We start from the raw sequence: 220,868 nt of genomic DNA on the forward strand, positions 1-220,868 counted from the left end.
CGCCGATGATAGTGCGGGTTCCCGTGTGAAAGTAGGTCATCGTCAGGCTCTTACAGCCCAGAAAACCCCAGTCAGATATGACTGGGGTTTTTTGCTTTGAGAAGACATCGAAATGCGCCAGGGGCTGTAGGCTGGTCAACGCTTGTGGTACCGCAGTTCGCAGGGGTTGCACCGGACTTACCGGGCCGCCAGACGCACGAAGCCCCTCATCTACGCAGTCCGCACAGCTCCAGATCTAACTGTCAGAATGGGCCCACTCGCTTCAATCGATACGGCATGAGCTGATCGGTAGAACCTCGCGAGAACCAAAGTGCACCCGTTCCGCGCGTCCCCATATTCACAGCCTCTCTCAGCGGCGATATATCGTATGCGTCAGATAGGCAGCCGTCGGCCTTGTTCGAACACCAGCAGTTCACCTTTGCCGAACGCCGTCCACGTTTCGTTGGTCGTGAGGGGGCTGGTCACGATCACTGCCACCTGATCGTTCACGCCAGTCTCCTTCGAAAAATCCAGCTGGAGGTCTTCGTCACTCAGCTGCGCAGCGCCGAAGGGATGGCGGCGCTCTATGTAGTGCAGATGGGTAGAGGCGTGTGCCCACAACGCCTGTCCATTGGAAAGAAGGAAATTGAATGTGCCGTGGGGCGCTATGCGGGCAGCGAGTTCCTTGAGCGTTAGCGTCAGCTCTGGAACAGAAGGCACGCTGGCGTGCGATTTGGCCAACTCTTGCATGATCCAGCAAAACGCATGCTCGCTGTCGGTATCGCCCACGGGGCGGAAATGCGAATGCAGGCGAGGGCGGAAGTCTTTCAGATCTCCGTTGTGGGCAAAGACCCAGTAGCGGCCCCACAGCTCACGCACGAACGGATGGCAGTTCTGCAGGCTCACCATGCCTTGGGTGGCCTTGCGGATATGGGCGATGACGTTCCGGCTCTTGATGGGGTAACGGCGAATGAGTTCGGCCACTGGTGAATCCACAGCCGCCAGATGGTCCACGAAGTGCCGAAGCCCCTTGTCCTCAAAAAACGCGATGCCCCAGCCGTCGGTATGGTGGTCTGTCTTCCCGCCGCGTTGCGCAAAGCCCGTGAAGCTGAAGGTCACATCGGTGGGCACATTGCAATTCATGCCGAGGAGTTGGCACATGGCGAAGGTTCCGTTTCTTTGATTGCTTGAAAGGCTTGGGTGCTCAATGCGCGCATCCGCCTCCAAGCATCAGGACAAGGTATGCCTGCTGTCAATCTGCCCGCGCCTCGCGCAGCTGCCAGGCGGCCACCAGCGCCAGCCCGCACAGAAAAGTCAGCATCAAAAAGGTTTCACCGAATGCTGCGATGCGCGCCGGGTTGCTTGCTCCGGCCGTCAACGAGGCACCATGTGCGCCGAGTCGCCATTCGAGCACGATGCCGCACAGGCTGACCCCGGCTGCGCCGCCCAGCATGCGCAAGAAGCCAATGGCGCTGGAGCCCTGAGAAATGAGCGACTTGTCCAGCGGGCGCATGGAGCCCAGATTCAGCGAAGGCAGAATGAAGCCGAGTCCGATGCGTCCCAGGATCGCAAAAGCGACGAGCATCCACAGAGACGAGCCAAGGCCCACAAACACCATCAGCCCGAACGACAGGGCCAGCAAACCGAGCCCGGTGCTGACCAACAAATGGGTGGGCTGGCGGTCCGCCAATCGACCCACCATGGCGATGGTGGCGGCCAGAACGAACCCTGCCGGCAGCATGAGGGTGCCCACGTGCGATGCCGACAGCTCCAGCCCCAGTTGCATGAACACCGGCAACAGGTAGGTAGAGCCGAACAAGGCGGTGCCGTAGATGAATGCCACCACACTGCCCATGGCGAACTGCCGGTATTGGAAGAGGCGCAGGTCCATGAGCGGCTTGCGCCCGGTGCGCAGCAGCCTGCGCTGCCAGGCAATGAAACAGGCGACGGCCACCACCGCACCCACCAGCAAGCCCACCGCCTCGACGTGAGAGCCGCCATGCAGCGACACCAGGCCGTTCAGCAGGCACAGCGTTCCCACCGAGCCCAGCAGAAGTCCCCGCCAGTCCAGCGCTTGGCCCTGCCGATTGGCCTCAACCCCTCCAGGGGCGGTGACCGGTACAAACTTGTACGCCAGCCAGATGGAGGCCAGGCAGAGTGGCACCACCATGAAAAAAATGGAGCGCCAGCCAAACCAATCCACCAGCAAACCGCCCATGCTCGGACCGATGGCCGGCGCCAGCACGACGCCCATGCCGAAGATGCCGCTGGCGCGCCCCTGCTCGTGGGGCTGGAAGGCATACAGGATGATGACGGCCGGGATGGGCTGCACCACACCCGCTGCCAGCCCCTCGGCGACGCGTGCTGCCAGCACCAGGCCAAAATCGCGCGCCAGGCCGCCCCCCACACCGCCAATGAGCAGCAGCAACATCGCGCCCACATAGGTCGCGCGGTAACCGTACCGCGACAAGAGCCAGGGGGTGGTGAGCATGGACACGGTGGTGGCCACCATGAACCCGGAAGTGACCCACTGGGCGCGCTCCTGGCCCAGTGCAAAGTAGTGGCTCATGTCCGGTATCGCCACGTTGACGATGGTGGAGGACATGATGGAGGCCATGGTGCCGACCATCACGGACAGCAACAGCAGCCACCTGTAGCGCTCGCCATAGCGTTCGCGCAATACGGCCAGAGACCCCGAGGCGGTGCTCATCAAGCGACCAAATGCTGAGGCAATACCACGGGGTCAATGATGACGGGGCGCATCACTCAGGACGTGCGCTCCAGCCACAACTTGCCGCCCGTGGCCCAGTTCTCGCGCTTCACATCGGTGATCAGGATGTCCACCGACTCGGGCGAGCCGCCCAGGATCTCGACGGATACGCGGGTGATCTCTTCCACCAGCTTCTTCTTTTGCTCGACCGTGCGGCCTTCCATCATTTCGATGTGGTACGTGGGCATGTCTTGTTCCTTCGCGCGCTGTGAAGACAGCGAAAAGCCCAAATCATATCGGCGAAGGCGGGTGGCCTGCGGCGGAGGGTTGCTGTGCGTCTGGCGCCGGCGCGCCGCAAGCCGCGCAGATACAGACCTTGCCGCGTGCCTCCTGCGGCAAAGCGGCCAAGGCCGCAGGGTCGATGGTCTGCGTCATGCACCAGCAGCTTTCTCCTGGGAGACCCGCCGCGATAGCGCACTGATTGGGCTGCCCGCACAGCGGGCAGACAGACGGAACGGGGTGGGTAGGTGGTGCTGCAGGCATAGGAGTGAACGCGTGGACGTCGGTGCCAGTGTACGGCGCAGCTTGCCCCAAACGCGGTCGCCGCCTCTCACACAACTGAACAAGGTGAGCCGGAGTACTGCCTGAAAGAAAAATAGCTGCTAGTGCAAATGTTGATTGCGCTAGCAGCTATCAAAAGTAGAGCGGGCAGCGCCATGAATATGGCACTGCCTGCAGTCGGGAATCAGGCCGCTTGCGCTGCCTTCAGCTTCAGGCGCCAGGCGTGCAGCAGTGGCTCGGTGTAGCCGCTGGGCTGTTCCATGCCCTTGAAGACCAGGTCACACGCTGCCTTGTAGGCCATGCTGGTGGCAAAGTGTCCGGCCATGGGCTGATACAGCGGGTCACCCGCGTTTTGCTGGTCCACCACGGCAGCCATGCGCTCAAAGGTCTCGCGCACCTGGGCTTCCGTCACCACGCCATGGTGCAGCCAGTTGGCCATGTGCTGGCTGCTGATGCGCAGCGTGGCGCGGTCTTCCATCAGGCCCACGTTGTGGATGTCAGGCACCTTGGAGCAGCCCACGCCCTGGTCCACCCAGCGCACCACGTAGCCCAGAATGCCCTGGGCGTTGTTGTCCAGCTCCTGCTGCTTCTCGGCGTCGCTCCAGTTCGGTGCGGCGGCCACGGGCACGGTGAGCAGGCCGGTCAGCAGGTTGTCGCGCTCGGCGTTCACATCGGTTTTTTCCAGCTCGATCTGGATGTCGCTCACCTTCACCTGGTGGTAGTGCAGCGCGTGCAGCGTGGCGCCCGTGGGGCTGGGCACCCAGGCAGTGTTGGCACCGGCCTTGGGGTGGGCGATCTTCTGCTTGAGCATCTCGGCCATCAGGTCGGGCATGGCCCACATGCCCTTGCCGATCTGCGCCTTGCCGCGCAGGCCACAGGAGAGGCCCACCAGCACATTGTTCTTCTCGTACGACTGGATCCAGGCGCTGGTCTTCATGTCGCCCTTGCGCACCATGGGGCCAGCGAGCATGGCGGTGTGCATCTCGTCGCCCGTGCGGTCGAGGAAGCCAGTATTGATGAACGCCACGCGGCTCGATGCAGCGGCAATGCAGGCCTTGAGGTTGACGGACGTGCGGCGCTCTTCGTCCATGATGCCCAGCTTGACGGTGCTGTCGGGCAGGCCCAGCAGCTTCTCTACGCGGCCGAAGAGTTCAGCGGCAAAGCCGACTTCGGCGGGGCCGTGCATCTTGGGCTTGACGATGTAGACGCTGCCCTTGCGGGAGTTGCGGATGCCGTTTTGTCCATGGCCCTGCAGGTCGTGCAGTGCAATCGCCGTGGTCACCACCGCATCCATGATGCCTTCGGGGATTTCGCGCACGGCACCTTGTGCGTCCTTCCACAGGATGGCCGGGTTGGTCATCAGGTGGCCCACATTGCGCAGGAACATCAGCGAGCGGCCATGCAGGCGTACTTCGCCGCCTTGGGGGGCCGTGTAAACACGGTCAGGGTTCAGCCCGCGCGTGAAGGTCTTGCCGCCCTTGGCGACCTGCTCGGTCAGCGTGGCCTGGATGATGCCCAGCCAGTTGCTGTAGCCCAGCACCTTGTCTTCGGCGTCCACGGCGGCCACGGAGTCTTCCAGGTCCAGGATGGTGGACAGGGCCGCTTCCAGCACCAGGTCGCTCACGCCTGCGGCATCGGACTGGCCGATGGGCGTGCTGCGGTCGATCTGGATATCGAGGTGCAGGCCGTTGTGCTGCAGCAGCACCGACGACGGCGCGGCGGCATTGCCCTGGTAGCCCTTGAACTGCGATGCGTCCTTCAGGCCCGTGGTGTTGCCGTTGGCCAGTGACACGACCAGCTGGCCGCCTTCCACCTTGTAGCCCGTCGAATCCTTGTGCGAGCCTGCAGCCAAAGGCGCCGTGTCATCCAGCACTTGGCGCGCAAACGCGATCACCTTGGCGCCGCGCACGGGGTTGTAGCCCTTGCCCTTTTCGGCGCCGTCAGTCTCGGGGATCGCATCCGTGCCATACAGCGCGTCATACAGGCTGCCCCAGCGCGCGTTGGCGGCGTTGAGTGCATAACGTGCGTTCAGGATGGGCACCACCAGCTGCGGGCCGGCCTGCGTGGCCAGCTCGTCGTCCACGTTGGTGGTGGTGGCCTTCACGTCGGCAGGCTGGGGCACCAGGTAGCCGATCTTTTCGAGAAAGCCGCGGTAGGCCACCATGTTCTGGATGGGGCCGGGGTTGGCCTTGTGCCAGGTGTCCAGCTCGGTCTGCAGGCGGTCGCGCTCAGCCAGCAGGGCGATGTTGCGCGGGCCCAGGTCGGCCACGATGGCGTCAAAACCTTTCCAGAAGGCGGCGGCGTCCACCCCCGTGCCGGGCAGCACCTTGTCTTCGACAAAGCGGTACAGGGAAGTGGCCACTTGCAGGCCGTGGACTTGGGTGCGTTCGGTCATGGGGTGCCTCAAGAAGAGTGGTGAAAACGGAGATCAATGAAAAACGGTGCCCGCAACAGCAGGCCATGGACAGACTGTATTGCAAATGTTTGCCCACATAAATACGCTGAAAATCTCTAAACCAGTGACTTTTACGCAAAACTGGTGACAGTCCGTAGTCACCCTGAATGGTGCTTTCGCCCGTTACCCACTACGCTGCGCGCACAACAAACCCACCGGGAGACAAACCCATGCAGGCACCCCTGGACGCCAGCGCGCTCAACGCGGCCCACAAGAACAAGATCGTGAGCGCCGCCGATGCCGTGCAGCTCATCCACGATGGCGACACCGTGGCCACGGGCGGCTTTGTGGGCATCGGCTTTGCCGAGAGCATTGCCGTGGCGCTGGCCCAGCGCTGGGAAACGACCCAAACCCCGCGCGACCTCACGCTCGTCTACGCCGCAGGCCAGGGCGACGGCAAGCAGCGGGGCCTCAACCACCTGGGCCACGCCGGCCTGCTCAAGCGCGTGATCGGCGGGCACTGGAGCCTGGTGCCCCGCATCCAGAAGCTCGCGGTGGACAACCAGATCGAGGCCTGGAACCTGCCCCAGGGCGTGATCACGCATTTGTTCCGCGACATCGCTGCGGGCAAGCCCGGCACGCTCACGCGCGTGGGCCTGGACACCTTTGTGGACCCGCGCCACGGCGGCGGCAAGCTCAACGCGCGCACCACCGAAGACCTGGTGCGCATCCTGCCCATCGACGGGCAGGACTACCTGTTCTACAAGGCCTTTCCGATCCACGTGGGCATCATCCGCGCGACCACGGCCGACGCCGACGGCAACCTCACCATGGAGCGCGAGGCGCTCACGCTCGAAGCGCTGGCCATCGCCATGGCCGCGCGCAACTCGGGCGGCGTGGTCATCGCCCAGGTCGAGCGCATCGCCGAGCGCGGCACGCTCAACCCCCGGCAGGTGAAGGTGCCCGGCGTGCTGGTGGACGCCGTGGTGCTGGCCACCGAGCCCGCGCACCACCACCAGACCTTTGCCGAGCCCTACAGCGCCGCCTTTGCCGGTGAGCTGCGTGTGCCCGTGGACACCCTGGAGGCGATGCCACTCACCGAGCGCAAGATCATCGCCCGCCGCGCAGCGCTGGAGCTGCGCCCGCACCAAGTAGTGAACTTAGGGATAGGCATGCCCGAGGGCGTGGCCAACGTAGCGGCTGAGGAGCGCATCATCGACCTCGTCACGCTCACGGCCGAGCCCGGCGTGATCGGCGGCATCCCGGCGGGTGGCCTGAACTTTGGCGCGGCCGTGAACCCGCAGGCCATCATCGACCAACCCAACCAGTTCGACTTCTACGACGGCGGTGGTCTCGACATCGCCATCCTGGGCCTCGCGCAGGCCGACCAGCACGGCAACCTCAACGTGAGCAAGTTCGGGCCGCGCCTGGCGGGTGCGGGTGGCTTCATCAACATCAGCCAGAACGCTAAGACCGTGGTGTTTGTCGGCACCTTCACGGCAGGCGCGCTGCAGGTCGAAGCGGTGGACGGCCACCTGCACATCCTGCATGAGGGCGGTGCGCGCAAGCTGGTGCGTGAGGTCGAGCACCGCACCTTCAGCGGCGCCGAAGCCCTGCGGCGCGGCCAGCGCGTGTTGTATGTGACCGAGCGCTGCGTGTTCCGCCTGGTGCCCTCGGGCGAGGTGGATGGCGGCGGTGCGCTGGAGCTGATCGAGTTGGCGCCCGGCATCGACCTGCAGCGCGATGTGCTGGCCCACATGGCATTCACGCCGCGCATCAGCCCCGGCCTGCAGACCATGGACCTGCGCCTGTTCGAGCCCAGCCCGCTGGGCCTGCGCGAGCAGTTGCTCAACCGCCCGCTGGTGCAGCGCTTTGAGCTGGACGCCGCGCGCCAGCTGCTGCACATCGACTTCTCGGGGCTGCAGATCAACACCGCCAGCACCATAGCCGCCATCGAGCAGGAGGTGCGCCGCCTGCTCGCCCCGCTCGCCGCACAGGGCGAGCGCGTGGGCGTGATCGTGAACTACGACCACTTCACCATCGCCCCCGACCTGGCCGACGCCTACACCGCCATGGTGCAGGGCCTCACGCGCGACCTCTACACCGAGGTCAAGCGCTATGGCACCGTGGGGTTCCTCAAGTCGCGCCTGGTGTGAAGTGGGGGTGATGCTGGTTCACTATCATTTATGTAGCTGCTCAAGCATATTCCACTAGCGCATGCGGCCTTTTTGGCTTTGAAACCGATCACAGGCCGTGCCCAAGTCCGTCACCAGGCCCTTCGCCGCTTTATCCCCATAATCAGCGCCCATGGACAAACTCAAGGCCTTCGAATCGTTTGTGTCGGTGGCAACACGCGGCAGCCTCACCGCTGCGGCCAAGGCCGAGGGCGTGGCGCCAGCCATCATGGGGCGGCGGCTCGATGCGCTGGAAGAACACCTGGGCGTGAAGCTGCTGGTGCGCACCACGCGCCGCATCAGCCTCACGCATGAGGGCAGTGCGTTTCTGGAAGACTGCCAGCGCCTGTTGTCCGACGTGGCCAATGCCGAGGCCAGCGTGTCCGAAGGGGGCGTCAAGGCCACGGGCCATTTGCGCATCACCGCACCGGCCGGCTTTGGCCGCCGCCATGTGGCGCCGCTGGTGCCGCGTTTTCGCACGGCGCACCCGGATGTGACGATCTCGCTCAACCTCAGCGACCGCGTGGTGGACTTGGCGGGCGAGGGCTATGACTGCGCCGTGCGCGTGGGCGACCTGCCCGACTCGTCGCTGGTGAGCGTGCGGATTGCCGACAACCGCCGCCTGTGCGTGGCCACACCCGCCTACCTGCAGCGCCACGGCACGCCGCGCCACCCCAGCGAGCTGGTGCAGCACGACTGCCTCACGCTGTCGAGCGAGGCGTCGCAAACACGCGGCTGGGCGTTCCGCATGCCGGTCGAAGGCGGTGGCACCGAGGTCATCCACCTCAAGCCCGGCGGCCCGCTCGATTGCTCGGACGGGCAGGTGCTGCACGATTGGTGCCTGGCGGGCTACGGCATTGCCTGGCGCAGCACCTGGGAGGTGGAGGCCGAGATCGCCGCCGGGCGCCTGGTGGAGGTGCTGCACGATTTTGCGGCGCCGCCCAACGGCATCTATGTGGTGTTTCCGCAGCGCAAGCACATGCCGCTGCGGGTGCGGCTGTGGATCGAACACCTCAAGCACCAGTACGCGCAGCCCGCGTTCTGGAAAGGCCCGCAGGCCGGCGGTTGATAGCCCCCGTGGCAGACTGCACAACACTCCATGTCCACCGCGCCCACACTCCTCGTTGCTGACGACCACCCGCTGTTCCGTGCGGCTGTGCTGCACGTGCTGCGCGAGCGGCTGCCGCAGTTTCGCACGCTGGAGGCGGCCAGCGCCGCCACGCTGGGCCAGGCGCTGCAGGACCACCCCGAGGTCGAGCTGGTGCTGCTGGACCTGAGCATGCCCGGTACGCGCGGCTTCTCGGCCCTGTTGCATGTGCGCGGCGAATACCCCGAGCTGCCCGTGGTCATCATCTCGTCCAACGACCACCCCCGCGTCATCCGGCGCGCCCAGCAGTTTGGTGCTGCGGGCTTCATCCCCAAGTCCGCGCCCGCCGACGCCATGGGCGACGCCATCCAGGCCGTGCTGGACGGCGGCAGCTGGTTCCCGCCCATGGCGGCCGAGCGCTCCGAGGCCGACGCCGAACTGGCCGCGCGCCTGGCGCAGCTCACGCCCCAGCAGTTCCGCGTGCTGCTCTGCCTGGCCGATGGTTTGCTCAACAAGCAGATCGCGGCCACGCTGGGTCTGGCCGAGAACACCGTCAAGGTGCATGTCACCGCCATCCTGAAAAAGCTGGAGTGCTACAGCCGCACGCAGGCGGCTGTGCTGGTCAAAAGCCTGGAGACGGAAGACGGCGTGTCTTCCTGAGGTGGAGATCTGCATCGAAACGGCCGTTGTCGCTTATTCAACGAGCCCTGGATGCTACTAAAAGCGTAGCGACGAGCGCAGCCTCTCCACCCGGGCGCAGCACCCTGCGCGAGGCGCCGTGCAAAGGCCGCCCCGCCGCGCAGCGGCTCAGGGGGATGCTCCCTGTCTCAGCAGCGTCTGGCTCACCAGTGCCCGCAGCGCGGGGGCGCGCACCGGCTTGGCCAGAAAGCCCCAGCCGCGTTCGGCGGCCTGGCGGCGCAGGGTGGCATCGCGCTCGGCGGTGACCAGGATCACGGCGGGTGTCTGGCCCCAGCGCTGGCACAGCTGCGCGAACACTTCGGGGCCGTGGAGGCCGGCGCCCAGGTGCACGTCCAGCAGCACCAGCTGCGGCGCCTGGCCGGGCTGGGCGGCGGCCAGGGCCTCTGGCGCGCCAGCGGCCAGCGGCACCGTGCACCCCCAGCGCTGCAGCAGGGCCTGCGTGGCGGCGCAGGTAGGGCCGTCGTCATCAATGACCCAGGCGCTGCTGCCTTGCAGGGGGGCGTCGTCGGCGGGTTGTTGCGTGGTGGCGGGGGGCGCAGCTTGCTGCGCGGCGGCAGGGTTGCCCAGCGGCACACACACCCAGAACACGCTGCCGCGCCCCAGTTGCGAGCGCAGGCCAATCTCGTGCCCCAGCAGGCGGCCCAGGCGTTCGACGATGGCCAGGCCCAGGCCTGCGCCCCGGTCGTCGGCGCGGCCTTCGTCCAGGCGGCGGAATTCTTCAAAGATTTCGCGCTGCAATGCCTCGGGGATGCCGGGGCCCTGGTCGTGCACCTCGATGCGCAGGTGGTCGCCCGCCACCCGCTTCACCCGTCTGCAGCCCACCACGATGCGCCCCCGCCGGCTGTAGCGGATGGCGTTGGAAACAAAGTTCTGCAGGATGCGGCGCAGCAGGTTGTCGTCGGTGCGCACCACGGCGCGCGTGGGCACGCAGCGCAGTTGCAGGCCCTGGCTTTCGGCCAGCACGCCAAAGTTGTGGCCCAGCACCTGTAGCAGTGGCCCCAGGGCCACGTCATGGATGTGCACATCGAACTGGCCCGATTCCATGCGCGAGATGTCGAGCAGGCTGTTGAGGATGGCGTCCTGCGCGGCCAGGGCGCCGTCGATGCTGTCCACGGCGTGCCGTTCGGCGTCGCCTGGCAGATGGCTGCGCAGCAGCGAGGTGAACATGCGTGCGGCGTTCAGGGGCTGCAGCAGGTCGTGCACGGCGGCGGCCACAAAGCGGGTTTTGGAGCGGTTGGCCTGCTCGGCCTCGCGCCGCGCGGCGTCCAGGTCGCGGGTGCGGTCGGCCACGCGCTGCTCCAGTGCGTCGGCCAGCGATCGCAGCTCGCGCGCGGCGTTCTTGTAGCTGGTGATGTCGGCGTAGCTGGTCACAAAACCGCCCTCGGGCAACGGGTTGCCCCGGATCTCCAGCACCGTGCCGTCGTCCTTGGCGCTTTCGTGCAGGTGGGGGGTGCCGCTGCGCAGGTGGGCCAGGCGGCGTTCGATGGCTTCTTCCACCGGGCCCGGGCCCAGCAGGCCCCGGCGCGCGTTGTGGCGCATCAGGTCTTCAATGGGGCGGCCCACCTGCATCAGGTCGGCGGGGTAGCGGAACAGCTGCACATAGCGCGAGTTCCACGCCACCAGCTTCAGGTCGGCGTCGATGATGACCACCCCCTGGGGCAGGTGTTCCAGACTGCGGGAGAGGCCCATGTCAGCCTGCTGCGCGGCCTGCACGATGCCGTCCTGCGCGGTGCGCAGCTCCTGCGCGTGTTGTTGCAGCACGGTCTCCAGCTCCTGGCGGCTGCGTTGGCGCAGGCGGGCCAGGCGCTGGCGCTGCCGCACAAACAGCACCAGCAGCGACAGGGCCAGCCAGCCGCCGCCCCCGGCTGCGGCCGCCCAGCGGCTGTCGGCAATGCTGCTGTGGGTGGTGTGCACCAGGTGCAGTTGCCAGGGCGTGCCGGGCAGGGGCTGGGTCAGCCACAGCATGCGGCCGGGCGGGGCGGGCATGTCAGCGGACGGTTGCACGCGCACCAGCCGCCCGCCGTTGTCCAGGCGGTCGTCCACGCGGACGTCGAGCGGGCGCAGCGGCTGGTCGGAGTACTGCCGGGTGGCGTTCAGCTCACGGCGCTCTTCGTCGTCCAGCGGCTCCAGAAGGCGGTAGCGCCAGGCGTCCTGGCTGGCGAGAAAGACCACGCCATGCGCGTCCGACGCGAGCACGATGTCGGGTGTCTGCAGCCATTCGCGCTCCAGCTCCTGCAGCGCAATCTTGATGGCCACCAGCCCCAGGATGTGGCCGCTGTCGTCACGGATGGCCTGCGACAGGAAGTAGCCCGGCTCGCCCGTGGTCACGCCAATGCCGTAGAAGCTGCCGCGCCCCTGGGCCAGCGCCTGCTGCACGTAGGGGCGAAAACTGTAGTCCACGCCCACGTTGCTGGTGGCCGTGCGCCAGTTGCTGGCGGCCACGGCCAGGCCGTCGCGGTCGAGCAGGGTGAGGGTGGAGGACTGGCTGGCGCCGTTGGCCTGCTCCAGCTTGCGGTTGAGCTGCGCTACCTCGTCGGTGCTCAGGGTGCGGCGCAGGGCGTCCTGCAACTGCGCGTCCAGGGCCAGCACCTCGGGCAGAGTGCGGTAGCGGTCGATGCGCTGGGCCAGCGTCTGCCCGTACAGGGCCAGCTGGCGCTGCACGCTCTCGCTTTCGTCCAGCAAGGACCGGTGCCAGGCCCACTGGCCGGCCGCGAACATGCTGGCCGCCGTGCCTGCTAGCAGGATGAGCAGCGTCCAGAACTGGCGAAGGCGGGGCGTGGGCATGGGGATCCAGCGGGGTGGTTGTGCGGCACCAAGGCCAATTGGGCGCGGGTGGGAGTGTGCTGCACCAGGCTGGGGACTAAGTAGTTACCCTGATTTGGTGCACGCGTTCTCCTATGAAGCCGCTCTCGACTAATACCAATAGGTTATCGGCTGAAACAAAGTGCAGCGGTACAAACGGCACCCTTGACGCGCGCCGGAAGCACCCCGGTGGTGCAGACCCGTGACCCCAGGAGAACCGTTCCATGCACAACCATTCCGCTCCCGCAGCCTCGACCTTGAAGCTGCCTTTTTATCGGCAACTGTACTTCCAGGTGGTGTTCGCCATCGTCCTGGGCGTTCTGCTGGGCCATTTCGAGCCGTCCTACGGCGAGGCGCTCAAGCCGCTGGGTGACGCGTTCATCAAGCTGGTCAAGATGATCATCGCTCCGGTGATCTTCCTGACCATCGTGACCGGCATCGCTGGCATGTCGCAGCTCTCCACCGTGGGCCGCGTGTTCGGCAAGGCCATGGCGTACTTCCTGTTCTTCTCCACGCTGGCCCTGGTGGTGGGCCTGGTGGTGGCCAACGTGGTGCAGCCCGGCGCGGGCATGAACATCAATGTGGCCGACCTGGACCAGACGGCTGTGAAGGGCTACGTGGCCAAGTCTCACGAGATGACGCTCACGGGCTTTGCGATGGACATCATCCCCAAGACGCTGGTGAGCCCGTTCGTGGGCGACAACATCCTGCAGGTGCTGCTGGTGGCCGTGCTGTTCGGCATTGGCCTGGCCATGGTGGGTGAGGCAGGCCGTCCGGTGCTGAACTTTCTGGACGCGCTGACGACGCCTGTGTTCAAGGTGGTGGGCATCGTGATGAAGGCCGCGCCCCTGGGTGCGTTTGGTGCCATGGCGTTCACTATTGGCAAGTTTGGCCTGGGCTCACTGGTCAATCTGGCCTGGCTGGTGGGTTCGTTCTACATCACCTCGCTGCTGTTTGTGGTGGTGATCCTGGGCTTTGTGGCGCGCCTGTGTGGCTTCTCGGTGTTCAAGCTGATCCGCTACCTCAAGGCTGAGCTGATGCTGGTGCTGGGCACGTCTTCGTCTGAATCCGCCCTGCCATCGCTGATGGAAAAGATGGAAAAGGCCGGTTGCAGCAAGTCGGTGGTGGGTCTCGTGGTGCCCACGGGCTACTCGTTCAACCTGGACGGCACCAACATCTACATGACGCTGGCCGCGCTGTTCATCGCCCAGGCTACCAACACCGAGCTGACGCTGGGCCACCAGGTGGCGCTGTTGCTGGTGGCGATGCTGTCTTCCAAGGGCGCAGCGGGTGTGACGGGCGCGGGCTTCATCACCCTGGCCGCCACCCTGGCAGTAGTGCCCGAAGTGCCGGTGGCTGGCATGGCGCTGATTTTGGGCGTGGACCGCTTCATGAGCGAATGCCGCTCGCTGACGAACTTCATCGGTAACGCCGTGGCCACGGTGGTTGTCTCCCGCTGGGAAAACGCGCTGGACCAGGAACGCCTGGACGCGGCGATGAATGGCCATCCGCTGCCGCTCGCGGTGTCTGCGGCATCGGCGCCCGTGGTGCCGGCGGATGTGCCTGTGGCCACGGTGGCGCGCACTGTGGCTTGATGGTTGGCACTTGCTGAATCTGCGCTCCCAGCGGCGCGGGCTTTCGGGCCCGCGCCGTTTTTCTTTGAGCGCGTTGAGCCCACGCCATCGCGCACAATGGTGGCCCTGCCGGACGGCACTGTGAGCGCTTGGCGCGGCGCAGTGGCCTCGGGCGCTACAAGGAATCCGCACCATGACCCTCGAAGCCTTCCTGGCTGCCTTTCACCTTCTGGCTATCCTGACCTTTGTGGTTTTTCTGTCCAGCCAGGCGGCGCTGTGCCGTATCGAGTGGCTCAACGCCGCCGTGGTCGAGCGCCTGGCCCGGCTGGATGTGATCTACGGTGTGGCCGGTGCGGTCATGATTGGGAGCGGCGTGGCCCGGTTGATCTGGGGCGTGAAGGGCGCTTCTTGGTACCTGTCGCAGCCCCTTTTTCACATCAAGATCACCCTGGTGCTGGCCATGGTCCTGCTGTCGTTTGTGCCCTCGGCCGCGTTCCGCCGCTGGCGCCAGAACCTGCGCAGCACCGGTGCGCTGCCTCCCGCCGCAGAGGTCGCGCGGGTCCGTCGTCTGGTGATGATCCAGTCGCATGTGCTGCCCGTGGTGGCTGTGATTGCGGTGTTCTGGGCGCGCGGCTGGTAAGCGCAAATACCCCCCAATAAAAAAAGCCCGCCCGGCTTGATGCCGGCGGGCTTTTCTTTGTCTGAGCCGGTGGCGCTGCACCGGGTATGAACTTACTTCACTTCTTCAGGCAATCGCTCATGAAGGCCTTGCGCTCGTCGCCCTTGAGGGTCTTGGCCTTGGCATCGGCGTTGCAGGTTTTCATCTTGTCTTGCTGGGTGGCGGGCTTGTTGCTCAGACAGGTCTTCATGAAGGCTTTGCGCTCGTCGCCCTTCATGTCTCCAGCGTCCTTGTTGCAGGTCGCCATCTTCGATTGCTGTTTGGTAGGGGCCTTGGCGTCTTCGGCGGCGTGGGCACCAAAGCCCAGTGTCAGCGCCAGGCCGAGTGCAGTCAGTGAAAGAAGCTTTTTCATGGAATCTCCTGGTGTGAATGCGTTATGGGGGGTCCCGGTGGCATTGCACCATAGAACATGGCGCGCGACAACGCGGACCCGTCATCACAACCCTGCGCGGGCCCTGGTGGCCGCGGCTGCATGAAAGGCTTTCAGTGCCGTGTGGATCTGCCGGGGGTCGTGCGCCAGGCCACCCAGGGCAAACACCACATCCCCCCGTTGCTGCCAGCGTTTGAGTGCCTTGACGATCACACCCAGTGCGGAGTCTCTGTGGCCGGGGCGCAACTTGACCAGGATCACGCCTTCGTAGTCGTCCAGGTGCACACGTTCCATGGCCTCCCAGGTCACGGTGTGGGGGTCGTCCTGGCGCAGATCGGTGATGCCGGTGGCGTCAATGACCACCGCCGGGTCTTGCTCCCGGTAGGCCTCCAGGGCGGACCGGCCCAGGGTTCCGCCCACACAGAAGGAGACGAATGCGGCACACAGGCAGAGGGCCGTGAGCAGCCGGTCGTTCGATACAGATGCCCAATACAGCGAGAAGGCCAGGCATATCGCCATCAGCAGCACAAAAGGCACCTGAAACACCAGGGTCCAGCGGCGCCGATAGAGCAGGATGGGCTGGGGTTGCACGCGCAATCTCCGGTTGAAAAGGCATTGCGGCCCATTGTGCCTTTTGCTGCGGGATGCCTCCTGGCGGCGCGTCTGGCGCCCTGCTGCTGGCAGACCCGTAAAATCCACCGATGCTCACAGCCAAAAATGAATTGCTCGCTGCGCTCGCAGCCGAGCTGGAAAAACTGTCCCCCGGCGCTGGCGCCAAGGCAGCCTTTGAATCTCCCAAGGTGGCGGCCCATGGCGACTTCGCCTGCACCGCAGCCATGCAACTGGCCAAGCCCCTCAAGCTCAACCCGCGCGCACTGGGGGAACAGCTCAAGACCGCCCTCGAAGCCACGCCCGCCTTTCAGCGCTGGGTGTCCGCCATTGAAATTGCGGGCCCGGGCTTTCTGAACATCCGCCTCCAACCCGCCGCCAAGCAGGAAGTGGTGCGTGAGGTGCTGGCTGCGGGCGAGCGCTTTGGTTATCAAGCCAGCAACGGCCAGCAGGTGCTGGTCGAGTTCGTGTCAGCCAACCCCACGGGCCCGCTGCACGTGGGCCACGGCCGCCAGGCCGCGCTGGGCGATGCGATTTGCAACCTGTTCAGCACCCAGGGCTGGAAGGTGCACCGCGAGTTCTATTACAACGACGCAGGCGTACAGATCGACACGCTGACCAAGAGCACGCAGCTGCGCGCCAAGGGCTTCAAGCCCGGCGACGACTGCTGGCCCACCGACAGCGAGAACCCGCTGGCCAAGAACTTCTACAACGGCGACTACATCGCCGACATCGCCGAGGCCTTCAAGGCCAAGGCCACGGTGAAGGCCGACGACCGCGAGTTCACGGCCAACGGCGATGTGGAGGACTACGACAACATCCGCCAGTTTGCGGTGGCCTACCTGCGCAACGAGCAGGACAAGGACCTGCAGGCCTTCAACCTCCAGTTCGACGAGTACTACCTCGAATCCAGCCTGTACGCCAGCGGCCGCGTTGAGGCCACGGTGAACAAGCTCGTCGCCAACGGCAAGACCTACGAGCAGGACGGTGCGCTGTGGCTCAAGTCCACCGATTACGGCGACGACAAGGACCGCGTCATGCGCAAGCAGGACGGCACCTTCACCTATTTCGTGCCCGACGTGGCGTACCACATTGCCAAGTGGGAGCGCGGCTTCACCAAGGTCGTCAACATCCAGGGCACGGACCACCACGGCACCATCGCCCGCGTGCGCGCCGGCCTTCAGGCGGCCGATGTGGGGATCCCCAAGGGTTACCCCGACTACGTGCTGCACACCATGGTGCGGGTGGTCAAGGGCGGCGAAGAGGTCAAGATCAGCAAGCGTGCCGGCAGCTATGTCACGCTGCGCGATCTGATCGAGTGGACCAGCAAGGATGCGGTGCGCTTCTTCCTGCTCAGCCGCAAGCCCGATACCGAGTACACCTTCGACGTGGACTTGGCCGTGGCACAGAACAACGACAACCCCGTGTACTACGTGCAGTACGCGCATGCCCGCATCCAGTCGGTGCTGCGTGCGTGGCAAGAGGCGGGCGGTGGTGATGTGGCTTCGCTCAAGGATGTGGACCTGTCTGCCCTCGAAGGCCCGCAGGCCCAGGCGCTGATGCTGCAACTGGCCAAGTACCCCGAGATGCTCACCGCCGCCGCCGACGGTGAGGCGCCACACGATGTGACCTTCTACCTGCGCGACCTGGCCGCCAGCTACCACAGCTATTACGATGCCGAGCGCATCCTCGTGGACGACGAGGCTGTGAAGAAGGCGCGCCTGGCGCTGGTCGCTGCCACTGCCCAGGTATTGCACAATGGCCTGGCCGTGCTGGGCGTGTCGGCCCCGGCCAGAATGTAAGCAGTTACTACCAATATGAAAAAGCAACAGACGGGCGGGACCATTGTCGGCTTCATCGTCGGGGTCATCGTGGGCCTGGGCGCGGCGCTGGCCGTGGCCGTGTACGTGACCAAGGTGCCGGTGCCCTTCCTGAACAAGGGCAATGGCCGCGGTGCCGACCTGGACGCAGCGGAGTCCCAGAAAAACAAGAACTGGGACCCGAACTCGCCGCTGTATGGCAAGAACCCGGCCCGCCCTGCGGCGCCAGCGGTGGCGGCAGCCGCGTCAGCCCCTGCATCGGCACCGGCCCCCGAGGTGCGCGCCGCCGCGTCGGCTGCCAAGCCTGCCGCTAGCAAGCCAGACGCCAAAGCCGAGGCCAAGGCCGAGAGCAAGCCGGGCGCTGACCCGCTGGGCGATCTGGCCGTGGCCAAGGCCGCGGCCAAGGGCAGTGTGGACCCGTTTGACTACTTTGTGCAGGCGGGCGCCTTCCGCACCCAGGCCGACGCAGACGCCCAGCGCGCCAAGCTGGCCATGCTGGGCTGGGAGGCCCGCGTGAGCGAGCGTGAGCAAAATGGCCGGGCGGTCTTCCGGGTGCGCATCGGTCCCTTCACCAAGCGTGACGATGCCGAAGTGCTCAAAGAGAAACTCGATGGCGCCGGGCTGGAATCGGCGCTGGTGCGTGTGCAGCGCTGATCGGCCTGTGGCTGTGAACAGGGGCCTGTGCATACAGCGCCACCACCAGGGCTGAACTTTTTGTAAAGGGATTTCTCACATCCCGCATACCTGAACCAGGAGAGTCTTTGTCATGAAACGCCGTGAGTTTTCTTTGTCCGCCGCCTCGGCGGTTGCCGCTTCTGCCCTGACGCTGCCAGTGGCCAACCCCGCGATGGCGCAAGCCCGCCAGTTCAAGGAGGGCAAGGACTTCAAGCGGCTGGACAAGCCCGTCGCCCCCGATGCGCCGGCCGGCAAGGTCGATGTGATCGAGTTCTTCTGGTACAGCTGCCCCCACTGCAACGCCTTCGAGCCCACGCTGGACGCCTGGGTCAAGGCTGCGCCCAAGGACCTCTCCATCCGCCGCGTGCCCGTGGCGTTCAACGCCAGCTTCGTGCCCCAGCAAAAGCTTTACTACACGCTCGAAGGCATGGGCAAGCTCGAAGCCCTGCACGCCAAGGTCTTCCGTGCCATCCACGTGGAAAAGGCCAAGCTCGCCAAGGACGACGAAATCCTGGCCTGGGTGACCCAGCAGGGCGTGGATGCGGCCAAGTTCAAGGAGGTCTACGGCTCCTTCAGCGTGGCCAACCAAGTGCGTCGCGCCTCGCAGCTGCAAGATTCGTACGGTGTTGAGGGCGTGCCTTCCATGGGTGTGGCAGGCAAGTACTACACCGACGGCACTATGGCCGGCAGCATGCAAACCGTGTTGCAGGTGGTCGAATACCTGGCGGCCACGGCACGCAAAGCCTGACGATGTGCCGACCCTGTCGGCAAGCTGTCCCAAAGGCCCGCTGACGCGGGCTTTTTTTTCGGGGTGGGTACCATCGGGTGGCTACAATCATTGCAAGATTCGTGCCCTATGACCCACCGCCTACTCCCCCTCCTTGTGCTCGCAGCCCTGACCGGCCTTGCGGGCATGGCACACGCCGAAAAGGCTGACCGTGCCAAGCCCATGAACATCGAGGCCGACGCCCTGCGCCACGATGAACTCAAGCAGACCAGCGTGTTCTCGGGCCGCGTGGTGATGACCAAGGGCACCATCGTGCTGCGCGGCGCGCGGCTGGATGTGCGCCAGGACGCCGACGGCTACCAGTACGGCGTGGTCACGGCCGAGGCGGGCAAACGGGCGTTCTTCCGCCAAAAGCGCGACACCGTGGCGGGGGCGCCTGACGAGTTCATCGAAGGCGAAAGCGAAGTCATCGAATACGACGGCAAGGCCGACAACGTGCGCTTCATCACCCGCGCCGAACTCCGCCGGTACCGTGGGTCGGTATTGAACGACGAGATCACCGGCGCCGTGATCGTCTACAACAACCTCACCGATGTGTTCACCGTCGATGGCCAGAAGGCACCAGCCTCTTCTGCCGCAGCGGGCGACACACCAGCGCCCGGTGGTCGTGTGCGCGCCGTGCTGGCGCCCAAAGACCCTCCGCCCGGCGCGGCAGCCCCGGCCCCAGCGCCTGACGCGCCCGCACCGGCGCTGCGCCCCAGCAACAGCCTTGGCGGCGGCGCCAAGTGAGCGGGCCTGCTGTGAGTACCGGTCCTGACTCCCAGGCGGGTAGCCGCCTGGAGGTACAGCATCTGGCCAAATCCTATGGCAGCCGCAAGGTCGTCAAGGATGTGTCGCTGGTGGTGCAAAAAGGCGAGGTTGTGGGGTTGCTCGGCCCCAACGGCGCGGGCAAGACCACATCCTTTTACATGATCGTGGGCCTGGTGCGCAGCGATGCCGGCGATATTCGCATCGACGGCCACTCGGTGGCCCACATGCCCATCCACCGCCGCTCTCGGCTGGGTCTGTCGTACCTGCCGCAAGAAGCCTCGATCTTCCGCAAGCTCACCGTTGAAGAAAACGTGCGTGCGGTGCTGGAACTGCAGCGCGCCGATGACGGCCAGCCGCTGTCGCGCGACGCCATCGAAGAACGCCTGACGGCACTGCTGCAAGAGCTGCGTGTGGACCACCTGCGTGCCTCGCCCGCGCTGGCGCTGTCCGGTGGCGAGCGCCGCCGCGTCGAGATCGCCCGTGCCCTGGCCACCCAGCCGCGTTTCATCCTGCTGGACGAGCCTTTTGCCGGCATCGACCCCATCGCAGTGATCGAGATCCAGCGCATCATCGGCTTCCTCAAGGCACGCGGTATCGGTGTGCTCATCACCGACCACAACGTGCGCGAGACGCTGGGCATCTGCGACCACGCCTTCATCATCAGCGACGGCCGCGTGCTGGCGCAGGGCACGCCCTCCGAGATCGTGGACAACGCCGAAGTACGCCGCGTGTACCTGGGCGAGCATTTCCGCATGTGATGAAGCCTGGACTGTCGCTGCGCGTCTCGCAGCACCTTGCATTGACCCCCCAGCTCCAGCAGTCCATCCGGCTGCTGCAGTTGTCCACGCTCGAACTCTCGCAGGAAGTCGAGCAGATGCTCGACGAAAACCCGTTCCTCGAACGCAATGCCGACGAAGCCCCGCGCGAGGAGTTTGGCCTGGAAGCCGCCGACACGCCCGCGCAGGCCGACGACTACAGCGCCGATGATGCTATGTTTTCAGGAGCTGTCAGCGCAAGCAGTACTGGCGCTGAGAGCCAAAACGAGGCTGAAATCCCCAGTGGAAGTGCCGACGAGCCCGACTGGAGCGGCGACGGCACCGTCGAGATGGCGCCCAACGACGCCGAGTGGGGTGGCGACGCCCCGGCGCGCACCCGCAACGATGCGGAAGGCGACGAGGCCGACGCCACCGAGCTGGCCCGTTCGCACGAATCGCTCACCGCCTTTTTGCACCGCCAGGCACTGTCGCTGAGGCTGTCTGAAGTGGACACTGCCGCGCTGCGTTTTCTCATCGAATCGCTGAACGACGACGGCTACCTGGAAGAGTCGCTTGAAGAGCTGGCCATCAGCCTGGCCGGGCCCGACGACCTGGAACAGATCGAAGAACTGGTGCACCGCTTCACCGTGGCCCAGCGCCTGTTGCAAAGCCTGGAGCCCGTGGGGGTCGGCGCGCGCAATTTGTCTGAATGCCTGACGCTGCAGCTCACCGCGCTGGCGGCCGACGAAGACAGCGACGCCGACCCCGAGACCGTGCAGACCGCGCTGCGCATCTGTCAGCAGCCGCTGGAGATGCTGGCCCGCCGCGACATCCGCCGCCTGACGCAGCTGTGCAGCGAAGGTGGCGTGGCCGGAGAAGAACGCACCCGGTCTGCCATGGCACTCATCGCCCGCCTGGAGCCTCGCCCTGGCCGCCGTTTTGCCGACGTAGAGCGCAACATCATCATCCCCGACGTCATCGTGCGCAAAGCCGGTCGCGCCAACGGGCGGGACGGCCAGCACAACTTCATCGTGCAGCTCAACCCCGACGTGATGCCCCGTCTGCGCGTGCACGACATCTACGCTGGCGCGCTGCGTGGCCACAAGGGCGGCGAAGGCCACCAGGGCATGCAGCAGCGCCTGCAGGAGGCGCGCTGGTTCATCAAGAACATCCAGCAGCGCTTTGACACCATCCTGCGCGTCTCGCGCGCCATCGTCGAGCGGCAGAAGAACTTCTTCACCCACGGCGAGCTGGCCATGCGCCCCCTGGTGCTGCGCGACATCGCCGACGAGCTGGGCCTGCACGAGTCCACCATCAGCCGCGTGACCACGGCCAAGTACATGGCCACGCCGATCGGTACCTACGAGCTGAAGTACTTCTTTGGCTCTGGCCTGGGCACCGAGACCGGTGGCAATGCGTCCAGCACGGCCGTGCGCGCACTGATCAAGCAGTTCGTGTCCGCCGAAAACCCGGCCAAGCCGCTGTCCGACAGCCAGATCGCCGAGATGCTCAAGGAGCAGGGCATCGAGTGCGCACGCCGCACCGTGGCCAAGTACCGCGAGGCGCTCAAGATCGCGCCAGCGAATTTGCGCAAGGCGCTTTAGCGCTCCCGGCGTGGAGGCGCGCGAGTGTTCTCTGGCCGTCCAGGCAACAGTTCAGTGCCGGGCTATTTGCGCGCCATGAATACCGCGTCATATGCTTGTGGCGTGAATCCTGCGATCTTCTGGCCGTTGGTCAGCAAGACCGGTACGCCTCTGGCCCCCAGCTGACTGAACGCCGCCTTGCCAGAAGGCGTGTCGATATCCAGCTCCCGATAGGCGATGCCCTTGCTCGCCAGATAGGCCTTGGCCGCCTTGCAGTAGCCGCACCAGGTGGCCATGTACAGCACCACATCGCCCCGAGGAGCCGCAATCTGTGGAGTGTCCGGAGTGGCTGTTTTGGGGGCGGGGCCCGCCTCCGGTACCACGCTGACCGGCAGGTTCTCCAGCTTCATCGTTTTCTCTACGGCACCGGTCGTGGGAGGCTTGTCGCTGTAGACCACCCTGCCGTCCGTACCCACTGATTTGTAGAGCGTCTGGGCGTTGGCTGCCAACGGCACCACGGCCAGCGCCAGGGTGGTCAACAGGGTCCGAACAAAAGGGCGCATGAAGGGGCTCCGGTAAAATCCACTGCCCGAGAGCATACGAGACAGTGGCGCCCGGCCCACAGGACTCGTGCGCAACGCTCCCCTGCAGTGGCCTGGGCACCACGCGGTAGATGGGATGGCGTCCCCCTGTGCTTCCCATCTGGCGCCTGGAAGGGCAGACCCTGTCTTTCGCGCAATGCGCTATGTCCGTCGCTGGCACCTGCCTTCGCTTCCTGTTTTGCCCTCCCACTTTCCGCACCATGGCCCGCATCGTCTTCGACCTCCCACCGCACTTCGGCTTTGCCACCGAACTGCAGATATACATCAGCCACGTGAACCAGGGCGGGCACCTGGACAACGCGCAGTTGCTCAGCCTGGTGTCCGAAGCGCGGGTGCGCTTCTTTCAGTCACTCGGCTACCCCGAGGCCGATGTGGGCGGTCTGTCCATCGTGGTCGGCGACATCGTGGCGCAGTACAAGTCCGAAGGTTTCCATGGCGAGACCATGCGGGTGGAGATGGCGCCAGCGGATTTCAACCGCTATGGGTTTGACCTGGTCTTTTGCATGACCGAGAAGACCTCAGGCCGCGAGGTGGCGCGCGGCAAGATCGGAATCGTCTTCATCGGCAAGGCCGACCGCAAGGTGGCACTGATCCCCGAATCCATCCGCCAATTGCTGCTGGCCCGCGCAGGCACGCCGGATTCCCATGCATTGTCCGAGCGCGTATCCTCCCCATCGACATGAACCAACTCCAACTTTTTCTCCCTTGCGCTGCGGGCGTCGAGGGCTTTCTGGCCGACGAGGTGCATGGCATCACCGGCCTCACGGGGCAAGACCTGCTGGTGGGCCGGGGCGGTGTGCTCTTGCGCGCCTCGTGGCGCCAGGCCATGCAGCTCAACCTGCACAGCCGCCTGGCCCAGCGCGTTCTGGTGCAACTGGCGCACCGCCCCTACCGGTCTGAGAACGACCTCTATGCCATGGCCAGCGAGGTGGCCTGGGAGATCTGGTTCACCACGCGCCAGACCTTCAAGGTCGAGGTGACGGCCCAGCACAGCCCGCTGCAGAGCCTGAACTTCGCGGGCCTCAAGGTCAAGGACGCGGTGGCCGACCGCTTCCGCCACAAGAGCGGCGTACGCCCCGATGTGAACACCCAGTGGCCCGATGTGCGCATCCACCTGCACCTGACCACCGACGAGGCCACGATCTACATCGACACCTCGGGCGAGCCGCTGTTCAAGCGCGGCTGGCGCGAGGACAAGGGCGACGCGCCGCTCAAGGAAACCCTGGCCGCCGCCATGATCGCCGCCAGCGGCTGGGACCCGCATGGCGACAACCCACAGCCCCTGTACGACCCCTGCTGCGGTAGCGGCACCATCGTGGTCGAGGCCGCACAGATCGCCTGCCGCATCCCGGCGGGCATGCTGCGGCGCTTTGCGTTCGAGAAACTGCTGCCGTTCCAGGTCCATGTCTGGAGTGCTATAAAAAACGAAGCTGAAAGTGCAATATGCACTAGCGCTGTCCCCCTGTTTGGCAGTGATGTCGCCTTCCGCATGGTTGATTTTGCGCAGCGCAACGCCGAGCGCGCGGGCGTGGCCGACGCCGTGCAGCTGCGCGGCGGCGACGCACTGCAGCGCATGCCACCCTGTGAGCAACCCGGTGTGATGCTGCTCAACCCACCCTACGGCGAGCGCATTGCCGCCGCCGGCACTGCAGGCCGCAACGCCAGCGAGCGCGCCGCCGACCGCGCCCAGGGCATGGCCGTGGGCCGCGAAGAAGCGCAGACCGAAGACGGTGGCGAGTTCTTCAGCCAGCTGGCCACGCACTGGAAGAAGAACTACAGCGGCTGGACGGCCTGGATGCTCACGCCCGACCTGAAACTGCCCGGCAAGATGCGCCTGAAGGAATCGCGCCGCGTGCCCATGTGGAACGGGCCCATCGAATGCCGCATGTTCCGCTTCGACATGATCAAGGGTGCTGTGCGCGACCGGGCTACCAAGCCTGCCCCCGACGGCAGCCCACGCCATGAAGGTTGAACTGCCCCTGCCCGCCGAGGCCCCGGCGGACGAGCCGGCGCGCCCTGTGGTGGTGGATACCAACGTGGCGCTGGACCTGCTGATCTTCAGCGACCCGCGCACCGTGCCATTGCGCACGCTGCTGGTCCAAGGCCGTCTGTTGTGGATCGCTACGCAGGTCATGCGCGACGAGCTGGAGCGCGTGCTGGCCTATCCGCACATCGCAGAGCGCATGGACTACTACCGCGTGGGTGCCGCGCAGGTGCTGGCAGCGTTTGATGCGCAGGTGCGGCTGGTGGACATCGCACCCAAGGTGGCCTACGTGTGCAAGGACGCGGACGACCAGAAGTTCATCGACCTGGCGGCGGCGCACCGGGCAATTTTGCTGAGCAAGGACAAGGCGGTGATCTGCATGCGCAAGCGGTTGGTGAACCTGGGGGCGGATGTGGCGACTGCGCTGGTGCTGGAAGAGGCGCTCGCCACGGCGGCGGCCTGATCACGCATTGATTAGTTTCTGCTGCAAGGATCGGTATGGGGCCGTTGGGTTTTCTTGTCCTCTCGGGCTTCTTCGCCTACCTCGCTTTTGATGCGTTTCAGTTCAACCGGACATCCGGTCACAAAGTCTGGGCCGTGCCGCCCTCTTCCGGTCGGGCGGTTGGTGTGGATCCTTTGTCGCGCGCCGAGCAGGAGGGCGCGCAATCGAACGAAATCACTGCAGTGGGGGGCATTCCCGGCCTCTACTGGATTTTTGTGATGCTGTCGGTGGGCTGCTTGGGGGTTGCTGCCTGGCTGTGGCTAGCGTAGGTTGGGGTAGCGCGGTCTAACCCGACGTTTTCTTCCACGGGCATGGCCTGTCGGGTTACGCCAGCGGCTAACCCGACCTACTGGTTGATCTAGCCTTGAGCCAAGAGGTCATACGCCGCCCGCACCCGCTGCAAATCCCGCCCCAGTTTGCGATTGGTGGGCAGATTCCGCATCCACCCCATCCGCCGGACACTGGTGGCCAGCACCGCCCGCATCTCCTCGCTCCCCTGCGCCACCCACGCCGCCCAGCGCTCGCGCCCCTCGGTCAGCGTGCCGCTGGCATGCAGGTAAATCGCGGTGGAATGCGCGTAACACAGCGCATCGCGCACATGGCACACCGCCAGCGGCAGCACGGCGGCGGGGTCGTCCTCAAAATCGATGCAGGCCACCTCGCCATCGGGGCAGCGCACCAGATTGCGCGCAAACGCCTGGCTCAGGCAGGTGCCCTGGTGGTGCACCTGGGTCAGGGTGTCCAGCCCCTGCTGCCACAGCGCCAGCACAGCGGCCGCGTCGCCCGCCTGCACGGCGTGATCAATCTCGTTGCCCAGCGAATGGGTTTCCTCACCCACGTTGCCCAGGTGGCGCATGGCAAAACCATTCGGCAACGCGGCCAGCACCACGGGCACGCGGATGCCGCGTGCGGCCAGGTCGCGCAGGCGTTGCACTTCGGTGGCAATCGCCGTGGGGCCGCCGGGGTTGGGCACGGGGCGCAGCGCATCCAGCCGCAGCAGGGCGGCCAGCAAGGCCATGGCGCGGTAGCGGCCTGTTCCGTGGGGGGCTCCCGCGCGCTTGATCCAGATCTGTTCGTTGCCCAGCACATGGGCCATCACGTTGTGCGGCTGGGTGGCGAGTTGTTGCTGCAAAAAGGCGGCGTAGTCCGGGGCGGTGGTGTAGGTGGGGGCGGATGCATCCATCGTCAAATTCATACAGCAGCGTCCCCCGCCACCGCCGCTGCGGTGCCCACGGCTGCAGCATGCACCAGCTCGACATGGTGGGGGATGGAGGGTTCCAGTGCAGGCTCGCTGGCCTGAAAACTGTGCGCGCTGGCCAGCGGCCAGTACAGGCGGAACACGTTGTGCTGCGCGTCGAGCGAGCCCAGGAGCGCACCGGGCAACATGCGGGTGATGAGGTTGGACAGCAGGCGCACCTCGGTGTCGCTGATGCGGCGCACGATGTGGTGGGCGGTGATGTCCTTGGGGTGGTGCAGGCCGGCGGCCTGCACCAGCTCCTGCAACGCGTGCAAGGTGCTGCGGTGGAACTGCGCCACGCGCGTGGCCTTGTCGGGCACCACCAGGGCCTGTTGGCGCAGCGGATCTTGCGTGGTCACCCCCGTAGGGCAGTGGCCGGTGTGGCAGCTTTGCGCCTGGATGCAGCCCAGCGCCATCATGAAGCCGCGCCCCGCGTTGCACCAGTCGGCGCCCAGCGCCATCATGCGCGCGATGTCGAAAGCGCTGATGACCTTGCCCGCGCAGCCAATGCGCACACGGTCGCGCAGGTTCACGCCCACCAGCGTGTTGTGCACCAGCAGCAGGCCCTCCTGCAGCGGCGCGCCCACGTGGTCGCTGAACTCCACGGGCGCCGCGCCCGTGCCGCCCTCGGCGCCATCAACCACGATGAAGTCGGGCGTGATGCCGGTGACCAGCATGGCCTTGACGATGGCGAACCACTCCCATGGGTGGCCCAGGCAGAACTTGAAGCCCGTGGGCTTGCCGCCAGAAAGCGTACGCAGCTTGGCGATGAACTGCATCATCTCGACCGGCGTGCGAAACGCACTGTGGCTGGCGGGCGAGATGCAGGCTTCGCCCTCCTTCACCCCGCGTGCGGCGGCGATCTCGGCAGTCACCTTGGCCCCCGGCAGCACGCCACCGTGGCCCGGCTTGGCGCCCTGGCTGAGTTTGAGCTCGATCATCTTGACCTGCGGGTCGGTGGCATTGGCCGCAAAACGCTCTTCGCTGAAGGTGCCATCGGGGTTGCGGCAGCCAAAGTAGCCCGAGCCGATCTCCCAGATCAGGTCGCCGCCGTGCACGCGGTGGTGCTGGCTGATGCTGCCCTCGCCCGTGTCGTGCGCAAAGCCACCTTTCTTCGCGCCCTGGTTGAGCGCCAGAATGGCGTTGGCCGACAGCGCACCAAAGCTCATGGCCGAGATGTTGAACACGCTCGCGTGGTACGGCTGGGTGCAGGGCGATACAGACTGTGAGGGCGCATCGGGGCTGCCACCGATCCACACGCGAAAGTCGTGCGAGGGCAACTGCGTGGGCGCCAGCGAGTGGTTCACCCATTCGTAGCCCTGCGCGCCCACGTCCAGGTGGGTGCCAAAGGGGCGGTTGTCCGGGTCGCCCTTGGAGCGCTGGTACACGAGTGAGCGCTGCGCGCGCGAGAACGGCGCGGCCTCGCTGTCGCTCTCGATGAAATACTGGCGCACCTCGGGCCGCACATATTCGAGCATGAAGCGGATGTGGCCGATGACCGGGTAGTTGCGCAGGATGGCGTGGCGCGTCTGCTGCAGGTCGTACACGCCCACTGCTACCAGAGCGGCGAACGCCAGCACCACGGGCAGGCCCACGCCAAACGCCACCAGCGCAAACAGCGACAGCAGCAGCCCGAACACGCACAGCGCAAAGGCCGTGTAGCGCACCGGGTAGAGGGAATTGAGCTGGTGAATCATGGGGATCCTGGTTTTGGGCGTTGGCGTGGGAGGGCTACACTGACCGCCTTTTTATCGGGTTGCCATGTTGCGCGCGGCTCTTTTTTCACGCCCAGGCCTTTCCCTGGGCCACCTAGCACCCGCCGCTCACTAGCGGCGCGGCACAAGGCCAGCGCATCATAAAAGTAAAACATCGCTTTACTGCCCCCGCTTTCTCGCTTGACGACCGGAGCCTCCCATGACCGAACCCACATCGCCCACTCCCGCCACCGACGATCTCGATTCCACCACCGCTCCGGCCGCAGCGCTGGGCCCGGATGAACTGGAAGAGATGGACAACATCCTCGACGACCTGCGCGCGCGCGGCGAGGAAATCCCGCAGTGGGAGTTCTGCGACGGCTTCATGACCGCGCTGATCTGCAGCCGCCGTGCCATCGCTCCGGCCGAATACCTGCCCATGCTGCTGGGCGATGGCGCCGAGCTGGATGTGGCCGAGGGCGAGCCGCTGCCCCTGCTGCCCGCGTTTGCCGACGCCGCGCAGCAAGAGCGCTTCATGGACCTGTGGATGCGCCGCTGGAACGAGATCGTCATCCAGCTCGACACCGACGTGAAGACGCTGGACGACGACCGTACCTTCCAGCCAGAAGCCATGGACATGCGCGGTGCCGTGGCCAGCCTGACCGAAGAGCAGCGTGCCGAGATGGGCGACGACCAGGAGATCCCGTCCTTCGGCCAGGTGTGGGCGCTGGGCTTCATGTTTGCGGTGGAAAACTGGCCCGAAGACTGGGCCGCCCCGCGCGACAAGGAAGCTGCCAAGTGGCTGGACGACGCGCTGGACCGCATCGTGGCCCTGACCGAAGATGACACCGGCAAGCCCGAAGTCTGCATGTACGACGAAGACGGCCCGCCCAGCACCAGCCAGGCGCGCGTGGAAGCCTTCGGCGAAGCCATCTGGGCCGTGTACGACCTGCGCCAGCTGTGGAAGAGCATGGGCCCGCGCGTCGAGACAGTGCGCAAGGCGCCCGAGCCGGGGCGCAATGATCCTTGCCACTGTGGCAGCGGCAAGAAGTACAAGAAATGCCACGGCGCGTAAGCGCAACCTCTGGCACTACTTTTTTGATAGCGGTTTGCGCTTGTAGCAAAAGCGCGGGAGGCTGATAGACCCGCGCTTTTCTCGCAGCGTCCTGCTGCCGGAGGCGCTAAGGCTGTTCGTCGAACGCGTCGATGTCTTCTGGCAAAGTGACCCACGCAAGGCGGCGCCGCGTCCAGATCTGGCGCTGCGGCGTGCCCAGCTCGTGCCTTTGCGTGATGGTTCCGAGCCGCACGGAATAGGTCTGCGGATTGTCGGCCGCGCAGGCATACAGCGAGCTTCCGCAGACGTCGCAGAAGGCCAGCACCCGCCGGTTGCCGCTGGCCGCCGTCTTGATGTACGTGCGGGGTGTGCCGCGGGTGAGCCGAAAGCCTGCCGCCGGGGCCGGGATGTTGGTACGGAAGGCGGAGCCGGAATGCGCCTGGCAGTCCGTGCAATGGCACACCGTCGCAGTGCCGGGCTCCACCTGCGCTTCGTAGGCGATTGCACCGCAATAGCATTGGCCTTGTACCTGCATGGCGTTTCCTTGTGCGTGGGTGGTGTCCGCCAGCCGGTGCGGGGTCAACCCTGCGCCAGAAACTTCTTCAAATTCCCCGTTGCCGTACTCCGCACCTTGCGCTTGAGCGAAGGCGACCAGCCCAGCAGCAGGCCCGGCGCGCCCAGCGCCTGCCGGGCCCAGCGCCAGAAGTTGAAGCGGTCACGGTGCGTGGCAATCAGCCCGTCGGGCGTGAAGGTGAAGGTGCCGTCGATGATGTTGTGCACCTTGCGCCCGGTGGCGCTGAAGAGGTAGTGCGCCTCCCAGTGCGCCTTGCCGCCCTGCGCATCGGCGTCGATGCCGCTGAACTCCAGCTTCCAGTGCTCGGCGGCGCCGGGCTTTTTCGTCGCAGTGCACAGCATGCGCCACATGCCTGCCACCTGCTCGCGGCCTTTCAGGGAAAAGGCCTCGTCGTCAAACGTGGCGTCGGGGGCATAGCAGGCCGCCATGGTGGCATGGTCCAGTTGCGCAAACGCGGTGTAGAAGCGTTGCAGGGTCTGGGCGTTGGGGTGCATGGGTTCTCCTCCTCAAGGGCGTCCATGCTACACCCCGGCCGGAACGCTGCATGCCACCTGGGGGACCTGCGCGGCGATGTGCGTTCAGCCGGTGCGCAACCCACCGATGCGCCGCCGCTTGGTGTCGTCCAATGCGTCCAGCACCTGGATGCCGTGCGCATACCCCTGCTGCACGATCTGCTCGAACCGGTTCCACTGCAGCATGCCCACGCGGTCCATGGGGGGGTTGAAGTACAGGTCGGTGAGCTGCTGCGACTGGCGCTGGCGCGACATGCTGTACAGGATGGTGACCTGCATGAGGTAGCTGGCCAGCGAGGGCAGCTTGTAGCGCCGCTGGGCGCGCGGGCGCAGCTTGTCGCGCAGCAGGGCCCAGCTGCTGGGGATGTCGTCCAGCTCGATGCGGCGTGGCTTGCGGAAGTTCAGGTCCACACCAATCACCGTGCCCACGCCGCGCATGCTGCTGCGCATCACATCCACTGGGAAGTTGTTGAACGTGCCACCGTCGCACAGCAGGTCGCCCTCGTGCACCACAGGCGGCAATGCACCGGGGATGGAGATGCTGGCCAGCAGCGACTTCACCAGGCTGCCACGGCGCACCACCTGTTCGCTGGCGCGCGAGTAGTTCGTGGCCACGCAGTAGTAGTTCTTCCACAGGTCCTCGACCTGGGCCGGAAAGCCCACCAGCCGGCCCACGGCGTCATGCAGGATGTGGCGCAGTCGGCGGCCCTTGATGAGCGACATCAGCGGCAGCAGGCTCCAGTCGCCCGTGGGGTTGGTGCGGAATGCCTCGCGTGCGTTGGCCATCACCGTCGCCAGCGGCTGGTCGGACGCCACATACGCGGCCATCACCGAACCGATGCTGGTGCCGCCCACGCAGTCGATCTCCACGCCTTCCTCCTGCAGCGCGCGGTAGATGCCCAGGTGCGCAAAACCGCGCGCGCCGCCGCCGGCCAGCACCAGGCCCACGGCCGTGCGGCTCTGGATGCGGGCCAGGCGCGCCATGTCGCGGTCGAGGGCAGGGCGCACATGCACGTGGTCGGCCACGGGGCGGCGGTCCAGCCATTGCTGGGTGCCGCGCGGGCACTGCGTGCCTTCCGGGTGCAGCAGCACCAAAATCTCGGCGGCCTCGGCCAGAGGGGCGCGGCGCAGCAGGCAGTTTTCTTCAATCGGGTGGATGGCGGGCTCGGCCTGTGCGTCGGCCAGCAGCAGCAACTCGTCGCAGTGGCGGCTTACGCGGCGCGTCCACGGCGTGGGCTCGGGGTCGGCCAGCAGCAGCACGAAGTCATTGCGCGCCTCGATCTCGTCGAGCAGCATGGCAATGCGGCGGTTGGCCGTGGCGTCGGCGCCTTCGCGCTGCGCAATGCCGGGCTCCTGCAATTCGGCGTCCACGGTGGTCGAGTCCACCACCCGTACGCGGCCCACCGTGCCGAGGTGGCGCGCCAGACGCTGGCCAAAAGCCTGCAGGTCTACGCCGCTGCTCACCGGCAGCAGGCCCATGGCCACCGGGCGTTCCTGCGCGGCCGTATGGGCGGCGGTGCCGGACTGCAGGCGCTGGATGATCTGGCGCGTGAGCGCAATCGACACCTGGGCGCTGCTGGCCAGCAGGGTCTTGAACACGTCCTTGGTCAGGCGCACCAGCACCGAGTCGCGCACGGCGACCACGGTGGCGGCGCGGGGTGCGTCGGTGAACAGGCTGATCTCGCCAATCACCTGGCCCCGGCCCATGTCGGCCACGCGACGCTGCGTGCCGCTGTGCCCGTCGTCGCTGCGCACGTAGGCACGCAGGCGGCCGCTGACGGTGAGGTACATCGACTCGCCGGGCTCGCCCTGCGCCATCAGCGTGCTGCCCCCGGGCACCTCCACCCACTCGAGCTGGGCGCGCAGCAGCTCCAGCGCCTCGGGCTCGATGCCTGGCAGAAAGTTGCGCAGGTGCTCGGTGAGCAGTTGGTTCTGGGTCGCGGTAAAGGGAGGCATGGTCACGCAATCGGCAAGGCACAGTGGGGGCGCTGCGGAAGGTGATGGCTTAACAGCCACCGGTGCTGGCCATGGGTTCCGCAGCGTGCGAAGCGGCGGATTCTAGGAACGCAATGTCACCTGTGCGCACTGCACGGGGCATGGTGGCCGCGCAGCGCGTGAACAAATGCACGGCAGATCCTTTCGATTGCCCTTTCGGGCCGTGTCCGACCTGGTCGTCAGCGCATGAAGGCGCTCAGCGCCTGGGCCGTGGCCTCGGGCAATTGTTCGGGGATGAAGTGCCCGGCCGCAACGGCCTGGCCTGTGACCACGCCCGCACACTGCGCCTGCCAGAGTGCCAGCGGATCGAACAGCCGGTGCACCACGCCGTGCGCACCCCAGATCACGAGGGTGTCGCACGCTATTTTTTCGCCGCGCGCGCGGCTGTCACGGTCGTGGTCCAGGTCGACGCCCGCGCTGGCGCGGTAGTCCTCACAGGCGGTGTGGATGGCTTCGGGTGTGCAAAAGCAGCGTTCGTAATCGGCCAGGGCCTGGGGCTCGATGTGGGCCAGGCCCGCGCTGCCCCAGCCGCCCAGCTTGGCGTGCAGGTAGGCGCGGGCGTTGCCGCCGATCATGGTCTCGGGCAGCGGCGCGGGCTGGATCAGGTGGAACCAGTGGTAATAGGCGCGCGCAAACTCCATGTCGGTGCGCGCGTACATGTCGAGCGTAGGGGCGATGTCGATCATGCACAGCTTCTTCACGCGCGCGGCGTGGTCCAGCGCCAGGCGGTGGGCCACACGGCCGCCCCGGTCGTGGCCGCACAGGTAGAACGTGTCGTGGCCCAGCGTGGTCATCACCTCGGCCATGTCCTGCGCCAGGGCGCGTTTGCTGTAGTTGCTGTGGTCGGGCAGGCCGGGCGCGTGGGATGAGTCGCCATAACCGCGCAAGTCCGGCAGCACCAGACAGTAGTCGCGTGCCAATTGCTGCACCACGCGGTGCCACAGCGCATGGGTTTGCGGAAAGCCGTGCAGCAAGAGCAGTGGCGGCCCGTCGGCCCTGCCGCCCGTGCGCACAAAGATTTCTGCCCCGCCCGTGGCAAGGCGGTGGGTGATGAATCCCTGGAACCAGTTCATGGTGTGCGCCGCGAGTGGCGTGCGCCCATCGGTTGGAGTGACGTCAGACCAGCGGCCCCGCTGTCCAACGTGGCACCGGACGCGCTGCGGGCCGCGTCGGAGGGTTGCGGGGGCTGGGCGTTGTGGTGCATGGAGGCTCCTTTTTGGGGAGCCCATGCTACACCGCGGCTCTGTGGCGCGAGCGCGGGTGGGCCAACAGGGAGATGCGCCGGTCCGCGAGCCATCGTTCCCGCAATGGGAGGCTCCATGCCGCTCCTTCGCAGGGGCTGCCAGATGGGAGAAATTCCTGAATTACATGCCGTTACACTAACTGCCCCCTCGGGAAGGCGACTTCCAGGGCTCCCGCTGCCAGCCAGCCGCCGCATGGGGCTGTTGTGTACACGGGCCATCAGAGGGATGGGCTTCCCCATGGGTTTTGCATCCTGGGTTTTTTTACAAGGCGCGCGATGCCTGCTTGCCCGGCAGGCCCCCCGTGGGAGCACGGGGCGAAAAGAGGCGATGCCAGCGGATCAAAGGAAAGTCGTGGGTACGATCAATGTGGCCTGTACGGGCAGGGCAGGGGTAGGCATAGGCGTGTTTTCGTCGGGGTCGGGAAGGCCGGTTGTGCGGCTCGTGCTGTCATGGTGTCTGTGTCTCTTCGCTTCATTGGCGCAGGCTGCTCCGGCCATGCTTTCAATCGCTGCAGACCACAGCCCGGTGCAGGCAGGCGACACCTTCAGCCTGACGGTGACCTATGACACCGCCATGGACACCAGCGTCAATCCGGTCATCTCGTTTCCCACGGCGGGCGAAGATCCCGGGGGATTTCTCGTGCCGACCGGTGCCGCCTGGCTCAACGCTACGACCTTCAGGCAGAGCTATGACGCGGACTTCGTCACCGTGACAACGGCCACGGTAGACGTGGCGGTGAACGGCGCACAGGACACCCTGGGCGCCGCCCAACTGCCCGGCTTCCAGGCGAACGTGTTCGACATCACCACCTACGTGATCGTGATCCCGCCATCGCATGTCATCGACATGCGGGGCTCGGTGGATGGCAACCTGGTGAGCCCGGCTGGCAGTGGTCGGGTCATCACGGACGCCGATATTGGCAAGACCGTCGAGTTCATCATCCGGTACGACATCCCCACCGACTATGGCGGATGCATCAACGGGGTGGTACAGAACTTCCTGTGCACCAACCTTGTGTTCACCAACACGGGTGGCACGCCGCTGAGCCTGGCCAACGTCACTTCGGAGTGGTTGACGCGCAACCGCTACCGGGTGACCTGGACGATTGCGGATGGTGACGAGCAGTTCGGCAGCATCAACGTCATGGTGGCCGGCGGCGTGGGACGCAAGGACGACACCAGCAACAAGAACACCGACTTCGAGCTGGTGGGCGTGTTCAGCATCGACACCAAGAACCCCACCGTGGGCAGCGTGGCGCCCAGCGCCGCGACCATCCGCAGCGGGGTGCCTGCCAGTGGCGTGTTCACCCTGACCGTGGCATACAGCGAGCCCATGGACATGACCAGCACGCCATTGCTGAGCTTCCCCAACCAGAGTCTGGGTGCCTTGCTGTCCCCCACCGGCGGCAGCTGGATCGACAGCACGCACTATGCGCAGAACTTCGCCGTGGGGGTGGTCTCGGGCGCGGTCACCGCCATGCAGGCGAAGGCTGCGCCTGTGTTCCCCGCCGTGGATGTGAGTGTGGCGGGTGCGCGCGATGCGAATGGCAATCTTCAAAACGAGAGCACGGTAGCAGGTGTGTTTGCGGTCAACTTCGCTTCTGCAGCGGCAATTCCCACGTTGTCCACTTGGGCCCTGCTGCTGCTGGGCACATTGCTGCTTGGCCTGACGGCTGTTTCACTAGGTGCCGGGCGCCGCGCGGAAAGCGTCTGACAAGAACCAGCGCGCCGTGCGGCGCGGGCCGATTTGTCAAACCAGCAGAAACCCCAGCAGCCGCTGCAGCGCATAGCGCAGCGTGGCCGTGCGGACGGCGGCGCGGTCCCCTGCAAAGTGCTGCATCTCGCTGTGGGTTTCGCCGCCCACGCACCAGGCAAACCACACGGTGCCCACCGGCTTGGTCGCGGTGCCGCCTGTGGGGCCCGCGACGCCGGTCACGGCCAGGCTGACCTGCGCGCGCGAGTGGGTCAGCGCACCATCGGCCATGGCGCGTGCCACAGGCTCGCTCACCGCACCGTGCTGCTCGATCAGGCCGGGGGGCACCCCCAGCATCTCGGCCTTGGCCTCGTTGGAATAGGTGACAAAGCCGCGCTCGAACCACTGGCTGGAGCCCGACAGGTCGGTGCAGGCGGCGGCGATCATGCCGCCGGTGCAGCTCTCGGCAGTGGCCAGCATGTGGCGGCGGGCCAGCAAACGCAGCGATATTTGCGTCAAATTGGCATCAAGCGCTTGTACTTCTTGCGCTAGTAGCTCACTTTTTGATAGTGATGTGGGTGCCATCAGAACCTCCACAGTGCGATGACCAGCAAGGTACAGAAGGCTGCCACAAAGTCGTCCCACAAGATACCCCAGCCCCCGCGCCAGCCAAAGCCCTTGAACAGGCTGTCGGCCCAGCCCACCGGGCCGGGCTTGGCGGCGTCAAAAAAGCGGAACAGCCCAAACGCCACCACCTGCCCCCACAGCCCCATGGGCATGGCCAGCCACAGCACCAGCCAGAAGGCCACCACCTCGTCCCACACGATGCTGCCGGGGTCGGCCACGCGCATATGGCGGGCTGTGGTGGTGCAGGCCCACCAGCCCACCACGGTGCTGACCACGATCAGCAGGCCCATTTGCCGCGGGTTCAGCCACTGCTGCAGCATCAGGTAGGCCAGCCAAGCCCACAGCGTGCCCACGGTGCCTGGCGCCTTGGGGGCCAGGCCCGCGCCAAAGCCCAGCGCCATGAAGTGGGCGGGGTGGGACAGCATGAAGCGCACGCTGGGGCGCAGGGGGGCAAGGGGTGGCAGTGGCTCGGAAGCGGTCATGTCGCGACGGAAAATTGATCAGGCGCTGGCGGCACCGCCGTCTGCCCCGGCAGGCAGGCGCACCAGCAGTACGGGCACGGGAGCGGTGCGGGCAATCTGCTCGGCATCACTGCCCATCAGCACGCGTGCCAGGCCACGGCGCCCGTGGGTGCCCAGCACGATCAGGTCGGCGCCCCAGGCCCGCGCGTGTTCCACCACCAGGTCAGCCACCCGGGCATCCAGGTTTTCGATCAGCACCGTGTCCACCGGCACACCGCTTTGCGCCACGCGCTCTTGGGCGCGGCGCAGCAAGGCCTCGCCCGCCTGGCGCAGGCGGGGCAGCACCTCCTGGCTGTAAACCTCGGGCCGCTCAAAACCGCTGATGTGGGCCAAAGGGTCCATCACGTTCAGCAGGCGAATGCGTCCACCCGTTGCCTTGGCCAGGCCCGTGGCTTCGTTCACAGCGTGGTCAGCGGTGGGGCTGCCGTCAACGGCAACAAGGAGGTGTTGGTAACTCATGGCGGCGGGCTCCTGAGGGCTTGGTGGCACCAATGTGATCGCTGGGGCGGATTGTGACCGACACGCCGTTGCGCGGGGTCTTCGGAGCGCCAGTCACCGTGTTGCCAAGGTCACTGGCGTTCGATCAGCTCCACGTCCTTGGGGTAGCGGATGGTGTGCTCGGCACTGAACTGTGCGCTGGCCCCGGCTGCCAAAGTCTGCTGCCAGGACACGGTGCCGGGCGTGCGGTTCCAGGCTGTGTCCGCCGGCTGGGGCTGGTAGCGCGATTCGACCTCGATCTTCTCGTTGCGCGACACCGGTGCGGCATGCAGCACCTGCAGCGTGATGGCCGTCTTGTGGCGGTTCTCCACGCTGTAGGCCCGGCGCGTCTTGCGCTCCACGCGCGAGCCGGTAAACCCGCTGCTGCCCGTCAGATCCTGCACGGGCTCGGCCCGTACGGTGACCAGCTCATCGCGGCCAAACGACAGGCTGGTGCTGCCGGCTGGGGCGCCCGCACTGGGCGCGCCAAAGTCGATGCGGCCGTTGCCCACAAAGGCGCCATCGCGGTACAGGCCTGCTGCGCCTGCCGGCCACACGCCGGGCGGCTGGGCAATGTGGGCAACCAGGTAGGCGGCTTCTTCCATGGCCGGTGCCGTGCGCGTGACCAGCGTGGCGGGGGCGCTGTGATTGCCCAGCGCCAGCGTCACGCGCTGGCCGCTGGAGGGCACGGTGATGCGCTGGGGCACGGCGAACTCGGTGGCAAACCCCTTGTCGAGGGCGCTCACGTCAAACGTGGGCATGGCTTCCTCGGCGGCATTGCGGGACCGGGACAGGGACGCAATGGCCGGTGCGGGCGCAGGCGCCATCGCCATGGCCGGCGCGGGCGAGGCCTGCGGGGGCGGTGCCACGTTCAGCCACCAGGGGCGGGGCAGTTGCCCTTGAGTGGCGCGGCCCGGCTGCCCGGTGGACAGGGTCAGCTGCACACTGCCCCAGTCTTCGCCGCTGTTCTGGGCCACCAGCGCCTGGCGTTCGATCAGCACCATGGATTTGTTCGCATCCAGCGTGGCGCGGTAGCTGGGCTGCCAGCCGGGGCCGCGCACCTGGTAGGACAGGCGCAGCTCAGCCTCGCGCTCGGTAGCCAGGTTGATGGTGACTGACACCACCCGCGCACGCTGGCTGGCCACGCGGTCGCGCTCTGCCACGAGCGGCTTGAGGGACAGCTCCAGTGCCTCCTGCTTGCGCTGGAGCTGATGCGCGCGCGCAAAGCTGTCCTGCCCGGACTTGCGCAGGACCTCGGCGGTGGCGGTGATCTGTGCGGGCGTCGGTGTGGCAGCACGGGGGGCGGAAGTGGCAGGCGCTGCCGACTCCGGGCCCGCGCCGGTTTGCGCCACGCTGCGCAGATAGCCGTCCACCAGCTGCAGGGCCGAGGCCTCGGCCTTCACCCCCGCGATCTGGTCCTCCAGCTCGCGGATGCGGCCGTCCAGCGGACTGGCGCAGCCTGCCGCCACATCACGGTCCTCGGTGAGCACATTGAACTCGCCCACGCGCACGGCGGGGTCGGCGTTGATCTGCAGGCTTTGCACATCCAGCGACGCGGGCAGGCAGGCCAGCGTGAGGCTGCGCGCGCCAGCGGCCACCTTGGCCACGCGCTCTACCGTGGCGCTGCCGGGGTAGACGGTGACACGGGCGATGCGGGATGTGTCTTGGGCGGCTGCAGACAGCGGGGCCAGGACGGCCAGGCCCAGTACCAGCAGTGCGGGGCGCGCTGGAAGGTGAAGGAAGGGGAATGGGGGGCTCACGGGGCGCATGGGGCTCCTTGGGCGCAATGGACAAAGGGACTGGGATGCTAGCAGCCAGGCAGCGAGCTGCCCGTGGTCTACAGCACCAAGGGCACCTCCGCCGCCAGAAAGTCATAAACCGCCCGAATCTTGCGGCTGGTGCGGATCTCGCGGTGCACGGTGAGCCAGATGGGCAGTTCGGGCAGTGGCAGCGTGGGTAACACCGCCACCACATTCGGGTCGGTGCGGGCCAGGTAGTTGCCCACAAAGCCAATGCCCAGCCCCGCCCGCACAGCCTCCCAGTAGGCCATGAGGTCGTCGGTGCGGAACGCGAAGTGCCCGCGCTCCACCGGGTAGCCCATCGCGGCAAAGCCTTGCTGGATGTCTTCGTGCCTGTCGTTGCCCACCAGCTCGTGCTGCAGCAGGTCGGACGGTTGGCGGGGTGTACCCTTGCGGCGCAGGTAGTCGCTGTGGGCATAGGCGCCCAGCGTCACCGCGCCGATGCGCTTGGCCACCAGGCTGGCCTGGTCGGGGCGCACCATGCGCAGCGCAATGTCGGCCTCGCGGCGCAGCAGGTTGGTGACCTGGTTGCTGGCCACCAGCTCCACCTGCACCTCGGGCAGCGCCTGGCGCATGCGCGCCAGCACGGGCGGCAGCAGCACGCAGGCCACGGGCTGGCTGGCGGTGATGCGCACGGTGCCCGTCACGCCTTCCTCCGCGCCCGACACGCTGCGTGCCAGCTGGTGGGCGCCCATCTCCATGGCGCGGGCTGATTCGGCCAGCCGCAGCGCCGTGGCCGTGGGCAGCAGGCCGCGCCCGGTGCGCTCAAACAGCACCACACCCAGCTGCGATTCCAGCTCGGCGATGTGGCGGCCGATGGTGGGCTGGCTGGCGTTGAGCGCACGGGCCGCGCCCAGCAGGCTACCCTGGTCGAGTGCGGCCAGGAAGGACTGCACGAGGCTCCAGTCAAAGGTCTGGTTCATGGCAATAGCGTGCCCGCAATGGGACGGCAGGAGGGTGGATGGACATATTCATATTTGCATTGCTGATATGAACACTTAGCCAATTGTGTAACGGTGCCGGCGTTTTCACAATCGCCCCATCTCTTGTGAATGGAGCCATCAGATGATCACCCACACCCGTTTTCCACACTGCACGGACAATCCCTCCACCGTGTTGATCCTGGGCGCCCGGGGGCGGCTGGGACTGGCGGCCACCCGCGCCTTTGCGCAGGCAGGCTGGCAGGTGCTGGCCCAGGTGCGCCCCAGTGCGCAGAGCGCTGCATTGCCCGCCATTCCTGGCGTGTGGTGGATGCCGGTGGCAGTGGAAGACACTGCCGCGCTGGCGGCCCAGGCGCAGGGCGCGCAGGTGGTGGTGCATGCGCTCAACCCTGCCTACACCCACAAGGCCTGGCGCGAGCAGGCCCCGGTGCTGATGGAGGCGGCCATCGCCGTCACCCGCCAGCTGCGTGCCACGCTGATGCTGCCGGGCAACGTCTACAACTTTGGCGAAGCCATGCCGCCCGTACTGCGCGAAGACACATCCCAGGCCGCCACCGGCTTCAAGGGCCGCATGCGGGGGCAGCTGGAGCAGCGACTGCAGGCCGCCACGCGACAGGGCGAGATACGTGCTGTGGTGTTGCGCGCCGGGGATTTTTTTGGCAGCGGCACGGGCAGCTGGATCGACCAGGCCATTGCCAAGGACTTGCCCCGGGGCCGCATCACCTGGCCCGGGCCGCTGGACGTAGCCACGCCCTGGGCCTACCTGCCCGACCTCGCCCGCACCTTCGTGCGCGTGGCGCAAGAGCGTGACCGGCTGGCCGCCTTCGAGTGCCTGCATTTCGCTGGGCACCACGTTACCGCGCAGCAGTGGCTGCACAGCTTCACGGCCATTGCAGCAGAGCAGGGCTGCTTGCCCGATGCGGGCGCGCTGCGGGTGGGCCAGTTGCCGTGGCCGCTGTTGCGCGTGATGGGGCTGGTGGCACCCACGTTTGCTGCGCTGGCGGACATGCGCTATCTGTGGCGCACGCCCCACCGTCTGGACAACACCCGCCTGCGCGCGCTCATCGGCGACGAGCCACACACCTCCTTCGATCAGGCCGTGCGCCAGGCGCTGGTCGATTTGGGGCTGGTGTCCACCCGTTTGCCCCGTGCCGCGCTGGCCTGACCGCATCACCTTTTGAACCACCGAAGCATTCTCATGAACCGTCGCAACTTCATCCGTTTGGCAGGGGGTGGCACCATCGCTGCCGCTACTGCGGGCACGCTGGTCGCCTGTGGTGCCGTGGGCTCGCACTATCCCGCCGAGGCGGTGGAGGCCTGGAAAGGTCCGGTGGGCGAGACCGACCTGCGCCGCCGTGCCGTGGCCTATGCCATCACCGCACCCAATTCGCACAACCTGCAGCCCTGGCTGGTGGACTTGCGCGAGAGCGGTGTCATCACCCTGCGCACCGACCCTGCGCGGGTGCTGCCACAGACGGATCCGTGGGGGCGCCAGATCCTGATCGGCCATGGCGCCTTTCTGGAGCTGCTGGTGATGGCGCTGGCTCAGCAAGGCGTGGCCAGCGAGGTGCTGCTGTGGCCGCAGGGCGAGATGCCTGCGGCCCTGAAGGACTGGGACGACCGTCCCGTGGCGCGCATCACCCTCAAGCCTGGTGGCCAGCCCGACCCGCTGTTTGCGCAGGTGCTGCTGCGCCGCACGCCCAAGACGGATTTCGATACCGCCCGGGCCATCGCGCCCGGGGTGCTGGCCCAGTTGCTGGGCAGCGCCCCGGCTGAAGCCCCGCTGCGCGTGGGCGGCACCGTCAGCGCCGACCAGTTGCCCGCGCTGCGCACGCTGTGCTGGGAATCTGCCCGGGTAGAGCTGCTCACGCCGCGCACCATGATGGAAAGCATCCAGCTCACCCGCGTGGGGCCAGGCGAAATCCTGCAGCACCGCGACGGCATCTCGATCAACTCGCCTTTTGTGCGCGCCGTGGACGCTCTGGGCATGTTCGACCGCACCCAGCCCCCGGCGGAAGGCAGCGCCGCCTACAAAAGCGCCATGGGGCGTTTTGAGGGCCATAGCCGCACGGCCATGGGTTTTGTGTGGATCACGGGCCCCAATACCCGCAGCGACCAGATCCGTACCGGGCGCCTGTATGTGCGCCAGCAGTTGCAGGCCACGGCGCTGGGTGTGGGCATGCACCCCATGAGCCAGGCGGTGCAGGAGTTTGCCGAAATGGCCCCGCACTTCGAGCGCGTGCACCAGCTGTTGCTGGGGCGGCCCGCGCCGCGCACGCCCCAGGAGCCCACGGTGCAGATGTTCTGCCGCATGGGCTACCCGCATGGCGAGGTGCCTGCCACGCCGCGCAGGCCGCTCGCGCGTTTTGTGCGGACTTGATTGCGGGGAGGCCGGCCCCCGCGCAGCGGGCTGATGCAGATCAACCTCCGGCCACAAGCTGCAGCGCTTTGCCGCTGCTTCACACACCGTTCAGGTGGCGTTCATCGCAGGTTTCTATATTTGCTGCATTGCAACAAGTGTTTGGGGCTGGTGATGTGGAAGAAGATCTTGGGGGGCTCCCTGGTGCTGGCATGTACGGCGTGGCTGCTGGCACTGTGGGTGCCCCAGCCTGCGCCGCCCGCGTGGGGCGATGTCTGGTGGTGGCGCAACCAGCTGATCCTGCTCAGTGGGGTATCGGCCTGGGCACTCATGTCGCTGATCATGGTGCTGGCCGTGCGGCCCGCGTGGCTGGAAAAGCCGCTGGACGGCCTGGACAAGAGCTACCGCCTGCACAAGTGGGCGGGCATCGGCGCGATCGTTCTGGCGTTGCTGCACTACGGGCTGCAGCTGTCGCGCAGCCTGCTGGCCGCCTGGGCGGGTCGCCCGGTGCGCGCGCCGCGCGCGGACTGGTGGCTCAACACCTTCCGCCACCTGGCCGAGGAGATGGGGGAGTGGGCTGTGTGGTTCCTCGCGGCCATGCTGGTCATCACGCTGTGGCAGCGGTTCCCGTACCACGTGTGGCGTTACCTGCACAAGCTGCTGGCCGTGGTGTACCTGGTGCTGGCCTTCCATGCAGTGGTGCTCACGCCGCCCGCCTGGTGGCAGCAGCCTGCAGGCGTTCTGGTGGGCCTGTGCACGCTGGTGGGGGCGCTGTGCGCCGTGCGCTCGCTGGCTGGGGCCATCGGGCGCCGCCGCCGCCATGCAGCCCGTGTGGTGGGCGTGTCGTCCCAAGGGGTTGGGGTGCTGGAAGTGACCTGCCAGGTCAGCCCCGCCAGTGGCTGGAAGCATGCGGCCGGTCAGTTTGCGTTTGTCACCTTTGGCCGTGCCGAGGGGGCGCACCCTTTCACCCTGCTCAACGCCGACCAGGGCGATGGCGTGCTGCGCTTTGCGATCAAGGCGCTGGGCGATCACACGAGCCAGTTGCCTCTGCAGGTGCAGCCGGGCCAGACGGTGAGCATCGAGGGGCCGTATGGCTGCTTTGACTTTCGCAGCGACAGCGCCACCGAGCAGGTGTGGGTCGCCGCAGGCATTGGCGCCACGCCGTTCATGGCCTGGCTGGAGTCGATGCAGTCCACGCCCGCGCTGGCGCCCCGGGTGCACCTGCACTACTGTGTGCGCCATGCGGGCGAGGCGGTGTTTGCCGAGCGCATGGCCGCGCTGTGTGCCCGCTTGCCCAGCGTGACGCTGGAGATTCACTACAGCAACGACACCGGGCCCGTGACACCCGCAGCGTTGCTCGCGGGCACCAGCCCGGCGGCGAGTGTGTGGTTCTGTGGGCCACAGGGTTTTGCCGAGGCGGTGCGCCAGGGCATGGAGCAGCTGGGGCGCTCGCCTGCGCGCTTTCACCAGGAGCTGTTCCAGATGCGCTGAGGCGGTTTCTCCGCGCTGCAGCGCTACGTGGTGCCGGTGCGGTCCGTGGGTGCCAGGTACTCCCGCACCAGGGCCCGCCCGCGGTGCAGGCGGCTTTTGGCCGCCTCGCGCGTCACGCCCAGCCGCTGCGCCATCTCCTCGATGGTCAGCTCCTCGAAGTCGCGCATCAGCAGGGCCTCGCGGTACAGGGGCGGCAGCGAGTCGATGGCCAGGGCCAGGTCATGGCGCAGTTCGTGGTCGGGGCGGTGCGACCAGGCGAGGTGGTCTTCCACCTGTGCCAGCGGCTCGCCCTTGAGCCAGGCCAGCATGGGCTGCATGCACAGCCGCTGCACGATGCGCACCACCCACCCGCCGAACGCCGCCACCTCGCGCAGCGCGCCCACGCGGCGGTACACGATGATGAGCGCCTCCTGCACCACGTCGTCCGTCGCCGTGGTGGCGGCGCAGTGGCGCAGCGCATAGCGGCGGATGTCGGGACGGGTGAGGCGCAGCAGCTGCTCCATGGCCGCCGCGTCACCGCTGCGTGCGGCGGGCAGCAGCTGGGCCACGGTGGGGGCTGGGTGGGTGGTGGCCATGGGCGGTCACTCGACAGGCTTGCGGCCCACCATGGCACAGGCGGGGCAGTAGCCAAACGCGCCGCTCAGGATGCTGCCAACACCCGAGGCGGCCAATGCCAGGCCCAGGGGCGATGCGGACATCCACCACAGGCCTGCAGCGATGAGGGCGACGCCCCCTGCAACGCGCAGCAGGCTTTCGGGGCGGGTGATGTTCTTGCGGTACAGCATGGTGAAAAACTCCTTGGTGGGGAAATGAAGGCGCCGGCACGGGGCACCTTCCCTACCAAGAGCGGCTGGTTGCGCAAAAGGATTCATGGGTTGCAAAAAATTTTTGCCTGCCACCACCCGTCACCGGAAATGGTCGAACGAGGCGTAACGGTTCTCCACCGCCTGCCCCTGCGCGTCCACCAGCCTCAGGCCTGGCTCAGCCAGCACGGTGCCGATGCGGGTGACGGGTGTGCCGCTTGCCTGCGCCGAGGCGGCCACCGCGTCACGCCGCGCGCGCGGGGCGGTGAAGGCCAGCTCGTAGTCGTCACCGCCCGCCAAAGTGCATTGGTGGACCAGTTCAGGGTCCAATGGGCTGGTTGCGATAGTCGAATATGCCTTTGCTGCTATCAAATGTATAGTTTTTGAGGTGTCGATACAGGCCCCTGCCCCCGAGGCTTGGAGGATGTGCGACAGGTCGCCCAGCAGCCCGTCGCTCACATCCATGGCGCTGGTGGCCACGCCGCGCAGGGCCAGGCCCAGGGCCACGCGCGGGGTGGGGCGCTCCAGCCGCTGGCGGGCGCGGGCCAGCGCCTCGGCGGGCAGGGCGATGTGGCCGAGCAGCGCCTCCAGCGCCAGCCGGGCGTCGCCCAGCGTGCCACTCACATAGATGTCGTCGCCGGGCTGTGCGCGGCTGCGCAGCAGGGCCTGGCCAGTGGGTACCTCGCCAAACACGGTGATGCAGATGTTGAGCGGGCCCTGCGTGGTGTCGCCGCCCACCAGCTCGCAGCCGTGGGCATCGGCCAGCGCCAGCAGCCCGCGCGAGAAGCCCGCCAGCCAGGCCTCATCGACCCGGGGCAGTGACAGGGCCAGCGTGAACGCGAGCGGCTTGGCACCACACGCCGCCAGGTCTGACAGATTCACGGCCAGCGCCTTGTGGCCCAGGGCTTCGGGGTCCACGTCGGCAAAGAAGTGGCGGCCCTCCACCAGCATGTCGCTGGAGACGGCCAGTTGCATGCCGGGTGCGGGCGCCAGCAGCGCGCAGTCGTCGCCCACGCCCAGGGCTGCCTTGTGGACGGGGCGGGTGAAGTAGCGGGCGATCAGGTCGAACTCACCCATGGCGCTGCCTGGGGGGCCAAGAAAAAAGGGTCAAAAAGGTCAAAGGCATCAGGTACTGCTTTCTGTCTGAGAAAACCACGCTGCCCAGTGGTCGATGCAGGCCTGGATCTTGGGCAGCCGGTGCCTGCGGGTGAGGGTGATGGCGTGAATTGTGCTGGGCTGCAGGTCCACGCAGTCGGCCAGCACCGGGGCCAGCAGGCCCTGGCGCACCAGGGGCTCCGCCACCACCGTGGCCAGGCGCGCAATGCCCAGGCCCTGCAGCGCCAGGCGCGCGGTGATGGCCGTGCTGCCCGAGCGCCAGTGGCCCTCGGCCACCATCACGCGGGGTGCGCCATCGATCTGGAAAGGCCAGTGGTTCAGAAACGCCACCGCGCTGTTGGTGATGAGCCGGTGCTGGCGCAGATCGTCGATGTGCTGTGGCGCGCCGTGCGCCTGCAGGTAGCCGGGTGTGGCGTACAGCGCGCGGGCCAGCGTGCCCAGGGGGCGCGCCACCACGGTGTCGGTCAGCGGCGGGCCGGTGCGGATGGCAATGTCGATCCCATCGCGTGCCATATCGGCCATGCGGTCGTCCACCACCAGTTCCACGCGCAGTTGCGGGTGCTTGTGCTGCAGGCTGTCAAAGCTGGGGATCAGCAGGTGCTCGGCCACCACCGAACTGGACGCCACGCGCACCCAGCCGCTAGGCTGGCCGCTTTGTTGGGCGAACTCACCTTCCAGCTCGTCGAGTGTGCCGTTGATGCGGCGGCAGTAGTCCAGAAAGGTCTGCCCTTCTGCCGTGAGCGTGAGGCCATGGGTGGTGCGGTGCAGCAGCCGTGCGCCACAGGCTTTCTCAATGCGCGCCAGGGTGCGCGAGACCTGGCTCACCGGTGCATCGCGCTCGCGCGCCACGGCCGACAGCGAGCCCAGGTCGGCCACGCGGGCGAACAGGTGCATGTCTTCAAAGCGGATGTCGCGCATCGGCCGATGGTAACGGCGGGGCTGTGCGCTGGGTGCAAAACGGTCTTGCGCGGGATGCGGTTTCGGCCTTGCGCGGTGCTGCCTACAGTGGCCTCACCCCGAAAGGAATGCCATGGACCCTCACCTACACCCCGACGAGTACCAGCGCCTGCGCGATGCGGCCCAGCGCCATGCCATGCAGTTGCGCCGGGAGGCGATTCGCGAAGCCCATGCCTGGGTGGCGCGGGGGCTTGTGCGCATGACCCGCCGGGTTTTCCTCTTCCTGCGGACCCCGTCCGCACCCACGACCCCATCCACCCAGGAGGCTCCAACACCATGCCAACCCTAGTTCTGAAACTGACCCCGCTGCAAAACCCTAAGCATTACCAGGCGCTGGCCAGCGCCCTCACCGACCTCACGGTCCAGCGGTTGGGCAAACGCCGCGAGGTGACTGCTGTGGTCATCGACGACCTGCCCCCTGCGCGCTGGCATATCGGTGGTGCACCGGTGGCGCAGCCCACGGCCTTGCTGGAGATCAGCATCACCGAGGGCACGAACTCCGAGGAGGAGAAGGTCGCCTTCATCGCTGCCGCGTTTGCCGAGCTGCAGCGCCAGCTGGCGGGTGATGGCGCCCTGGCCGCTGCGAGCTACGTGGTGGTGCGGGAGCTGCCCGCCAGCGACTGGGGCTATGGCGGGCGTACGCAGCAGGCGCGCAGATTGGCGCTCGCTGCTTGAGGTCAGAGTCGCGTGAGGTGGCTGGCGCCTGGCGTGCGGGTCAGGCCGCCGCGCCGCGAAAGCGCTGCGCTGCCTGGCGGCTTACCTCGGCCAGCAGCTGCTCTTCGCTCTGGCGCTGGCGCAGCCAGCGGGCATCGTTCTGCCCCGCCTCGACCTCGGTGCGCAGCATGTGCATGGCGCTTGATGCGCCCTGTACGGCCGCGTGGCCTGCGATCTTGTCCATGGTGCGCAGGATGTGCTCGCGCAGCGGCATGTGGTCGCCCGTGGCCGGGTCCACATACACCGCGTCCATGCCAAACCGGCAGGCCTGGAAGCGGTTGTAGGTGTACACGAGGTAGTCGTCCTCTTCGGGCATGAAGGGCTGGTCGGCCAGGAACCACGCGCCCAGCGACTGCACGTAGCCTGCGAGGGCCGCAGCGCGCTCGATGGTGAGCGGCGTGTCGAACACGCGGATCTCGATGGTGCCGAACTCGGGCTTGGGGCGGATGTCCCAGTAGAAGTCCTTCATGCTCTTGACCACGCCCGTGCGGGTCATCTTGTTGAAGTAGGTCGTGAAGTCGTCCCAGGTCAGCGCCATCGGGGCGCGGCCCGACAAGGGGAACGCAAACACCGAGTTGAGCCGGGCCGAGTCAAATGCCGTGTCCTGCCCTTGCACATAGGGGCTGGACGCCGACAGCGCAATGAAGTGCGGGATGTAGCGCGACATGCGGTGCAGCATCAGCAGCGCGGCATCGGCATCCGGGCAGCCAATGTGCACGTGCTGTCCGAAGATGGTGAACTGCTTGGACAGGTAGCCGTACAGCTCGGACAGCTCGCGAAAGCGCGGCTTGTCGTAGATGCGGCGCTCGTGCCACTGCTGGAACGGGTGCGTGCCGCCGCCCACCACGGCAATGTTGAGCTTGTCGGCGCTTTTGACCAGCGCATCGCGGATGGGCGTGAGCTGGCCCAGCACCTCGCTGGCCGAGTGGCAGATGCCGGTGGAGATTTCGATCATGCTGTTCGTCATCTCGGGCACCACGCTACCGGGCAGCGGGGTTTTCTTCATGAGGCGCAGCATGTCCTCGGCGTAGGGCGCCAGGTCGTAGTCGTTGGTGTTGACCAGCTGCAGCTCCAGCTCGACGCCCAGCGTCAGCGGCTCGGAATGGGTGAAGGCTTCAAGACTCACGGGGGGACTCTCCGTTGTTGTTGCTGCGGGTCAGGGGTGCCCAGGGTTTGGAGCTTTCGCCCGCACGGTAAATGGCCACGGTGGCAATGACGGCGCCAAATACTTCCATCAGCAAGATGGCGGGCAGCGCCACACCCGCGATCACATGGCCGGTGGAAGGCGACGCGAGCACAAACTGCGAGGCGATCAGCAGGGCGATGGAGGACATGGGGGTCATCGCGCAGCCCACCCACAGCGCCTGCTTCCAGCTGGCGCCGCTGCCCACATTGCCCAGCGCCACGCCGGTGGCCTTGGCCAGCAGGCGCACGGCAATCAGGGCCAGCACCACACCGGCCACGGGCGCGCTCCAGTCGGCCTGGGCCGCCACGGTGGAAACCAGCACGAACATCAGCATGGTGAGCAGCGACGATGCATTGCCCAGCTGCCGTGGCCAGGCCCAGGGGCGCGGGTTGAGCTGCTTGAGCAGCATGCCCCCCAGCAGCGCGGCCAGTGGTGCCGAGCCCCCCATGTGAGCGGCCACTGCCGTGCCTGCAGCCACCAGGGCCAGGAACAGCATGGAGGTGTTTTCGCTGGTGGGACTCATGAAGCGCAGCGCCATGCGCAGCACCAGGGCCAGCACGGCGGCCACCACGATCGATACGCCCAGCACCACCACCACGGGCGACACGGCCTCCAGCACGGTGAGGCTCTGGCGGTTGATGAGTTCTGCCTTGGCGCTGCCCAGCGTCAGGGCATACAGCGTGGAGAGTGTGGTGAGCACAATGGCGCGTTCGGTCACCGGGCCGGCGGCACGGGTGTCGGCCACCACACGGGTCAGTACTGCAGGAGATGCCGCCAGCGCCACCAGGGCCAACGGGCCAGCCGCCTGGGGCGGCAGCTGCAGCCACACCAGCACCCAGTACACCGCGAAATAGGTCAGCACCGATTCGGCAATGCTCTGCACCAGCACCATGGGGTTGTGGCGGAACCAGCGCAGCGGGATACGGCCGCCACATTCGAACAGCACAATGGCCACGCCCAGCTCCAGCAGGAACAGGCCAATGCCCTGCAGCGGCCAGACTGCACCGCTGAAGCCTGCCAGGCCGGCTGCCGTGCCCACCAGCGAATAGCCCACCACCTTGGGCAGGCCGGTGTGGCGTTGGGTGAGATAGCCTGCCATGGCGGCTACCGCCAGCAGCAGTGACCATTGCACCGTGGGCAGCCCGGCCGAGGGGCGCAGCCACTGCGCCCAAAAGCTCAGGATTTCATTCATGTCATCGGACCTCTGCGTCAGACGGGCGCTGCCCGTTGGAGTGGAGGCCCCGGCGCACAGGCCCTCCGCAGATGGGACGGGGTGCGCTGGGGCGTTGGGCCCTTGAATTTACAGGCGGAAACACTCCGCCCTTGTAGGACAGAGGCGGCGGTTTCGCCTCAGCCCTGTGCCGTTGTCGCCAGTGGCCCCCGCCGCTCGGGCACAAAAAAGCTCAGCGGCGCGGTGCGCAGGCGGGCGCGGATGGCGGCATAGATGCGCGAGCGGTCCACGCCGCTCACGTTCTGTGCACGCAGCGCCAGACTAAAGGCCAGATAAAAGCTCACCGACACATTCAGTGCGCCCAGGAACGGGAGCGAGGCTACCGCCCACCAGAACGCGGGCAACTGCAGCACCTGCAGACCCAGCGTGGCGCCGGCGGCCGCCACCTGCCCGGTGGAGAGGGTGACGTGCCGTACATCCAGCCCCAAGCCGAAAAACGCAGCGAAAGCAGGCACCAGGCCCAGCATGAAACCCAGCGAGATGTTGGCCGCAAAACCCGACAGGTTCTCGCGCAGGAAGCGCGCCCAGCGCGCGGCGCGCTCGGCTCCCAAAAGCCCGGTGATGCGCGGGTTGTAGTGCAAGGCCGAGTCCATGCGGTGCAGCACAAACCAGTTCTCTGTCCAGCCCGCGATGATGCTGGAGGCAAACAGCAGCACCCCGGTAAAGGCGGCAAAGAACAGCGACGGCCCCAGCAGGTGCAGGGACTCGAACACATGCTCGGCCTGCTTCTCGCTGATGGCCGGGTGGCCCGTGGCCAGTGCAATCAGTGCAGCCAGCGCCAGCACGGCCGGGAACACCACCAGCACATTGCCCAGCACAGCAGCCACCTGCGAGCGCACCAGGTGCGTGATCTCGTCCACGAACGACTCGATCGCATCGCCGGTGCCCAGCTCCTTGAGCTTGGCCGCCATTGCAGGCGCGGTCATGGCAGGTTGTTTGGTGGCCACCGTGAAGTGCAGCAACTGGATCAACACAAAGCTCACGGCATAGTTGATGCCCGCCATGAAGCCGCCCCAGAAGGCCGAGAGCGCGAGCGCATACAGGCCAAACTTGATCAGTGTGGTGAAGGCCATCAGCGCACCGCCGCCTGCCGCCTTGCGCAGCATGGAGCGGTATTCGGCACTGGTGCGGGTGATGTAGTGCTCGCCCGTTTCGGCGCTGCGCTCGGCCACCTTGGCCGCCAGCAGCGAGGAGTTGGAGGCCAGCAGCGCGCGCAGGCTGCGCCGCTCTTGTCCCACCATCACCAGCTGTGCCATGAGTTGCGCCGCAGTGACTGCGGGCTGCGCGGACAACAGGCAGTCGAGCAACACGCGCACGCGCAAGATGCGCTCGCGCAGCTGCCGCAGCCGGAACACCAGCCCCACCGAAATGCCGTTGTCCTCGAAATGCGTATAGACGGTGGCAGCCGCCGCGCGGCAGGCCTCCAGGCGTTCGCGCAGGCGCTGGGCGGATGCGTCCAGCCGGTCGGGTGTGCGCAGCGCGTGCAGCACCTCGACCCGCAGGCTTTCCACGTCGCGGATGAGGGCGTGGAAGGGTTGTGCCTCCCGTGCAGATTCGCTCATGCGCAGTCGCAGTTCGGGTGCAAAGCCGGTCGAGAGGATTTGCCCTGCACAGTAGGTGATGGCATCCAACAAGGCGCGGTGCCAGCGTGTCGCGCCGCCTGGGCGCTCATCGGCGTTGTCCTGGACCAGCAACATCACCAGGCGGTTCAGGGTGGCTTCATCCAGTGCGGCCAGCCATTGCGCGTCGAACGCACTGGGCAAGGCCAGCATGAACAGTTCGGACGCATCGATGGTCTCTGGGCTGCCCGGCAGCAGCTTGGTGCGCAAGCGTTCGGCCATCTCGCTGACCAGGGCGGTGCGGGGTGCAAAGCCAAAGTCAGCCAGCAAGGTGGTGATGTCTACCTGATCCACCAGCGTCGCCCACCAGGCCTGCAGCCGCTGCTGAATATCGGGCCGTGCCGCGACCGCATCGATGAAAAGCTGCACCCGGCCCACCGCGGCAGGCACCGAATCACGCTTGCCGCGCACCCAGTCCAGCAGGTGGATGAGCCAGAGGTGGCGATGGGCCAGGTCGGCGGCAGGGTCCAGCGCCGCCAGCAGGTGGGCCAGGTCTTTGGGCTCGGCGGAATTTTTCATGGGTGGCCGGCCCCCATAGGAAAAGCCGCCCATCCGATGGATAGCGGTCCCATGGAGGGGTGGGCATGGGGGCTGTGGGAATGGTTCTTCAATGCAGCACCCGGCCGCTCAGGGGCTCACCCGACGGGCCGTGGCTGATCGCCTCCAGCACGAACAAGGGCACCGGGGTATTGAAAGGCTCGCCATCTTCGGCCACGCAATGGAAGGTGCCGTGCATGGTGCCACTGGAGGTGCGCAGGCGGCAGCCGCTGGTGTACTGGAACGACTCACCCGGCTTGAGCAGTGGCTGCTGTCCCACCACGCCCAGGCCCTTGACCTCTTCGGTGTGGCCGCGCGCGTCGCTGATGATCCAGTGTCGCGAGATCAGCTGGGCGGGCGCGTCCCCTGCGTTGGTGATGGTGATGGTGTAGGCGAAGCTGAACACCCCGGTGTCCGGCGCAGACTGCTCGGGCAGGTATTCGGGCAGCACTTCCACGTCAAACTGGTACTTTGGCATGGGCCGCATGGTAACCGTGCCGCCCCGTGTTTGGGCAACTCCCACGTGCCAAAACCCCCAGTGGTTCTGCGCTTTGCGACAATCGGGGGATGAGCCGCACATTCCAAATCGCCCCCTCTATCCTTTCCGCCGACTTTGCCCGCCTGGGCGAGGAAGTGCGCAATGTCATTGCCGCTGGCGCCGACTGGATTCACTTTGACGTGATGGACAACCATTACGTGCCCAACCTGACGTTTGGCCCCATGGTCTGCCAGGCCTTGAAGCCCCACGCCAAAACGCCTGCGGGCGTGGCCGTGCCGATTGACGTGCACATGATGATCCAGCCCGTGGATGCCTTGGCCGCTGCCTTTGCCGACGCGGGTGCTGACTACATCAGCTTCCACCCCGATGCCTCGGGCCATGTGCACCGCAGCATCCAGGCCATCCGGTCCAAAGGCGTCAAGCCTGGCCTGGTGTTCAATCCTGCCGAACCTCTGGACGTGCTGGACTGGGTGATCGACGACATCGACCTCATCCTCATCATGAGCGTGAACCCCGGCTTTGGCGGCCAGAGCTTTATCGACTCCGCGCTGCGCAAGATCGAAGCTGTGCGCAAGCGCATTGATGCTTCTGGCAAGGACATTCGTCTGGAAGTCGATGGCGGCATCAAGACCGACAACATCCGCCGCGTGGCTGACGCGGGTGCTGACACCTTTGTCGCGGGCAGCGCCATCTTTGGCAAGCCGGACTACCGGGGCGTGATCGACGCGATGCGTGTGGCCTTGGGCTGATCGCCTCGGTCGCTGCGAAGATTGGGCGCGGATGCCTTTGTGACAGACCCCACCTAATGGGAGGTCAGGCTACTGTTGCGCAGGCACGGTGATGGTGGTCGTGGTCGATTCGCGCAGCACGCCGCCGCCGGAGACTGAGCCACTCGCTGGGCTGCTTTGCACGCGGCGCATGCAATCCGCCTGGTCAGCAGCCGTCTGGAACGCTGCACAACGCTGGGTGGCGTTGTCGGTGGCGGCGGCTCCGGGGTTGCTGAGATCGCCCTTGCGGGAAGCGTCCAGTGCGTTGTTGGCCTCGCGCAGGCAGGTGGCCAGGCTGTCCTGGGTGTTGTTGGTCATGCACTTTTCCCGCTCCTGCTCGTAGCGTGCCCGCGCGTCCTGCGGCGGCGTTTGAGCGGATGCGCCCGCACAGGCCAGCAGCAAGGCCGCAGTGAAGACAGAGGTGGCAAAGGAAAGGCGTTTCATGGAGGGCTCCTGAGGCAATGGCAGACGAAGGTCTGAACCTATGCCTGGAGGGTAGGCGCCGGGGCCATGTGCCCCTGTCGGACAGAGCCGCCCTTGCCCGTGCGCGCGCTTCGCGTCTTGGGCTGGGTCAGCCCAGTCGCTGAAAGGTCAGGATGAAGGCCACGCCATCAGACGTGTTGCGCGCATTGATGGTGCCGCCCATCTTGGCCATGTAGGTTTTGGCCACAAACAGCCCCTGGCCCCGGTGCTCGCCCTCGCCCAGCGGGGTGGGGCTGGCGGGGTCGGAAACGCCCAGCTCAAAAATCCGCTCCAGCAGTTCGTCTGCAATGGTGGATCCCTGGTTGTGCAGCGTAGCGCTGGCGGTGGATTCCGACGCCGTGAGTGTCAGCTTGATGGGGCTGCCTGTGGGGCGATAGCGGTCGGCATTGCGCAAGATGTGGGTCACCACGTCTTCGAGCGCAAACTCATCGGCCCGCACGATGACCGGGCCAGGGTGGCTTGGGCCCAGGTCGTACACCACATCCAGAATGCTCGCAAAGTGGGCGTTGTCGGCCACGTTGCGCAAGAAGGCATCCAGGTCCAGCCGCCCCTCGGGCACATCGGCGGCCTGCAGCGCTTCGGCGGGCGATGCCGTGCCATACAACACATGGATAGCCTGCTGCATGCGCTGCACATAGCGGTGGCCGGGGTCTTGTGGGCCGTTCAGCGCCATCAGCGACTGCAGGGGCGACATGATCTCGTGCCCTACGGCGTGCCACATGTCGCGCTCTTGTTGGGCGCGCAGCTGCTCGCGCTGCAGGTCGTCCTTCACGCGCTGCAGCAGGTCGGCCAAGCCACCGGCCAGAATGCCCAGCTCGTCCGAGCCGCGCAGGTCCGACACATCCAGATCGCCCAGCCGGGGGCCGGTGTGGCCAGGCTGCACGTTGTACGACACGGCGGCGGCGCGGCGGGTCAGGGCTGTCACGCGGCGGATCAGGCCCACCTCGACCACCAGCCAGGCCAGCGCAATGGCGCCCAGCATGGCACCCAGGTACCACGACAGGCGCGTGGCCACAGCGGCCAGGCCTTGCTCCACGCCGCGCAGGTGGCCGGTGAAGTTGACCACGTAGTTGCCGGTGGGCGTGTCCAGAATGTCCAGGGCCGTGGGGGCGGCGGGCGTGGCTGCTGCCGGGCCCACACCTGCGGCCTCCAGCGGCAGCCAGCGGATCAGGCGCAGGAGCCAGGGGGCAGATGGATCGGCCTGCACTTCGACGCCCTTGAGGGTGATGGCGCTGGCTTCGTCACTGCCCAGCTTGCGGATCTGCACACTCTCGCCCGGCAACAGGCTGCGCGAGAGGTCTCCCAGCGATGCGGCCAGCTGCGCGCCGGGTGCGTCGCTGTCGAACAGCGGTTTGGTGTCCTCGCCCGGCGCCAGCATCTCCACCCGCACACGCATCTGCCCCAGGTCTTCCGGCGGCCAGACCAGGCGCTCGTCCTTGCGGAACAGGGCTTCACGGAACAGTTCGACCGGCAGGCGGATGGAGTAGTGGGTGCGGCGCAGGCAGTCGGAGGTGATGGCGGCCCCGCCAGTGGGTTGTTGCACCGATGGGGGCGGCAGGTCGCGGCACTGGCCGTTTTGCCACAGCCAGCCGCGAAAGTCGCGCACCGGCCGCGCGCGGGCTTCGAGCTGCGGCGTGCCGTTGTCCACAAACCCCGTCAGGCGCCCGCGCACGGCCGCGCTGCCTTGTGGGGGCATGGCCTCATACGGCGCAATCCAGCGGTAGGTGGCACCGCGCATGTCGAGGCTGATGCGCGCGCGGTGCGCCTCGGCGGGCACCAAGGCGCCGCGCTCGCGGGGTATCAGCTCGCCGGCATAGAAGCTGCCCACCAGGTAAATGAAGCCGCCCGCATAGGGGTTGTTGCCAATCGCTGCGCACACTGATGCGCCATCGGGGTACTGCACGGAGCAGCCCGCCATCTCCACTGCTTGCTGTGATTTTTGCGGGTCGTCAAAGTCGATGGCCGCATAGGGCAGCAGCAGCGGCGCCAGCGGCGTCACGCCCTGGCCGAGGTGGCTGGCGTTGAGCAGCGCCAACTGACCCGAGGGGTGGCGCAGCCGCGCCATGACCTCGGCCTGGCTGCGCACAAAGCCATGTTGGTAAGCCTGCCAGGCGCGCTCTTTTTCGTCCTTGAGCACTACCACGCTCAGCGCCACCGTGGCCAGGGCCAGCAGCACGAACACCCCGCGCACGAGGATGCGCATGCGGAACGCGGGCAGGCCCAGTCTAGGCATTTCCAGCGCGGGGCGGCGCAGCAGGCGCTTCATTTGCCGACCCAGCGGAACCCGCGCATGGGCACGTTTTCTATTCCCTCAAATCCAGGATCGACTTCACGCAGCGCCTCGCGAATGGTGCTCACATGCTTGCGCACGTTGTCACGGTTGCGGCCACTTTTCACCACCTCGAACAGTTCGTCATACGACACCACCTCGCCACTGCGCTGGTGCAGCGTGGCCAGGATGCGCTGGGCCGTCAGTGGCAGGTTGATGCGCTCGCCGCGCCAGGTGGGGGTGCGCTGCCACAGCGGGTCCAGCACCAGTGCATCACCCACGGGGGCGGAGGGCGCGCTGGCTGGGGCCTGGGCCTGTGTGGTACGCAGGATGTCGAGAAAGGTCTCAATGAAATCGGCCTCTTCGAACGTGGTTTTCTGCAGGTAGTCCCACGCGTCCAGCGCCTTCATGATGCTGCGGTAGATGGCCGCAGGCATGGCCGACACCACCAGCACCGGCGTGCCCTGGCGCAGCTTGTTGATGGCGTTGATGAGGGCCACGCCCGCATGGCGCTCGCGGCCTAACTCAATGTCCAGCACCACCGCGTCGTAGTGCTCGCGGGCCAGCGCGGCCTCGGCCTCGTCGCGGGTAAACCACTGGTCGATGACGATGCCGCTCTTGGCGCTGCGTATCCACCCGGCCAACTGGTTGCTGGTGGGCAGGTCGTCTTCGATCACGGCAATGCGGGTCATAGGCAGGGCGGGGCAGTAGAGGGGTGGGTGGATTATCCCGGCGCCCCGTTCTGGGCGGTGTGAGTTTTTCTTCCGGGACCGGAAGGTTCGTGCGACCGGTGTGAGCGCATTGGGGGCTGCACTGCGTTGTTGCTTCCGGGGTGGATCCGAACAATCGGTCCTCAATGAGCCAGCCACGGCGACGGCTCAGAAACGACAACAACACCGAACCAACCCGAGAGAGAAACACCATGAAAGCCACCTGGAACCGCATCGTGCAGACCCTGAAGGGCCGTCGCTCTACCCCATTGTCCGAAGCAGGCACGGAGCCCGTGCTGGACGCTGAATCGCAAAGCCCTGTGGCAGCCGATGCACGCGGTGCCGATGCCCCTCGCCTGAATTGGGCCTACCTGCTGCCCACCGCCCGCACCGTGCGCTGGCTGACCGCTGGCGCGGTGGTGGCGGCCGCAGGCTTGATGGTGTACCGCAACCCCCCGGTGCAACACCTGGCGCAAGGCGACCTGGGTGTGCGCCTGAACCAGTTCACCGGTGCCGTGAGCCTGTGGCGCGATGGCAGCGTGTGGGTGGTGCCCGGCCTGCACTCAGTGCGGGTGTTCTCCCTGCGTGACCAGAGCTACCGTCCCGAAGCCATGCGCCAGGCCACGGGCAGCGCGCCGCTGCAGTCGGTCGAAGGCCTGTCGCTGGGCTTGGACCTGAGCGTGCGCTACGCCCTGGACCCCAACTCGCCCGCCGTCAAGGCCGGCAACCTGCCCGACAACGTGGGTGTCGACATCGTGGAGCCCGCGGTGCAGGGCCTGGTCTACAAGGTTTTTGCCCGCTACACGGTGCGCGAAATCTTCTCGTCCAAGCGCGCCGAGATTTCGCAAATCATCGAAACCGAACTGCGCGCCCGCCTGGATACCGATGGCGTGACGCTGCGCAGCCTGCAGATCGGCAAGGTGGACCTGCCCGCCGAGTACCGCCGGGGCATGGACAGCCTGCTGGCCGAAGAGTTGGCGTCCGAAAAAATGCGCTACACGCTGGAGCTGAAAGACAAGCGCGTGCGTGAAACCGAACTGGACGCCAACGCCGACAAGGTGCGCCGCGAAGTGGCCGCCGAAGCCGCTGCGCGTGAGCAAGTCATCGCCGCCAAGGCCCAGGAAGAGGCCATGAAGCATGTGCTGCCCTTCAAGCAGCGCCAGATCGAGCAGCGCCAGCTCGAAGCTGAAGCCGAACGTGTGGCCCGCGTCAAAGCCGCTGAAGGCAGCGCCCAGGCCCGCCGCATCGAAGCCAACGGCGAAGCCGACGCCCGCCAGAAGCTGGCAGAGGCCGAGGCCTACCGCATGGACCGCGTGGGCAAGGTCAATGCCGAGCAAATGGCCCGCGAAGGCGCACTGGTGACCAAACACCCGCTGCTCATCCAGAAGACGCTGGCCGACAAGCTCTCGGACAAGATCCAGGTCATCATCGCGCCCCCGCCCACCAATGGCGACTTCATTGGTGCCGCGCTGCTGGGCGGCAACCGCAACGCCCAGGCCGGGGCCGCACAGGCTGCGGCCGTGGCCGAAGACGCCGCCACCACCCAAGCCGTGGAGCAGTGAACATGAACGCCACCTTCGCAACTTTGTTGGCAGCCGTGGCCAGCGCCGCAGTGACCGTGGCGGCCGAGGCCGCCCCCCAGCCATCGCCCAGCGCCCAGGGCAGCGCCATCGTGGTGCAAGACCAGACCAGTCTGCGCGCTGCACCGCGCGATGGTGCCCAGCAGCAGGCCAGCCTGTGGCAGGGCGAGGTGCTGGAGGTGCGTGGCGAGCGCCTCGACTACTTGCAGGTGTGGGACCACAAGCGTGAGCGCGGTGGCTTCATCCGCGCCAGCGATGTGCGCCGCGTGGCCCTGACCGAGGCGGAAGGCCCCGCGCTGCTGGCCGTGATGCGCTTTGTGCAGGAAACGCCAGGTGCCGAGGCGCTGGGCATTGGCCTCACCGCCGCTTACCTGCAAGCCGCGCCCGCCAAGGCTTTGGCGGGTGTGGAGGGTGCCCAGGCTTTCGATGCCCTGGGCACCTTTGCCGACCGGCTGGCGCGCCGTGCCTCGGTGGCCGTGCCGGGCAAGGCCTCGGGTGCCACGTTGTCCGCACACCTGGATGTGGCCAACGGCTATGGCGTGCGCTTTGCCACCTACGAAGTCGAAGGCCGCATGCAGGTCTGCTACGAGGGCGAGGCCTTTCGCCGCCTGCTGGCCCTGCCCGTGGCCGATGCGGAGCAGCGCGCCCGTGCCGTCCTGGCGCTGACCCGCCCCGAATGCATCAACCCCGACCTGCCCGCACACGAGCGTGCCAAGGTCACCAGCTGGCAGGCCGAGGTGCTGGAGCGCGTAGACGTGGCGGGTCTGCCTGGCTACCTGCGCAACCGGGTGCAGATGCGCCGCGCCAGCGTGTGGGCTGCTGCAGCCTTCCAGCAGGCGCGCAAGAACGCAGCCGACCCGGCTGTGGCCGCCGCCGCTGCCCGTGCATTGACCGAATTCACCGGCGTGAGCAAGGCCGACTTGCCCGACGAGGACCAGAGCGCCTACAACGACGCCGCCATGCGGGTGAGTGCGGTGCGCTGGGCGCTGGTGCCTGCTGCTGCACCGGTAGCGGCTGTGGGCACCCGCCCCATGCTACTCACGGAACCCGGTGCCCCCGGCGAAACCTGCGTGCTGCTGGTGGACGCGCAGCACAGCGCCAAGGCCCCGCTGCTGCGCCGCTGCACCTACGGCGTGGTGTGGACTGCATCGGCCAGCACCAACCGCGAAGGCACAGCCTTGGCCCTGGCCGTGCAGCCCATGGAAGGCTGGCGCGAGCTGTGGGTGCTGCGCAAAACGGAAGGCGGCTGGCTGGCCGATGTGCTGCCGCCCGCCGCCGCCACGCCCGAGACCGGCGTGGCCGAATGGGCGGGCTGGGTGCCCGGCGGCCAGCAGATGCTGGTGGCGCGCGAAGCCCGGGGCCAGGGCCGCTACCGCAAGAGTTTTGAGGTGGTGCGGCTGGAGGGCTTGACCACCGAGCGCGTGACGGGCGATGTGGCAGCGCTGCCCTTGTTCCAGCGTTGGCAAGACCCAGCGTGGAAGCGCGAGACGCTCAGTCTGCGGTGAACGAAGCAAGGCAGACCAGCGGAGGATTTGACGGGTTCCGTAAACTTGGTCCCGTCTTCTCTTTCCGAATGCTTGCCCAATGTCTCTCGCCGTTACCCCCTCGCTGTCCACATTGCTCACCGGCGTGGACGCCGCCATCATCGACCTGGACGGAACCATGGTGGACACCATGGGTGATTTCAATGAGGCGCTGAACCGCATGCTGCGCGAACTGGAGCTGCCGTCGATTGCGGCACAGACCATCGAACACATGGTGGGCAAGGGGTCGGAGCATTTGCTGCGTTCAGTGCTCCACCACGTGCTGGCGCAGATAAATCATGCCTCTATTGCTACTGAAATTGAAGCGTTGTATCCATCGGCCTGGGCCAGCTACCAACGTCACTATCTCGCCATCAATGGCCAGTATGCCGGGGTGTATGACGGTGTGGAGGAGGGGCTCCAGGCTTTGCGCGCCCGGGGTCTGCGTCTCGCCTGTCTGACCAACAAGCCCCGGGACTTTGCGCTGCCCTTGCTGCAGTCCAAGGGGCTTGACGGCTATTTCGAGAAGGTCTTCGGTGGCGACTCGTTTGAGCGCAAGAAGCCCGATCCGTTGCCTTTGCTCAAGACCTGCGAAGCGTTGGGCACCGACCCCGCGCGCACGCTCATGGTGGGCGACTCCAGCAACGATGCGCAGGCCGCGCGGGCTGCGGGCTGCCCGGTGGTGCTGGTCACCTATGGCTACAACCACGGCCAGCCCGTGCGGGCCGTGGATGCCGATGGTTTTGTGGATGCGCTGGCGCAGCTCGCCTGAGCTGGCCGAGCCTGCCTGTTCAGGCGGTCAGCTGGCGTGGCGCCACGCTGCGGTAGTCCAGACGTGATGACGCGGGGGGATTGCTGCGCATGGGGGCGGGCGCGGTGCTGCTGGGGCGCGTGGCGTTGTCCGAGAGGCGGAACACTGCCACGGCATCCACCAGCTGGCCGGCCTGGGTCTTGAGGCTGTCGGCGGCGGCCGCACTTTGTTCCACCAGGGCGGCGTTTTGCTGGGTAGCCTGGTCCATCTGCGTGATGGCCTCGCCGACCTGTGAGACGCCCTGGCTTTGTTCGCTGCTGGCAGCGCTGATCTCGCCCATGATGTCGGTCACGCGCCGAATCGCGCTGACCACTTCGGTCATCGTGGCGCCGGCCTTGTCCACCAAGGCCGTGCCGCGCTCCACGCGTTCCACACTGGTTCCAATCAGACCCTTGATCTCCTTGGCGGCCTCGGCGCTGCGTTGCGCCAGGCTGCGCACCTCGCCCGCCACCACCGCAAAGCCCCGACCCTGTTCGCCCGCGCGCGCAGCCTCCACAGCCGCGTTCAGCGCCAGGATGTTGGTCTGGAAGGCGATGCCGTCGATCACGCTGATGATGTCGGCGATCTTGCGGCTGCTGTCGTTGATGCCCTTCATGGTGTCCACCACCTCGGCCACCACATCCCCGCCCTGCACGGCCACGGTGCTGGCGCTCATGGCCAGTTGGTTGGCGGTGCGGGCGTTGTCGGCGTTCTGGCGCACGGTGGAGCCCAGCTCTTCCATGGAGGCTGCGGTTTCCTCCAATGCGCTGGCCTGCTGTTCGGTGCGGGCACTCAGGTCGTTGTTGCCTGACGCAATCTCGGCACTGGCCGTGGCCACGCCCTCGGCGCTGTTGCGCACGTTGCCCACGATGGTGGCCAGGCGCGATTGCATGGTGGACAGTGCCTGCAGCAACTGGCCGGTTTCGTCATTCCCACTGGTGGTAATAGGGTGTGTCAGATCGCCATCTGCAATGCTTTCGGCGGCTTGTTGGCCTTGCTGCAAGGGGCGCACGATGGAGCGCGTGACGGTCAGGCCCATCAATGCGCCGAGCGCGACGGCCACCAGCGTGCCCACGCCCAACAGCACCTGGCTGGCTTTAGCCAGGGTGGAGGTGTCTGCCTGGCTTTCGGCCAGCTGGGCGGCCATGGTTTTGCGCAGGTCGTCGAGGGATTGAAGGTATTTGTCGGCCAGCGGGCGCAGGTCTTTGTCCACGAGGGCGGGCACGTTGGGTTCGCCACCGCGGTGCAGTTCCCGGATTTCGTTGAGCTTGTCGTTGTAGGCCTGCCGGGCCGTCGCAATTGCGGCCAGAAGCCCCTTGGCCTGGTCGCCTTGCACCAGTGCCTCAATGCGCTTGACCTTGGCTTCCATGCCCTTCGCCGTCGCCTGGGTGTCGGCGGTGAGCTTGTCCATGTAGTCGCGGTCGATGGCCTTGAGGAAGGCCTCGGTGCGTACCCAGTTCAGCCGGATGTCTGACGCCCAGTCCTCCACAAGGGTTTGCTGCTCGATCTCCTGCGTGGCGACGCGCTCGCTGGCACTTTGCAGGCTGGCAATGCGCCACATCCCTGTGGCCGCAATGAGAGCCGTGATGAGAAGAATGGCGCCGAAGGATGCGCCCAGGCGCAGGCCGACGGAAAGGTTGCTGAGTTTCATGGTGGTGTCTGGCGCGTAAGGGGGCTGGAGGCAGAAGGAGCGTTACAGACGGCTCGTTGCGGGGCGCGGATAGCGCACAAAGCTCGGTTCAGGCCGTGGCCTCGGGCGCTGCGGGTGCACGCAGCGGGAGGCCGGTTGTCGCGTTGTCAAAAGGGCTGGAAAGGTTGGGCAATGGCTGGGGCGGGGACTGAGGCACAGGCTACTCCCGGGTAGGGGGCGCGTCTGTCGGGCGCGCGACAGCCTTTGCCGGGAGGGCGTGGGTGTTTGCCCTAGGACAACTAGGACGATGACTGGGCGGTCTTGCCCAGCAACGCGTCCTTGAGCTTCCAGTCAGCTGGCGCATTGCCCAGCCAGATACCCAGCAACGCGTTGAAGAACTCGGGTTCCTTGAAGGGCTCTCCCTGCGGCTTGCCCTTGACGGTGATGATGGTGCCGGTACCCGGAATCCAGTCGATCTGGAACTGGTCTCCCGCCACCAGCTTCTTGTGGTCCGAGAAGATCTGGCTCATGCGGAGCACGCCAGGAATGAGCTTGGAGAATGCCGCGCGGTCCATGTTGTCCTCCATGCCGCGCGAGAACAGCTTGCCCAGCTCGGTGGAGTCGATGTCGCGCAGCATGGTGATGCTCATGCGCTTAGGGCCCTTCTGGGCCATGACGTCGGCGGGTGTGCCGGCTTTCTTTTCGAGATAAAGCCCTGCCGTGTATACCTTGAACACCGCCTTGTAGCGCACCCCTGCGCCGTTGAGCTGCAGGGTGCTGCCGCTCAGGCTGGCGGTTTCTTCGTATTTCACGTCGGCCACGGTAATGGGCTGGGCAATGGCACTGGCTGCCAACAGGCAAGCTCCCGCCATCACAGCGCATCGCGTCAGGAATTTCATGCGCAGCTCCTAAAAAAGAACGGTCGTTCGTTTCAAATTGTTGCAGCGCTCCTGTCGGGCCGCAACAGGGTTTTCGAGCGGTTGTGCGATCTCGCTGTGAGGGCTGTCAAATCAGCCCGCTAAAAAAGCTTTGCTACACTTTGGCCCATGTTCATTCACCACGTGTTCATCACAGGTTGCAGCGACCGGGGAGCCTGGCCCTGGCGTCAGCCTGTCCTTTTGAACGCCTGATAGCACCTGGGCAACCGCCCCAGCGTGCACCCGTGGCCTCCACCCCGATGCGGTGAGGCCGATTGAATGGACCGCAGCGCCCCTTTTTCATTGCACAGGGACACGCGCTGCGACAGCTGGGAGCTCTCCCCGTGATCACAGAACTTGAATTCAAAAGCCTGGCCAGCGAAGGCTACAACCGCATTCCGCTCATGGTCGAGGCCTTTGCGGACCTGGAAACCCCGCTTTCGCTCTATCTGAAGCTGGCGCACACCAAAGACGGCGGCAAGCACAGCTTTCTGCTCGAATCCGTGGTGGGCGGTGAGCGCTTCGGGCGCTACAGCTTCATTGGCCTGCCCGCCCGCACCCTGCTGCGCGCCAGCGGCTTTGGCGACCAGGCCAGGACCGAGGTGGTGACCGACGGTCAGGTGGTCGAGACCGCGCAAGGCAACCCGCTCGATTTCATCGAGGCCTACCAAAAGCGTTTCAAAGTGGCTTTGCGCCCCGGCCTGCCGCGTTTTTGTGGCGGCCTGGCCGGTTACTTCGGCTACGACGCGGTGCGCTACATCGAAAAGAAGCTGGAGACCACCTGCCCACCCGACACTCTTGGCTGCCCCGACATCCTGCTGCTGCAGTGCGAGGAGCTGGCCGTCATCGACAACCTCTCGGGCAAGCTCTACCTCATTGTCTACGCCGACCCGGCCCAGCCGGAGGCGTACGCCAAGGCCAAGAAGCGCCTGCGCGAGCTGAAAGAGCAGCTCAAGTATTCGGTGAGCGCCCCCGTGGTCAAGGCCACCGAAAGCCACCCCGCCCAGCGCGACTTTGCCAAGGCCGACTACCTGGCCGCCGTGGAGCGCGCCAAGGAGCTGATTGCCGCAGGCGATTTCATGCAGGTGCAGGTGGGCCAGCGCATCCACAAGCGCTACACCGAATCGCCCCTGTCGCTGTACCGCGCGCTGCGTTCGCTGAACCCGTCGCCGTACATGTACTTCTACGACTTCGGCGACTTCCATGTGGTGGGTGCGAGCCCCGAGATCCTGGTGCGCCAGGAGAAGACCGACGAAGGCACCAAGGTCACCATCCGCCCCCTGGCCGGTACCCGCCCGCGCGGCGCCACGCCCGAGAAGGACAAGGCCACAGAGGTCGAACTCATCAACGACCCCAAGGAGCGTGCCGAACACGTGATGCTGATCGACCTGGCGCGCAACGACATCGGCCGCATCGCCCAAACTGGCACCGTGAAGGTGACCGAAGCCTTTGCCGTGGAGCGCTACAGCCACGTGATGCACATCGTGAGCAACGTCGAAGGCATCCTGAACGAGGGCATGACCAGCATGGATGTGCTCAAGGCCACCTTCCCCGCAGGCACGCTCACCGGCGCGCCCAAGGTGCACGCCATGGAACTCATCGACCAGCTCGAACCCACCAAGCGCGGCCTGTATGGCGGCGCCTGCGGGTATCTCAGCTACGCGGGCGACATGGACGTGGCCATTGCCATCCGCACCGGCATCATCAAGAACGGCACGCTCTACGTGCAGGCCGCCGCCGGCGTGGTGGCCGACTCGGTGCCCGAGCTGGAATGGAAAGAGACCGAGCACAAGGCCCGCGCGCTGCTGCGCGCCGCCGAACTGGTCGAGGAGGGGCTGGAATGACCCGCGCCATTGCCAAAGTGAGGGCCTGCACCACCATGCAGGATGTGCGCCGCGAAGTGAACGCGCTGGACGACGTGCTGGTGCCCCTGCTGGTGGAGCGCGTGGGCTACATGACCCAGGCCGCCCGCATCAAGCAAGGTGTGGAGCAGGTGCGCGACGAAGCGCGCATCCAGGCCATCGTAGACCGCGTGCGCGAACGCGCCCAGGCCGAAGGCGGCGACGCCGACGTGATGGAAGCCATCTACCGCAGCCTCATGGAAGCCTGCATTGCCTATGAACACCGCGAGTTCGCCCGTCTGCGCGAGCCCGCCCTTGCCGGGAGCGCCGCATGAAACTCTTGATGGTCGATAACTACGACAGCTTCACCTACAACATCGTCCAGTACTTTGGTGAACTGGGCGCCGAGGTCGAGGTGTTCCGCAACGACGAGATCACCGTGGCCGAGATCGAGGCGCGCCTGAATGCGGGCCAGCTTGACCGCCTGGTGATTTCGCCCGGGCCTTGCTCCCCTGCGGAAGCGGGCATCTCGGTGGCCGCGATCAAGCACTTTGCCGGCAAGCTGCCCATCCTGGGCGTGTGCCTGGGCCACCAGAGCATTGGCGCGGCCTTCGGCGGCAAGATCATCCGCGCGCAGGAGCTGATGCACGGCAAGACCAGCGTCATCACCACCACGCAAAAGGGCGTGTTTGCGGGCTTGCCGGAAAAGTTCACGGTCAACCGCTACCACTCGCTGGCCATCGAACGCGCCACCTGCCCCGATGTGCTGGAGGTGACGGCCTGGACGGAAGACGGCGAAATCATGGGCGTGCGCCACAAGACGCTGGCGATCGAAGGCGTGCAGTTCCACCCCGAAAGCATCCTCACCGAACATGGCCACGCCATGCTCAAGAACTTTCTGGAGCAGCGCACATGATGATCGACACCCACCAGCTGGTGATGTTCATAGCCGCAGGCTGGCTGCTCAACCTCACACCCGGGCCCGATGTGCTCTACATCGTGACCAACGCGCTCAAGTCTGGCACCCGCGCGGGCATCGTGGCGGGGTTGGGCATCACGGCCGGTTGTTTCGTGCACATCTTTGCGGCCGCCGTGGGCGTGGGCGCGCTGCTTGCCACCTCGGCCACGGCGTTCACGGTGCTCAAGTGGATCGGCGCGGCCTACCTGATGTGGATGGGCGTGCGCATGCTGCTGTCCAAGCCTGGTGCGGATGGCGGCAACAGTGCTGCCCTGGAGGCGGCGCAGGCGGCCCCTGCGCAGCACACACCGCTGCGCAAGGTGTTCTTGGGCGGTTTCTGGACCAATGTGCTGAACCCCAAGGTCGCCATCTTCTTCCTGGCCTTTGTGCCGCAGTTCATCGCGCCGGGCACGGACAACAAGGCGCTGGCCTTTGTGCTGCTGGGTGTGCTGTTCAACATCAACGCCATCCCTGTGAATGTGGGCTGGGCGCTGGCCGCCTCGTGGATGGCGCGGCGCGCCACAGTGATCCAGCGCAGCATGCACTGGCTGGACCGCGTGGCGGGTGCCATGTTCATCGGCTTCGGACTCAAGCTGGCTCTGACGGACCAGCCCTCCGCTTAAATACCAGGAGACATTCCATGCCCATCACCCCCCAGGAAGCGCTGCAGCGCACCATCGAGCACCGCGAAATCTTCCACGACGAGATGCTGCACCTGATGCGGCTCATCATGAACGGCGAACTCTCGCCCGTCATGACCGCGTCCATCATCACCGGCCTGCGCGTGAAGAAGGAAACCATCGGCGAGATCACCGCAGCCGCGCAGGTGATGCGCGAGTTCAGCACCAAGGTGCACGTCAAGGACGCGACCCACATGGTGGACATCGTGGGTACGGGCGGCGACGGAGCCAACACCTTCAACATCTCCACCTGCTCGATGTTCGTGGCCGCCGCAGCGGGCGCCAAGGTCAGCAAACATGGCGGGCGCGGTGTGTCGAGCAAAAGCGGCAGCGCCGATGTGATGGAGGCCCTGGGCATCCACATCAACCTCAAGCCCGAGCAGATCGCCCAGTGCATCGCTGAAGTGGGCATCGGCTTCATGTTTGCGCCCAACCACCACCCGGCCATGAAGAACGTGGCCCCGGTGCGCAAGGAATTGGGCGTGCGCACCATCTTCAACATCCTGGGCCCGCTGACCAACCCGGCCGGTGCGCCCAACATCTTGATGGGCGTGTTCCACCCCGACCTTGTGGGTATCCAGGTGCGCGCGCTGCAGCGCCTGGGCGCCGAACACGCGCTGGTGGTGTACGGCCGTGACGGCATGGACGAAGTGAGCCTGGGCGCCGCCACGCTGGTGGGTGAGCTGAAGAACGGCCAGATCACCGAATACGAGATCCACCCTGAAGACTTCGGCCTGCCGATGGCGAGCAACCGCGCCCTCAAGGTCGAAACACCCGAGCAGTCGCGTGAGATGCTGATCGGCGTGCTGAAGGGCGAACCCGGTGCCGCGCAGGACATCGTCTGCCTGAATGCAGGCGTGGCCCTGTACGCCGCCAACGTGGCCGAGTCCATCCAGACGGGCATTGCCAAGGCACGCGCTGCGATTGCCTCCGGCGCCGCGCTGGCGAAGCTGGAGCAGGTGGTCACGCGCACGCATGCGCTGGCCACAGCGGTCTGATACGGCGGCCTGACCCAGCCATGTGGCACGACCCGGGCACCTGGATCGCACTGGGCGTCTCTGCCCTGTTCATCGTGGCCGGGGTCGTGATGCATCGCGTGTTCACCCGCATTCTGAAACAGGGCTCCGCTGAGCCCACCGAAACCGACAAGGCAGCCAACCATGAGTAGTGACATCCTCAATAAGATCGTGGCCGTCAAGCACGAAGAAGTGGCCGCCGCCAAGAAGCGCCTGCCGTTCGACGCCATGCGCGCCGATGCCGAGAGCCGCGTGCTCACGCGCGACTTTGAAGGCGCGCTGCGGGCCAAGATCGCCAAGGGCCAGGCGGCGGTGATTGCCGAGGTCAAGAAGGCCAGCCCCAGCAAGGGCGTGCTGCGCGCTGACTTCGAGCCCGCTGACATTGCGCAAAGCTATATGGAAGGCGATGGCAAGGTCAGCGCGGCCTGCCTGTCGGTGCTGACTGACCGGCAGTTCTTTCAGGGCCAGCCCGACTACCTGAAGCAGGCCCGCGCCAGCACCCTGCTGCCAGTGCTACGCAAAGACTTCATGGTGGATGCTTACCAGATCTACGAATCCCGCGCCATGGGCGCCGATGCCATCCTGCTGATCGCTGCCTGCCTGGATGACGCGCAGATGGCTGACTTCGAGGCCATTGCCCGCAGCCTGGACATGGCCGTGCTGGTGGAGGTGCACGACCGCCCCGAGCTGGAGCGGGCGCTCAAGCTCAAGACCCCGCTGGTCGGCATCAACAACCGCAACCTGCGCACGTTTGAAGTCACGCTGGACACCACCCTGGGCATGCTCAAGGATGTGCCTGCGGACCGTTTGCTGGTCACCGAGTCCGGCATCCTCAAGCCTGCCGATGTGAAGACCATGCGCGACGCGGGTGTGCACGCCTTTCTGGTGGGCGAGGCCTTAATGCGGGCGGATGACCCTGGCCTGGCGCTGGCCAGGCTGTTCGCTTGATAGTGATCGATCACTATGTTTTTGATAGCTGCTGGAGCATATGTAACTAGCGCTACCAACCCATTTCGCCATGAATCCCTCTGAAATGCCCGCCACGCAACTCCAGACGGCCCAACCCGCCGACTGGCCGGTGGCCCCTGGCTGGCAGCCCTTGGTGGACGCCTTTTTTGCAGGCGCGCGTGGGCAGGCGTTGCTCGCGTTCTTGCAGGCGCGGTTGCAGGCGGGGGCTGCGATCTTTCCGCCCCAGCCGCTGCGCGCGCTGGAGCTGACGCCACCCGAGGAGGTGCGCGTGGTCATCCTGGGGCAGGACCCTTACCACGGCCGGGGCCAGGCCGAGGGGCTGGCGTTTTCCGTCGCGCCAGGCGTGCGGCTGCCGCCCTCGCTGCAGAACATCTTCAAGGAAATGCAGCGCGACCTGGGGGTGGCGTTTCCCCCGTTCCCGAACCCCGGCGGTAGCCTGGTCAAGTGGGCAAAGAATGGCGTGCTGCTGCTCAACACCTGCCTCACGGTGGAAGAGGGCCAGGCCGCCAGCCATGCGGGCAAGGGCTGGGAAGAGCTGACCGACACCGTCATCCGCCACGTGGCCGAGGGCCCGCGTCCGGTGGTGTTCATGCTCTGGGGCTCGCACGCGCAGGGAAAGCGCGCGTGGATTCCCGCAGACCGGGGGCACCTGGTGCTCACGTCCAACCACCCCTCGCCGTTGTCGGCGCTGCGCCCGCCCGTGCCCTTCATTGGCAACGGGCACTTTGGCAAGGCGCGGGATTTTCGCGCGCAGCACGGTTACTGAGCAGGGTTCGCAACACCGCGAGCGCGCCATGACCGACGCAGACGTGGAGGCGCAAATCTTTGCCTTGCTGGCGCAGCGCAAGCCGCACACGACGATCTGCCCGTCAGAGGTCGCTCGGGCGTTGGTGCCAGAGGGCGGTGACTGGCGCCACTACATGCCTCAAGTCAGGCAGGTGGCGCAGGTTTTGGCACATCAGCAACGCCTGCGCGTCACGCGCGGCGGGGTGCTGGTGGATGCCACGGCGCCCGGCGGCCCGATTCGCCTCGGCCGGCCGATGGATGACCAGCCCCGCGCCTAGCCCACGCCAAGGGCTACCACGGCTGCGGTAGCCGCTCCTTGAGCAGTTCCAGAAACGCCTGCGCCGCCACCGGCAGGCTGCGTTCGGCCAGGGTCTGGAGTTCGATGTCGCGCAGGTCCATGCCGGGGTCGCTGATGGGCAGGGCGACGATGGCGCCTTCGGCCACCAGGTGGCGCACGGCGATCTCGCTGGCCACGGACAGGCCGCCGCCCAGCTGTACAAAGTTGACCACCGTCTTGGCGTGGTTGCTGATGAGCACGGCTTCGAGCTGCAGGCCCTGGCGGCTGCAGACGATGTCGATCATCTGGCGCACCGTGGTTTCGGCCGGGGGCAGGGCCAGCGGGTACCCGGCCATCTGCGCCAGGGTCACGCTGCCTGCGCTGGCCAGCGGGTGGCCCGGGGGCAGCAGGGCCAGCACCGGCGCGCTCTGGCGATAGGCCACGTCGATGTCCTTGTGCGGTGCGCGGCTGAAGCACAGGCCGATGTCGGCTGCGCCGCTGCGCACGGCGTCGGGCACCTGGGCCGTGGGCAAGGCGATCACGCTGAACTGCACCCCTGCGTACGTGCGCTGGAACTCCACGCACAGGCGCGGCACCAGCTCGTTCGCAAACGCATCCGATGTGGCCAGGCGCACCTGCCCCGCACGCAGGCCCTGCAGCGCGCCGATCTCGCCCAGCGCGCGCTCGGCGTCCAGCAACGTGCGGCGCGCGTGCACCGCGAGGATCTCGCCCGCCGCCGTCAGCACCATGCCGCGCGGGTGGCGCTCAAAGAGGGGCGTGCCCAGCTGGGCCTCCAGCCCCGCGATCTGGCGGCTCAGTGCCGAGGCGGCCACATGCAGCCGGGCCGAAGCCTCGGTGAGCGATCCACTCTGCGCCACGGCCAGAAAGTAGCGCAGGGTGGTGTCTTGCAGCAGGTGGGGACGCATGGAGGAAGGGGCGGAGAGGGAGGTGTTCAGTATGCGCCGGTTTGCCGTGGTGGCAAAGCAGCTTGCTGAAATGCTGGTGGTCAAGCAAGGCGCAGCTTCCTAAGATGGTTCCATCCTCTGTTGTGTCCGATTTCTTTGCGGGAGTGCTCTGTATGCGTCTACTTTCCTGGGGCCGTGGTGTCTGGGGCCTGGCCGGCCTGCTGGTGCTGGCATCTGCCGCGCAGGCACAAGCCAACTGGCCGGATCGCCCTGTGCGGGTGATCGTGCCCTTCCCCGCCAGCGGCGCGACCGACCTGGTGGCCCGCACCGTTACCCAGCGCGTCGCGGCCGACCTGGGACAGCAACTGGTGGTGGACAACAAGCCCGGCGCTGGCGGCACCCTGGGCACGGCCGAGGCGGCCAAGGCCGCACCCGACGGCTATACCCTGCTGCTGACCACGAGCAGCACACATGCCATCTCGCCCCACCTCATGCCCAAGCTGGCTTATGACCCGCGCAAGGACTTCACGCCGGTGGCCCATGTGGCCGACGCACCCAGCGTGCTGCTGGTCACCAACAGCCTGCCGGTCAAGACCGTGGGCGAACTGATTGCCTACGCCAAGGCCCACCCCGGCAAGCTCAACTACGCCACCAGCGGCAATGGCACCATCGTGCACCTGAACACGGCCGCCTTCAGCGCCCAGGCGGGTGTGGAGATGACGCACATCCCCTACAAGGGCACGGCCCTGGCCATCCCTGACCTGATTGCCGGGCAGACGCATGTGCTGTTTGACTCGCTGCCCACCGGCATGCCGCATGCCAAGGCCGGCCGCCTGCGCGCACTGGCCGTGACCAGCGAAAAGCGCAGCACCCTGGCGCCCGAACTGCCCACGCTGGCTGAGTCCGGCCTGCCCGGTTATTCGTCGGTGACCTGGTTTGGCGTGTACCTGCCTGCGGGCGCACCGCCCGCGCTGGTCGAGAAGGTGCACAAGGCCTTCGCCAAAGCCGTGCAGGCCCCCGAAGTGGCCGAGAGCCTGGCCAAGCTGGGCGTGGAGCCCGCCGCACCGCGCACGCCCGCGCAGTTTGGAGCCATGGTGCAGGCCGATAGCAATCGCTGGGCGACGGTGATTCGCCAACACAAAATAACCCTGGAGTGACATCCCCCTGAGCGGCTTTGCCGCTTCCCCCTTCTCTCGAATGGCGTTGCCATTCGGGAAGGGGGACGACGCCCTCGGTGCGGGGCGGCCCTTCCTCGGCGTCCCTCGCTTTGCGCCGCGCCGGTTTCATGCAGCCCGCCCTGTGCGGGGCAACAGAGTCAGAACGCAATGAATACCCCATCCCTCGACTGGTCCCTTCCCTACGCCTCCAACCGCAGCGCGGTCATGGGCCGCAATGTGGTCTCCACTTCGCAGCCGCTGGCTGCGCAGGCGGGCCTGCGCATGCTGCTGGCGGGTGGCAACGCGGTGGACGCCGCCATTGCCGCTGCCATGGCGCTCACGGTGGTGGAGCCCACTGGCTGCGGGCTGGGCAGCGACGGGTTTGCCATCGTGTGGGATGGCAAGGAGCTGCACGGCCTCAATGCCTCGGGCCGCTCGCCTGCGGCATGGACGCCTGAATACTTCGAGAAGCTGGGCGGCATTCCCGAAACGGGCTGGAACGCCGTCACCGTGCCGGGTGCCGTGTCGGCCTGGGTGGCCCTGTCCAAGCGCCTGGGCAAGCTGCCGTTTGCACAACTGGCCCAGCCAGCCATCGACTACGCGCGCAACGGCTTTCCGGTGTCGCCCACCATCGCCCGCTTGTGGGCGCTGGGCGCTGCCAAGCTGGGCACGCAGCCCGGTTTTGCCGAGTGCTTCATGCCGAATGGTCGCGTGCCCCAGGCGGGCGAAATCTTCCGCAGCGAAGCCCATGCGCGCACGCTGGAGCTGATTGCCGAGACCGAGGGCGAGGCCTTCTACCGGGGCGTGATTGCCGAGCGCATCGCCGCCCATGCCCAGGCCCATGGCGGCGCCATGACGATGGCCGACCTGGCCGCGCACCAGGCCGACTGGGTGGGCACCATCCAGCAGCGGTTTGGCGATTCGGTGGTCCATGAGATTCCGCCCAACGGCCAGGGCATTGCCGCACTGATGGCGCTGGGCATGCTCGACGCGCATGGCATTGGCGCGCACTCAGCGGACGATGTGGAGACCGTGCACGCCAGCATCGAGGCCATGAAGCTCGCGTTTGCCGATCTGCACCAGTACAACGCCGACATCGACGCCATGCCGGTGAAACCGGATGCGCTGCTGAACCCCGACTACCTGCGCAGCCGCGCTGCGCTGATCGACACCACGCGCGCTGGCGACCCCGGCTACGGTGCGCCGCGCCCCGGCGGCACGGTGTACCTGGCGGCGGCCGATGCGTCCGGCATGATGGTCTCGTTCATCCAGTCCAACTACATGGGCTTTGGCTCGGGCGTGGTGGTGCCGGGCACGGGCATCAGCCTGCAGAACCGGGGCCATGGCTTCAACCTGGTCCCGGGCCACGCCAACCAGGTGGCGCCGCGCAAGCGCCCCTCGCACACCATCATCCCGGCCTTTGCCATGCATGTCGACGGCACGCCGCAGATGGCTTTCGGCGTGATGGGCGGCCCCATGCAAAGCCAGGGCCACACCCAGATGGCGCTGCGCGTGCTGCGCTACGGCCAGAACCCACAGGCAGCCGCCGATGCACCCCGTTGGCGCATCACCGGCGGCAAGGGTGTGGCGGTGGAGCCAGGGTTCGACCCCGCCGTGGTCGCCGCGCTGCGCGCGCGCGGGCACGAGGTGACGGTGGAAGAGGGCAACGGCGTGTTCGCCTTTGGCGGCGCCCAACTGGTGCTCAAGAACGGCAACAGCTACATCGCGGGCTCCGACCCGCGCAAGGACGGGCACGCGGTGGCGTTCTGATCCGTGCCCAGGTGGCGGGCTTGATGCTATTGAATATATAGCTGTTCAGGCATATTGCACTAGCGCCACCGGCTGTTTTGGTGCTTAACGTGTCTCGCGCACGGTCAGCCAGGCGCTGGCCGCGCCGCTGAGCACGATGGCCGCAATGCCCGCCATCGACCACGCATCGGGCACATGGCGGTACACCAGCCAGCCCGCCAGCATGGCAAACCCGATCTGTGAATACAGGAACGGCGCAATCGTCACTGGCGTGGTGCGCGCATAGGCGTTGAGCAGCAGCATGTGGCCCACCGCGCTCGACAGGCCCATGGTGAACATGCCGGCCCACAGCCACGGGTCGCTCACCGGCTGCCAGAAGAACGGCACGCCCAGCGACACCAGCGCAGTGGCGATCCAGCTGGTGTAGAGCTGCGTGGTGGCGGGGCTCTCGTGCCCGGCCATCTTGCTGCTCAGCACCTGGTAGCCGGTGCCCGCAGCCAGCATGCACAGCGGCCACAGCAGCGCCCAGGTGAAGGCCTCACCGCCGGGCCGGATGATGGCCAGCGTGCCCGCCAGGCCCGTCACCACCAGCAGCCAGCGCAAAGGGCTCACCGGCTGGTGCAGCCACAGGGCCGCCACCACCGTCACACACAGCGGCACCGTGGCCACGATGGCCGTGAACTCCGCCAGCGGCAGGGCCGTGAGGCTGATGAAGCCGAACAGGCTGGTCATGGCGAACAGCGCGCCGCGCAAGGCCTGGAAGCGGGGCTGTGTGGTGCGCAGGGCTGGGCGCCCCGCCCGTTGCAGCACGAAGGCCGTGGTCAGCAGCGACTGGAATACATAGCGCATCCACAGCGCCATGACGATGGGCACACCCACACTGACCAGCTTGCTCGCGGTGTCCAGCAGCGCAAAGAACGCGCAGGCCGTGACGGCGAGCGCGATGCCCGCCAGCGCCGCACGCCGGCGGGCTGCAGGGCTGGTCGACGACGCAGGGCCGGGGGAACTCACGGCGTGCCGCGCGCACGCTCCAGCAGCATGGCGTCGCCATAACTGAAGAAGCGGTACTGCTGCGCAATGGCGTGCCGGTACAGGCCCATGATGTGGGCGTAGCCCGCAAACGCGCTCACCAGCATCATCAGCGTGCTTTTGGGCAGGTGGAAGTTGGTGATGAGCACATCCGCCACCTGGAATGCAAAGCCCGGTGTGATGAAGATGTTGGTGTCGCCAGAGGCCTGGCCCGTCTTCGCCCAGGATTCGAGTGTGCGCACGGTGGTGGTGCCCACGGCCACCACGCGGCCGCCGCGCTGGCGGCAGCGCTCCAGCGCGGCCAGCGTGGCCAGCGGAATCTCGTACCACTCGCTGTGCATCTGGTGCTCGGCCAGGTTCTCGGTCTTGCAGGGTTGGAAGGTGCCTGCGCCCACGTGCAACGTGACGCTGGCGCGTTCGATGCCGCGTGCGGCCAGGTCGGCCAGCACGCCTTCGTCAAAATGCAGCGCGGCCGTGGGCGCGGCCACGGCGCCGGGGTTGCGGGCAAACACGGTCTGGTAGCGCTGGCTGTCCTCGGCCTCGTCGGGGTCGTGGTCGGTGTTTTGCTGGCGCTCGATGTAGGGCGGCAGCGGCAGGTGGCCGTGGCGGTCCATCAGCTCCCAGGGCGACTCGCCTGCGGGGCCGTGCAGCGCAAAGCGGAACAGCGGGCCGTCCTCGGTGGGCCAGCGGCCCAGCAACTGCGCGTCAAAGCCGCCCGCCTTGCGGCCACCGGCCATGTGCACCACGCTGCCGGGCAGGGGCTTCTTGCTGACCTTCATGTGGGCCACGACTTCGTTACCCGGGTTGCCAGCCTCGACGGGCAGCACGCGTTCGATCAGCAGCTCCAGCTTGCCGCCGCTGGCCTTCTCGCCAAAGATGCGCGCCTTGACCACGCGCGTGTCGTTGAATACGAGCAGGTCGCCTTCGCGCAGCAGTCCGGGCAGCTCGCGAAAGATGCGGTCTGCCGGCTGCATGGCGCGGCCATCGAGCAGGCGCGAGGCGCTGCGCTCGGGCGCGGGGTGCTGGGCAATGAGTTCGGGGGGCAGCGAGAAGTCGAAGTCGCTGAGGGTGAACACGCGGGGCGTGGAAGGGCCGCCGGAGGCGAGGGGCGCACTGGTTGCGCCGCTGGAGAGATCAGTCATCGTGCTTGAGGGCCGAACGGGCCCGTGCCAAGGTAAAAATTGCGGAAGGCGCGATTGTCCCACGGGGCAGCAGCCCCTGCAGGCGCGGTGCTAGGGCGAGGTGGTGAATGCCACCGGCGCCGGTACGCTGTGCACCAGCCGTTGCACGTCATCGGCCTGGGCCAGGGTGGTGCCCGGATGCAGCAAGGCGGCAGCGCCTGCGGCCACGCCCCAGCGCAGCGCCTCGGCGGGCGCATCGCCCCGGTCCAGCGCCCAGACCAGTGCCGCCAAAAAGCAGTCCCCAGCGCCCGTGGTGCCGGTCGTAGCGGGCACGTTCAGCGCTGGCGCCTGCCATACCCCCTCCCGCGTGGCCAGCACCGCGCCTTGCTCGCCCACCGACAGGGCCACGGTGTCTGCGGCGCCGCTGCGCACCAGCGACTGGGCGGCAGTGCACCAGTCGGCCGCCTGTTCCAGGGGCTGTTGCAACAGGTCGCGCAGCTCGCGCAGGCTGGGTTTGACCAGCGCCACCCCGGCCTGCAATGCCGCCGCCAGCGGCGGCCCCGAGGTGTCGACGGCCACCCGCACGCCCCGGCCGGATGCGGCGCGCGCCAGCTGGGCGTAGAAGTCGTTCGGCGTGCCAGGCGGCAGGCTGCCGCTGGCAATCAGCCAGCGGGGTGGCGGTGTGCGGGTAGCCAGCGCATCCAGGCAGGCCTGCCACTCGCTGGCCTGCAGCATGGGGCCGGGCAGCACAAACCGAAACTCCTGGCCCGTGCTGGTCTCGACCACCGAAAAGTTCTCGCGCGTGTCGCCCGCAATGCGCTGCAGCCGCGTGGGCACGCCCTCGCCGGCCAGCAACTGCTGCACCTGGGCGCCCGCCGCGCCGCCCGCCAGTGCCCACGCGCTCACGTCCGCACCCAGGCGGTGCAGCACCCGCGCCACGTTGATGCCGCCGCCCCCCGCAAACCGCCGCACCGGGCCGCAGCGCAGCTTGTGTGTGGGGACCACGTGGTCGGTGGTGGTCGCCAGGTCCAGGGCGGGGTTGAGCGTCAGGGTGATGATCAGTGCAGGCATGGGCTACCAGACCTTGTCGGAGAAGCCGGACCACAGCTCGTCCAGGTCGGGAAAGCGCCACTTCTCGGGGTCTTCGCGTGCCACGATCTTCTCGTTGCAGTCCGGGGCGGCCAGGTTCACCACCTCGGGCGGAATGCGCAGGTCGGACTTGGTCGAGAAAAACACCTTGACGATGGGGGTGGTCAGCGCGGTGGGCGATTGCTCAGTCACGATGCCGATGCGACCCGAGGTCAGCCGCACCAGCGAGCCCACGGGGTAGATGCCGATGCTTTTGACAAACGCCTGAAAGATGCGTGCGTCAAAGTGGTCCCTGGTCCACTCGGCCATGCGGCGCAGCGACTCGGCCGGGTCCCAGCCGCGCTTGTAGGGTCGGTCGGAGGTGATGGCGTCGTATACGTCGCAGATGGCCGTCATGCGGGCGATCACGCTGATGCCTTCGCCCTGCAGCTTGTCGGGGTAGCCCGAGCCGTCCACCTTTTCATGGTGGTGGAGGCAGGCGTCCAGCACGGCGTCGGGCACGTTGCCTCCCTCCTTGAGCATGTGGTAGCCCTCCACCGGGTGGCTGCGCACCACGGTGAACTCCTGGTCGGTGAGCTTGCCGGGCTTGTTGAGCACTGCCAGCGGGATGGCCGCCTTGCCCAGGTCGTGCAGCAGGCCCGCCATGCCAGCGAGCCGCTGCTGGTCGTCCTTGAGCTTGAGCTGCTTGGCCAGGGCCACCATGAGTGCGCACACCGCCACCGAATGCATGTAGGTGTAGTCGTCGGCCGTCTTCAGCCGCGCCAGGCTGATGAGTGCGCCGGGGTTGCGGGTGACGGAGTCGGAGATTTCTTCCACCAGGCTCTGTGCACTGGCCGAGTCCACTGCGCGGCCCATGCGGGCCTCGTTGAACATCGAGACCACCGCTTCCTTGGACTTGACGCAGATGGCGGCGGCCATCCTCAGTTCGCTGTGCATGTCCGCCGGTTGGCGGTCTCGCTTGGGGGGAGGAGGGGGTGAGGGCAGCGTCACCTTGATGGGGGGCAGGTCCTCCAGGCGGCTGAAGTCGGTCTCGATCTGCGCATCCACCTCTTCGCGCGACATCGACGCCGTGCCTGCGGCCACATCCAGGCCCTTGTCAGTGTCGATCCAGATTTCCTGAATGGCGGTGGCCTGGATGCGGGCGAGGTCCTTGGGGTCCTTGAGCAGGAACTTGGCCCGCCAGAAGGGGTGCTCCATCCACGAGCCGCAAAACTCGTGCAGGTACATGCCCAGGGTCAGGTGTTGGATTTGAATGCGCTTGAGCATGACGGGGCCCCGGACTCGAAAACACGCCGTGATCAGGCGTTAGCAATGGTAACCATGGTAGCCTTTTCAGGCTGCGATCTCCGCTCGTTTTCCCTAGCAAATTGCTCTCCATGCCCGCTGCCGCCCCTGCTCCCGCCAAACCCACTGCGCGCTCCGCCGTCCCGGCCGCGCGTGGCCAGGGTGCGGCCTCGGTGGCGCAGAAGGCATTGCAAAAACTGGGCCTGCGCCGCGATATCGACCTGGCCCTGCACCTGCCCTTGCGCTATGAGGATGAAACCCGCATCACCCCGCTGGCCAACGCGCGCGACGGGCAAACGGTGCAGATCGAGGCCACGGTCACTGCCAGCGAGGTGCAACTGCGCCCCCGCCGCCAGCTGCTGGTGCAGGTAGAGGATGACACCGGCAGTTGTGAGCTGCGCTTTTTCAGCTTCTACCCGTCGCACCAGAAGACCCTGGCCGTGGGCGCGCGCCTGCGCATTCGGGGCGAGGTCAAAGGCGGCTTCTGGGGGCGGCAGATGCTGCACCCGGCCTTCCGCGTGGCGGGTGGAGAGTTGCCTGCCGCTCTCACGCCCGTCTACCCTACCACCGCCGGACTGCCACAGCCCTACCTGCGCCGGGCCGTCGTCAGTGCGCTGACGCGGGTGGATTTGTCGGACACCCTGCCACCCGGCACAGAGCCACCGATGGCCCGGGTTTATGGCCCCAATGGCCTGCAGCGCAGGTTCAGCTTGCGCGAGGCGCTCACTTTTTTGCACCATCCCACGCCCGATGTGGCGCTGTCCACGCTGGAGGACCAGAGCCACCCGGCCTGGCAGCGGTTGAAGGCGGAGGAGTTGCTGGCCCAGCAGCTGTCGCAGCAGCAGTCGCGGCGCGAACGCGACATGCTGCGCGCGCCGGTGCTGCGGCCCCGGCGCAGTACCGACGGCGCCCTGCCATTGCACGAACAGTTGATGGGCGTATTGCCGTTTGACCTGACGGCGGCCCAGCGCCGCGTGGGCGAAGAGATTGCGGCCGATCTGGCCCGCCAGGTGCCCATGCACCGTCTGCTGCAGGGCGATGTGGGTTCGGGCAAAACCGTGGTGTCGGCCCTGGCCGCCTGCCTGGCCATGGACGCGGGCTGGCAGTGCGCGCTGATGGCACCCACCGAAATCCTGGCCGAGCAGCACTTTGCCAAGATGATCGGCTGGCTCGAACCGCTGCTGGCCGCACACGGCCGCAAGGTGGCCTGGCTGGTGGGCGGGCAAAAGAAGAAGGACCGTACTGCCATGCTGGCGCTGGTGGCCAGCGGCGAGGCGGCGCTGGTGGTGGGCACGCACGCCGTGATCCAGGACCAGGTGCAGTTCAAGAACCTGGCGCTGGCCATCATCGACGAGCAACACCGCTTCGGCGTGGCCCAGCGGCTGGCCTTGCGGCAAAAGTTGGCGGCCCACGGCATGGAGCCGCACATGCTCATGATGAGCGCCACGCCCATCCCGCGCACTTTGGCGATGAGCTACTACGCGGACCTGGATGTGTCGGTGATCGACGAGCTGCCGCCAGGCCGCACGCCCATCGTCACCAAGCTGATTGCCGACAGCCGCAAGGACGAGGTGATCGAACGCATCGGCGCGCAGGTGGAGGCCGGGCGGCAGGTGTACTGGGTGTGCCCGCTGATCGAAGAGAGCGAGGCGCTGGACCTCTCCAACGCCACCGCCACACACGCCGACCTGAGCGGGGCTCTGCCGGGCTGCATGGTCGGCCTGCTGCACTCGCGCATGCCCACCGCCGAGAAGAAGGCTGTGATGGCGCTCTTCACCAGTGGCCAGATGGGCGTGCTGGTCAGTACCACGGTGATCGAGGTGGGCGTGGACGTGCCCAACGCCTCGCTCATGGTCATTGAACATGCCGAGCGTTTTGGCCTCTCGCAATTGCACCAGCTGCGCGGCCGCGTGGGGCGCGGCGCGGCGGCCTCGGCCTGTGTGCTGCTGTACGCCACCAACGACAGCGGCCGCGTGGGCGAAACCGCCAAGGAGCGCCTGCGCGCCATGGCCGAAACCAACGATGGCTTCGAGATCGCCCGGCGCGACCTGGAGATCCGGGGCCCCGGCGAGTTTCTGGGCGCCCGCCAGTCGGGCGATGCGCTGCTGCGGTTTGCCGACCTGGCGACCGATACCCATCTGCTGGAATGGGCGCGTGAACTGGCCCCCCAGATGCTAGACCGCTACCCGGAATTGGCCGCCAAACACGTGGCGCGCTGGTTGGGTGGAAAATCGGACTATCTCAAGGCATGAGACGCTCAGAACGACACTGACGTGGCCCGCAGGAACACACCATGACCCTCACCGAACTCAAGTACATCGTTGCGGTGGCCCGCGAGAAGCACTTTGGCCATGCGGCCGACGCCTGCTATGTGTCGCAACCCACGCTCTCGGTGGCCATCAAGAAGCTGGAAGAAGAGCTGGACGTGAAGCTGTTCGAGCGCAGCGCGGGCGAAGTCACGGTGACCCCGCTGGGCGAGGACATTGTTCGCCAGGCGCAAAGCGTGCTGGAGCAGGCGGCGGCCATCAAGGAAATCGCCAAGCGCGGCAAGGACCCGCTGGCCGGGCCGCTCACGCTGGGCGTGATCTACACCATCGGGCCCTATCTGCTGCCCGAGCTGGTGCGCCAGTCCATCACGCGCACCCCGCAGATGCCGCTGATGCTGCAGGAGAACTTCACCGTCAAGCTGCTGGAGATGCTGCGCACGGGCGAGATCGACTGCGCCATCCTGGCCGAGCCTTTCCCCGACACCGGCCTGGCCATGGCGCCGCTGTATGACGAACCCTTCATGGCGGCCGTGCCCAGCACGCACCCCTTGGCGGCCAAGAAGTCGGTCACGGCTGCCGAGCTGAAAAACGAGACCATGCTGCTGCTCGGGGCGGGCCATTGCTTCCGGGACCATGTGCTGGAGGTGTGCCCCGAGTTCGCGCGCTTTGCGAGCAATGCCGAGGGCATCCGCAAGTCGTTTGAGGGCTCGTCGCTGGAGACCATCAAGCACATGGTGGCCGCCGGCATGGGGGTGACGCTGGTGCCACGCCTGTCGGTGCCGCGCGATGCGTTGCTCACGGTGTCGCGCCGCCGCAAGAGCGACGAGACCTACATCCGCTACCTGCCCATCCGTGAGGAAGACGGTGGCCCGCCGCCCGTGCGCCGCGTGGTGCTGGCGTGGCGCCGCAGCTTCACGCGCTACGAAGCCATTGCCGCTCTGCGCAACGCCATCTATGCGTGCGAGCTGCCAGGCGTGACCCGACTGTCCTGAACGGCTGCTGGGCACTGATTCGCTTCCTGGAATCGGCGCTACACTCCCGCCGCCCCTGCGCAGGTCCACCCGGCCCGGGCAGGCCATGCTCCACGGCGCCCTCTGCCCATCGGCGGTCGGTGCCTTTGCCCCCACAAGAGGTTCTTATGAAGACGCTTTGGCTCACCGCCACGCTGGTTGCCGCCCTGACGGCTTGCTCCACCCCCMCCCCCCCACCCGCGACCCAGACGCTGAAGAAGCCTGCGCTCGACCGCATTGCGGCCGCGCCTGCCGCCGCTGCAGCAGCGGACTTCCGACAGTTCCTGGCGCTGGCTGGACAGATGCAGCCGCAGCTGCAGACCGCCGTGTCGGCTTACCTGGCGCACAAGCCTTTGGTGGGTGATGACCTGGTCAACATCAGCCGCTTGCTGGGTCTGCACAACCGCTTGCGCAACCAGGCGGCGGTGATCGACGCCACGGCGAAGATGGTGGCCATTCCCACGGTGCGGGCCGACAAGGTGCCGCCGCACGAGGACAAGCACATCATTGCGTTCGGTGCCTTGGTCGAAGGGATGGCCAAGGACTTTGGCCTGCAGTACCGCAATGTGGACAACCGCATCTTTGAAGTGAAGCTGCCCGGCAGCGGCCCCGAAGAGTTCGGCATCCTCACCCATGCCGACGTGGTGCCCGTGGTGGCCGACGAATGGGTGCTGGACGATGGCACGAAGCTTGACCCCTTCCAGCTGACCCGCGTGGGCGGCAACCTGTATGGCCGGGGCTCCATTGACGACAAGGGCTCCATCGCCACGGTGCTGTTTGCGATGAAGGCCGTCAAGGACAGCGGCCTGCCGCTGGCGCGCACCATCCGACTCATGATCGAAACCACCGAAGAAACCGGTGGCGACGCGATGAAGTACTACCGCGCCAAGACCTCGCTGCCTGAGTACAACATCGTGCTCGATAGCAAATATCCTGCGGTGGTGGCCGAGAAGGGCTCGGGTGCGCTGCGCACCACCTTTGCCTTGGGCGCCGCGGCAGGCAACCAGCCCACCATCGTGGCCATGGCGGGCGCCGCATCGGCCAACGCCGTGCCCCAGACGGCCACGGCCCGTCTGCGTGGCGGCAACGCCGATGCCACCACCCGCCAGCTCAGCGCTGGCAAGGACGCCTTTATCGGCAAATACACCAGCCAGGGCGGCAAGTTCAGCATCGATGTGGCGCGTGAAGGCGCAGACATCTTGGTCAAGGTCACGGGCGCATCGGCCCACGGCTCGCGCCCCGAAGAAGGCGTGAACCCGCTGCCGCGCCTGGCGCTGTTTCTCAATGAGTCGGGCCTAGTGCTGGCCCCCAATGGCTACGCGCAGGCCGTGCGTTACCTTACAGACCTGTATGGCACCGACTACCTGGGTCGTACGATGGGGCTGGCCTACAGCGATGACTTCATGGGCCCGCTCACGATGTCTCCCAACCTCATCCGCGAAAAGGATGGCAAGGTCGATGTGCTGGTGAACGTGCGCATGCCCCGTGGCAACACGCCCGAAGCACTGGCCAAAGCCACCACCGAACGCATCAAGGCCTGGGGCACCCAGGCCGGCGTGGCGGTGGAGGTGGACCACAACCAAGGCAACTGGATGGCCCGCGACCCCAAGGGCGCCTGGCTGGCCACGTTGCTCAACACCTTTGGCGACACCACCGGCCTCGAAGCCAAGCCCGTGCCCACGGCCGGTAGCACCACCGCCAAGCTGATGCCCAACGCCATCAACTTTGGCCCTGCCATGCCTGGCAAGAAGTACACCGCCCACAATGCCAAGGAGTTCAAGGAAGTGGCGGACCTGGATGCCGACATGCAGATGTTCACCGAAATGCTGGTGCGCATCGGCAACTTGCCGCACATGCAATAAGCCTGTGGGGCTTGGCTCCACTTGCGTTTTCTTGACCCAGGTGCAAGGCATCGGCCTTGGCTGACATGGGGGACCAGTCGCTTGCGCTACAGTATTTGAGGACCCCGCACAGCGCGGGGTGTTTCATGTTCTCCGCACGGAAGGAACCTCCCCATGGCCAAAGCTCCTGGCAAAGCCGCATCCGGCAAAACCTCTGCCCCCAGCATCAACATCGGCATCAGCGACAAGGATCGCGCTGCCATCGCTCAGGGCCTGTCGCGCCTGCTGGCCGACACCTACACGCTGTACCTCACCACCCACAACTTCCACTGGAACGTCACGGGCCCCATGTTCAACACCCTGCACACCATGTTCATGGCGCAGTACACAGAACTGTGGAACGCGGTGGATCCGATTGCCGAGCGCATCCGCTCGCTGGGCCATATGGCACCAGGTTCTTATGCCGAGTTTGGCAAGCTGGCGACGGTACCCGACGCCCCCGCCAAGCCCCCCAAGGCGCTGGACATGGTGCGTGTGCTGGTTGAGGGCCACGAAGCCGTGGCCCGCACGGCGCGCAGCCTGTTCCCCCTGGCCGACAAGGCCAGCGACGAGCCCACGGCCGACCTGCTGACCCAGCGCCTCACGGTGCACGAACAGACGGCGTGGATGCTGCGCTCGCTGCTGGAAGAATAAAAGGGCTCTCCTTCCCCTGCGCGCGTCGGCCGACGCACGGCCCGGCTGCGCGCGGGGAGATGGCACAGGCGCGCAGAATAGCGCCTTGTCCTACACGGCGCAGCACGGTCGCCTGCGCATGATGCGGGTTTTGGTCATGCTCCCTTCCCGCAGGACGGCATGGCGGATCAACTCCCTGTGATGTATGCGAATCCTGTACGTTGAAGACAACCCGGAGCTGCGCGAGACCATCGGCATGCTCATGGAAGGCGAAGGCCGGACGGTCACGCCCTGCGCCTCTGCCGAAGAGGCGCTGGCGCTGGATGCTGGCGACCCCTTTGACGTGCTGGTGACCGATGTCAGCCTGCCCGGCCTTTCGGGCACGGATCTGGCCCGCCAACTGCTGGCAGATGATCCGCAGCGCTGGGTGGTGCTGTGCTCCGGGTATGAACTGGGCAGCCATCCGAGCAATTGGGGGCCGAACGTGCGCGCCTTGCTCAAACCCTTCGAACTGGAAGAGCTGGAGCAGCTGCTCGATTCCATCCAAAGCGCGCTTGCCTCGGCCGCCGGCTGACGCTTGCGGGCACGGCCCGCTCGCGGTTCGTCTCCCCCCCTGTCACATCACCCTGGTAGCGCCTTCACGGCTTCCGGCGGTCGGCTTGTCTGCTGGTTGGCACGCTGGCTGCGCGCGCTTGGCATGGTCAACTGCGGTGCGGGCGCGCTGGCGAATGGCGCGGCAGTGTTACCTGAAAGGTGGTGACATTGTCTTGCGACCTGGCTTCGATGGTTCCACGGTGGGCCCGCACGATCTGGTGTGCAATAAAAAGCCCCAGCCCCAGACCCTGGTGGCGGCCAGGCTCGCGTTCTCCTCCCCGGAAAGGGTCGAACAAATGCGGTAACAGCTCGGGGGGGATGGTGCCGCCGTTGGCCACCGTGATGCTCACCTGCTCGGCGCGGCTCCCGTCCACCGCAATCCGTACGGGGTGGTCGGCGCTGCCGTGGTGCAGTGCATTGCCGACCAGATTGGTGACCACCTGGCACAGGCGCTCGGCATCCCAGGTGCCTGCCAGGTCTCCCTGCAGGGTGGAATCGATGGGGCGTTCCGGGTGGCTGGTGGCCACCTCATCCAGCGTGCGCTGCACTAGCGCCTGCATGTGGGTGGAGCCCAGCTGCAGCGCCAGCCCGCCCGCCTGGCGAATGCGGGTCACGTCCAGCAGGTCTTCGATCATGTGGCCCATGCGCTGGCTGGCGCCCAGCACCCGGTCGGCCATCAGCACCGCCTTGTCGGGGGGCGGCTGGCGCTTGAGCACGGTGGCCGCCGCGACGATGGACTGCAGCGGTGTGCGCAGGTCGTGGCTCAGCACGGCCATGAACATTTCGTTGATGCGCAAGGCCTCGGTGCGCGCGCGCAGCTCGTGCGCCAGCGCCTGCTTGCGCCGGTGCAGTTCAAAGAACACGCTCGCCTTGTTGGTGAGCATGTGCGGGTCGATGGGTTTGTAGAGAAAGTCCACCGCCCCGCTCTCGTACCCCCGGAACTGCCAGTTCTGCTCGCGTGAGCCCGCCGTCATGAAGATGAGCGGAATGTGCCGGGTGCGCTCGCTGCCCCGGATCAATTCCGCCAGCTCGAAGCCGTTCATCTCGGGCATTTGCACGTCCAGCAAGGCCAGGGCCACGTCGTCATGCGCCAGCAGCAGTTCCAGGGCCTCGGGGCCCGACTGGGCCTTGAGGATGTCCAGCCCGTCGCGTTGCAGCAGCGCCTCCAGGGCGATCAGGTTTTCCTCGACATCGTCAACGAGCAGGCATTTTGTGCGGTCGGTCTGGGGCATGGGCGGTGGGGAGGGTGGGTGGGGTTCTCAAAGAGGGACGCATGCGCCCGTATCAAAGCTGCTGGCGCTGGTGCAGGTCTGCCAGCAGCCTTGCAATGCCTTCAGGGGGCAGGATGTGGTCAACCGCCAAGGCCGCGATGGCCGCCTGCGGCATGGTGGGCATGCTGGCGCTGGCGGGGTCTTGCACGATGGTGAGGCCGCCCGCCGCCTGAATGGCCTGCAGGCCGTGCACGCCGTCTTCGTTGGCGCCCGACAGCAGGACGCCCACCAGCCGGGGGCCGTAGTGGTCTGCCGCCGATTCGAACAGCACGTCGATGGAGGGGCGGGAAAAATGCAGAGGGGCGTCCAGCGACAGCCCCACATGCGGACCCCTGGGCCCGGCATCGACCAGCAGGTGATAGTCGGGTGGTGCAAAGCTGACCGAGCCTGGCGTGATGGCGTCCTTGTCCTGCGCCTCGCGCAGCGCCAGGGCGCAGCGGGGCTGGAAGATGTCCACCAGCAGGCTGCGCCGGTCCCGGGGCAGGTGCAGCACGACCAGAACCGCAGCCTGCAGTGTGGCGGGCAGCGCGGGCAGCAGCTGCAAGAGGGCATCAATACCGCCCGAAGAGCCACCCACCACGACGGCGTGGTAGCCCCCCGGTGGCGATGGCCTTGGCGCCAGGGCGGGGCTGGTCATAGTCCGGCCTTTTTTCGGTAGATGCGGTCCTCCAGCACGAAGTCCTCGAAGGCATCGGTGTGCCCAGAAAACCGCAATGACTCCTTGGAGCCCAGGCCCAGGAAGCCCCGGTGGCACAGCGACTCGCGGAACAGCCCGAGTGCACGGTTTTGCAGGTCGCGCTCGAAGTAAATGAGCACATTGCGGCAGGACACCAGATGGACCTCGGCAAACACGCTGTCGGTGGCCAGGCTGTGGTCAGAGAACACCATGTGCTCGCGCAAGCCCTTGTCGAACACCACGCGGCCATAGCCGGCAGCGTAGTAGTCCGACAACGAGCTGCGGGCGCCGGAGCGCGCATGGTTCTCGGTGAACGCAGGCACCCGGGACAGGTCGAACACACCCGTCTCGGCGGCGCGCAGCGCGTGCGGGTTGATGTCCGTGGCGTAGATCAGCGTGCGGTCCAGCAGGCCTTCTTCCTGCAGCAGGACGGCCAGCGAATACACCTCTTCTCCCGCGCTGCACCCGGCCACCCAGACCTTGAGCGACGGGTAGGTGCGCAGCAGTGGCACCACCTCCTGGCGCAGCGCCTGAAAGTAGCTGGGGTCGCGGAACATGTCGCTCACCTGCACGGTGAGGTATTCGAGCAGCGCAGGGAACACGGCGGGCTCGTGCAGCACGCGGTCCTGCAGCTGCGACAGCGTCTTGCAGTCAAACTGCACCAACGCCGACGCCAGCCGCCGCTTGAGCGACGCCTGTGCGTAGCCCCGGAAGTCGTAGTGGTAGCGGTGGTAGATGGCATCGATCAGCAGGCGCTGCTCGATGTCGGCGGTGCGGGCCTTGCGATGGGGCATGGCGGGGCCTACTTGGGCATCCACACCCGCACCAGGGACAGCAGCTTCTCCACGTCCAGCGGTTTGGCGATGTAGTCATTGGCCCCGGCGGCCAGGCATTTTTCTTGGTCGTCCTTCATGGCCTTGGCGGTCAACGCGATGATGGGCAGGCGGCGCCACTCAGGGCGGTTGCGGATCTCGCGCATGGCGGTGTAGCCGTCCATCTCCGGCATCATGATGTCCATGAGCACCAGGTCAATCGCGGGGTGGCCGCCGCTGCCGGCGCGCTCCAGCGCCTGCAGGGCCTCCAGGCCGTTGCGCGCAATCTCCACGTGGATGCCGGTGGGCTCCAGGATGCTGGAGAGCGCAAACACGTTGCGCACATCGTCTTCCACCACCAGCACGTTGCGGCCTTCCAGGGCAGTCTCGCGGTTGCGGGCCACCTGCAGCATCTGGCGGTGCTCTGCCGAAAGCTCCGACTCCACCTGGTGCAGGAACAGCGTGACTTCGTCGAGCAACCGCTCGGGGGAGCGGGCGTCCTTGATGATGATGGACTTGGAGAACCGGCGCAGTTGCTGCTCCTCGTTGCGCGACAGGGCACGGCCCGTGTACACGATGACGGGGGGGAAGGAGACGCCGTCCTGCTCCGTCATCTGCTGCAGCAGTTCGTAGCCGCTCAGGTCGGGCAGGTTCAGGTCCATCACCATGCAGTCGAAGGTGGAGCCGCGCAGGTGCGCCAGCGCCTCGGCCGCCGTGCCGGCGCCCACGATCTCCACGTCGTCGTTGGTGAGCAGGTGGCGCACGCTCTCGCGCTGGCGTTCGTCGTCTTCCACCACCAGCACGCGCCGCAGGTTCTGGGTGAACTTGGCTTCCAGCCGCTGCAGGGCATGCACCAGTTCGTCGCGCTTGACGGGCTTGAGGGCGTAGCCCACGGCGCCCCGGCCCAAGGCCTCTTGCGAGTAATCGGCCACCGAGACCACGTGCACCGGGATGTGGCGGGTGGCCGGGTTGCGCTTGAGCTGGTCGAGCACGCCCAGGCCCGAGAAGTCGGGCAGGTTCACGTCCAGCACGATGGCGCTGGGCAGGCTGTGTACCGCATAGGCCAGACCGTCCGCCGCGTTGTGGGCCAGGTGGCAGTCAAAATCCATCTCACCGGCCAGGTCGCTCAGGATCTGCGCAAAGCGCACGTCGTCCTCAATCACCAGAATGCTGCGCGCGCTCGCGCGGCGCGGGGCTGCGGGTGCGGTGGGGGCCGCCTCGGATGGCAACGCGGGGGCCGAAGGAACCGGTGCGACGACCGGTGCCTTCGCGTGGGCTGGCGCAGGCGCCGCCAGCGGCATTGCGGGTTCAGCTTCAGGCGACGAAGGCACCAGCTTCTGGGGCAGGACCAGGGTGAACACGCTGCCCTCGCCCGGCGTGCTGTGCACGTGGATGGACCCACCCAGCAGCTGCGCCAGGTCGCGCGAGATCGACAGGCCCAGGCCCGTGCCGCCGTACTTGCGGTGGGTGCTGCCATCGGCCTGGCGGAAGGCTTCGAAAATCAGCTCCTGCTGGTGCGCCGGAATGCCGATGCCCGTGTCCTTGACGGAAAACGACAGCGTGTCGTCCGGGTTGCGCGACACATGCAGCGCCACCGAGCCTTTCTCGGTGAACTTGAGCGCGTTGGACAGCAGGTTCTTGAGCACCTGCCCCAGGCGTTGCGGGTCGGTGTCCAGCGTGGCGGGTGCGTCGGGGGCGACGGTGGCCGTGAGCGTCAAGCCCTTCTCTTGCGCCAGCGGGCGCAGCGGGTCGATCAGGGTTTGCAGTGCCTTGGACAGCGTCACCGTTTCCACCGACACGGTGGCCTGGCCGGCCTCGATCTTGGACAGGTCGAGGATGTCGTTGATGAGGGCCAGCAGGTCGTTGCCCGCCGCGTAGATGGTCTGCGCGTACTTCACCTGCTCGGCGCTCAGGTTGCCCGGCTTGTTGTCTGCCAACAGCTTGGCCAGGATCAATGTGGAGTTGAGCGGCGTACGCAGCTCGTGGCTCATGTTGGCCAGAAACTCGCTCTTGTACTGGCTGGCCAGCTCCAACTCGCGGGCCTTGTCCGTCATGGCGCTTTGGGCGCGCAGCAGTTGCTCGCGCTGGTATTCCAGTTGCTGTGTCTGCGCCTCCAGGTGGGCGTTGGTCTGCTCCAACTCGGTCTGCTGCACCTCCATCTGGGCCTGCGACTCTTGCAGGATGCGGCTTTGCTGTTCCAGCTCCTCGTTGCTCACGCGCAGCTCTTCTTGCTGAGTCTGCAGCTCTTCGGACTGGCGCTGGGTTTCTTCCAGCAAGGCTTCGAGCCGGTTGCGGTCGATGCCCGCGCGCACGGCCACTGCCAGCATCTGCGAGGCGCGTTCCATCAGGGTGCGCTCGGGCTCGGTCACCGGGCGATGAAAGCCCAGCTCGATCACGGCAAAGACTTCGCCGTTCTCGATGGCGGGCGCCAGCAGCAGTTCGGTGGGCGCGGACTGGCCGGTGCTGGACGACACCATCAGGTGCCCGGCGGGCACATCGCGCACATGCAGCATCTGGCGCGAGCGCGCGACCTGGCCCACCAGGCCTTCGCCGGGCAGCAGGCGCTGCTCCAGCCGTTCGCGGGGCAGGGCGTAGCCACCAAACAGGGTGAGCGCGCCGTTGCAGTCGGCCACATAGCCTGCCCCCACGGCCGCGCGCAGGTATTGCGCCAGGTATTCAAGCGTGAGCTGGCCCAGGTCCTCCAGCCGGTGGTCGCCCTGGATGCGCTGGCTCAGCCCGTTGAGGCCGGCCGCCACCCAGGACTGCTGGGCCTTGAGGCGGTACTCCCGCGCATTGGCGGCGGCCGACAGGCAGATGAGCACCAGCAGCACCAGGGAGCCGCCCCAAGAGTAGTAGGTGGACATGGCCGCAGCCTCCACCCATTGCTTGCGGTCGTTCTCCAGCTGCTGGTTCAGCAGCGTGGACAGGTCCGACGCCAAGTCGCGGATGCGGTCCATCATTACCCGCCCCGAGTCGTTGCGCGTCACGGCCACGGCGGCGTCCTGGCCTTTCGAGCGGCGCAGTTCAATGGTTTCGGCGAGCTCGCGCAGCTTCTCTTGGCGCAGGTCATCGATCTGCAGCACCAGGCGGCGCTGCACGGCGTTATCGTCCGTCAGCTCCTTGAGCCGCGCCATGTTGCGCTGCATGGCGCTCAGCGACAGGTTGTAGGGTTGCAGGTAGGTGTCGTCCCCTGTCAGCAGGTAACCGCGCTGGCCGGTCTCGGCATCCTTCAGCGAGGACACGAACAGGTTGAGGTGGCGCATGGTCACCGTGGTCTCGTCCATGGCTTCCACAGCGTGCGAGCGCACCTGGGCGGTGCGGAAGTTCACCAGCGCGATCAGCACGGTGGCGAGGGCAGCAATCACAAATCCCACCAGCATTCCGCGGGGGACAGCAAAACGCGCGGCGGCCTGGGAGGTCGATGTATGGGGCATGCGTTGGTGCCCCAGGGGGCGGTGCGTTGGGGGAACGAGCGGAGACTTTAACGGGTTTTGTGCTCGCGCTGGGGCTGTTACCTGGCCCCGGTGATGCGTGCCCCAGTCGCGGCGCTGCTGCTACATTCTGTGCGCCCGTGGCCCGCCACCCGCCACCCGCCACCCGCCACCCGCCGCAGCGTCGTGCTGCTGAGCCTGTTCTTGTAATGGTCCCATCATGTCGTCGTCCCCTGTTTCCCCCCGCAGCCGTTTTTCGCTCTATCTCGACCTGATCCGCTGGGACCGCCCCGCTGGCTGGCTGGTGTGCCTGTGGCCCACGCTGAGTGCGCTGTGGATTGCGGCCGACGGCTTCCCGGGCTGGCACCTGCTGGCGGTGTTTGTGCTGGGCACCATCCTCATGCGCAGCGCGGGTTGCTGTGTGAACGACGTGGCCGACCGCGACTTTGATAAACACGTCAAGCGCACGGCGCACCGCCCGGTCACCACCGGTGCGGTGTCGGTGAAGGAGGCGCTGGGCCTGGGGGCGGTGCTGGCGCTGGTGTCGTTTGGCCTGGTGCTCACCACCAACACCACCGCCATCGCCTGGTCGGTGCCCGCCGTGCTGGTGGCCATTGCCTACCCGTTCACCAAACGCATCATCTCCATGCCCCAGGCGGTGCTGGGCATTGCGTTCAACTTCGGCATCGTCATCGCGTTTGCCGCCGTGCAGGGCAGCGTGCCTGCGGTGGCGTGGTGGATGTGGCTGGGCAATATGTTCTGGGTGCTGGCCTACGACACCGAATACGCCATGGTGGACCGGGACGACGACCTCAAGATAGGCATCAAGACCTCGGCCATCACCCTCGGGCGGCTGGATGTGGCCGCCATCGTGGTGTTTTATCTGCTTTTCTTGGGTATTTGGGCAGTAGCGCTACAACCGTATGCCTTGGGTGCTATATTTTATGTAGCGCTTGCGGTGGCGCTGGCCCAGGCCGTGTGGCACTTCACCCTGATCCGCACCCGTACCCGTGAGGGCTGCTTCAAGGCGTTCCGCATCAACCACTGGCTGGGCGCCACGGTGTTTGCGGGCATTGCGGGCAGCTATCTGGTGCGGGCGGTACTCACAAATTAATAGCGGTCAGCGCTTGATCGACTAGCGCTACCGCCCCAAAACATCAAGATCCGAACTCGTTGCCGAGTTCGTTGGCACGCTTTTCGGCGGCGCGCATGGCGGCCTCGAACGCCTGCGACACGCCGCTGGCTTCCATCGACTGCAGGGCGGCATAGGTGGTGCCGCCCTTGGAGGTGACGCGTTCACGCAGCACGGCCGGGGGTTCATGGGAGCGGCGGGCCAGCTCCGAGGCGCCCACAAAGGTGCCCACGGCCAGCTGGTGCGCCTGCGCTTCAGTCAGGCCCATGCCCACACCAGCGCGCGTCATGGCTTCGAGGAAATAGAACACATAGGCCGGGCCCGAGCCCGAGAGGGCGGTGACAGCGTCCAGCTGGGTCTCGCTCTCCACCCACAGGAATTCGCCGGTGGACGCCATGATGGCCTCCACGCTCTGGCGCTCGGCGCTGGTCACGGCGGGGCGTGCGTAGATCGCGCTCATGCCCTTGCCCACCAGCGCGGGCGTGTTGGGCATGGTGCGCACGATGCGCTCGGTGCCCAGCCACTGGGCGATGCTGTCCGAGCGGATGCCCGCCGCCACGCTCAGGTGCAGGGCCTGCTGGGTGTGGGCCTTGGCCTGCGCGGCCGCGTCCTTGAAGGTCTGCGGCTTGACCGCCCAGACCACGATGCTGGCGCGCTGCAGTGCAGCGCCCGCCTCGGGCTGCGCCGTGAGTCCAAAGTTCTTGAGCAACGCCTCGCGCGTGGGGGCGTAGGGCTCGACCACCTCGATCTGGCTCACGGGGTGGCCCTGGCCGATCAGGCCGCCGATGATGGCGCTAGCCATGTTGCCGCCGCCGATGAAGGCGATGGTGGGGAGGTTTGGGGAGGCAGTGGTCTGGCTCATGGTGCGTGCAGGCAAGGTGGCAAACAAGGAAGGGCCACGATGGTAGCGCCGCCGGGCCGTCAGTCCATGTCTGCAGCGGCGACAGCGGCAGGACTCATGGGAGGAAAGACGGGCTACTGGGACGGCAGAGACCTTGTCACCCCAGCGCCGCGGGGACCTCAGGCTGCCGTAGTTTGGCGCACCGCATGCTCCCAGTTCGCCATCAGCTCCTGCGCACGCGCGCTGCTGAGCGTGGGCACAAAGCGACGGTCGGCGCGCCACAGCCGCGCGAGTTCATCCGTGCTGCGGTACACGCCGCTCGACAGCCCTGCCAGGTAGGCTGCGCCCAAAGCGGTGGTCTCGATGACTGCAGGCCGCACCACCGGGATGCCCAGCAGGTCGGCCTGGAACTGCATCAGCAAGTCGTTGATGCAGGCGCCGCCGTCCACACGCAGCTCGCTCACCGGGGCGCCGCCGGCGGCCACGGCGTCGCGGCTCATGGCCAGCAGCAGGGCGGCGCTCTGGTAGGCAATGCTTTCGAGCGCCGCGCGCGCAATGTGGCCCAGCGTGGTGCCGCGTGTGAGGCCCGTGATGGTGCCGCGTGCGTCAGGCTTCCAGTACGGGGCGCCCAGGCCGGTGAAGGCGGGCACCATCATCACGCCGCCCGAATCGGGCACGCTTTGGGCCAGTGACTCCACCTCGTTGCTGGTGGAGATGGCGCGCAGGCCGTCGCGCAGCCACTGGACCACGGCGCCGCCCACAAACACGCTGCCTTCCATGGCGAATTCGGGCTGCGTGCCCGGCTGCGCCGCGCGGGTGGTGAGCAGGCCGTTTTGCGATGTCTGGAACCTGCCGCCTGTGTGCATGAGCATGAAGCAGCCCGTGCCATAGGTGTTCTTGGCCATGCCCGCCGTGAAGCAGGCTTGGCCGAACAGCGCGCTTTGCTGGTCGCCCGCCACGCCGCCAATGCGGATGGCGTGGCCCAGCAGGTCGGCCGCGATGTCGCCAAAGTGGGCGCTGGACGGCAGCACCTCTGGCATCAGCGCCTTGGGAATGCGCAGCAGCGCCAGCAGCTCGTCGTCCCACTGGTTGGTGTGCACATTGAACAGCATGGTGCGCGAGGCGTTGCTCACATCCGTCACGTGCACTTTGCCGTGGGTGAGCTTCCACATCAGCCAGCTGTCCACCGTGCCAAAGGCCAGCTCGCCGCGCTCGGCCGCTTGCCGCGCGCCGGGCACATGGTCCAGCATCCACTGCAGTTTGGTGCCGGAGAAGTAGGCGTCCACCAGCAGGCCGGTCTTGGCCTGGATGGTGGCGGCATGGCCTTGTTCGCGCAGCTGGGCGCAGGCGGGTTCGGCGCGCCGGTCCTGCCACACGATGGCGTGGTGCACGGGCTGCCCGGTTTGGCGGTTCCACAGCACGGTGGTCTCGCGCTGGTTGGTGATGCCGACAGCGCGTATGTCGCTGGCCGCAATGCCCGCCTTGGCCAGCGCATCGCGCGCGGTGGTTATCTGGGTGCGCCAGATCTCCAGCGGGTCGTGCTCCACCCAGCCGGGCTGGGGGTAGATCTGCGGCAGCTCCAGCTGCGCCTGCGCCACGATGTGGCCGCCTTCGTCAAAAACGATGCTGCGGGAGCTGGAGGTGCCTTGGTCGAGAGCGAGCAGGTAGGTCATGAGGGCAAAGGATAGGTGAAGCTATGCAGCTACCGTGCAGATGACTTCAGCATCTTGCAGAAGGGCCGGGAAGGGCTCGGGCGGTGGTGCATCGGTGAACAGGCGGTCGATCTGCGCGAGCGTGGCCAGTTGCACCATGGCCGGGCGGTTGAACTTGCTGAAGTCGGCTGCCAGCCAGACCTCGCGCGCGTGCTCGATGATGGTTTGCGCCACCTTCACCTCGCGGTAGTCGAAGTCGCGCAGCGACCCGTCCGGCTCGATGCCCGAAATGCCGATGAGCGCAATGTCCACCTTGAACTGGCGGATGAAGTCCACCGCCGCTTCGCCCACGATGCCCCGGTCACGGGCGCGCACCACGCCGCCGGCCACGATGACCTCGCACTCGGGGTTGCCGCTCAGGATCGCGGCCACATTGAGGTTGTTGGTGATCACGCGCAGGCCCCGGTGGTGCAGCAGCGCCTTGGCAATGGCCTCGGTGGTGGTGCCGATGTTCAGGATCAGCGAGCAGTCGTTGGGCACCTGTTCGGCCACGGCGCGCGCAATGCGCGCTTTGCCTTCGGCATGCAGGTTTTCGCGCTGGGTGTGCGCCAGGTTCTCCACCGTGGAGCTGGGCACGCGCACGCCGCCATGAAAGCGCGTCAGCAGTCCCGACTCCGCCAGGCGCTGCACATCTCGGCGCACCGTCTGCAGCGTGACCCCCAGGGTGTCGGCAAGTTGTTCCACCGTGGCGGACTTGCGCGCGCGCACTTCTTCGAGGAGTTGGAGTTGGCGGGGATTGGTGTTCACGGTGGGGTGTTGTGCGCAGTGTTATGTCACCGAATCGTAACGAATCTGAAACATTCGCTTTGGCGCCCGGTGGCACGCTGAAGACTGTAAATCGAACAAAAACGAATTGATTAAGGGTAAACCTTGATTCGATTCGAACAAAAAGGAACAAAAATGAAAAAGATCGAAATTTGAGGGCTGCCGTGCGTGTGTGCAGCCCTTTCACACAGGCCTCAGGGCCGGAAGAGGATGCTTCATGCAGCTGGCGTTGGACAGCATCAGCAAAAAAGTCGGGGCGCAGACCTGGCTGTACGACATGAACCTGTCGCTGCAGCCCAATGCCGTGACGGTATTGCTGGGGGCGACCCAGGCGGGCAAGACCAGCCTGATGCGCATCATGGCCGGACTGGATACGCCCACGTCGGGCACCGTCAAGGTCGATGGTGTGGATGTGACTGGCATGCCCGTGCGCGACCGCAATGTCGCCATGGTGTACCAGCAGTTCATCAACTACCCCTCGATGAAGGTGGCGGCCAACATTGCGTCGCCCCTGAAGCTGCGCGGTGAAAAGAACATCGACGCCAGGGTGCGCGAGATTGCGAGCCGCCTGCACATCGACATGTTTCTCGATCGTTACCCGGCCGAACTCTCCGGCGGGCAGCAGCAGCGTGTGGCGCTGGCGCGTGCGCTGGCCAAGGGTGCGCCGCTGATGCTGCTGGACGAGCCGCTGGTGAACCTGGACTACAAGCTGCGCGAAGAACTGCGCGAGGAGCTGACCCAGCTGTTTGCTGCCGGCCAGTCCACCGTGGTCTATGCCACCACCGAGCCGGGCGAGGCCCTGCTGCTGGGCGGCTACACCGCAGTGCTCGACGAAGGTCAGTTGCTGCAGTACGGCCCCACCGCCGAGGTGTTCCATTCCCCCAATTCGCTGCGTGTGGCGCGCGCTTTCAGCGACCCGCCCATGAACCTCATTGCTGCCTCGGCGGCCCCTTCCGGGGTGCGTCTGCAGGGTGGGGTGGAGCTGGCGGTGCATCTGCCGCAAGGGGTGGCCACGGCCGCAGGGCTCACGGCAGGCGTGCGCGCCAGTGCGCTGCGCGTGGTGGCCCGCCCGGGTGACATCAGTGTGGGCGGAGTGGTCGAGCTGGCCGAAATTTCGGGCTCTGACACCTTTGTGCACGCGGCCACACCCTGGGGTGACCTGGTGGCGCAGTTGACCGGTGTGCATTACTTTGAACTGGGCACGCCCATCACGCTGCACCTGGACCCTGCCCAGGTCTATGTGTTTGGTGCTGATGGCCGACTGGCTTGGGCGCCCGCAAGGCCCGCTACTGCACAAGGAGGGCGCTGACATGGCCCGCATCAGCCTGGACTTGGCGCATTCGTACAAGCCCAACCCGCAGCAGGACGGCGACTACGCGCTGCTGCCTTTGAAGATGGAGTTCGAGGACGGTGGTGCCTATGCGCTGCTCGGCCCCTCGGGCTGTGGCAAGACCACCATGCTCAACATCATGTCGGGCCTGCTCGTACCGTCGCACGGCAAGGTGCTGTTTGACGGGCGTGACGTGACGCGCGCCAGCCCCCAGGAGCGCAACATCGCCCAGGTGTTCCAGTTCCCGGTGATCTACGACACCATGACGGTGGCCGAGAACCTGGCCTTCCCGCTGCGCAACCGCAAGGTGCCCGAGGACCAGATCAAGCAGCGTGTGGGCGTGATCGCCGAGATGCTGGAAATGAGCGGCCAGCTCAACCAGCGCGCGGCAGGCCTCGCGGCCGACGCCAAGCAGAAGATCTCGCTGGGCCGTGGACTGGTGCGCGCCGATGTGGCGGCCGTGCTGTTCGACGAGCCGCTCACGGTGATCGACCCGCACCTCAAGTGGCAGCTGCGCCGCAAGCTCAAGCAGATCCACCACGAACTCAAGCTCACGCTGATCTACGTGACCCACGACCAGGTGGAGGCGCTGACCTTTGCCGACCAGGTGGTAGTGATGACGCGCGGCAAGGCCGTGCAGGTGGGGTCGGCCGATGCCTTGTTCGAGCGGCCCGCGCACACTTTTGTGGGGCACTTCATTGGCTCGCCGGGCATGAACTTCTTGCCTGCGCACAGCGAGGGCGACAGCCTCACTGTGGCCGGGCACCGCCTGGCCAGCCCCGTGGGCCGTGCGCTGCCAAACGGTGTCCTGCAGGTCGGCATCCGGCCCGAATACCTAGCGCTGGCCCAGCCGCAGCAGCCGGGCGCATTACCTTGCAACGTGGTGCAAGTGCAGGACATCGGCACCTACCAGATGCTGACCGCCAAGGTGGGCGAGCACACCGTCAAGGCGCGCTTCACGCCCGAGACGCGGCTGCCATCGGCCGGTGACACGGCATGGCTGCAGGTGCTGGGAACCCACACCTGCTTCTACCAGAACGAGCAGTTGCTGACCGCGGAGGTCGCACCATGAGCGCCGCCCGGCCGCCCGAAGGCGCTCAGCACCGCAGTGCGCAGCACGGAGGTTTCCAATGAGTACCACGACCAAACCCGTGAACCAGAAGGCCTGGTTCCTGATCTTGCCCGTGATTTTGTGTGTGGCCTTCTCGGCCATCCTGCCGCTGATGACGGTGGTGAACTACTCGGTGCAAGACATCATCAGCCCGGAGCGCCGCGTGTTCGTGGGCACCGAGTGGTTCGTGCAGGTGATGCGCGACGAGGAACTGCACGCCGCGTTGCTGCGCCAGCTCACCTTCTCGCTGGCCGTATTGGCGGTGGAGATTCCGCTGGGCATCCTGCTGGCGCTGTCCATGCCTGCGCAGGGCTGGAAGTCGTCGGCCGTGCTGGTGGTGGTGGCGCTGTCGTTGCTGATCCCCTGGAACGTGGTGGGCACCATCTGGCAGATCTATGGCCGTGCCGATATCGGCCTCATGGGCAGGCTGCTGCAAGAGGTGGGCATCGAATACAGCTACACCGGCAACGCGACGCAGGCCTGGCTCACGGTGCTGCTGATGGATGTGTGGCACTGGACGCCGCTGGTCGCGCTGCTGGCCTTTGCCGGGTTGCGCTCCATCCCCGACGCGTACTACCAGGCGGCACGCATCGATGGCGCCAGCAAGTTCGCGGTGTTCCGCTACATCCAGCTGCCCAAGATGCGTGGCGTGCTGATGATTGCGGTGCTGCTGCGCTTCATGGACAGCTTCATGATCTACACCGAGCCGTTCGTGCTGACCGGCGGCGGACCGGGCAATGCCACCACCTTCTTGAGCCAGTACTTGACGACCAAGGCCGTGGGCCAGTTCGACCTGGGCCCTGCCGCAGCGTTTTCGCTGATCTATTTCTTCATCATCCTGCTGCTGTGCTTCATCCTCTATAACTGGATGCAGCGCGTGGGTACCGCCAGCAACGAAGGAGCCGGCCATGAATGAAAAGCGCTTCCAGAAGCGGTCGATCTTCCTTGTTGTCTACCTGCTGTTCGCGCTGTTGCCCATCTACTGGATGGTCAACATGAGCTTCAAGACGAACGAGGAGATTCTTTCGACCTTCACGTTCTTTCCCCAGCACTTCACCTGGGCCAACTACAAGACCATCTTCACGGACGAGTCCTGGTATTCGGGCTATATCAACAGCCTGATCTATGTGGGCATCAACACGGTGATCTCGCTCACCGTGGCGCTGCCCGCTGCTTATGCCTTCAGCCGCTATCAGTTCCTGGGCGACAAGCATGTGTTCTTCTGGCTGCTGACCAACCGCATGACACCGCCCGCCGTGTTTCTGCTGCCGTTCTTTCAGCTCTACACCACCGTGGGGCTGATGGACACGCACATTGCCGTGGCACTGGCGCACCTGCTGTTCAACGTACCGCTGGCGGTGTGGATTCTGGAAGGCTTCATGAGCGGTATTCCGCGCGAGATCGATGAGACGGCCTATATCGATGGCTACAGCTTTCCGCGCTTTTTCATGACCATTTTCCTGCCGCTCATCAAGGCTGGTGTGGGTGTGGCCGCGTTCTTCTGCTTCATGTTCAGCTGGGTCGAGCTGCTGCTGGCGCGCACGCTGACCAGCGTGAATGCCAAGCCCATCGTGGCCACCATGACGCGCACCGTGAGCGCCTCGGGCATGGACTGGGCGACGCTGGCCGCCGCTGGCGTGCTGACCATCGTGCCGGGTGCGATCGTGATCTGGTTTGTTCGCCACTACATCGCAAAAGGCTTTGCGATGGGGCGGGTTTGAGGAGGCAGCGACATGTTTGATTGGATGGCCTGGACGCTGCCCGTGGCGGTGTTCTTCATTTGCATCGTGCTGATGCTGATCGGTATGACGGTGTGGGAGATCAAGTCGCCCACGACGATGCGCAAGGGTTTTTTGCCGCTGGAGACAACGCGCGGTGATCGGCTGTTCATTGGGCTGTTGTCGGCGGCCTACGTGAATCTGATTTTTGTCGGCGTCAGCGGCAAGCTGGCCCAGTGGTTCAGCCTGCAGGGCGACCCGTCGATCTGGATCAGCTTTGTGTTGTCGATGGCGCTGCTGCTGCTCATCCTGCGCAAGGGGTGAGGTGTTTGCAGGCAGCCTTGGTTTCAATGGTTCCCGTCGCGCGGCTCAACCCTTCCCCGGAGCCGCGTGACCCTTGCATCCAAAGGGGAGATGACTATGAGGAGACAGGCACTATGAAGACGCGGTACACAGCGCTGGCACTGGCAGTGGCGGTCATGACGGGTCAGGCCGCCATGGCGGGCGAGGCGGAGGCCAAAAAATGGATCGACACCGAGTTCCAGCCCTCCACGCTGAGCAAAGACCAGCAGATGGCCGAAATGAAGTGGTTCATGGACGCGGCCAAGAAGCTGCAGGCCAAGGGTGTGAAGGAAATCTCGGTGGTGTCCGAGACCATCACCACCCACGAATACGAATCCAAGACGCTCGCCAAGGCGTTTGAGGAAATCACTGGCATCAAGGTCAAGCACGACCTGATCCAGGAGGGCGACGTGGTCGAGAAGCTGCAGACCTCCATGCAGTCGGGCAAGTCCATCTATGACGGCTGGATCTCGGACTCGGACCTGATCGGAACGCACTACCGCTACGGCAAGATCATGAACCTGACCGACTACATGGGCGGTGCAGGCAAGGAGTGGACCAACCCCGGCATCGACATCAAGGACTACATCGGCACCAAGTTCACGACCGGACCAGACGGCAAGCTGTACCAGTTGCCCGACCAGCAGTTCGCCAACCTGTACTGGTTCCGCGCCGACCTGTTCGACCGCAAGGACATCAAGGACAAGTTCAAGGCCAAGTATGGCTACGATCTGGGGGTGCCGCTCAACTGGAGCGCCTATGAGGATATCGCCGAGTTCTTCACCAACGACGTGAAGAACATCGATGGCAAGCCTATCTATGGCCACATGGACTATGGCAAGAAGGACCCCTCCCTGGGCTGGCGTTTCACCGACGCATGGCTGTCCATGGCGGGCTCTGCCGACATCGGCGCGCCGAACGGCCTGCCGATCGACGAATGGGGCATCCGCGTGGCGGACGACAAGTGCACGCCCGTGGGCGCCAGCGTGGCCCGTGGCGGTGCGACCAACTCGCCCGCAGCCGTGTATGCGCTGACCAAGTACGTGGACTGGATGAAGAAGTACGCGCCCAAGGAAGCCACGGGCATGACCTTCGGCGAAGCCGGCCCCGTGCCCGCGCAAGGTCAGATCGCGCAGCAGATCTTCTGGTACACCGCCTTCACGGCCGACATGACCAAGCCCGGCCTGCCCGTGGTGAACGCCGACGGCACCCCCAAATGGCGCATGGCCCCCGGCCCCAACGGCCCCTACTGGAAGCAGGGCATGCAGAACGGCTACCAGGACGTGGGCTCCTGGACCTTCTTCAAGGACCATGACGCCAACAAGACGGCTGCCGCCTGGCTGTACGCACAGTTCGTGACGGCCAAGACCACGTCGCTCAAGAAAACGCTGACGGGCCTGACCCCGATCCGCGAGAGTGACATCCAGTCCAAGGCCATGACGGACGCCGCGCCCAAGCTCGGTGGCTTGGTCGAGTTTTACCGCAGCCCGGCGCGCGTGGCATGGTCGCCTACCGGCACCAATGTGCCCGACTATCCCAAGCTGGCCCAGTTGTGGTGGAAGAACGTGGCGCAGGCGGTCACGGGCGAGAAGACTCCCCAGGGCGCCATGGACACCCTGGCCGACGAGATGGACCAGGTGATGGCCCGTCTGGAACGCGCAGGCATGGCCCACTGCGCGCCCAAGCTCAACCCCAAGAGCGACCCCAACAAGTGGCTGAGCGACAAGCAGGCGCCCTGGAAGAAGCTGGCGAATGAGAAGCCAAAGGGCGAAACCATTGCCTACGACAAGTTGCTGCAGGCGTGGAAGGACGGCAAGACGCGCTGATCCACAGATCAAGGTGTGGTTGTAACCACCATTGATCGGCAGCCAGGGCTCACAAGGTCTCTGGCTGCCTTTTTTGCTCGATACCGCCCTCGGCACCTGTGCGGCTGCGGGGCGGGTTCTCACCCCGGGAGTGTCAGGAATTCAAGGGTAAACCCTTGGTTTCTACTCCGCCCATGGACAATCACCCCATGACCATTGCCACCGCACCCCTTCCTACACGGCGCGCCGATCTCCTGGCCCGCCTCGCCCAGCCGCACCAGTATGACCTCGCCGTGATCGGCGGTGGCGCGACGGGCCTGGGGGTGGCGCTGGATGCTGCGGCGCGCGGCTTCAGCGTCGTGCTGGTGGATTCACACGATTTCGCCAAAGGAACCTCGTCCCGGGCCACCAAGCTGGTGCATGGCGGGGTCCGTTACCTGGCCCAGGGCAACATCGCGTTGGTGCGCGAGGCGCTGCATGAACGCACTACTCTGCTGCACAACGCGCCCCATCTGGCGCAACCGCTGCCCTTTGTGATGCCGTCTTACCGTTTCTGGGAAACACCCTTCTATGGCATCGGGCTGATGATGTATGACGCGCTTGCAGGCAAGGCTGGCCTGGGCGCTACGGAGTTTCTGGGGCGCGCTCGCACCCTGCAATGTCTGCCCACCGCCCGTACCGAGGGGCTCAAGGGCAGTGTCAAATATTGGGACGGCCAATTCGATGACGCTCGCCTGGCCTTGGCCCTGGCGCGCACGGCCGCCAGCCTGGGCGCTTTGGTTGTCAATTACTGTCCCGCACGGTCGCTGGTTCACGAGGCTGGCAAGGTCGTGGGTTTTGTCTGCGAGGACGCGGACAGCGGCCAGCAATTCACGGTGCGCGCTCGGTCGGTGGTCAACGCTACGGGCGTGTGGGTGGACACCCTGCGCCAGATGGACGGCGAAGCCATCGGTCGGCCTGTCAAGCCCATGGTGGCGCCCAGCCAGGGGGTGCACATTGTGGTGGACCGGGAGTTCTTGCCGTCCGATCACGCGCTGATGGTGCCCAAGACGGCCGATGGCCGCGTGCTGTTTGCGGTGCCTTGGCTGGGCAAACTTATTCTGGGCACCACCGACAGCCCGCGCCAGGATGTGGTGCGCGAGCCTGAGCCCTTCCGGGAGGAAGTGCGGTTCATCCTGGAGGAATCCGCGCGCTACCTGACCCGCGCGCCCCGCGTCGAGGACATCCGTAGCATCTGGGTGGGCTTGCGTCCGCTGGTCAAGCCGCAGGACGACGACGGCGACAACACCAAGAAGATCAGCCGGGAGCACACCGTGCTGGCCAGCCGCAGTGGCCTGATCACCGTGACGGGTGGAAAATGGACCACCTACCGGGCAATGGCCGAAGATGTGTTGCAAAAATGCTTCACCACGGGGCTGTTGCCTGAAAAACCAGCTGGGGTGACCAATCATCTGCCGTTGGTGGGAACTCCTCGGGAGCCCGTACAGCACCGCATCAGCGATGCCCAAGGACTGCACTCTTACGGCACGGAAGCGGCTGAGGTGCGGGCAATGCCCGGAGCGCAGACGGATCTCGGGGGCGGCCTGACGGAGGCAATGGTGCGCTTTGCTGCCCGCTACGAATACGCCTGTACGGTGGAAGATGTGCTGGCGCGGCGTTCGCGTCTGCTGTTCCTGGATGCCCGCAAGGCGATTGAGCTGGCGCCGGTTGTCGCAGGCCTCCTGCGCGAGGAGCTAGGCGCCGAACCGCAACTGGAGGCCTTTCTGGCCCTGGCGCAACAGTATCTGCATGTGCCCACATGACACGCGCTTGACTTCCTAAAAGTCTTTTGCAATAATCGAGGGCTTCGCGTTTCATACGTGAAGTTTCTGCCCAGCGGGAAGTGCTGCAAATGGTTTGCGGTGCGGACGACGGGCCCAAGACTGACTGGCTGATTTGCAGCCCTTGAGAAGTTCTCTGGGGCTGTTGTCTTCTGGTGCAAGTTGGGAATATTGAAATGATCCAGACAGAATCTCGGTTAGAGGTTGCCGACAATACCGGCGCCAAGTCCGTCCTTTGCATCAAGGTGCTGGGTGGCTCGAAGCGTCGCTATGCAAGCGTTGGCGACATCATCAAGGTGAGCATCAAAGAAGCCGCTCCACGTGGCCGCGTCAAAAAAGGCGAGGTTTACAGCGCAGTGGTGGTTCGCACGGCGAAGGGTATTCGTCGCGGCGACGGTTCGCTCGTCAAATTCGACGGCAACGCAGCAGTGTTGCTGAATGCAAAGTTGGAGCCCATTGGCACCCGCATCTTTGGACCCGTGACGCGTGAACTGCGTACCGAGAAGTTCATGAAGATCGTGTCCCTGGCTCCTGAAGTTCTCTAAGGACGCGCCATGAACAAGATTCGCAAGGGCGACGAAGTCATCGTGCTGACCGGCCGTGACAAGGGCAAGCGTGGCACTGTGTCGCTGCGCAAGGATGACTCTCACCTCGTCATCGACGGTATCAACCTGGTCAAGAAGCACGCCAAGCCAAACCCTATGAAGGGTACGACGGGCGGCATCATCGAAAAGGCCATGCCGATCCACCAGTCCAACGTGGCCATCTTCAATGCCGCTACTGGCAAGGCTGATCGCGTGGGCATCAAGGTGCAGGCTGACGGCACGCGCGTTCGCGTGTTCAAGTCCAGCGGCGCTGAAATCAAGGCGGCCTAAGGGGTAAACATGGCACGACTCCAAGAAATTTACCGCGACAAGATCGCTCCCGAGCTGACCAAGCAGTTCGGTTACACCTCGCCGATGCAGGTTCCCCGTCTGACCAAGATCACCCTGAACATGGGCGTGAGCGAAGCAGTCTCGGACAAGAAGGTGATGGACAACGCTGTGGCCGATCTGACCAAGATTGCTGGTCAGAAGCCTGTGGTGACCAAGGCCAAGAAGGCTATCGCTGGTTTCAAGATCCGCGAAGGTCAGGCCATTGGCTGCATGGTCACGCTGCGTGGCGTGCAGATGTATGAGTTCCTGGATCGTTTCGTGACCGTGGCGCTGCCCCGCGTTCGTGACTTCCGTGGTATCTCCGGTCGCGCCTTCGATGGCCGTGGCAACTACAACATCGGCGTCAAAGAACAGATCATCTTCCCTGAAATTGAGTACGACAAGGTTGACGCCCTGCGCGGTCTCAATATCAGCATCACCACGACGGCCAAGTCCGACGAAGAAGCCAAGGCGCTTCTCGCTGGTTTCCGTTTCCCGTTCAAGAACTGAGGCGAAGCATGGCTAAAGTAGCTTTGATCCAGCGCGAACTGAAGCGCGAAAAACTGGCAGCCAAGTACGCAACCAAGTATGCGGAACTGAAGGCAATCGCTGGCGATGCCAAGCGCAGCGACGAAGAGCGTGATGCAGCCCGCCTGGGCCTGCAAAAGCTCCCGCGCAACGCAAACCCCACACGTCAGCGTAACCGTTGCGAAATCACCGGTCGTCCACGTGGCACCTTCCGTCAATTCGGTCTGGCTCGCGCCAAGATCCGCGAACTGGCTTTCAATGGCGACATCCCAGGTGTCACCAAGGCCAGCTGGTAAGCAGGCAGGAGAGATTAAACATGAGCATGAGTGATCCCATCGCTGACTTGCTGACCCGCATCCGTAATGCACAGATGGTCTCCAAGGCCACGGTTCTGGTGCCATCTTCCAAAGTGAAGATCGCCATCGCCCAGGTGCTGAAGGACGAAGGTTATATCGACGGCTTCCAGGTCAAGACCGAAGCTGGCAAGTCCGAACTCGAAATTGCCCTGAAGTATTACGCAGGCCGTCCAGTGATTGAGCGCATCGAGCGCGTCAGCCGCCCTGGTCTACGTGTCTACAAAGGCCGTGATTCCATTCCACAAGTCATGAACGGTCTGGGTGTGGCAATTGTCACAACGCCCAAGGGCGTGATGACCGATCGCAAGGCGCGCGCTACCGGTGTCGGTGGCGAAGTGCTCTGCTACGTGGCCTAACCCGCGGCATTGAGGAGAAACTGAAATGTCCCGAGTAGGAAAAATGCCCGTGACCATCCCCGCAGGTGTGGATGTGTCCGTGAAGAGTGACCAGATCTCCGTGAAGGGTTCTGGCGGCACCCTGTCGCTGGCGCAAAACGCGCTGGTGAAGGTGTCCAGCAATGAAGGCAAGCTCAGCTTTGAGCCTGCCAATGATTCCCGCGAAGCCAATGCCATGAGCGGCACGATTCGCCAGTTGGTCAACAACATGGTGGTCGGCGTCAGCAAGGGTTTCGAAAAGAAGCTGAGCTTGGTAGGCGTGGGTTACAAGGCTGCTGCAGCCGGTTCCAAGCTGAACCTGGCCGTCGGCTATTCGCACCCGGTCAACATCGAGATGCCCGCTGGTATCACGGTTGCCACCCCTACCCCCACTGAAGTGGTGATCAAGGGTGCTGATCGTCAACGCGTCGGTCAGATCGCCGCTGAGATCCGTGCTGTTCGTCCACCCGAGCCCTACAAGGGCAAGGGCATCCGCTACGCGGACGAAAAGATCACGATCAAAGAGACCAAGAAGAAATAAGGAGCTGCAACATGTTGACCAAGAAAGAGCAGCGTCTTCGTCGTTCGCGCCAGACCCGCATCCGCATTGCACAGCAAGGCGTGGCGCGTCTGACCGTGAACCGTACGAACCTCCATATCTACGCCAGTGTGATCTCCGGCGACGGCAGCAAGGTGCTGGCAAGCGCATCGACGGCAGAAGCCGACGTGCGCAAGTCGCTCGGCGGTTCGGGCAAGGGTGGCAATGCCGCTGCAGCCCAGATCATCGGCAAGCGTATCGCTGAAAAGGCGAAAGCTGCAGGTGTCGAGAAGGTTGCATTTGATCGCGCAGGCTTTGCCTACCACGGTCGCGTCAAGGCTTTGGCCGACGCAGCCCGTGAAGCCGGCCTGCAGTTCTAAGCGGAGCGGAATAAAAAATGGCTAAATTTCAACCCAAAGTGCAAGACGAAGGTCGTGACGACGGTCTGCGCGAAAAAATGATCGCGGTCAACCGCGTGACCAAAGTCGTGAAGGGTGGCCGTATTCTCGGTTTCGCCGCACTGACTGTGGTTGGCGACGGTGATGGCCGCGTGGGCATGGGTAAGGGCAAGTCCAAGGAAGTGCCTGCTGCTGTGCAAAAGGCGATGGAAGAAGCCCGCCGCAACATGGTCAAGGTGTCTCTGAAGAACGGCACCATCTATCACAACGTGACCGGCCACCATGGCGCGGCGGTGGTGATGATGGCTCCCGCACCCAAGGGTACCGGTATCATCGCTGGCGGTCCTATGCGCGCAGTCTTTGAAGTACTGGGTGTGACCGACATCGTGGCCAAGAGCCATGGTTCGTCCAACCCCTACAACATGGTCCGTGCTACCTTTGACGCGCTCGTCAATTCGACGACTCCGTCGAACGTTGCAGCCAAGCGCGGCAAGACAGTCGAAGACATCTTCGCCTGAACCGGAGCCTGAATATGACAACGCAACAAACCGTCAAGATTCAACTGGTGCGCAGCCCGATCGGCACCAAGGAATCGCACCGCGCCACCGTCCGTGGCCTGGGTCTGCGCAAGCTGAACAGCGTCAGCGAATTGAAGGATTCGCCCGAAGTTCGCGGCATGATTAACAAGATCAGCTACCTGGTCAAAATCGTCTGAGAGATAGATCATGGAACTCAATAGCATCAAGCCCGCAGACGGCGCCAAGCATGCCAAGCGCCGCGTAGGCCGTGGTATCGGCTCCGGCCTGGGCAAGACCGCTGGCCGTGGTCACAAGGGCCAAAAGTCCCGCTCTGGTGGCTACCACAAGGTGGGCTTCGAAGGCGGTCAAATGCCGCTGCAACGTCGCTTGCCCAAGCGCGGCTTCAAGTCGCACCTGCTCAAGTTCAATGCAGAAGTTACGCTGACGGCGCTGGACCAACTGGGCCTGGCCGAAGTGGATGTGCTGGCACTGAAGCAAGCTGGTCTGGTGGGCGAGCTGGCCAAGGTGGTCAAGGTCATCAAGAGCGGTTCCCTGAGCAAGGCAGTCAAGCTGTCTGGCGTGGGTGCTACGGCTGGTGCCAAGGCAGCCATCGAAGCCGCTGGCGGCAGCGTCGCCTGAGTGTGGCACTGAAGGAAGGCATCTGTGGCTACTAGCGCGGCTCAAATTGCAAAGACCGGAAAATTCGGCGACCTGCGTCGTCGTCTGGTTTTTCTGTTGCTGGCGCTGGTCGTATACCGCATCGGGGCTCATATCCCTGTGCCTGGTATCGATCCAGCCCAACTTCAGCAGCTGTTCAGTGGCCAGCAGGGCGGCATCCTGAACCTGTTCAACATGTTTTCGGGTGGCGCGCTGTCGCGTTTCACAGTGTTCGCACTGGGGATCATGCCGTACATCTCTGCATCGATCATCATGCAGCTGATGACCTACGTGCTGCCTGCGTTTGAGCAGTTGAAGAAGGAAGGCGAAGCTGGTCGCCGAAAGATCACGCAATACACCCGTTACGGAACCCTGGGCCTGGCCCTGTTCCAGTCTCTGGGTATTGCCGTGGCTCTTGAAAGCTCTGCTGGCTTGGTTCTGAGCCCCGGTTTTGGCTTCCGCCTGACTGCGGTGGTCAGTTTGACGGCCGGAACCATGTTTCTGATGTGGTTGGGTGAGCAGATCACTGAGCGTGGTCTGGGCAACGGGATTTCGATCCTGATCTTCGGTGGTATCGCCGCCGGGTTGCCCAGTTCGATCGGTGGTCTTCTGGAGCTGGTTCGTACTGGCGCGATGAGCATCCTGGCAGCCATCTTCATCGTTATCGTGGTGGGTCTGGTGACTTACTTCGTGGTGTTTGTGGAGCGTGGTCAGCGCAAGATCCTGGTGAACTATGCACGGCGACAAGTCGGCAACAAGGTGTATGGCGGTCAATCGTCGCACTTGCCCTTGAAGCTGAACATGGCGGGTGTGATTCCTCCGATCTTCGCGTCGTCGATCATCTTGCTGCCTGCGACTGTGGTGAACTGGTTTAGTGCTGGTGAATCGATGCGTTGGCTCAAGGACATCTCGGGTGCACTGACTCCAGGTCAGCCCATCTATGTGATGTTCTATGCCGCTGCGATCATCTTCTTCTGCTTCTTCTACACGGCGTTGGTGTTCAACAGCCGCGAGACAGCAGACAACCTGAAGAAGAGTGGCGCGTTCATCCCAGGCATTCGTCCCGGTGAACAGACTGCCCGTTACATCGACAAGATCCTGGTTCGCCTGACCTTGGCCGGTGCCGTGTACATCACCTTCGTGTGTCTGTTGCCGGAGTTTTTGATCCTGAAGTACAACGTACCGTTTTACTTTGGCGGAACTTCACTGCTGATCATCGTGGTGGTGACCATGGACTTCATGGCCCAGGTCCAGAACTACATGATGTCGCAACAGTACGAATCGCTGCTCAAGAAGGCGAACTTCAAAGGCAGTGCAGGCGGTTGACATCACGAGGGCAGCGCCCAGCGCTGCCTGCAAAGAGTTGGATATCGGTTGAGTTGGCGCCCCACGATTTTTCGCGGGCACAAATTGTGTTCCGTGCGAAGCAGCCGGGACGGATGGAAAAGTTTTAGGAGAATGCAATGAGAGTTTCGGCTTCGGTCAAAAAAATCTGCCGCAACTGCAAGATCATCCGCCGCAAGGGTGTGGTGCGCGTGATCTGCACGGATCTGCGTCACAAGCAGCGCCAAGGTTGATTGGAAAGTATTAGAGGACGCATATGGCACGTATCGCTGGCATTAACATTCCGCCGCACAAGCACGCGGAAATCGGTTTGACCGCCATTTTTGGCATTGGTCGCACCCGCGCTCGCAAGATCTGCGAAGCAACTGGTATCGCTTACTCCAAGAAGATCAAGGATCTGACGGACGGCGATCTGGAAAAAATTCGCGAGCAAATCGAGCAGTTCACCATTGAAGGTGACCTGCGCCGCGAAACCACGATGAACATCAAGCGTTTGATGGACATCGGCTGCTATCGTGGCTTCCGCCATCGCCGCGGTCTGCCAATGCGTGGTCAGCGCACCCGTACCAATGCTCGCACTCGCAAGGGTCCGCGCAAGGGTGCAGCTGCACTGAAGAAATAAAGATTGAAAGATCATCATGGCTAAGTCTCCTGCCAATAACGCAGCTCAGCGCGTTCGCAAGAAGGTCCGGAAGAATGTTTCGGACGGCATTGCACACGTGCACGCCTCGTTCAACAACACCATCATCACGATCACCGACCGTCAGGGCAATGCTCTGTCGTGGGCTTCGTCCGGTGGCCAAGGTTTCAAGGGTTCGCGCAAGTCCACCCCATTCGCAGCCCAGGTGGCTTCGGAAGTGGCCGGTCGCGCTGCCATCGATCAAGGTATCAAGAACCTTGACGTTGAAATCAAGGGCCCAGGTCCTGGTCGTGAGTCTTCGGTGCGCGCATTGGGCGCACTGGGCATCCGTATCACATCGATCTCCGATGTGACACCGGTGCCACACAACGGCTGCCGCCCTCAAAAGCGCCGTCGTATCTAATCTCTCTAAGCCCACCGCCGCCTGTGAACGCGCAAGCGCCTCAGGCGGCTCCCGCAATGGTTTGCGGTAGATGACACAAAGGAAGCTCAAGTGGCACGTTACCTCGGCCCCAAGGCCAAACTCTCCCGCCGTGAAGGCACTGACCTGTTCCTGAAGAGCGCACGCCGCTCGATCGCTGACAAGTCCAAGTTCGACTCCAAGCCTGGTCAGCACGGCCGCACCTCGGGTGCCCGCACTTCTGACTACGGTCTGCAACTGCGTGAAAAGCAGAAGGTCAAGCGCATGTACGGCGTGCTGGAAAAGCAATTCCGCCGTTACTTCGAAGCCGCCGAAGGCAAGAAGGGCAACACTGGCGCCAATCTGCTGTTCCTGTTGGAGTCCCGTCTCGACAACGTCGTGTACCGCATGGGTTTCGGCTCCACTCGCGCTGAAGCGCGCCAGCTGGTGTCGCACAAGGCGATCACCGTGAACGGCAAGTCCGTGAACATTGCTTCGTACCTCGTGAAGACGGGTGACGTGGTGGCTGTGCGTGAAAAGTCCAAGAAGCAAAATCGCGTGGTGGAAGCCCTGCAACTGGCAGCTCAAGTGGGCATGCCTGCATGGGTGGAAGTGAATGCCGAGAAGGCAGAAGGCATCTTCAAGAAGGTGCCAGACCGTGATGAGTTTGGCGCCGACATCAACGAATCGCTGATCGTTGAGTTGTACTCGCGCTAATCGGTCGAGTACGTAATTCAAGAAAACCGTCCCTAAACCGCGAGGCATCGCGGTTTAGGCGCTTCACCAGCCTTACCGGTGTAACGAGCTGGGGGTATTGAGAGGAAGTCTGAATGCAAACCAATTTGCTGAAACCCAAGGCGATCAATGTCGAGCAGCTTGGCCACAACCGTGCCAAGGTCGCACTGGAGCCGTTCGAGCGTGGGTACGGCCACACGCTGGGCAACGCCATTCGGCGCGTCCTGCTCTCGTCCATGGTGGGTTACGCAGCGACGGAAGTCACCATTGCAGGCGTTCTGCACGAGTATTCGTCTATTGACGGTGTTCAAGAGGATGTGGTCAATATCCTGCTGAACCTCAAGGGTGTGGTGTTCAAGCTCCATAACCGCGATGAAGTGACGTTGAGCCTGCGCAAAGATGGCGAAGGTGTGGTCACTGCCCGTGACATCCAGACCCCTCACGACGTGGAAATCGTCAATCCTGATCACGTGATCGCCAACCTGTCTGCTGGCGGGAAGCTGGACATGCAGATCAAGGTAGAGAAGGGTCGCGGCTATGTGCCCGGCAATCTGCGCCGCTATGCCGACGAATCGACCAAGTCGATTGGCCGCATCGTGCTGGACGCGTCGTTCTCCCCCGTGAAGCGTGTGAGCTACACCGTGGAAAGCGCCCGTGTGGAGCAGCGTACCGACTTGGACAAGCTGGTGGTCGAGATCGAGACCAACGGCGCGATCACTGCCGAAGATGCCGTGCGGGCATCTGCCAAGATCCTGGTGGAACAGCTGGCGGTATTCGCGCAGCTGGAAGGCGGCGAGCTGGCTGCGTTCGACGCACCCGCAGGCCCACGTGGCAATGCGACGTTCGATCCGATTCTGCTGCGTCCTGTGGACGAGCTGGAACTGACCGTGCGTTCTGCCAACTGCCTGAAGGCGGAGAACATCTACTACATCGGTGATCTGATTCAGCGCACCGAGAACGAGCTGCTCAAGACGCCTAACCTCGGCCGCAAGTCGCTCAACGAAATCAAGGAAGTGCTGGCATCGCGTGGCCTCACCTTGGGCATGAAGCTTGAGAACTGGCCGCCAGCAGGTCTGGACAAGCGTTAAGCCAAAGCTATAATCGAAGGCTGCCCAAATTTTGGGCGCCCGGTTTGATGTCCCCCGCAAGGGGGACTTTTCGTTCCCTCCGGGGAACAGTGCCTCGGACAGTACCTGATACGGCTGCCTGATTTAATTACATAGACAGTAGAAAGAAAGCACCATGCGCCACGGACACGGCCTTCGCAAACTCAACCGCACCAGCTCGCACCGCCTCGCGATGCTGCAGAACATGATGAACTCGCTCATCGAGCACGAAGTCATCAAGACCACCGTCCCCAAGGCCAAGGAACTGCGCCGCGTGATCGAGCCCATGATCACCTTGGCCAAGGAAGATTCTGTCGCCAACCGCCGCCTGGCATTCAACCGTCTGCGTGACCGTGACAGCGTGACCAAGCTGTTCAACGACCTGGGCCCGCGTTTCAAGGTGCGTCCTGGCGGTTACACCCGCATTCTGAAGATGGGCTTCCGCGTGGGCGACAATGCGCCTATGGCCCTGGTCGAATTGGTCGATCGTGCTGCAGAAACCGAAAATAATTCGGCAGCAGCTGAATAATAGGGTATAATTTATTTCTTATCGCGCGATGGAGCAGTCTGGTAGCTCGTTGGGCTCATAACCCAAAGGTCGGAGGTTCAAATCCTTCTCGCGCAACCAAAACATAGCAAGCATTGCTAAAACAAAACGCCCACTCCACAGTGGGCGTTTTTGTTTGTGCTCTCACTCGTTGCTTGTGCTCCTCCATGAGGGCGCGAGTTGGCGTGTTGATGACAACTTGTTCCTCCTGCGCAGAGCGCCATCGCGCTCCTACCGGCTCAGTGAGCGAACAGATCTGCCTTGGCGGCCTTGGTGATGGCCACCACACAGGGGTGCGTAATGCGCCTTTCAATGGAGATCGCAAAGAATTCCTCCACCAAGTCTGAGGAGCGGCCGATAACCTCCACGCCAAACTGAGCAGTGGTCTCCTCTTCCAGCACGGAGGGGGATGTGAAGATGCCTCGGCCTTCCCGCCCAAACGCATTCATCAACGCGCTGTCGTCAAACTCGCCGACGAGACGGGGTTGCAGGTGGTGCTTGTTCAGCCAGTGGTCGAGTTGCTGGCGAACGGACGACATGGGACCTTGGATGAGCATGGGCGCACCATGCAGGCACTGGGGGAACGGCCCCTCCAACTGCGCCCGCAGGGCGGGGGCGCACAGAAAACTCATGCTGCTGGTGCCCAGTGGGTGGTTGAAGGCTTTGACGCCGATCTTGTTGGAAACAGGCTCGTCTGCCAACACCAAGTCCAGCCGGTGCAGGCTCAACTGCGCAATCAATTCGGGAAACTTGCCCTCATGGCAGGTCATGTGCACGCGCTGCGGCATGCCCAGTGCGGGCTCCAGCAGGTGGTAGGCCACCGACTTGGCTACCGAGTCGGCCACCCCCACGCGGAATTCCAGCGGCTTCTCTTGTCCACGCGCCAGTCGGATGGATTTTTCCAGCTCGTCGCCCAGCGCGAAGATCTGTTCGGCATACCCCAGGGCCACACGCCCCTCGCTGGTCAGCTCCAGGCCACGCCCCCTTTTCCGGAACAGGTCGTGGCCCAGCCACTCTTCCAGTTGCTTGATCTGGCCGGACAGTGTTTGCGGAGTGGTGTTGAGCTGCTCACCGGCCCGCATCACACCGCCAGCCTTGGCAACCGTCCAGAAGTAGCGCAGGTGCTTGAAGTTCATACTGCCCAAATGCTTCGCATAAATCGAAGAATAAAACTCAATAAAACGAATATACGCGAAGTATGAAATTCTCTACATTGACGTTTGGCAGCTTCCGTGGCGATCTACGCTGCGGCCTGGAGCTGCCTGTGTTCACAAGGAGTAGCAACGATGCGTATCACGACCCGAGGACAGCTGGCGGTGTCCGCCATGACCGACCTGGCCCTGCGCCAGAAGATGCGGCCCGTGCCCTTGTCCACCATCAGCGCACGGCAGGGGATTTCTCTGTCTTACCTTGAACAGCTGTTCAGCGCACTGCGCCGCGCCGGCTTGGTAGACAGTACCCGAGGGCCCGGTGGCGGCTATACGCTGGCACGGCAAGCGGAGCAGGTATCGGTGGCGGAAATCATCCTGGCGGTAGAAAACCTCAAGACCGACGAACTGCAGAACCTGGGGCCCAGTCAGGCCGCCCAGGTCAAATCCATGACGGGAGAACTGTGGACCAGCTTCAACTCCCGGGTGATGGAGTACCTGCAGTCGGTGACGCTTCAGGACCTTGTCACCCAGGCGCTGGAGCAGGGCACAGTCGTGGAAGAAAAAGCCCCTGCTGCGCGGGCCAAGCTGCCGCTGGCACCCAAGCCTCGCCCTTTGATGGCGCGGGTCAACGTGCCCAACTCGGTGTTTGCCCTGGGGACCATGCCGATCCTGCAGCGTCGCTGAAGCGGCCGCCATATGGTGCTGCGGGGCGCTGTGAACGGCGCCACGCAAGCGAGGGCCATGGCCAGCGGCTCCTGGCGCGGGCTACAGCTGGTGCGCCAGCTGCTTGATTCCCCGGATCAGCATCTCCACCGAGATCGCGACCAGGATCAGGCCCATCAGGCGTTCAAACGCCATCACCACGCGTTCGCCCACCAGGCGCTGGATGCGTTCGGCCAGCAGCAACACCACGGCACACACGGCCATGGTGACGCACAGTGCGCCCACCCATTCCCATCGCCGCTCGGGGGCCTGGGCCACCAGCAGCATCACCGTGGCCAGCGCCGAAGGGCCTGCCAGCGCGGGGATGGCCAGCGGCACGATCAGCGGCTCGCCCGGTAGCTCCGCCTGTGGTCCGTCCGCCGACGGGAAGATCATGCGCAGTGCGATCAGAAACAACACCACGGCACCGGCAATCTGCAACGACAGGTCGCTCAAATTCATGACCCGCAGGAACTCCGCCCCGAAGAACAGGAACACCAGCAGCAGTGCAAACGCAATCAGCACCTCCCGCAGGATCACCCGCGCCCGGCGCTCGGGCGCCACGCCCCGCAGGGCATTGGCAAAGATGGGGATGTTGCCCAGCGGATCGGTGATCAGCAGGAGCAGGATGGTGGCCGACGCGAAGGTGTAGCTCACGTTGCGTACACCGCGTCCAGCGAGCGAAAGCCCTTGATCTCAATCGGGTTGCCGCTGGGGTCGTGGAAGAACATCGTCCACTGTTCGCCCGGCTGGCCTTCAAAACGCACCTGCGGCTCCAGCACGAAGGCGGTGTCGGCGGCCTTCAGCCGTGCGGCCAGCGCATGCCAGTCGGGCAACTCCAGGATGGCGCCGAAGTGCGGCATGGGCACCAGATGGTCTCCCACGTGCCCGGTGCGGGCGCTGGCAAACGGCGTGCCCAGATGCAACGAGATCTGGTGGCCGAAGAAGTCGAAGTCCACCCAGGTGTCGGTGCTTCGGCCCTCCAGGCAGCCCAGCACGCCGCCGTAAAAGCGCCGGGCGGCATCCAGGTCGGTGACGTGAAAGGCGAGGTGAAAAAGGCTGCGCATCCCGCAGAGGATAGCAGCCAGTGCCACGCCGTGGCGCGGCCGGGAGGTCGGTCAGGCGACCGACGGATCGGCGGCCATGTTGTCAAACTTCTTGAAGTACTGGCGCGCCATGGCCACCAGCTGGGCGTCCGTCGGATGGTCTGCGGCCACCGAGTCGACCACCACGCCGGCCACGGCCGCATGGTGTTTGGCGGCCCAGTCGCGGAACTGGTTGCGCACCAGGCCCGGGCCGGCCAGCAGCACCTCGCGGGTGTCGGTCAGTGTCTGGGCGATATCGGCAAAAAACGGCGCGAGGTCGTCGGCCTTGCCCTGGTGCTTGTGGTGGCTGCGGGACTTGATGCGCTGGGCTTCCGCGTGTTCGCGATCGAACATCACTACATGGGCTTCGGATTGGTCCATCCAGACAACGGCGTGAAAAGTGCTCATGAATCGGCTTTCTTGAAGGAGTGAAAAAAAACGGGAAAGAAGCAGCCTGAGTGCGTGCGTTCGCTCATGCCGCCCGCCGGTGTTGCTCGGCCTTTTCCTGGCAATGCACACAGCGTGCGGCCTCGGGCGTGGCGTGCAGGCGGGCGGCGGTGATGTGGGTGCCGCAATCCGTGCACTCGCCGTAGGTGCCGGCCTCGATGCGGGCCAGGGCGGCCTCGACAGCCGCCAGGTGTGCGGTTTCGCGTTCGTCCAGGGCAAATTCCAGCTCGCGTTCGGTGGCAACCTGGGCACGCGGGTCTTCCGGTTGTCCGAAGTGGTCGGCGGCGGCCTCGGCGCGGCCGATGACACCGCCGCGCTGCGCGGCCAGTTGGGCCAGCAACTCGGATTGCTGGGCCAGTAACTGCTGGCGGAAAGGTGCGGCTTGGGTCTTGTCCATGCGGGGTCTCCTCGGGGTGATCGGATACCTGCATGGTGCGCCTGTGCGCGGCGCGCTGGGTTGACCAAGGTCAAGGGATGGCGCGCGGTGTCCCCACCCTGGTGACACCGCTGCGTGGCGGGCTCAGCGCTTGGGCGGGCGCGCCAGCATCTCGGCGGTGTTGGTCTTGCGGTCCGCGTTCACGCGCTGCACATGGGGGCGTTCGGCCATGCGGGCGAGGTAGTCGCGCACAGGCAGGTCGGCCAGGTAGTCCTTGCCGTAGATGATCTTGGTGGCGGAGCTGACCAGCGGCAGGTGAACGATGGCCGCGCAGTCGGCCATCGTGAAGGTGTCGCCGCCCACGTAGGGGCTGAACTTTGCCAACTGGCCGAAGGCGGCGATGTTCTTCTGCAGTTGTGCGCCCACCTTTTCCTTGGCGGTGTCGCTCACGGTACCGCCAAAGAACGCTTGCGGATACAGGTTGCGTGCCACCAGCTCCAGGTGCAACTCCAGAAAGGTGATCAGCTCGCGCACCTTGGCGGCCTGGAAGGGGTCGGCCGGGATCAGTGGGTGATCGGGGTGGGCGGCTTCGATGTAGTCGGCGATCACCGCCGATTCACACAGCGCTCCCTGCGGCGTGCGCAGGTAGGGCACCTTGCCCAGCGGGCTGGCGTTGCGATCGGTCTCGCCCACCCAGGCCAGTTCTTCGGTGAACGGCAGGCCCTTTTCGAGCAGCGCAAGCTTGACCTTGTTGTAGTAGTTGCTGGCCGAAAAGCCGCAGAGTGTGAGCATGGTGTGTCTCCGATGTGTTGTAGGGGCAAGCGCACATCCTAGGCCCGCACCTGGTGCGGGGCGGTCACGCAGATGACCCGTGCGCTGGCTGGCGCGGACTGCGCACCTACAATGGCGCTTCCATGTCGTTGCCGTCCCTCCAAACCATCCGCAGCCTTCGCTGGCTCGCCCGCTGTGTGCTGGCGTGGTTTGTGTTGTCGATCGGCGTGGCCGTGGCGTCGCCGCTGGTGCACCCGCAGGCCATGGAGCTGATCTGCTCCGGCTCGGGAGCGATCAAGGTGCTGGTCAAGACCGACGACGGCGCCAAGGAGCTGCCCAGCCACACGCTGGACTGCCCGCTGTGCGCGCATGTGGGCGCTCCCCCTCCCGCATCGCAGGCCCAGCTGCCTGTGGTCCACCCGCTGGCGCATGCCCTGCGCCCCATCCCTGCCGCGCACATTGCAGCGCGCACCGCCGCGCCCCTGCCGCCGCGCGGGCCCCCATCGCTCTCCTGAAATCGCTATTGATTCGATAGCTGCTGGCGCATGATTCACTTGCGCTTGCGGCCTATTTGGTTTGATTTTCAGGAGTTTCCATGCGCAAAAGCCGCATGGCGCTGGCCGTGGCCAGTGCCTTTCCCGTCGTCCTTGGCATCGCGTCCGCCGGGGCTTCATCCGCATTCGCCCAGACCGCTGACAGCACCAGCACCACCAGCCATGCCCCCGTCAAGGAACTGGGCGTGGTCACCATCACCGGCGGCCAGCCCACCTCGCTGCCCACGCAGATCCCCACCACCATCGAGGGCGTGACGCGCGAGCAGATCGAGCACTCGATCAACGCCACCGACAGCGAAGACGCCCTCAAGTACCTGCCCAGCCTGCTGGTGCGCAAGCGCTATATCGGCGACTACAACCACGCCGTGCTGTCCACCCGCGCCTCGGGCACGGGCAACCCGGCGCGGTCCATGGTGTTTGCCGATGGCATTTTGCTGAGCAACTACCTGGGCAACGGCCCCACCAACGCGCCACGCTGGATGCTGGTCACGCCAGAAGAAATTGAGCGCGTGGACGTGCTCTACGGCCCGTTTTCGGCCGCCTACGCAGGCAACTCGGTGGGCGCGGTGGTGGACTACGTCACGCGCATGCCGACAAAGTTCGAGGCGCACGGGCAGGTCAGCTATCAGCACCAGCCCTTTGACCTGTACAGCACCAACGGCACCTATGGCGGCAAGCAGGTCAGCGCCTCGGTGGGCAACAAAAATGGCGACTGGTCGTGGTTCCTGAACTTCAACAAGACCGACAGCGAAGGCCAGCCGCTCACCTTCCCCACACGCCTGGTGTCTGCAGGCACCGTGGGCAGCGCGGGCACACCCGTGACGGGCGCAGTGCTGGGCAACAACCGCAGCAACCAGCCCTGGTACCTGCTGGGCACGGCCACCCAGTACCACACGCAGCAAGACCACATCAAGGCCAAGATCGCCTACGACTTTTCGCCCACCGTGCGCGCCGCCTACACCTTTGGCTGGTGGCACAACGCATCCGAAGGGCGGCCCACCAGCTACCTGCGCGATGCCAATGGCAATGCGGTGTACGGCGGCACGGTCAACATCAATGGCCGCTCGTTTGCGCTCACGCCTACGGACTTCAATGTGTCCAACGAAGACCTCACACATTTCATGCACGGCCTGTCGGTCAAGAGCCGCACACAGGGCGTGTTTGACTGGGAAGTGGCTGCCAGCCTGTACGAATACCAGACGGACACCCTGCGCGCTGCTACCGTGGCGCTGCCTGCCACGCTGAACGGTGGGGCAGGGCGCATCGTCAACAGCAAGGGCACGGGCTGGAACACGCTGGCCGCCAAGGGCACCTGGCGGCCCGATGGGCTGCAGGGCACGCACATCGTGGACTTTGGCTTGCAGCGCGACAGCTACCAACTGCGCACTATCGAAAACGCTACGACGAACTGGATCAGCGGTGATGGAGGCGCCCGCAACCAGGCCTTCAACGGCGACACGCAGCTCATTGGCCTGTGGGCGCAAGACACCTGGAAGATCGCGCCACGGTGGAAAGCCGTGCTGGGCGCCCGCGCCGAGCGCTGGAGCGCCAGCAATGGCCAGACCGGCAATGCCACCACCACGCTGAGCCACCCCGAGCGCAACGAGACCTATGTCTCGCCCAAGGCTGCCGTGGCCTACCAGGCCAGCGACCTGTGGGTGCTCAAGGCCTCCACCGGACGCGCCGTGCGCATGCCCACCGTGGCCGAGCTGTACCAGGGCGGCATCAACGGCAGTGGCACGCTCATCAACAACGACCCCAATCTGAAACCCGAGAAGAGCTGGACCACCGAGCTGACCGCCGAGCGGGACATGGGCAATGGCCTGCTGCGCCTGACCGCGTTTTTTGAGCGCACCAAGGACGCGCTGTACTCGCAAACCAATGTGCTCGTCACACCCAACGTGACCAACGTGCAGAACGTGGATGCCATCCGTACCAAGGGCATTGAGCTGTCGTACCAGGCCGCCAACGTCTTTGTGCGCGGGCTGGAGCTGGGCAGCAGCCTGACCTGGACGGATTCCAAGATCACGCGCAACGACAAGTTCCCGGCCAGCGTCGGCCAATGGCAGCCCCGCATCCCCGAGTGGCGCGCCACTGCGGTGGCCACCTACCGGCCCGATGACAAGTGGTCGTACACCCTGGGCGCGCGCTACAGCGGCAAGCAGTACAGCACGCTCGACAACAGTGACCCCAACGGCTTTGCCTACCAGGGCGCGAGCCGCTACTTCACCACCGATGTGCGCGTGCGCTACCAGATCACCAAAGCGGTCAGCGCCGCCGTGGGCATCGACAACCTCAACAACTACCAGTTCTGGAACTTCCACCCCTACCCGCAGCGCAGCTACATGGCCGAGCTGAAGGTAAGCCTCTGAAAGGACAATATCCCATGTCTCTGAATACTATGAAAAAGATAGCTGCTGCCGCATGTTTGACTAGCGCTACAGCCCTGTTTGGCACTGCATCCGCCCATGTGGTGCTCGAATACCAGGTGGCCCCGGCCGGCGCCAGCTACAAGGCCGCGTTCAAGGTCGGCCACGGCTGCGGTGCGTCGCCCACGCGGCAGGTCGTGGTGGACATTCCTGCAGGCATGCGCGGTGCACGCCCCATGCCCAAGCCGGGCTGGACGCTGGAGGTGCAGCGCGACAAGCTGGCCCAGCCCTACACCAGCCACGGCCGCAGCATCACCGAAGACGTGGTACGCATCACCTGGACGGCCAAGACGCCGGACGACATGTTGCAAAGCGCGCACTACGACGAGTTTGTGCTCGTGGCCCAGGCGCCGGAGCAGGCGGGCACCGTGTACTGGCCGGTGCGCCAGGTCTGCACCGAGGGCCGCACCGATTGGACCGAGGTGCCCAAGGCGGGCCAGCAGCTGTCGGACCTGAAGTCCCCTGCCGCAGCGCTGGAGATTCTGCCCACCGGTGGCGCCGCTGCCCACAATCACTGACAGTCGGGCCCAGAGCCTGTTGCCGCTTCCCCTTTTCCTCTCGCAAACCGAAAGACATTCACCATGAAAAAACTGCTTCACACCGCTGCCGTCTTTGCCGCACTGCTGAGTGCCCCTGCATGGGCCCAGACCGCCGCCGTCAAGGTCGAAGGCGCCTGGGCGCGTGCCAGCGTGCAGGGCCAGAAGGCCACGGGCGCCTTCATGCGCCTGACCGCCAAGGACGGTGCTCGCCTGGTACGTGCCGAGTCGCCCGCTGCCGGCCTTGCCGAGGTGCACGAGATGAAGATGGAAGGCGACATCATGAAGATGCGTGCGGTGCCTACGCTGGATCTGCCCGCAGGCAAGACGGTGGAACTCAAGCCCGGGGGCTACCACATCATGCTGCTGGACCTGAAGGCGCCCCTGGCCAAGGACAGCGCGGTGCCCATCACCCTGGTGTTCCAGGACGCCAAGGGCGTGGAAAGCAAGCTCAACCTCACGTTGCCCGTGGGCACGGCTGCACCCGGTGGCGCCACGGCGGGCAGCATGATGGATGGGCATAAACACTGAGGTGACAGCCGCCGCAGCGCCTTCGCGGGCGCAACGCATTGGAGTAAGCTGTGACTCCTCAGAACCTTCAGCAGGTTCTCACGACCCACCTCTTGCGGAGCGGCCATGAGCGACACATCCAACTTCGGTTTCGGCAAATTCGTCCCCGGTTTTGACTTTTTGCAAAGCCTTGCCAAGGGGGCGTCCAGCAGCATTCCGCAGTTGCCCAACCTCAGCAATTGGGTGGCGCCCACCATCAGCGTCGAAGAGCTGGAAAAGCGCATCGACGAGCTCAAGGCCGTGCAGTTCTGGCTGGAGCAGAACTCGCGCGCGCTGGCCGCCACCATCCAGGCGCTGGAGGTGCAGAAGATGACCCTGGCCACGCTCAAGGGCATGAACTTCAGCATGGGCGATGTGGCCAACGCCTTCAAGCTCAAGACCGCCGATACGGTGATGAGCGGCGTGCAAAAAGCCGCTGACACGGTGACCGGCGCTGCCGAGGCCGTGGCGGGAGCTGCCGCCCGCGTGACAGGTCGCGCCAGCGCTGCCGACGAGCCCGAGGAGGAGCCCGCTGACACCGAGCTCGCCCCCCAACCCGCCAAAGGCAAAGCCAAGGGCAAGACAGCGGCGGCCGCCGAGCCTGCCGTGGTGGACCCGATGCAGTGGTGGGGCGCGCTCACGAGCCAGTTCCAGCAGATTGCCACCAACGCCATGAAGGACGCGGCCAAGCAGACCGCCATCGACACCACCAAGAATATGGCCACCGGCCTGGCCAAGGAAGCCCTCAAGACGGCCACCGGCATGGCCAGCCAGTTTGCCGCCAAGGGCATGCAGACCATGCAGGGCGGCGCCAAGCGCGCCGCGGCGTCATCAGCGGGCACTGCCAAAAAGGCCGCTGCCGCCAAGAAGCCCGCAGCCCGCAAAACCACTACGAAACCCGCCGCTAAAAAGGCCGGCAGCACCCGCAGCCCTGCGGCACGCAAGCGAGCGGGCTGACGCCAAAGCGGGCCGGTGTGGCAGCCCGCAGATGGCGCAGCACTGCCCCACCCCCGCCCAGGCCTGGAGACCATCACCATGAAACTCTTCCCCACCGGCCATGCCACCCACCCGCAGTGGCGCATGGCCGCTGCGCTGGTACTGGCGCAGTTGCGCGCCCAGATGGCACTGCCTGACTACGCGTCGGCGCCCACCCTGGGCCTGCTGTACATCACCGACCACTATGCCAACGAGGCCCAGGCGCTGCTCGACTACCTGAGCAACGAACTGCCCGAGGTGACCGACTGGAGCGGTACCGTGGGCGTGGGCGTATCGGCCAACAATGCCGAATACTTTGACGAGCCCGCGCTGTCGGTCATGCTGCTCGATGTGCCGGCCGACCAGTACCGCGTGTTTTCTGGCGTGGCACCGCTGCCCGCCCACGCGCCGCATGCCGGCGCAGGTTTTGTGGCCCATACAGCGCTGGTGCATGCCGACGGCCACACGCCGGAATTGGCCGAACTGCTGACCGAGATGGCCGCGCGCACTGACACCGGCTACCTGTTTGGCGGCCTCAGCGCCAGCCGCACGGCCAGCGTGCAGTTTGCCGTGGGCGGCGACGGCAACATGGCCGGGCAGGGCGGTGCCAGCGGCGTGTTTGACGGGGGCCTCTCGGGCGTGGCGTTTGGCGCGGGCGTGTCGCTGGTGTCGCGCGTCACGCAGGGCTGCCAGCCCGTGGGCGCGCTGCACACCATCACGGCCGCGCAGGAGAACGTGGTGCTTGCGCTGGATGGCGAGCCCGCGCTGGATGTGCTGCTCGATACGCTGCAGGTGTCGCTCGACGGTGGCGACCCGCAGCCTGCCCTGCGCAAGGTGCGCGCCACGCTGGCCGGACTGGTCAGTGCGGGTGAGCAGCCACAGGGCCAGCGCCGCACGGGCCACTTTGGCACCGACACGCGCGTGCGCCATATCCTGGGGTTGGACGGCTCCCGCCGGGGTGTGGCCCTGGCCGACCACGTGGAGCCCGGCATGCACCTGGCGTTCTGCCAGCGCAACGTGGCGGCCGCACGGGCGGACCTCATGCGCATCTGCGCCGAGATCCGCGAGGAACTATCGCCGGAGGAACTGGAACCCGCACCGATGGTGGCGTCCGGCGCGCCAGGGGAACTGGCCGCTGCGCCGGGCGTTGACGGACATGCTGGAGCGCAACCCGAGACGGGGCGGCGCATTTGCGGCGCGATCTATGTGAGCTGCTCGGGCCGGGGCGGGCCGCATTTTGGCGGGCCCAGCGCCGAGCTGCAGATCGTGCGCCATGCGCTGGGCGATGTGCCACTGGCCGGCTTTTTTGCGGGCGGCGAGATCGCCCACCACCATCTGTACGGCTACACCGGCGTGTTGACCGTGTTTGTGGACGGCGAGCCCTCGCCGCCCTGAGGTAGACGAGGGGAGGGGGCTGGCTGGCGCAGCAGCCCCCTCCATCGTCAACGCCGGTCAGCCCGCGCCGTTCTCGTCGGACTCGGCTTTTTCTTCGGGCGTCAGCCGCGTGGCCAGGATCTTGTCGATGGTCTTGCCATCCATGTCCACCACTTCCAGCTTCCAGTCCTCCCACTGCACCGTGTCGGTCACCTTGGGCAGGCGGCCAGTCAGCAGCATGATCATGCCGCTGAGGGTGTGGTAGCGGCCGCGCTCTTCCTCGGGCACGGCGTCCAGGTTCAGGCGGTCCTTCAGCTCGGGCACGGGAATGTGGCCGTCCAGCAGCCAGCTGCCGTCCTCGCGCTGCAGCGCCCACGAGGTCTCGGGGTCGCGCGGCTGGAACTCGCCGGTGATGGCCTCGATGAGGTCCTGCAGCGTCACGATGCCCTGCACCTCGCCGTATTCGTCGATGACAAACGCCATGTGCACGTCCGACAGGCGGAAGTTGTCCAGCAGCTCCATGCCCGTGATGGTCTCGGGCACATACAGCGCCGTTTGCAGCGGCTGGTCGGCTAGGCCCCCACGCGCCTTGTCGCGCAGGGTGCGGGACAGCCACTGGCGCGCGTTGATTACCCCCAGGATGTTGTCCATGCCGCCGCGCACCACCGGGAAGCGCGCATGGTCGGACTCTTCAATGCACTGGAGGTTGTCTTCAAACGGAGCATCGATGTCCAGACACACCACATCCCCGCGCGGCACCATCAGCGAGCCGATCTGGCGGTCGTCCAGGCGGAACACGTTGCGCACCATGGTGTGCTCGTGCGACTCGATCACGCCGGCGGTGGTGCCTTCGACCAGCATGGCGTGGATCTCTTCTTCGGTCACCGGGCTGCCACTGGTTTCCTTCACACCCAACAGGCGCAGCAGCGTGCGTGTGGACGTGGACAGCAGCAGCACAAACGGCTTGGTGGCCACCGCCAGAAAGTTGATGGGCCGCGCCACCAGGCGGGCAAAGGTCTCGGGGTACGACTGGCCGATGCGCTTGGGCACCAGTTCGCCCACCACGATGGAGAAGTACGTGATCAACACCACCACCAGACCCGTGGCCGCGTAGCCGCCGTAGGGCAGTGGCACCCCCAGGCGCTCCAGCCACGAGGCCAGCGGCGCGGCCAGCGCGGCTTCGCCCACGATACCGTTGAGCACGCCGATCGACGTGATGCCGATCTGGATGGTGGAGAGGAAGCGCGTGGGGTCTTCGCCCAGCTTCACGGCCGCGGCGGCACCGCTATCGCCCTCATCAATCAGCTTTTGCAACCGGACTTTGCGGGCCGTGACCAGAGCGATCTCTGACATGGCAAACAGGCCGTTGAGACAGATGAGGGCGAACAGTATTGCTATTTCCATACAAAGGGCGCCTTGCGCGCCCTTGGGAGTTGAGAAGCGACCAATTGTAAGGACAGGGGCCAGAGGCCTTGCGCAGGCTCCTAGCCACCTTCGGTTGGTAGGCCGGTTTCATCCCATTCGGGCAACCCGCCGCGCAGCCAGTACACCGACTGGAAGCCCTTGGCGGAGGCTACCTTGGCGGCCTTGTAGGACTTCCAGCATTCGGCGCCGTTGCACGCAAAAATCACCGGCTTGGCTCTGTCCAGGCCCTGAAGCTTGTCCAGCGCCTGGAAGTCATCCTGCGCGGCATTGAAGGCCACGTCCTTGAGGCTCTTTTCCACATACGCAGCGAACACGGCCCCGCGGATGCGCTTGGTCTTGAATTCCTTTTCGGTGCGGGTGTCCACCAGCGTGGCGCCCTGCGCCAGCAGGGTCTGGGCCTCGCGCGCGGTGACACGGTTGACCCCAGGCAGGCTGGTGGGCGTGAACAGCCCCAGCTCGGCCACGCGGCGGTATTCCACCGCCTCCGGGCGCACGGAGACTGGCGGCAGGCCGCTGGCGGAGGACGACGCGTTGAACCACTGGGCCAGCTTGTTGCGCGCATCCGCCGGCAGATCTTTTTTCACCACGATGGAGAACCCCCCCGGAACGGGCTGCGACGTGGCCAGCACCCGCGCGATGCCGGGGTGCGCCGCAGACCATTCGGCCCAGTCGTCCTCGCGCACCACGGTGGCATCGGCCGTGCCCAGGGTCAGGGCGGTGAGGCCCGCCTGGGGAAATTTTTCGTACTGCACGGCGCGCAGGTTCTGGAACGACAGCCCTGCCTCGTTCAGCATGCCGCGCGCCATGTAGGTATAGACCGAGTCTTGCTGGGGCAGGTAGAGCCTGCGGCCCTTCATCGCAGGCACTGCCGCCAACTGCTGCAGCCCGACCAGCAGGTATCTGTCTGATTTTTGCGTTGCGCCTACCAGTTCGTAGCCGCGTTGCAACGCAGACGCCGCCACCTGGGCAGGGCCAATGAAGATGTCATAGCCCGCGCTGCGGGTGGCGCGCATCACGTCGGCCATATCGTCGCTGGTCGTAAGTGCCACCGACTGGCCCGCGGCTTTCGACAGGCCCGATTCGGCAGCGGTGCGCAGGATGGAATGCGCCGCCTTGCGGGCGGTGGGCTCCACGGCCACGATGGCCGTCAGCTGGGCTTGTGCTGCGCTGCAACCCAGCCATAGGACAAGTAGCAGTCCCAGCGGGCCTCGGGTCGGTTTTCTGGTGGTGTTCATTGCGCTGCTCCTCTCCCCAAAACAAAGCGCGAATATGCCCACGCCCCCCGCACCTGCGTACGAATGTTTCCGATCTTTTGTTCTTGTTACTTCTGCTAACGACGCCGTGCGTGCGGCAGGAGGAGCGGCCGCACAGAATGCGGGCTGACCCGATCCCCCGTCCCCGCCCAATGGGGAGGGGCCACAAGGTTTTGTCCACCCCACAATTTGGAGACGTTTCCATGAAAGATTCGATGACCCTGCCGCGCCGTCACATGCTGGCCGGAAGTGCTGCTGCCCTGAGCGCGCTGGGCCTGGCCGGATGGACGGGCAGTGCGCGGGCCCAGCAGGCCGCAGCCTCTGCGGCCAAGCCGCTGCCCGCCTATGCGGGGTGGAAGTCGCCGGATGCGTTGATCGTGCACAGCAGCAGCACGCTGGAGACGCGCCGCTCCGCGTTCGGCACCAGCGTCATCACGCCGTCCAACCAGCTGTACGTGCGCAACAACCTGCCTGCGCCTGACGCGGCCATCCTGGACAACCGCGACGCGTGGACGGTGTCCGTCGAAGGGGTCAAGAGCCCGCGCAGCCTGACGCTGGCGGAGCTCAAGACGCTGGGCGTGGAAACCGTGGCCACCGTGCTGCAGTGCTCGGGCAATGGCCGGGGCTTTTTCCCCAGCAAGCCCAGCGGCACCCCCTGGTCGGTGGGCGCCGCCGGTTGTGTGGTCTGGAGCGGTGTGCCGCTGCGCAACGTGGTGGCCGCCCTGGGCGGGCTGGCCGATGGTGCCGCCTACCTGACCGGCACGGGGGGCGAGAAGCTGCCCGAAGGTGTGGACCCGCTGTCGGTACTGGTGGAGCGCTCGGTGCCCGTGAAGGCGATGGACGACGCCCTGCTGGCCTGGGAGATGAACGGCGAGCCGCTGTCGCTGGCGCATGGCGGCCCGCTGCGGCTGGTGGTGCCCGGCTACCAGGGCGTGAACAACATCAAGTACGTCAAGCGCGTTGCGTTTACCAGCGCACAGTCGCAGGCGCGCATCATGTCGCACGGCTACCGCATGTCGCCGCCCGGCAGCAAGGCCAGCCCCGACCAGCCTTCGGTGTGGGAGATGGGCGTGAAGTCGTGGATCAACGGCCCTTTGCCCGACAAGGGGGCACTCAAGCCCGGACAGGTGCAGGTGCATGGCGTGGCCTTTGGCGGCACGCGCGGCATCAAGGGCGTGGAGGTGTCGGCCGATGGCGGCAAGACCTGGTTGGCGGCCAAGCTCATCGGCCCCGACCTGGGCCCCTTTGCCTGGCGGCAGTTTGCGCTGCCGGTGCGCCTGGAGGCGGGCACCCATGTGCTGGCCAGCCGCGCCACCGACACGGCGGGCAATGTGCAGGCCGAGCAGCGCGAGGAAAACCTGGGCGGCTACAACAACGCCAGCTGGCGCGACCACGCCGTCACCGTGACCGTGGCCTGACATGGGTGGATTGAACCGAGCGCGCCGCCTCGCCGTGGCGGTGTGGTCGGCTGGCGCCTGTGCGTCGGCCTGGGCCGCCGACCCTGCCGAACTGGCGCGGGGCAAGGAGCTGTTCACCAAGATCCAGCCCGCCTGCGCCGTATGCCACACGCTACAGGCCGCCGGTGCCGAGGGGCAGGTGGGCCCGGTGCTGGACGAGCTGAAACCCGACGCGGGCCGCGTGTTGCGCGCGCTCAAGGCCGGCATCGGCGTGATGCCCTCGTATGCCGAGCGCATGAGCGAGAAGGACATGCTGGCCGTGGCGCAGTTTGTGGCACACGCCACAGGCGCGGCCAAGTAGGCGCAGCCTCTCGCGGCGGTTGCAGCAGCCTTGCCTCGCTGCAACCGCGCGCTGCTTCAGGCCGCCGTGCGCGACGGCACCAGCGCCGCGCCCGCCGCGCGCCCCTGCAACCCCTGGAACGCAAAGTCCACCTCTGGCACGCGGCCGCTCACGATGTCTGCCAGGGCCTTGCCCGAGCCGCAGGCATGCGTCCAGCCCAGCGTGCCGTGGCCGGTGTTGAGGAACAGGTTGCCCACCTTCGTCTTGCCGATCAGCGGCACGTTGCTGGGCGTGGCGGGGCGCAGGCCACTCCAGAACTGGGCCTGGCTCGCCTCGCCCGCGCCAGGGAAGAGCTGTTCCACACGCCGCACGATGGCCTCGCAGCGCACCTGGTTCAGGTGGCGGTCGTAGCCGTTCAGCTCGGCCGTGCCTGCAATGCGCAGGCGATCACCGCCGCGTTCGCTGGTGTAGCGCGAGAACACGAGCTTGAACTCGTCGTCCGTCAGGCTCACCTGGTGCGCCTTGCTGGCGTCCTTGACCGGCATGGTCACCGAGTAGCCCTTGGCCGGGTAGATGGGCAGCTGGATGCCCAGCGGCTGCGCCAGCAGCGGGCTGAACGAGCCCATGGCCAGCACAAACGCGTCGCCGCGCACGCGCTCGAAGCGGCCTTCGGCATTGGTCACTTCCACATGGTCGATGCGGCCGCCTGCCTCGCGCAGTGCGGTGATGTGGTGGCCCATGCGGAACTGCACGCCCGCCGCTTCACACAGCTTGGCCAGCTCGCGTGTGAACTGGTTGGCATCGCCGGATTCGTCCTCGGCCGTGTAGGTGGCGCCGGCGAGCTGCGGGCGGATGTGGGCCAGGGCGGGCTCGATGCGCACGGCCTCGTCGGCGCTGATGACCTGGCGCTCGCAGCCGAGTTGGCGCATTTGCTCGGCAGGGGCCAGGGCGCCGTCGAATTCTTTTTGGTTGGTATAGAAGTGCAGGATGCCTTGCGTGCGCTGGTCGTACTGGAGGCCGGTGGCCGCGCGCAGCTGCTGCAGCGTGTCGCGGCTGTAGGTGCCCAGGCGCACGATCTGCTCGATGTTGTGGCGCGTGCGCGCTGGCGTGCAGTTACGCAAAAAGGACAGGCCCCACAGCCACTGGCGCATGTCGGCGCGGATGCGGAACAGCAGGGGCGCATCCTCCTTGCCCAGCCACTGCAGCACCTTGAGCGGCGCACTGGGGTTGGCCCAGGGTTCGGCGTGGCTCACCGAGATCTGGCCGCCGTTGGCAAAGCTGGTCTCGGCACCGGGCGCACCCTGGCGGTCGATGACGGTCACCTCGTGGCCGAGTTGCGAAAGGAAATAAGCCGAAGTCACGCCGAGCAAGCCGGCGCCCAAAACGATCACGCGCATGATTTTCAAAGCCTTTCTGGGCTCTGGCGCTAGAACAACATGCGCTGGCAGCTATGAATTCAATAGCGTGCAGCTGGCGCACGAATGCCCTAGCTGCCGCTCCCCCTGTCCTTGGTACCTGAGAGATTCACCGCCACCCACCCGGGCTGCGGCTTGCTCCTTCGGTGCGCTTCGCGTTGCGCGAGGCGGCTCTCCAGACGGCTTTGATGAATGGTGCAGTACGGGACCTGAGCGTGTATGGGAGTTTGCGCCTTCGGTGCAGCGGCGGCCTGTGGCTGCCGTGCTCTCCTGCGAGGCCGATTCTAGGGGCCAAGCCTTCGCGCAAGATCGACTCCGGCTGCTAATGGGTCGCAATCGTTGCTGATGCAGCGGGGCGGGGCCGCTGGTGAAGGTGCCGATAATCCGCCGACCCCTTGTCCCACTGAGAGTTTTGCCATGCCCCCCGCCACTTTGGACCCTGTCGCCAGCGCCGCCGTCATCACCCAGGCCCGGGAGGGGCGCACCCCCCGCCCGCTGGACTTTCCCGCAGGGCTTCGCCCACGCGATGCCGCCGAGGCCTACGCGGTGCAGGACGCCGTGGTGCGTGCGCGCGGTGACATCGCAGGCTGGAAGGTCGGCGCCGCGTCGCCCCAGGCGCAACCCGCGCGGGCCGCTCTCACGCGCGATTCGGTGTGGGTGGCCGCAGCGGATGAGGTGGTTGCTCTGTCTGCCGCGGGTTTTGCCGTGATGGGCGTGGAGGCGGAGCTGGTGTACGAACTGGGGGCCGACCTGCCCGCCCGCGCCACCCCCTACAGCGCCGCCGAGGTGCTGGCGGCGGTGGTGTCGGTGCGCGCCGCCATTGAGGTGTGCGACACGCGCTTTGCTGCCTGGGCGCAACAGGGCGAGTGGAGCCGCCTGGCCGACCAGGCCTGCCACGGGGCGCTGATTGTGGGGACTGGCACCAACGATATCGCTGCCGTGCAGCCCCTGGCGCAAGCGGTGACCTTGTCGGTGAATGGGGCAGTGGCCGTGCAGCATGCCACCTGGGGCAATCCGGCGGGCGACCCGCTGCGGCTGCTGGTGTGGCTGGCCAACGAAGGCGCGCGCAGCCTGGGCGGGCTGCGCGCGGGGCAGTGGGTCACCACAGGGTCGTGCACCGGCACCGCGCTGGTGGCGCCAGGTACCGAAGTGGTGGCGGACTTTCCAGGGCTCGGTCGGGCTGTGTTGTTGCTGCGGTAGCAGTGTCTGCCGCTACCGCGGGGACGGGGCCTGCTCAGCGCCCTGGTCGCGGCGGGAGTTGCTCCCTCAATTGCGGCGCGGGTTGTCCGGCTGGCTGTCACGGCGGTTGGGCACGCCGTCGCCATCGCGGTCCCGGTCGTTGCGGTTGGAGATGCCGTCACCGTCGCGGTCCCAGCCACCGCGTTGCATCTCCCACCGGCCTTCGCGTTCGATCCACTGGGGCTGGCGATATTGGTAACCGTTGCGCGCCTGCACCCAGTGGCCGCGCACCCAGTGGTGGCGGTTGCCACGCCATTCCCAGTGGCCTTCTTCCCATACCTGGCCTCGGCGAGGGCGGGGCATCGCTTCATTGCGCGGAGGTGGCGGCGCAGGAATCACCTGGTAGGTGGGCGCAGTCTGGTAGCCGCGCTCGGGTTGGCCGGACTGAATGATGACGGTGCCCTGGGTGGCGGCCTGCGCAGGAGCGAAGGCCAAAAACGCCGTAAGCGCGAGGGATGCTGCGGTGAGCGGGTGGCGGGCCATGAGTGTCTCCTGTGGGTGGTTCGATGCGGAACCGGGTGTATCGATGGTGCACGGGTACCTTGCACCGCGCTGTAGGCGCGAGGCCGCCCCTGGCGTAGGCGCAGGGGGGCGCTTTGGGGCTGGCCTGCGCGCTACCGCAGGCGGCCGCCCCTCGGCTTAACGGCGGTACGGGTTGTCCGGGCGATGGTCGTAGCGGTTGGGCACGCCATCACCATCGCGATCCCGGTCATGGCGGTTGGGCACGCCATCGCCATCACGGTCCCACCCCCCGGGCTGCATGTTCCACTGGCCGCCTTGTTCGACCCAGCGGGGCTCGCGGTAGTGGTAGCCGGGGCGGGCCTTCACCCAGTAGCCCTGCATCCACACATGGCGGTGGCCGCGCCACTCCCAGTGGCCGGGCACCCACACCATGCCGCGGCGCGGGTGGGGTGCCACCTCGTAGCGGGGTGGGGGCGGTGCCTGGTACTGCACAAGTACCGGGGCGGGTTGCCGGTAGACGGGTGTACCAGCCTGGATGACGACGGTGGCGCTGGTCTGCGCCTGCGCCGCGCTCGCGGCGCCCAGCGACAGCAGGGCGATGGACACAGCGGCAAGTGCTTTGCGGGCCATAAGGTTCTCCTCAGATGTGATTCCTTGCGGAACCGGAGACTTCATGGTGCGCACGCTGCGTCAAGCCGGTGTAGTCCCATTGCGAAGCTTTGTGAAGTTGTGTTGCCGACTTCGGAGGCAAACGGTTGCACCGTGATGTTTGTCACGCTTGGCCAGGCAACCTGCGTCGGCGTCCCCCATTCACCCGCCCGCGATGGCTTGCTTCAGCGCCACCACACCAGCGCCGCAATCACCAGCAACGCACACCATGCCGGGTGTCTGCCATGCGTGGCAAAGAACACCAGCACGCCACTGGCCAGGGTGGCAATGCCCACCACATCGGCGGCCCAGGCGCCCAGGGCAGCGTCCCAAGGCGCGGTGCCCAGGCGCCAGAGCAGGGCGCTCAACGCCCAGCACAGCACCGAGGCCACATGCCAGGTGCCCCACAGGATGCGCAGGTGCGGGGTATGCAGCACCTGCCGCGCAGTGCCGGACTCCAGGCGCCCCGCCGTTTGGTGCCCCTGCGTGCGCAGGCTGCGAAACAGCAGAAGCTCCCCCAGCACCGAATGGGCCACACCCACCAGGGCCAGCCCGGCTGCCGCCAGGGTCAGCGCCGTGTTGGTCATGGGTGAATGGCCAGCGCCTCGGGTGCCCGGGTGTGCACCCGGGCACCCAGCTGCGTCAGCAGGTGCATCAGCCCCATCCACATGCGCTCGAATGCGGGCATCTCGCCAGGGACCTGGGCCAGGTGCTGGCCCAGCACGCGCTGGTGCTGGCCGGGGGTGATGGGCGGCGGTGTCTTGGTGCCAAAGTCAAACACCGGCTGGGTAAAGGGCTCCATCTGCCAGGCCTGCATCTCGGCCAGTGCGGGGGCGAGTTCGCTGGTGTAGGCCTGCACGGTCAGGTCCTTGCGCAAGAGCCCCAGCGCCTGGTAGGCCTGCAGCACCTGCGCGTTGCGTGCGGGGTCGGCGGGGGCGCGCAGCAGGGCCGACCACGCCTGCACCACCTGCGCCCGGAATGCGCTGGGCAGGGCACGCGTGCAGCCAAAGTCGAGCACGCCCACCGTGCCATCGGGCGCGAACAGAAAGTTGCCCGGATGCGGGTCGGCATGCACCCGCCCCAGCACAAAAATGCAGTGCATGAACCAGTCCCACAGGTGCTGCCCAGCCTGGTCACGCAGCGCCTGCGATGGCTGTGTGGCCAGCCAGGCCTGCAGCGGCTGGCCGGGCAGAAATTGCTGCGTGAGCACCTGGGCCCGCGTGTGCGAGAGCACGGGCTGCGCCATCACCACGCCCGGCCGGGCCGCGTGCTGGGCGAACCACTGCATTTGTTCGGCCTCCTGCAGGTAGTCCACCTCGCGCAGCAGCGTGGCCTCGATCTCGGTCATCACGCTGTCCAGCACGGCATCCGCAGGCAAAGGCATGTCGGTGTGGGCCAGCGCGCGCAGCGCGGCGCGCATCAGTTGCATGTCGCTCGCAATGGTGGCGGCAATGCCGGGGTACTGCACCTTGACAGCCACCGTGCCGTGGCCGGCCAGCTGTGCGCGGTGCACCTGGCCCAGGCTGGCGGCGGCAAATGCAGCGGGTTCAAAGTGGTCGAACAGCGCCTCTGGCTCCTGCCCGAAGGCCTGGCGGAATACGCGGCCCACCAGGGCTCGGTTGAGCGGCGGGGCCTGGTGGTGGGCGCGAGCCAGTTCGCTGCGCACGCCGTCGGGCAGCAGGCCCGGGTGCATGCTGAGCAGCTGTGACACCTTGAGCGCTGAGCCGCGCAGTTGCCCCAGCGCACCAAACAGGATGCGGCCCAGTGCTGCCTCGTGCTCGGTCTGCGCCTGGGCCGAGCGCTTGCGTGTGCGGTGCGAGAGCTCGGCCATGCCGATACGCGCTGCCGCCAGCCCCGTGATGGCACTGCGGGCCAGCTTGCCGGTGCGGGGTGCTTCCGCCTCAGTTTTGGCCATGGTCTGCCAGGCGCTGCGCCGTGCCGCGCGCTATGACACGGTGGATGGGCGTGATCACCGCCATGTAGGCATGGCCGAGTGTGTTGTGGATGTGCACCACCGTGCTCAGCACCACGCGGGGCGTGGCGCCAGGGGCGGCGGGCTGTTTGCAGATGGACACCTGCACGTCCAGGTGTTTGTCGTCCTGGCCCATCACCACCTCGGTGTCGCTCAGATGCCGGATGCGGAAGATGCCGACGCGGTCGCCGACGCGGTAACTGCGCGCGTCGCGCAGAGGCCGGCCACTGGCGGGTGGATGGTCATCGTGCAGCTGGCCCAGGTCCTTCAGCCCCACCAGGCGCACGGCCTTGTTGCGCACGAACATGAGGGCGCGGGTCCATGCCGGGGTGCGGGCCGCCACGTCCAGCCACGACTGCAGGGCAGAGCGTGTGGGGTGCCGGTCGGCCACCTCGTAGGCATCAAAAAAATCTGCGCCCGGCAGTGTGGCGTGGATGGCGGTGCCGGGCGGCACTTGTGTGGCGCGCGCGGTGGTGGGCGCGGCGAGGGCAGGGGTCGCATTCATGGAGCGCTCTTTTTCTTGCGGGGCGTGGCTTTGGGCTGGGCGGCCGGTGCCTCGGTGGGGGGCGTGGCAGCGCGGGGCTTGCGCTGCGTGCGAGGGGGCTGCGAAGGCGTGGTGGCCGGGCTTGCGGCGGCGGCTGCCATGGGAGCAGGTGCCCGGGCCGTGGGGGCGCTGGCCATGGCCTGCTGGGCCATGTGCAGCATGCCCATCAGGCCGCTGCCGTGTTGCACCATGCGGGCCATCTGGCTGCGCAGCACAAAGCCGCCCAGTTGCAGCACGCGGTTGACCAGCCCGCCGCGCAGCGCCTGCACCAGCACGCCCAGCGACAGGTCCACCAGCTGCGTGGTGTCGGCAAATTCGTCGGAGGTGTCCGCCAGCCAGTAGCTCACCACACCCGCCAGGTAGTCGGTGTAGAGGCTGCCCGCCAGGCCCTTGAAGTCGCAGGGCTCGATCTCGCCGCTGGCCTCGGCGGCTTCCAGAAAGCTGGCCACCGCATCGCGCAGGCTTTGGCGCGCTGCCAGCGGCTCGGCCAGCATCGACAGCGGCGAGCGCCGGGCCAGGCCGCGCACCTGGGCCACGAACTCGCGGTCGGCCAGCAGGCGCTCCAGCACGGCATCGGTCAGGCGCTGCAGCTTTTCTTGCAGGCCGTAGCCCGCAAAGCCCGGCGTCTGCAGCGTGTCGGCCAGCGCCTGGTGGGCCACGTCGTCCAGGTAGCCCAGCACGATGCGGTCCTTGGTGGGGAAGTATTTGTAGATCGTGGCGTCGCCAATGCCTGCTGCACGCGCGATGTCTTTCATCGTCGTGCCGTCAAAGCCCTGGCGGGTCATGAGATCCACCGCGCTGGCCACGATCTGGCGGCGCGTGGCGTCCTGCTGCTGGCGGGTGGTTTTCATTTGACTGCTCTTAAATTGATTGAATTTGCAATTTAAAGAATAGTTATTTCTGTTTGTGGCGTCAAGCCACCTCTCGCCGGGCGCAAGGAGGGTTTTTGAGGCATTTTTAGCCGCAGGCGCAGTTATTTCATGCGCTGATAGCTATCAAAAAGATAGTGATTGGAGGCTGGTTCATGGCACTGCAGTCAGTCCGCGCACCTGTGAGGCGGCCGCTGCGCTCAACCAAGGGCAGAAGTTGGCTGGCAGCGACGGCTGCCGCTTGCAGGGGCCCGCGAAATCGACGGCAGGCTTACCGCCGCATGCTGGCAAACGCCTCGAACTCCCAGCTGCGCATGGCCAGCAGCAGGGTGTAGCCCTCGCGCTCGCGGTCGGGCAGCTTCTGGTCGGCCAGGTGCTGCTGGGCAAAGTCCTGCGCCACGCGCTGCATGCGCTCCATGAAGGCGGGCGCCAGGCTGCGGCTGATGTTGCCGTGCACCAGCAGCACGCCTTCGCCCAGTCCGTCAAAGCCGCCCGCAAAGTAGTCCAGCAGCGCATGGTCGCGGAAGTAGTTCATCACCGGGCCATGTGGGCGCCAGCGGAAGGTCTTGGCCAGCTTGAGGCGGTAGCGGTTGAGCGGCCGCAGCTCGATGATGCCGATGCGGTCCAGCTGCGCCAGGTACTTGATGCCTTCGGCGTCCGTCAGGCGGTAGTAGCCGGTCACCTGCTCCAGCGTCCACTGGCTCAGCACACAGATCGCCATCAGCAGCAGCTTCTTGTCGGCCACCACGGCTTTTTCCTGCTCGTGGGTCAGCTCTTTCAGCAAGGGCTGCTCGTCGGCCACGCGCCGCGCCAGGTCGGCAAAGTCCAGCGCCAGCGCGCGGCAGATTGCGTCGATGCGCGACAGCGGCATGTCGCCCTTGGCCAGCATGCGCTTGACGCTGGACTCGGCCATGCCCAGCGCCTGCGCCAGGTCGGCGTAGGTCATCTGCGCGGTCTTGAGTTCTTTTTTCAGGGCGGTGACGAGGTCGGCGGTCGTGCTCATGGTGCGGGGCTCCTGGGTATCGATTATCAATACCCGCAGGTGCGTGGGTAGCCCCTTGCGCGACTTTTTGAGGCGGCCGATGCGGCCGCTGCCCACACTGCGCGGCATCGTTCACTTTCTACGGTGTGTGTGATGCGTATTGCTTCTGTGACTCCCCTTCGTTTGCGCGGCCTGCCAACGCTGCCGCGCCTGTCCTGTGCCGAAACCGGCCTGCTGCTGGGCGTGGCCACGCTGCTCGCGCTGGCGCTGTTTGGCCCGGGGCTGCCCGCCAGTCAGCACCAGCATGACTTTGCCGACCAGCGCACGCTGTGGGGCATTCCCTGTGCGCTCGATGTGTTGAGCAACCTGGCCTTTGCCTTGGCAGGTGCATGGGGTTGGTGGGAGCTGCGCCGTGTGCCGCCGGGCGCGCTGGACGCCACCTCCCGTGCGCTGGCAGCGCTGTTCTTTGGCGGGCTGCTGTGCACTGCCGCAGGCTCGGCGCTGTACCACTGGCAACCGCAGGACGCGGGCCTGCTGTGGGACCGTCTGGGCATGGTGCTGCCCTTTGCGGGGCTGCTGGGTCTGGCGGCTGCCAGCCGGGTGAGCGCGCGGGCGGGCGTGGCCGCCGCTGGCACCGTGCTGCTGGCCGGGCCGATGGCCGTGTGGGTCTGGGTGCACACCGGCAACCTGTTGCCCTGGGCCGTGGTGCAACTGGGCGGTCTGCTGGTGGTGCTGGTGCTGGCATGCCTTCCACGCCGGGTCGATGGCCTGGCGCTGCACCTGGGCGTGGTGGTGGTGCTGTACGCCCTGGCCAAGCTGCTGGAGGCGGCAGACCACTCGGTGTTCGAGGCCACGGGCGGATGGGTGTCAGGCCACAGCCTCAAGCATGTGCTGGCGGCGGGCGCGGCCTGGCCGGTGCTGACGGCACTGGGGTCGCTGGTGGCTTTGCGCCACAGTGACGCGGCGGTCATGCCGTCCGGGCAGAATGGCGCCCACGCCGTGGGTGTCGCCCGCAGATCCGGCGCATGAAGCGCAGGTCCGGAAAATTCCAACAAGCCAACCCATCGGAAACGAGGAGAAACGCATGAGCCCCGACACCGCCTCCACCAGCGTGGCCCCCGCGCCCACGCACGAGGACCCGAACCAGTTTGCCTTGCTGCGCCAGCGGCGGTTTGCGCCATTTTTCTGGACCCAGTTCTCTGGGGCGGCCAACGACAACCTTTTCAAGTTCGCCTTCACGGTGATGGTGACCTACCAGCTCAGTGTGGACTGGCTGCCGCCGGCCATGGCGGGGCTGGTGATCGGCGCGCTCTTTATCCTGCCGTTCTTGCTGTTCTCGGCCACGTCGGGCCAGCTGACCGACAAGTACGACAAGACGAAGATGATCCGCTTCGTGAAGAACCTGGAGATCGCCATCATGCTGGTGGCGGCCGTGGGTTTCATCGCGGGCAATATCCCCATCCTGCTGCTGTGCACCTTCTTGATGGGCGTGCACTCCACGCTGTTCGGGCCGGTCAAGTTTGCCTACATGCCCCAGGTGCTCAACGAGCGTGAGCTGACGGGCGGCAACGGCATGGTCGAGATGGGCACGTTTGTGGCCATCCTGCTGGGCAATGTGGCGGGTGGACTGCTGGTGGCCATCCCGGGCATCGGCCACACCACGGTGGCCGTGGCCTGTGTGGTGGCTGCACTGGTCGGGCGCGCGGTGGCGCAGTTCATCCCCTCGGTGCCGGCCACCGATCCGGGCCTGACCATCAACTGGAATCCCTTCACCGAAACCTGGCGCAACCTCAAGCTGGCGCACGAGAACATTGTGGTGTTCCGCTCGCTGCTGGGCATCAGCTGGATGTGGTTCTTTGGCGCGGTGTTCCTGAGCCAGTTCCCCAGCCTGGCCAAAAACGTGCTGCATGGCAACGAGCAGGTGGCGTCGCTGCTGCTGGTGGTGTTCTCCATCGGCATTGGTGTGGGCTCGCTGCTGTGCGAGGTGCTCTCGCGCCGCCATGTCGAGATCGGCCTGGTGCCGCTGGGCGCCATCGGCATGAGCGTGTTCTCCATCGACCTGTACTTCGCGTCGCGCAGCCTGCCGGCGTCCGAGATCATGGGCCTGGCCGCCTTCATGGCCCAGGGCGCGCACTGGCGCGTGATGCTCGACCTGGCGCTGCTCAGCCTGTTTGCGGGCCTGTACAGCGTGCCCATGTATGCACTGATCCAGATGCGCAGCCAGCCCACGCACCGTGCGCGCATCATCGCGGCCAACAACATCCTGAACGCGCTGTTCATGATCGGCAGCTCGCTCATCGCAGGCGCTTTGCTGGGCGCGGGTTTCACGGTGCCGCAGATTTTCCTGTTCACCGGCCTGGCCAACGCCGTGGTGGCGTTCTATATCTTCATGCTGGTGCCCGAGTACCTGCTGCGCTTCGTCGCCTGGGTGTCTTCGCGGTTCGTGTACCGCTTCAAGGTGCAAGGCGACGAGAACCTGCCGTCCACCGGCGCGGCCATCCTGGCGTGCAACCACGTGAGCTTTGTGGATGCGGTGCTGCTCATGGCGGCCAGCCCGCGCCCCATCTACTTTGTCATGGACCACCGCATCTTCCGCGTGCCCGTGCTGGGTTGGCTGTTCCGCCTGGCCAAGGCCATCCCGATTGCGCCTTACAAGGAAGACCCGAAGACCTACGAAGCGGCCTTTGACCGCGCGGCCCAGGTGTTGCGCGAAGGCGACCTGCTGGCCATCTTTCCTGAAGGTGGAATAACCAAGGACGGGCAGTTGCAGGAGTTCAAGGGCGGCATCATGAAGATCATCGAGCGGGCGACGGCCGAGGGCGTCGAGGCCCCGGTGATCCCCATGGCGCTGACCAACCTGTGGGGCTCGTACTTCAGCCGCATTGAAAAGGGTGGCGCCATGGTGCGGCCGTTTCGCCGGGGGTTCTACAGCCGGGTGGGGCTGAATGTGGGCCGTCCTGTAGCATCTCAGGCCGTGCAGCCCGCGCTGCTGCGCAGCCAGGTGGCAGACCTGTTGCAGACATGAGCACGGCAGACGTTGCCATCGCGGCTGTGCCGGCAGCGGACCCCGGTGGATTGACAGATCGCATCCTGGATTTTCTGCGCAGCATCGGCCTTGCGGTCTGCGAGGCCGAGGTGCCAGACGACAGCTTTCTGCCTGGCCTCCGCATCGAGCGGGGCGGGCTGCGCGTGGACCGGGCGCGGTTGCGCTGGCCCGGTGACCTGCTGCACGAGGCTGGCCACCTGGCGGTGGTGCCTGCCGCACAGCGCCCCACCCTGGACGATGCACTGCAGGACCTGCCCGCAGTGCCCCATGGTGGTGAGATCGAAGCCACCGCCTGGGCGTGGGCCGCGCTGTGCCACCTGGGGATGGATTCCGCGGTGCTGTTTCACGACGGCGGATACCACGGACGGTCCGCCGGGCTGCGCACCGCTTTCGAGCTGGGGGTGTACCTGGGGGCTTCGGGGCTGGCTGCTGCGGGGCTCACCCTGCTGCCTGCGCAGCAGGTGCCTGGCGGTCCAGATGCCTATCCCCACATGCTGACCTGGCTGCGGGACTGAGGCGCCGGAAGAGCGCTGCGTTCACTCCGCACGAATTTGCGCCCGTTGCGCAATCGCCCGCATGCGTGGCAGCTCGTCCTCGATCTGCGCCAGCACGGCGTCGCCCGTGGCGTAAGACGGCTCCAGCCCTGCGGCGATGAGCTTGCTGCGGATTTCGGCGTCCGCCAGGGTCTCGGCCAGGGCCTTGTGCAATTTGGCCTTCGCCTCGGCGGGCAGGCCGCGCGGCGCGACCACGGCCAGCCAGGAATCGGCCGAGAACCCCGGGAAGCCACTTTCTGCCACGGTAGGCACGTCGGGCAGCTGCGTGGCCCGCGTGGCGCCCGTGACGGCAATGGCCTTGATCTTGCCTGCCTTGAGCTGTGGCAGCGCTGCCGCCACGGTGTCGATGGTGAAGGGGATCTGCCCGCCCATCAGGTCGGCCATGGCGGGGGCGCTGCCCCGGTAAGGCACGTGCATCAGCTTGATGCCCGCGGCCGACCAGGTCAGCTCGGCTGCGAAATGCCCCGTGGTTCCGTTGCCAAACGAGCCGTAGGAGAACTTGTCGGGCGTGCGCTGAACGGCAGCGATCAGCTGCCGGAGGTTGTTGACCGGCACATCGCGGTGTGCCAGCAGAATCAGGGGCACACGGGCGACGAGGCCGACGGGCTCGTAGCTTTTGACGGGGTCGTAGGGCAGCTTGGCGTTCAGCGCGGGGTTTACGGTGAAGGTGGAGCCGGAGCTGATCAGCAGCGTGTAGCCATCGGCAGGCGCATTGGCCACATACGCCGCGCCCACCACGGTGCCCGCGCCCGCCTTGTTCTCCACCACGATGGGCTGGCCCAGGCGGTCGCCCAGCTTCTTGCTGATGGTGCGGCCCACGATGTCCACGGCGCCCCCCGGCGGAAAGGGCACGACCAACTGCACCGGCTTGGCGGGATAGCCGTCGGCATGGGCGAGCCGCCACGTGCCGAGTCCCAGCCCCGCGGCGGCTGCCGCCACGAGGATCACGCTACGCCGACTGACAAGCTGCAAGCACTTCATGGGGACTCCTTGGGACGGGGAAGCGGGTGGGCCCGGCCTTGCGGCCAGGGCACTTTCGAACAGGCGCTCAGATCAACGACAGCCCGGCCAGCTGCGCCAGCCGTTGCTGCTCCGTGGACGCATCAGCCGTTGCGAAAAAGAAAGCTGTAGGCGTTCAACGCCGGCACCCCTCCCAGGTGCGCGTACAGCACGCGGGAGCCTTCGGGGAATTCGCCCTTGCGCACCATGTCGATCATTCCGTGCATGGACTTGCCCTCGTACACCGGGTCGGTCAGCATGCCCTCCTGACGGGCGCACAGGCGGATGGCTTCGAGCGTGCCCTCGTTGGGCAGGCCGTACTCGGGGCCGCCGTAGCGAGTGTCCAGGACCACGTCCTCGGCCGTGATCTCCTGGCCCAGCTCCACCAGCTTGGCGGTGTTCTGCGCGATGCGCAGCACCTGCGCATGGGTCTTTTCGGGCTTGGCGGAGGCGTCGATACCGATCACCTTGCGGGCACGGCCATCGGCGGCAAAGCCCACCACCATGCCCGCCTGCGTACTGCCCGTGACCGAGCACACGACGATGTAGTCGAACTGGAAGCCCAGCTCCTTCTCTTGCTGGCGCACCTCCTCGGCAAAGCCCACAAAGCCCAGGCCACCGTACGGGTGCTCGGAGCAGCCTGCGGGGATGGGGAAGGGCTTGCCGCCAGCCTTCTTCACGTCTTCCATGGCCTGCTCCCAGCTGGGGCGAATGCCGATGTCAAAGCCCGCTGCGTCCAGGCGTACGTCGGCGCCCATGATGCGGCTCATCTCGATGTTGCCCACGCGGTCGTACACCGCGTCGGAGTAGTTCACCCAGTTCTCTTGCACCAGCACGCACTTCATGCCCAGGTGTGCAGCCACGGCGGCCACCTGGCGCGTCTGGTTGGACTGGATGCCGCCGATGGAGACCAGCGTGTCGTAGCCGCCTGCGATGGCCTCGGGGATCAGGTATTCGAGCTTGCGCGTCTTGTTGCCGCCGAAGGCGAGACCCGAGTTGCAGTCCTCGCGCTTGGCATACAGGTGCACCTTGCCGCCGAGGTGGGCCGACAGGCGCGGCAGCGCCGTGATGGGAGAGGGGCCGAAGGTGAGCGGGTGGCGGGCAAATTTCTGCAGGTTCATGGCGGTGTTCCGGTCGGTGAAGAGAAGGCGCAAGCGGGGGGCTTGCAGTGCCTTCATCGTAGAAAAACACGCGCGTCAAGTGGTTGCAAAATTTTCCAAAATTTCAGTGTTTCAGGTTGATGGATCAGAATGTGAGGGATAAATATTTCTCTGGGTGACCTATGAGCGCAACAAAAGTTCGTCCCAAGAATGCGCCGCAGGCTGATGTCTCGGCCGAGCTGGACCGCACCGACAAAGCCATCCTGCGCCAGCTGCAGCGTGATGCGTCGCTCTCCAACGTGGCACTGGCCGAGAAGGTGCATCTGAGCCCTCCCGCCTGCCTGCGCAGGGTGGAGCGCCTCAGGCGCCTGGGACTCATCGATAAGGTGGTGGCGCTGCTCAACCCCCAGGCGGTGGGTGCGGGCATGCTGGTGATGATTGGGGTGGTGCTGGACCGCTCCACGCCCGAGTCGTTTGCCGAGTTTGAAAAGGCGGCTGCCAAGGTATCCGGCTGCATGGAATGCCATGTGGTCACCGGCGAGTTCGACTACTTCATGCTGGTGCGCACGCGCGACAACGACAGTTTCAACCGCCTGCATGCCGAGCAGCTGCTCTACCTGCCGGGGGTGCGGCAGGTCCGCTCGTTCATGGTGCTGCGCAACGTGCTCTCGACCACCGAATTGCCGCTGGCGATGTAGCGGCCTGCGTCCGACCGACCGTTTACTGGGCGCCGCGCAGCCGTCCCATCATGGCCGCCCAGGCCGGGCCGCCAAACACGTTGACCACCAAGCCCGCCATCAAGAGCCCGGCGCCTGCAAAGTGCACGGGCAGCAACTGCTCGCCAAATGCCACCCAGCCCGTGGTCAGGCCCACCACGGGCACCAGCAGCGTGAACGGCGCCACGCGGTTCACGGGGTAGCGCGACATGAGGTAGGTCCACAGCCCGAAGCCCAGCAGCGTCGAAATCCACGCGATATAGGCCACGGCGGCCATCGACTGGAAGGACAGATGCTGCACGGCGGCCCACACCGTGGCAGGCCCGTCCAGCCACAGCGACAGCGCCACAAACGGCAGAGGCGCCACTACGCTGGACCAGACGATGAAGGCAAACTGGTTCATCGGCCCATACCGCCCCACAGCGCGCGTGACGATATTCCCGCAGCCCCACATGGCGGCTGCCGCCACGGTCAGCGCAAAGCCTGCCAGGGGCATGGAGGCGCCATGCGCGCTGCCGATCAGCACCAGCCCGCAGCCCGCCAGCGCGAGGCCTGCCACCTGGTTGCCATGCCATTTTTCGCGCAGCCACCACGCCGCCAGCAGCAGGGTGAAGAACGACTGCGACTGCAACACCAGCGATGCCAGGCCCGAGGGCATGCCGATGTGGATGGCGGTGAACAGCAGAGCAAACTGGCCCACGGCCATGGTCATGCCGTACAGCAGGTACAGCCTCAGCGGCACCTTGGGCGGCTTGACAAACAGCAGTGCGGGGAAGGCTGCGAGCAGATAGCGCAGCGCGCCCAGCAGCAGGGGCGGCACACCGGCCACGCCCACCTTGATGACGGCGAAATTGAGGCCCCAGACGACGATGACGAGCAGGGCCAGGGCGAGGTCGCGGGGGCGCAGGGCAGTGTTCATGCCCTGCATTCTCGGGGATGGAGCGGCCCGGTGGCCGGACGTTTCAGGACCAGGGTGGAACGAAAACAGACCAGACCATGGAGAAATTCCGAAGGCGTTACGCTGGCTCGACTGCGAAGCTCAGCCCCGCATTGGCCTGCAGCCGCGCGATCAGCCTATCACCCAGCGCGGGCGCTGTGGTCCAGATACCGCCAGATGTCTCGGAAGCATCCTGCAGCAGGCACACCGCCGCTTCGGTGATCATCTTGGATGTGGACCCATAGCCCGGGTCGCGGTCGCCCTTCACGCCCACGCGCAGGGTGTGGCCTGCGTCGTCGGTGCCCAAAAACAGCACATCGTAGAAGCCGTTCTCGCGTTCCTCGCGCGAAGGGCCTTCGCCCGGCTTGGGGCCCTTGTCCGAGCCCAGCGACTTGTCGCTGGCTACCGCGTTGGCGATGGCCTCGCCCTTTTCGCCGGGGCCGGTGATGAGCATTTCGTCATAGACAAAGTCGGTGCCGTAGGCGTGCTGCAGCAGGAAGTTGGAGCGGTGCACGTTGCGCGTGTTGATGGCGGCCATCACGAACGGGGCCACCCAGACGCCATCGCCCAAAGCCTCGTCCACCATGGGCTTGTTGCCCGAAGGCTGGCGCGGGCCTTCAAACCCGGGGGTGAGCGAGAAGGGGTTTTTCAGCAGGTCCAGCACGCCGGGCTGACTGGCGGCTGCAGCCATAGTGGCCTTGAGGCTGGCCGCGGTGCCGCCCGAGAAGGTGCCCTTCATCTTGCGCACCCGGCCGCGCACGCGCGGGGCGGGGTGGCCGAAACGATGGCGGAATTCCTTTTGCAGCAGGAACACGCCCAGGTCGAACGGGATGGAGTCGAACCCGCACGAGAACACGATGCGCGCGCCGCTGGCTTTGGCGGCGGCTTCATGCGCGTCGATCATCTGGCGCATCCAGGCGGGCTCGCCGCACAGGTCCACATAGTCCACCCCGGCCTTGGCGCAGGCGGCCACCAGTTCGTTGCCATACAGCTGGTAGGGGCCTACGGTGGTCAGCACCAGGCGCGTGGCGTCCATCAGCGCCTGCAGGCTGGCGGGGTCGCTGGTGTCGGTCACGACCAGTGGGGTGTCGGCGGGGGCGCCCACTTCGTCGCGCACGGCGGCGAGTTTGTCGGCATTGCGGCCCCCCATGGCCCAGCGCAGGCCGCTGCCAGCGGGGTAGCGTTGCAGCAGGTATTCGACCACCAGGCGGCCGGTGAAGCCGGTGGCGCCGTGGACGACGAGGTCAAAAGGTTTGGTCATGGTGGGGGCTCCGTTCGTCAGAAGTACAAGGTCTGGGGGCAGGCAGAAGTTGCCTTGCCCGGAGAGGCCGCCATTCTCTGTGGCCGTGCCTGCTGCCTCTGTCGCGCAGGTGCGTGGCGAGGGCCGCGTAGGGCCTGAACAACGGCTTGCACCGAATTTTCTGAGAAAAAGTACCGTAAAACGATACCGGATAGCCTGCGGGTAGCCACTGTTACGGTTCAATGCAGACACGCAAGTTACGTCTGGGCACCATTCGCTCCGTGTTCAACCAACGCCCCCCGGGGCACCACTGCAATGTCTTCTTCTCCCATCGTTGTTCAGCGTGACACCAAGGCCTGGCAGTTGCAGGTGTGGGTCTCGTTCGGCATCGCGGTTTTCCTGTGTGCCGTGGGCCTGGCATGGCTGCCTGGCGAGCAACTGGAGCAGGCCTTCATGGTGATGGGCTACGTGTTCTGCCTCTCGGCCGCGTTTGTGTTGGCCAAGTTTGTGCGGGACAACGAAAGCGCTTCGCGCCGTGGCGGTGGCGACACCCCTATGTGGAAGCTGGTGGTGTGGGGCGGCTTTGCGGTGGCCATGGGCCTCACGGGTTGGGGCCTGATGAGCATGGACATTAACGTGACCTACAAGGCGTTTCTGGGCGTGAGCTGGCTTTACCTCATCACCACCGCCTTCACGCTGGCCAAGATGCTGCGCGATCGCCACGAGGCTGATCTGATGGACGCCCGCCTGCAAGGCCGCCGCGAAGCCGCCCAGGCCGCTGCCCAGAACAGCAGCGCGAGCTGATTGCACCCGGTGTGCACAGGCGGCAACCAGCCGCCGTTGTGGATGAATTTCTGTCTGGTCTTTTGACCCGGTCTCTCTCGCACTTTGGGTGTGGGGGTGGGCCGTACCTTGAGGAGTGAATGATGATGAATGCCATGTTTTCTTCGTGGGGCTCTACCGCTCGCCTGCCCCGCGCTCTGCTGGCCGCTGGGGTGGTGTGTGCGGCCCTGGTGGCTGCTGCGCCGGCCCGGGCCCAAAGCGAGGCCTCTGCCGCGCTGTCGCTGTTGTCGGTGGCCTCGGTGGTGGGCACGGCGTCTGTGGCTTCCGCTGCTGCGGGCGCCGTGGTAGCAGTGCCTGCCGCGTTGTCTGTGGGTGGCGCGGTGCTGACGGTGCGGGCGGTGGAGGCCTCGGCCGTGGGCACGGTGTACCTGCTGGAGCGTGCCTCGGACGGCGCCCAGGTGAGTGTGGAGGTGGTGGGGCGCGGCGTTGCGGGCTCAGCCTATGCGGTGGGCACGGTGGTGACCTGCAGCGTGATCGGCACGGGCGTGATCCTGTCGGCAGCGGGCGAGGCGATTGCCTTTGTGCCCAACGCCATCGGCCGTGCGCTGCTGCACAACGAGCGTCTTTGAGGAGCGGCACGATGTTGAAAGCCCTGAACCTTGGCCGCAGCCCCGCCCAGCGCATCCCTGCCGTGGTGGGCATGGTGTTCCTCGCCGGTGCCGCGCTGCTGGCCACCACCCCGGCCCAGGCGGGCCGCTCCTGCGAATCCCGCAAGCCCGTGCCCCCGCAGGTGATCGAGCGCGGCATGAAGCTGGCCGAGCAGACCTCGGTCGCGCTGGATGCCGAACATGCCAGGTCGGGCGCTCAGGTGGTGGCGCTGGCCCGCGCAGGGCAGGACCTCTCCAAATACGGCCTGCGCTATTCGCACATGGGCTGGGCCTACAAGACGGCCGAAGGCCCCTGGCGCGTGGCGCACAAGCTCAACGAATGTGGCACGGCCGTGGGGCACCTGTACCGCCAGGGCCTGGGCGAATTCTTCCTGGACGACCTGTGGCGCTACGAGGCCGTGTACGCCGTGCCCACGCCCGAGGTGCAGCAGCGCCTGCTGGCCGTGTTGCAGGACAAGGGCCGCACCAAGGCGCTGCAGCACCCGCCCTACAGCATGGTCAGCTACGCGTGGGGCCGCAAGTACCAGCAGTCCAACCAGTGGGCGCTGGAGACCCTGGCGATGGCCATGGAGCCCAGCACCGTGCGCTCGCGCGACCAGGCACAGGCCTGGCTGCAGTTCAAGGGCTACGAGCCCACCACGCTCAGGCTGGGCCCGCTCACGCGCATGGGCGGGCGGGTGGGGTCGGCCAATATTGCGTTTGACGACCATCCGAACGAAAAGCGGTTCTCGGACCGCATCGAGACCGTGACCGTTGACTCGGTGCTGGCCTGGATGCAGCGCACCCAGCTGGCGGCCGCACCGGTGGTGCTGACCATCAAAAATTGAATCAAAACGCCAGAAAGCGCAATCAATACATGCGCTAGTAGCTATAAAAAGAAGAGCATTTTCCGGTGCGCTGCAGGGTGCACCCAACCCCGGCGCCCGGCGCCACCGAGGAGAAGAACATGAGCAAGTCCCTGAGACTGTCCGAAAAATGGTTCCGTCGTGGCCTGTGGCTGGTGGCGCTGGTGTTTGCCAGCTTTCTCATCGGGCTGGGCGGCACCATCGTGGGCGACCTACCCAAGGTCGAAACCCCGCTGCGCGTGGACGACTTTCTGGACAAAGCCGCAGCCGACAAGCTGCGTGCCGAGGTCAAAACGGCGCGCCAGGCCGAACAGGACGCGCAGACCGCGCTGGAGCAGGCCCAGCTGCAGCGCAGCAAGGTGCGCAGTGAGGTGCAGGCCGAGCGAGAGAGCTTCAACAACTGGCTGTCCACGCGCAGCGCCACGCAGCGGGCCGACCAGGACCCCGAGGTGATCGCACGCACCCAGGCGCTCGACGCCCTCAAGCTGGTGGAGCGCAAGGCCCAGCAGGCGGTGGAGACGCAGCAGCAGGCCGCCCTTGATGCCCGCCAGGCGGCGGCCGCCCGGCAGGAGCAGCTCAATCAGATGGAGTCCGACGGCTACGTGAAGCTCGGGGCCGAGCGCCGCAAGGTCGAGCTGCGCGTGTTCCTGTACCGCCTGGCCCTCACGCTGCCGCTGTTGGCCGCAGCCGGCTGGCTGTTCGTCAAGAAGCGCAAGAGTACCTACTGGCCGTTTGTGTGGGGCTTCATCTTCTTTGCGCTGTTTGCCTTCTTTGTGGAGCTAGTGCCCTACCTGCCGAGCTACGGCGGTTACGTGCGCTACGTGGTGGGCATTGCCGTGACGGCTGTGGTGGGGCGCTATGCGATCCAGGCGCTCAACCGCTATCTGGAGCGCCAGAAGCTGGCCGAGGCCTTGCCCGACCAGGAGCGCCGCAAGGAACTGAGCTACGACGTGGCTCTGGCCCGCTTGGCCAAGAGCGTGTGCCCCGGCTGCGAGCGGCCCGTGGACCTGAAAAACGAGAAGATCGATTTTTGTCCGCACTGCGGCATCGGCCTGTTCGACCACTGCGGCCACTGCAGCACCCGCAAGAGCGCGTTTGCACGGTTCTGCCATGCCTGCGGCACCGGGGCGGGCGTGAAACTGGCGCAGGAGTGAGGCGGGCCGCAGAGCGGCGCCGACAACGCTGACCTAGCCCACCATCACCCGGTTGCGCCCCTCGGCCTTTGCGCGGTACAGGGCCGTGTCGGCGGCCAGCAGCAAGGTGTCCATGTCGGCATCCGCACCCAGAGTGGCGCTGTGCACCAGGCCGATGCTGACGGTGGCCCGCTGGGGGCCGCCCTGCGTCGCGTCCAGCGCCTGCCGTTCCACGGCGCTGCGCACCCGTTCGGCAATGGCCTGGGCCTCGGTGGGGGACACGCCGGGCAGCACGGCGGCAAACTCTTCGCCCCCCATGCGACCCAGCACGTCGTCGGCGCGCAGCGCGCGCAGCATGGTCTGGGCAATGCTGACCAGAAGCCGGTCGCCCGCGCCGTGTCCGTGCTGGTCGTTGACCTGCTTGAAGTGGTCCACGTCTACCATCATCACCGCCAGCCCGGTGGATTCGCGCTGGTAGCGCTCCAGCAGACGATCGCCCTGTTTGAGCAGCGCGCGGCGTGCCAGCACGCCCGTCAGGTCGTCGTGGCGCACGGCATGGTGCAGGCGGCGCAGGGCCTCGGCGCGTGCCGCGCTGGCGCAGGCCACGGCCAGAGGCCCCAGGGCCAGGAGCGTGACGCCCACGCGCAACGAGAACACATCGCCCGCATGGGCCGGCGTGAAGTTGAGCACACCGGTGGCCACGCCCGCCATGGTCCACAGGCACACCACCAGCGACAGCAGGCTGGAGGTGAAGGCGCTGTAGCTCAGCGCACACCACAGCAGCCCTGGCACCACAAAAGCCAGCATGCCGGGCCCGCCGATGAGCGTGCGGATGCCCTCGGCCAGCACCAGCGAACTGACGGGCGCAACACGCCAGAACAGCGGCGTGTCCGGGGTGTGCGAGGGCGGGTCTGCCGCGCGCGGAGCGGCCAGCACCACGGGCACGATGAGCATGTAGTTCATCAGCTCGGTGCTGAACCACAGGGACAGCAGGTCCGTCCACGGGGAGTCGAAATACACCGGTGCCGCGCCGCAGCCTGCCAGCGCACCCACTGCGCTGGCAACCAGCGCTGCCAGCAGCAGGTACAGCGCCGCCACCGTGCGCTGCAGCCGCAGGATGGGCTCGTCCAGCCCCCGCAGCACCAGCCAGCCGGCGGTGGCGCCCAGCAGGTTGGCGGCGTTGAGCCACAGGGCCATGCCCCAGGCACTGCCGGTAGCCAGGTCGGCCGCTACATAGCCCACTGCGGCCGCCACCCAGGCGGGTGGCCGTGCCAGGTGGGGGTAGCGCACCAGCAGCCCCAGCAGCAGTGCATTGGCAGGCCAGAACGCCGACAGAAAGCCGATGGGACGCGCAAAGATGCCCACCAGGCAGGCGGTGAAGATCAGCAGCGCCAGGGCGGCCCAGGCCACGGGCGGGGGAACGGTCCGGGCGGGGGCAAAGAGGCGGGGCAGGGTGGGCGGCATGTCGGCAGCGAAGGCGTGCGGGCCCCGATTGTCCCCGGTGTCAGGGCATGCCCAACAGCAGGGCCACCAATTCGCCCGTGCTGGTGGCCCCCAGCTTGCGCATGATCCGCCCCCGGTGGGCCTCCACCGTGCGGTGGCTGATGTGGAGGTGGCGGGCAATCTGCTTGCTGGTGGCACCGGTGACGATGTGCTGCGCCACCTCGCGCTCGCGCACCGTGAGCGGGGTGCTGACCACCCGGCGGTGCGAGATGTCTTCAAACATCCACACCGCGCGCGCAAACGGTTGGGCGCGGTCCAGCGCGCGGCCCACCACATGGCACCAGAACAGAGTGCCGTCCCGGCGGCGCATCACTCGCTCGTCGCTGTAGCTGCCGGTGTCCATCATGGCGGGCAGGCCCAGGTTGCCGGTGTGGGTGAATTCGTCCAGCGACGGATACAGCGGCGCCAGCGGCTGGCCCAGCAGCTCGGCCTGTTCGTAGCCAAACATGCGGGCAAAGGCGTCGTTGCAGATCTCGATGCAGCGCTCGCGCGTCACGCACATGCCGACGGGGGCCAGGTTGAAGGCCAGTTCCAGCGCTTCATTCAAGGGGGCTTGGAGGGCGGTAGGCATGGGGCGGGATTGTGCGGCAGGCCGGGATCAGGCCCGGCGCCCTGCGGCCACCACCACGCGGTTGCGGCCTGCGTGTTTGGCGTCGTACAGCGCCTGGTCGGCGGCGCCCAGCCATTCGGCCCAGTTGCCGCCGCCAGAGGTCACGCAGACCATGCCGATGCTCACGGTCACGGGGATGCCCTCCCCCGCTTCTGTGAGGCGGATGTTCTGCACCGCGCTGCACAGGCGCTGGGCCACGGCCGCCGCATGCTCTGCCGTTGCGTCGGGCAGGTACACCAGAAACTCTTCACCGCCCCAGCGGGCTAGCAGGTCCGACCCCCGCAACTCGCCGCCCAGGGCCTCGGCCGCTGCCCGCAGCACGCGGTCGCCCGCCGCATGGCCAAAGCGGTCGTTGATGTGCTTGAAGTGGTCCAGGTCCAGCTGCGCGATGGCGCTACCCACTGGCAGCTGCGCCGGCAGCATGGACATGAGCCAGCGGCGGTTGCCGATGCCGGTGAGCGTGTCCGTCTGGGCCACCTTTTGCAGCCGCACCTCGGCCCGCTCGTTGGACAGGGACGACACCATGAGCGCTACGCCGAAGTGGCAGAACATCTGCGCGTAGAACGCACGGGCAAACCCCAGCGGGCTGGTGGCGTGCGTGGCGATGAGAAACAGCTGCAGTGCAAACAGGCCGGCACTAATTAGTAAAAGCCCGGCCAGCAACCCGCGCGAGGGCAGGGGCTCGGTGTGGCGGTCGCGCCAGACCTCGTGGGCCGCCGCCGCCAGTGCCAGCGCGGCCGTCAGGTGGAAGGCGCCCGCGCGCAGCAGGTTGTCGAGCGGAAATTGCGTGGCGATGCCCAGCGCCAGCCAGCCGCCCGGCACCGCCGCCAGCAGAGGCAACGAAACCCGCCGGCGCCCGCTCAGGGTCCGCACGCTGGCCCAGACCAGCATGTAGCCCAGCGTGCCCAGCAGCAGGCTGGTGTGCGTCCACAGCCACTGGGGTAGCACCTGGTACTCGCCCTGGCCCGCCAGCTCGGCGCCGACGGCCAGAAGCAGGTAGGCCGCCGACAGCGGCCGGAGCCCTTGCGGACGGCAGGAATGCCGGCTGACATGGAAGATGCTCAGCGCGCCGGCGACCAGGGCGGTCTTGTAGAGCAGGAGGACGGTGGGGAGGTCAAGCTGTAAACCCATGGCGCTGCGTGGCGGTCGTGTGATGGCAGTTGTTGGAGCGGATCAGATCGGGTGGTCTCTGTCCCCCGTATGGTGGCCGAAAGAAGTGACAGGTGACAGATGCCAGCGCGGCGCAGGGTGGATGCCGGGGGGGGCTGGTCCTCAGCGCTGGCGCCACCGCTTCTTCCACTGCCGCTGGATCACCCGCGCCACGCGCCAGGCCCACGAGGCGCGGGCACGTTCCAGGACGGCATGCTTGAGCTGCATCCAGTGCGCGTGGGTCCAGGCAAACCAGCGCAATTGCATGAGCGCAGGCTGCGTGAGGGTGAACAGCCGCGCCACCACCGCCGTGCCCACCACCTTGGCCAACACGATCACCAGCATGCCCAGCACCACATGCCCGCGCCCGATGGCCCAGAGCGCCAGCAGCTTGATCGGCAGCAGCAAGGCCGTAGGCAACGCAAACAAGGCCACCGCAGCCCAGGGCGGCAGGGAGCGCACCCAGCCTTCGACCCAGCGCAGCCCCGGCCAGCGGCCGATGCGCGCCAGCAGGCGCTGCAGAGGCTCCCAGCCCCATTCCTCGAACAGGATCAGCAGCGCCAGCAGGCCGCTGCCAAGGCCAGTGAGGGCCCGCAGATGCCAGTGCAGCAGGTGACGCAGGAGTTTTGGAATGATTTTGGCCCGATGCGCTAGTGGATCATGCCTGAGGCGCTATGTAAAACATAGCAATCTGGCGGGAGGCATCTCCGCAGCTCACACGCCGCGCGCCCGGTTGGCCTTGAACTGTGCGCGGAACTGGGCGAAGGTGCCGGCCTCCAGCGACTCGCGCACCTCGCGCATCAGGTTCAGGTAGTAGTGCAGGTTGTGCACAGTGGTAAGCATGGGGCCCAGCATCTCGCCGCAGCGGTCCAGGTGGTGCAGGTAGGCACGTGAGAAGCCTTCGCGCCCGCCGTTGTCCCACGACACGCCCGAGCTGCCGGCGCAGGCGTAGCAGGTGCAGCTGGTGTCCATGGGCTTGTGGTCGGCCTTGTGGCGGGCGTTGCGGATCTTCAGGTCGCCAAAGCGCGTGAACATCGTGCCGTTGCGTGCGTTGCGGGTGGGCATCACGCAGTCGAACATGTCCACACCGTCGGCCACGCCCTGCACCAGGTCCTCGGGCGTGCCCACGCCCATCAGGTAGCGGGGCTTGTGTGCGGGCAGGCGGTGGGGCGTGTGGGCCATGATGTCCAGCATCTCGTCCTTGGGCTCGCCCACGCTCACGCCGCCCACGGCGTAGCCGGGGAAGTCCATCTCCACCAGGCGCTCCAGAGACTCCTGGCGCAGGTTCTTGAACATGCCGCCCTGCACGATGCCAAAGAGGGCGTTCGGGTTGTTCAGGCGGTGGAATTCGTCCTGGCTGCGTTTTGCCCAGCGCAGGCTCATTTCCATGCTTTTGCGCGCCTCGGCCTCGGTGGTCTTGTGGCCCTTGGTCTCGTACGGCGTGCACTCGTCGAGCTGCATCACGATGTCGGAGTTGAGCGTGGTCTGGATCTGCATGCTCACCTCGGGCGACATGAAGAGCTTGTCGCCATTCACGGGGCTGGCAAAGGTCACGCCCTCTTCGGTGATCTTGCGCATGGCGCCCAGGCTCCAGACCTGGAAACCTCCGGAGTCGGTGAGGATGGGCTTGTCCCACTTCTCAAAGCCGTGCAGGCCGCCAAAGCTCTGCATCACGTCGAGGCCCGGGCGCATCCACAGGTGGAAGGTGTTGCCCAAAATGATCTGCGCGCCCATGTCGTGCAGGCTGCGCGGCATGACGCCCTTGACGGTGCCATAGGTGCCCACGGGCATGAAGATGGGGGTCTGCACCACACCGTGGTTGAGCGTGAGCTGGCCACGGCGTGCGTGGCTGGAGGGGTCGGTTTTGAGGAGGTCGAACTGCAGCATGATGGGGCGCATTGTCCCAGACGGGCCGGGCTGACCTGCCGCAAGGGATTGGACTGGCGCTGGCCGATGGCGTCGCTACACTGGTCTGTACTCACTCAAGGAGAACCCCATGCTCAAGATCCTCATCGCCGTGGACGGCTCCGAACTCTCCCTGGATGGCGTGCACCACGCGCTGGCGCTGGTGCGCCAGGGGCTCCAGGCCACGATGGTGCTGGCCAACGTGCAGGAGCCCGCCACGCTGTACGAACTGGTGACCACCCGCGACCCCGACCTGATCGCCGCCGCCAGCCTGGAGGCGGGCCAGCATTTGATGGCGCCAGCGCGCGCGCTGCTCGATGCCGCCGGGGTGGCCTACGAAACCGATGTGGGCGTGGGCGATGTGGCGCACACGCTGGTGGACATGATCGAGCGCTCGGGCTGTGACATGGTCATCATCGGTGCCAAGGGGCAGGGCGCCATCACCAGCGCGCTGCTCGGGTCGGTGTCGCAGGAGGTGGCCCATGCCAGTCCGGTGCCGGTGACCATCGTCAAGCATGCCGAGGTGCTGGAGGGGGTGGACAGCGACGCGGTCGAGGACGCCGAAGCCTGACCCCTTTGGCGCCCGCCCTGATAGAAAAAGACAGGACAAAGGAAAAGGGCCGCTGTGCGCGGCCCTGATCGGAATGTGTGGGAGAGGTTGCCCGGATCAGGCCGCCTTGCGAAACGGTTCCGAGGGCCGCTGCAGCTTGCCATGGGGCAGGGTGGCCAGGCGCGAGAACATGCGGCGCACATAGCCGCGCACCCACAGGCATTTGTTGAGCTCGTCCACGGGCAGCGGGCCTGACACCACCACGATGTCGTTGGCCACGTCCTGTGCACCGGCAGCGCGCAGGCGGCGGCGCGTGTTGTTGGCCCAGGACTGGATGCGCGTGGGGCTGCCGTGCTGGTGCACCTCGCCCGTGTGCACATCGAACGCAATGGCCACCGTGTCGGTCTTGAGCTTGAAGCGGCGTTCACCCGTGACGGCGCTGGGCGCCTCGCGCATGTCATACAGGTAATAGCTGCCTGCCTTGAGCTGGTATTGCATGTCCATGGGTGTGTTCCTCTTTGTCGGCATTGTCGAGGGGCACGCGGCAGGCAATGGCAGGTAAAACGGTGGGAAAGGGGCTCTTATTGAGCGCCTCTCACAGGGGGCCACGCCGGTTTCTGTGCGCGTGCCATTGTGGCCGCGCGTCGGCGCCATCCGGAGAAACTTGAGGACGATGTCGTAACGAGTTGTGAGGGCCTTCGCCCCGCTTTGGGCTACTGCTGGCTGGTGCTTCGTCCAAGGCGTATGCAACTGCGCGGCCCCAGGCGCGGGCAGCCAAGCCAGGGCCGCCCCGCAGCGCGGGCTGCGTCCCCCCGCTCTCACATCGCGTAGCGATGTGAGAGCGGGGGGAAGGCGCGCAGCGCCTCAGGGGGTGTCTCTGCTAGAAATCCACCAGACTCAACCCCACACTGAACACAGTGCGCTTGCGGTTGTAGTCGATCATGCTGTCGCCGTAGCCGCTGAACAACGAGGTGTGCAGGCGCAGGTTGCTCTTGCTGCCGAACAGGCCGGTGCCCAGGGCCTGCAGCCATTCCACACGCACCGAGCCCCGGTCGCTGCTGGCCAGCGTGTGGCGCACGGTGGCGCCCAGGGTGTTGTCCTTGTTCACGTTCCACAGCAGCGACAACTCGCCCCGGCCGATGTAGTCGCTGATGCCCGGGTTGTCGTCGCTTCCCGCGCTTTCGGGGATGCGCTTCCAGATGCGGGCGTTCACGCTGAAGCGGTTGTCCAGTTCGATGCCGGTCATCAGGTAGGCGCGGTTCCAGCTGCGCGACAGCGGCTTGCTCTGGCCGTTGGACTGGTGCACCAGGCCGATGCCGCTGTAGCGCCACTTCCAGCCAAACGGCAGTTGTGCAGTGGTGGGGTACACGTACATCAGCTCGGGCTCGTGGTCGGTGGCGCGGAAGGGGCGCGAGATCTCGGGGGTGAACAGTTGCCAGTACGACTGCTGCGTGTAGCCAAACCAGAGCGAGTCCTTGAGCGTGGGGTGGCCCTGGGTCAGCAGGCCCTGCGCAATCTTGGTACGCACGGACAGCTGGATGCGGTTTTCGGTGCGACGGTACGGGGTCGAGTCGGTGGCCGAGTTGCCGTCGGCATCCGACGCGGGCTGGCGGTTCACGCTGCTCGACGCCACCACCGACACCGTGATCGGGCGGTAGCCCCGGAAGCTGAATGTGCCGCAGTCCGTGCCCGTTTCCAGCTCCCAGAAGCGGGAGAGATCGCTGTACTGCGGGTCGCGGCAGCCTTCGGTGCGCGCCACGTCGATGATGCGGGTGGCAGGCAGCGTGGCGTCCACCGGCGGGGGCACGGCCGACGAAGAGCTTGCGCCGCTGGCACTGGCCGACGCCGAAGCAGCAGGGGCTTGCCAGGACTGCGCTCCTGCAGGAGCGGCCTGGGCCTGTTCGGCCGCCCAGGCGTCAAAGCAGGCCAGGCGCGCCTGGTTGTCGCTGGACAGGGCGGTGCAGCGGCGCAGGGCCGCGTCGGTCCCGGCGGATGCGGCAGGTGCTGATTGCGCAAAGGCCGCGCCGGCCGGGGCCAGGGCTGCGAGCAGCAAGGCCAGCGGGCGGTGCAGACGGGACGCGGGGGTACCCCGCGCAACGGCGCTCATTGCCAGGCCGCCTGTTTGCGCAGCACAAACGGTGCTGACGGCGTGGTGGGGGTGGGGTGGGCGTTGTTCCATGTTCCGCGTATTTCCTTGCCGCAACTTCCATCGACCACCTGGCCTGTCCAGGTGGCGCTGATGTTGGTGCCGTTGATCGATTCTTCCAGGGTCAGGTCGCCGCCGTCGACGTCACCACTGACCTGGGCCGTGGTGCCGCTGCGCACCACGGTGCCACGCACGCTCTGTGCCAGCTCGGGGTGCGGGCCCAGTTGCAGCGTGGCCGTGGTGGGCTTATCTCCCGGCGCAGGGGCCTGCAGCTCGGCGCGCCACTGGCCCTGTAGGTGTTGGTGATCCATCTCTGCCGCCGCTGGGCATGCCGCCGTGGATTGTGGGCCTTTTTGGCTGATGGCGCTTGTAGGACAAGCGCTGATAGCTATCAAAAGCGCAGCAATGCCCCAGGCGCTGCGGCCACGGGGCAGGGCGGGGCGTGGGGTGGTATCGGTGGCGGGGTGTTGTGCCATGTGCGTACGCCCTCTCAAGCAGTGGGCGCCGGGTTGGCGGCCGCAGCCGCGTTGGCCGCCGTGGTGGCCTGGGCCTTGGCCGCAAACTCGGCGCGCAGGGCCTTGAGCTTTTCGCGCGGGTCTTCGCGGGCGGTGGTCTTGTCCAGGCCCATTTCGGCGATGAAGCGGCTCGGTTGTGCGGCCACCATTTCGCGCCCTTTTTTGCGGCGCTTGGTCCAGCTCACGGCCAGGGTGCGCTGGGCGCGGGTGATGCCCACGTACATCAGGCGGCGCTCCTCCTGCAGGCGCTGCAGCACGTCGTCGGTCACCTTCTGCTGGCGGCCTTCGTCGTCGTCCAGTTTGAAGGGCAGCATGCCCTCGGTCACGCCCACCAGCACCACATGCGGCCACTCCAGCCCCTTGCTGGCGTGCAGGGTGGAGAGCGTGACCATGTCCTGTTCCTGCTCGCGCTCGCTGATGGTGGATAGCAGCGCAATGGTCTGCGACACCTCCAGCAGGCTCTTGGTCTCCTTGGCCACCACGGCACCGGCCGTATCGTCGATCTGCCCGCCCGCGCGCTGGGCCATCCAGTCGCAGAACTCCATCACGTTGCTCCAGCGGGCGGCCGCCACTTTTTCGCTGTCTTCGTTGTCGTACAGGTGCTGCTCGTAGCCAATTTCCTTGAGCCATTCGTTCAGAAAGGCGCGGGCCTCTTCGGCGCCATGGGTGCGGCGGGCGCTGTACTCCAGGTAATTGATGTAGCGGCCAAACTCGTGCAGGCCATCCATGGCGCGCTTGGGCACAGCGGCAGGCAGCATGCCGTTGAATAGCGCGCCGAACATGCTTTGCTTGTGCTGGGTGGCGAAGGCCCCTAGCGATGCCAGCGTGGTGTGGCCGATGCCACGCTTGGGCGTGGTGATGGCGCGCAAAAACGCCGGGTCGTCGTCGTTGTTGATCCACAGCCGAAACCAGGCGCACAGGTCCTTGATTTCGGCGCGGTCAAAGAAGCTCGTGCCGCCCGAGACCTTGTAGGGAATGTTGGCCTTGCGCAGTGCCTTCTCGAACGGCTTGGCCTGGTGGTTGGCGCGGTACAGGATGGCGAAGCTCTTCCAGTCCGGCGGCGGGTTGCTGGCCGCGCGCAGGCTCTGGATGCGGGCCACGGCGCGCTCGGCTTCGTGCTCCTCGTTGTCGGCATCGACCACACGCACCGGCTCGCCCTCGCCCAGTTCGCTGAACAGCGTCTTGGGAAACAGCTTGGGGTTGGGCCCGATCACGTTGTTGGCCGCACGCAGGATGGCGCTGGTGGAGCGGTAGTTCTGCTCCAGCTTGATGACCTTGAGGTGGGGGTAGTCCACCGGCAACTTCTTGAGGTTGTCCAGCGTGGCGCCGCGCCAGCCGTAGATGGACTGGTCGTCGTCGCCCACAGCGGTGAAATGTCCCTTTTCGCCCACCAGCAGCTTGAGCAGCTCGTACTGCGTGGCGTTGGTGTCCTGGTACTCGTCCACCAGCACATGGCCCAGGGCCGCCTGCCACTTGGCCCGCACCTCCGGGAAGTCGCGCAGCAGCCGCAGCGGCATGCCGATCAGGTCGTCAAAGTCCACGCTCTGGTAGGCCGCCAGGCGCTCTTCATACCGGGCCATCAGCGTGGCGATGATGCGTTCGTTGTCGTCCGCCGCCTGGGCCAGGGCCTGTTCGGAGGTCAGGCCCATGTTCTTCCACTTGCTGATCACCCACTGCCACTGGCGCGCCGTGGCCATGTCGGTGGTGCCACCCGAGGCTTCTTTCAGGATGCCCGTCACGTCATCGGCATCGAGGATGCTGAACTGGGGCTTCAGGCCCAGCACATGGCCGTCCTCGCGCACCATGCGCACGCCCAGCGCGTGGAAGGTGCACACCAGCACATCCTTGGCGCGCCGGCCGATGAGGCCCTTGGCGCGCTCGCGCATCTCGGCGGCGGCTTTGTTGGTGAAGGTGATGGCCGCGATGCGTTTGGGGTCCATGCCCTTTTCGATCATGTGGGCGATCTTCATCGTGATCACCCGTGTCTTGCCCGAGCCCGCGCCTGCCAGCACGAGACAGGCCCCGTCGGTGTAGTGGACAGCCTGGAGCTGGGCGAGATTGAGACCGGCAGACATGGAGAGGGTGAGGGCAGGAAGGGGCGGAGGGCGGAAACCGGGCAGGGCGCGGGGCGGTGGGCGCCACGGGCGCGGGGTGCAAACCGAGGGGTGTGCCGCGCAAGGGCGCAATGATACCGGCGCGCCCCCGGCGGCTGCGGCGCGAGGGTATCGGCCGCCGCCCCATGCGCGACCATCGCCTGACAGGCTGCTGACGGGGCCGCTGCCGGACCCGCGCGCGGGCCCTGTGCTCCGGGAAACCCCGCTAGGGGCTTTGTTTTCACAATTTGATACTGGTTGGCGAGTCCTTCCCTTTGTCGGGAGGGGAGTGTTGTGAACCGAGCATCGCCATGAACCCTGCCACCCCGCCTTCCATCGCTCTGACTGCCGCCGCGCCCCGGGCGGGCCGCCGTCGGTTGCCACTGCCTGCATGGACCGCCTGGTCCGCCCTGGCGGCTGCCGGTGTGCTGGCGGGTGCGGCGTTGCTGCCACGGGTGGCGCATGCGCAGGTGGGGGGCAACGCCCCCGCGCGCATCGGCGTGGTGGGGCCGTTCACGGGGCCGTCGGCCGACTTTGGCGTGCCCATGCTCAATGGCATCAAGCTGGCGGTGGACGAGATCAATGCCGTGGGTGGCTACCTGGGCCGCCCGCTGGAGCTGGTCATCAAGGACGACAGGGCCGACCCCGATCAAGGCCGCAAGGTGTCGCAGGAACTGCTCAATGAGAAAGTGGTCGCCACCATTGGCTTTTGCAACACCGGCGTGGCGCTCAAGGCCATCGACCTGTTCCAGGACGCCAAAAGCCCGCTCATCGTGCCCTGCGCCACAGGCACGGCCGTGACGGCCAAATATCCCGCGCCCGACAGCTACATCTTCCGCGTGCAGGCGCGCGACGCGATCCAGGCGCCTTTCCTGGTGGACGACATCGTCAAACGTGGCTGGGACAAGGTCGCCATCTTTGCCGACAAGACCGGCTATGGCGAAGGCGGCTACAACGACGTGGTGGCCGCGCTGGCGGCCAAGAACCTCAAGCCCGTGCACGTGGCGCGTTTTGACCTGGGGGTGAAGGACCTCACGGCCGAGCTGACTGCGGCCCGCAACGCGGGCGCCAACGTGGTCTACAGCTACACCGTGGGGCCGGAGAACGCCACCATTGCCAACGGCAAGAAGGCGCTGGGCTGGAAGGTGCCGCAGGTGGGGCCTTGGCCGCTGTCCTTCCCGTTTTTCCTCGAAGGCGCCAAAGATGCGGCCGAGGGTGCGCTCATGGTGCAGACCTTCATCGCCGAGCCCAGCAACGAGCGCCGGGCATCGTTCCTGTCGAGCTACACCCGCAAGTACCAAGGCAAGGTGGCCGTGCCCATGGCGGCAGCCAACGCCTACGACGCCACCTATCTGTTGATGTATTCCTTCCTCGGCATCCGCGACGGCAACCTGAACGGCAAGGCCATCAAGGAATCGCTGGAGGGCAAGATGAAGACCTACTACGGCGTGGTCACCACCTACGACAAGCCCTTCAGCGCGCAGGACAAGGACGCGATCACGCGCAACATGCTGGTCATGGGCATGGTCAAGAACGGCGCGATCACCTTTGCGTACCCGGAGGATGCCAAGCGCAACCTCATCATTCAGCGCAAGCAATAACAAAAAACGGGTGCCTGCGCTCGCCACCCGCGAGCCCACCCACCTGACTTTGCGCTGACCACCCCGGGCGCCGCAGACCCTGGCTGCTGGCGCAACAAGGACAATCGGGCTGTGCTGTCCGTCCTGCTCGTCACCTTCCCCTTCTTTGCGCTCGTGCTCTGTGGCTACCTCGCCGCACGGCGCGGCGTGCTGCCGCAGCCCGCCATTCCAGGTCTCAACGCCTTCGTGCTGTACTTTGCGCTGCCGTGCATGTTGTACCGCTTTGGCGCCAGCACACCCATCCACCAACTGCTGGACCCGGCCGTGGCGGGCGTGTATGTGCTGTGTGCGCTGGTCATGGTGGGCGCCACGGTGGCGCTTACGCGCAACGCGCGCATCGGCTGGAACGACGCGGCCTTTGGTGCGCTCGTCGCAGCCTTCCCGAACACGGGCTTCATGGGTGTGCCGCTGCTGGTGGCCCTCTTGGGTGCCCAGAGCGCGGGCGCTGCCATCGTCACCATCGTGGTGGACATGGTCATCACCAGTTCACTGTGTATTGCGCTCTCGCGCCTGGATGGGGCGGGCACCCACGGCGTGGGCGTGGCGCTGAAAAGCGCTTTCAGGGGCATGGCCACCAACCCCATGCCCTGGTCGATTGCGCTGGGCGCGCTGGCGTCGGCGCTGCAGTTCAAGTTGCCGGGCCCGGTGGACAAGACCATCGCCATGCTGGCCGACGCGGCCTCGCCCGTTGCGCTGTTCACCATCGGCGCAGTGCTCGCCCGCTCGCAGATGAACCAGCACGAGCAGGTCCCTGCACGGGACTACGTGCCGGTGGCGCTGGCCAAGTTGCTGGTGCACCCGCTGCTGGTGTGGGGCGCAGGCACGGCGGCCATGGCGATGGGGGTACCGCTCACGCCCTTTGCGCTCACGGTGATGGTGCTGCTGGCGGCGCTGCCCAGCGCCAGCAACGTGTCGCTGCTGGCCGAGAAATTCGGCGCCAACAACGGGCGGGTGGCGCGCATCATCTTGGTGTCCACTGCGCTGGCGTTCTTGAGCTTCTCCGCCGCAGTGGCGCTGCTGACCTGACAGCATAAGGGGGAGTGGCTCGCAACGTATGGGGCTGACTTGTGGAGTCTCCAGCCGGGTCTTTGCCTCAAATCAGTAGGGAGTCTACTTGCGGGCCATGTGGCTGCGGTACCGCCACATGGCGGTAGCGAACAAAGCGAGTGCGAGAGTCATCAAAGCCCAGGAGGCGTTGACAGGGACTGCCGTCACCTCCTCAAGCACAAGGTCATCGTGGTAGCCAGCTGCATCGAGGGTGAAAAAGCTGCCAGTCTTCAGTGCAATGGTTACTTGGTTAGACGAGGCTGTGAAAGTGCCACTAAAAGGTTCCCACTGAAACTGAAAGACGCCATTGAGCGCAAGATTTGATACCTCGCGACGGGCTATCAACACATCCATGGGACCGGGAGCTGCGTCGATGGTTGCCGCCCCCACAGCGCCGTTGTAAGCCACAACTTCCCACCAGCTGGCGTTGCCAGCCGCGTTACCGGTCACGCCCCCAGACCACACCCCCCGAAGTCTGTACACACGACCCGGGGTAACAGCGAGAGTTTGGAAAAGGCCCCCGTGTGCATTGCCAGCACCGCTACCCTTCTTCTGGGAATGGGACGTACCGCCACTACCGAAAGGACACACGGTTGGGACCCAGATATCGCAGTCGTTGCTGTGTATCCAGGCCCCGTCCCAGAAGCCGGGCGGCGCCGCCCATGTATTCCAGCCTGCCAGCCCCGATTCAAAATTGCCATTGGCAAGGAGGTTCTGGGCGCTTGCAGAGACGCCCACCGCCATAAGAGACAACAGAATGAGTGCACGAACAATTGTTGCTGTCATGGCTTGGGCTTTCTCAATAAGGAGCGACGCAAGGCGAGAAGCAACCTCCTTGCTACAACGGAAGGCCCTCGGGATTGCATGCAGGCGCCACCGAGTGCCGTGTGAAGGCCGCAGTATTGAGGTTAGGCCCGTTGAACGCAAGTTTTTAGCGGTAGCCCGCTCGGTGCAGGCGTCTGAGGGGCCAGCCCCACTGTGGCAAAGCGCTCAGATGCCGACCTTACGGCCCGCCAGATAGCACACGCCGGTCGGTCCGTAGAACTCCGAGTGAGGTTCGTGGGCCTTCAGATGAAACACGTCGCCCTTGCGGAAGGTGTGCTCTGACCCGTTCGCGGTGCAGATGCGGATTTCCCCCGAAAGAATGAGTGCCTTGGCCTCGAAAGGATGGGTGTGCTCGTCCCAGGATCCATTGGCTTCACGCTCGACAAGGACGGGCTCAGCGAAACCTTCCTGGGCGAGAAGTTCGGTGAAGTGATCGGGGGTCATGGTTGTCTCCTGTGGACGAAAGCAATTTGCAAATGATGGCGTGCGCGTATGGCAATAACTTGCTTGCTGAGCCAATAAACCCTTGTAACAATTGTGGATTTACATTGAGGGAATTCAGAATGACGCGAGTTTTGTTGGGTGCAAGGTCTGTTGCTGCGATGGTCCTGGGATTGCTGGTGGCACAGGGGGCAGCAGCCCAATCCATGGGGAGTGTCTCCTATGCACCCTTTGCGGCCTCGAATGTGCCAACGATGTCCGAGTGGGCCCTGATCGGAATGGCGGTTGTATTGGCTGCCGTGGCCCTTTACGCGATGCGCGCGCAGAACCGGCGGGTGCTGAAGATGTGGGCTTCGGGTCTTGTAGCTTGTGGAGCCTTGTCTGCGGCCTTCTGGAATCGTCCTGCGGTTGCAGAGCCGGCGCCCGTAGAGATCGCACTGGATCAGCCGCCAGGCGGTGTTGCCAACATTCCTCACAGCACGGAGCTGTTCTTCGGGGATTTTTTCCACATCTACACCGCTCAGAATCTGACAGATCGCCCGCAGCGGGTGACGGGAGTCAGTGTGATCACCGGGTTGACATTGCTCCCACCTACAGGCTTTACGCCGGAATGTACCGTGGGTCTCGTGCTTCAGCCCAACGGTATCTGCTATGTCAAGGTGTACAACGACGGTTTGCCAGGCTGACGTAGGTCAGATCGCCAGCGGGTCCACATCCACCAGCCAGCGGATCAGCCCCTTGTGCTCCGGCTGGCTGCGCGTGGCTTGCAATATCGGCTGCCATGCCGCCAGAAAGCGCTGCAGGGTGGCGCGGCTGCTGCTTTCCATCAGCATCTGGGCGCGCTCCACATTGGCGACGCGCTGGATCGTGAGCGGCACAGGCGGGAACAGGATCACCGTGCCATCGGGCAAACCCGGCAACTGCGCGGCGTGGGCGGCGGCGGTGGCCGCAGTCAGAAAGCCCTGCGCCACCTCCTGCGTGCGCGCATCAGCCCGCACCAGCGCCTGGTACGAGAACGGGGGCATGGCGGCCTCTTCGCGCTCCTTGAGCTGTTGGGCGGCAAAAGCTTCGTAGTCGTGCTTGCGCAGTGCCTCGAACACGGCGTGCTGGGGGTGAAAACTCTGCACCCACATCTCGGGCTGCGTGCCATGCACCGCTTGGGCGGCCATGTAGGCGGCGTCGCGCCCGGCGCGGCCCGCTGCCTGCATCAGCAGTGCAAACAGCCGCTCGGCGGCGCGGAAGTCGCTGCTGAACAGTGCGCCGTCGGGCTGCACCGCAGCCACCAGCGTGATGCGCCGAAAGTCGTGCCCCTTGGCAATCATCTGCGTGCCCACCAGCACATCGACCTCGCCGGAATGCACCTGCGCCAGCTGGGCCTCCAGCGCGCCCTTGGCCTTGGTGGTGTCGGCGTCGATGCGGGCGATGCGGGCGGGCGTGCGGTCGGGCCGCAGCACCTCCCGCAGCAGCGTGCCGAGCTGCTCCTCCAGCTGCTCGGTGCCCTTGCCCATGGGGTGGATGTCGGGGCTGCCGCAGGTCGGGCAGTGAAACGGCACGCGCACCGTGTGGCCGCAGTGGTGGCAGCGCAGGGTGCGGTCGGTCTTGTGGAACACCTGGTGCGCGCTGCAGTGCGGGCAGTCGCTCTTCCAGCCGCAGTCCACGCAGTGCAGCACGGGCGCGTAGCCCCGGCGGTTCAGCAAGATCATGCTCTGCTCGCCACGCGCCACGCGTTCGGTAATGGCCTGTAGCAGCGGCGCGCTGAACACGGTGCGGCGGGGCTGCTGGTTCATGTCCACCCGGCGCACACGGGCCAGGGCACCGGCGCCAATGCGGCTGGGCATGTGCAGCCGCACGTAGCGGCCACCTTCTGGGTCTTCGGCCGTGGCCGGACGGCTGGCGTACCAGCTCTCCAGCGACGGCGTGGCGGAGCCCAGGATCACCTTAGCGCCCTGCTCGCGCCCGCGCCAGATGGCCAGGTCGCGCGCGGAATAGCGCGCGCCCTCCTGCTGCTTGTAGCTGGGGTCGTGCTCTTCATCCACCACGATGAGCTTCAGGCCGGGCAGGCTGGCGAACACCGCCATGCGTGTGCCCAGCACGATGCGCGCGCTGCCGCTGTGCGCGGCCAGCCAGCTGGCCAGGCGTTGCGGGTTGGTCATGCCGCTGTGCAGCGACGCCACGGCACCGGGGCCGAAGCGCGGAGCGAAGCGGCCTGCAAAGCGCTCTTCCAGCTGGGGCGTGAGGTTGATCTCGGGCACCATGACCAGCGCCTGGGCGGTGGGGTCGGCCTCCAGCATCTCTTGCACGCAACGCAGATACACCTCGGTCTTGCCACTGCCGGTGCTGCCAAACAGCAGGAAAGGCCCTTTTTCTGAGGAAATTCGGGCCCTGGCGCTTTCTTGTTCTGCGCTGAGTGCTATGTTTTCAATAGTGCGTGAGGTATCTCCTGCGCCCTTGGCCGGGCGCCGCAGCCGCCGTGCCAACTGCTCGGGGCGCAGGTCGCGCAGTTGCGGGGGCAGGGCCGCCAGGGCCACCTCGCCTAAGGCGCGCTGGTAGTAGCGTGCTGCAAACCCCACCAGACGGCGCCAGGACGCATCCAGGGGCGCCACGCCCTCCAGCACACCTGCAATGGGACGCAGCGTGGCGCCATCGGGCAGCTCACCGGGGGCTTCGTCGGCGTCCCACACCACGCCCAGCACCTCGCGCGTGCCCAAGGGCACACGCACCAGCGTACCCGGTGAGAGCGGGCGCTCACTGGCGTAGCTCAGAAGGTCGCCGACTCCGCTGTGCGATGGCGTCTGCAGGGCAACGTGGACGAGGGAGAGGGACATAGACACGAGCTATGGAGGAGAAATAGGCTTAGTGCGCGTTGTGGATGTGATCTGGAGCTTTGGCGGCTAAGTGCTTGATTTGCCGTGGGTGTGTGAGTAATCCCGGATTTCTGTGGATAACTTTGTTGACATCCTGTCCCGACCCCCGCCCAAGCCGCATGAATGCTGGCTGCGAACAGATTGCCCGGAAATACAGCACTCCAAAAAAATCGTTATGAATCAATCATCTGAAGAAATTTGCCCCGGATTTTTGTGCTAAGCCGATTCAGCGTCTCCATGTTGCGATGCATCACGTTTTGTGTGCATAAGTCGGACAGCAGGACTTCGTCAAGAGGACAGGTTGCCCCCTTTTTGTGCTAGTGCCGTCATCAGATGTTCATGCATTTCTTCGATTTGGGCTGCAAGTGATTGATTTGACAGGGGATTTGTAAGAAATTCAGAATTTCTGTGGATAACTTTGTTGATATCCCTTGGGTTTGCTCCGCAAGTCCTTGTCAATTCGTGCTTTGGCTGGATTGCCTGTCAAAAAAGCAGGGGATTTAACGCCATATAAATCAAGCACTTAGCGTCGTGGCGAGGTTTGTTTGCAAGTTGCCGTACGAAGTCGCGCTGGGTACGAGGATGCTCCAACTTTGTGCATAAGTGCGCTGGCGGGGACGCCGGATCTGCTGCGAAATGCCCGGGGATTGTCGCAGGGCCTGGAGTGTCTGGCGTTCTTGGTGTCACAGCGGTCCATGTCGCTTTGCTTCAAGACGGCGCGGCGACTTGTGGCGACGATGCCGCCATGGCTACTTACTCTTCTTCCCCCATGGCAGATGCGCCCACCATGGAGCGCGACGGTTTTGTGCTGGCCCGGCTGGACGAGGTGGTGCAGGCGGCACGCACCGACAGCCTGTGGTTCATGACCTTCGGGCTGGCGTGCTGCGCGGTCGAGATGATGCATGCCGCCATGGCGCGCTACGACCTGGACCGGTTTGGCATCATCCCGCGCTCCAGCCCCCGCCATAGCGACCTGATGATCGTCGCCGGCACCCTGACCAACAAGATGGCGCCCGCCATCCGCAAGGTCTACGACCAGATGCCCGAGCCGCGCTACGTGATCTCCATGGGCTCATGCGCCAACGGCGGTGGCTACTACCACTACAGCTACTCGGTGGTGCGGGGTTGTGACCGCATCGTGCCCGTGGATGTGTATGTGCCCGGCTGCCCGCCCACGGCCGAGGCGCTGCTCTACGGCATCCTACAGCTGCAGGCCAAGATCAAGCGGCCCCAGGTGATCCAGCGGTAATCAGCAGTCCCCAGCGGGCGGTGGCTTCAACTGCGCCGCAGCAGCCAGTCCGCATCGTCGCCCGGCCGCCGGGTGTGGGCCTTCAGCGCTGCGGGGGGCTTTTCGAACAGGGCGCGCGCCTCGCGGCTGAAATGCGCCTGGTCGGCGTAGCCATGGCGCAGCGCGGCATCGAGGGCACCGGCGTTGCCGTCGCGCATGGCCAGCAGGGCATGTTCGGCGCGCAGCATGCGTTCGATCTCGCCAGGCCGCAGGCCCGCCAGCTGCCGGGTGCGGCGCTGCAGGTGCCGGGGCGTCCAGTCCAGCGCAGAGGCCAGGGCCTGGCGTGCGCCGCGCTGCCAAGCCTGGTGCAACACCTGCAACCAGGCAGCATGCCGGTCGGCCACGGCCGCCCAGCGTGGGGTGAGGAAGTCCACGCACAGCGCCTGGCGCACCCCATGGTCGCGCGCCGCGTGGACGGCCGCGAGGAAAGGGTGCCAGGCTGCGGGCAGCCAGGTCGTTGCGTCCGTGACCCGGTCGGTCAGCGGCGCCAGGTCCTGCCCGGTCAGCAGCCCGAGCGCGCCGGGCTGGAACGCCAGGCAGAACGAATCGCCATCGTGCGAGGAGACCGAGTGGTACGGATGGCGGTGGGCGCCCGAGAGTGTGATGGCCGGCATGGCCGGCATGGCCGGCATGGCCGCTGCGGCGGTCGCGCCCGCACATTCCACGAGCTGGGCCGTGCCCCGCGTGAGCCAGATGATGCCGGGGTAGGGGCTGGGCGGCACGCGCGTGTCCGTCGGGGTGTTGGGCGGCTGGCGGCCCAGGTCGCGCCAGAAAAAGGCGCGCACGCAGTCCGCGAGCGCGCCGGGTGGGGCTTGCAGGGCCGAGGCGGGCAGCGCCTGCGGGCCGGTGGGTGGCTCCGCTGGCGGCGGTACGGGCTGTTCCATTGCCATCACCTGGTCCCTGGGCGGTGTGCCGGGCGGTTTGGATGGCTCGCCCGGGGTGTCAGCCCTGGCGCTGCGCGCGCGAGTGGCTGTGCACAGCCTCCACCAATGCCGCCACATGCTCGGGCGGGGTGAACTGGCTGATGCCGTGGCCCAGGTTGAAGATATGCGTGGGGCCGGTGGTGTTGCGGTCGGTGTGGGGCTTGCCAAAGCTGTCGAGCACGGCATGCACCTGGGTGACGATCTGCGCGGGCGGCGCAAACAGCACGTTGGGGTCGATGTTGCCCTGCAGCGCCTTGCCGGGGCCGCCCACCTGGCCGCCGACGATGGCGCGTGCCTTGCCCAGGTTGGCCGTCCAGTCCAGGCCCAGCACCTCGCAGTCGATGTCCTTCATGTCCTCCAGCCAGATGCCGCCGCCTTTGGTGAAGACGATGCGCGGCACATCGGTGCCATCCACGCCGGTGCGCTTGAGCTGTGCCAGCACGCGCTTGGTGTAAGCCAGGCTGAACTCCTGGAAGGCACCGTCGGCCAGCACGCCGCCCCAGCTGTCAAAAATCATCACAGCCTGTGCGCCCGCGTCGATCTGGGCGTTGAGGTATGCGGCCACGCTGTCGGCATTGATGGCCAGGATGCGGTGCATCAGGTCGGGGCGGGCGTACATCAGGCTCTTGACCAGGCGGTAGTCGTCCGATCCCTTGCCCTCGACCATGTAGCAGGCCAGTGTCCAGGGGCTGCCCGAGAAGCCGATCAAAGGAACACGCCCATTGAGCGCCTTGCGGATGCTGGTGACGGCGTCGAACACGTAGCGCAGCTTGTCCATGTCGGGCACGGCCAGCTCGGCCACGGCCGCTTCGTCGCGCACCACCTTGGCAAGGCGCGGGCCTTCACCCTCGGCAAAGGACAGGCCCAGGCCCATGGCGTCGGGCACGGTCAGGATGTCACTGAACAGGATGGCGGCGTCGAGTGGGAAACGCTCCAGCGGCTGCAAGGTCACTTCGGTGGCGTACTGGACATTGGTAGCCAGGCCCATGAAGCTGCCCGCCTGGGCGCGCGTGGCCTTGTACTCCGGCAGATAGCGCCCCGCCTGGCGCATGAGCCACAAGGGCGTGTAGTCGGTGGCCTGGCGGCGGCAGGCACGCAGGAAGGTGTCGTTGGCAAGGGGGGCGAAGGTCATGGTGCGATTGTCGCAGGCAGACCGCGGGTGTCGGTACCCGATCCGGCTGCGAAAATTGACGCGCATCAAGCCGGAACCACGGTGGATCGGCTCAAGGGCGTTTATCGCTCTGCGATGTAGTGAGACATGCGAACCACCTCGCCCGGCGCCAAGAACGCCCGCACCTCGGTCTCCAGCGCCTGGTCGGCCATGGTGGCGCGGGCGCGCTGGTGCAAGTAGTCGGCCCAGGACTCGACGATGAAGCGCTCGACATAGCGCGACGGCTCGCCCAGGTCCTTGTAGATGCGCCAGAAGGTGGCGCCATCGCGGCGGCGTGGGGCCTTCATGCGGCTGATGGTGTCGAGGAAGGCGGTATCGGTGCCGGGGGCGATGCGGTAGCCCACTTCCACGGCCACGGGCCCCGCTTCGGGCAGGGGCTCGGCCTCGATGAAGAGTTCGTCCCAGGGCGTGGCCTGGGTCACCTCGTGCAGCGCGCCCATGCGCAGCGGCATGGGGCGGGCCAGCAGCAGGCCCGCGCCCATCAGCGCGGCGGCCACACACAGAGTGGGCATGAGTCCGATCAGGTCCGAGGACGCGCCCCAGAAAGCCGAGCCCATCGCAAACGCGCCCAGCGCCGCCACCATGTGCATGGCCACGGCGCGCGAGCGCACCCACTGCGGGGCGCTGGCTTGGGTGGCGGTGTTGAAGGTGGACATGGCCGACATCCAGGCAGCGCCCGCGAACAGCATGGCGATGTAGACCACCCAGGCGATGTGCGTCAGCGCCGCCACCAGCATGGCCACCGCAAACACCACACCACCGGCGCCGACGATGGCCTCGAGCCCAAAACGCGCGCGCAGCCGCCCCAGCACCAGGCCGACCGCCACGGCGCCCGTGCCCAGGCAGCCCATGAGCAGACCAAAACCCTGTGCACCTGTGCCGAGCTGGCGCTGCGCAATCACCGGCAGCAGCGCCCACAGGGCCGAGCCCGCTGCGCTGAAGGCCATCACGCGCACGAGTTGCGCGAGGATCATGCGCGAGTGCCAGGCAAAGCGCAGGCCGCTCAGGGTGCCGCCCCACAGGCGTTCGGCGGGCAGCTTGGAGGGCGGGTGCGCCTTGGGCGGCCAGCGGCGGATGGACTCCCACATCACCAGCGTGGTGGTCACCGTGACGGCAAAGACCCAGCCCGCGCCCAGCTGCGCAAACACCAGGCCCGCCATCGTGGGCCCCACAGCGCGCGCGGCGTTGTAGGCAATGCTCACGGCGGTGATGGCCTGGGGCCATTCGTCGCGTGGTACGGGGTCGATGACCGACGAGTTCCAAGCGGGTGTGAGCACTGCCGTGCAGCAGCCGCAGATGAACACCAGAAGCAGCACCGACGCCGGGCCACTCCAGCCCCCCAGCGTCAGCAGCGTGAGCAAGGCGCACGCCCCGGCCTGCGCCAGCAGTGCGCCCGATATCAACCGGCGCCGGTCGGTGGTGTCCGCCAGCACGCCGGCAGGGAGTGCCAGCAAAAACATGGGCATGAACACCGCCGTCTGCACCAGAGCAGCCAGGAACGACGAACCCGTGAGTTCCACCATGAGCCAGGCCGCCGCCATGCTCTGCATGCCACTGCCCACAAAAAAGATGCCGCCGCAAATCCACAGGCCCCTGAACGCGGGTTGGCGCAAGGGGCTCCACAACGATGTCGAGGGAGATGGCATGGGCTTTGGAGGTATTGACGTACTTCAAGGAGGCGCAATCAGGAGTGCCTCAATCCGGAGCATTGTGAAGGACGTCGCGCAGACTGTCTCAATGTGCGTTTCGCAGGCTAAGGCGCTGGACAACCCCACACAAGGCCGCAGGGCATAAGGCGAAATACACAGATTTGGGTAGACATTTGTATCTGTTCTGTTATTTTTCGCTGCATACGTAACGCCATGTACGGCTTCGCCCTCGAGTGGATGTGGAGAACGGTACGCACAATGGCACACCAGTTTTTTAAAGGAGAGGAGAGGGTATGTTGAAAAAATGCTTGATTGTTGGCAGTTTTTTGCTGGCTGCTGGCGTCGCACAAGCTGATTTGAAGAACATCAGCTCTGGTGGCGTGCACTCCGCAACCAACTTGGATGCTGTTGCTTGCACCATCGTTGGCACTGACGGTGTGCTGTATCGGGGGACAAAGATTCTTTACGTATTTGCGGAGTCGATTGGCAATGGTCGCGATCCCATGTTGAAAGTCAGCTCGCTCAAATACAACCTCGTGGTGCAAAACGATGACTGGGAGGAGTCTTATTACGTCAATGGCTCAGAAAAAGCCCCGGTGCCGGCTTCGTTGTACGCCAGCTACCTGCGTACGCCCAAGCGTGCCACAGATGCAGCAGTGATTTATTTCGCAGACCCTGGTGAACCCGTTTGTGCGTCCACCAAGGAATACGCGAACAACAGCAACCTTTACCAAGTCCAGATATCCATCACCGATGTGACCTCGGGTGTGATTGCCTCGGGCGTGCGGTCTTCGCCCAAGGACGCCGCAATTGACCCCAATGGAATGCTACGGTCCGATTTGGATCGTCTACTTGAGGTGTACTCGACTACCGAAAAGTGAGGGGTGGCCATGAGGCACGAGCCTGGTGTTGGGCGGCGAGTTCACGTGGAGTCTTGACCGCCACGCGAAAGTTGCTGTCGGCCGCCTCTGAGCCGGTAAGTTCTTGGGAGATCGGTGCGCGTTGCGACCAGAGCCTCCGCTTGCTGTTGCATGGCGGCCAGTGCCTGATCCAGCGCTCGTACCGCTCCGGGTGTCAGCTGAGACAGTAGATCCTGGTTCAGTGCCCTGATTTGCGGGAATAGTTCGTCGTGGAGCGACAGTCCTGCAGGTGTCAGAAACAACATGGCGTGGCGCCGGTCCCCAGGCATGGTGCTGCGAGTGATAAGTTGTTTGTTCAGCAATGAGGTGATGGCGCGCGATGTTCGAGCGCGGTCCAGTCCCAAGTGTTCGGCGAGTGCTGCGGGCGGCAGACCTGGCTGTTGCGCGAGCACCATGAGCAACCCCCATTCCCGACGGGTGATGCCGTAACCCCCCTCGCACAGCCTTACTACCAGGCTGCCCGCCACGGCGAGCAGGCGGTGGAGGCGATACATCAGCAGGTCATGGGCTGTCGTTGGATGGATCAGGCCGTCGCCGGTGAGGGTTGAGCGAACGGGGACCGGATTTATATCGGGCATCAGGGTATTTCCGGGCGAGAATTGTTTAGATCAATTGATTGTGTGCCTCCTACAGTGGATCCACTCATCTGATCGTGCCCATCGAGGCATTTTTTGAATCTCGCACCGGAGCCCTTCCATGTGGAAACTCGTTGAATCCTTAGTCGCCACCACGCTGGCACTTGCTGCCTCTTTGTGTCAGGCCCAGGACACCCCGCTGCGCATCGTGGTGGGCTACGCCCCCGGCGGCGCCACCGACCGCGTGGCCCGCATCGTGGCCGACAAGCTGGGCAGCAAGCTCGGTACGCCCGTAATCGTAGAGAACAAGACCGGCGCGGGCGGCCGCCTGTCGGCCCAGGCTGTCAAAGCCGCGCCCGCCAACCAGCCCACGCTGCTGCTGGCCAACCCCGCCGTGATGCTGGTGGCACCCCTGGTGTTCCCCGATGCGGGCTACGACCCGGAGCGCGACTTCCGCCCCGTGAGCCATGTCAACAGCTATGAATTTGGCGTGGCCGTGGGCAGTGCCGTGCCGGTCAAGGAACTGCCGCACCTCATGGCGTGGCTGCGCGCCAACCCCGACAAGGCCAACTTCGGCGTGCCTGCCACGGGCAGCCTGCCGCACTTTTTTGGCCTGATGGTGGGCGACGCCGCCAAGGTGCGCGCCGAGGTGGTGGGCTACCGGGGCTCGGCGCCGCTGCTCAACGACCTGCTGGGCGGCCAGGTGCCCGTGGCGTTCGACACGTTTGACAGCCTGCTGCCCCAGCACGAGGCCGGCAAGATCCGCATCCTGGCCGTGTCGAGCGCCAAGCGCAGCCCGCTCGATGCAAAGATTCCCACCTTCAAGGAAAGCGGCATGGACCTGGCCGCCACTGGCTGGAACACCTTCTTTGCCCCGATGAGCATGCCCAAGGCCCAGGCCGAACGTTTGTCCGGTTTGATCGTGGAGGTGATGAAAGACCCGGACACGCAGCGCAAGTTCGAGACTGCCAAGATGGAGCCCGTGGTGGCGACCATGGCGCAGACCGAAGCGATGCTCAAGGCCTACCGCGCGCAATGGGCGCCGGTCGTGCAGCGCTCGGGCTTCAAACCATAGCAAGGAAGCCCCCCTGAGCGGCTGCGCCGCTTCCCCCGGAGGGGGACGGCGGCCTCGCTGCGGGGCGGTCCTTGCTTGCCGCCCCCGCCTCGGCCGCGCCTGTCGCGAAGACTGCGCGCCACGTTGAGTGAAACTGGATTTCGAGATGACCCTACCACCCCGCCCCAACATCATCTTCATCGTCGCCGACGACCTCGGCTATGCCGACCTGGGCTGCTACGGTGGGCGCGATGCGGCGTTTGGCCCGGTGTCGCCGGTGCTCGACCAGCTGGCGGCCAATGGCCTCAAGCTCACGCAGGGCTATTCCAATTCGCCCGTCTGCTCGCCCACACGTTTTGCGCTGATGACGGCGCGCTACCAGTACCGCCTGCGCGGCGCAGCCGAGGAGCCCATCAACAGCAAGAGCCGGGGCAGCACCACGCTGGGCCTGCCGCCCGAGCACCCCACGCTGCCGTCGCTGCTGCGCGCATCGGGTTATCGCACCGCGCTGATGGGCAAGTGGCACCTGGGCTACCCGCCTGCGTTTGGGCCGCTGCGCTCGGGCTACGAAGAGTTCTTCGGCCCCATGTCGGGCGGGGTGGACTACTTCACGCACTGCAGCTCCAATGGCGCCCACGACCTGTACTTGGGTGAGGGAGAGAAGCAGCAGGACGGCTACCTCACCGACCTCATCACCGACCACGCGCTCGACTATGTGCAGCGCATGGCGCCGGGCGCGCAGGCGGGCACGCCGTTCTTCTTGAGCCTGCACTACACCGCGCCCCACTGGCCTTGGGAAACGCGTGATGACGAGGCGCTGGCGCAGGAGGTCAAGGGCAACCTGTTTCATCTGCACGGCGGCAACATCGAGACCTACCGCCGCATGATCCACCACATGGACGAGGGCATCGGCAGCATCATGGCGCTGCTGGAGGCAAAGGGCCTTGCGCGCGACACGCTGGTGGTGTTCACCAGCGACAACGGTGGCGAGCGCTTCTCGGACAACTGGCCGCTGGTCGGCGGCAAGATGGACCTGACCGAAGGCGGCATCCGCGTGCCCTGGATTGCCCACTGGCCTGCAGTGATCGGCCCCGGCGGCGTGAGCGCGCAGACCTGTATGACCATGGACTGGTCGGCCACCATGCTCGATGTCGCAGGGGCCGCAGCGCATGCGGACTACCCGCTGGACGGCCGCTCGTTGATGCCGCTGCTGCGCGATGCGTCGGTGCTGGACGAACCCCCGCTGTTTTGGCGCATGAACCACCGGGGCCAGCGCGCCATGCGCCAGGGCGTGTGGAAGTACCTGCGCGTGGATGGCAACGACTACCTGTTCAACCTGGCCGACGACGAACGCGAGCGCGCCAACCGCGCGCCCGTGGAGCCCGAACGTCTGCAGGCCATGCGTGCCGCGTGGGAGGCGTGGAATGCGTCCATGCCCGCCATTCCTGACGACGCCACGGTGAGCCTGGGGTATTCGGTCAAGGACATGCCGCAGCGCTGAAGTTTTAGTATTTTTGGCCCCAAGCGATAGATGAATATGTACGGTTGGCTATCAATTCAATAGCATTCCGCCCTGGCCTGCCTCCAGCAGTCGCGTGAGCAGCGGGTGCATCACCTTGCGGGCGCTGTAGATCAGGTGGAACTGCTCCTGCACGTCGGGTGCGGTACCCACCTGCACCAGCCCGTGGGTCTGGGCCAGGTGCTCGCCCAGCGAGACCGGCGCGGGCATCACGCCCATGCCGGTGGCGGCAAAGGTGCTCAAGAGGGCGCTGTCTTCAAACTCCCCGGCAATGCGCGGGCGGATGCGCTCGCGCTCCAGCCAGTGGTCGATGCGTGCGCGCATCGCGGCGTGGTCGGTGGGCAGCAGCACGGGCACCACAGCCAGGCTGTGCGGGAAGTTGTTGGCCGCCGCCTCGGCCCACAGCGGGGGCGCATACCAGGCAATGGCGCTCGTGCCCAGCAGCTGGCTGGTGGTGCGCAGGGCCGGGTTGGGCGGCGCGGCGCGGTCGGCCAGCACGGCATCGAGCTTGTGCAGCGCCAGCTCGCCCAAGAGGGGCTGGAACTCGCCCTCATGGCACAGCAGGCGCAGGTGGGGTTCGTCCAGCACGGGGGTCAGCAGCCGGTGCACGGCCAGCTTGGCGATTCCGTCGGAGATGCCCAGGTTCAGCCGCAGCGTCTGGCCGCTGGCGGCCTCGCGCACGCGCACCGGCAGCAATTCGCCCAGCGCAAAAATGTGGTCGGCCTCGTGCAGCGCGGCCACACCTGCGTCGGTCAGCACCAGGTTGCGGCCCTCGGTGCGCAGCAGGCTCACGCCCAGCGATTTTTCCAGCTCGCGCACCTGGGCGCTGATGGTTTGCACGGCCATGTCCAGCCGCTCGGCGGCGCGGGCGATGCCGCCCTCCTTGGCCACCACCCAGAAGTAGAAAAGATGGCGGTAGTTGAAGCTCTGGCTCATGATCTCTTTTCGGTGGAGCCGTTAAAAAAGTGTTTGGTTCGTAAAAACCGAACCAATACTACCGTGATCACAGGTTTTAAAGAAGTACCCCAGCCCCTACAGTCCGGGGCTTGGGCGTCCGGCGTGCCTGGGCGTGTGAGGGCATCTTTGGAGAAACTCGATGGAAACAATCGGAACGTGGTGGATGTGGGCGGGATTTGCCGTCTTCGTGGTCATCGCCATAGGCGTGGACCTGCTGGTCATGGAGCGCCAGGGCGCGCACAAGGTCACCATGGGCGAGGCCGCGCGCTGGAGCCTGTTGTGGTTCTCGCTGGCCTTTGTGTTTGTGGCCATCCTGTGGTGGTACCTGGACAGCAGCCAGGGGCGCGAGATCGCCAACACGGTGTCCATGCAGTTCATCACCGGCTACCTGGTGGAGAAGAGCCTGTCGGTGGACAACATCTTCGTCTTCCTGATGCTGTTCAGTTACTTTGCCGTGCCGCCGCAGTACCAAAAGCGCGCGCTCATCATCGGCATCATCGGCGCCATCGTGCTGCGCACGCTGCTCATCCTGGCAGGCGCCTGGCTGCTGGCCACCTTCCACTGGCTGTTGTATGTGTTCGGTGCGTTCCTGGTCGTCACGGGCGTGAAGATGTGGTTTGCCGCCGGGCAGGAGCCTGACATCGCCACCAACCCGGTGCTCAGGTTCCTGAAAAAGCGCATCCGCATCACCGACCAGTTCGACGGCGAAAAGCTCTCGACCCTGATCAACGGCGTCAAGCACTACACCCCGCTGTTCGTGGTGCTGATCCTGATCGGCACGACCGACATCATCTTTGCGGTGGACAGCATCCCAGCCATCTTCGCGATCACCAGCGACCCGTTCATCGTGCTCACGGCCAACATCTTTGCCATCCTGGGTCTGCGTGCGCTGTACTTCCTGCTGGCAGACCTGGCCGACCGTTTCCACCTGCTGGCCTACGGCCTGGCACTGGTCCTGGTCTTCATCGGCGGCAAGATGTTGCTCATCGACTTTGTGAAGATTCCGATTGGCTATGCCTTGCTGGTCACGGCCACGCTGATCGCCGGGTCGATCTTCCTGTCGCTGCGCAATTCGGGCGAGGCGGCCAAGGGCGCCCCACCCGCACTGCCCCCCAAGGCCTGATCGCTGCCCAACCCGGAGACTTGAGTCATGGATCTGATCGAATCGGTGATGCTGTGCATGTTGTTGGGCCTGGTGGGAGCCACTGCGATGGCCTACCGCGCCGAGAACGAGCCGCGCGACGTGAACCTGCTGGTGGGCCTCACCACCTTGTGGGGCGCAGGCACCGCGGTAGCGTTCGTCGCATGATGCAGCCGCTGTGTCGCCTGCGCCGCTGGCTGCGGGCCCTGGAACCCCGGGCCCGGCAACTGCTGGACCGCAGCTGGCTCGCGCAGTTCCAGCCCTGGCTGGAGCAGCGCGCGCTGTTCCGCTTTCAGCGCCAGCCGCTGGCGCGCGGGGTGGCGGCTGGCATGTTCTGCGGCCTGATCCCCGGGCCGCTGCAGATCCCGGGCACGCTGCTGGTGTGCGCCTGGCTGCGCGGCAACGTGGTGGCTGGGGGCGTGGCCACCTTCTATACCAACCCGCTCACCACGGTGCCCCTGTATGTCATGGCCTTCTACCTCGGGGCGCTGGTGATGCCCGGCGCGCAGACCCTGCCCGCCTGGAGCAGCGTGGCGCCGGGTGGGGAGTTCACGGTGCAGGCCCTAGGCATCTGGATGCAGGCGCTGGGCACGCCGCTGCTGATCGGCCTGCCCACGCTGGGCCTGCTGCTGGCGGTGCTGGGCTATGTGACGGTGCAGCTGCTGTGGCTCGCACCCGCCTTGCACCGCAAGCGCAGGCTGGCGCGCAGCCGCTGAGCCCCGTATTCGGCCCGCAACGTGGGCTCCCCCGCAGGGGGATGGGGCGCAGCCGCTTGGGGGGTTAGTCGAGTTTTACGCCCACCTTGGTGATGACTCGCCCCCACTTCTCCCGCTCGGTGCGCGCAAAGCCGCCCATCTGGGCGGCGGTGCCGGGCATGGGCTCCACACCCAGGGCCTGCAGCCGGGCCTTGGTGCGCGTGTCGGCCAGTGCCGTCTGCAGTGCCTTGCTGAAGTTCGCCACCACATCGGCCGGCGCGCCGGTGGGCACCACCAGGCCTTGCCACGCAAAACCTTCAAACCCCTGCAGGCCCTGCTCGGAAATCGTGGGCACATCGGGCATGGTGGTCACCCGCTGCGGGCTGGCCACACCAATGGCGCGCACCTTGTTGCCCGCGAGGAACGGGTACACCGTGGCGCTGTCGATCCACATCGCGGACACCTGGCCGCCAATCACGTCCTGGATGGCCGGAGCCGCGCCGCGATAAGGCACATGGGTGAGCTTGAGCCCGCTTTGCTCGCGGAACAGCTCGCCCACCAGGTGGTGCGGGCTGCCCGGCCCGGCCGACGCCCAGTTCACGCCATCGGCCTGGCCCTTGGCCCAGGCCATGAACTCCTTGAGGTTCTTGGCCGGCACGCTGTTGGACACCACCAGGAACATGGGGAAACGCACCAGCAGGCCCACGGGCTGGAAGTCCTTTTCGGCGTTGTAGCTGAGCTTGCTGAACAAAAACGGATTGGCCGCCAGCGTGGCGAAGTCGGCCGAGAACATCAGGTTGCCGTAGTCCTTGTTGCGCGCTGCGTACTCTGCGGCGATGTTGGTGCCCGCGCCGGGCTTGTTGTTGATGATGATGGGGCGGCCTAGCGTGGCCGACATCGACTCGGCAATGGTGCGGGCCACGATGTCCGAGCCGCCGCCAGCGGCATAGCCCACCACCCATTCGAGTGGTTTGGTGTCCTGGGCGTTGGCCAGGGGCAGTGTGGTGGCAAGGGCCAGGCCTGCGAGGGTGGCGATGAAGTGTTTGCGCTGCATGGTGGTGTTGTCTCCGTAGTGGTCAAAGTTCAAGGCGAGTCGGGCCCTGCACCGTCTTCGCGGTGTTGGGGTTGTGGGGGCCATGGGTGCGGGCTAGGCCGCGACGGCGTGGGTAGGCACCACGGGTGTGATGGCCTGGTGGGTCCGCTGGTCTGCCGTGGGCACGGCATCGCCGCGCGCCAGTTGCAGCGCGTGTTGCAGCGTGGCCTGGTCACCGATGTGGTTGGCCAGCAGCAGCACCAGGCGCGCGTTCATGGCGTGGCTCTCTGGGGTAGAGAGGCCTTGGTGCGCAGCGATCAGCGCTTCATAAAAGTCGTCGCAGGCCTGCAGGTTCGGTTGGGTGTTCAGCATGGGCATGTTCCTTGTCGTCTTCCTGGTCAGACGGCGGCGGCCGTGGCACGGGTCAGCGCGCTGCGCACGGCAGCTTCGGTGGGCGTGCGCCAGCGCGCGCACACATGCTGGTCGGGCCGCACCAGGTACACGGTGCGCGGCAGCGCGTCCAGCCGCTGGGCAGCCAGCGCCTGGTGGTCGATCACGTCGATGCCGATCTGCAGCACCTTCACATCGGGCAGGTCACGCGTCCATCCGGGGGCGGGGCCAAACACCAGCAGCGTGAAGTCCGGCCCCAGCTCGCGCAGCAGCCAGGTGGGCTGGCCCTGTTTGGTCAAGGGTGCGTCCAGCAGCACGGCACCGGGCACCTGGGTGCCCACAAACGCATCGGTGTCGGGCGTGCTCAAAGGCGACACATGCAGCGTGGCGGGCACCGACAGGCGCCCGCTGTTGACGATGCGGCGCGCAAATGCATGCTCGCGTGCCAGGTGCAGTGCCGCATCGCGGAACAGGCGGCTCACTTCGCTCTTGGGCGTGATGAAGTCGGTGGCGCGGGTGGAGTTGCACAGGTTCTCGTCGGCAGCGTATTCACGCTCGGGGCCATAGGTGGCCACCAGCGCCGGGCTGGCCCGGCCCTTGAGCACCCAGTCCAGCTTCCAGGCCAGGTTCTCGGCGTCCTGCACACCGCTGTTGGCGCCACGGGCGCCAAAGGGCGAGACGCCGTGGGCGCTGTCGCCCGCGAAGACGATGCGGCCGTGCACGAACTGGTCCATGCGCAGGCAGGCAAAGGTGTAGACGCTGGCCCAGTCCAGCTCAAACTGTGCATCCGCACCCAGCAGCGCCTTCACGCGCGGGATGATGTTCTCGGGCTTTTTCTCTTCTTCCGGGTCGGCATCCCAGCCCAGCTGGAAGTCGATGCGCCACACGTTGTCGGGCTGGCGGTGCAGCAGGACGCTCTGGTTGGGATGAAAAGGCGGGTCGAACCAGAACCAGCGCTCGGTCGGAAAGTTGGCCTCGTCCGCCAGCTTCACGTCGGCGATCAGAAAGCGGTCCTGAAAAATGCGCCCCTTGCTCTCCAGCCCCAGCATCTGCCGCGTGGGCGAGCGCGCGCCGTCGCAGGCCACCAGCCACTGCGCGTCGATCTGGTAGGCGCCTTCGGGCGTGTCGATGCAAAGCAGCGCGCCGTCCGCGCGGCTTTGCACGGCCGTCACCTTGTTGTGCCAGCGGATGTCGATGCCCGGCAACTGCAGCGCGCGCTCCACCAGGTAGGCCTCGGCGTAGTACTGCTGCAGGTTGATGAAGGCGGGGCGCTCGTGGCCTTCTTCGGGCAGCAGATTGAATTCATACAGCTGTTCGTCTTTGAGGAACACCTTGCCCAGGTTCCACGACACGCCCTTGTCCACCATGCGCTGGCCCACGCCCAGGCGGTCCCAGATCTCCAGCGTGCGCTTGGCAAAGCAGATGGCGCGTGAGCCAATGGAGAGCTTGTGGTCGTTGTCCAGCACCACCACGCGCTGCCCGCGCTGGGCCAGGTCAATGGCGAGCGACAGGCCCACAGGGCCCGCGCCGATGACCACGATGGGGTGCTGTGCGGGCGTGGCGCGGTCTTGGTCGGGCGAGCGCACGTAGCCGAAGTCGATGGCCTGCACCTCGGCGCCACTGGCGTGAAAAGCCTCGCGGGGAATGTCTCTGGGGTTCATTTTTTGTCTCCTCCAGCCTCGGCGGTTCAGCCTTCCAGGGCTTTCCACATTTGAATGTCGCGCTCGGCGGTCCAGATGCGTGGGTCGGGGTATTGCGTGGCCTCGTCGTACGCCCGGGTCACGTCAAACGGCATGCAGTGGTTGAAGATGACCCAGTGGCCGTACTTGGGCTGCAGTTGGGCAAACGTGGCCTCGTACACCTTGCGCAGGTCTTCGCCCTTGGCCGCACTGGCCTTCACGCTCTCGTACAGGTCGCTGATGAAGGCGCGCGTGCCCGCCAGGCCCGCCTGCACCTGCTCGGGCGTCTGCAGCGCTGCGCCCCGGCCGGGCACCAGCTTCTCGGGCTTCAGCGCCGCAATGTTGTCCAGCGTCTGCGGCCAGTCCTGGAAATACGCGTCGCCCGCATACGGCGTGGCGTCGAACTCCACCAGGTCGCCGCTGAACAGGATCTTTTCCTGCGGCAGCCAGGCCACCGTGTCGCCCTTGGTGTGGCCCCGGCCCAGTTGCAGGATCTGCACCTCCAGCTTGCCCAGCCACAAGGTCATCTTCCTGTTGAAGGTCATGGTCGGCCAGGTCAGGCCGTCCGGCACGCTCTCCACGTTCTGGAACAGGCGCGGAAAGCGGCCGATCTCGCTGTCCTTGTCGAACTGGCCGCGCTCCACGATCAGGTCGCGCGTGTCCTCGCTGGCAATGATGTGCTCGGCACCGTAAGCGCTGGCACCGAGCACTCGGACTGCGTGGTAGTGCGAGAGCAGCACGTATTGGATGGGCTTGTCCGTCACCTCGCGGATGCGGCGGATCACGTCCTGCGCCATCACGGGCGTGGCCTGGGTGTCGATGACCATCACCGCGTCGTCGCCAATGATGATGCCGGTGTTGGGGTCGCCCTCGGCCGTGTAGGCATAGGCGTGGTCGGAGAGCTTGTCGAAGCTCACCTTCTTCACTTCGAGGTCGGCGGCGGAGGCAAAGGTTTTGACGGTGCTCATGGTGGTGATTTGTTAATGGTGAATGCGTTTATCTAAACGGAATGCGTTGATGTTAGGCAAGAAATTCGTTCATGTCTAACGCATTTGTTTAGGTGTAAACCCGAGGTGCGGATGGATGCTGCGCTGCGTGGACAATCGCCCCATGCCCACAACGACCCCCGACCTGCCCCCCGCCGACGACGAAGACACGCCCCGCAGCCCGCGCGGCATCCAGAGCGTGGAGGTGGGCGGCCAGCTGCTGAAGGTGCTGGCGCGCACGGGCCGGCGCATGGCGCTCAAGGACCTGGCCCGCGCGGCGGACATGACGGCCGCCAAGGCCCACCCCTACCTGGTGAGCTTTGGCAAGCTGGGCCTGATCGAGCAGGACGCCGTGAGCGGCCACTACGGCCTGGGCCCCTTGGCCATGCAGCTGGGCCTGATCAGCCTGCAGCAGGTGGACCCGGTGCGCCTGGCCATTGCCGAGCTGCCCGCGCTGGCCCAGCGCATCGGCTACACCGTGTCGGCCTCGGTCTGGGGCGACAGCGGCCCCACCATCATTCGTGTGGAAGAGGGCCCCACCGCCGTGTATGTGGCCATGCGCCACGGCACCACGGCCTCGGTGCGGCACACGGCCACGGGCAAGGTGTTTGCGGCCTTCGGCCCGCGCGAGCGCGCTGCGGCTGCGCTAGCGGCCGAAGGGTTTGCGGGAGCACTGGACGAGCCTGCATTTGCGGCCGAACTGGAGGCTGTGCGCCAGCACCAGATCAGCGAGGTGACGGACCAGCTCCTGCCCGGCATCAGCGCGCTGGCCACGCCGGTGTTTGATGGGTTTGGGCAGCTGGTGCTGTGCATCGCCGTGATCGGCCCCAGCGCCACGCTGCAGACCGGGCCGGCCAGCCCGGCGGCGCAGCATCTGCGCGAGGCGGCGCGGAGCTTGTCGCAGCGCCTGGGCGCGCCGGTCAGCCCCGTGTAGTCCGCAGGGCGATCAGCCCGCTGCGCGCCCCAGCGCCTGGTCCACGTCCCACAGGATGTCGTCCAGGGTTTCAATCCCCACCGACAGCCGCACCATGTCCGCGCTCACGCCCGCGCGGGCCAGTTCCTCTTCGTTCAGCTGGCGGTGGGTGGTCGATGCAGGGTGGATCACCAGCGTCTTCGCGTCGCCGATGTTGGCGAGGTGGCTTAAAAACTCGCAGGCGTCGATGAACTTCTCGCCGGCGGCTGCGCCGCCCTTCACGCCAAAAGTGAGGATGCCCGAGGCGCCTGGCGCGCCATCCACCGCGCGGAACTGCTTTTGCGCCAGATCGAAATACGGCGAATCCGCCAGACCGGGGTAGTTGACCCACGCCACCTGCGGGTGGCTCTGCAGAAACTTCGCCACGGCCAGCGCATTGCGGCAGTGCTCGCGCATGCGCAGGTGCAGTGTTTCGGCGCCTTGCAGCAGCTGCCACGCGTTCATGGGCGAGAGCACGCCGCCAAAGGTGCGGTTGACCTCCATGCGCGCCTTCATCGTGTAGCCGAAGTCGCCGAAGGTCTCGTAGAACTTCACGCCGTGGTACGCACGGCTGGGCTCCACCATCTCGGGGAATTTGCCGTTGTCCCACGGGAACTTGCCGCCTTCCACCACCACGCCGCCCATGGTGGTGCCGTGGCCGCCGATGTACTTGGTGGCGCTGTGCACCACGATGTCGGCGCCCAGTTGCAAGGGGTTGCACAGGTAGGGGCTGGCCACCGTGTTGTCGATGATGAGCGGCACGCCTTGCGCATGCGCCACCTCGGCCACGGCGGCGATGTCGAGCACGTTGACCAGCGGGTTGCCGATGGTCTCGCCATAGAACGCACGGGTGTTGGGCCGCACCGCACGCGCAAAGTTCTCGGGGTCGGCCGGGTCCACGAATGTGGTCTCAATACCCAGACGCGAAAAGCCCACGCCCAGCTGCCCCACGGTGCCGCCGTAGAGCGTGCTGGCTGCCACGATGTGGTCGCCGGTTTTCAGGATGGCCAGCAGCGCCGCCATCTGCGCGGCCATGCCGCTGGCGCAGGCGAGCGCGGCGCGGCCGTTTTCGAGGCTGGCGATGCGCTCTTCGAACACCGCCACCGTGGGGTTGCTGATGCGGCTGTAGACGTTGCCAAAGGTCTGCAGGTTGAACAGGCTGCTCGCGTGTTCGGCGTTGTCGAACACAAAGCTGGTCGTCTGGTGGATGGGCGTGGCGCGCGCGCCGGTCACCGGGTCGGGCTGCGCGCCAGCGTGGATGGCGCGGGTGCCAAAGCCGAAGTGTCGGTCGGCACCGTGGGATGTGGGCTCGGTCATGGCGGTGGCGCAGCCTGCAGTGCTGCGCAGGGGTTTGGGTGAGGGAATTTGAATGGAATCGGCCGCAAGCGATAGTGCAATATGCGCTGGCAGCTATCAATTTGCTAGTAAGGCAGCTGCCGCAAGCGCTTGGCGCTGATCACGCGCGTGTTCACGCCCATCCAGCCCAGGCCGCCAAACAGACGCGCGTGTTCGATCTTCACGCAGCGGTTTTGAATGACTTGCAGGCCCGCCGCCTCGGCGCGCAGGCCGGCGGCCTGGTTGAACACGCCCAGCTGCAGCCACAGGCACTGTGCGCCGATGGCGACGGCTTCGTCGGCCAGTGGCGGGATGTCCTCGCTCTTGCGAAAGCAGTCCACCATGTCGATTTTCTGCCCCTGCGCCGCCAGCGCGGCCGCCGCATCGGTCACGCTGGCGTAGGCCGCCTCGCCCAAAATCTGCCCGCCCTCGCGCGCCACCAGCGGGTTGACCGGCACGATGCGGTAGCCATGCGCCTGCATGTACTTGGCGGCAAAGTAGCTGGGGCGGTGCCACTGCGGCGACAGGCCCACCACCGCAATGGTGCGGCAGGCGGTGAGCAGGTGGCGCAGGGTGCTGATGGTGTCGGGGGTGTGGAGCATGCAAACAGTGTACGCATGCCCCGGGACCGTGGACCAGCGTCACCGTAGCCGGTCAGGCCGGCGACTTGTACTTGATGCTGCACCCATACGGCGCCGTCGTCGCCGCCGAGATCGGCTTGCCCGCCAGCGCTTCGCCCAGCCCCACCTTCACGTAGTTGGTGGCCTTTTCGATGTCGGCCGGGCGGGCCGAGGGGATGCTGTCGATGCCGCCCGCGTAGATCAGCTGGCCCTGTGGGTTGACGATATACAGGTGTGGCGTGGTGCGGGCGCCGTAGCTCTTGCCCGCGGTGCCTTCCTCGTCCATCAGCACGGCGGTGGGGACGGCCTTGCGCTCCTGCTTCCAGGCCATCAGCTTGGCGGGCTCCAGGTAGTCGCTGCTGGCTTTTTCGGTGGAGTTGATGGACAGCCACACCACGCCTTGGCTGGTGGCGTCCTTCTGCGTGGCGGGCATGTTGCCGCTGTCGTAGTGTTTGCGCACGAAGGGGCAGCCGGGGTTGGTCCACTCCAGCACCACATGCTTGCCCTTGAAGTCCGACAGGCGCACGGTTTTTCCGTTGGTGTCCTTGAGCATGAAGTCGGGCGCGGGCTGGCCCACGGTGGCGGCGGCCTGTGCGCCCAGGGCAACCAGGGCGGCGGTGGCAATCAACGTACGGCGAAGCAGCTTCATGGCGGGGTCTCCTGAAGGGTTGGCGGGTGGTCGAAAGCGGAAAGGTGGGCTGGCAGCGATCTACAGCTGGGCGATGGTGGCGCGCACCTCGTCCACGCTGAGCACCTCGGTCAGCACCACCGGCGGTTTGCCAGGGCGATAGAACACGTACACCGGCACACCGCTGCGGCCCAGCGACGCCAGGGCGGCCGTGATGGCGGGGTCGCGGCGCGTCCAGTCGGCGCGCAGCAGGGCCACGTTCTTGGTTTGCAGGTCGGCGACCACGTTGGTATCCGCCAGCGTGGTCTTCTTGTTGTACTGGCAGGTCACGCACCAGGCGGCGGTGAAGTCCACAAACACGGGGCGGCCACCGGCCACGATCTGCTCGGCCGCGCCGGGTGCCCAGGGCTGCCAGCCGGTGGCCGACGAAGCCTGGGTAGCGCTTTGCGTGGTGGGCACGTTGGTGATGTGCGGCGCAAAAGACCAGACCAGCAAGGCCATGGCCGCGATGGACACCGTGGCCATCCACACCCGCGCCCGCCCGGCCAGCGACAGGGCCCACACCACCAGCGACAGGCCCACCAGCAGGATCAGCAGTGCACCCGCGCCGTCAATGCCGCTTTGCTGGCCCAGCACCCACACCAGCCAGACCACGGTGGCCAGCATGGGGAAGGCCATGAGCTTGCGGAAGGTGTCCATCCACGCGCCGGGGCGCGGCAGGGCGCGCGCCACGGCGGGCACAAAGCTGGCCGCCAGGTATGGCAGCGCCAGCCCCAGGCCCAGTGCTGCAAACACGGCCAGCGCCTGCGGTGCGGGCAGCGTGGCGGTCAGGCCCAGGGATGCGCCCATGAACGGCGCCGTGCACGGCGAGGCCACGGCCACGGCCAGCACGCCGGTGAGAAAACTGTCGGCCACCGGGTGGCGCGCCTGCAGGCTGGCCACCGAGGAGGGCAGGAAATGCCCGAACTCGAACACGCCCGCCAGGTTGAGCGCGATCAGCGTGAACAGCGCCGCCAGCGATGCCACCACGGCGGGCGACTGCAGCTGAAAGCCCCAACCCACCGCCTCGCCCGCCGCGCGCAGGCCCAGCATGAGCGCGCCCAGGGCGATGAACGACAGCACCACGCCCGCTGTGTAGGCGATGCCGCTGACGCGGTGCGCGCGCCGGTCTTGCGCATGCTGTGTGAAGCCCACCACCTTGATCGCCAGCACCGGAAACACGCAGGGCATGAGGTTGAGGATGAGGCCCCCGAGCAAGGCGCCCAGCAGCGCTGCAGTGAGGGTAAGGGACGATGCGCCGGAGGCTGCGGCAGGCGTTGCTGCGCCGCCAGCCTGCGCTGCATTGGCTTTGAGCGCGGCCTCCAGCGCGGGCGACACGCTGGCCACCGATGCGCCCTGCGGCCAGGTGCCCAGCACCTTCAGTTCGGCGCGGTAGCCGGTGCGGGTGTCGGGGCCGGTGCCGTGGCCCGGGGCCGCCTGCTCGGCCAGCACCACGGGCATCAGGCTGGGGCTGGCGCTGCGCTGGGCCGACAGGGGGATCTGTGCGGTCCACACGCTGCCGTTCCAGCTCTGCTTCCAGCTCGCCGCGTTGTCGATGACCTCGGCGGTTTCGGGGAACAGGTCCAGTGTCTTGCCACGCAGCGCCACGGGCAGGCCCTGCACGCTGACGTTCAGCAGGTTGCCGTCCGCAATCTGCGCCTGGCTGTCGGGCACGATGCCGCTGGTGCCTGCCACCACGGCGCGGGGATGGGCCTTGGCGGCCGCCTCAAAGGCAGCACTGCTCAGTGCCGTGGTGCTCTGGATGGGCAGCTGCAGCGTGAACTCGCCTTCTTCGGGAATGCACTCCTTGCGGCACACCAGCCACGACGCGCGCAGCTTGATGGTGGCATCCTTGGCCAGCGGGCCGGGGGCATAGGTGCTGGCCACGGTGACGGGCACGGGCAGCAGCACCGTGCCTTCATAGCCATAGTTGGCCAGCGTGCCGATGGGGATCTTCTTGGGCAGGGGCCAGGCAATCTCGCCCGCGTCCAGGCCGGCGGGCAGCGTCCAGGCCAGGTCGGTGGGCAGGCCGGAGTCGCCAGGGTTCTTCCAGTAGGTGTGCCACTCGGGCTGGTGGGTGATCGAGAGGCCCAGCCACAGCGGCTGGCCGGGCGCCACGCCCTGGGGCGCATGGGCCAGCAGCTCGGCACGCACATAGGGCGTGGTGACCACGCTGGTGCCCTGTCCGCTGGTTTTGGTGCCCAATTGGGCGCTAGCGCTAGTCCATAAAGCGCTGGCAGCTATAAAAAAGAGAGTGGCTGCGAGGCGGTGGAACAGGCGTGAAGGCATGGTGCAGTGTGGGAGCGGGCGGGGCGGGATTGGTTCCGGCGCTGCCGCCGTTTCGATTCTCGATCCACCATTGTGCTTGGAGCCGTCCATGTCCGTGGAAACGGGCGCGGCCAGTACCAGGGCCCCCGCGCAAGGGCCGCCCCGCCGCGAAAGCGGCGTATCCAGCCTTTGCGCTGGGGGCGTCCCCCTCCCGCGTAGCGAGAGAGGGGGAAGGCGCCGTAGGCGACTCAGGGGGTGTTGCTCACTGTGTCGCCAGGCTCAATTCCGCACGCGGTGTCCACTTTTCTGCTTGTTTGCCCGCTTTGGGTGCCGCGACAAACAGCCGCTCCACCGGCAGCTTTTGCGACACCAGGTACGCGCGGATCGCCTGGCCACGCTGCGTGGCCAGGTCGGCGGCCATGGCCTCGGTGGCGGGCTGGTTGGCCAGCAGCAGGGCTTCCATCTCGGGCACGGTGAGGTCCTTGGCCAGGCCGACCAGGTTGCGCGGCTTGGGCATGTCGGCGCGGCGGTACACCTCCTTGAGCAGGGCGGGGTATTCGGCGGCCGATACGGGGGCGGTATCGCCGGGGCTGGCGCGGCGCTTTTCGGCCAGCACCAGTTGCCGCAGGTGCTCGCGCTGCAGGCCTTCGCGCTCGTCCTGCAGGCTGGCCATGCCGGTCACGGTGATCTTGAGCGCGGGGCGGTCGGTCAGTGCCTTGACCACCTTGCCCAGGTTTTGCTCGGCCTCGGGCGTGAGCGTGGCGCTGCCGGGGGCAAAGGGCACGTTGCTCATCTCGTCGCCACCGCCAAACGCGCTGGCCAGCAGGCTGAAGGGCGAGGTCAGCGCCTTGCCGATGAGGTTGACGATGATCTTGAAGATCACGGGGCCGATGCGGAACTGCGGGTCGTTGAGCGAGCCGCTGATGGGCAGGTCCAGGTCGATCACGCCCTGGCGGTCGGCCAGCAGGGCCACGGCCAGCTTCACGGGCAGGCTGTTGGGGGCGCCCTCCACGGGCTCGCCAAAGGTCAGCTGGTTGAGCACCAGCCGGTTGCTGGCGGTGAGCTGGCCGTTGGGCAGCACCTTGTAGTTCACATCCACGCTGAGCTTGCCGCGCTCGATGCCGTGGCCCGCGTATTTGACGGAATAGGGCGTGAGCGGGGGGAGCTCCAGGTCGCGCACCTTACCTACGATGTCGAGGGCCAGCGGTTTGGCCAGCGGGTTGAGCTTGCCGGTGACTTCGAGCGATGCCGAGCCCTCGGCGCGGCCGCGCAGCTCCAGGTCGGCCAGCACGGGCTCGCCACCCGAGGCTTCGGACGAGAACGCGCTGAGCTTGCCGGTCAGCTCCGACAGGTCGGCCGAGTAGTTGGGCTTGATGAAAAAGTCCGAAAACAGCACCTTGCCGTTGACCAGGCTCACGGGGCCAAAGACCACCACAGGGGCCAGCGGGTCGGCCTGGGCTACCGCCGCAGGGGCAGGGGCGGTGGGCGTTGCCGAGGCGGCTGAGGCGGGGGCTGATGCCGTGGGGGCGGCCGTGCTGGCCGCAGCGCTGGCCGCATTGGCCGCCCGTGCCTCGGCCGGGGTCTTGGCAATGTCGCTCAGGTTGATGCGGCCGGCCTCGTTGATGGTGACCCGGGCAAAAAAGTCCACCAGGCTGGTCTCCTTGACCTCCACGCGCGGCGCGGTGCCGGGGGCGGTGGCCACGGCCAGGCCGCGCAGGTTCAGGCTTTTCCAGGCCAGCAGTTCCTCACCCACCTGGGCCTCGGTCTTGGGGGTGAAGGCGGCGGTGCTGTTGGCCTGCAGGTCTTCCACCACGGCATCACCGCTCAGACGCAGGCTGACTCCTTTGTCGGTCTGCGCCAGGGCCACCTGGCCCCGGTAGCCCACATCGGCGCGCAGCAGTTCTACCGACAGCTGGCTGGCCAGGTAGCCGTCCAGTGCGTGCAGCGGCAGGCGGGTGGCGTCGAGCTTGCCCTGGGTGGTCAGCGGCTGCAGGGCCAGCGTGCCCTGGTAGTCGAGCTTGCCCGGCGCGGCCTTGCTGCCCTTGCCCGGTGCGGCGGCGCGGGCGGTGAGCGTGAAGGCTTCGGGCTTGCTGCCGTCGCTGGCCAGGTTGCGGGCGGTGATGCCCAGGGCCGTCACGTCCAGCGCCACGGGGCGCGGCTGGGCGTTGTCGGCCAGCGAGACGGTGCCGCCCTGCAGCGAGAAGTCGGCCACGCGCAGCTTCCAGGGGGTGCTGGTGCTGGCGGGTGCTGCATCAGCCGTTGCCGCCGGGGCCGTGGTGCTGCCGGGCGCTGCCTTCAGCCAGCGCTCGAACATCCAGCGCCCGTCGGCGCCCCGTTCCACCGCCAGTTGCGGCTGGCTGATGGCCAGGCGCTCCAGCGTGGCAGTGCGCGCATCCAGGGGCACCTCGGCGCCCGCAATGTCGAGCTTGCCCAGGCTGGCCAAGGTGGTCTTGCCCTGCTTGACGGCCAGTTGCTCCAGCGCCAGGGGGCCTGCCTTGAGGGTGACGCCGGTGGCGCCCGCCTGTGCGGCCTGTGGCGTGGGCGCTTGCCACGCCACACCCACATCGCCGCTGAGCTGGCCGGTCACCGTGGGCTCCAGCGTCTGGGCCAGGTAGGGTGCCGCCAGTTGCAGGGCCAGGGCGTTCAGGGTGGCATTGACCTGGGCCTTCTGGTCCGTGGCTTCGCCGTTGAAGCTGAGCGTGCTGCCTTGCAGGTTGAGCCCGCCTTTGAAGCTGAAGGGCTTGGCGTTGTCCTTGGCAAAGGGCAGGGCGACGTCGGCGGCCTCCAGCGTGATGTCGGTGGCCTGCAGGGCGGCAGCGGGGCGCGTGGTGGCGTCGGCCCAGCGCAGGGTGCCCCCACGCACGGCGGCGGTGGCGACTTCCACCGCCCAGGCGGGAGCGGCTGTCTTGGCCTTGGCTTTGCCTGTGGAGGCGGGGGACGCTGGGGCGGATGCTGCGCGGGCCGGTGGCGAAGCGGCAGTGTCAACTGAGGCGGATGCCGCAGGTGTGGCGGGCTTGCCCTTGGCGGGCGTGGAAGGCTGCGCTGGCGGGGTGGGCGTTGCCAGTTGCGCCAGGTTGATCTGACCGCTGGCGTCGCGGGTGGCAGTCACCACGGGCGCCGTCAGCTCCACATGCTGCAGGCGCACCACCTGGTCCAGCGGGCGCACATCGGCCATGTCGATCTTCAGGCGCTCGTAGCTCAGCAGGTCGGCGCCCTGGCGGTCGGCCATGCGCACACCGCTGGCCTGCACGGTGCCGGTCAGCTTCACGGCCATGCGCGGGTGCTGTTCAAAGGCCACCTTCACATCCGCATCCAGCGTGGCACCCAACACCTTGACGGGCAGGTTGGCCGGCAGGTAGCCCAGGTAGGGTGCGAGGTTCAGGCCATCCAGCCGGATCTGCGCGTCGGCTTTGCCGGTCTGTGCAAACGGCGTGCCCTCGGCGGAGGAGTCAAACCGGCTGCCGTCCAGTGTGAACGCCAGGTGGGGCTCCACCTTCACCTCGCGCTGCGAGGGCAGGGTGCTGATGAACGGAACTTTCAGCGCCAGCGCACGCACCTCGTGGGTCTCGCTGACGGTGTTGTCGATGAAGTCGATGCTGCCGCCGGTGAGCGCCAGGTTGTACAGCGCCAGGCGCGTGGGGCCGGTGTCTGGCTCGGGCTCGCTCTTGGGCGCGGTGACCTTGGCAATGATGTCGTCCACGTCGTAGCGGCCGTCGCCCAGGTGGGTGATGCGCAGGACCGGGTTTTCGATGGTGAAGGCGTCCACCACCGGCGCCAGGCGCAGCAGGGATTGCAGCTCGCCATCGGCATAGATGCGGCCAATGGTCAGCTGCGGGGGCGCACCATTGGCACCTGCCACGGTCACGTCACGCAGCGCGAATTCCAGGCTCCAGGGCTCAAAGTCGATGCCGCCCACCGTCACGGTGCGCCCCAGTTGCTCGGACGCGATGCGCTCCAGCGGGCCCTTGACCAGTGGCGGAATGGCGAGCCAGGTGACCAGCCACAGGGCGATCAAACCCGCCAGCGCGCGGATGGCGGGGCGGAACCAGCGGTGCTGGCGCAAAGAGGCAAAAGAGACGGAGCGCAGGGAGATCGGCATGGCGGCAGGCAAGGGTAGGCGCCGCAGCCCCGGAACGTTGAGCCGGTCACCGCCGCCCGAGGGCCGGGCGGGTGCTGCGCGCGGGCGCTATTGTCCCCGTTGTCAGCCTGCCTGCGTAAGCCAATGCAACGGGCGGCTGTGGTGGCTCAACATTGTTGACAGTGAGTGTGGTCGCCCGTGGCTGCACTCACAGGGCAAAGCCCGGCACCACCCGGCGGGTGGTGGCTCAGGACCGTGTCTTTTGGTGCGCGCTCACTTGCGCTGCGCACAAATGAGTGCACCCCAAAGAAAAGCGCTCTGCGCTTCGCTCACTGGGCAAAGCCCAGCACCACCCTGCGGGTGGTGGCGCTTTTCTTTTCAATCTTGGTCACCACGATGGCGCCGATTTCCGACGTATTGGCCACATGCGTTCCGCCACAGGGCTGCAGGTCGATCGGTGGCGCGTCGGCTTCGCCGCCGATGCAGATGGTGCGGATACGCCCGGTGCCGCGTGGGGGCTGCACGCTCATGCTTTTGACCAGCGCGGGGTTCGCGTCCAGTTCTTCATCGCTGATCGAGGCCACGGTGAGTGGGTGCGCGGCAGCCACCAGGGTGGCGATGGCGGCGGTCAGCTGCTCCTTGTCCAGCGGGTCGGTCATCGCAAAGTCCAGCCGCGCGTAGTCGGGTGTGATGGAGCAGCCGTTGACCAGCTGCGGCACCACATGGCACAGCAGGTGGCTGGTGGTGTGCAGGCGCATCATGCGGTGGCGGCGCTCCCAGTCGATGCGGGCCGTGACGGTGGTGCCGGGCGTGAGCTGCGCCACGCGGTCTTCCTGCCCGGGGGCGGGGATGTGAACGATGTCGCTGGTGGGGTTGCCGTCGGCGTCCTTGCCCTTGCGGGTGTCGGCAATGGTGATCTGTGTGCCGTCTGCCAGCACCAGCACGCCGCTGTCACCGGCCTGGCCGCCGCCCAGGGGGTAGAACACGGTCTGGTCCAGCACGATGCCGGCGTCGGTGACGGCGGTGATGTGGGCGCTGCATTCGCGCAGGTAGGCGTCTTGGCGGAAGAGGTCTTGGGTCATGGTGGCATGTTAGCGGTGCCAGTGGCCGTTTCCCAGAGGCCGGCAGCGCCGCTACCATGCACGCATGACTTCTGCTGCCTTGACCCCCTTGCCCTCCCGCTTCTGGGCCGACTTGTCCACCCGTGATTTCGCGGCGCTAAAGGCCAGCGGGCGGGCTGAACAGGTGGTGGCCGTGCTGCCTGTGGCGGCTGTCGAGCAGCATGGGCCGCACTTGCCCCTGTCGGTCGATGCGACGCTGCTACAGGGTGTGATCGATGCCGCGCTGCCGCACCTGCCCGCCGAGTTGCCCGTGCTGTTCCTGCCGCCACAGAACGTGGGCCTGAGCCCGGAGCACATCCGCTTTCCCGGCACGCTCACGCTGTCGCCCGCCACGGTGATTGCGCTGTGGACCGAGATCGGCGAGTGCGTGGCCCGCGCGGGCATCCAAAAGCTGCTGCTGTTCAACGGCCACGGCGGACAGGTGAGCGTGATGGACATCGTGGCGCGCGAGCTGCGCACGCGCTGCGACCTCATCGTCTACAGCGCCAGCTGGTTCAGCCTGCCGCTGCCCGATGCGGTGGCGGGCCAGTTCAGCGCCCAGGAGCACCGCTTTGGCATCCATGCGGGCGAGATTGAGACATCGATGATGCTGCACCTCGCGCCCGCCACCGTGCAGATGGCGCACGCGCAAAACTTCCGCTCCACCTCGCAGGACCGGTCGGAGCGCTACGCCATCCTGGGCAACGGCAAAAGCGCCAAACTGGGCTGGCAGATGCAGGACTACCACCCGGCGGGGGCCGTGGGTAACGCGGCCGCAGCCACGGCCGACAAGGGACAAGCGGTGGTGGACGCTGCAGCGCAACAACTGGTGGCGCTGCTGCAGGAGCTGCAGGCGCTGCCGCTGTCTACCCTGGCGGATGGCCCCCACTTGCAGTGAACCGGTTTGCTATATTTTTAATAGCTTCCGACGCATGATCTATTAGCGCAAGCGGCCTGAAAGACTCAGAAAACCGAGATATCGGTGCTCAGGCGTGCGTCACCCACTGCGCGTGCTCCAGCTCGTTCAGGTGCGGCAGCGTGTTGAAGGTCTGCAACATCAACCGCTTGGGCGAGATGGAGAACTCCGTCACCGCGCTGTTGCGGATGCGCATGTTCAGCGCAATGGTCACCTCGGGCGCCGTGCCCAGCACCTCGCCCACGGCGGTCGAGATGGGGCCGCCGCTGCTCACCAGCAGCACGTTCTGGCCCGCATGGTGGTGGCGCACATGGTCCAGCGCGCTGCGCACACCGGCCGAAAACTCGTTCCAGCTGGGCATGCCCTGGGGGCTGATGACGCCTGCCATCCACTGCGCCAGCGCGTCGCACAGGATGCGAAAGTGCGCGCGGTAGCGCTCTGGCGTGTCGGCCGGGCCCAGGGGCTGGGGGTGGATGGCGGCGATGAGCGCATGGCTGTCGTATTCATTGAGGCCTGGCAACTGCAGCACCTCGGGGGTGGTCTGCAGGCCCTCGGCGATGCCTTCCAGCGTTTGCGTGTGGCGGCGCAGCGTGCCGGTGATGACGGCATCAAACCCCAAGCTGCGTGCGCGCCAGTGTTCGCCCAGGCGCACCGCCTGCTGACGGCCCAGAGCGCTGAGCTGGTCGTAATCTTCCGCGCCAAACGAGGCCTGGCCGTGGCGCACGAGGTAGAGGGTTCCCATGCGGCGGATTGTGATCAGAACCCGTCGCAGGCGTTTGTCGCAAAAGCGACCGATGCTATTAAATGTGTAGCTTTTTCGGTTGAAGCTGCAAGGGATTCAGCCCGCCAGAACGCTGCCGAACATGGGCGCATCCACGTTGCCGCCCGTCAACGCCAGGCCCACGTGCAAACCCTGTAGCTGGTCGCGCTCCTGCAGCGCCGCCGCCAGCGCCGCCGCTCCTGCGCCTTCGGCCACGTTGTGGGTGTCGGTGAACAGGGCACGCATGGCGGCGGCCACCTCGGCGTCGCTCACCTGCACGATGTGGTCGATGTGTGGCGCCATCACGGCCAAGGCCTCGGCGTCGGCCACGCGGCAGGCCATGCCGTCGGCGAGCTGGGTGGTCACCGGTGCCTCCACCACGCGGCCTGCGGCCAGCGAATCGGCATAGGTGGTGGCGTGGCTGCTGACCACGCCGACCACGCGCACCGGGTGCTGCAGCGCCAGCTTGGCCGCAATGGCCGAGCATGCGCCCGAGCCCTGGCCGATGGGCACGTACACCACATCGAGCTGCGGCACGGCGCGCAAAAATTCCCACCAGTAGGTGCTAACGCCCCGCAGCAGGTCGGGGTGGAAGCTGGGCACCATGTGGGCCCCGCGCTGGGCCGCGAGCTGGATGGCGTGTTCGCGCGCTTCCTGAAAGTCGTCGCCGTGTTCGATGAGCGTGACGCCCAGCGCGCGCATGGCGGCGTTCTTCTCCAACGAGTTGCCACGCGGCACGACGATGGTGCAGGCCACGCCGTGGCGGCGTGCGGCCCAGCCCATGCTCTGGCCGTGGTTGCCGCGTGTGGCGCTGATGACCTCAGAAGGCAGCGCGCCGCGCTGGGCGAGCTGGTCAAAGTAGGTCAGGCCGCCCCGGATCTTGAACGCGCCCACGGGCGTGTGGTTCTCGTGCTTGAGCCAGCAGTCGGTGCCCAGGCGCTGGCTGAGCAGGCCCCAGTGGTACTGGGGCGTGGCGGCGAAGTCGCGGTACACCACCTCGGCAGCGGCTTCGATGTCGGCCAAGGTGGGCAGCAGGGCGGTGGGGTCGAGGCGGGTGTTCATGCGGCGGCTTTCTTTTCAGTCAACAGTTTGAGGGCCAGCAGACCCAAGACGGTGCCCATGAAATAGCGCTGGGCGCGCATCCATGCAGCATTGCGGTTGAGGAACAGCGCCACGCGGGCGGCGCCCAGCACCAGCAGGGCGTTGACGGCGGCGCTGGTGCTGATCTGCACCGCGCCCAGCGTGAGGCTTTGCTGCAGCAATTGGCCGCGCTCGGGGTGCAGAAACTGGGGGAAGAACGACAGGTAGAACATGGCCACCTTGGGGTTCAAGAGGTTGGTCATGAACCCCATGAGGAACAGTGTGCGCGGGCTGTCGTGCGGCAGGTTGCGCGCTTCAAACGGCGCGGCGCCACCGGGTTTGACGGCCTGCCAGGCCATCCACAGCAGGTAGGCGGCGCCGGCGTAGCGGATGGCGTCAAACGCCAGCGGCACGGCCGCCAGCAGCGCGGTGAGGCCCAGCGCCGCCGCCAGCAGGTGCACGACAAAACCCAGCACCACACCGGTCAGCGAGATGAGCCCGGCGCGTGGCCCCTGGGTGAGGCTGCGCGAGACGCAGTACACCATGTTGGGGCCCGGCGTGAGCACCAGCACGAGCGCGGCGAGCGCGAAGAACAGCAATTCCTGCAACGAAAACAGCATGGCGGTTTACTCCTGAGAGGTGACTGAGGTGAGGGTGACGGGGCCCCGTGGCGTGCGGAGCTGGGCAGAGAGGCGCGGCGCGGTGCCCGGCGTGACGAGGACGGAGGCGGCGACACCCACGGCGGTGCACGCGGCCTGCAATGTGGCGGCTTGCGGGTGCTGCAGTGCAAGCTGCTCCAGCTGCACGCCGCTGGCGGGCAGGCTGTCGCAGGGGTGCGCCGCGCCCCACTGGATGAGCGTGGGCAGGCAGCCGTCCATCAGGCGCAATCCGTCATCGCGCACAGTGATCTGCCACTGCAGCAGGCCATGGGGCGTGGGGCGGCTGGCGGTGATGATGGCGCCGCGATCCATGTCCAGCGCCGACAACGCGGTGCACGCGGCCTCCACGTCGGGCACGCTCGCCACCCAGTGAATGAGCTGGGGGCCGTGTTGCGCCACCTGGCCCTGCAAATTGGCGTCATCCATGTCAAACCAGCGCCTTGCGCTAGTGGATATTGCCTTGGATGCTCCTGGGTTGATAGCAATGATCTCCAGGTAAGCGCGCGGATGCGTGGGGCTTGCGACGTTGAAGATGCGGTTGTGCGTGCCCATCAGCGGGTGTTCGCCGCCCGCCGTGGGAGTGACGCCCAGCGTGCGTTCGCACCAGGCCACACCGCTGGCCAGGTCGGCCGCCAGCACGACCAGGTGGTCCACGCAGGCGGGTTGCTGGGTGGAGGTGGCGGTCACAGCAGCACCTCACCGGCCATGCAGGTGACCGAGCTGCCGCCGACCCAGATGGTGTCGCCGTCCTGTTGCACGTACACCCGCCCGGCGCGCCCCAGGCAGGTGCCTTGGGCGGCCACATATTGGGCGGGGGCCAGCCCGGCGCCGATGAGCCATTGCGCCAGCGCTGCGTTGAGGCTGCCGGTCACGGGGTCTTCGGCCAGGCCGTTGTTGCCGGGGAAGAAGGCGCGCACTTCAAAGGCGATGCCCTCGGCGTCGGTGCTGCCAATGACACCCACCTTGCCACGCGGGCCGACCACGCCCACGTCCAGCTGGCCAAGGATGCTGGCGTCAGGCTTCAGGGCCAGCACCTGCTCGCTGCTGCGCAGCATCACGCCGCGCCAGTTGGGGCCGTTGTCGCACCAGGCGTGGTGCAGGATGTCGCTGCGCGCCACGCCCAGGCCCCGGGCAATCAGCGCCACGTCATCTTCGGCCAGCGGGCCGCTTTGGATGAGGGGCGGCGCGGCAAAGGCCAGGCGCTCGCCATCCTGGCGCAGCGTGACCAGGCCCACGCCACATTCCTGCACCACCTGGCCCGCGACCTGGGGCCGTCCGCCGGCTTGGAGCCAAGCGTGGCAGCTGCCCAGGGTGGGGTGGCCTGCAAAAGGCAGTTCGCGCCCAGGGCAGAAGATGCGCACGCGGTAGTCGGCCCCGGCGGCGCGGCCTTCCGGGGTGGGGGGCAGCAGGAAGGTGGCTTCGGACAGGTTGGTCCAGTTGGTGAAGTCCTGCATGGCTTCGGTGCTGAGGCCGGAGCCGTCCAGCACCACGGCCAGAGGGTTGCCACGGTAGGGCGTGGCGGTGAATACATCGACTTGCTGGAACGGGCGTTGGTGCATGGTGGTCAGGTCCTTGGTCAATCAAACGGGCAGTGAAGCGGGGTGGGCCGGGCACGCCGGGGGGCTCACCGGGGTGTGGCCCGGTGTGCAAGCAGGTGGTTGTGGCTCGGCGCCCTGGCGAGGCCGAGGGGGAAATCAGCCGCTGGGGCGTGGGGCAGGGCGGCGCGGGTTCATAGCAGCACCGTGCCTTCGATGCAGGTGACGGCTCGGCCGCCCACCCACAGCTGGTGGTCATCGTCCTGGCGGATGTGCACGCGGCCCGCGCGGCCCAGGCATTCGCCCTGGGCCACCAGGTAGCTGCGGGGGGCCAGGCCATCGGCAATCAGCCATTCGGCCAGGCTCGCGTTGAGAGTGCCCGTCACCGGGTCTTCAGGGTTGCCCATGGGGGCGGCAAAGGCGCGCACCACCACGCCGGGCTGGGCGGTGTTGCTGGCGGAAGGGCCCACATGGATCACGCCCACGTCCTGGCCCAGGTCTTTCAGGCGGGCGTGGTCCGGGTGCAGGCCCAGCACCGTGTCGGCGCTGTCGAGCAGCAGGCCCAGCCACACGGGGCCGTTGTCCAGCATCTGCGCACCCAGAATCTGCTGCGGGCGCAGGCCCAGGGCGCTCGCAATCAGCGGCACCAGCGCGGGGCTGGGGGCGCTGCGCTTGAGCGGGGGGGCGGCAAACGCCAGGGTGTCGCCGCTCAGTGCGATGCGGACCAGGCCCAGCGCACATTCCTGGATCACCATGCCGTCCTGCTGCGGGCGGTGGCCTGCCTGCAGCCAGGCGTGGCAGGTGCCCAGCGTGGGGTGGCCCGCAAAAGGCAGCTCGCCATTGGGGCTGAAGATGCGCAGGCGGTAGTCGGCCCCGGCCGCGCGCCCGGCGTCGGTGGGCGGCATCAGAAAGGTGGTTTCCGACAGGTTGGTCCAGGCCGCAAAGCGGCGCATGTCACTGTCGCTCAGGCCGTCGGCATCCAGCACCACGGCCACAGGGTTGCCGTAGCCGGGGCGGTCGCTGAAGACGTCGATCTGCTTGAAGGGGCGCTGGTGCATGGTGAGGCGCGGTCAGGAAAGGGGTTGGTCCAGTACCCCGCGGGCGCCGGGGCGGGTGCTGACCGTGTTGTACCACCGCTCCAGGTGGGGGCGTGCGGCGCGTTCTTGCGGCAAGCCCCACCAGCGGTGGATCTCACAACCCACCGGGATGTCGGCCATCGTGAACCGCTCACCCGCCATGAAGGGCTGGCGGGCCAGGTGGGCGTCCAGCAGGGCCAGCAGGGGCTCCGTGACCGCCACCGACGCGGCGATCAGCGCATCGTTGCGCTGGGCCGCAGGCGTGCGGATCCACTGAATGAAGGCGTCGCGCCCGGCCGGGTTCAGCGTGGTCTGCTGCCAGTCCATCCACTGCTCGGCCACAAAACGCGAGGGAAGGTCTTCGGGGTACAGGTTGCCCAGCGAATGCCGGGCGCACAGGTAGCGCACGATGGCGTTGGACTCCCATAGCACCACGCCCGTGTCCTCGTCCTCAATCAGCGGCACCAGGCCATTGGGGTTGAGGCCCAGGTAGCGCGCCTCGCGCACGATGCCGTACTGGCCGCCCGCGTCGGTGCGCTGCACCGAGGGCAGGCCCAGCTCCTGCACGGCCCACACGACCTTGCGCACGTTGATGGACGACAGGCGACCCCAGAGCCTCAGCATGGTGAATCAGCCCTTGCTCTCGCGGATGGCTGCCGCCAGCGCCGCGATGCCGGTGGCGATCTGCTCGACGGTGGAGGTCACGAACGACAGCCGCAGGGTGCGGTGGTCGGCGTTGTCGGCATAGAAGGCCGCCCCGGGCACAAAGGCCACATTGCGCTCCACGGCCTTGGGCAGCAGCTCGATGGCGCTCATGCCTTCCGGCAGGCGCACCCACAGGAACATGCCGCCGTCGGGGCGGTTCCAGTGCACGCCCAGGCCCTGCATTTCCTTGTCGAGTGCGGCCAGCATGGCCTCGCACTGCTGCTTGTACAGCGCGCGGATGGTGGGCACATGGCGGTCCAGGAAGCCGTCCTTCATCACTTCGGCCACCAGTCGCTGGTTGTAGCCGGGGGTGTGCAGGTCGGCCGCCTGCTTGGCCTGCAGCAGCTTGGGGTACACGGCCTTGGGCGCCACGATGTAGCCCAGGCGCAGGCCGGGGGCCAGCACCTTGGAGAACGAACCCATGTAGATGCAGCCGTCGGGGTTGCGGGCCGTGAGCGGGGCCGGCGGCGGTGCGTCGAACCACAGGTCGCCGTAGGGGTTGTCTTCCACCAGGGGCAGGTTCAGCTCGGCGGCGGCGGCCACCAGCTCGGTGCGGCGCGCATCGCTCATGGTGCGGCCGGTGGGGTTTTGGAAGTTGGGCAGCACGTACAGGAAACGTGCCTTGTTCGCGCCCGTGCCCACCTTGGCGCGCAGGTCGTCGATCAGCACGCCTTCATCATCGCTGGCCACGGACACCACGTTGGGCTCCATGGGCGTGAAGGCCTGCAGCGCGCCCAGGTAGGTGGGCGTTTCCACCAGAACGCGGCTATCGGTGTCGATGAGGATCTTGGCGATCAGGTCCAGCGCCTGTTGCGAGCCGGTGGTGATGAGGATCTGGTCAGCGTCCACGTCCCAGGGCAGGAGGTCGGCAATCGCCTGGCGCAGCGGGCCATAGCCTTCGCTGGCGGCGTACTGCAGGGCGCCGGGGCCGTCGTTGGCCAGCACGGCGGCAGAAGCGGCAGCAAACGCGGAGACCGGGAAGGTCTTGGGCGATGGCAGGCCGCCCGCCAGGCTGATGATGCCGGGCTTTTCGGTGACCTTCAGGATTTCGCGGATGACCGAGGGGTTCATGCGCTCGGCACGGCGTGCCAGGGTCCACGTGCTGTTGGTGGGAAGGTCGTTCAGTTTCACTCTCGTCTCCTGCGGGTGGCCGCCTGGGCCGCTTCGGTTGCAAAGTTGTCGTCAAAAAATGGGTGTGCAGCAGCCCTGGCGGGTGCGTTCACACCTTCTCAGTCCACGATGAACAGGGTGGCGCCCTGTGGGGAGGTGGACCGATGGGGTTCTGCATTGTCCGCCACCTGGTAACTCATGCCGGGTGTCAAGGTGTACTGGCGGCCGTCGGCCAGCTCGGTGTGCAGCTCGCCGCTCAGGCACAAGAGCACATGGCCCTTGGTGCACCAGTGGTCGGACACGTAGCCTGGCGTGTACTCCACCATGCGCACGCGCGCCTCGCCAAATGTCTGGGTGCGCCAGAAGGCCTGGCCCGCTGCGGCGCTTTTTTCTTCGCGCGGAATGCTGGCCCAGTCGGTGGTGGCAAAGGGAATGTTCTGCAAATGCATGGTTTTCAGTCCTTGATCGACACCACGGCCTCGATCTCCACCGCAAAGCCACGCGGCAAGGAGCCGACACCGACGGCCGAGCGTGCGTGCCGTCCTGCATCACCAAACACTTCCACCAGCAGGTCGGAGCAGCCGTTGATGACCTCGGTGTGCTGCATGAAGTCGGGTGTCGCATTCACCATGCCCAGCAGCTTGACCACACGGCGCACGCGCGAGAGATCTCCGAGTGCTGCCTGCATGGTGGCGATCAGCTGCAGGCCCACTTCGCGGGCGTGCTGACGTGCCTCGTCGGCACTGATCTCGCGGCCCACCTTGGGGACCACCACCATGTCGTTGCGCAGTGGCGAGCCCTTGCCCGACAGGTACAGCGTGTTGCCGTCCAGCACATAGGCGTCAAAGTTGCCGCGCGGGGCGGACACGGTGGGCAGCACCAGGCCCAGCCGTTGCAGTCGCTGTTCTGGGGCCATGGCACTCATGCGGGGGCTCCTTGTTGTTGAACGGGCATCCGTTTGCCCACGAAGACGGTGGCGATCACGGCCACTGCAAACACCAGGGTGACGGCATCCAGGTGTTCGCCCAGCAGGGGCACTGCAAACAGCAGGCTCAAAAAGGGCTGGATGAGCTGGATCTGGCTGACCCGCACGGCACCCAGCGCCAGGGCGCGGTACCACGCAAAGAAGCCGATCCACATCGAGAACAGGGCCACGTACAGGAAGCCCGCCCAGCTCATCGCGCCAATGCTGGAGGGCACGGCGGGAGCGAACCACCAGGCCACGGGCAGGGTGAGTGGCAGGCAACACACCAGCACCCAGCAGATGACCTGCTCGGCCCCCAGGCGGGGCGTGAGGCGGGCGCCGCCGATGTAGCCCAGGGCGCCTGTGGTCATGGCGATCAGCAGGTAGATGTTGGCTGCGCCCAGGTACAGGCCGCCCGCACGCCACACCATGAAGCCCAGCACCAGGCCGCTGCCCAGCACTGCACAGGCCCAGAAGCCTGCCGAGGGCCGCTGCCGGTACCACAGTGCACCCAGCAGGGCGGTGGACAGCGGCAGCAGGGCTGTGACCACCGCACCATGGGTGCTTGGCACATGGCGCAGTGCCAGCGCCAGGAACAGCGGGAAGCCGACAATCACGCCAAACGCCGTGATGCCCAGCAGTGGCCACTCGGCCCGCACCGGCAGGTTCAGGCGCCCTTGCGTGCGCTGCCACAGCAGGTAGCCAATCGACAGCAAGCCCGCCACGGCGGCACGCCCGAACGTGACGAACCAGGGGGACAGCTGGGGTGCATCGGTAGAGCCCACTGCCAGCCGCGTCATGGGCAGCGTGGCCGCAAACAGCGTGACGCCGACCAGGCCCCAGAGCAGGGCTTCTTTTTCCTGTGCGCGGTTCATAGGGTGAGCATCCAGTACGCAGTGAGCACCAGCACGAGTGCCAGCGCGCGGTTGAACCACAGCAGCCGCGCGCCCTGCGCCAGCCACTGGCGCAGCAGCGAGCCCACCAGCGCATAGACAAAGTTGCTGGTGAAGGCGAACACCATCATCACGCCGCAAATGATGGCTAGGCGCTCACCCGGGTTGGCGGCGGGCTGCCCTGCGGCATTGACCACCCAGCCTGCGCTGAGCGTGAGGGCCAGCATCCAGGCCTTGATGTTGACAAACTGCAGGCCTACGCCTTGCCAGAACGTCACGTTCAGGCGCGATGTGTCGATGGCGGTCATCTGGCCTGCGCGGCTGAGCTTGAAAGCCAGCCAGAGCATGTAGGCCACGCCCAGCAGCGTCACCGCCCAGCGCAGGGCGGGCACACCAGTGATGAGGGCACCCAGGCCCAGCCCGCTGCCCAGCATGAGCAGCGTCCAGCCCGCAGGCACCGCAAAGCAAAAGCGCAGCGCGCGCTTGAGCCCGAGGTTGGCGGCCAGCGCGGTGGACAAGGTGGTGTTGGGCCCCGGCGAAAAGCTCATGGCGGTGCAAAACAACAGCAGGGCGGTGAGTTCAGCGACGCTCATGGTGGGTGCGGGAAGGGGTGGGGGACTTGTCGGGGATCTGCCTTCAATGTAATCTTGCTACCAATACACAACCAGTACAGACAGTCGGCGCAGTTGCAAATCTGTATTGCCCGGCAAAACAATACACACCGGCGCCTAGTGGCGCAGCGAGCGGAATGCCTCCATGCTGATGAAATCGTCCACCCAGTCGCTGACCGAACAACTGTCCACCCGGTTTGCCGAGCGCATCCGCAACCGCCTGATGGCGCCGGGTGCACGCCTGCCGTCCGTGCGCCAGTGCGCGCAGCAGCACGGGGTGAGCCCGTCCACCGTGGTGGCGGCCTATGACCAGCTGCTGGCGCAGGGCCTGGTGGAGGCGCGCAAGAACCGGGGGTTTTTTGTCCGCGAAAGTGGCCGACCGGTGGAGGCAGCCGACGGCGACCTTGACGCGCGCGCGCTCCCCGACGACCTGGCTCTGGAAAGTGCTGCCGCCAACTGGAGTACGGCGCACTGGTTTGCGGCGCGTGCCGCCGGCCGCGCGGGTCCAGGGGTGTCGCCCGTCAACGCCACGGCGCTGATCCGGGGCATGTTCCACAAGATCAGCGACAAGCCCCAGCCCGGCATGGGGGTCTTTCCGCCCGACTGGCTGGAGTCCACCTTCATGCCCGCCGCCGTGCGCAAGGTCACCAACTCGCGCGCCCTGCAGGAGTTTTCGCTGCAGTATGGCGAGCCGCTGGGCGATGCAGGCCTGCGGCGCGTGTTGGCCAAAAAGCTGTCCACGCTCAACGTGCACACGGTGCCTGAGAACATCATCACCACCGTGGGGGCCACCCATGCGCTCGACATCGTGAGCCGCACCCTGCTGCGCCCGGGCGACCCGGTCATGGTGGAGGAGCCCGGCTGGGCGGTGGAGTTTGCGCGGCTGGCCGCTTTGGGCATGCACATCCTGCCCGTGCCGCGCCGCGCCGATGGCCCGGATCTGGAAGTCATGGCGCGCTATTGCGAGGTGCACAAGCCCAAGCTCTACGTGAGCGTGAGCGTGTTTCACAACCCCACGGGCTACTGCCTTACGCCGGGCAGTGCCCACCGCGTGTTGCAGTTGGCCAACCAGCACAACTTCCATGTGGTGGAAGACGACACCTACAGCCACATAGCGCCGGAGCACGCCACGCGCCTCACGGCGCTGGATGGCCTGCAGCGCACCATCTATGTGAGCGGCTTTGCCAAGATCCTGGCGCCCAACTGGCGCATTGGCTTCATGGCTGCGCCGCCTGCGCTGGTGGAGCAATTGCTGGACACCAAGCTGCTGGCCACGCTGACCACCCCTGCGCTGCTGGAGAAGGCCCTGGCACTGTGCATCGAGCAGGGCCAGCTGCGCCGCCACGCCGAACGCATCCGTACCCGGCTGGATGCCGCACGCGCGCGCAGCGTCAAGCTTGCCCTGGGGGCGGGCTGCACCTTTGCGGCCGAGCCGGTGGGCCTGTTTGGCTGGGTGGAGACCGGGGTGGACACCGATGCGCTGTCGCAGCGCATGCTGGACGAAGGCTATCTGCTGGCGCCCGGTGCGTTGTTCCATGCAGAGCGCAAACCCAGCACGCTCATGCGCATCAACTTTGCGACGACGCAGGACGCGGCGTTCTGGCGCATCTTTGAGCGTGTGCGGGCTGAGCAGGGGCGGTGAGCCGCAGACATTGCCCTGGAGTCGCGCAATCGCATGGGGGTGTCGCCCACCGAAACCGGCGCAGGGGCCTACTTTCTTTCCACTTCCAGGTCAGACAACACCCGCAGCAGCGCGCGGTTGACCTCTTCCAGGTCCATCTCGAAGGTCTCGCACAGCTGGCGGATGGCGCTGGCGTCATCTGTCTCCAGTGCGCAGGCCATCTGCAGACCGCCGGTGTAGGGGCCAGTGCGCAACACGGTGGCGTCGTAGATGCGTTCGGACAGGGGCAGGCGCTTGAGGATGGTGCCCAGGGGCTCGCCCAGCAGCTCATCGAGCTGGGAGAGCAGGCCACACAGGTAGATCTCGCGGCGCAGGTCGTTCTCGATGCCCGCGTCCAGCAGCCGCGCGGTGAGCTGTGCGCGGATCACCATGGCTTCGCGCACCGGCTGCATGTTGGCCTCGGTGCTCGCATGGGGCAGCTGGTCGGACAGCCAGCGCTTGATGGAGCTGTAGCCCATCATCACCAGGCCCCGGCGCAGCGAATCAATTCCGGTGCGCAGGCCCAGGGCGGCCGAGTTGGTATAGACCATGAAGCGGTACGCGAGCAGCGGGTCCTCGCCCATGATGTCTTCAAAGGTTTCCAGCGACTGCTCGTCGTCGATGGCCTTCATGAGTTTGAAGATCACCGCGTGCGAGGGCTGCTGCGGGTGGTGGCGCAGGCTGTAGAGCACATCCTCCGTCGGCCACCCAGCCAGCGCCATCGCGTTGCCCTGGTCCAGACAGTGCTCCATGAGTGCCCGGCTGGCGATGTTTTCATACATCTGGCCGGCCAGCACCGGGCTGGGGGTGCGTTTGGCAACAGGTGCTGCTGCGGCTGCGGCACTGCCTGGGCGTGGGGGCGTGGCCTGCAGCGCAGCCACGGCGTCTTCCGGGCGCAGGGTCAGCAGGCTGTTGTCGAAGCAGCGGGCAATCTCGGGCTCGGGCAGCTTGTCCATGTCGCCCCGCCACACCATGCGCAGCCCTCGCTGGTGCGCGGCCTTCACGCGGTCATAGATGGCAGAGTCCGACAGCCACTCGCCGCGCACCTCGATCCACGGTGCAGCCCGTGGCGCGTTTTCGAGCAGGTCGCACAGCAGCTGGCGGGTCTGTGCCGAGATCAGCAGCGGCGGCGAGCTGGCCGACCACAGCTCCTGCAGCGTGCGCAACAGGTGCCCGCCGTCGACGGTTGCCGAGGCCTCGTTGTGGGCATACAGCTGGATGCCTGCAAGTTTGCGGGCGCGGTTCCACAAAGGGCGATAGCCCAGGATCAGGCTACCTAGGACGGATTGGACCATGGGCTCTCAGGCAAAAAAACAGGGCCAGCCAGCGCTCGCGGGATGGGTGTCGCCACGGTGCACCAGCCGGTGCTGAAGCCTGCTGGCACAGCGTGCGATGGGCTCTGCGCCCGAACACCCTCTGCCGCACAGGCTCCTAGCCAATAAAGTTGAACAGCGACAACTTCTGAACCTGCGCATAGGACTTGAGTGCAGCCTCATAACCCACCTGCTGGTTCTGGAAGTCGGAAATGCCCTTGATCATATCGAGATCCTCTGCCCGCGAACGGTCGCCTTCCAGCTGGATGGAGCGCTTGTCCTGGTCGCCGGTGATGCGGTCTGCGCGATTGAGCAGCTCGCCGGCGTAACTGCGCATGTTGTGTACGCGCTCCAGTCCAATATCGATGTTGGCCAGTGCCTGCCCCACGGCCTGGATGGCGCCGTTGTTGTTGGGAGCGTTGCGGATGCCATTGATGGCACTGTCCATGGTGCTGAACATGCTCGCGCTGGGCTGCAGGGTGACGGTATCCCCGTTGGCCGGGTTGCCCTTGATATCGAAGGAAAGCCCCGGAATGCCTGGAACGGAGATGGTGACCGGCTTGTCGGTCGGGTAGTCCGGCACCACCACCGGGGCGGAGACGGCACCCGTGGTGGTATTGGTGATGGTGTACGTGGCTGTGCTGGTGCCCGTGGTGGCGCCTGGACCCACTGCGCTGAAGGTGACGGTGTAGTTGTCACCCGTCACCAAAGCTTTGTTGGTGGGCGTGATGGCCGTGGTGGTGAGCTGTCGGCCTACAGGGATGTTGCTGACCCCGGCGGTGTAGACACTGTCGCGGGTGGGGTCGAACATGAAGGCAGAGTCGCCGTCGAGGGCCCCCGGTACCGTCACGCCGTTGCTCGCCGTCTGACCCGGTAAACCCTGGAAACTGTAGTCGGGGGAGCTGCTCAGGGGGCCCAGGAACGGCGCCAGCGCGCTGCCCAATGCACTCAGCAAGGGGATGCCGTTGGTGTCTTTCCGGTTGGCGACTTCCAGCAGTTGCTCGCGCAGGCCTTGCAGCTGGTTGGCGACCGTGGCGCGGTCGTTCGGGGTCATGCTGGCATCGCCCGCACTGACCACTAGCTCCCGAAAGTTCTGGATCAGATTCACCGCGTCGCCCAGTGAGGATTCCCCCTGTGCAATCGCATTGCGCTGGGTCTCCAGCGCACGTTGTTCGGTCTGGATGCGCGACAGGCGGTTGAGGGCTCGCTCAGCCTGGGCTGCTGACACCGGGTCGTCGCTGGCGCGCACCACCCGTTTGCCTGACGTCAGGTTCTCTTGCAGCGTGGTCAGGCTGGTCTGGCGCGCGCCCAGGTTGCGCAGCGCGTTGTCATACATGTTGGCCGTGCCGACGCGGTAGATGTTTGTGCTCATGTCGAACTCCTCACGCCAGGGGCGGCATTCATCGGCCCAGGCCCTGGATCAGCGAATCAAAAATGTTCTGCGCAATCTGGATCATCTTGGCGGAGGCCTGGTAGGCCTGCTGGTATTGGATCAGCTTGGCGGCCTCTTCGTCCAGGTTCACCCCCGACACTGCCGTGCGGTCGCGCTCCAGGTTGGCTGCGATGGTGGACGACAGCTGCTCCGCAAACTTGGCGCTCTGGGTGCGTGTGCCCACCTGGGCAATGGCGCCAGCGTAGCCGTCGGAGAGGGTGGACTCGTCAAACATTTTCACGTCACGCAGTCCCATCAGGGCATTCGCGTTGCCTGCGTTGCGGGTGTAGGCGTCTCCGTACTGCGGGTCCAGTGCATTGCCGATCACCACGGTGTCGCCCGTCTTGGGGGTGCCCTGCAGCGTGATCTGCCAGCCGTTGATCGAGATGGGCTGGCCCGAGGTGTAGGGCTGCGCAGTCGCCAGCGAGGTGGGTGGCGCGGTCCCGCGGTCGAGCACGTCGTAGGTCGTGGGCGGCCCGGCGGTGAACTGCAACTGGATACCCCCCAGGATGGGCGGAATGGCTGCTGGGTTGGCATTTGCCGGCAGCACCAGCCCCGGCGGGTTGGGCAGGCCCGTGGCCTTGAGGCTGCCCAGCTGCATGGTGCCGCCGTTGGCCGTGCCCATGGCGGCGTTGATGGGGTTGGCGGCTGCCAGGTCGCGCGGCGAATACACCAGCGCCTGGATGTTGTTGGCAGCCGTGCTGAACGGCTTGAACAGCATGCGCTCGCCAGGGTTGCCGGGCGTGGTCAGGTTGAAGTTGAGCCCATCGATCTGCAGCGTGGCCAGGTTGGCAGCGCTGGTGAACGGGGTTGATTGACCGTCGGACAGGCGCACCACCTGCCCGGCCGTGCCCGTGGTGAAGCGAATCTCATAGTCGGACGCAGCAAACTGTGTGGGGCCGGTGAACGACACCGTGCCCACCCCTGCGCCGTTGGTGTGGCCCGGCATGCTGGCGGGCAGCGCGAACAGATCCTTGCCTGGCACGCCATCGAGCGTCAGGCCCAGGTTCTGCTGATCGTTCATCGTCATGCCGATGGCCAGCGCCATGCGGCCCAGCAGATTGCGCCCTTCGCTCAGGTCCGTGTTCTGAAAGCGCAGCAGGCCCGAGACGCTGCCACCGCCCAGCACGTTCTCGTCCAGCTCCACGGGGGTGGCGCCGGGGCGGTTGAAAAACAGCTTGGACTGTCCGCTGCCCGGGAAGGTCGTTGCATCGTCGATCGACAGGCTGGCGGCCGTGCTGCCCAGCACCAGGGGCTGGCTGCCCGCCACGAACAGGCCCACGGTGCCGTCATCCGCCGGGATCTGGGTGGTCTGCACATACTGGTTGATGTCGCGGATGATCTGGTCGCGCTGGTCCAGCAGGTCGTTGGGGCTCTGGCCGTTGCCGGTGGCACGGGCAATCTGCTCGTTGATGGCCGCCATCTGCGTGGCCAGGCTGTTGATGGCGGTCACGCTGCTCTGCAGCTGTTCCTTGACGGTGTACTCGATCTCGTTGATCCGGTCGCTGGCGGTGCGCATGCGTGCGGCCGTTTCGTCCAGCCGCGTAAGGACCACCGTGCGTGCCGTGATGTCGGTGGGGCTGCTGACCACGTCCGAGAACGCGTTCATCATGTCGTTGATGGCGGCGCCCAGGCCCTGGGTGCCACCGCTGAACACTTCCTGCAACTGGCTCAGGCGCTGGGCGCGGATGGCGTCGGCTGCCTGCGTCGATCCGGCGGCGGCCGACTGGCGCGTGAGCAGCTCGCTCTGGTTGCGCAAGATGGTCTGCACATCCACGCCCTGGCCGATGTAGCCACCGCCCGTGAACTGGCCCTGGACGGTTTGCAGCACCACTGTCTGGCGCGAATAGCCGGGTGTGTTGACATTGGCAATGTTGTGGCCTGCCGTCTGCAGGGCCACCTGGTTGGCCAGCAGGGCGCGGGCGCCGACGTTGAGCAGACTCATGGCTTACCTCGGTTCTTCTCGTCCATCACGCCTGGGCGCGCTGTACACGCAGCGCGCTGTTGATAGCGCCGCTGAGCTTCTTGGCGTACTCCGGGTCCGTGGCGTAACCGGCCTTTTGCAGCTCGGCCGCGTAGGCCACGGCAGAGCCCGTCTTGGCGGTGGCCTGGGCTTTTTCGTAGCGCGGGTTGTCGGTGATCAGCTTGGCGTAGTCGCGGAAGGAATCCTCGTACGAGTCGTACGCGCGGAACTTGGCCACCACCTTGCGCGGTGTGCCGTTGATGTATTCGGTGGTCGTGATCTCGGCCACCTTGCCGGTCCAGCCTTTGCCCGCCTTGATGCCGAACAGGTTGAACGAGTTGCCACCGTTGGCGGTCTTGATCTCGCTCTTGCCCCAGCCGGTTTCGTGTCCAGCCTGGCCGAGCATGAAGCTGGCGGGAATGCCGCTTTCCTGCGCCACGCGCTCGGCGGTGCCGCTCAGGTGCTGCACAAAGCCTTCGCGGCCCTTGGGGACGGGCAGGGTGGTATCGACGGAAGACGTGGTGGCGGAGGTCGCAGACCGGTTTTGTGCCTGCGGCAGGCTCAGCGTGGACGGCACCGAGAAGTTGGTGTCCGCACCGCCCATCTGGCGCGAAAGCTGGCGGGCGATGGCTTCGGACAGGCCGCCCTGCAGGCCTGACATATTCACAGACAGCTGCTGGTCCAGCATGTCCTGGCCCAGGTTGGCCTGCTCGCCCTCCATCAGGCCGGACTTCATGGTGGCGTCGCGCATGCTCTTGATGAGTTCGCGCATGAACAGCGATTCAAACTGCTTGGCTGCCTCGCGCGTGACCTGTGCGCTGTTGGTGGTGCCCGCTTCGTACTTGAGGGAGTTGAGCGAGCGGATATCGACGGCCAGCGCGTTCGAGGGGCTGGTGGTGCTGGACGAGGGCAGGGTCAGGGCCATGGTCGCTCCCGGTGGATGGTGCGCGCAGCGGCGGCAGCAGGGCGAGCCATGTCAGATCACCTCCAGCTCGGCGTTCAGCGCGCCGGCGGCCTTGATGGCCTGCAGGATGGCCAGCAGGTCGCCGGGGGTGGCGCCCAGCGTGTTGAGGGCCTTGACCACGTCGGCCAGCTGCGGCGACGCGGGCATCTGGATCACGTTGCCCGGTTCCTGGTTGATGGTGATGTCGCTCTTTTGCGTGACCACCGTCTGCCCCTGCGAGAACGCATTGGGCTGGCTGACCACGGGCGTGGAGCTGATGGTGATCGACAGGTTGCCGTGGGCGATGGCACAAGGCCCCAGCGTGACCGACTGGTTGAGCACCACCGAGCCCGTGCGGGCGTTGATGACCACCTTGGCTGAGGGCGTGGAGGATTCGAGCGGCAACTCTTCCAGGTCGGCAATGAAGCCGACGCGGGCGCCGGGGTCGATGGGAGCGCGCACCTGCACCGTGCGACCGTCCAGCGCGGTGGCCAGGCCGTTGCCCAGCTTGGCGTTGATCACCTGCGCCACGCGGCGGGCGGTCTGGAAGTCCGAGGCGTTCAGGCCCAGGTTGATGGTGTCGCCTTCGTTGAGCGGGGTGGGCACGGCCCGTTCCACCTGCGCCCCGAGCGGAATGCGGCCTGCGCTCAGGTGGTTGATCTGCACCTTGCTGCCACCGGCTGACGCGCCAGCGCCGCCCACCACCATGTTGCCCTGGGCCAGTGCATAGATCTCGCCGTCAGCGCCGCGCAGCGGTGTGACGATGAGCGTGCCGCCCTTGAGCGACTTGGCATTGCCCATGGACGAGACGTTCACGTCGATCTGCTGGCCCGGCTGGGCAAAGGCGGGCAGTTGCGCCGTGACGATCACCGCCGCCACGTTCTTGAGCTGCAGCTGCGACGCCGTGCCGGGTGGCAGGCTGATGCCCATCTGCTGCAGGTAATTGGACATGGCCTGCGTGGTGTAGGGCATCTGCGTCGTCTGGTCGCCCGTGCCGTCCAGCCCTACCACCAGGCCGTAGCCGGTCAACTGGTTGCTGCGCACACCCTGCACCGCCGCCACTTCCTTGATGCGCAAGGCCTGTGCAGGCGTTGTCAGCCCTGCGGCCACCAGGGCCAGCAGCAGCCACAGCACGCGCGCGGTGCGGGGCAAGAGGGAATGGGACGAGGCTTTCATGGCATCCATTGTGGTAGGCCATGGCCGGAACTAAAACCCAAAAAGAAGCGGGATCACCGGCTTATTGGCTGGGTCTGAAGCTGCGTCGGCAAGGTGCGCGCAGAAACGGCCCGTGGGCGCTCTGGGCGGTGGTTTTTGAGTAAAAACGGCCAGAGGCGCTAGTGCTATATGCGCCAATAGCTATCAAATTTGTAGTGAAAAAAGGACGCGCCCAGCCCTCCGTCGGATGCCGGAAGGACTGGGGACCTGGGCGCTTTCGGTGCACCCAGTGCGGTCAGAACGGCGTGACGGTGTTGAAGAACCGGCCCAGCCAGCCCATGGCCTGGGCTTCATTCTGTGCGCCGCGTCCGCGCGATTCGACGCGCACATTGGCGACCTGGGTCGAGTTCACGATGCTGCCGGGTTGCAGCGCGCGTGGGTCCACCGTGCCCGAAAAGCGCAGTACATCCACGTTCTGGTTCACGCCGATCTGCTTTTCGCCAGTGATGACCAGGTGGCCGTTGGGCAGCACATCCACCACCGTGGCGGTGATGGAGCCGGTGAAGGTGTTGGCGCTTTCGGTGCCGCCTTTGCCCGAGAACGCGTTGCCTGACGAAGCGCCCACGCCCAGCTTGTCGGTGAAGCTGGTGCTGGTGAAGGGCAGGGCGGTCACGCCCGCAGAGACCTTGGAGTCACGGTCCACCGTGGACGAAGACTTCTGGCTGGCCGTCACGTTTTCCACGATCTGGATGGTCACGTTGTCGCCCACCAGGCGCGCGCGGCGGTCTTCAAACGCGGGCCGGTAGCTGGCGTTGTGGAACAGTCCGCCCGTCACCGGGGGCGGGGTGCGCGGTGCAGCGGCGAGCGGGGGCGGGGTGGTGGGCAGGATGTCCACCGGCGGCGGTGGCGACAGGGTGGCGCAGCCGGCGCACAGCAGTGCTGCACCCAGCGCGGGGATGCCCGCGCGCAGCGAGCCAAGTGCCTGCAGCAGGCGAAGAGGGCGTGTGAAAGTGCGCATGGCGAAGGTCCTGGGCAAAAGCGCGGGGGGAATTCCGGTCACAGCTGGGCGAGCTTGGCCAGCATCTGGTCCGAGGTCTGGATGGCCTTGGAATTCATCTCGTAGGCGCGCTGGGTCTGGATCATGGTGACCAGCTCTTCCACCACGTTGACGTTGGAGGCTTCCAGAAACCCCTGCTTGATGATGCCCAGGCCGTTCGTGCCGGGGGTGCCCTGCTGGGGCTGGCCGGAGGCGGCGGATTCCTTGAACAGGTTCTGCCCGATGGGCTCCAGGCCGGCCGGGTTGATGAAGCTGGCCATGGCCAGGTTGCCCACGGTCTGCGGCTGTGTGTTACCCGGCACGGTGACTGCCACGGCGCCTTCGGCACTGATGCTGACGCTGGTGGCGTTGGCCGGAATGGTGATGCCATTGACCACGGGCAGCCCGCTGGACGTGACCATGCGGCCCTGGGCATCGACCTGGAAGGAGCCGTCGCGGGTGTAGCCCACGGTGCCATCGGGCATGGTCACTTCAAAGAAGCCGTTGCCGTTGATGGCGACATCCAGGTTGTTCTTGGACTCCTGCAGACTGCCCTGCATGAAGTTGCGGCTGGTGGCCACCGTGCGCACGCCCAGGCCCAGGTGCAGGCCAGTGGGCAGCTGGTTTTGTTCGGTGGTGTTGGCACCCACCTGGCGCAGGTTCTGGTAGATCAGGTCTTCGAACACCGCGTTGTTGCGCTTGTAGCCCGTGGTGGAGACGTTGGCCAGGTTGTGCGAGATGACGTCGAGCTGGGTCTGCTGGGCAGACATGCCGGTCTTGGCGATCCAGAGGGAGTTGATCATGGTGCTTCCTTAGGGCGGGTGCGTGCGGTGGTGGGCAGCGGCATCAGCCGTTCATGCTCAGCAGCTGGCTGGCGGTCTTGTCGTTGGTTTCGGCGGTCTGCAGCAGCTTCATCTGCTGCTCGAACTGGCGCGATGCAGCGATCATTCCGACCATGCATTCGACAGGGTTCACGTTCGAGCCCTCCAGCGCGCCCGACAGTATGCGCGCGTTGGCGTCGTTGGGCATGGGGTCGCCCGACGTGGTGCGAAACAGCCCGTCGTCGCCGCGCTTGAGCGGATCTTCCGGTGTGGGTGTGCCCAGCTTGAGGCGGCCAATGGCCTGGGCGGGCTGGCCCGGGATCTTGGAGGTCACGGTACCGTCCGACCCGAGCGACACATCGGCACCGGGCGGCACGTCGATGGGCGCTCCGCCATCGGACAACACGGGCAGGCCGGTGGGAGTGAGCAGCTGGCCGGTGGCCGACACCTCAAAGCTGCCCGCACGGGTGTAGGCCTCGGTGCCATCCAGCCCCTGCACCGCAAACCAAGCATTGCCTGCGGCCATCGCGTCGAGGTTGCGGCCGGTACGCTGCACGGGGCCAGGGGTGTTGACGTAGCCGGAGGTGGCCTCCAGCGCGAACACGCGCGTCTTGGCGCCGTCGCCTTGCAGCGGCACCGAGCGGAAGGTGGACATCTCGGCGCGGAACCCGCCGGTGGACACGTTGGCGAGGTTGTTGGACAGCACCGCCTGCCGGTGGGCGGCGGCGTTGGCGCCTGTCATCGAGGTGTAGATGATGCGGTCCATGGGGGATCTCCGGTGTCCTGGGCGGGTTCAGTGGGGGTTCAGCCGGTCAGCGCAGGTTCACCAGGGTGGACATCACCTGGTCTTGCGTCTTGATGGTCTGTGCATTCGCCTGGTAGGCGCGCTGGGCAGTCATCATGTTCACCAGCTCGGCCGTGAGGTCCACGTTGGAGTCTTCCAGGGCGCCCGAGCGCAGCGAGCCAAAGCTGCCATCCGTGGCGGTGCCGACGACGGGCTGGCCCGACTCGAACGTGGCCACCCAGTTGTTGCTGCCCACCGAGGCCAGACCCTGCGTATTGCGGAAGCTCGACAGCGCCAGCTGGCCCTCGGCACGCGTCACGCCGTTGGAATAACGGGTCATGATCATCCCGTTGTTCTCGATGTTGATGCCGGTCAGCTCGCCCGACGTGTAGCCGTCCTGGCTCAGGTTGGATACCGCAAACTTCTTGCCGAACTGCGTCACCTTGTCCAGGCTCACGTCCACGGTATAGGTGGGCAGGTTATTGGGGTTGGGCGGCGTGGGGTTGATGGTGAGCGGCAGCGAAAAGCCCGTGGCGGGTGGCGTGGCCACCGGGCCGGTGATGGCTCCGTTGTTGTCGAACGTGATCTGGCCGATGGGCGTGGCCACCACGGGCGGCACAGCGGTGGGGTCGTCCAGGGCGTCGTATACGTCCCAGGTGTTGGCGGTGGCGGTTTTCTGAAAGTACAGGCTCACCGGTTTGGCCACGCCCTGGCTGTCGAACACGTTGATCGACGTGCCATAGGTGGCGCGCGGCGTGGCCGGGATGGGGGGCGTGGCTGCGGGGTTGCCCGCCGCGTCGGTGGCGCGGGCGTCCAGGTTGAAGGCCGCCGTGATCGTGGTGGTCTGCTTGGCGGGAATCGGCTCGGCGGTCGGGAACACCATGGGGATGGGGTCGGTGCCGGTGCGCAGACCCGTGACCGGGTCCACCGGGTAGCCCATCACCGACGCGTTGTCGTTGGTGATCATGTTGCCTTCCTTGTCCAGCTTGAAGTTGCCGGAGCGGGTGTAGGCGGCGGTGCCATCGGGCAGCGTGAGGGTGAAGAACCCATTGCCGTTGATGGCCACGTCCAGGCTGTTGCCGGTGATGGTCAGGTTGCCCTGGGTGAATTGCTGCGCCACGGCGCCCACTTCCACGCCGATGCCTGCATTGGAGCCCCCTGCCGAGCCGATGGCAGATGCCACCATCTCGGCAAACTCGGCCCGCGAGGCCTTGAACCCGACGGTGTTGGAGTTGGCAATGTTGTGCCCGATGACATCGAGGTTCTTGCTGGCGGCGTTCAAGCCGGACAGGCCTTGCTGAAAACTCATGGTGTTCTCCTGTTGACGCGATACGAAGCAGGCTGGTGTTACACCAAGGCCTTGATCTGGCTGTAGTTGATGGTTTTGCCGTTGGACAGGCTCAGCACCAGCTGTCCGTCCTCGGCACCTGCGGCCGTCACCTTGGCAAGGTTCAGTGCGGTGGAGTCCAGCTTGGTGGAGCCATTGACGGCCGTCACGCGGAACTGCAGCCCATCGGTGGAGCCGGTGTACTGGCTGGCGTCCCAGTCGAAGGTGTGGCGGCCCGCCGCCTTGGCACCCAGGTCGATGGTGTCCACCACCTGCCCGCCTGCGGTCGTGACCTCGATCTTCACGTTGGTGGCGGCCGAGCCCAGCTCGAAGCCGCCCTTGCCGGTCTTGTCCGCCACCGCCAGGCTGGAGCCCTCGGTCAGCACATTGCGGCCCACCAGGGCTGTGCCCTGCATGACCTGCAGCGAGTTGAACTGCGAAGCCATGCTCTGCATGGTCTGGTTCAGTTGCTGGATGCCGGTCACCGTGTTGATCTGCGCGATCTGCGAAGTCATCTGGGCGTTGTCCAGGGGGTTCATCGGGTCCTGGTTGTTCAGCTGCGCAACCAGCAGTTTCAAAAAGCGGTCTTGCGCGGCAGCCGGGTCGGTGGACGCGTTGGCCTTGGTGCTGGACGAGTCCGTCACCGTGGGGGCGTTGGTTGCACTGAGAATCATGGTAGTGTCCTTCTTGGAGCAGGCTCTTGCCTTACTGGCCCATCTGCAGGGTTTTGAGGAGCAGCGACTTGGCCGTGTTCATGACCTCGACGTTGTTCTGGTACGAGCGCGAGGCAGAGATCATGTTGACCATCTCCTCAACCGCGTTGACGTTGGAGTGCGTCACATACCCCTGCTCGTCGGCCGACGGGTGGCTGGGGTCGTGCACGCGGCGGCCCGGCACATTGCTTTCGCTGACACCGCTGACCTTGACGCCCGCAGAGCTGTCGGCCCCCATGGGCGCTGTCTGGAACACCACCTGGCGTGCCTTGTAGGCCTGACCATCGGGGCCTGCCACGGCGTCCACATTGGCCAGGTTGCTAGCCACCACGTTGAGCCGCTGCGACTGCGCACTGATGGCGCTGCCCGATACGTTGAAAATCGAAAACATGGACATGGGGTGGCTCGCTTTCTGCGCTGCGGGGCTGGCTGGTTATTGGCCCTGGATGGCGCTGAGCATGGTCTTGGCGTTGCCGTTGATGAACCGCAGCGTGGCTTCATAGCGCACGGCGTTGTCCACGAAGTTGGCACGCTCGCGGTCCAAGTCCACCGAGTTGTTGTCCAGGCTCGGTTGTGTTTGCACCGCATAGCCCAGGGCGCCTTGCCGGTCGATGCTGGTGCTGGAATTCACGGTGGGCAGCGGAATATGGTGCGGATCGGTCGTGCCCGCAGTTCCGTACGAACCTCCGGTTGCCAGCCGCGTGACCGCTGCGCCGGCAGTGCCTGTGGCGGAAGAAGTCATGCCCGTGGCCTCGCGCAGCGCGTCGCCAAACTTGAAGTCGCGTGCCACATAGCCAGGGGTGTCGGCGTTGGCAATGTTGCTGGCGATGGCGCGCTGACGTTCCCCGCGCAGCACCAGGGCGTTGCCGTGAAAATTCAGCTGGTTGGTCATCTTGTCAAGCATGTGTGCCTCACACCGTCGGTTGCAAAGTCGCCATCCCCGGGGGGCTTTTGGCGTGGCTCGATTATGGAAACCGCGCCCTTTTTCTAAAGCGCGAAGAAGTGGCAAATGGATGCGCAGTTCCGGGTTTTGCGTCCGGGTCATCTGCCTATAGTTCCAGGGGTGAAATGGCCCCTGCCTTCCGTAGCACCCCGTGCGCGGGCAGCCTGGCCAGCCGATGCCCAGGAGGCCCCTATGACCGCCCACTTCCTTTTCTCTGCCCCCAACACCGACGCCGCGCTGTGCGGCGTAACCCGGCAGTCGCTGGCTGTGCGTGCCGGCGCCTTGGTGCGTACGTTCTGCCTGATGGGTGTATTGGCTGTGGCTGCGCTGGGCCCCCATGGTGTTGCGCACGCCCAGTCGGCGGCAGACCCCGTGGCGGACCTGGGGCCGCTTACCCAGCGCTGGCTGGACGATGCGTTGGCCCGCAACCCGTCCTCCGCGCTGCCACTGCGTATGGAAGTGAGTGTTGGCTCACTGGACTCGCGCCTTCGGCTGGCGCCCTGTGCGCGCGTTGAACCCTATCTGCCCGTAGGTGCCCGCCTGTGGGGTCGGACCCGTCTGGGGCTGCGCTGCGTGGAGGGAGCCACCGCATGGAACGTGTTTTTGCCCGTCACCATCAAGGCGTTTGGCCCGGCCTGGGTGTTGATCAACAATGTGGCGCCCGGTGCCGTGTTGACGGCCAATGACGCCACAGAGGCCGAAGTGGACTGGGCGGCCGATTCCTCTCCCGTCATGGCCAATCCCGACCTGTGGGTAGGGCAGACCGCGGCCCGCCAACTGGTGGCGGGGCAGGCGGTGCGCCAGGCCATGGTGCGTGCCCCCTTGCTGTTCAAGGCCGGTGCCCAGGTGAAAGTGGTGGCCCAGGGGCCAGGCTATGCGGTCAGCTCTGCGGGCCAGGCGTTGACCGCAGGCTCTGCCGGGCAGACTGTGCGCGTGCGCATGGAGAATGGTCGAATCGTAAGTGGAACTGTGAATGATTCTGGGACAGTGGATGTCACTCTGTGATGACGCCCCGGTAATAAATGGCTAAAGTCCGGGCCAAATGGGTCGAAAACATTGCTACTGATGCCCCACATCCAACGGGGTGGTGGAGAGAGCGATGAAGATAGGTCAAACACCGGAACTGCCGGGCGGGTTGCCGCCGACGGGGCTTGCCAAGCAAGCCAAGGCCCCAGCCAGCGCTGCTGAAGGAGCCACGAAGGACGCACTGATGGCGTCATCCGCCGGTGTGCCTGTCACTGTGTCCACCGCGGCCCGGGCGCTCAGCCCTGCCACCCGCAGCACGGCAGATTTTGACGCGGGTAAGGTCAAGGCAGTGCGCGCTGCCATCGAAAAGGGCGAATTCTCGGTCGACGCCGAAGCCATTGCCGACAAGCTGTTGTCCAACGCCCAGGAGATCCTGTCCCGCTCGCGGGGTTGACCGGCGTTTTGCTACCGGGCGCAATCCATCGCACAATGCGCCATGTCTCTGGAAGAATCTCTCTCGGCTGTTGAGCAGCTGATCGAACAAATCTCTGCCGCACTGCTCGCGGCCGACCCCACCTCCCTGGAAAAAAACAGCACGGCCTTGCGCGATGCAGCGGCCGATTTTTCGCGTGCGCTGGAGCAGGCGGCCGCGCGGGGGTTGCCCTTGCCGGCGTCGCTGCAAAAGCGCGCGGATGCGATCCGCAGCATGCTGATCCTGCACCGTGAAAGCCTGGCCCGGCTTGCTGCCAGCACGGACCGCCAAGCCGCCGGCCTGTTGCCCCCCAATGCGGCGGCTACCTATGGCGATGGCCTGGGGGCGCGCGGAGCCGCGCCGGGTGTGGCACGCATCTACCGCTCTGCAGGCTGAGCGGCATCCATTGTTCTGAAGGGGTTGTGGGCCCGGTCGCGAAAAGCGGCGGCCTGTAACCCTCTGGCCCTGTGCAACGACTTGCGCAACGACCTGTGCGGCGCCTGGTGTTCGCCGGTGGGGGGGCTCAGTGCGCGCGCATCTTGGCCCGCAGCCGGGCAATGGACTGGCTGTGCAGCTGGCACACGCGCGACTCGGTAACGCCCAGCACGGCGGCAATTTCCTTGAGGTTCATGTCATGTTCGTAGTACATGCCCATGATGTGCTGCTCGCGCTCCGGCAGGGTCTTGATGGCGTTGACCAGTGACGTCTTGAGCCGTTGATCACGCAGCAGCTCCACCGGGTCAGCCGCACTGTCGGCAACGTGGCGGTCCAGAAACCCATCCTCGTCATCGTTGCCATGCGTCATGTCTTCGAGGTACACCAGCTGGGTGCCCCGGACCTTGCCCAGCAGATTCTGGTAGTCCGCCAGGCTCATGCCCATTTCGCTGGCTATTTCGGACTCCAGCGGGCTGCGTCCCAGCTTTTGCTCCAGCCGGTGCACAGCGTGTTCAATGTCTTTCTGGCTCTTGCGCGAGCTGCGGCTCATCCAGTCGCCCTCGCGCAGCTCGTCGAGCATGGCGCCCCGGATGCGCTGGGTGGCAAAGGTTTCAAACTGCACGCCCTGTGCCACTTCGTAGCGCGACAGGGCTTCGGCCAGCCCCATCATGCCGACCTGGATCAAGTCATCCAGCTCGACATTGGGAGGCAGCTTGGCGATCATGTGGTGCGCAATCCTCCGGACCAGCGGTACGTGCTGGCGGATCATGGCATCGCGATCAAGCTGGCCTTTGGCGGTGTACATAGAGAGGGTGTTATGCACTGGTAGGGCGGGTATGCGATCTTGTTCTGGAGCCGCTTGGGGGGGCCATCACCCGATCTTTTTCCGCCGCCCGGGGCCAGCAACTTGCCAGACCGTGGGGAGCGTTTCGGGTCAACGTGCGTACGTAGAGGTGCATCACAGGCTCTGGTCAGTGGCTCCGGACAAAATGCGCAGGCATGCCTGTCAAGTTGCTGGGTGTCAGCGCAGCCAGCGCTCCGTTCATAGTGCCCGCATTTTCCAGCAGTTGCAAGGCCAGGCGCTGAAGCTCCTGGGGGTTCTGCGTGGCAATGGTGGTGGTTCGTATCGGGCCGCCCAGATGGCGCTCGGCACATGCCTGCAAGGTCATCAGCTGGGACTGGGCCTTGCGGCGTTCGGCGGCGGTGTTGCCGTGCAGCAAAGCGGCCACCATGCAGGGCAAGCCAGTGTGTAGCGCAATCTGCTTGAGGCTCTTGTAGCTGGTCATCACGCCCGCTGCGCCACTGCCCATGACCACCAGCGGCACCGTGGCCGTGTGGGTGAGCAGGGGCCCCAGGGTGGAGGCTGGTGCGTGAATCACCATGAGGCCGTAAGTCCTGAAGCAGGGCAGCAAGCTTTCCATGGGCGAGCGTGTGCTGTCGCTGGCCTTGCGGCTCAGGTGCTGCAGCCCCTTGGCCGCTGGAATCACGGCGAGCGAGGATGCGGTGGCGCCCAGGTTCAGGCTGGCGCCGTCATTCCACGTGGCATGTTGCAGCAGGTGCAGCAGCCCGGGGCTGTCGTCGGACTCCTGCGCCGTGCCGTCGAGCACCACCACCGGATAGCCCAGCCGCTGCAGGCTGGCGCAGATCTGCCATAGCGTTTCCAGGCCGCTCGCCGTGTTGCCCTGGCTGGCGACTGCCAGCAGCCGCAGCTCTGCCTGCGGGGTGAGGCTGTGCAGGCTGGCCGCCTGGTGAAAACCCAGATCAAGCATCGACCAGCCCCCCCTCCGTCACGGTGTCAGGAGAGTGCGAGAAGAAGAAGTTCAGGTCCGTGGCCTTGGGGTCGAAAGCCGACTTCGCAGGCGACCGCATGGAGGCGCTGATGAGCTGGTGGGCGTTGGCACGCTCCCAGTCCTCGGGCACGCGCTGGCCGTTGGTCACGCCGCGCAGCACCATCTGGTGGCGGATCAGTGCGTCGATGGCGGGGCCCAGCTTCACGGCCTCGTCCACCTTGGACAGGATGGCCTGTTGCGAGCCGTCGGTTTTGAAGGCGGTCAGCACGTCATCCAGCGTGTCGCCATGGCAGCCGGCGTTGAGCACGAGCAGGCGGTTCACATGGGGCAGGTCCAGCACATCCAGCATGTCGCGCTTGCGGGGGTCCCTGGGGGCCACGCCGGTGGTGTCGATCAACACCATTTTCTTGCCGCTGAGCAGGCCCAGCAGGTCTTGCAGCGCGGCACGGTCGTGCGCCAAGTGGGCCACGATGCCCAGCATGCGCCCGTAAGTGCGCAGTTGTTCGTGCGCGCCCACACGGTAGGTGTCCAGTGTGATCAGCCCCACACTGCCGGGGCCGTGGATGCGGGCGCACATGGCAGCCAGCTTGGCGGTGGTGGTGGTCTTGCCCACACCCGTAGAGCCCACCATGGCGAAGATGCCGCCCTGTTCATAAAGGGGGGGATCGGTCTGGTCGGTCTTAAGGTTGCGTTCCAGCACCTCCATCAGCCAGCGCACCGATTCGCCCGCCGACAGGTCTTCGGGCATGCGTTCGAGCACGGCGCGGGCCAGCGATGGGGAGTATCCAGCACGGATCATCTTCAGCATCAGGTTGGACTGGATCGGGTTCTGGCGCGCCTGCCCCAGCCAGGCCAGCGTGTTGAAGCGGTCTTCGATCAGCTCTTTCATCGCGTGCAGCTCGTTCATCACGCTCTGCTGGTTGTTCGACTGGATCAGGTGGGCGCTGGGAGCTTCCTGTCGACGGCGCGGTGGCTCGGGCGGCATGTCCATCGGGATGGTGCGCAGCGGGTTGTGGCGTGCCACCGAGGGCGCGGGCATGCGTTCACGTTCCGGTTCCTGGTCGCGGCTGCGTTCAGACAGTGTCTGGGGTTCCGAGGGACCATTCAGTGCCTCGTGGCGACGGCGCAGCATGCGTTCGCGCACATAGTCCTGGAACGACAGCGTGCTCATGGCCAGCTGTTCGGTGTCTTCCTCGACCGGGTTGCGGCCCAGGCCCGACGCTGCTGCCGATTGGCTGGCGCGCTGTGGGGTGCTGCGCGCAGTGCTGGGCGCCAGCAGGGGCGGATTGGA

At 66.1% G+C, this 220,868-nt stretch carries 221 protein-coding genes, 1 tRNA gene and 1 riboswitch (1 of these 223 running past the window's edge); of the genes, 103 read left to right on the forward strand and 119 right to left on the reverse strand.

Going from position 1 to position 220,868, the window contains the following annotated elements:
• Positions 1–372: 372 nt before the first annotated feature.
• The 5 genes from ASD75_RS20800 to ASD75_RS20815 form a co-directional block, all read right to left on the reverse strand.
• Entirely contained in the window at positions 373–1,140 is a 768-nt protein-coding gene (locus ASD75_RS20800) for a class II glutamine amidotransferase (RefSeq protein ID WP_056065199.1), read from the reverse strand.
• Between the two features lie 91 nt (positions 1,141–1,231).
• The gene (locus ASD75_RS20805; protein ID WP_056747776.1) at positions 1,232–2,689 is read right to left on the reverse strand and encodes a DHA2 family efflux MFS transporter permease subunit; all 1,458 of its coding nucleotides are present in this window, start codon (positions 2,687–2,689) and stop codon (positions 1,232–1,234) included.
• A gap of 56 nt (positions 2,690–2,745) precedes the next feature.
• On the reverse strand, positions 2,746–2,937 hold the full coding sequence (locus ASD75_RS20810; RefSeq protein WP_015016108.1) for a 4-oxalocrotonate tautomerase: 192 nt from the start codon (positions 2,935–2,937) through the stop codon (positions 2,746–2,748).
• 43 nt (positions 2,938–2,980) lie between these two features.
• Complete coding sequence (locus ASD75_RS23540; protein ID WP_082565119.1) at positions 2,981–3,232, reverse strand: cysteine-rich CWC family protein; 252 nt, start codon at positions 3,230–3,232, stop codon at positions 2,981–2,983.
• 202 nt (positions 3,233–3,434) lie between these two features.
• Entirely contained in the window at positions 3,435–5,645 is a 2,211-nt protein-coding gene (locus ASD75_RS20815) for a malate synthase G (protein WP_056747778.1), read from the reverse strand.
• A gap of 230 nt (positions 5,646–5,875) precedes the next feature.
• Here ASD75_RS20815 and ASD75_RS20820 point away from each other — a divergent pair, with 230 nt between their 5' ends.
• From ASD75_RS20820 to ASD75_RS20830, 3 genes are all read left to right on the forward strand, one after another.
• Positions 5,876–7,801, forward strand: coding sequence for an acyl CoA:acetate/3-ketoacid CoA transferase (locus ASD75_RS20820; RefSeq protein WP_056747779.1), 1,926 nt, complete (start codon positions 5,876–5,878; stop codon positions 7,799–7,801).
• 151 nt (positions 7,802–7,952) lie between these two features.
• The gene (locus tag ASD75_RS20825) at positions 7,953–8,888 is read left to right on the forward strand and encodes a LysR family transcriptional regulator (RefSeq protein ID WP_015016104.1); all 936 of its coding nucleotides are present in this window, start codon (positions 7,953–7,955) and stop codon (positions 8,886–8,888) included.
• Positions 8,889–8,918: 30 nt separating this feature from the next.
• On the forward strand, positions 8,919–9,566 hold the full coding sequence (locus ASD75_RS20830; RefSeq protein ID WP_056747781.1) for a response regulator transcription factor: 648 nt from the start codon (positions 8,919–8,921) through the stop codon (positions 9,564–9,566).
• 147 nt (positions 9,567–9,713) lie between these two features.
• On the opposite strand, the gene ASD75_RS20835 is transcribed toward ASD75_RS20830, so the two are convergent.
• Positions 9,714–12,389 (reverse strand): PAS-domain containing protein, encoded by a 2,676-nt coding sequence (locus tag ASD75_RS20835; RefSeq protein ID WP_056747782.1) that lies wholly within the window; start codon positions 12,387–12,389, stop codon positions 9,714–9,716.
• A gap of 242 nt (positions 12,390–12,631) precedes the next feature.
• Between ASD75_RS20835 and ASD75_RS20840 the strand changes: the two genes are divergently transcribed.
• Together ASD75_RS20840 and ASD75_RS20845 are read left to right on the forward strand one after the other, a co-directional pair.
• Positions 12,632–14,002 carry a dicarboxylate/amino acid:cation symporter gene (locus ASD75_RS20840; RefSeq protein WP_056747783.1) on the forward strand — a complete coding sequence of 457 codons (1,371 nt, stop codon included), beginning with the start codon at positions 12,632–12,634 and terminating at the stop codon, positions 14,000–14,002.
• Between the two features lie 172 nt (positions 14,003–14,174).
• The gene (locus ASD75_RS20845; RefSeq protein ID WP_056065213.1) at positions 14,175–14,621 is read left to right on the forward strand and encodes a DUF2214 family protein; all 447 of its coding nucleotides are present in this window, start codon (positions 14,175–14,177) and stop codon (positions 14,619–14,621) included.
• Between the two features lie 97 nt (positions 14,622–14,718).
• On the opposite strand, the gene ASD75_RS20850 is transcribed toward ASD75_RS20845, so the two are convergent.
• The gene (locus ASD75_RS20850; protein WP_056065216.1) at positions 14,719–15,012 is read right to left on the reverse strand and encodes a PsiF family protein; all 294 of its coding nucleotides are present in this window, start codon (positions 15,010–15,012) and stop codon (positions 14,719–14,721) included.
• Positions 15,013–15,096: 84 nt separating this feature from the next.
• The gene (locus tag ASD75_RS20855; protein WP_056748063.1) at positions 15,097–15,621 is read right to left on the reverse strand and encodes a hypothetical protein; all 525 of its coding nucleotides are present in this window, start codon (positions 15,619–15,621) and stop codon (positions 15,097–15,099) included.
• A 110-nt stretch (positions 15,622–15,731) separates the two neighbouring features.
• Here ASD75_RS20855 and argS point away from each other — a divergent pair, with 110 nt between their 5' ends.
• From argS to ASD75_RS20885, 6 genes are all read left to right on the forward strand, one after another.
• On the forward strand, positions 15,732–17,441 hold the full coding sequence (gene argS / locus ASD75_RS20860) for an arginine--tRNA ligase (RefSeq protein WP_056747784.1): 1,710 nt from the start codon (positions 15,732–15,734) through the stop codon (positions 17,439–17,441).
• A gap of 15 nt (positions 17,442–17,456) precedes the next feature.
• Positions 17,457–18,113, forward strand: a complete 657-nt coding sequence (locus tag ASD75_RS20865) for an SPOR domain-containing protein (RefSeq protein ID WP_056747785.1) — start codon at positions 17,457–17,459, stop codon at positions 18,111–18,113.
• A 112-nt stretch (positions 18,114–18,225) separates the two neighbouring features.
• Positions 18,226–18,882, forward strand: a complete 657-nt coding sequence (locus tag ASD75_RS20870; RefSeq protein WP_056747786.1) for a thiol:disulfide interchange protein DsbA/DsbL — start codon at positions 18,226–18,228, stop codon at positions 18,880–18,882.
• Between the two features lie 108 nt (positions 18,883–18,990).
• On the forward strand, positions 18,991–19,650 hold the full coding sequence (lptA, locus tag ASD75_RS20875; protein WP_056065224.1) for a lipopolysaccharide transport periplasmic protein LptA: 660 nt from the start codon (positions 18,991–18,993) through the stop codon (positions 19,648–19,650).
• The gene (lptB, locus tag ASD75_RS20880; RefSeq protein ID WP_056065226.1) at positions 19,647–20,429 is read left to right on the forward strand and encodes an LPS export ABC transporter ATP-binding protein; all 783 of its coding nucleotides are present in this window, start codon (positions 19,647–19,649) and stop codon (positions 20,427–20,429) included. The genes lptA and lptB overlap by 4 nt, the downstream gene beginning before the upstream one ends.
• Positions 20,429–22,030, forward strand: coding sequence for an RNA polymerase factor sigma-54 (locus tag ASD75_RS20885; RefSeq protein ID WP_056747787.1), 1,602 nt, complete (start codon positions 20,429–20,431; stop codon positions 22,028–22,030). The genes lptB and ASD75_RS20885 overlap by 1 nt, the downstream gene beginning before the upstream one ends.
• Positions 22,031–22,092: 62 nt before the next feature.
• On the opposite strand, the gene ASD75_RS20890 is transcribed toward ASD75_RS20885, so the two are convergent.
• Positions 22,093–22,572: a glutaredoxin domain-containing protein gene (locus ASD75_RS20890; protein WP_056747789.1), complete on the reverse strand. Its 480-nt coding sequence runs from the start codon at positions 22,570–22,572 to the stop codon at positions 22,093–22,095.
• A gap of 239 nt (positions 22,573–22,811) precedes the next feature.
• On the opposite strand from ASD75_RS20890, the gene ASD75_RS20895 reads away from it, so the two are divergent.
• The 4 genes from ASD75_RS20895 to ASD75_RS20910 are packed head-to-tail and all read left to right on the forward strand — an operon-like array spanning position 22,812 to position 25,366.
• Complete coding sequence (locus ASD75_RS20895; RefSeq protein ID WP_056065784.1) at positions 22,812–23,294, forward strand: thioesterase family protein; 483 nt, start codon at positions 22,812–22,814, stop codon at positions 23,292–23,294.
• Positions 23,291–24,583 (forward strand): class I SAM-dependent RNA methyltransferase, encoded by a 1,293-nt coding sequence (locus ASD75_RS20900; RefSeq protein WP_056747791.1) that lies wholly within the window; start codon positions 23,291–23,293, stop codon positions 24,581–24,583. Before ASD75_RS20895 ends, ASD75_RS20900 begins: the two co-directional genes overlap by 4 nt.
• Positions 24,573–25,058: a putative toxin-antitoxin system toxin component, PIN family gene (locus ASD75_RS20905; protein ID WP_056747793.1), complete on the forward strand. Its 486-nt coding sequence runs from the start codon at positions 24,573–24,575 to the stop codon at positions 25,056–25,058. The genes ASD75_RS20900 and ASD75_RS20905 overlap by 11 nt, the downstream gene beginning before the upstream one ends.
• 35 nt (positions 25,059–25,093) lie before the next feature.
• Positions 25,094–25,366, forward strand: a complete 273-nt coding sequence (locus ASD75_RS20910; RefSeq protein WP_056747795.1) for a hypothetical protein — start codon at positions 25,094–25,096, stop codon at positions 25,364–25,366.
• An 89-nt stretch (positions 25,367–25,455) separates the two neighbouring features.
• Here the strand turns inward: ASD75_RS20910 and ASD75_RS20915 are convergent, their stop codons facing one another.
• Both ASD75_RS20915 and ASD75_RS20920 read right to left on the reverse strand, forming a co-directional pair.
• A complete protein-coding gene (locus tag ASD75_RS20915) occupies positions 25,456–26,280 on the reverse strand; it encodes a hypothetical protein (protein WP_056747797.1) in 825 nt (274 codons plus the stop codon).
• A gap of 8 nt (positions 26,281–26,288) precedes the next feature.
• Positions 26,289–28,031: an FMN-binding glutamate synthase family protein gene (locus ASD75_RS20920; RefSeq protein WP_056747798.1), complete on the reverse strand. Its 1,743-nt coding sequence runs from the start codon at positions 28,029–28,031 to the stop codon at positions 26,289–26,291.
• A 217-nt stretch (positions 28,032–28,248) separates the two neighbouring features.
• On the opposite strand from ASD75_RS20920, the gene ASD75_RS20925 reads away from it, so the two are divergent.
• Positions 28,249–29,103 (forward strand): YecA family protein, encoded by an 855-nt coding sequence (locus ASD75_RS20925; RefSeq protein WP_056747800.1) that lies wholly within the window; start codon positions 28,249–28,251, stop codon positions 29,101–29,103.
• A gap of 106 nt (positions 29,104–29,209) precedes the next feature.
• Here ASD75_RS20925 and ASD75_RS20930 read toward each other — a convergent pair whose 3' ends face one another.
• From ASD75_RS20930 to ASD75_RS20945, 4 genes are all read right to left on the reverse strand, one after another.
• A complete protein-coding gene (locus tag ASD75_RS20930; protein WP_056747802.1) occupies positions 29,210–29,617 on the reverse strand; it encodes a GFA family protein in 408 nt (135 codons plus the stop codon).
• Between the two features lie 44 nt (positions 29,618–29,661).
• Positions 29,662–30,150, reverse strand: coding sequence for a nuclear transport factor 2 family protein (locus ASD75_RS20935; RefSeq protein ID WP_056747805.1), 489 nt, complete (start codon positions 30,148–30,150; stop codon positions 29,662–29,664).
• Positions 30,151–30,234: 84 nt separating this feature from the next.
• Positions 30,235–32,124 carry a patatin-like phospholipase family protein gene (locus tag ASD75_RS20940; protein WP_056747808.1) on the reverse strand — a complete coding sequence of 630 codons (1,890 nt, stop codon included), beginning with the start codon at positions 32,122–32,124 and terminating at the stop codon, positions 30,235–30,237.
• A 218-nt stretch (positions 32,125–32,342) separates the two neighbouring features.
• Positions 32,343–33,236, reverse strand: a complete 894-nt coding sequence (locus ASD75_RS20945) for an alpha/beta fold hydrolase (RefSeq protein ID WP_056747810.1) — start codon at positions 33,234–33,236, stop codon at positions 32,343–32,345.
• Between the two features lie 666 nt (positions 33,237–33,902).
• Between ASD75_RS20945 and ASD75_RS20950 the strand changes: the two genes are divergently transcribed.
• Positions 33,903–35,120 (forward strand): hypothetical protein, encoded by a 1,218-nt coding sequence (locus ASD75_RS20950; protein WP_156401065.1) that lies wholly within the window; start codon positions 33,903–33,905, stop codon positions 35,118–35,120.
• Positions 35,121–35,156: 36 nt separating this feature from the next.
• On the opposite strand, the gene ASD75_RS20955 is transcribed toward ASD75_RS20950, so the two are convergent.
• The 5 genes from ASD75_RS20955 to ASD75_RS20975 form a co-directional block, all read right to left on the reverse strand.
• A complete protein-coding gene (locus tag ASD75_RS20955) occupies positions 35,157–35,684 on the reverse strand; it encodes a CinA family protein (protein WP_056747814.1) in 528 nt (175 codons plus the stop codon).
• Complete coding sequence (locus tag ASD75_RS20960; RefSeq protein WP_056747816.1) at positions 35,684–36,208, reverse strand: phosphatidylglycerophosphatase A; 525 nt, start codon at positions 36,206–36,208, stop codon at positions 35,684–35,686. The genes ASD75_RS20955 and ASD75_RS20960 overlap by 1 nt, the downstream gene beginning before the upstream one ends.
• Positions 36,209–36,226: 18 nt before the next feature.
• Positions 36,227–36,706 carry a universal stress protein gene (locus tag ASD75_RS20965; RefSeq protein ID WP_056747817.1) on the reverse strand — a complete coding sequence of 160 codons (480 nt, stop codon included), beginning with the start codon at positions 36,704–36,706 and terminating at the stop codon, positions 36,227–36,229.
• Between the two features lie 110 nt (positions 36,707–36,816).
• Positions 36,817–38,493 carry a DUF4139 domain-containing protein gene (locus tag ASD75_RS20970; protein WP_056747819.1) on the reverse strand — a complete coding sequence of 559 codons (1,677 nt, stop codon included), beginning with the start codon at positions 38,491–38,493 and terminating at the stop codon, positions 36,817–36,819.
• A gap of 68 nt (positions 38,494–38,561) precedes the next feature.
• Positions 38,562–39,446 (reverse strand): LysR family transcriptional regulator, encoded by an 885-nt coding sequence (locus ASD75_RS20975; protein WP_056747821.1) that lies wholly within the window; start codon positions 39,444–39,446, stop codon positions 38,562–38,564.
• A 142-nt stretch (positions 39,447–39,588) separates the two neighbouring features.
• On the opposite strand from ASD75_RS20975, the gene ASD75_RS20980 reads away from it, so the two are divergent.
• The 3 genes from ASD75_RS20980 (at position 39,589) to ASD75_RS20990 (ending at position 43,314) form a co-directional block, all read left to right on the forward strand.
• A complete protein-coding gene (locus ASD75_RS20980; RefSeq protein ID WP_056747824.1) occupies positions 39,589–40,629 on the forward strand; it encodes an NAD-dependent epimerase/dehydratase family protein in 1,041 nt (346 codons plus the stop codon).
• A gap of 33 nt (positions 40,630–40,662) precedes the next feature.
• On the forward strand, positions 40,663–41,844 hold the full coding sequence (locus ASD75_RS20985; protein ID WP_056747825.1) for a hypothetical protein: 1,182 nt from the start codon (positions 40,663–40,665) through the stop codon (positions 41,842–41,844).
• 153 nt (positions 41,845–41,997) lie between these two features.
• Positions 41,998–43,314: a ferric reductase-like transmembrane domain-containing protein gene (locus ASD75_RS20990; protein ID WP_056748065.1), complete on the forward strand. Its 1,317-nt coding sequence runs from the start codon at positions 41,998–42,000 to the stop codon at positions 43,312–43,314.
• A 23-nt stretch (positions 43,315–43,337) separates the two neighbouring features.
• Here the strand turns inward: ASD75_RS20990 and ASD75_RS20995 are convergent, their stop codons facing one another.
• The 4 genes from ASD75_RS20995 to ASD75_RS21010 form a co-directional block, all read right to left on the reverse strand.
• Complete coding sequence (locus ASD75_RS20995) at positions 43,338–43,889, reverse strand: RNA polymerase sigma factor (protein WP_056747827.1); 552 nt, start codon at positions 43,887–43,889, stop codon at positions 43,338–43,340.
• A gap of 6 nt (positions 43,890–43,895) precedes the next feature.
• Complete coding sequence (locus ASD75_RS21000; protein ID WP_056065267.1) at positions 43,896–44,099, reverse strand: DUF2892 domain-containing protein; 204 nt, start codon at positions 44,097–44,099, stop codon at positions 43,896–43,898.
• Positions 44,100–44,219: 120 nt separating this feature from the next.
• Positions 44,220–45,194 carry a thiamine-phosphate kinase gene (gene thiL / locus ASD75_RS21005; protein ID WP_056747829.1) on the reverse strand — a complete coding sequence of 325 codons (975 nt, stop codon included), beginning with the start codon at positions 45,192–45,194 and terminating at the stop codon, positions 44,220–44,222.
• A gap of 48 nt (positions 45,195–45,242) precedes the next feature.
• Entirely contained in the window at positions 45,243–46,151 is a 909-nt protein-coding gene (locus ASD75_RS21010) for a LysR family transcriptional regulator (RefSeq protein ID WP_056747831.1), read from the reverse strand.
• 112 nt (positions 46,152–46,263) lie between these two features.
• On the opposite strand from ASD75_RS21010, the gene ASD75_RS23815 reads away from it, so the two are divergent.
• Together ASD75_RS23815 and ASD75_RS23820 are read left to right on the forward strand one after the other, a co-directional pair.
• Positions 46,264–46,479, forward strand: coding sequence for a hypothetical protein (locus ASD75_RS23815; protein ID WP_156401066.1), 216 nt, complete (start codon positions 46,264–46,266; stop codon positions 46,477–46,479).
• Positions 46,467–46,865 (forward strand): tautomerase family protein, encoded by a 399-nt coding sequence (locus ASD75_RS23820; protein ID WP_056747833.1) that lies wholly within the window; start codon positions 46,467–46,469, stop codon positions 46,863–46,865. Before ASD75_RS23815 ends, ASD75_RS23820 begins: the two co-directional genes overlap by 13 nt.
• Positions 46,866–46,905: 40 nt before the next feature.
• On the opposite strand, the gene ASD75_RS21020 is transcribed toward ASD75_RS23820, so the two are convergent.
• The 4 genes from ASD75_RS21020 to apaG all read right to left on the reverse strand — a co-directional run bounded on the left by ASD75_RS21020 (position 46,906) and on the right by apaG (position 51,955).
• Positions 46,906–48,030, reverse strand: coding sequence for a YbdK family carboxylate-amine ligase (locus ASD75_RS21020; protein WP_056747835.1), 1,125 nt, complete (start codon positions 48,028–48,030; stop codon positions 46,906–46,908).
• Positions 48,020–49,282, reverse strand: coding sequence for a cation:proton antiporter (locus ASD75_RS21025; RefSeq protein WP_056065273.1), 1,263 nt, complete (start codon positions 49,280–49,282; stop codon positions 48,020–48,022). Before ASD75_RS21025 ends, ASD75_RS21020 begins: the two co-directional genes overlap by 11 nt.
• 158 nt (positions 49,283–49,440) lie before the next feature.
• On the reverse strand, positions 49,441–51,459 hold the full coding sequence (locus ASD75_RS21030) for a site-specific recombinase (protein WP_056748067.1): 2,019 nt from the start codon (positions 51,457–51,459) through the stop codon (positions 49,441–49,443).
• Between the two features lie 88 nt (positions 51,460–51,547).
• Positions 51,548–51,955, reverse strand: coding sequence for a Co2+/Mg2+ efflux protein ApaG (gene apaG / locus ASD75_RS21035; protein ID WP_056748068.1), 408 nt, complete (start codon positions 51,953–51,955; stop codon positions 51,548–51,550).
• Between the two features lie 89 nt (positions 51,956–52,044).
• On the opposite strand from apaG, the gene rpe reads away from it, so the two are divergent.
• Complete coding sequence (gene rpe / locus ASD75_RS21040) at positions 52,045–52,725, forward strand: ribulose-phosphate 3-epimerase (protein WP_056747837.1); 681 nt, start codon at positions 52,045–52,047, stop codon at positions 52,723–52,725.
• Between the two features lie 69 nt (positions 52,726–52,794).
• Here the strand turns inward: rpe and ASD75_RS21045 are convergent, their stop codons facing one another.
• The 3 genes from ASD75_RS21045 to ASD75_RS21055 form a co-directional block, all read right to left on the reverse strand.
• On the reverse strand, positions 52,795–53,187 hold the full coding sequence (locus ASD75_RS21045) for a hypothetical protein (RefSeq protein ID WP_056747839.1): 393 nt from the start codon (positions 53,185–53,187) through the stop codon (positions 52,795–52,797).
• A gap of 127 nt (positions 53,188–53,314) precedes the next feature.
• A complete protein-coding gene (locus ASD75_RS21050; RefSeq protein WP_056747841.1) occupies positions 53,315–55,492 on the reverse strand; it encodes a HAMP domain-containing sensor histidine kinase in 2,178 nt (725 codons plus the stop codon).
• Positions 55,489–56,187: a response regulator transcription factor gene (locus ASD75_RS21055; protein ID WP_056747842.1), complete on the reverse strand. Its 699-nt coding sequence runs from the start codon at positions 56,185–56,187 to the stop codon at positions 55,489–55,491. The genes ASD75_RS21050 and ASD75_RS21055 overlap by 4 nt, the downstream gene beginning before the upstream one ends.
• A gap of 230 nt (positions 56,188–56,417) precedes the next feature.
• Here ASD75_RS21055 and ASD75_RS21060 point away from each other — a divergent pair, with 230 nt between their 5' ends.
• From ASD75_RS21060 to gph, 3 genes are all read left to right on the forward strand, one after another.
• Positions 56,418–57,767, forward strand: a complete 1,350-nt coding sequence (locus tag ASD75_RS21060; protein WP_056747844.1) for an SPFH domain-containing protein — start codon at positions 56,418–56,420, stop codon at positions 57,765–57,767.
• A gap of 2 nt (positions 57,768–57,769) precedes the next feature.
• The gene (locus ASD75_RS21065; protein ID WP_056747846.1) at positions 57,770–59,290 is read left to right on the forward strand and encodes a hypothetical protein; all 1,521 of its coding nucleotides are present in this window, start codon (positions 57,770–57,772) and stop codon (positions 59,288–59,290) included.
• Positions 59,291–59,369: 79 nt separating this feature from the next.
• Positions 59,370–60,080: a phosphoglycolate phosphatase gene (gph, locus tag ASD75_RS21070; protein WP_056747847.1), complete on the forward strand. Its 711-nt coding sequence runs from the start codon at positions 59,370–59,372 to the stop codon at positions 60,078–60,080.
• A 19-nt stretch (positions 60,081–60,099) separates the two neighbouring features.
• Here the strand turns inward: gph and ASD75_RS21075 are convergent, their stop codons facing one another.
• Both ASD75_RS21075 and ASD75_RS21080 read right to left on the reverse strand, forming a co-directional pair.
• Positions 60,100–61,749, reverse strand: coding sequence for a methyl-accepting chemotaxis protein (locus tag ASD75_RS21075; RefSeq protein WP_056747849.1), 1,650 nt, complete (start codon positions 61,747–61,749; stop codon positions 60,100–60,102).
• Between the two features lie 278 nt (positions 61,750–62,027).
• Complete coding sequence (locus tag ASD75_RS21080) at positions 62,028–62,627, reverse strand: chalcone isomerase family protein (RefSeq protein WP_015016056.1); 600 nt, start codon at positions 62,625–62,627, stop codon at positions 62,028–62,030.
• 362 nt (positions 62,628–62,989) lie between these two features.
• Between ASD75_RS21080 and trpE the strand changes: the two genes are divergently transcribed.
• The 9 genes from trpE (at position 62,990) to ASD75_RS21120 (ending at position 69,173) form a co-directional block, all read left to right on the forward strand.
• Entirely contained in the window at positions 62,990–64,489 is a 1,500-nt protein-coding gene (gene trpE, locus ASD75_RS21085) for an anthranilate synthase component I (protein ID WP_056748069.1), read from the forward strand.
• Positions 64,486–64,821, forward strand: coding sequence for a chorismate mutase (locus tag ASD75_RS21090; protein WP_056747851.1), 336 nt, complete (start codon positions 64,486–64,488; stop codon positions 64,819–64,821). The genes trpE and ASD75_RS21090 overlap by 4 nt, the downstream gene beginning before the upstream one ends.
• Positions 64,818–65,402, forward strand: a complete 585-nt coding sequence (locus ASD75_RS21095; RefSeq protein WP_056747854.1) for an aminodeoxychorismate/anthranilate synthase component II — start codon at positions 64,818–64,820, stop codon at positions 65,400–65,402. Before ASD75_RS21090 ends, ASD75_RS21095 begins: the two co-directional genes overlap by 4 nt.
• A complete protein-coding gene (locus ASD75_RS21100; protein WP_056748070.1) occupies positions 65,402–66,067 on the forward strand; it encodes a LysE family translocator in 666 nt (221 codons plus the stop codon). Before ASD75_RS21095 ends, ASD75_RS21100 begins: the two co-directional genes overlap by 1 nt.
• Positions 66,068–66,084: 17 nt before the next feature.
• The gene (trpD, locus tag ASD75_RS21105) at positions 66,085–67,122 is read left to right on the forward strand and encodes an anthranilate phosphoribosyltransferase (protein ID WP_056747856.1); all 1,038 of its coding nucleotides are present in this window, start codon (positions 66,085–66,087) and stop codon (positions 67,120–67,122) included.
• A gap of 20 nt (positions 67,123–67,142) precedes the next feature.
• Positions 67,143–67,292 carry a hypothetical protein gene (locus tag ASD75_RS23970; protein WP_192421952.1) on the forward strand — a complete coding sequence of 50 codons (150 nt, stop codon included), beginning with the start codon at positions 67,143–67,145 and terminating at the stop codon, positions 67,290–67,292.
• Complete coding sequence (gene trpC / locus ASD75_RS21110; protein WP_056747857.1) at positions 67,285–68,088, forward strand: indole-3-glycerol phosphate synthase TrpC; 804 nt, start codon at positions 67,285–67,287, stop codon at positions 68,086–68,088. The genes ASD75_RS23970 and trpC overlap by 8 nt, the downstream gene beginning before the upstream one ends.
• Before the next feature lie 70 nt (positions 68,089–68,158).
• On the forward strand, positions 68,159–68,875 hold the full coding sequence (locus ASD75_RS21115) for a uracil-DNA glycosylase (RefSeq protein WP_056747859.1): 717 nt from the start codon (positions 68,159–68,161) through the stop codon (positions 68,873–68,875).
• A 28-nt stretch (positions 68,876–68,903) separates the two neighbouring features.
• Positions 68,904–69,173, forward strand: a complete 270-nt coding sequence (locus tag ASD75_RS21120) for a DUF3253 domain-containing protein (protein WP_056747861.1) — start codon at positions 68,904–68,906, stop codon at positions 69,171–69,173.
• 13 nt (positions 69,174–69,186) lie between these two features.
• On the opposite strand, the gene ASD75_RS21125 is transcribed toward ASD75_RS21120, so the two are convergent.
• Positions 69,187–70,098, reverse strand: a complete 912-nt coding sequence (locus ASD75_RS21125; RefSeq protein WP_056747862.1) for a LysR substrate-binding domain-containing protein — start codon at positions 70,096–70,098, stop codon at positions 69,187–69,189.
• Positions 70,099–70,250: 152 nt separating this feature from the next.
• Between ASD75_RS21125 and ASD75_RS21130 the strand changes: the two genes are divergently transcribed.
• Entirely contained in the window at positions 70,251–71,234 is a 984-nt protein-coding gene (locus ASD75_RS21130) for a tripartite tricarboxylate transporter substrate binding protein (protein ID WP_056748071.1), read from the forward strand.
• A gap of 168 nt (positions 71,235–71,402) precedes the next feature.
• The gene (locus tag ASD75_RS21135; RefSeq protein WP_056747864.1) at positions 71,403–73,004 is read left to right on the forward strand and encodes a gamma-glutamyltransferase family protein; all 1,602 of its coding nucleotides are present in this window, start codon (positions 71,403–71,405) and stop codon (positions 73,002–73,004) included.
• Between the two features lie 84 nt (positions 73,005–73,088).
• Here ASD75_RS21135 and ASD75_RS21140 read toward each other — a convergent pair whose 3' ends face one another.
• The 4 genes from ASD75_RS21140 to ASD75_RS21155 all read right to left on the reverse strand — a co-directional run bounded on the left by ASD75_RS21140 (position 73,089) and on the right by ASD75_RS21155 (position 77,488).
• Positions 73,089–73,994 (reverse strand): DMT family transporter, encoded by a 906-nt coding sequence (locus ASD75_RS21140; RefSeq protein WP_056747865.1) that lies wholly within the window; start codon positions 73,992–73,994, stop codon positions 73,089–73,091.
• Positions 73,991–75,154, reverse strand: a complete 1,164-nt coding sequence (gene queA / locus ASD75_RS21145; protein ID WP_056747867.1) for a tRNA preQ1(34) S-adenosylmethionine ribosyltransferase-isomerase QueA — start codon at positions 75,152–75,154, stop codon at positions 73,991–73,993. Before queA ends, ASD75_RS21140 begins: the two co-directional genes overlap by 4 nt.
• A 90-nt stretch (positions 75,155–75,244) precedes the next feature.
• A complete protein-coding gene (locus ASD75_RS21150; protein WP_056747869.1) occupies positions 75,245–76,204 on the reverse strand; it encodes a 1-phosphofructokinase family hexose kinase in 960 nt (319 codons plus the stop codon).
• Between the two features lie 3 nt (positions 76,205–76,207).
• A complete protein-coding gene (locus tag ASD75_RS21155; RefSeq protein ID WP_056065324.1) occupies positions 76,208–77,488 on the reverse strand; it encodes an HD-GYP domain-containing protein in 1,281 nt (426 codons plus the stop codon).
• 110 nt (positions 77,489–77,598) lie between these two features.
• Between ASD75_RS21155 and recG the strand changes: the two genes are divergently transcribed.
• The 5 genes from recG (at position 77,599) to ASD75_RS21180 (ending at position 83,870) form a co-directional block, all read left to right on the forward strand.
• Positions 77,599–79,758, forward strand: a complete 2,160-nt coding sequence (gene recG, locus ASD75_RS21160; protein ID WP_056747870.1) for an ATP-dependent DNA helicase RecG — start codon at positions 77,599–77,601, stop codon at positions 79,756–79,758.
• Between the two features lie 41 nt (positions 79,759–79,799).
• Complete coding sequence (locus ASD75_RS21165; RefSeq protein ID WP_056747872.1) at positions 79,800–80,765, forward strand: LysR substrate-binding domain-containing protein; 966 nt, start codon at positions 79,800–79,802, stop codon at positions 80,763–80,765.
• Between the two features lie 146 nt (positions 80,766–80,911).
• Positions 80,912–82,645 (forward strand): dipeptidase, encoded by a 1,734-nt coding sequence (locus ASD75_RS21170; protein ID WP_056747874.1) that lies wholly within the window; start codon positions 80,912–80,914, stop codon positions 82,643–82,645.
• 153 nt (positions 82,646–82,798) lie between these two features.
• Complete coding sequence (locus tag ASD75_RS21175) at positions 82,799–83,317, forward strand: Dps family protein (RefSeq protein WP_056747875.1); 519 nt, start codon at positions 82,799–82,801, stop codon at positions 83,315–83,317.
• A gap of 184 nt (positions 83,318–83,501) precedes the next feature.
• A complete protein-coding gene (locus tag ASD75_RS21180) occupies positions 83,502–83,870 on the forward strand; it encodes a response regulator (protein WP_056747877.1) in 369 nt (122 codons plus the stop codon).
• Positions 83,871–83,997: 127 nt separating this feature from the next.
• Here ASD75_RS21180 and ASD75_RS21185 read toward each other — a convergent pair whose 3' ends face one another.
• From ASD75_RS21185 to ASD75_RS21200, 4 genes are read right to left on the reverse strand one after another with little or no spacing between them, the layout of a single operon-like run.
• Positions 83,998–85,122, reverse strand: a complete 1,125-nt coding sequence (locus ASD75_RS21185; RefSeq protein ID WP_056747879.1) for a hybrid sensor histidine kinase/response regulator — start codon at positions 85,120–85,122, stop codon at positions 83,998–84,000.
• A gap of 52 nt (positions 85,123–85,174) precedes the next feature.
• Positions 85,175–85,798, reverse strand: a complete 624-nt coding sequence (locus ASD75_RS21190) for a chemotaxis protein CheB (RefSeq protein ID WP_055395645.1) — start codon at positions 85,796–85,798, stop codon at positions 85,175–85,177.
• Positions 85,795–86,631 (reverse strand): protein-glutamate O-methyltransferase CheR, encoded by an 837-nt coding sequence (locus ASD75_RS21195; RefSeq protein WP_056748073.1) that lies wholly within the window; start codon positions 86,629–86,631, stop codon positions 85,795–85,797. The genes ASD75_RS21190 and ASD75_RS21195 overlap by 4 nt, the downstream gene beginning before the upstream one ends.
• An 8-nt stretch (positions 86,632–86,639) precedes the next feature.
• The gene (locus ASD75_RS21200; RefSeq protein WP_056747880.1) at positions 86,640–90,083 is read right to left on the reverse strand and encodes a response regulator; all 3,444 of its coding nucleotides are present in this window, start codon (positions 90,081–90,083) and stop codon (positions 86,640–86,642) included.
• A gap of 217 nt (positions 90,084–90,300) precedes the next feature.
• Between ASD75_RS21200 and ubiA the strand changes: the two genes are divergently transcribed.
• Positions 90,301–91,194, forward strand: a complete 894-nt coding sequence (gene ubiA / locus ASD75_RS21205) for a 4-hydroxybenzoate octaprenyltransferase (RefSeq protein WP_056747882.1) — start codon at positions 90,301–90,303, stop codon at positions 91,192–91,194.
• A 43-nt stretch (positions 91,195–91,237) separates the two neighbouring features.
• Here the strand turns inward: ubiA and proC are convergent, their stop codons facing one another.
• From proC to ASD75_RS21220, 3 genes are all read right to left on the reverse strand, one after another.
• Positions 91,238–92,074 carry a pyrroline-5-carboxylate reductase gene (gene proC / locus ASD75_RS21210; protein ID WP_056748075.1) on the reverse strand — a complete coding sequence of 279 codons (837 nt, stop codon included), beginning with the start codon at positions 92,072–92,074 and terminating at the stop codon, positions 91,238–91,240.
• Between the two features lie 158 nt (positions 92,075–92,232).
• Positions 92,233–93,726, reverse strand: a complete 1,494-nt coding sequence (gene glpK / locus ASD75_RS21215; protein WP_056747884.1) for a glycerol kinase GlpK — start codon at positions 93,724–93,726, stop codon at positions 92,233–92,235.
• Between the two features lie 21 nt (positions 93,727–93,747).
• Entirely contained in the window at positions 93,748–94,512 is a 765-nt protein-coding gene (locus ASD75_RS21220; protein WP_056065359.1) for a DeoR/GlpR family DNA-binding transcription regulator, read from the reverse strand.
• A gap of 235 nt (positions 94,513–94,747) precedes the next feature.
• On the opposite strand from ASD75_RS21220, the gene ASD75_RS21225 reads away from it, so the two are divergent.
• From ASD75_RS21225 to ASD75_RS21345, 25 genes are all read left to right on the forward strand, one after another.
• Positions 94,748–95,839, forward strand: a complete 1,092-nt coding sequence (locus tag ASD75_RS21225) for an ABC transporter ATP-binding protein (protein WP_056065364.1) — start codon at positions 94,748–94,750, stop codon at positions 95,837–95,839.
• 1 nt (position 95,840) lies between these two features.
• Entirely contained in the window at positions 95,841–96,932 is a 1,092-nt protein-coding gene (locus ASD75_RS21230; protein WP_056748076.1) for an ABC transporter ATP-binding protein, read from the forward strand.
• Positions 96,933–96,990: 58 nt separating this feature from the next.
• Positions 96,991–97,887, forward strand: coding sequence for a carbohydrate ABC transporter permease (locus tag ASD75_RS21235; RefSeq protein WP_056065369.1), 897 nt, complete (start codon positions 96,991–96,993; stop codon positions 97,885–97,887).
• Positions 97,880–98,692, forward strand: coding sequence for a carbohydrate ABC transporter permease (locus ASD75_RS21240; protein WP_056065372.1), 813 nt, complete (start codon positions 97,880–97,882; stop codon positions 98,690–98,692). Before ASD75_RS21235 ends, ASD75_RS21240 begins: the two co-directional genes overlap by 8 nt.
• Before the next feature lie 12 nt (positions 98,693–98,704).
• A complete protein-coding gene (locus tag ASD75_RS21245; protein WP_056065375.1) occupies positions 98,705–99,013 on the forward strand; it encodes a DUF2160 domain-containing protein in 309 nt (102 codons plus the stop codon).
• 113 nt (positions 99,014–99,126) lie between these two features.
• The gene (locus ASD75_RS21250; RefSeq protein WP_056065378.1) at positions 99,127–100,857 is read left to right on the forward strand and encodes an ABC transporter substrate-binding protein; all 1,731 of its coding nucleotides are present in this window, start codon (positions 99,127–99,129) and stop codon (positions 100,855–100,857) included.
• A 188-nt stretch (positions 100,858–101,045) separates the two neighbouring features.
• Positions 101,046–102,638 carry a glycerol-3-phosphate dehydrogenase/oxidase gene (locus ASD75_RS21255; RefSeq protein ID WP_056748080.1) on the forward strand — a complete coding sequence of 531 codons (1,593 nt, stop codon included), beginning with the start codon at positions 101,046–101,048 and terminating at the stop codon, positions 102,636–102,638.
• Between the two features lie 194 nt (positions 102,639–102,832).
• Complete coding sequence (gene rplN, locus ASD75_RS21260) at positions 102,833–103,201, forward strand: 50S ribosomal protein L14 (protein ID WP_007861702.1); 369 nt, start codon at positions 102,833–102,835, stop codon at positions 103,199–103,201.
• A gap of 9 nt (positions 103,202–103,210) precedes the next feature.
• The gene (gene rplX, locus ASD75_RS21265; RefSeq protein ID WP_008906524.1) at positions 103,211–103,531 is read left to right on the forward strand and encodes a 50S ribosomal protein L24; all 321 of its coding nucleotides are present in this window, start codon (positions 103,211–103,213) and stop codon (positions 103,529–103,531) included.
• Positions 103,532–103,540: 9 nt separating this feature from the next.
• Complete coding sequence (rplE, locus tag ASD75_RS21270; protein WP_005793632.1) at positions 103,541–104,080, forward strand: 50S ribosomal protein L5; 540 nt, start codon at positions 103,541–103,543, stop codon at positions 104,078–104,080.
• Positions 104,081–104,088: 8 nt separating this feature from the next.
• Positions 104,089–104,394 carry a 30S ribosomal protein S14 gene (gene rpsN, locus ASD75_RS21275; protein WP_015016017.1) on the forward strand — a complete coding sequence of 102 codons (306 nt, stop codon included), beginning with the start codon at positions 104,089–104,091 and terminating at the stop codon, positions 104,392–104,394.
• Between the two features lie 20 nt (positions 104,395–104,414).
• Entirely contained in the window at positions 104,415–104,810 is a 396-nt protein-coding gene (gene rpsH, locus ASD75_RS21280; protein WP_005793636.1) for a 30S ribosomal protein S8, read from the forward strand.
• Between the two features lie 25 nt (positions 104,811–104,835).
• A complete protein-coding gene (gene rplF, locus ASD75_RS21285) occupies positions 104,836–105,369 on the forward strand; it encodes a 50S ribosomal protein L6 (RefSeq protein ID WP_056065384.1) in 534 nt (177 codons plus the stop codon).
• Positions 105,370–105,380: 11 nt separating this feature from the next.
• Positions 105,381–105,746, forward strand: coding sequence for a 50S ribosomal protein L18 (rplR, locus tag ASD75_RS21290; protein WP_005793639.1), 366 nt, complete (start codon positions 105,381–105,383; stop codon positions 105,744–105,746).
• Positions 105,747–105,763: 17 nt separating this feature from the next.
• The gene (gene rpsE, locus ASD75_RS21295; protein ID WP_015016014.1) at positions 105,764–106,282 is read left to right on the forward strand and encodes a 30S ribosomal protein S5; all 519 of its coding nucleotides are present in this window, start codon (positions 105,764–105,766) and stop codon (positions 106,280–106,282) included.
• A 14-nt stretch (positions 106,283–106,296) separates the two neighbouring features.
• Positions 106,297–106,479 (forward strand): 50S ribosomal protein L30, encoded by a 183-nt coding sequence (rpmD, locus tag ASD75_RS21300; RefSeq protein WP_005793644.1) that lies wholly within the window; start codon positions 106,297–106,299, stop codon positions 106,477–106,479.
• A 10-nt stretch (positions 106,480–106,489) separates the two neighbouring features.
• On the forward strand, positions 106,490–106,921 hold the full coding sequence (gene rplO, locus ASD75_RS21305) for a 50S ribosomal protein L15 (protein WP_056065387.1): 432 nt from the start codon (positions 106,490–106,492) through the stop codon (positions 106,919–106,921).
• Positions 106,922–106,945: 24 nt separating this feature from the next.
• Positions 106,946–108,265, forward strand: a complete 1,320-nt coding sequence (gene secY, locus ASD75_RS21310) for a preprotein translocase subunit SecY (RefSeq protein WP_056065391.1) — start codon at positions 106,946–106,948, stop codon at positions 108,263–108,265.
• A 137-nt stretch (positions 108,266–108,402) separates the two neighbouring features.
• Positions 108,403–108,516, forward strand: coding sequence for a 50S ribosomal protein L36 (rpmJ, locus tag ASD75_RS21315; RefSeq protein WP_005793651.1), 114 nt, complete (start codon positions 108,403–108,405; stop codon positions 108,514–108,516).
• Positions 108,517–108,539: 23 nt separating this feature from the next.
• Positions 108,540–108,905 (forward strand): 30S ribosomal protein S13, encoded by a 366-nt coding sequence (gene rpsM / locus ASD75_RS21320; RefSeq protein ID WP_008906516.1) that lies wholly within the window; start codon positions 108,540–108,542, stop codon positions 108,903–108,905.
• A 16-nt stretch (positions 108,906–108,921) separates the two neighbouring features.
• A complete protein-coding gene (gene rpsK, locus ASD75_RS21325; protein ID WP_005793662.1) occupies positions 108,922–109,326 on the forward strand; it encodes a 30S ribosomal protein S11 in 405 nt (134 codons plus the stop codon).
• A gap of 90 nt (positions 109,327–109,416) precedes the next feature.
• A complete protein-coding gene (gene rpsD, locus ASD75_RS21330; RefSeq protein ID WP_008906515.1) occupies positions 109,417–110,040 on the forward strand; it encodes a 30S ribosomal protein S4 in 624 nt (207 codons plus the stop codon).
• A 113-nt stretch (positions 110,041–110,153) separates the two neighbouring features.
• Positions 110,154–111,146 carry a DNA-directed RNA polymerase subunit alpha gene (gene rpoA, locus ASD75_RS21335; protein ID WP_005793666.1) on the forward strand — a complete coding sequence of 331 codons (993 nt, stop codon included), beginning with the start codon at positions 110,154–110,156 and terminating at the stop codon, positions 111,144–111,146.
• A 154-nt stretch (positions 111,147–111,300) separates the two neighbouring features.
• Positions 111,301–111,693: a 50S ribosomal protein L17 gene (gene rplQ, locus ASD75_RS21340; RefSeq protein ID WP_008906513.1), complete on the forward strand. Its 393-nt coding sequence runs from the start codon at positions 111,301–111,303 to the stop codon at positions 111,691–111,693.
• A gap of 22 nt (positions 111,694–111,715) precedes the next feature.
• Positions 111,716–111,792: transfer RNA gene (locus ASD75_RS21345), tRNA-Met, on the forward strand.
• Between the two features lie 158 nt (positions 111,793–111,950).
• On the opposite strand, the gene nhaR is transcribed toward ASD75_RS21345, so the two are convergent.
• Positions 111,951–112,847: a transcriptional activator NhaR gene (gene nhaR / locus ASD75_RS21350; protein WP_056065394.1), complete on the reverse strand. Its 897-nt coding sequence runs from the start codon at positions 112,845–112,847 to the stop codon at positions 111,951–111,953.
• A 150-nt stretch (positions 112,848–112,997) separates the two neighbouring features.
• Between nhaR and ASD75_RS21355 the strand changes: the two genes are divergently transcribed.
• Positions 112,998–113,546 carry an Rrf2 family transcriptional regulator gene (locus ASD75_RS21355; RefSeq protein WP_056065396.1) on the forward strand — a complete coding sequence of 183 codons (549 nt, stop codon included), beginning with the start codon at positions 112,998–113,000 and terminating at the stop codon, positions 113,544–113,546.
• Between the two features lie 81 nt (positions 113,547–113,627).
• Here the strand turns inward: ASD75_RS21355 and ASD75_RS21360 are convergent, their stop codons facing one another.
• The 5 genes from ASD75_RS21360 to ASD75_RS21380 all read right to left on the reverse strand — a co-directional run bounded on the left by ASD75_RS21360 (position 113,628) and on the right by ASD75_RS21380 (position 116,264).
• Entirely contained in the window at positions 113,628–114,221 is a 594-nt protein-coding gene (locus ASD75_RS21360; RefSeq protein WP_015016008.1) for a MarC family protein, read from the reverse strand.
• Positions 114,218–114,631: a VOC family protein gene (locus ASD75_RS21365; protein ID WP_056065399.1), complete on the reverse strand. Its 414-nt coding sequence runs from the start codon at positions 114,629–114,631 to the stop codon at positions 114,218–114,220. Before ASD75_RS21365 ends, ASD75_RS21360 begins: the two co-directional genes overlap by 4 nt.
• Before the next feature lie 51 nt (positions 114,632–114,682).
• Entirely contained in the window at positions 114,683–115,057 is a 375-nt protein-coding gene (locus ASD75_RS21370) for a hypothetical protein (protein ID WP_056065403.1), read from the reverse strand.
• A 64-nt stretch (positions 115,058–115,121) separates the two neighbouring features.
• Positions 115,122–115,493 carry a TraR/DksA family transcriptional regulator gene (locus ASD75_RS21375; protein WP_056747886.1) on the reverse strand — a complete coding sequence of 124 codons (372 nt, stop codon included), beginning with the start codon at positions 115,491–115,493 and terminating at the stop codon, positions 115,122–115,124.
• Between the two features lie 123 nt (positions 115,494–115,616).
• Complete coding sequence (locus ASD75_RS21380) at positions 115,617–116,264, reverse strand: glutathione S-transferase (RefSeq protein ID WP_056747889.1); 648 nt, start codon at positions 116,262–116,264, stop codon at positions 115,617–115,619.
• 122 nt (positions 116,265–116,386) lie between these two features.
• Here ASD75_RS21380 and ASD75_RS21385 point away from each other — a divergent pair, with 122 nt between their 5' ends.
• From ASD75_RS21385 to ASD75_RS21410, 6 genes are all read left to right on the forward strand, one after another.
• A complete protein-coding gene (locus tag ASD75_RS21385) occupies positions 116,387–116,758 on the forward strand; it encodes a DUF2946 family protein (protein ID WP_015016003.1) in 372 nt (123 codons plus the stop codon).
• A gap of 80 nt (positions 116,759–116,838) precedes the next feature.
• Positions 116,839–119,169, forward strand: a complete 2,331-nt coding sequence (locus tag ASD75_RS21390; RefSeq protein WP_056747891.1) for a TonB-dependent receptor — start codon at positions 116,839–116,841, stop codon at positions 119,167–119,169.
• A 14-nt stretch (positions 119,170–119,183) separates the two neighbouring features.
• Positions 119,184–119,744 carry a YcnI family protein gene (locus ASD75_RS21395; RefSeq protein ID WP_056747893.1) on the forward strand — a complete coding sequence of 187 codons (561 nt, stop codon included), beginning with the start codon at positions 119,184–119,186 and terminating at the stop codon, positions 119,742–119,744.
• A gap of 63 nt (positions 119,745–119,807) precedes the next feature.
• On the forward strand, positions 119,808–120,293 hold the full coding sequence (locus ASD75_RS21400) for a copper chaperone PCu(A)C (RefSeq protein WP_056065416.1): 486 nt from the start codon (positions 119,808–119,810) through the stop codon (positions 120,291–120,293).
• Positions 120,294–120,398: 105 nt separating this feature from the next.
• Complete coding sequence (locus ASD75_RS21405; protein ID WP_056747895.1) at positions 120,399–121,268, forward strand: PhaM family polyhydroxyalkanoate granule multifunctional regulatory protein; 870 nt, start codon at positions 120,399–120,401, stop codon at positions 121,266–121,268.
• A gap of 78 nt (positions 121,269–121,346) precedes the next feature.
• On the forward strand, positions 121,347–122,681 hold the full coding sequence (locus tag ASD75_RS21410) for an FIST N-terminal domain-containing protein (RefSeq protein WP_056748082.1): 1,335 nt from the start codon (positions 121,347–121,349) through the stop codon (positions 122,679–122,681).
• 57 nt (positions 122,682–122,738) lie between these two features.
• On the opposite strand, the gene ASD75_RS21415 is transcribed toward ASD75_RS21410, so the two are convergent.
• On the reverse strand, positions 122,739–124,064 hold the full coding sequence (locus tag ASD75_RS21415; protein ID WP_056747897.1) for a hemolysin family protein: 1,326 nt from the start codon (positions 124,062–124,064) through the stop codon (positions 122,739–122,741).
• 80 nt (positions 124,065–124,144) lie between these two features.
• The gene (locus ASD75_RS21420) at positions 124,145–125,320 is read right to left on the reverse strand and encodes a rhodanese-like domain-containing protein (protein WP_056747899.1); all 1,176 of its coding nucleotides are present in this window, start codon (positions 125,318–125,320) and stop codon (positions 124,145–124,147) included.
• A gap of 221 nt (positions 125,321–125,541) precedes the next feature.
• Between ASD75_RS21420 and ASD75_RS21425 the strand changes: the two genes are divergently transcribed.
• Positions 125,542–126,756 carry a sulfite oxidase gene (locus tag ASD75_RS21425; RefSeq protein WP_056747901.1) on the forward strand — a complete coding sequence of 405 codons (1,215 nt, stop codon included), beginning with the start codon at positions 125,542–125,544 and terminating at the stop codon, positions 126,754–126,756.
• Position 126,757: 1 nt separating this feature from the next.
• On the forward strand, positions 126,758–127,096 hold the full coding sequence (locus ASD75_RS21430) for a cytochrome c (protein WP_056065430.1): 339 nt from the start codon (positions 126,758–126,760) through the stop codon (positions 127,094–127,096).
• A 56-nt stretch (positions 127,097–127,152) separates the two neighbouring features.
• Here ASD75_RS21430 and ASD75_RS21435 read toward each other — a convergent pair whose 3' ends face one another.
• Entirely contained in the window at positions 127,153–128,472 is a 1,320-nt protein-coding gene (locus tag ASD75_RS21435) for a D-amino acid dehydrogenase (protein ID WP_056747903.1), read from the reverse strand.
• 95 nt (positions 128,473–128,567) lie between these two features.
• Positions 128,568–128,679, reverse strand: a riboswitch (glycine riboswitch).
• A 228-nt stretch (positions 128,680–128,907) separates the two neighbouring features.
• Here ASD75_RS21435 and ASD75_RS21440 point away from each other — a divergent pair.
• On the forward strand, positions 128,908–129,690 hold the full coding sequence (locus ASD75_RS21440) for a 2-keto-4-pentenoate hydratase (RefSeq protein WP_056747905.1): 783 nt from the start codon (positions 128,908–128,910) through the stop codon (positions 129,688–129,690).
• A 66-nt stretch (positions 129,691–129,756) separates the two neighbouring features.
• Here the strand turns inward: ASD75_RS21440 and ASD75_RS21445 are convergent, their stop codons facing one another.
• From ASD75_RS21445 to ASD75_RS21475, 7 genes are all read right to left on the reverse strand, one after another.
• Positions 129,757–130,212 carry a YXWGXW repeat-containing protein gene (locus ASD75_RS21445; RefSeq protein WP_056747906.1) on the reverse strand — a complete coding sequence of 152 codons (456 nt, stop codon included), beginning with the start codon at positions 130,210–130,212 and terminating at the stop codon, positions 129,757–129,759.
• Positions 130,213–130,368: 156 nt separating this feature from the next.
• Complete coding sequence (locus ASD75_RS21450; RefSeq protein ID WP_056747908.1) at positions 130,369–130,821, reverse strand: YXWGXW repeat-containing protein; 453 nt, start codon at positions 130,819–130,821, stop codon at positions 130,369–130,371.
• A gap of 203 nt (positions 130,822–131,024) precedes the next feature.
• Positions 131,025–131,426, reverse strand: a complete 402-nt coding sequence (locus tag ASD75_RS21455; RefSeq protein WP_056747909.1) for a hypothetical protein — start codon at positions 131,424–131,426, stop codon at positions 131,025–131,027.
• Entirely contained in the window at positions 131,423–132,754 is a 1,332-nt protein-coding gene (locus ASD75_RS21460) for an AarF/ABC1/UbiB kinase family protein (protein WP_056747911.1), read from the reverse strand. The genes ASD75_RS21455 and ASD75_RS21460 overlap by 4 nt, the downstream gene beginning before the upstream one ends.
• The gene (locus ASD75_RS21465; protein ID WP_056747913.1) at positions 132,741–133,316 is read right to left on the reverse strand and encodes a DUF2867 domain-containing protein; all 576 of its coding nucleotides are present in this window, start codon (positions 133,314–133,316) and stop codon (positions 132,741–132,743) included. The genes ASD75_RS21460 and ASD75_RS21465 overlap by 14 nt, the downstream gene beginning before the upstream one ends.
• A complete protein-coding gene (locus tag ASD75_RS21470) occupies positions 133,313–134,206 on the reverse strand; it encodes a TetR/AcrR family transcriptional regulator (protein ID WP_056747915.1) in 894 nt (297 codons plus the stop codon). Before ASD75_RS21470 ends, ASD75_RS21465 begins: the two co-directional genes overlap by 4 nt.
• Positions 134,207–134,495: 289 nt before the next feature.
• Positions 134,496–135,227, reverse strand: a complete 732-nt coding sequence (locus ASD75_RS21475) for a helix-turn-helix transcriptional regulator (RefSeq protein ID WP_056065456.1) — start codon at positions 135,225–135,227, stop codon at positions 134,496–134,498.
• A 132-nt stretch (positions 135,228–135,359) separates the two neighbouring features.
• Between ASD75_RS21475 and ASD75_RS21480 the strand changes: the two genes are divergently transcribed.
• Genes ASD75_RS21480 through ASD75_RS21490 form a run of 3 tightly spaced genes read left to right on the forward strand, consistent with a single transcriptional unit; the run spans position 135,360 to position 138,767 of the window.
• Positions 135,360–136,235: a hypothetical protein gene (locus tag ASD75_RS21480; protein WP_235511670.1), complete on the forward strand. Its 876-nt coding sequence runs from the start codon at positions 135,360–135,362 to the stop codon at positions 136,233–136,235.
• A gap of 55 nt (positions 136,236–136,290) precedes the next feature.
• Positions 136,291–138,231, forward strand: coding sequence for an MFS transporter (locus ASD75_RS21485; RefSeq protein WP_056747917.1), 1,941 nt, complete (start codon positions 136,291–136,293; stop codon positions 138,229–138,231).
• Positions 138,228–138,767, forward strand: coding sequence for a hypothetical protein (locus ASD75_RS21490; protein WP_056747920.1), 540 nt, complete (start codon positions 138,228–138,230; stop codon positions 138,765–138,767). The genes ASD75_RS21485 and ASD75_RS21490 overlap by 4 nt, the downstream gene beginning before the upstream one ends.
• Before the next feature lie 21 nt (positions 138,768–138,788).
• Here the strand turns inward: ASD75_RS21490 and ASD75_RS21495 are convergent, their stop codons facing one another.
• Complete coding sequence (locus ASD75_RS21495) at positions 138,789–139,787, reverse strand: tripartite tricarboxylate transporter substrate binding protein (RefSeq protein WP_156401067.1); 999 nt, start codon at positions 139,785–139,787, stop codon at positions 138,789–138,791.
• Positions 139,788–139,909: 122 nt separating this feature from the next.
• Positions 139,910–140,926, reverse strand: a complete 1,017-nt coding sequence (locus tag ASD75_RS21500) for a 1-aminocyclopropane-1-carboxylate deaminase (RefSeq protein WP_056172646.1) — start codon at positions 140,924–140,926, stop codon at positions 139,910–139,912.
• Between the two features lie 161 nt (positions 140,927–141,087).
• On the opposite strand from ASD75_RS21500, the gene ASD75_RS21505 reads away from it, so the two are divergent.
• Positions 141,088–141,603, forward strand: coding sequence for an Lrp/AsnC family transcriptional regulator (locus tag ASD75_RS21505; protein ID WP_056747922.1), 516 nt, complete (start codon positions 141,088–141,090; stop codon positions 141,601–141,603).
• 22 nt (positions 141,604–141,625) lie between these two features.
• Here ASD75_RS21505 and ASD75_RS21510 read toward each other — a convergent pair whose 3' ends face one another.
• Positions 141,626–142,540 carry an EamA family transporter gene (locus ASD75_RS21510; protein ID WP_056748087.1) on the reverse strand — a complete coding sequence of 305 codons (915 nt, stop codon included), beginning with the start codon at positions 142,538–142,540 and terminating at the stop codon, positions 141,626–141,628.
• A gap of 97 nt (positions 142,541–142,637) precedes the next feature.
• A complete protein-coding gene (locus ASD75_RS21515) occupies positions 142,638–143,819 on the reverse strand; it encodes a trans-acting enoyl reductase family protein (protein WP_056747923.1) in 1,182 nt (393 codons plus the stop codon).
• A gap of 294 nt (positions 143,820–144,113) precedes the next feature.
• Here ASD75_RS21515 and ASD75_RS21520 point away from each other — a divergent pair, with 294 nt between their 5' ends.
• From ASD75_RS21520 to ASD75_RS21535, 4 genes are all read left to right on the forward strand, one after another.
• Positions 144,114–144,602 carry a YiaA/YiaB family inner membrane protein gene (locus ASD75_RS21520; protein WP_056747925.1) on the forward strand — a complete coding sequence of 163 codons (489 nt, stop codon included), beginning with the start codon at positions 144,114–144,116 and terminating at the stop codon, positions 144,600–144,602.
• Between the two features lie 122 nt (positions 144,603–144,724).
• Complete coding sequence (locus tag ASD75_RS21525; protein ID WP_200947634.1) at positions 144,725–145,210, forward strand: hypothetical protein; 486 nt, start codon at positions 144,725–144,727, stop codon at positions 145,208–145,210.
• Positions 145,211–145,281: 71 nt separating this feature from the next.
• Positions 145,282–146,076, forward strand: coding sequence for a DUF2145 domain-containing protein (locus ASD75_RS21530; RefSeq protein WP_200947639.1), 795 nt, complete (start codon positions 145,282–145,284; stop codon positions 146,074–146,076).
• A gap of 119 nt (positions 146,077–146,195) precedes the next feature.
• Complete coding sequence (locus tag ASD75_RS21535; RefSeq protein WP_056747930.1) at positions 146,196–147,248, forward strand: zinc ribbon domain-containing protein; 1,053 nt, start codon at positions 146,196–146,198, stop codon at positions 147,246–147,248.
• 33 nt (positions 147,249–147,281) lie between these two features.
• On the opposite strand, the gene ASD75_RS21540 is transcribed toward ASD75_RS21535, so the two are convergent.
• The 5 genes from ASD75_RS21540 to tgt form a co-directional block, all read right to left on the reverse strand.
• Complete coding sequence (locus ASD75_RS21540; RefSeq protein ID WP_056747931.1) at positions 147,282–148,691, reverse strand: diguanylate cyclase; 1,410 nt, start codon at positions 148,689–148,691, stop codon at positions 147,282–147,284.
• A gap of 40 nt (positions 148,692–148,731) precedes the next feature.
• On the reverse strand, positions 148,732–149,301 hold the full coding sequence (locus tag ASD75_RS21545) for a PAS and helix-turn-helix domain-containing protein (RefSeq protein ID WP_056065521.1): 570 nt from the start codon (positions 149,299–149,301) through the stop codon (positions 148,732–148,734).
• Positions 149,302–149,328: 27 nt separating this feature from the next.
• A complete protein-coding gene (locus ASD75_RS21550; RefSeq protein ID WP_056747933.1) occupies positions 149,329–150,471 on the reverse strand; it encodes a diguanylate cyclase in 1,143 nt (380 codons plus the stop codon).
• A 141-nt stretch (positions 150,472–150,612) separates the two neighbouring features.
• Positions 150,613–150,951 (reverse strand): hypothetical protein, encoded by a 339-nt coding sequence (locus tag ASD75_RS21555; RefSeq protein ID WP_233250604.1) that lies wholly within the window; start codon positions 150,949–150,951, stop codon positions 150,613–150,615.
• A gap of 252 nt (positions 150,952–151,203) precedes the next feature.
• Positions 151,204–152,376: a tRNA guanosine(34) transglycosylase Tgt gene (gene tgt / locus ASD75_RS21560; RefSeq protein ID WP_056748090.1), complete on the reverse strand. Its 1,173-nt coding sequence runs from the start codon at positions 152,374–152,376 to the stop codon at positions 151,204–151,206.
• Positions 152,377–152,485: 109 nt separating this feature from the next.
• Here tgt and ASD75_RS21565 point away from each other — a divergent pair, with 109 nt between their 5' ends.
• Positions 152,486–152,965 carry a universal stress protein gene (locus ASD75_RS21565; RefSeq protein ID WP_015015969.1) on the forward strand — a complete coding sequence of 160 codons (480 nt, stop codon included), beginning with the start codon at positions 152,486–152,488 and terminating at the stop codon, positions 152,963–152,965.
• 96 nt (positions 152,966–153,061) lie between these two features.
• Here the strand turns inward: ASD75_RS21565 and ASD75_RS21570 are convergent, their stop codons facing one another.
• The 4 genes from ASD75_RS21570 to ASD75_RS21585 all read right to left on the reverse strand — a co-directional run bounded on the left by ASD75_RS21570 (position 153,062) and on the right by ASD75_RS21585 (position 157,680).
• Positions 153,062–153,448 (reverse strand): hypothetical protein, encoded by a 387-nt coding sequence (locus ASD75_RS21570; protein ID WP_056065534.1) that lies wholly within the window; start codon positions 153,446–153,448, stop codon positions 153,062–153,064.
• Positions 153,449–153,824: 376 nt separating this feature from the next.
• The gene (locus ASD75_RS21575) at positions 153,825–155,051 is read right to left on the reverse strand and encodes a phospholipase A (protein WP_056747935.1); all 1,227 of its coding nucleotides are present in this window, start codon (positions 155,049–155,051) and stop codon (positions 153,825–153,827) included.
• Complete coding sequence (locus ASD75_RS21580; protein ID WP_235510738.1) at positions 155,048–155,401, reverse strand: hypothetical protein; 354 nt, start codon at positions 155,399–155,401, stop codon at positions 155,048–155,050. The genes ASD75_RS21575 and ASD75_RS21580 overlap by 4 nt, the downstream gene beginning before the upstream one ends.
• A gap of 179 nt (positions 155,402–155,580) precedes the next feature.
• Positions 155,581–157,680, reverse strand: coding sequence for an ATP-dependent helicase (locus ASD75_RS21585; protein ID WP_056747936.1), 2,100 nt, complete (start codon positions 157,678–157,680; stop codon positions 155,581–155,583).
• 329 nt (positions 157,681–158,009) lie between these two features.
• On the opposite strand from ASD75_RS21585, the gene ASD75_RS21590 reads away from it, so the two are divergent.
• Both ASD75_RS21590 and ASD75_RS21595 read left to right on the forward strand, forming a co-directional pair.
• Positions 158,010–159,299 (forward strand): ABC transporter substrate-binding protein, encoded by a 1,290-nt coding sequence (locus tag ASD75_RS21590; RefSeq protein WP_121941147.1) that lies wholly within the window; start codon positions 158,010–158,012, stop codon positions 159,297–159,299.
• A gap of 111 nt (positions 159,300–159,410) precedes the next feature.
• Complete coding sequence (locus ASD75_RS21595; RefSeq protein ID WP_056747938.1) at positions 159,411–160,364, forward strand: AEC family transporter; 954 nt, start codon at positions 159,411–159,413, stop codon at positions 160,362–160,364.
• Between the two features lie 84 nt (positions 160,365–160,448).
• On the opposite strand, the gene ASD75_RS23825 is transcribed toward ASD75_RS21595, so the two are convergent.
• Together ASD75_RS23825 and ASD75_RS21605 are read right to left on the reverse strand one after the other, a co-directional pair.
• A complete protein-coding gene (locus ASD75_RS23825; RefSeq protein ID WP_146872084.1) occupies positions 160,449–161,171 on the reverse strand; it encodes a hypothetical protein in 723 nt (240 codons plus the stop codon).
• A gap of 204 nt (positions 161,172–161,375) precedes the next feature.
• On the reverse strand, positions 161,376–161,654 hold the full coding sequence (locus ASD75_RS21605) for a cupin domain-containing protein (protein ID WP_056747941.1): 279 nt from the start codon (positions 161,652–161,654) through the stop codon (positions 161,376–161,378).
• Between the two features lie 119 nt (positions 161,655–161,773).
• On the opposite strand from ASD75_RS21605, the gene ASD75_RS21610 reads away from it, so the two are divergent.
• On the forward strand, positions 161,774–162,337 hold the full coding sequence (locus ASD75_RS21610) for a midcut-by-XrtH protein (protein WP_162251105.1): 564 nt from the start codon (positions 161,774–161,776) through the stop codon (positions 162,335–162,337).
• 6 nt (positions 162,338–162,343) lie between these two features.
• On the opposite strand, the gene priA is transcribed toward ASD75_RS21610, so the two are convergent.
• Positions 162,344–164,476, reverse strand: coding sequence for a primosomal protein N' (gene priA / locus ASD75_RS21615; protein WP_200947635.1), 2,133 nt, complete (start codon positions 164,474–164,476; stop codon positions 162,344–162,346).
• Between the two features lie 826 nt (positions 164,477–165,302).
• Between priA and ASD75_RS21620 the strand changes: the two genes are divergently transcribed.
• Positions 165,303–165,764, forward strand: coding sequence for an NADH-quinone oxidoreductase subunit B family protein (locus ASD75_RS21620; RefSeq protein ID WP_369817519.1), 462 nt, complete (start codon positions 165,303–165,305; stop codon positions 165,762–165,764).
• A gap of 26 nt (positions 165,765–165,790) precedes the next feature.
• Here the strand turns inward: ASD75_RS21620 and ASD75_RS21625 are convergent, their stop codons facing one another.
• From ASD75_RS21625 to ASD75_RS21635, 3 genes are all read right to left on the reverse strand, one after another.
• Complete coding sequence (locus ASD75_RS21625) at positions 165,791–166,687, reverse strand: helix-turn-helix transcriptional regulator (RefSeq protein ID WP_235511671.1); 897 nt, start codon at positions 166,685–166,687, stop codon at positions 165,791–165,793.
• A 58-nt stretch (positions 166,688–166,745) separates the two neighbouring features.
• The gene (hemE, locus tag ASD75_RS21630) at positions 166,746–167,858 is read right to left on the reverse strand and encodes a uroporphyrinogen decarboxylase (protein ID WP_056747952.1); all 1,113 of its coding nucleotides are present in this window, start codon (positions 167,856–167,858) and stop codon (positions 166,746–166,748) included.
• Between the two features lie 101 nt (positions 167,859–167,959).
• Complete coding sequence (locus tag ASD75_RS21635) at positions 167,960–169,543, reverse strand: MFS transporter (RefSeq protein WP_056747953.1); 1,584 nt, start codon at positions 169,541–169,543, stop codon at positions 167,960–167,962.
• 296 nt (positions 169,544–169,839) lie between these two features.
• On the opposite strand from ASD75_RS21635, the gene ASD75_RS21640 reads away from it, so the two are divergent.
• The gene (locus ASD75_RS21640) at positions 169,840–170,427 is read left to right on the forward strand and encodes a hypothetical protein (RefSeq protein WP_056747955.1); all 588 of its coding nucleotides are present in this window, start codon (positions 169,840–169,842) and stop codon (positions 170,425–170,427) included.
• 41 nt (positions 170,428–170,468) lie between these two features.
• Here ASD75_RS21640 and ASD75_RS21645 read toward each other — a convergent pair whose 3' ends face one another.
• Positions 170,469–171,044 carry a MarR family winged helix-turn-helix transcriptional regulator gene (locus tag ASD75_RS21645; protein WP_056747957.1) on the reverse strand — a complete coding sequence of 192 codons (576 nt, stop codon included), beginning with the start codon at positions 171,042–171,044 and terminating at the stop codon, positions 170,469–170,471.
• Between the two features lie 118 nt (positions 171,045–171,162).
• On the opposite strand from ASD75_RS21645, the gene ASD75_RS21650 reads away from it, so the two are divergent.
• Together ASD75_RS21650 and ASD75_RS21655 are read left to right on the forward strand one after the other, a co-directional pair.
• Entirely contained in the window at positions 171,163–172,116 is a 954-nt protein-coding gene (locus ASD75_RS21650) for a Bug family tripartite tricarboxylate transporter substrate binding protein (protein WP_056747959.1), read from the forward strand.
• A 145-nt stretch (positions 172,117–172,261) separates the two neighbouring features.
• Positions 172,262–173,596 carry a sulfatase gene (locus ASD75_RS21655; protein WP_056747961.1) on the forward strand — a complete coding sequence of 445 codons (1,335 nt, stop codon included), beginning with the start codon at positions 172,262–172,264 and terminating at the stop codon, positions 173,594–173,596.
• Between the two features lie 51 nt (positions 173,597–173,647).
• On the opposite strand, the gene ASD75_RS21660 is transcribed toward ASD75_RS21655, so the two are convergent.
• On the reverse strand, positions 173,648–174,550 hold the full coding sequence (locus tag ASD75_RS21660; RefSeq protein ID WP_056065575.1) for a LysR family transcriptional regulator: 903 nt from the start codon (positions 174,548–174,550) through the stop codon (positions 173,648–173,650).
• Positions 174,551–174,710: 160 nt separating this feature from the next.
• On the opposite strand from ASD75_RS21660, the gene ASD75_RS21665 reads away from it, so the two are divergent.
• From ASD75_RS21665 to ASD75_RS21670, 3 genes are read left to right on the forward strand one after another with little or no spacing between them, the layout of a single operon-like run.
• Positions 174,711–175,694 (forward strand): TerC family protein, encoded by a 984-nt coding sequence (locus ASD75_RS21665; RefSeq protein WP_056065578.1) that lies wholly within the window; start codon positions 174,711–174,713, stop codon positions 175,692–175,694.
• A gap of 27 nt (positions 175,695–175,721) precedes the next feature.
• Complete coding sequence (locus ASD75_RS23975) at positions 175,722–175,880, forward strand: hypothetical protein (protein WP_200947636.1); 159 nt, start codon at positions 175,722–175,724, stop codon at positions 175,878–175,880.
• Entirely contained in the window at positions 175,877–176,428 is a 552-nt protein-coding gene (locus ASD75_RS21670) for a DUF2062 domain-containing protein (protein ID WP_056747962.1), read from the forward strand. Before ASD75_RS23975 ends, ASD75_RS21670 begins: the two co-directional genes overlap by 4 nt.
• 64 nt (positions 176,429–176,492) lie before the next feature.
• Here the strand turns inward: ASD75_RS21670 and ASD75_RS21675 are convergent, their stop codons facing one another.
• From ASD75_RS21675 to ASD75_RS21690, 4 genes are all read right to left on the reverse strand, one after another.
• Complete coding sequence (locus tag ASD75_RS21675) at positions 176,493–177,461, reverse strand: tripartite tricarboxylate transporter substrate binding protein (RefSeq protein ID WP_056748098.1); 969 nt, start codon at positions 177,459–177,461, stop codon at positions 176,493–176,495.
• Positions 177,462–177,554: 93 nt separating this feature from the next.
• On the reverse strand, positions 177,555–177,812 hold the full coding sequence (locus ASD75_RS21680) for a DUF2783 domain-containing protein (RefSeq protein WP_056747964.1): 258 nt from the start codon (positions 177,810–177,812) through the stop codon (positions 177,555–177,557).
• A 26-nt stretch (positions 177,813–177,838) separates the two neighbouring features.
• Positions 177,839–179,491, reverse strand: coding sequence for an FAD-dependent oxidoreductase (locus ASD75_RS21685; RefSeq protein ID WP_056747965.1), 1,653 nt, complete (start codon positions 179,489–179,491; stop codon positions 177,839–177,841).
• Positions 179,492–179,517: 26 nt separating this feature from the next.
• Positions 179,518–180,477 (reverse strand): MBL fold metallo-hydrolase, encoded by a 960-nt coding sequence (locus ASD75_RS21690; RefSeq protein WP_056747967.1) that lies wholly within the window; start codon positions 180,475–180,477, stop codon positions 179,518–179,520.
• Between the two features lie 142 nt (positions 180,478–180,619).
• On the opposite strand from ASD75_RS21690, the gene ASD75_RS21695 reads away from it, so the two are divergent.
• Positions 180,620–181,429 (forward strand): IclR family transcriptional regulator, encoded by an 810-nt coding sequence (locus ASD75_RS21695; protein WP_056747970.1) that lies wholly within the window; start codon positions 180,620–180,622, stop codon positions 181,427–181,429.
• A gap of 12 nt (positions 181,430–181,441) precedes the next feature.
• On the opposite strand, the gene ASD75_RS21700 is transcribed toward ASD75_RS21695, so the two are convergent.
• The 6 genes from ASD75_RS21700 to ASD75_RS21725 form a co-directional block, all read right to left on the reverse strand.
• Positions 181,442–182,764 carry an O-acetylhomoserine aminocarboxypropyltransferase/cysteine synthase family protein gene (locus ASD75_RS21700; RefSeq protein ID WP_056747972.1) on the reverse strand — a complete coding sequence of 441 codons (1,323 nt, stop codon included), beginning with the start codon at positions 182,762–182,764 and terminating at the stop codon, positions 181,442–181,444.
• Positions 182,765–182,868: 104 nt separating this feature from the next.
• Complete coding sequence (locus ASD75_RS21705; RefSeq protein WP_056747974.1) at positions 182,869–183,384, reverse strand: CoA-binding protein; 516 nt, start codon at positions 183,382–183,384, stop codon at positions 182,869–182,871.
• Positions 183,385–183,436: 52 nt separating this feature from the next.
• Positions 183,437–184,051, reverse strand: coding sequence for a thioredoxin family protein (locus tag ASD75_RS21710; protein WP_056747976.1), 615 nt, complete (start codon positions 184,049–184,051; stop codon positions 183,437–183,439).
• A 60-nt stretch (positions 184,052–184,111) separates the two neighbouring features.
• Positions 184,112–186,358, reverse strand: coding sequence for a protein-disulfide reductase DsbD (locus ASD75_RS21715; RefSeq protein WP_056747978.1), 2,247 nt, complete (start codon positions 186,356–186,358; stop codon positions 184,112–184,114).
• A gap of 241 nt (positions 186,359–186,599) precedes the next feature.
• Positions 186,600–190,436: a DUF748 domain-containing protein gene (locus ASD75_RS21720; RefSeq protein ID WP_056747980.1), complete on the reverse strand. Its 3,837-nt coding sequence runs from the start codon at positions 190,434–190,436 to the stop codon at positions 186,600–186,602.
• Between the two features lie 308 nt (positions 190,437–190,744).
• The gene (locus tag ASD75_RS21725; protein WP_056747982.1) at positions 190,745–191,497 is read right to left on the reverse strand and encodes an alanyl-tRNA editing protein; all 753 of its coding nucleotides are present in this window, start codon (positions 191,495–191,497) and stop codon (positions 190,745–190,747) included.
• Positions 191,498–191,561: 64 nt separating this feature from the next.
• Here ASD75_RS21725 and ASD75_RS21730 point away from each other — a divergent pair, with 64 nt between their 5' ends.
• Complete coding sequence (locus ASD75_RS21730; RefSeq protein ID WP_056747984.1) at positions 191,562–192,413, forward strand: creatininase family protein; 852 nt, start codon at positions 191,562–191,564, stop codon at positions 192,411–192,413.
• Between the two features lie 88 nt (positions 192,414–192,501).
• Here the strand turns inward: ASD75_RS21730 and ASD75_RS21735 are convergent, their stop codons facing one another.
• The 12 genes from ASD75_RS21735 to ASD75_RS21790 all read right to left on the reverse strand — a co-directional run bounded on the left by ASD75_RS21735 (position 192,502) and on the right by ASD75_RS21790 (position 201,806).
• Positions 192,502–193,173, reverse strand: a complete 672-nt coding sequence (locus tag ASD75_RS21735) for a histidine phosphatase family protein (RefSeq protein WP_056747986.1) — start codon at positions 193,171–193,173, stop codon at positions 192,502–192,504.
• 96 nt (positions 193,174–193,269) lie between these two features.
• Positions 193,270–194,253, reverse strand: coding sequence for a threonine dehydratase (locus ASD75_RS21740; protein WP_056747988.1), 984 nt, complete (start codon positions 194,251–194,253; stop codon positions 193,270–193,272).
• Positions 194,250–194,891 carry a LysE family translocator gene (locus ASD75_RS21745; protein ID WP_056747989.1) on the reverse strand — a complete coding sequence of 214 codons (642 nt, stop codon included), beginning with the start codon at positions 194,889–194,891 and terminating at the stop codon, positions 194,250–194,252. The genes ASD75_RS21740 and ASD75_RS21745 overlap by 4 nt, the downstream gene beginning before the upstream one ends.
• Positions 194,892–194,897: 6 nt before the next feature.
• Entirely contained in the window at positions 194,898–195,617 is a 720-nt protein-coding gene (locus ASD75_RS21750) for a VOC family protein (RefSeq protein WP_056747990.1), read from the reverse strand.
• Positions 195,614–196,489, reverse strand: coding sequence for a PhzF family phenazine biosynthesis protein (locus ASD75_RS21755; protein ID WP_056748100.1), 876 nt, complete (start codon positions 196,487–196,489; stop codon positions 195,614–195,616). The genes ASD75_RS21750 and ASD75_RS21755 overlap by 4 nt, the downstream gene beginning before the upstream one ends.
• Positions 196,490–196,659: 170 nt before the next feature.
• Positions 196,660–197,523 carry a PhzF family phenazine biosynthesis protein gene (locus ASD75_RS21760; protein ID WP_056747992.1) on the reverse strand — a complete coding sequence of 288 codons (864 nt, stop codon included), beginning with the start codon at positions 197,521–197,523 and terminating at the stop codon, positions 196,660–196,662.
• Positions 197,524–197,535: 12 nt separating this feature from the next.
• Complete coding sequence (locus ASD75_RS21765; protein ID WP_056747994.1) at positions 197,536–198,165, reverse strand: glutathione S-transferase; 630 nt, start codon at positions 198,163–198,165, stop codon at positions 197,536–197,538.
• A gap of 6 nt (positions 198,166–198,171) precedes the next feature.
• Positions 198,172–199,377, reverse strand: a complete 1,206-nt coding sequence (locus tag ASD75_RS21770) for a PLP-dependent aminotransferase family protein (protein WP_200947637.1) — start codon at positions 199,375–199,377, stop codon at positions 198,172–198,174.
• A 98-nt stretch (positions 199,378–199,475) separates the two neighbouring features.
• Complete coding sequence (locus ASD75_RS21775) at positions 199,476–199,805, reverse strand: DHCW motif cupin fold protein (protein WP_056065628.1); 330 nt, start codon at positions 199,803–199,805, stop codon at positions 199,476–199,478.
• Between the two features lie 5 nt (positions 199,806–199,810).
• Entirely contained in the window at positions 199,811–200,281 is a 471-nt protein-coding gene (locus ASD75_RS21780) for a RidA family protein (RefSeq protein WP_235511672.1), read from the reverse strand.
• Entirely contained in the window at positions 200,278–201,195 is a 918-nt protein-coding gene (locus tag ASD75_RS21785; RefSeq protein WP_056065632.1) for a DMT family transporter, read from the reverse strand. The genes ASD75_RS21780 and ASD75_RS21785 overlap by 4 nt, the downstream gene beginning before the upstream one ends.
• The gene (locus ASD75_RS21790; protein ID WP_056747996.1) at positions 201,192–201,806 is read right to left on the reverse strand and encodes a LysE family translocator; all 615 of its coding nucleotides are present in this window, start codon (positions 201,804–201,806) and stop codon (positions 201,192–201,194) included. Before ASD75_RS21790 ends, ASD75_RS21785 begins: the two co-directional genes overlap by 4 nt.
• 163 nt (positions 201,807–201,969) lie before the next feature.
• Here ASD75_RS21790 and ASD75_RS21795 point away from each other — a divergent pair, with 163 nt between their 5' ends.
• Positions 201,970–203,466: a PLP-dependent aminotransferase family protein gene (locus tag ASD75_RS21795; RefSeq protein WP_056747998.1), complete on the forward strand. Its 1,497-nt coding sequence runs from the start codon at positions 201,970–201,972 to the stop codon at positions 203,464–203,466.
• A gap of 68 nt (positions 203,467–203,534) precedes the next feature.
• Here the strand turns inward: ASD75_RS21795 and ASD75_RS21800 are convergent, their stop codons facing one another.
• The 12 genes from ASD75_RS21800 to ASD75_RS21855 form a co-directional block, all read right to left on the reverse strand.
• On the reverse strand, positions 203,535–204,779 hold the full coding sequence (locus tag ASD75_RS21800; RefSeq protein ID WP_056747999.1) for an HDOD domain-containing protein: 1,245 nt from the start codon (positions 204,777–204,779) through the stop codon (positions 203,535–203,537).
• Between the two features lie 136 nt (positions 204,780–204,915).
• The gene (gene flgL, locus ASD75_RS21805; protein WP_056748001.1) at positions 204,916–206,169 is read right to left on the reverse strand and encodes a flagellar hook-associated protein FlgL; all 1,254 of its coding nucleotides are present in this window, start codon (positions 206,167–206,169) and stop codon (positions 204,916–204,918) included.
• Between the two features lie 28 nt (positions 206,170–206,197).
• Positions 206,198–208,174, reverse strand: a complete 1,977-nt coding sequence (gene flgK / locus ASD75_RS21810; protein WP_056748003.1) for a flagellar hook-associated protein FlgK — start codon at positions 208,172–208,174, stop codon at positions 206,198–206,200.
• Between the two features lie 25 nt (positions 208,175–208,199).
• Complete coding sequence (gene flgJ, locus ASD75_RS21815) at positions 208,200–209,117, reverse strand: flagellar assembly peptidoglycan hydrolase FlgJ (protein ID WP_056748005.1); 918 nt, start codon at positions 209,115–209,117, stop codon at positions 208,200–208,202.
• 51 nt (positions 209,118–209,168) lie between these two features.
• Positions 209,169–210,320, reverse strand: a complete 1,152-nt coding sequence (locus ASD75_RS21820; RefSeq protein WP_156401069.1) for a flagellar basal body P-ring protein FlgI — start codon at positions 210,318–210,320, stop codon at positions 209,169–209,171.
• A gap of 265 nt (positions 210,321–210,585) precedes the next feature.
• Positions 210,586–211,308: a flagellar basal body L-ring protein FlgH gene (locus ASD75_RS21825; RefSeq protein ID WP_056065648.1), complete on the reverse strand. Its 723-nt coding sequence runs from the start codon at positions 211,306–211,308 to the stop codon at positions 210,586–210,588.
• 38 nt (positions 211,309–211,346) lie between these two features.
• Positions 211,347–212,129, reverse strand: a complete 783-nt coding sequence (gene flgG, locus ASD75_RS21830) for a flagellar basal-body rod protein FlgG (RefSeq protein WP_056648212.1) — start codon at positions 212,127–212,129, stop codon at positions 211,347–211,349.
• Positions 212,130–212,172: 43 nt separating this feature from the next.
• Positions 212,173–212,913, reverse strand: a complete 741-nt coding sequence (flgF, locus tag ASD75_RS21835) for a flagellar basal-body rod protein FlgF (RefSeq protein ID WP_056748006.1) — start codon at positions 212,911–212,913, stop codon at positions 212,173–212,175.
• A 46-nt stretch (positions 212,914–212,959) separates the two neighbouring features.
• On the reverse strand, positions 212,960–214,240 hold the full coding sequence (gene flgE / locus ASD75_RS21840) for a flagellar hook protein FlgE (protein WP_056748009.1): 1,281 nt from the start codon (positions 214,238–214,240) through the stop codon (positions 212,960–212,962).
• A gap of 38 nt (positions 214,241–214,278) precedes the next feature.
• Entirely contained in the window at positions 214,279–214,932 is a 654-nt protein-coding gene (locus tag ASD75_RS21845; RefSeq protein ID WP_056065659.1) for a flagellar hook assembly protein FlgD, read from the reverse strand.
• Between the two features lie 31 nt (positions 214,933–214,963).
• The gene (gene flgC, locus ASD75_RS21850) at positions 214,964–215,368 is read right to left on the reverse strand and encodes a flagellar basal body rod protein FlgC (RefSeq protein WP_056065662.1); all 405 of its coding nucleotides are present in this window, start codon (positions 215,366–215,368) and stop codon (positions 214,964–214,966) included.
• 36 nt (positions 215,369–215,404) lie between these two features.
• Positions 215,405–215,875 carry a flagellar basal body protein gene (locus tag ASD75_RS21855; protein ID WP_056065666.1) on the reverse strand — a complete coding sequence of 157 codons (471 nt, stop codon included), beginning with the start codon at positions 215,873–215,875 and terminating at the stop codon, positions 215,405–215,407.
• 342 nt (positions 215,876–216,217) lie between these two features.
• On the opposite strand from ASD75_RS21855, the gene flgA reads away from it, so the two are divergent.
• The 3 genes from flgA (at position 216,218) to ASD75_RS21870 (ending at position 217,748) form a co-directional block, all read left to right on the forward strand.
• On the forward strand, positions 216,218–216,919 hold the full coding sequence (gene flgA / locus ASD75_RS21860; RefSeq protein ID WP_056748107.1) for a flagellar basal body P-ring formation chaperone FlgA: 702 nt from the start codon (positions 216,218–216,220) through the stop codon (positions 216,917–216,919).
• A 94-nt stretch (positions 216,920–217,013) separates the two neighbouring features.
• Complete coding sequence (gene flgM / locus ASD75_RS21865) at positions 217,014–217,334, forward strand: flagellar biosynthesis anti-sigma factor FlgM (protein ID WP_056065669.1); 321 nt, start codon at positions 217,014–217,016, stop codon at positions 217,332–217,334.
• Between the two features lie 42 nt (positions 217,335–217,376).
• Positions 217,377–217,748 (forward strand): hypothetical protein, encoded by a 372-nt coding sequence (locus tag ASD75_RS21870; RefSeq protein WP_056748012.1) that lies wholly within the window; start codon positions 217,377–217,379, stop codon positions 217,746–217,748.
• A gap of 127 nt (positions 217,749–217,875) precedes the next feature.
• On the opposite strand, the gene ASD75_RS21875 is transcribed toward ASD75_RS21870, so the two are convergent.
• The 3 genes from ASD75_RS21875 to flhF form a co-directional block, all read right to left on the reverse strand.
• Positions 217,876–218,592, reverse strand: a complete 717-nt coding sequence (locus ASD75_RS21875) for an RNA polymerase sigma factor FliA (RefSeq protein WP_056065675.1) — start codon at positions 218,590–218,592, stop codon at positions 217,876–217,878.
• A 166-nt stretch (positions 218,593–218,758) separates the two neighbouring features.
• Positions 218,759–219,556 carry a hypothetical protein gene (locus ASD75_RS21880; RefSeq protein ID WP_056748013.1) on the reverse strand — a complete coding sequence of 266 codons (798 nt, stop codon included), beginning with the start codon at positions 219,554–219,556 and terminating at the stop codon, positions 218,759–218,761.
• On the reverse strand, positions 219,549–220,868 hold the 3' portion of the coding sequence (gene flhF / locus ASD75_RS21885; RefSeq protein ID WP_056748015.1) for a flagellar biosynthesis protein FlhF. 177 nt of this gene lie beyond the right edge of the window; 1,320 of the gene's 1,497 nt are visible here — the last part of the coding sequence; the start codon falls outside the window, past its right edge — the gene reads right to left on this strand; its stop codon occupies positions 219,549–219,551. Before flhF ends, ASD75_RS21880 begins: the two co-directional genes overlap by 8 nt.

Source organism: Acidovorax sp. Root568 (assembly GCF_001427445.1).
GTDB classification, from domain to species: Bacteria; Pseudomonadota; Gammaproteobacteria; order Burkholderiales; family Burkholderiaceae_C; genus Acidovorax; species Acidovorax delafieldii.

Excerpts from the sequence above, each read along its gene's own strand:
- ASD75_RS20800 (WP_056065199.1), bottom strand. The coding sequence starts at position 1,140 with ATGTGCCAACTCCTCGGCATGAATTGCAATGTGCCCACCGATGTGACC.
- ASD75_RS20805 (WP_056747776.1), bottom strand. The coding sequence starts at position 2,689 with ATGAGCACCGCCTCGGGGTCTCTGGCCGTATTGCGCGAACGCTATGGC.
- ASD75_RS20810 (WP_015016108.1), bottom strand. The coding sequence starts at position 2,937 with ATGCCCACGTACCACATCGAAATGATGGAAGGCCGCACGGTCGAGCAA.
- ASD75_RS23540 (WP_082565119.1), bottom strand. The coding sequence starts at position 3,232 with ATGCCTGCAGCACCACCTACCCACCCCGTTCCGTCTGTCTGCCCGCTG.
- ASD75_RS20815 (WP_056747778.1), bottom strand. The coding sequence starts at position 5,645 with ATGACCGAACGCACCCAAGTCCACGGCCTGCAAGTGGCCACTTCCCTG.
- ASD75_RS20820 (WP_056747779.1), top strand. The coding sequence starts at position 5,876 with ATGCAGGCACCCCTGGACGCCAGCGCGCTCAACGCGGCCCACAAGAAC.
- ASD75_RS20825 (WP_015016104.1), top strand. The coding sequence starts at position 7,953 with ATGGACAAACTCAAGGCCTTCGAATCGTTTGTGTCGGTGGCAACACGC.
- ASD75_RS20830 (WP_056747781.1), top strand. The coding sequence starts at position 8,919 with ATGTCCACCGCGCCCACACTCCTCGTTGCTGACGACCACCCGCTGTTC.
- ASD75_RS20835 (WP_056747782.1), bottom strand. The coding sequence starts at position 12,389 with ATGCCCACGCCCCGCCTTCGCCAGTTCTGGACGCTGCTCATCCTGCTA.
- ASD75_RS20840 (WP_056747783.1), top strand. The coding sequence starts at position 12,632 with ATGCACAACCATTCCGCTCCCGCAGCCTCGACCTTGAAGCTGCCTTTT.
- ASD75_RS20845 (WP_056065213.1), top strand. The coding sequence starts at position 14,175 with ATGACCCTCGAAGCCTTCCTGGCTGCCTTTCACCTTCTGGCTATCCTG.
- ASD75_RS20850 (WP_056065216.1), bottom strand. The coding sequence starts at position 15,012 with ATGAAAAAGCTTCTTTCACTGACTGCACTCGGCCTGGCGCTGACACTG.
- argS (WP_056747784.1), top strand. The coding sequence starts at position 15,732 with ATGCTCACAGCCAAAAATGAATTGCTCGCTGCGCTCGCAGCCGAGCTG.
- ASD75_RS20865 (WP_056747785.1), top strand. The coding sequence starts at position 17,457 with ATGAAAAAGCAACAGACGGGCGGGACCATTGTCGGCTTCATCGTCGGG.
- ASD75_RS20870 (WP_056747786.1), top strand. The coding sequence starts at position 18,226 with ATGAAACGCCGTGAGTTTTCTTTGTCCGCCGCCTCGGCGGTTGCCGCT.
- lptA (WP_056065224.1), top strand. The coding sequence starts at position 18,991 with ATGACCCACCGCCTACTCCCCCTCCTTGTGCTCGCAGCCCTGACCGGC.
- ASD75_RS20885 (WP_056747787.1), top strand. The coding sequence starts at position 20,429 with ATGAAGCCTGGACTGTCGCTGCGCGTCTCGCAGCACCTTGCATTGACC.
- ASD75_RS20890 (WP_056747789.1), bottom strand. The coding sequence starts at position 22,572 with ATGCGCCCTTTTGTTCGGACCCTGTTGACCACCCTGGCGCTGGCCGTG.
- ASD75_RS20895 (WP_056065784.1), top strand. The coding sequence starts at position 22,812 with ATGGCCCGCATCGTCTTCGACCTCCCACCGCACTTCGGCTTTGCCACC.
- ASD75_RS20900 (WP_056747791.1), top strand. The coding sequence starts at position 23,291 with ATGAACCAACTCCAACTTTTTCTCCCTTGCGCTGCGGGCGTCGAGGGC.
- ASD75_RS20905 (WP_056747793.1), top strand. The coding sequence starts at position 24,573 with ATGAAGGTTGAACTGCCCCTGCCCGCCGAGGCCCCGGCGGACGAGCCG.
- ASD75_RS20910 (WP_056747795.1), top strand. The coding sequence starts at position 25,094 with ATGGGGCCGTTGGGTTTTCTTGTCCTCTCGGGCTTCTTCGCCTACCTC.
- ASD75_RS20915 (WP_056747797.1), bottom strand. The coding sequence starts at position 26,280 with ATGGATGCATCCGCCCCCACCTACACCACCGCCCCGGACTACGCCGCC.
- ASD75_RS20920 (WP_056747798.1), bottom strand. The coding sequence starts at position 28,031 with ATGATTCACCAGCTCAATTCCCTCTACCCGGTGCGCTACACGGCCTTT.
- ASD75_RS20925 (WP_056747800.1), top strand. The coding sequence starts at position 28,249 with ATGACCGAACCCACATCGCCCACTCCCGCCACCGACGATCTCGATTCC.
- ASD75_RS20930 (WP_056747802.1), bottom strand. The coding sequence starts at position 29,617 with ATGCAGGTACAAGGCCAATGCTATTGCGGTGCAATCGCCTACGAAGCG.
- ASD75_RS20935 (WP_056747805.1), bottom strand. The coding sequence starts at position 30,150 with ATGCACCCCAACGCCCAGACCCTGCAACGCTTCTACACCGCGTTTGCG.
- ASD75_RS20940 (WP_056747808.1), bottom strand. The coding sequence starts at position 32,124 with ATGCCTCCCTTTACCGCGACCCAGAACCAACTGCTCACCGAGCACCTG.
- ASD75_RS20945 (WP_056747810.1), bottom strand. The coding sequence starts at position 33,236 with ATGAACTGGTTCCAGGGATTCATCACCCACCGCCTTGCCACGGGCGGG.
- ASD75_RS20950 (WP_156401065.1), top strand. The coding sequence starts at position 33,903 with ATGCTTTCAATCGCTGCAGACCACAGCCCGGTGCAGGCAGGCGACACC.
- ASD75_RS20955 (WP_056747814.1), bottom strand. The coding sequence starts at position 35,684 with ATGGCACCCACATCACTATCAAAAAGTGAGCTACTAGCGCAAGAAGTA.
- ASD75_RS20960 (WP_056747816.1), bottom strand. The coding sequence starts at position 36,208 with ATGACCGCTTCCGAGCCACTGCCACCCCTTGCCCCCCTGCGCCCCAGC.
- ASD75_RS20965 (WP_056747817.1), bottom strand. The coding sequence starts at position 36,706 with ATGAGTTACCAACACCTCCTTGTTGCCGTTGACGGCAGCCCCACCGCT.
- ASD75_RS20970 (WP_056747819.1), bottom strand. The coding sequence starts at position 38,493 with ATGCGCCCCGTGAGCCCCCCATTCCCCTTCCTTCACCTTCCAGCGCGC.
- ASD75_RS20975 (WP_056747821.1), bottom strand. The coding sequence starts at position 39,446 with ATGAACCAGACCTTTGACTGGAGCCTCGTGCAGTCCTTCCTGGCCGCA.
- ASD75_RS20980 (WP_056747824.1), top strand. The coding sequence starts at position 39,589 with ATGATCACCCACACCCGTTTTCCACACTGCACGGACAATCCCTCCACC.
- ASD75_RS20985 (WP_056747825.1), top strand. The coding sequence starts at position 40,663 with ATGAACCGTCGCAACTTCATCCGTTTGGCAGGGGGTGGCACCATCGCT.
- ASD75_RS20990 (WP_056748065.1), top strand. The coding sequence starts at position 41,998 with ATGTGGAAGAAGATCTTGGGGGGCTCCCTGGTGCTGGCATGTACGGCG.
- ASD75_RS20995 (WP_056747827.1), bottom strand. The coding sequence starts at position 43,889 with ATGGCCACCACCCACCCAGCCCCCACCGTGGCCCAGCTGCTGCCCGCC.
- ASD75_RS21000 (WP_056065267.1), bottom strand. The coding sequence starts at position 44,099 with ATGCTGTACCGCAAGAACATCACCCGCCCCGAAAGCCTGCTGCGCGTT.
- thiL (WP_056747829.1), bottom strand. The coding sequence starts at position 45,194 with ATGGGTGAGTTCGACCTGATCGCCCGCTACTTCACCCGCCCCGTCCAC.
- ASD75_RS21010 (WP_056747831.1), bottom strand. The coding sequence starts at position 46,151 with ATGCGCGACATCCGCTTTGAAGACATGCACCTGTTCGCCCGCGTGGCC.
- ASD75_RS23815 (WP_156401066.1), top strand. The coding sequence starts at position 46,264 with ATGGACCCTCACCTACACCCCGACGAGTACCAGCGCCTGCGCGATGCG.
- ASD75_RS23820 (WP_056747833.1), top strand. The coding sequence starts at position 46,467 with ATGCCAACCCTAGTTCTGAAACTGACCCCGCTGCAAAACCCTAAGCAT.
- ASD75_RS21025 (WP_056065273.1), bottom strand. The coding sequence starts at position 49,282 with ATGAATGAAATCCTGAGCTTTTGGGCGCAGTGGCTGCGCCCCTCGGCC.
- ASD75_RS21030 (WP_056748067.1), bottom strand. The coding sequence starts at position 51,459 with ATGAAAAATTCCGCCGAGCCCAAAGACCTGGCCCACCTGCTGGCGGCG.
- apaG (WP_056748068.1), bottom strand. The coding sequence starts at position 51,955 with ATGCCAAAGTACCAGTTTGACGTGGAAGTGCTGCCCGAATACCTGCCC.
- rpe (WP_056747837.1), top strand. The coding sequence starts at position 52,045 with ATGAGCCGCACATTCCAAATCGCCCCCTCTATCCTTTCCGCCGACTTT.
- ASD75_RS21045 (WP_056747839.1), bottom strand. The coding sequence starts at position 53,187 with ATGAAACGCCTTTCCTTTGCCACCTCTGTCTTCACTGCGGCCTTGCTG.
- ASD75_RS21050 (WP_056747841.1), bottom strand. The coding sequence starts at position 55,492 with ATGAAGCGCCTGCTGCGCCGCCCCGCGCTGGAAATGCCTAGACTGGGC.
- ASD75_RS21055 (WP_056747842.1), bottom strand. The coding sequence starts at position 56,187 with ATGACCCGCATTGCCGTGATCGAAGACGACCTGCCCACCAGCAACCAG.
- ASD75_RS21060 (WP_056747844.1), top strand. The coding sequence starts at position 56,418 with ATGAAAGCCACCTGGAACCGCATCGTGCAGACCCTGAAGGGCCGTCGC.
- ASD75_RS21065 (WP_056747846.1), top strand. The coding sequence starts at position 57,770 with ATGAACGCCACCTTCGCAACTTTGTTGGCAGCCGTGGCCAGCGCCGCA.
- gph (WP_056747847.1), top strand. The coding sequence starts at position 59,370 with ATGTCTCTCGCCGTTACCCCCTCGCTGTCCACATTGCTCACCGGCGTG.
- ASD75_RS21075 (WP_056747849.1), bottom strand. The coding sequence starts at position 61,749 with ATGAAACTCAGCAACCTTTCCGTCGGCCTGCGCCTGGGCGCATCCTTC.
- ASD75_RS21080 (WP_015016056.1), bottom strand. The coding sequence starts at position 62,627 with ATGAAATTCCTGACGCGATGCGCTGTGATGGCGGGAGCTTGCCTGTTG.
- ASD75_RS21090 (WP_056747851.1), top strand. The coding sequence starts at position 64,486 with ATGACCCGCGCCATTGCCAAAGTGAGGGCCTGCACCACCATGCAGGAT.
- ASD75_RS21095 (WP_056747854.1), top strand. The coding sequence starts at position 64,818 with ATGAAACTCTTGATGGTCGATAACTACGACAGCTTCACCTACAACATC.
- ASD75_RS21100 (WP_056748070.1), top strand. The coding sequence starts at position 65,402 with ATGATCGACACCCACCAGCTGGTGATGTTCATAGCCGCAGGCTGGCTG.
- trpD (WP_056747856.1), top strand. The coding sequence starts at position 66,085 with ATGCCCATCACCCCCCAGGAAGCGCTGCAGCGCACCATCGAGCACCGC.
- ASD75_RS23970 (WP_192421952.1), top strand. The coding sequence starts at position 67,143 with ATGTGGCACGACCCGGGCACCTGGATCGCACTGGGCGTCTCTGCCCTG.
- trpC (WP_056747857.1), top strand. The coding sequence starts at position 67,285 with ATGAGTAGTGACATCCTCAATAAGATCGTGGCCGTCAAGCACGAAGAA.
- ASD75_RS21115 (WP_056747859.1), top strand. The coding sequence starts at position 68,159 with ATGAATCCCTCTGAAATGCCCGCCACGCAACTCCAGACGGCCCAACCC.
- ASD75_RS21120 (WP_056747861.1), top strand. The coding sequence starts at position 68,904 with ATGACCGACGCAGACGTGGAGGCGCAAATCTTTGCCTTGCTGGCGCAG.
- ASD75_RS21125 (WP_056747862.1), bottom strand. The coding sequence starts at position 70,098 with ATGCGTCCCCACCTGCTGCAAGACACCACCCTGCGCTACTTTCTGGCC.
- ASD75_RS21130 (WP_056748071.1), top strand. The coding sequence starts at position 70,251 with ATGCGTCTACTTTCCTGGGGCCGTGGTGTCTGGGGCCTGGCCGGCCTG.
- ASD75_RS21135 (WP_056747864.1), top strand. The coding sequence starts at position 71,403 with ATGAATACCCCATCCCTCGACTGGTCCCTTCCCTACGCCTCCAACCGC.
- queA (WP_056747867.1), bottom strand. The coding sequence starts at position 75,154 with ATGACTGATCTCTCCAGCGGCGCAACCAGTGCGCCCCTCGCCTCCGGC.
- ASD75_RS21150 (WP_056747869.1), bottom strand. The coding sequence starts at position 76,204 with ATGCCTGCACTGATCATCACCCTGACGCTCAACCCCGCCCTGGACCTG.
- ASD75_RS21155 (WP_056065324.1), bottom strand. The coding sequence starts at position 77,488 with ATGCTCAAGCGCATTCAAATCCAACACCTGACCCTGGGCATGTACCTG.
- recG (WP_056747870.1), top strand. The coding sequence starts at position 77,599 with ATGCCCGCTGCCGCCCCTGCTCCCGCCAAACCCACTGCGCGCTCCGCC.
- ASD75_RS21165 (WP_056747872.1), top strand. The coding sequence starts at position 79,800 with ATGACCCTCACCGAACTCAAGTACATCGTTGCGGTGGCCCGCGAGAAG.
- ASD75_RS21175 (WP_056747875.1), top strand. The coding sequence starts at position 82,799 with ATGGCCAAAGCTCCTGGCAAAGCCGCATCCGGCAAAACCTCTGCCCCC.
- ASD75_RS21180 (WP_056747877.1), top strand. The coding sequence starts at position 83,502 with ATGCGAATCCTGTACGTTGAAGACAACCCGGAGCTGCGCGAGACCATC.
- ASD75_RS21185 (WP_056747879.1), bottom strand. The coding sequence starts at position 85,122 with ATGCCCCAGACCGACCGCACAAAATGCCTGCTCGTTGACGATGTCGAG.
- ASD75_RS21190 (WP_055395645.1), bottom strand. The coding sequence starts at position 85,798 with ATGACCAGCCCCGCCCTGGCGCCAAGGCCATCGCCACCGGGGGGCTAC.
- ASD75_RS21195 (WP_056748073.1), bottom strand. The coding sequence starts at position 86,631 with ATGCCCCATCGCAAGGCCCGCACCGCCGACATCGAGCAGCGCCTGCTG.
- ASD75_RS21200 (WP_056747880.1), bottom strand. The coding sequence starts at position 90,083 with ATGCCCCATACATCGACCTCCCAGGCCGCCGCGCGTTTTGCTGTCCCC.
- ubiA (WP_056747882.1), top strand. The coding sequence starts at position 90,301 with ATGTCGTCGTCCCCTGTTTCCCCCCGCAGCCGTTTTTCGCTCTATCTC.
- proC (WP_056748075.1), bottom strand. The coding sequence starts at position 92,074 with ATGAGCCAGACCACTGCCTCCCCAAACCTCCCCACCATCGCCTTCATC.
- glpK (WP_056747884.1), bottom strand. The coding sequence starts at position 93,726 with ATGACCTACCTGCTCGCTCTCGACCAAGGCACCTCCAGCTCCCGCAGC.
- ASD75_RS21225 (WP_056065364.1), top strand. The coding sequence starts at position 94,748 with ATGCAGCTGGCGTTGGACAGCATCAGCAAAAAAGTCGGGGCGCAGACC.
- ASD75_RS21230 (WP_056748076.1), top strand. The coding sequence starts at position 95,841 with ATGGCCCGCATCAGCCTGGACTTGGCGCATTCGTACAAGCCCAACCCG.
- ASD75_RS21235 (WP_056065369.1), top strand. The coding sequence starts at position 96,991 with ATGAGTACCACGACCAAACCCGTGAACCAGAAGGCCTGGTTCCTGATC.
- ASD75_RS21240 (WP_056065372.1), top strand. The coding sequence starts at position 97,880 with ATGAATGAAAAGCGCTTCCAGAAGCGGTCGATCTTCCTTGTTGTCTAC.
- ASD75_RS21245 (WP_056065375.1), top strand. The coding sequence starts at position 98,705 with ATGTTTGATTGGATGGCCTGGACGCTGCCCGTGGCGGTGTTCTTCATT.
- ASD75_RS21250 (WP_056065378.1), top strand. The coding sequence starts at position 99,127 with ATGAAGACGCGGTACACAGCGCTGGCACTGGCAGTGGCGGTCATGACG.
- ASD75_RS21255 (WP_056748080.1), top strand. The coding sequence starts at position 101,046 with ATGACCATTGCCACCGCACCCCTTCCTACACGGCGCGCCGATCTCCTG.
- rplN (WP_007861702.1), top strand. The coding sequence starts at position 102,833 with ATGATCCAGACAGAATCTCGGTTAGAGGTTGCCGACAATACCGGCGCC.
- rplX (WP_008906524.1), top strand. The coding sequence starts at position 103,211 with ATGAACAAGATTCGCAAGGGCGACGAAGTCATCGTGCTGACCGGCCGT.
- rplE (WP_005793632.1), top strand. The coding sequence starts at position 103,541 with ATGGCACGACTCCAAGAAATTTACCGCGACAAGATCGCTCCCGAGCTG.
- rpsN (WP_015016017.1), top strand. The coding sequence starts at position 104,089 with ATGGCTAAAGTAGCTTTGATCCAGCGCGAACTGAAGCGCGAAAAACTG.
- rpsH (WP_005793636.1), top strand. The coding sequence starts at position 104,415 with ATGAGCATGAGTGATCCCATCGCTGACTTGCTGACCCGCATCCGTAAT.
- rplF (WP_056065384.1), top strand. The coding sequence starts at position 104,836 with ATGTCCCGAGTAGGAAAAATGCCCGTGACCATCCCCGCAGGTGTGGAT.
- rplR (WP_005793639.1), top strand. The coding sequence starts at position 105,381 with ATGTTGACCAAGAAAGAGCAGCGTCTTCGTCGTTCGCGCCAGACCCGC.
- rpsE (WP_015016014.1), top strand. The coding sequence starts at position 105,764 with ATGGCTAAATTTCAACCCAAAGTGCAAGACGAAGGTCGTGACGACGGT.
- rpmD (WP_005793644.1), top strand. The coding sequence starts at position 106,297 with ATGACAACGCAACAAACCGTCAAGATTCAACTGGTGCGCAGCCCGATC.
- rplO (WP_056065387.1), top strand. The coding sequence starts at position 106,490 with ATGGAACTCAATAGCATCAAGCCCGCAGACGGCGCCAAGCATGCCAAG.
- rpmJ (WP_005793651.1), top strand. The coding sequence starts at position 108,403 with ATGAGAGTTTCGGCTTCGGTCAAAAAAATCTGCCGCAACTGCAAGATC.
- rpsM (WP_008906516.1), top strand. The coding sequence starts at position 108,540 with ATGGCACGTATCGCTGGCATTAACATTCCGCCGCACAAGCACGCGGAA.
- rpsK (WP_005793662.1), top strand. The coding sequence starts at position 108,922 with ATGGCTAAGTCTCCTGCCAATAACGCAGCTCAGCGCGTTCGCAAGAAG.
- rpoA (WP_005793666.1), top strand. The coding sequence starts at position 110,154 with ATGCAAACCAATTTGCTGAAACCCAAGGCGATCAATGTCGAGCAGCTT.
- rplQ (WP_008906513.1), top strand. The coding sequence starts at position 111,301 with ATGCGCCACGGACACGGCCTTCGCAAACTCAACCGCACCAGCTCGCAC.
- nhaR (WP_056065394.1), bottom strand. The coding sequence starts at position 112,847 with ATGAACTTCAAGCACCTGCGCTACTTCTGGACGGTTGCCAAGGCTGGC.
- ASD75_RS21355 (WP_056065396.1), top strand. The coding sequence starts at position 112,998 with ATGCGTATCACGACCCGAGGACAGCTGGCGGTGTCCGCCATGACCGAC.
- ASD75_RS21365 (WP_056065399.1), bottom strand. The coding sequence starts at position 114,631 with ATGCGCAGCCTTTTTCACCTCGCCTTTCACGTCACCGACCTGGATGCC.
- ASD75_RS21370 (WP_056065403.1), bottom strand. The coding sequence starts at position 115,057 with ATGAGCACTTTTCACGCCGTTGTCTGGATGGACCAATCCGAAGCCCAT.
- ASD75_RS21375 (WP_056747886.1), bottom strand. The coding sequence starts at position 115,493 with ATGGACAAGACCCAAGCCGCACCTTTCCGCCAGCAGTTACTGGCCCAG.
- ASD75_RS21380 (WP_056747889.1), bottom strand. The coding sequence starts at position 116,264 with ATGCTCACACTCTGCGGCTTTTCGGCCAGCAACTACTACAACAAGGTC.
- ASD75_RS21385 (WP_015016003.1), top strand. The coding sequence starts at position 116,387 with ATGTCGTTGCCGTCCCTCCAAACCATCCGCAGCCTTCGCTGGCTCGCC.
- ASD75_RS21390 (WP_056747891.1), top strand. The coding sequence starts at position 116,839 with ATGCGCAAAAGCCGCATGGCGCTGGCCGTGGCCAGTGCCTTTCCCGTC.
- ASD75_RS21395 (WP_056747893.1), top strand. The coding sequence starts at position 119,184 with ATGTCTCTGAATACTATGAAAAAGATAGCTGCTGCCGCATGTTTGACT.
- ASD75_RS21400 (WP_056065416.1), top strand. The coding sequence starts at position 119,808 with ATGAAAAAACTGCTTCACACCGCTGCCGTCTTTGCCGCACTGCTGAGT.
- ASD75_RS21405 (WP_056747895.1), top strand. The coding sequence starts at position 120,399 with ATGAGCGACACATCCAACTTCGGTTTCGGCAAATTCGTCCCCGGTTTT.
- ASD75_RS21410 (WP_056748082.1), top strand. The coding sequence starts at position 121,347 with ATGAAACTCTTCCCCACCGGCCATGCCACCCACCCGCAGTGGCGCATG.
- ASD75_RS21415 (WP_056747897.1), bottom strand. The coding sequence starts at position 124,064 with ATGGAAATAGCAATACTGTTCGCCCTCATCTGTCTCAACGGCCTGTTT.
- ASD75_RS21420 (WP_056747899.1), bottom strand. The coding sequence starts at position 125,320 with ATGAACACCACCAGAAAACCGACCCGAGGCCCGCTGGGACTGCTACTT.
- ASD75_RS21425 (WP_056747901.1), top strand. The coding sequence starts at position 125,542 with ATGAAAGATTCGATGACCCTGCCGCGCCGTCACATGCTGGCCGGAAGT.
- ASD75_RS21430 (WP_056065430.1), top strand. The coding sequence starts at position 126,758 with ATGGGTGGATTGAACCGAGCGCGCCGCCTCGCCGTGGCGGTGTGGTCG.
- ASD75_RS21435 (WP_056747903.1), bottom strand. The coding sequence starts at position 128,472 with ATGCGCGTGATCGTTTTGGGCGCCGGCTTGCTCGGCGTGACTTCGGCT.
- ASD75_RS21440 (WP_056747905.1), top strand. The coding sequence starts at position 128,908 with ATGCCCCCCGCCACTTTGGACCCTGTCGCCAGCGCCGCCGTCATCACC.
- ASD75_RS21445 (WP_056747906.1), bottom strand. The coding sequence starts at position 130,212 with ATGGCCCGCCACCCGCTCACCGCAGCATCCCTCGCGCTTACGGCGTTT.
- ASD75_RS21450 (WP_056747908.1), bottom strand. The coding sequence starts at position 130,821 with ATGGCCCGCAAAGCACTTGCCGCTGTGTCCATCGCCCTGCTGTCGCTG.
- ASD75_RS21455 (WP_056747909.1), bottom strand. The coding sequence starts at position 131,426 with ATGACCAACACGGCGCTGACCCTGGCGGCAGCCGGGCTGGCCCTGGTG.
- ASD75_RS21460 (WP_056747911.1), bottom strand. The coding sequence starts at position 132,754 with ATGGCCAAAACTGAGGCGGAAGCACCCCGCACCGGCAAGCTGGCCCGC.
- ASD75_RS21465 (WP_056747913.1), bottom strand. The coding sequence starts at position 133,316 with ATGAATGCGACCCCTGCCCTCGCCGCGCCCACCACCGCGCGCGCCACA.
- ASD75_RS21470 (WP_056747915.1), bottom strand. The coding sequence starts at position 134,206 with ATGAAAACCACCCGCCAGCAGCAGGACGCCACGCGCCGCCAGATCGTG.
- ASD75_RS21475 (WP_056065456.1), bottom strand. The coding sequence starts at position 135,227 with ATGAGCACGACCGCCGACCTCGTCACCGCCCTGAAAAAAGAACTCAAG.
- ASD75_RS21480 (WP_235511670.1), top strand. The coding sequence starts at position 135,360 with ATGCGTATTGCTTCTGTGACTCCCCTTCGTTTGCGCGGCCTGCCAACG.
- ASD75_RS21485 (WP_056747917.1), top strand. The coding sequence starts at position 136,291 with ATGAGCCCCGACACCGCCTCCACCAGCGTGGCCCCCGCGCCCACGCAC.
- ASD75_RS21490 (WP_056747920.1), top strand. The coding sequence starts at position 138,228 with ATGAGCACGGCAGACGTTGCCATCGCGGCTGTGCCGGCAGCGGACCCC.
- ASD75_RS21495 (WP_156401067.1), bottom strand. The coding sequence starts at position 139,787 with ATGAAGTGCTTGCAGCTTGTCAGTCGGCGTAGCGTGATCCTCGTGGCG.
- ASD75_RS21500 (WP_056172646.1), bottom strand. The coding sequence starts at position 140,926 with ATGAACCTGCAGAAATTTGCCCGCCACCCGCTCACCTTCGGCCCCTCT.
- ASD75_RS21505 (WP_056747922.1), top strand. The coding sequence starts at position 141,088 with ATGAGCGCAACAAAAGTTCGTCCCAAGAATGCGCCGCAGGCTGATGTC.
- ASD75_RS21510 (WP_056748087.1), bottom strand. The coding sequence starts at position 142,540 with ATGAACACTGCCCTGCGCCCCCGCGACCTCGCCCTGGCCCTGCTCGTC.
- ASD75_RS21515 (WP_056747923.1), bottom strand. The coding sequence starts at position 143,819 with ATGACCAAACCTTTTGACCTCGTCGTCCACGGCGCCACCGGCTTCACC.
- ASD75_RS21520 (WP_056747925.1), top strand. The coding sequence starts at position 144,114 with ATGTCTTCTTCTCCCATCGTTGTTCAGCGTGACACCAAGGCCTGGCAG.
- ASD75_RS21525 (WP_200947634.1), top strand. The coding sequence starts at position 144,725 with ATGATGAATGCCATGTTTTCTTCGTGGGGCTCTACCGCTCGCCTGCCC.
- ASD75_RS21530 (WP_200947639.1), top strand. The coding sequence starts at position 145,282 with ATGGTGTTCCTCGCCGGTGCCGCGCTGCTGGCCACCACCCCGGCCCAG.
- ASD75_RS21535 (WP_056747930.1), top strand. The coding sequence starts at position 146,196 with ATGAGCAAGTCCCTGAGACTGTCCGAAAAATGGTTCCGTCGTGGCCTG.
- ASD75_RS21540 (WP_056747931.1), bottom strand. The coding sequence starts at position 148,691 with ATGCCGCCCACCCTGCCCCGCCTCTTTGCCCCCGCCCGGACCGTTCCC.
- ASD75_RS21545 (WP_056065521.1), bottom strand. The coding sequence starts at position 149,301 with ATGCCTACCGCCCTCCAAGCCCCCTTGAATGAAGCGCTGGAACTGGCC.
- ASD75_RS21550 (WP_056747933.1), bottom strand. The coding sequence starts at position 150,471 with ATGGGTTTACAGCTTGACCTCCCCACCGTCCTCCTGCTCTACAAGACC.
- tgt (WP_056748090.1), bottom strand. The coding sequence starts at position 152,376 with ATGCTGCAGTTCGACCTCCTCAAAACCGACCCCTCCAGCCACGCACGC.
- ASD75_RS21565 (WP_015015969.1), top strand. The coding sequence starts at position 152,486 with ATGCTCAAGATCCTCATCGCCGTGGACGGCTCCGAACTCTCCCTGGAT.
- ASD75_RS21570 (WP_056065534.1), bottom strand. The coding sequence starts at position 153,448 with ATGGACATGCAATACCAGCTCAAGGCAGGCAGCTATTACCTGTATGAC.
- ASD75_RS21575 (WP_056747935.1), bottom strand. The coding sequence starts at position 155,051 with ATGAGCGCCGTTGCGCGGGGTACCCCCGCGTCCCGTCTGCACCGCCCG.
- ASD75_RS21580 (WP_235510738.1), bottom strand. The coding sequence starts at position 155,401 with ATGGATCACCAACACCTACAGGGCCAGTGGCGCGCCGAGCTGCAGGCC.
- ASD75_RS21585 (WP_056747936.1), bottom strand. The coding sequence starts at position 157,680 with ATGTCTGCCGGTCTCAATCTCGCCCAGCTCCAGGCTGTCCACTACACC.
- ASD75_RS21590 (WP_121941147.1), top strand. The coding sequence starts at position 158,010 with ATGAACCCTGCCACCCCGCCTTCCATCGCTCTGACTGCCGCCGCGCCC.
- ASD75_RS23825 (WP_146872084.1), bottom strand. The coding sequence starts at position 161,171 with ATGACAGCAACAATTGTTCGTGCACTCATTCTGTTGTCTCTTATGGCG.
- ASD75_RS21605 (WP_056747941.1), bottom strand. The coding sequence starts at position 161,654 with ATGACCCCCGATCACTTCACCGAACTTCTCGCCCAGGAAGGTTTCGCT.
- ASD75_RS21610 (WP_162251105.1), top strand. The coding sequence starts at position 161,774 with ATGACGCGAGTTTTGTTGGGTGCAAGGTCTGTTGCTGCGATGGTCCTG.
- priA (WP_200947635.1), bottom strand. The coding sequence starts at position 164,476 with ATGTCCCTCTCCCTCGTCCACGTTGCCCTGCAGACGCCATCGCACAGC.
- ASD75_RS21620 (WP_369817519.1), top strand. The coding sequence starts at position 165,303 with ATGGAGCGCGACGGTTTTGTGCTGGCCCGGCTGGACGAGGTGGTGCAG.
- ASD75_RS21625 (WP_235511671.1), bottom strand. The coding sequence starts at position 166,687 with ATGGAACAGCCCGTACCGCCGCCAGCGGAGCCACCCACCGGCCCGCAG.
- hemE (WP_056747952.1), bottom strand. The coding sequence starts at position 167,858 with ATGACCTTCGCCCCCCTTGCCAACGACACCTTCCTGCGTGCCTGCCGC.
- ASD75_RS21635 (WP_056747953.1), bottom strand. The coding sequence starts at position 169,543 with ATGCCATCTCCCTCGACATCGTTGTGGAGCCCCTTGCGCCAACCCGCG.
- ASD75_RS21640 (WP_056747955.1), top strand. The coding sequence starts at position 169,840 with ATGTTGAAAAAATGCTTGATTGTTGGCAGTTTTTTGCTGGCTGCTGGC.
- ASD75_RS21645 (WP_056747957.1), bottom strand. The coding sequence starts at position 171,044 with ATGCCCGATATAAATCCGGTCCCCGTTCGCTCAACCCTCACCGGCGAC.
- ASD75_RS21650 (WP_056747959.1), top strand. The coding sequence starts at position 171,163 with ATGTGGAAACTCGTTGAATCCTTAGTCGCCACCACGCTGGCACTTGCT.
- ASD75_RS21655 (WP_056747961.1), top strand. The coding sequence starts at position 172,262 with ATGACCCTACCACCCCGCCCCAACATCATCTTCATCGTCGCCGACGAC.
- ASD75_RS21660 (WP_056065575.1), bottom strand. The coding sequence starts at position 174,550 with ATGAGCCAGAGCTTCAACTACCGCCATCTTTTCTACTTCTGGGTGGTG.
- ASD75_RS21665 (WP_056065578.1), top strand. The coding sequence starts at position 174,711 with ATGGAAACAATCGGAACGTGGTGGATGTGGGCGGGATTTGCCGTCTTC.
- ASD75_RS23975 (WP_200947636.1), top strand. The coding sequence starts at position 175,722 with ATGGATCTGATCGAATCGGTGATGCTGTGCATGTTGTTGGGCCTGGTG.
- ASD75_RS21670 (WP_056747962.1), top strand. The coding sequence starts at position 175,877 with ATGATGCAGCCGCTGTGTCGCCTGCGCCGCTGGCTGCGGGCCCTGGAA.
- ASD75_RS21675 (WP_056748098.1), bottom strand. The coding sequence starts at position 177,461 with ATGCAGCGCAAACACTTCATCGCCACCCTCGCAGGCCTGGCCCTTGCC.
- ASD75_RS21680 (WP_056747964.1), bottom strand. The coding sequence starts at position 177,812 with ATGCTGAACACCCAACCGAACCTGCAGGCCTGCGACGACTTTTATGAA.
- ASD75_RS21685 (WP_056747965.1), bottom strand. The coding sequence starts at position 179,491 with ATGAACCCCAGAGACATTCCCCGCGAGGCTTTTCACGCCAGTGGCGCC.
- ASD75_RS21690 (WP_056747967.1), bottom strand. The coding sequence starts at position 180,477 with ATGAGCACCGTCAAAACCTTTGCCTCCGCCGCCGACCTCGAAGTGAAG.
- ASD75_RS21695 (WP_056747970.1), top strand. The coding sequence starts at position 180,620 with ATGCCCACAACGACCCCCGACCTGCCCCCCGCCGACGACGAAGACACG.
- ASD75_RS21700 (WP_056747972.1), bottom strand. The coding sequence starts at position 182,764 with ATGACCGAGCCCACATCCCACGGTGCCGACCGACACTTCGGCTTTGGC.
- ASD75_RS21705 (WP_056747974.1), bottom strand. The coding sequence starts at position 183,384 with ATGCTCCACACCCCCGACACCATCAGCACCCTGCGCCACCTGCTCACC.
- ASD75_RS21710 (WP_056747976.1), bottom strand. The coding sequence starts at position 184,051 with ATGAAGCTGCTTCGCCGTACGTTGATTGCCACCGCCGCCCTGGTTGCC.
- ASD75_RS21715 (WP_056747978.1), bottom strand. The coding sequence starts at position 186,358 with ATGCCTTCACGCCTGTTCCACCGCCTCGCAGCCACTCTCTTTTTTATA.
- ASD75_RS21720 (WP_056747980.1), bottom strand. The coding sequence starts at position 190,436 with ATGCCGATCTCCCTGCGCTCCGTCTCTTTTGCCTCTTTGCGCCAGCAC.
- ASD75_RS21725 (WP_056747982.1), bottom strand. The coding sequence starts at position 191,497 with ATGACCCAAGACCTCTTCCGCCAAGACGCCTACCTGCGCGAATGCAGC.
- ASD75_RS21730 (WP_056747984.1), top strand. The coding sequence starts at position 191,562 with ATGACTTCTGCTGCCTTGACCCCCTTGCCCTCCCGCTTCTGGGCCGAC.
- ASD75_RS21735 (WP_056747986.1), bottom strand. The coding sequence starts at position 193,173 with ATGGGAACCCTCTACCTCGTGCGCCACGGCCAGGCCTCGTTTGGCGCG.
- ASD75_RS21740 (WP_056747988.1), bottom strand. The coding sequence starts at position 194,253 with ATGAACACCCGCCTCGACCCCACCGCCCTGCTGCCCACCTTGGCCGAC.
- ASD75_RS21745 (WP_056747989.1), bottom strand. The coding sequence starts at position 194,891 with ATGCTGTTTTCGTTGCAGGAATTGCTGTTCTTCGCGCTCGCCGCGCTC.
- ASD75_RS21755 (WP_056748100.1), bottom strand. The coding sequence starts at position 196,489 with ATGCACCAACGCCCGTTCCAGCAAGTCGATGTATTCACCGCCACGCCC.
- ASD75_RS21760 (WP_056747992.1), bottom strand. The coding sequence starts at position 197,523 with ATGCACCAGCGCCCCTTCAAGCAGATCGACGTCTTCAGCGACCGCCCC.
- ASD75_RS21765 (WP_056747994.1), bottom strand. The coding sequence starts at position 198,165 with ATGCTGAGGCTCTGGGGTCGCCTGTCGTCCATCAACGTGCGCAAGGTC.
- ASD75_RS21775 (WP_056065628.1), bottom strand. The coding sequence starts at position 199,805 with ATGCATTTGCAGAACATTCCCTTTGCCACCACCGACTGGGCCAGCATT.
- ASD75_RS21780 (WP_235511672.1), bottom strand. The coding sequence starts at position 200,281 with ATGAGTGCCATGGCCCCAGAACAGCGACTGCAACGGCTGGGCCTGGTG.
- ASD75_RS21785 (WP_056065632.1), bottom strand. The coding sequence starts at position 201,195 with ATGAACCGCGCACAGGAAAAAGAAGCCCTGCTCTGGGGCCTGGTCGGC.
- ASD75_RS21790 (WP_056747996.1), bottom strand. The coding sequence starts at position 201,806 with ATGAGCGTCGCTGAACTCACCGCCCTGCTGTTGTTTTGCACCGCCATG.
- ASD75_RS21795 (WP_056747998.1), top strand. The coding sequence starts at position 201,970 with ATGCTGATGAAATCGTCCACCCAGTCGCTGACCGAACAACTGTCCACC.
- ASD75_RS21800 (WP_056747999.1), bottom strand. The coding sequence starts at position 204,779 with ATGGTCCAATCCGTCCTAGGTAGCCTGATCCTGGGCTATCGCCCTTTG.
- flgL (WP_056748001.1), bottom strand. The coding sequence starts at position 206,169 with ATGAGCACAAACATCTACCGCGTCGGCACGGCCAACATGTATGACAAC.
- flgK (WP_056748003.1), bottom strand. The coding sequence starts at position 208,174 with ATGAGTCTGCTCAACGTCGGCGCCCGCGCCCTGCTGGCCAACCAGGTG.
- flgJ (WP_056748005.1), bottom strand. The coding sequence starts at position 209,117 with ATGGCCCTGACCCTGCCCTCGTCCAGCACCACCAGCCCCTCGAACGCG.
- ASD75_RS21820 (WP_156401069.1), bottom strand. The coding sequence starts at position 210,320 with ATGGATGCCATGAAAGCCTCGTCCCATTCCCTCTTGCCCCGCACCGCG.
- ASD75_RS21825 (WP_056065648.1), bottom strand. The coding sequence starts at position 211,308 with ATGCGCACTTTCACACGCCCTCTTCGCCTGCTGCAGGCACTTGGCTCG.
- flgG (WP_056648212.1), bottom strand. The coding sequence starts at position 212,129 with ATGATCAACTCCCTCTGGATCGCCAAGACCGGCATGTCTGCCCAGCAG.
- flgF (WP_056748006.1), bottom strand. The coding sequence starts at position 212,913 with ATGGACCGCATCATCTACACCTCGATGACAGGCGCCAACGCCGCCGCC.
- flgE (WP_056748009.1), bottom strand. The coding sequence starts at position 214,240 with ATGAGTTTTCAGCAAGGCCTGTCCGGCTTGAACGCCGCCAGCAAGAAC.
- ASD75_RS21845 (WP_056065659.1), bottom strand. The coding sequence starts at position 214,932 with ATGATTCTCAGTGCAACCAACGCCCCCACGGTGACGGACTCGTCCAGC.
- flgC (WP_056065662.1), bottom strand. The coding sequence starts at position 215,368 with ATGTCCATGTTTTCGATTTTCAACGTATCGGGCAGCGCCATCAGTGCG.
- ASD75_RS21855 (WP_056065666.1), bottom strand. The coding sequence starts at position 215,875 with ATGCTTGACAAGATGACCAACCAGCTGAATTTTCACGGCAACGCCCTG.
- flgA (WP_056748107.1), top strand. The coding sequence starts at position 216,218 with ATGGGTGTATTGGCTGTGGCTGCGCTGGGCCCCCATGGTGTTGCGCAC.
- flgM (WP_056065669.1), top strand. The coding sequence starts at position 217,014 with ATGAAGATAGGTCAAACACCGGAACTGCCGGGCGGGTTGCCGCCGACG.
- ASD75_RS21870 (WP_056748012.1), top strand. The coding sequence starts at position 217,377 with ATGTCTCTGGAAGAATCTCTCTCGGCTGTTGAGCAGCTGATCGAACAA.
- ASD75_RS21875 (WP_056065675.1), bottom strand. The coding sequence starts at position 218,592 with ATGTACACCGCCAAAGGCCAGCTTGATCGCGATGCCATGATCCGCCAG.
- ASD75_RS21880 (WP_056748013.1), bottom strand. The coding sequence starts at position 219,556 with ATGCTTGATCTGGGTTTTCACCAGGCGGCCAGCCTGCACAGCCTCACC.